Raw genomic sequence first — 174,240 nt, forward strand, 5'->3', positions numbered from 1 at the left:
AGCCCCTCTGCTTACTCATATCATATGGGTAGGTGGAGGGGCTTTTTTATTATTTTTTTTTCGTTTTTCCGCTGAGTACTTCTACATATGCGGCATGGAATTGCTGTATTTCCGTTAACTTTCCGACGTTAACAAAGCGGAGAAAACAAGAAAAAGATAATAAACGATTGATTATACTAGTCATATAGCTTCATTCAGCTTAGCTCAACTTTAATGTTTCTCTTCCTTGACGATAGAGCCATCTACTGGGTTAAAGTAAATTTCAATTTTATCGCCCTGCGCATTTTGCCCATATATTTCATAACAATTTCCATCTGTTACTTTAAACTCTTTTATCTGATACCCATCGGATAATAGTCCAGCTTGAAACTGCTCTTGATTCAGCCAGTCACTCTGCGGTGCGCTAGTGCAAACGGTTGTTTCGTTAGCAACTCCACAACCTCCTAATAAAGCAGCGACAAAAATGCCTCCGACATACATTTTAAATTTCATATCTACTCTCTTTAATTGGATAATTGTTTAAATTGATAATTTACAAAAATAAAAGACATACTGTATTTATTCAATATTGTTTGATTTTGTAGGGGTTGCACAAGTCTGTATTCCTAATAAAGAATAAGCAGGGCAAGACTTAAATAGCGCAGTAGCTAATGATACAATTCCGACCCACGCCCAAACAGGTCCTCCTAGCACTGCCCAAGCAATTAATGCAATACCTGCAAGAGCACGAAGTGCCCTATCTATATTACCTACATTTGTTTTCATACGACATCCTTAATGTTGGAGTGAGCTACGCTTACTTCACTTTCATAGCGTATTAAAAGTATATAGCACAATAACTTTCGATATAGAATTTTTGGTTTCTAAATTGACGCAAATCAAATTGTTGCTTTGGTGCAGAAACATCAAGCTAGGCCATAACTATGTGCTGTATCTAATTCTTTAGTTTATGTGGCGCAAACAGCTTTTAGCACTAGATTTATAATTCTAAGCTAAAAAAGCCAAATGTCGGATTTTCATTTAGGTGTTTTAACCTAGAAAAAACGAACAGCAGCCAAAGGATCGCAGCTGCACATCGAATAGTTCCAACTTTTGCCGCAGAATTAGCTAAAATACTCTGTCACTGAACGACTCCTTTTGGATGTCTAGTGACGAATGGCTATTAATTTTTATTGCACTTTAAGTTCAGTATTTACGGCAAGAGCGAGGCAGAAGCGGACGAATCTATAATAGTTATTTTTCGAAGCTACACCGATTTTTCATTTGAAATTAACCATTACTTTTTGTAAGTGGCCTGCATCTCAACGATATTATCCAATTTGTGCAATACTCCGCATTCTTTGATTTTGGTATCAATAGTACAGCTTGATCTCATGGAGATAAGCGTGCTTTGTAACGCTTTCAATTCGTCTACACGATGTTCAATATCGGCTATATGCTTGTCGATAGTCGCGTTTACTTCTGCGCAGCTATTATCAGGGTTGGCGCGAGCTTGTAAAACTAAGCTTATCTCTTCAATTGTCATATCCAATGCGCGGCATTGCTTGATGAACATAAACTGTTTAAGTGCAACATCTGAGTAGCTTCGATAATTTGATTGCGTTCTCTCTGGTGCGCTCAGCAATGCTTTGCGCTCATAAAAACGAATTGCCTGAATACTTAAGCCTGTTTTTGTGGATAACGCGCCAATTTTCATAATCACAAACCAAATGCTTGACCCTATACTTGGTATAGAGTTTACACTTCTGATGTAAGTTGGTAAAGCCAATGAAAAATAAAGCAAAAAGGATAGTTATGAATTTTACGCAATCAGCAGCACCCTATGTAAACCAAAAGCTGAGTCAAGCCAGCATCGCCTTTTCCCAAAATAATAACGAAGCTGGCTTCAAAGCATTAGAAGATGCGCACGTTATTGGGCAGCACTCAACATTCCATCATACAGTTGTGCACTATCAGATGCTTAAATTTGGCGTAAAACAGCGTGACGTCAAAGAAGTTTTTGGTCAAATTTTCAGGATAATTGGCGCACTGACGAAAACCGCAATCGGTTTATTGCCGGAGGGTAATACGGGCGGTGCAAATGTTAGTCCGTTCGCGCCTATGCGTGTTTCGGCTGCGAATAAATCAATCTTAGATAAGATCAAACATGCACAGTCATAATCATTCACATAGCCATGCACACTCCGATGGCAATTCAGACGATGCATCTAGGCGCATTGGCTGGGCGTTCTTTTTAAATGTGGTGTTCACCATCATCGAGTTTATCGGTGGATGGCTAACCAACAGCACCGCTATCATGGCAGACGCGGTTCATGACCTCGGCGATAGTTTGTCAATTGGCACAGCTTGGGGATTGAACAAGCTTAGCGATAAAGATGCCAATCAAACATTTTCAAATGGATATAAGCGCTTTTCTTTATTGGGCGCATTGATTAACGGTTTAGTGCTCACGGTTGGCTCTATTTGGATCTTGTTTGAAGCGATACCGCGCTTAGCAGCACCAGAAATGCCGCAAGTTGAAGGCATGTTAGCCTTATCTATTTTTGGTATGGCAGTAAACGGTTTCGCCGCTTATAAACTTAGCGAAGGAACGTCATTAAACGAACGAGTGCTTAATTGGCATTTGCTAGAAGATGTTCTCGGTTGGGTGGCAGTATTTATTGTATCCATCGTCTTAATGTTTAAGCCTTGGGCGATTTTAGATCCCATCTTATCCATTAGCTTCACTTTGTTCATTCTCTTCAATGTGTTTCGTAACCTAAAAGAAACCCTGATGCTATTTTTACAGGCAACGCCAGATGAAGAGCAAATGTCAAAAATCCGAAACGACTTGCTTGCAAACGAAAAGGTAAGCGACCTCCATCATTTTCACATTTGGTCTTTAGACGGAGAGCGCAATGTTATGACTGTCCACCTTGTCTTAAAAGGAGAAGTCAGTGTTGAACACATTCAGTCATTAAAGGAGAGCATACAAAGCTCATTAGCTAAATATCACTTTGAACATACTACAGTAGAGCTAGAATTTGCCGATGAACAATGTCGTGACGAAGTGAAATAGGCTTGGTAAACTCGCGCTCATGAAAAATTTAAAACGTATAAGTTACATAATGATATCACTGATACTGTTTCAGTCGTTTTCTGCTGTGGCCAATTCATTAGATTTTCATTCAATAGATACCCAACATCTGCAACATGAACACCAGCATTCAGAGCACAATCAAGCTTCAAACGATATGCCAACTAAGGCGCTTGGTGAGTCAGCAAAAGCAGATCACCATAATCCTGCCGATTGCCATCATTGTGGCCACTGCCACGGTACGCATGCACAGTGGTTAAGTCAGCACAACATCAACAATCTACAATCTGTGGTATCTATCCACAACTTTAATTATTTGGATGCGATCATCGACGCACCCATCAACCGATTACTACGCCCACCCAAAACACTATCCTAATATCGCTTTCGATAGTGTCTCGCTGAAAAAAAGCGCGTCACTGAATATTGATAAATTATTAGGATATTCTAATGAAAATGTTTCATATTTTTGTGCATGCACGCGCCATTGCGTTTGCTTGCATGCTGGGCTTGACATTGAGTCCAATTGCCGCACAAGCGGTGCAAACTAGTCGCTATTTAGAAGAAGGTGTTCAAGCGCCTGTACGACAAACGCTAAGCCTTGAAGATACAATCAGACTTACACTTTCCAATAATCCAAGTTTGTATGAGTTTGAATTTAGACAGCGAGTAATTGACGGTGATTCAAAAACCGCCGCGCTTAAACCCGCACTGAATGCTGGGATTGAACTAGAGAACTTTATGGGAACCGGCGAGGTTTCGGGCATTAAGGAGCTCGAAGTCAGTTTGACCTTGTCATCTGTGTTACAGCTCAACGACAAGCCTAGCGCAAGATTGGACGTACTCTCTGAGCGTAAAATTCAACATGAGGTGGAAAAGAAAATACGCACATTAGATGTCCTTGGCGAGCTGAATCGTCGTTACATCGAAGCACTCGTATTACAGGCCACCTTAGACGTGCAAAACGACGCAGAGACACTTGCACTCTATACCTATAACGCAGTTTCTAAGCGCGTTGATGCAGGCGCGTCTCCATTGCTAGAGCAAAAACGCGCCCAAGCAGCGCTAGCCCAAGCAAAACTCGATGTTAAATTAGCCCAAGAAGCTCTTCAATTTGCATTGCGAAGTCTTGCCATCATGTGGGGCGAACATACGCCCACTTTTAAGCGTGTGGAAGGTCAACTTTTTGCGTTTCAAGATATTGGGTCATTCGAGATGCTTTCTGCCGCTATCCAAAGTAGTCCGCATATAGAGTTGTTCGCAAAACAAAGTCGTGTTCAAGCAGCGCAGCTTAGATTAGTGCAAGCCAACAATCGAGCTGACATTGAATGGTCAGCGGGTGTTCGGCGACTACAAGGTATTGATGAAACTGCTTTTATAGCCGGGATAAGCGTGCCACTGTTTCAACAAAAACGAAACCTAGGTAAATACGAGGCGCAAAAAGCTCGCCTTGATGCAATAGAGGTGCAAAAACAGAGTAATGTGCGCAGTCTTTTACATTCAGTTAATCAAGCATTAGGTGAGCACACCCGCGCATTATTAGAGGTTGACGCTATTCAACAAACTGTCATACCGCCTCTTACAGAAGCCTTGGATTTAGTCGAAAGCGCCTATTTAGATGGCCGGTTTAGCTATTTGGAGTGGGTATCTACTCGACAAGAGTTCTTAAATACGCGCCTGACATTAATTGAGGCGGCGTCTCAGGTGCACCTAAGCAAAACAGAAATTGAAACGCTTACCGGTCTTGCACTTAAGGCTTCACAAAGCACCACTGTAAAAACGGATACTGCAAAGAGAAGCGCTTCCAAAAAGTTAGCGCACAACATCACTATGCAGCAACCATCAAACATTTCGATAAGAAGTAACGATCATGAATAAATTTACTCAATTAAAAACATTCACAATATTAAAAGTACTCGTTTTAAGCGTCACGCTAATGATGATACATGGGACGGTGAGCGGCGGAGACAAACATGCAGACGGTGATTCTCATGAGGATGATAAACACGCAGGTGAAGTCATTACGATGAGCGACGAGACTGCTGTGCAAAATGGGATCACTACCACAAATGTCATTGCTGGCGACATTGCACTTTCGACCACACTTTATGGCCGAATAAGTGCAGATCCTGCTTCTTTGAGTCATATCAGAGCACGTTTTGACGGTGTGATCAAAGATGTCAAAGTCAACATTGGCGACACAGTTAAAAAAGGAGATATTTTAGCGGTCGTAGAGTCAAATGAGAGTTTAAAAAGCTACTCAATTACATCTCCCTTTGATGGCAACGTTATCGCGCGGCATGCCAACAATGGTGAGTTATCAAACGGGCAAGTACTATTTTCTTTAGCCAACTATAAGAATGTGTGGGCACAGTTAACCGTGTTCTCGCAGCACCTCTCCAAAATAAAGGTAGGACAAGCTGTTGAATTAAGGCATGCAAACTTTGAGCAGCTATCTGAAATTGCTTACCTCACACCATCTGCCGATAGTAGTCCGCATTCGCTTGCCAATGTCACTGTTGACAATAGTAGTGGCTATTGGCCATTAGGCACCTTGGTAAAAGCGCAGGTAACCACTGCCACTAAGGCCGTAAGTCATATGGTGCCTGTTACTGCCGTGCAAGAGTATGAAGACAAGCAAGTGGTATTTGTTAATCATGATAATGAATATAAACCACGCCCTGTGCAGCTTGGTGTGACCGATGGTCGCTTTATTGAAGTCATAAGCGGCATTGAAATAGGTGAGCGTGTGGTGGCTACCAACAGTTACCTGATCAAAGCAGATTTGGAAAAATCGGAGGCCGGTCATGACCATTAATGCCTCAATACAACCCGAATATACATGTTTGCCACTGCAAGGCTTTAAAGGAGGCTTAACATGCTAGCTTCCATTATTCGCATCGCAATAGACAGGCGCGGTATATTTTTGATGCTGAGTTTTTTAGTCATTGGTTTTGGCTTATTTAGTTATAAAAAGCTGCCTATTGACGCCGTACCCGACATCACCAATGTCCAAGTACAAATTAATACACAAGCAACTGGTTATTCGCCGCTCGAAACTGAACAACGCATCACCTTTTTGGTAGAAAACGCTCTAGCGGGTTTACCAAACTTGGATTATACCCGTTCACTATCTCGTTATGGCTTGTCTCAAGTGACCGCCGTATTTGAAGAAGGCACCGACCTGTATTTTGCCAGAAACCTCATTAATGAGCGCATAGGCATTATTAAAAGTCAGCTACCAGAGGGTATTGAGCCAGAGATGGGACCGATTGCCACCGGTTTGGGTGAAATCTACATGTACACGCTCAGCGCTGAGCCGGGCACATTAACATCCGATGGCAGAGACTTTGATGCGATGGCTTTAAGAGAGTTGCATGACTGGGTGGTAAAGCCACAACTCGCGTTAGTAAAAGGTATTACCGAAGTTAACGCCATTGGCGGCTTTACCAAGCAATATCATGTGAATCCTGATCCTCAACGTATGCTTAATTATGGTGTGAGCACTGACGATCTGCTGCGAGCATTGAGGCGCAATAATGCCAATCAAGGTGCGGGATATGTTGAACGCAACGGTCAACAAATACTGGTGCGCTCTCAAGCGCAGCTGGCCACAATTGAAGATATTGGTAATGTCGTGGTGACACTCGCTAACCAGTCTCCAGTGACCGTGAACGATATTGCCGACGTCGCTATTGGCAAGGAGCTTCGAACGGGGGCTGCGACACGAGAGGGTAAGGAAACCGTCTTAGGCACTGCCATGATGCTCATTGGTGAGAATAGTCGTGCCGTGGCCTTGGCAGTGGCTGATAAAGTGGATGAAATCCAAGCTAGCTTGCCCGAAGGTGTGGTAATAGAAACTGTTTACGATAGGACCGCACTGGTTGATAAAGCCATCAACACCGTTCGCAAAAACCTTGTTGAAGGCGCATTGCTAGTGATTGTGGTGTTGTTTCTGCTGCTTGGCAATATAAGAGCAGCCATTATTACCGCAGCTGTGATACCGCTGGCGATGCTCGCCACAATAACAGGGATGGTGCAAACAGGCGTTAGCGCAAACTTAATGAGCTTAGGGGCACTAGACTTCGGGTTAATTGTGGATGGTGCAGTCATTATTGTTGAAAACTGTATCAGGCGATTAAGTGAAGCGCAGAGGCGAACCGGCTCAGTGCTGCCCATCAAGGAAAGGCTCGAAGTCGTGTATGAGGCAACCAATGAGGTTATACGGCCGAGTCTGTTTGGCGTGATGATTATTACAATCGTGTATATCCCCATTTTCAGTTTAACAGGGGTAGAAGGGAAGATGTTTCACCCGATGGCAGCCACCGTCATCTTGGCATTACTTGCTGCGATGGTGTTCTCAATCACCATTGTGCCAGCAGCCGTTGCGATGTTTATGTCGGGTAAAGTCAGTGAAAAAGAGAGCCCAATCATAGTGGGGGCGAAATCGGTCTATCGTCCTGTTCTGTTATGGGCGCTGAAGCTACGTTGGTTGGTAATAGGCTCAGCGACATTACTGGTTATTGTGAGCGTTTGGCTAAGCATGCGTCTTGGCTCTGAATTTATTCCTCAACTGGATGAGGGGGATATTGCCTTGCACGCAATGCGAGTGCCCGGCACTGGCATTGAGCAAGCCGTGGATATGCAAAAAAGACTTGAAGACGTCATTATGCAGTACCCACAAGTGAGCACTGTATTTGCTAAAACGGGCACGGCAGAAGTTGCCACCGATGCGATGCCGCCCAATGTTACCGATACCTTTGTAATGTTGAAACCTATCGACCAATGGCCAGATCCTACTTTATCCAAAGTCGAATTTGTTGAGCAAATGGAGCGTGAGCTGCAAAGCGTACCCGGCAATAATTACGAGTTTACTCAACCTATACAAATGCGGTTTAACGAATTAATTAGTGGCGTTAGAGCTGATTTGGGGATAAAAATTTATGGTGATGATTTAAATAAACTGCGCGATTCGGCTGGTGATATCTTAGCCGTTTTGCAAGAGATTCCGGGTGCGGCTGATGCCCGTGTTGAGCAAGTTGATGAAATTCCCATCTTTACCGTGAACCCCAAACCTTATGCTTTAGCGCGTTATAATTTGGATGTTACTGACCTGCAAACATGGCTAAGCGCATCGGTTGGAGGTAAAGAAGCGGGCTTGATATTCGAGGGCGACAGGCGATTTGAGATAGTGGTGCGCTACTCAGAGAATATTCGCAATAATCTTGATACGCTAGGCAGCATAGCTATTATGACAGGGACTGGTGATTATGTGCCTATAGCAGAGGTTGCAACACTTGAACATGCCAGTATACCCAGTCAAATCAGCCGAGAAAACGCCAAGCGCCGTATTGTGGTGACAGCCAATGTAAGAGAGCGCGACCTAGGCTCGTTTGTTACTGAAGCAAAAATGCAAATAGCAGAAAATGTTGTATTACCAAGTGGTTATTGGGTCGATTATGGAGGCACGTTCGAGCAGCTTGAAAGTGCGAGTCAGCGATTGAGCCTTGTTGTCCCAGCGACGCTTTTCTTAATTCTTGCATTGCTAGTCATTGCCTTTGGCTCGGTGAAAGATGCACTGATAATTTTCACTGGCGTGCCTTTAGCATTAACAGGTGGCGTTTTTGCGCTATGGGTGAGAGACATGCCCTTGTCTATATCAGCAGGCGTTGGTTTCATAGCGCTGTCTGGCATTGCTGTGCTTAACGGTTTGGTTATGTTGTCGTTTATTCGCCAAAGGCTGGAAGAGACAGGAGAGTTAATTAACGCTATTGTTGACGGTGCATTAACGCGTTTGCGGCCGGTATTGATGACGGCATTGGTTGCTAGCCTTGGTTTTGTGCCAATGGCGCTGAATGTAGGAACGGGAGCAGAGGTGCAGCGTCCGCTAGCGACGGTTGTTATCGGTGGAATAATATCGTCAACACTTTTAACGCTGATAGTGTTGCCTGTGTTATACCGATTAGTTCATAGCAAAGCGAATTCATAGTACTCACGGGCACTAATGTTGTTTCATTAGTGCCCAGTTCTATATAAGGAAACGTCTTAGAGAGCTATCATCGTGATAAACTGAAAGATTAGAGTTGGGGCCATTTGTGAGGGATACAAAGAGAGTCCCTTGATGCTATCCCTAAGGGATACCTTAGAGTCCATTAAAGACCTATTGTTATTACCTCTTCTTATTCTTATTAAGTCCTAAACAGAGGAACATCTATTCTTATCCTCAAGGATATATTGATAGCTTTTAAAGTAGCTCTGCATTAAGTTTCCCTGCTGACGGTACTCGTATTCTTTGAGTAAGTCTTTATTAGAAATAAATATCTGAGTCTATAGGCCGGCTAACGATATTTTTATTCTTCGTCTTTAAGGTTCGATGGGAACGACACTTCGCTACGCCAAAGTATCACAAGAGATACTCTGTGAAGCTTGTCAAATTGCAGCGATTCAAATCTGAAAACTAACAGCCCCTCTGCTTACTCATATCATATGGGTAGGTGGAGGGGCTTTTTATTATTTTTTTCGCTTTTCCGCTGAGTACTTTTGGATATGCAGCATGGACTGGATGTATTTCCGTTAACTTTCCGATGGTTACAAGGCGGAAAAAACAACATCAAAGTAATAAGCCATTGATTATACTAGTAATATAGTACCATTCAGTTTAGCTCATAATCGGCAGGTCCCCCGTTCAAGTCGGGGTCGGGCCACCATTTTTTCTTTCTTTATTTTATTGAGCATTTTAAGTTCATATACGAACCATTCTAGTGGTGTTAGTTGGCGCACTCATTTAAACCTTTGTGCATGCAACATTATAGTCTAGTTATTTTTGCATTTTAGAATGAGAAGGTTATAAATTGTAATCCTCCCAAAAAAGATAGCAGTTTTGAATAGCAAATTCCCTCAACTATCAGCAAAGATAGTTATCAATGAGAAAATCAAAATATAGTATTGGCTAAAACATGGCTTTTGTGAAGCAAAATTAGCGCTGCCGCCAGTAAACTTCGAGAACCTATATCAGGAGCAACTGAGAAATTGTCTGAGATATCAGAGACTATTGATTAACATATAATTCAAGTTGATTTATCATTCATATTTAAAATAAACCTATAAAAGCTTTTAATTTTAGACATTTTATTTGTTCGTCTTTTTTCAATTAATTCATCTATTTTCAAAATCGTTTTGCTTGTTTGAGATAAAAAAGTATCTCTTCTAGCTTGATCTTTTTGATAATCTTTATCGTTCATATTGCATTCTGCTCAAAAATTTATAAAAGTGAGTTTCAATACCTAACATGAACATTTTAAATGCATTCTTAGATTCAGCGTGGTCATAGACCCTCACAAAATGACGACATTCTTTGACAACAGATTCTTTAAATAATGACTCGCTCTGCTCCCATAAATCTGTATTACGTTCATATCTGCCAACAACACGAAGAATATTAATGTTGTTTTCAGCTTCAATCCTTCTTGCTTCCGGCCATCCAGAAAATACCTCTAAGTTAGACTCATTTATGACTATATTGAACACATACTGAATATCACCTGTTATTTCGTCTGCCCAACATGGGGGATGATCTAAACCATTACCAAGTTTCTCTAATTTGCGTCTCAGGTTTATATTCTGCCCTTTAAAGTCAGATACTTCTCTCAATACATCATTGATATTATCTACAAAGTCCTCTTTATCAAAACCTTTCTCACTAACCTGCTTCTTAGCTTCTTCTAATTCCTTTATTGATTTAGCGACTTCTTCAATAGACTCTTTACCTAAATTTTCTGTCAACTCAGACACGGTCGTTTCTAATGCGTCAAGCTCTTGATTCTTCTTTTGCAGTTCAGAAACCGCTTCTCTGCCAAGGACTAATTCATTAAATATTTCTTCGGGGGCGGAATCTTTTACTAATTTAAAGAATTCTGATGAAGAATTTAAAGCTTCACGCAATTGGACAATTGTTTCATTCTGCTCAGTTGATTGAACCTCAGATTCCTCCAATTTAGCTGAAACATCCGAGATTTTCCAGGCAGAAAAAATTAGCAATATAAAGAAAAAAACAAACGCCAATTCCGTCAAAGACGTTTCTATTATTGAATTCCCGCGCTCTTGCATTAAACCTGACATTTAAGGAACTTCCCTTATTCTTTCTATTTGTTTTGATAGTTCTTTGTAGACGGTAGCGATATCTTTAGCTAGTTGTAATGATCCCTGCTCAGTGGCATTTGTAGCAGCGACGACCTTATCATTAGCCTGCTTGTTTAAACTAACACCTAATTCAATTTCTTTATTCAAAGACTTAACATTTTCAGCAAGCTCTGAAATATTTGTGTTTGTTCCTTGCAGATTAACGATACTACTTGAGGTTTTTTCAATGTTAGTTTCTAACTCAGTAAGACCTTTGCTTATTGTTTCTACCCCTCTCAAAACTTGTTCAGAAACACTTTTTACAGGCGTTCCAAACTCATTCAATTGTTGTACGGTATCAGAAACTGACTTTGCAAGTGATGTCAGCTGAATTTCTACTTCATTATTTGTTCTAGACTTCAGCGATTCAATTGTGTCTAAACTTTGAAGCATCTTACGAGAGCTTGATTCTATTTCTAATGATATTTCCTTATTACTGGAAGCAATTGATGAGGATATCTTCTCACTAAGTCCATTAACAAATACGTCAATTTGATTTGCTGTATTATCCATTTGAATAGTCAACTTATTCGCATTCTTATCGAATTGAGAAAGGTGAGATGTGTATTTTTGATCAATCTCACTTAATACCGATAAAATTTCATTTAACGACTCTTGGATAGGTCGAGATATTATATCTGGGCTGACTGATACAGCGTTAATTTTTTCGGCAAGCTCACCCATAGCTTTTTCAACTTTAGAATGACCTTCTATTGAAGTCCTAATCTGGTTTTCTACTATTTTTTCATTCATTTTATCGTACTGTGAAATAGTCTTTTGAAGAGATTCCTGGGTATTCGCATGTACGTTGTTGATGGAAGAAACTACTTGAGTAGTTAATACTTCTAATTGTCCACTAAAGGTCGTTAATGCTCTTTCAATCTCTACTTCTAACTTTTCTCTGCGTTGTTGAGAGTTTATTGAAAATGAATTTATAAATAGTCTCGCTGTTAATCCAATAATAGTAGTGATAAGTGCTGCACCAAAACTAGCGACCATTGCATTCATATCTACTTTTTCATTAATACCAAGCGAGAATAACGACCCCATTAATGCAGTTAAGGTAAAAATAAAACCTTGATAGTAATAACTGTCACCAATGATAGTCATTGGCAGATCACTCTTGGAAAAGTATGTAATAACAATGTAGACAGCCATTACAACGATAGGGATGACTAAAGATATCAATGTGTTTGCAATGGCAATTCCAACAAGAATACCTATAACACCGATAGACAATGTAATCAGGAATGTATTTCTTACGGAGATATCTTCAACTACTTTTGTATATCTACCACTGATAACCTTACTTTCTTCCACAGCATAATCCTTGATTCTAATTAATAGTTTTAACGCGCACTAAACTTCCATTACCATCTGAAAAATACTTTTCCCAAAATTCTATATGCTTTCTATTTTGTAACGCTGCATATTGCGGTCTATAAACATATAACACGTTGACTTCGATATCTTCTAAATATGGCCTAACTTCCAGCGAATAAGAAGAATTAAAGAAATTGGTGGTCGGTGTATAGTGTGAAAAAGAAGACGTATGATGAAGCATATCCGAAACAATAATAAGTCTTTTATCATTTGCATTAGAGGAGTAAAATGTTTCGACAGAAACAAATTTTATAAACTCCATGATTGGTGACTCATCGGCTTCATGTTCACCCACTAATTCATCAATCTGACCGACAATTTTATTGAAGAATTGTTGTTCCCAAGCTAGTTTTAAACGACGTAAATTTGATGTATATTCGTTTTTGTCGCTCCCGTCACCGGCGTTACATGCGACTACAAGCGGTTTTTTATCTGAAATATTCTCATTTATAACATACACAGAAAATCTCTCATCAATTAAAGATTTGCCAATGACTTTCTCAAATTCTTTTTTTACTATTAAAGCCTGAGATTCGTTAAAATCATCAGTAGCATCAATTATTATTGCAGTTTCTCGTGCAACAAAACCGTCGTCCCTGCATAAATCAACTTTATTTCTTGAAACAATCTCACTTTGAATTTTGAAATAATAAAATCCACCACAAAGTATTGATAGTACAACTACTCCCAATAAAACAATGCCTTGCAAATCTGCTTTTTTTTTCCGATTTTTAGTTCTACTCATTTTTCACAAATCTCGGTAATTAAATCTATATATTTTTTCCTAGAAACAGAGAGACCATCTAAAATTTGAGGCTTATAAGTTGTAAAGTCATCAAGTGAAGATTGGATCTCTTTAGTTTTATCCTCTTTAATAAAATGAAAAGGGGTAAATGGAATTTTGCTATCTATAACATCATCAAAGAAAATAGGATCTGGCTCACTTCTTTCAGCATGATTCGTTTCCCTATATAACTTTAGTATGTATTCTAAGGCACCTTCTAAATGAGTTACATAATTATCAAAAATACTCTTTTGCTGCTCAAAAGAGCTGATCGAACTTGATAAATTGCGTTTTAAATTTTTTATTTGCGCATACTTATCATCTAACCACTCTTCATACTCTTCAAACTTGATGTTTACGGTCTCTGCTAATTCTTTACGCTCTTCTTGCAATATTTCACGACAAACATTTCTTTGCCTAGACATCTTTCCATATCCGGGGTAAGAATCATCAAACCTATACCCCTCATATGCAGCTATAGCAAAACATACTAAACCAACAGCAAAAAGACCCAATGAACTTACATCCCAAATAGACGAAACACCCGAATTCAAAAATATCCAAAACTGCTCTTCCGCCTCATCAGGTAAAACTTCTAAGGCTTTTCTCCAAACTGCAACAATATAATTAAAAAAGAAGGCAAAAATAATGATAATTAAATAACCGATTCTTGAGTAAATACGAATTAATTTTTTAATTGAATTTGCTTGTATAAATAACCATGAGCCAACTATAAACCCTAAACTTACGTTGACAATCGAAATTGTTGAAGCAATAAAAACCCCTCCCATCAATCCTGCATCACTGCCCATAGCAAAAAAATTGCCATTGATTAGAACTTCGACTAACAACACTATTGCTACGATTCCTATAGCTTTGATCTTACTTAACGGATAATTGGGTTCTCTATTAATTTTATTAGTCCGTTTAAACTGCTGGAGATCTTCCTCTGCGAGTTCCAACTGTTTCTTCGCATCAATTAGTTCACTTTTCTTTTCAGCAAATATTGAGGCCAACTCTTCTTCATATTTCTTGTCCAATCGCTTTGATTCGTTGATTTCATTTTCAATACTGAAATCATTTATCGAATTTCCAATATCATTTAATGCTTGTTGAACACTATGCGAAGCTTGCATGACTTTAGTCTGCATTTTTTTACGGTAATCTACTTCATTAAAATCAGGACTTTTTGCTGTTTCTTTTGGAAGGTTCTTTTTTGCTTGCTCCCTCGCTGCAACAACAACGTTAAATTCATTACTAATCTCTTCGTTGTCAACTATGGGAAATTCAATCGGCTTATAAACAGATATCATTTTTTTATTTTTTATTAAACTGCTAAGCATGAAACGCTTCCTTAATAATGTAATTACTGTTTAACTTTATGGCTTGCCTGTAGTAGATGTTTTTGAAACAGGAGTTCCTATCGATATTCAAGGCTATAATAACTATATCATCTGACTTTTCCTTAGTCGATAAAAACCCAAGCCAATTAAGCTAAACTATTGTTCTCAAAGCATTATGAATTCAAAAATCTATTCAACTAGCTTAGCTCTAAAACAATGAGTCGCCAATATTTTTCATATAAAAAATTATTAGTAATATCTTATAAATTACAAACCTAGCATGAGAAAATAAAAATTCATCTAAAAATTTTTTCTTGAATGAATACAAAAATAAAACATTGAAGTTAAATCTATGACTTAGCTAAATGATATATAATTTTGTTAAGGAAATTTACTTATCAAGTAAATGAACTATACTTCAAAATATAAAGAAGGTCCGTAAATGAATAAATTAACTTTTATATCGATATTATTTTTAATTTGTTTCGAAAGCTCAGCTGATGTATTTCTAGGAAAACTATCAAGTAACCCGATCTTGGAACGTACTGCTTACGTAACAGAGTATGACTATCAAAAAAGGATTCCTCGTTGGGTTTTCTATACAGTAGCACCTGATTATTTGAAAACTCCACCTAGAAAGGGAAAGTTTAAAAAATTTAGAGCAGACCCAGATATTGAAAATCCGGTAGTATACAAGGACTATACACATTCAGGTTATTCACGAGGTCACTTAACACCATTTTTTACTTCTGGAGGTGATCGTGATGGTGATGAAATTTACGCGGGTGGAAGCCTATCAGATCCAGAAGATGAAAAAACAGTCTTTGAAATAAACTATATGTCAAACATTACTCCACAAGACCAAAAATGTTTCAATGGAGCTGGTGGGGTTTGGTATAATCTAGAAACACATGTTCGAAGGGAACTTGTTCAAAAACAAAGGAAAACTGTTCACATATTTGCAGGACCTGTTTTTTATGATGGGAATCATGTTGAATATATAGGACCCAGCTCTGATATAGCAGTTCCTCACGCTTATTTTAAGATTCTAGTATTTACAAACCTCGATGGTTCATTAAAAGAAGTATACTCATTTCTATTTCCACATAATAAGAAATCTGTGGTTGATAACTCATGCATTTTAGAAAGAAAATCGTTTAATGACCCAAATTTTGCTGTATCAATTGATAAGTTAGAAACTTTGACTGGGCTTGACTTTTTTTCTCTGTTAATTGACCAAAAAGAAGAAAAACTGGAGAAAGCGGTTAATCTTTATAAATAAAAATCTTCTTCTCAGATAAATAATTACTGAAAATATACCGAATTGGCGATTAACTTAACCGTTTAAACAAATAGCTTTTGTAATCTATAAAATAAAGGATACCCAGAGAGTCCCATTATGCTTTCCCTAAGGGATATCTTAGGGACCATTAAATGCCTACTATTATTACTTCGTCTTAATCTTATTAAATACGGATGAGAAGAACATCTATCATTATCATTATCATTAAAGATATCTTTACACCCCTTAATGTAGTTTAGAAGATAAGATTGAATAACCAATATTAACTAAGAATTTTTCTTATATAATATATCTAAGATTATATGTATATTATACTTAATATTAAATTAACTGTGGAAATTAATAATGAAAATATTATCTATATTTTTTACAGCTATCTTTTTGTTAAGTGGCTGCTCTGGTCTTTCTGCACAGAGAATTAAAATAGACGAAATACCTAGCGGCATTTGGGAACAGGAATTGCAAGTTAGTCAAATGAATTCAATTTCTATTTCCCCAAAACCTAAAACATATCGAAGTGGCGACTGCCCAGGGGCAAAAACTCGTCCATCACGTTCTGACAATTCAGTTTGTAAAGAAGCAAGAGTTTGGAATCCTGACCGCAGCTGTAATGAAGTTTTCAGTACATACGGAAATGGTTATTGTCCTACAGTTTATGAAGCAGGAGAATATGGTTCAAAGATGGCTAAAATGGACAATATTGTTGCTTCTGGAAATGCCGCTCAGCAGGCTGTTTTAGACCTTGGTAATAAAATGGCTGCGGATGCTCAAAGAAAGAGCATTAATTTTTTAAATAATCACAAATTTAGTAATTTGGTTCTAAATCCAAATGCTATAATTAATAAAACAATTACAGAATTAGTCCCTACAAGTAAAACTGAATATCGTAGTGGTGATCTTGTTGCGTTAAGTAGAACTGGTTTCTATACAAATTGCATCCTTCCTAAATTTGATGCTGCATACGTTTATACTATGGGAAGCTGGTACATACGCTTGCTCAAAGACAAACTTTTATGTAAAGCCCCAACTTATGATAAAGACGATTATGTTTCTGACTATGTTAACTACAAGTCAAGTTCAAGTAATGTCTCATACCTATTAACTTATGATTTAAGTGAGGAAAAGAATAAGAGTTACTCACTCACTATCAGAGAGCCAATTTTTGGAATGTCAGCGTCAACAATTAAAGACTTAATTAAGCCAGATGATTTTGAATCTAGTATAGGATTTGTAGAATTAGTTAATTCTAATAAAAATTTCTTTACAATCCATTCAATAAATGAAAATTCTGTATACATAAAATCTTCAGATAATAAAGATGAGTTTGAGTTAAAACAAAATAATCCATTAAAGTTCAAAGAACTTTCACTCGAGCTAAAAGAGGTCACCGGAGATACAGCAATTATTGAAATTCGGAGATAAAACCATTTCTCATTTAAGGGCATTAAATAATGCCCTATTTTATTAAAATCCCTGTATTACAAGTTGTATCTTCCATAGGTGAAATTTTACAGGCTTATGAATACGGATTTATGGAACAAAAATTATTTCCTACAACACTAGCGGGTGCCCTCATTTTTATTAGCATTATTTCAAATGTTACATTTTGTCCGACTTGGGTGGGGAGGTAAATGTTAAGAATAAAAACGATCTCCTATCATTACTAAATATATTTGCTGGAGGTGATACATGGATGGTGCCAAAAGAACTGTTAGCACCTAAAGACTAGGATGGTATTACTAAATTATGTAGTTTGGCTCAACTTTAAAATGGATTTTTATGAATATTAAAGTTGGGGCCACTTATGAGGGATACCTAGAGAGTCCCTTGATGCTTTCCCTTAGGGATATCTAAGGGGTCATTAAAGACCTATTGTTATTACCTCTTCTTATTCTTATTAAGTCTTATAAGAAGTACATCTATTAGTATCATTAAAGGTATCTTTATAGCTCTTAAAGTAGTTCTGCATTAAGTTCCCTTGCTGACGGTATTCGTATTCGTTGAGTAAGTCTTCATTAGAAAGAATATCTGAGTCTATAGGACGACTAGCCATATCTTTATTCTTCGTTGTTAAAGTGCGATGGGATTTAATGACTTCATCTTTTAGCACTATTGGCGCCCCCATGACCTTTTGGTAGCTTTCAAACATTTGCTTTTCGAGTATAGAGTAGTGAGAGACAGTCACAATGAAACTATCATGGATAGGCAAGCAGGTTATCCCTAGCTTCAGTAGGCTTAGCATCACATCCTCTGCTACACAGCTATCAAGATATTGAGCTTGAAGTCCAATATCAGTCGCAAACACATCTGCCATCACTGGGTGAGTTTGAATGATTTTATCTTTTAGCGCTTGAGTATTACATCCTAGTACTTTTATAGCAGCGCCTGATAAATGGTAATTGCATTTTTCATCATTGATAAACGCATTAAATACCTTTTTAATCATGGGGCGTCGTTTGTCATTCTTACCTTGCCAGTTTGGTAATCCGATATCATACACATCTTTATTGGGGTCAAGTCGTGTCTTTTTGAGGGCATAAATGATATTAATCGCTATCCCAGAGTAATCTACCTCTATTGTTTTTTTGTTGTTGATGCGTATCACCGGTCGATGCTCCCCAGATATACCTTGCCACCATCCACCATAAAAGCGCCCGCCTCTATCTAAGCGTCCTTTTGCAAATATACGCCGCAATTGCACCATACTCATATCAATAAAGTGTTCATAAGGTGCTTGAGTCTGCTCATTGATACCCTTGCGTTTTAAGACTTGAGCCAGTTGTTCATCGGTGACATCAAGATGAATGCATTGCTGGACAAGATGGGCATTAATGGTATGTAGGTTTTGTTGATAATCATGTAGCAAGTTTTGCTCAGATAAGCTATCTAAGGGTATTAAGCTGGCTTGCTTGGTTTCTATATCTTTGTCTCTGACTTCTACTAATTTAGCTAATGGTAAAGGGACTTGCTCCAGCCAGTGAATATTTAACGCAGCAAATTTAATCGCCAATACGTCCTGGACTGTCATCACTGTCACGCTCATTTTATATGAAGAGCTGTATCTCCCTTTTACTACTTCTATCCAATTTAATGCCTCCAGAGCTTTAAATACCACTTCAACCTTGTTGGGGTATACATAGGGAATTTTATTTATATCGCCGAGACTATAATGACGTTTATGTAATGGGATACTGACTGACAAGGGGTGTTTGTGCATGCCTGTTTGCTGATGAGTAATGAATAAAGCGCACAATATATGTCGAGCAATCTGTGTTAATGCGTGTTCTCGCTTTTCCTTTGAGCCCCCTTGGTCACTTCGATTCAGCATCACAATGCTTCTGTCAACCAACTCATCAACTAACGGGGTGAAGCTGTCATTATTAAACACAGGAAACCAATCGAATCTTTTATCCATTTATCTGCCTTTGCAATATCAATCACTCTAATGAGGAGCGGAAAAAGGTAATTTAAGCGTCTGTAACTGATTAATTAAACCGAGAAAAAATCAGTATCTATATTGGAAGATGTCCTTCCACATTAGCCAGAGTCACGCACAGTGGCCCTATCTCAATATATTTACTTATCGGAAATACCATTATGTATATCACATCATTATGGCCAGAGCGTGCTGCTCTTGGTCTATCTAAACACGTCTATAAAGCGTTAATCAACAATCTTACCACACCCTTTGAGTCTCTCGAACAAGCACAATCCTTTTGGGATGAAGGCGCCTGTCAATTGATTCATATCAACCCTAGTGAACTATCGATGTTAGATGAGCTGCAATGGCTTTGTATGACTGAGCCCGATTTCATTGATGTATTAGCTGGCTATTCACTGCATTGTCGTATTACCAACGATATTGGTGGTGGTTTGTTTATTTTGATAAAGAACAATTAGGAGTGCCCCATGACAACTATCATTAAATCTGGGCAATGCTCAATGATTAATCGTCAATCAAAAGGCAAAATACACTATGACATTACGCTGAATCAATCCGGTGAACGCTTCATTCGCTTAACTAAAAGCACCGGAGGCGGCTTTCTTAGTCAAGACGATATCGCTGAAAGTGACATATCAGCTTGTTTAATGGCCATTAAAGGTAACAGTCACTTCAGCTCCACCGTATTTAATCCGTTGTTTAGAGGAAAAAGTGCCAATAATGCTGCTTTTTTAGCGGCAGTATTACGGGCTGAACATGTCATTTCAAAATCCAAAACGCATCTATACAAACACACCGTGTTAAACCTCGATGCGCTCGCTTTACTCAAACCAGTTAAATAACTGATTCTAAACCCACATTGTGCATATCACTAAATGTCCCTTTAGCGACAATGCACTTTTATCATATTCAAAGGAGACCCACGATGCTCTTGATAATATTGTCATTTATCATCTATCTAACTATTCAACACCCTCATGTGATGCTTACATTGTTACGCCTAAGCATAGGGATCATTACTGCCCTTATTGCCATAGTGACAAAGCTGTATTCACTGTATCAATCTGTAGCTAAGGAACGACGATGAAACACACTAATTATGTGGCCTATTACCGCGTGTCTACTTCAAAACAAGGTCAGACGGGATTAGGTATGCAAGCGCAACAACAAGCCATCACTGATTTTTTACATCATCATGGAGGTAAGCTGGTTGCTGAGTTTACTGAAGTAGGCTCTGGTAAAAAAGCAGACCGCCCTGAGTTTGAAAAAGCCGTCGATTATGCACACCTTGCCAATGCGGTGTTATTGGTAGCTAAACTCGATAGGCTCAGTAGAGACTTACACTTTATTACTGAGCTACAGAAAAAAGGTATACGTTTTAAACTCGCCGATTTTCCTGACATCGACCAGCTCACCATTCATATCTTAGCCGCAATGGCTCAACATGAAGCACAGATGATATCACAGCGAACCAAGGCGGCGCTTCGTGCAGCCAGAACTCGTGGTGTCACGCTAGGCAATCCACAACTTGATACCTATCGCAATCACAACCCTCAACTCGCGACCTTAGCTCGCACGACGGCACAACGTGAATGGCGACAAAAAATCATCAAAGTCATACACCACATCCAACAATTACAACCACAAATAACGTCTGTGGGCATAGCTAAAACACTAAACCAACGCGGTTTATCCAGCTATCGCAATAAGCCTTTCACCGGCTCCATTGTCTCTCGCTTGCTGCGTCAACAATAACTCAACCCGGCAGGTTTATCCTGCCTATATCGTTTTAATTCCCCTCTATTGGAGATACCTATGAAATATGAATATATAGACCAAGCCTTTATTGACAACCTACCTACCCCTACAGATAAAATCAAAGCAGAATACCGAGCGGATAACTTACCGAAAGGGTTTCGTATTGAAATACGCAACACCTCCAAAGGCATCGGTACTTATCGGTTTCGCACCAAAGATAAGGACCATCACCTTGGACGGACTAACACAATCTCACTTGAACAAGCCCTGCAACAAACAACACAACTTATCCCCTCAGCAGCTCCCCCCCATAACTCCCTTTTACCACCCATAGTTCAAACACCCCCTACCTGCGCGTTGACACTCAATGAATTTTGGGAGCAGTACTATTGGCCTCATATCAAAACCCGTTTGCGCACCTTTCGGAATATTGAATCCATGTGGCGATTACGCATCAAGCCCATATTCGGTAAGCAGCGTCTTGATGACATCAAAGTACTTGAATTGGAACGCTTTCAAACTAGCTTGATTGAAAAGCGCTTATCCGGCAGTCATGTCACTGGTCATATCAAACTGATTAGTCGTATGTTTACCCTTGCTATCCAGTGGGAGCTCATCACTAAAAACCCTTGTGACAAAGTAGAATACATGAAGTTTGATAATCAAAAAGAACGCTTTTTAAGTACCGAGGAGCAAAAGCGATTCATTGAAGTGTTGATGCTACACCCTCAGCGCCCTGTGAATTTACTCATGATATTTTTATTGGTCACAGGTGTGCGAAGTGGTGTTGCTAAGGCTTTGAAATGGTCTTGGATTAATATGGATAAACAAATCATTACTGTGCCACCTAGTATTGCTAAAAATAAGAAACAAAATACTATTTTTCTCAATACAACCGCAATGGATATTCTCAAACGGTTAGCTGGAACAGACCCAACATATGTGTTTATCAATCCAATGACACATTTGCCCTACAATGATTTTAAGAAATCGTTTAAAACTGCACTCAAAGCAGCACAGATTTCAGATTCTGTGAGGATCCATGATTTACGTCACACCTTTTGTAGTAACCTTGTGTCGAGTAATGTCTCACTCGCCAGTGTGCAGCAATTAGCAAATCACGCATGTTATTCAACGACATTACGATACGCCAAAGTGTCACAAGATACACTCAGACAAGCTTGTCAGATAGCAGCAATTGAAATTTGAAAGCTAACAGCCCCTCTATTTACTCATATCATATGGGTAGGTAGAGGGGCTTTTTTATTCTTTTTTTTTCGCTTTTCCGCTTCACACTTCTAGATATGTGGCATGGACTGGATGTATTTCCGTTAACGTTCCGATGGTTACAAGGCGGAAAAAACAACATGAAAGCCATAAGCCATTGATTATACTAGCAATATAGTACCATTCAGCTTAGCTCATAATCGGCAGGTCCCCTGTTCAAGTCAGGGTCGGGCCACCATTTTTTCTTCAAATTTTACCCTTCTTCTTCAGTAACACTCTGTCCTAAAAATCAAAATAGTCACCTAAACTCATCCATTGGACAGTTATATTCTATAATCAATAAACGATAAACTGATGTTGTTTTCATACAAACAAAGAGGAAATCATTTATGCAACAATTATCACAAAATGAGTATGCTTATATTAATGGCGGTTTTGGTTTACCTGGTGCTGGCTTTGGGGGCGCACTGGGAGGTTTGTCTTATCTGGGTAGTGCCGCTACATCGGGTAGTTTTTCATGGTCAGGTTTTGGTACAGCAGTAGTTGTCGGCGCAGCTTCTGGTGCTGTTGGGGGGCCGGTTGGGAGCGCAGTAATCAAATATAGTTTGAGTAAAGTCAGTTTCTATGGCGGGGCTGTCCAAGGACTTACTAATGAATAACCTTAATAGTCGCTTCCCCGCCGGAGGCCTATTTCTATTGCTGATTGCTTTAGGAATGCTACTTTATGAGTTAAATACTGAGTCATATGTACGCTCATTATGTCTAGCATTAGTGGCAGTTAACGGTATAAATTTACTCGTCTATCCTTTTACTCAGACTCTCCACATGTTGAGAAAACGATCTGAGTTAAATCAATGGCAAAAACGATGGTTATCATGGCAACTCGTCAGTCTATTGCTATTCGCGTTAATTATTGATTTTATTACATAATTTATTGGACTAAAGTTAGCCAACATAGCATTAGCCAATGCATAAAGGATAGTTGGCTAACATGATACAAAAACCTTTATTTATCCAGGAAAAATGCCTGTTGATAAATAACGGTCACCACGATCACATATAATTGTCACGACGACAGAGCCAGGGTTTGCCTCAGCGACTTTCAGTGCACCAACAACGGCACCACCTGCACTTGCACCACAAAAGATCCCCTCTTCTGCAGCCAGTCTGCGTGTCATATCTTCAGCTTCTGCTTGAGTAATATCGAGAATTTCATCAACCCTTTCCGGCTCATAAATCGAAGGTAAATAAGCTTCTGGCCAACGACGGATCCCCGCTATCTGACTTCCTTCTGATGGTTGTAAGCCGACAATTTGTACGTCTGGGTTTTGTGCTTTTAAATATTTTGATGTCCCCATGATCGTACCCGTAGTCCCCATGGCACTGACAAAATGCGTGACTTCACCATGCGTATCTCGCCATATTTCAGGTCCGGTACCAGAAAAGTGAGCTAAAGGGTTATTACTATTAGCAAATTGATTGAGTATTTTGCCCTCACCTCGTGCTTCCATATCGTGAGCCAAATCTCTGGCACCTTCCATACCATTATCTACGAGGATTAATTCTGCACCATAGGCTTTCATTGCTGCACGACGCTCAACAGAAAGGTTATCCGGCATAATCAAGCGCATCCGATACCCACGAATAGCTGCTACCATAGCCAGAGCGATACCTGTGTTTCCACTCGTCGCCTCAATCAGCGTGTCTCCAGGCATGATATGTCCAGCGCTTTCTGCTTCATTGATCATATATAACGCTGCTCGGTCTTTAACACTCGATGCAGGATTATGTCCTTCAAGTTTCACGAGAACTTGAGCTGACTCTGGCGCCAACCGCTGTAAGCGTACTAAGGGGGTATTACCGATGATTTGGTCAATAGTTGGATATGTCATAAGCCGTCAAATTATGTTAAAACTAGGCTTTCTATATTAAATGTGCAAATGTAAACTAACAACTGAAAATAATGATTTAATTCATCTATGTTATTTGCTTAAGTTATTACTTCATCATAGAATTTATTAAATCTTAAAAAAGTGTCACATGCCCACAGGAAATGAGAATGAAAATATATTTTAAAAACTTAACTAAGAAGAATTCTGTTTTTTGTTGGTTAGGTATTGGTACGATATTCTTACTTTTAATACCCGCTTTAGGGATGCTCATAAGCAGTGAAATTCAATGGCAAGTTATGGATTTCGTTGTCATGGGCGCTATGATTTTTGGCTTTAGCGCTATTTTTGTCTTGTTATCCAGGAGGGTCTCCTCCAACAATAGAGTTTATCTAGCCGTTTTAGTCTTATTTCTTTTCATAGCCTTATGGACTGAATTAGCTGTTGGTATATTTACCTAAAGATCGTATCGTTTTTCATGCTATTAATCATCTTATTAATATCATTAATTTGAATGCACCAGTAGCACACTAGTCTCTATAAACATCTTAAACATGTATGTGCCACTGGTGAGTATTGCTAAAAATAACCATTATTAAGCGAATGGTTAATTGCCATTTTCCATGGGTGAATTAATAATATCTGTAAACTCTTCTTCAGATATATACTGCGGAGTGTAAGTTCCACCTCGACTGATTAATTGACTATAAAAAGAGCGAAGGTGATTTCTTGAGCCTTTCGTTAGATTCTCATACACCATTTTGATATCTTCATTTTCGCTAAGTCTTTCTATTGCAGCATGTAAATCGGAAATATCCAGTTCTTCTATCATTACACCAACCACTAAAGCTTCATTTAAACTAGGTGTACCGGCTGAAACCAAGTCGTTATATAAATCTTGTAATGTAGGGTTGATAAAAACACCCATCGATGTAGAAATAGCGGGATCAGCAATGTCATAACGATTCAACAACACTCTAACAGCAGAAGTATGAGTCGCTTCACTTTCTGCCACATTAGTAAAAGCTTGAAGCCCGTGTAGATTTGCTAGCGCTTGATACACATCTCCAGCAAGTTTTTCTTCCTCTCTTATCCATACTAAATCGTCTACTTCATCTTGACTAATTGAGTCCATACTATAATTTAATAATTTCTGTTCAAGTGCATCAACATCAAAACCACTATTTCCTTTTTGATTACCCTTTGTGTTTGCAGCACTCATTGGGACAGTTGATTGGTTAGTATTGAGAGAGGCTCTGCCATTATTGTCATTATTGCATGCGGTTAAACTGCCAAATATGACAACAGCGGCGAATAAGTATCTTGGTAATTGCTTCATAAATATTTCACTCCAATTAGATATGCTTAACATATCTAATAAAACAGTACCTACAGTATCTTGGTACCTATTATATAATCATGTATAAGACATTAACTTGAGGCTTACTACGAAAATGAGCAGTCTCATTAAATACTTAGCAATTAATAAGCCATTTATTTACTAAAGGATAAGATAAGAGCTGTAATGAATATTTAGCAAAAGAATAATCAACTTTGAGCACTATTTTTTAAAGCGTATCGCATTAAGAAGGTCGACTTTATCCCACACAAGATGTTTGATATAACCGAGAACGTGTAATCCAGTGAAAAGAAATAACATTTTCACACCAAACTCGTGGATGTCTTCCAGGATTTCAAATTGTTCATGGTTACTGACAACACTTGGGATCACTGGCCAATCGATCATGCCTAAAAAAGAAATCGGTTGTAACCTAAGCTCAAAATTTGTCATTAACCATCCTGTGAAAGGAATTAAGAACATGACGGAATACAAGCCAAGTTTGGTAAATTTCGCTATGCGTTCGTCAAATTTCGAGAACAAGCTTGTATTGTGAGTCCTATGAGTGATTAAGGATGTTGATAGTCTGACAAAAAACAATAATAAAAGCGTAAAGCCAACTTGAGTATGCAACACAAAAATAGGAGAGCTGAGAGAGTCTTCCATAAACTCTCCAGTTAACAGCATAAGTAATAGAGTAATCGCCATCGACCAATGCAGAAAAATGATTAAAGTATGATGTTTTGTCACACGAGTAAGTTTCATTAGCATAATCCTAAAGATAAAAACTTAGTGTAGTTACTTACTCGAAAACGGCTATAGGGATAACCGCCTATTTGAACTAAATAATTGTTTTAATTACCAATTAATTCTTCAAAAAATAAGGCCGCAAGCTCATGCCTTCCTGTAACATTTGCTTTTTTATAAACAGATGATGCTTGATGACTAATCGTTTTTTCAGATTTTCCACGGACTTCCGCAATTTCAAAGTTACTTAAACCTTTGACTAACAATAATGCAACTTCTTTTTCTGTTTTCGTCAGTTCCCACTGCTCAAATTGTTCTGCAATGCTCTCGAAAAATTGTGTTTTTGTCTCTACGACTTTTTTAGATAAATTGTCATAATGGGTTTTACTTACTCTTAATTGTTGTGCAAGTAACTGCGCTTGTTTACTTCGTTTTTTAATGTCAAAAGCTAAAAAAACAAAAATAGCAGAAGACAAAATAATCAATATGATTTCTTGGATTAAGTGGTGGCTTTCTACTTGATTTGCAAAATCAACGTAAAGATCTCCTAACTTGAAGATAATAATAAGAATTAAAAGGAGCGCTATAATTTTGTCTCTATTCATATAAAAAAAGCCATATCGAAATATGGCTTATTTATAACATATTATTGTAAATCAATCATTATCTTCGGATTCAATTTCGGCTTCATAGGCATAGATATAATCACCATTAACCCAAGCTCCTTCAATTTCCAACCTAACACCAACTTGAAGTGCCGACATGAACTGTGTCACAGAAACGCGCCTATCGTTGATTTCTAATTCACTGTTGCTATCAATTTTGACAGCTTGGTTATTTAAAGTGAAACTGCTGTCATCAACAATACTTGTTACTTTACCCTCAAATTCGACATATCCATTATCATGTGAATTATCTGAGGTATGATTGTCATTGTCATTGTCAGAATCATTGTCAGAATCATTGTCATTGTTACTGCCATTAAGGCTTTGTTGTTCCAATTCAACTTTTTGCACGACAAATTCGCCGGTACTATCAAACGCCCCTTCTATTTCAATTTCATCATTACCTACAGAATCTGTAGCTGTTGTCAAAAAGGTCGTCAAATCAGTCACAACATCATTAATAATAAACCTCATTGATTCTGTTAAAGTCACATTCATACCGTTAAGGGTAATAGTCTGAGTCGCAGCGTCTACAGTAAAAACACGACTTTCCAGGTCCCATTCTTCGTTGTACTCATTTTCATCTTCACGTTCAATTCTCTGAATAAGATTATCTGATTGCGAATTTTTGACATAGGCCACTTCTACTAGATCGTTTACGCTTAATGATGCAAAGTTAAAATACTTATCATCATCGTCTTCTAAACGTGTAGTACTTACAAATGTATATACTTGACCATTTACCGTGATCGTTTGGTTGATTGAATCAATTGCTTCAATCGCCCCTTTAATTTTACCATCTGTATTTAAATGTCTATCTTTGGTTTCAATATAAATGACCAAATTTGTCGCTGGATCTAAATATATTTCAACAAAGTCTTGTACCTGAATATTGGTATTTCCTTCAATAACAACATCTGCTGCTAACTGATAAATCAGTCCATCAATTGTGATAGTGTTATTCACGCTATCAAATGCAGTAACAAGCCCCTCTTTTTCGACTCGAGCAATATCATCATTACTTAATTCTAGATAATAGCTTTCATCAATGATCTCCACTTCATTGGCTGTAAGCACACCATCGATTAAGACACCCTTTACTCTCACTTTTTGGCCATTTTCAATAATAGCGGTATTCGAAGATGCATAATTGACTGTGATATCAGACAACATAAATGTCTGTTGAGCGTCATCAAGATTACCTACAACTCCTGATGTATACTCAGAATTATCATTAACTAGGTCATCATCTAATTCTATGTATGTGGCAATGAATGTGCCATCGATATCAAAATACCCACTGACTTCAACACGGTCATCAACAGATAAAGACATTTCTGTTAATCCAATAAAATGGGTTAAATCATTATACTTAACGATAGTGCCTACTATGACTAACTGTTGGTTGTTCCGGTCAATTGCAGTAACTGCACCTTCAATATCATTATCATAAAGCACACTAGAAACACTATGCGTGTCATTTTCATCTGACTCTTGAACATTCATCGAAATTTTCATCCCAACTTTTAATTGCTCAATAGATTGTCCTGCTTGTCCGTTGATGGTGAATGACGTATTGTCTGTGGTAAACCGCTGACCATCGACATAAACACTTCCAAAACCAGTAACCACTCCAGTTTTAATCACTGTGCTTACAGTGGGACTTGTTGGTGCAGTACTAGGTGGTATAGGTGTAATGTTAGAGGAAGTATCACCACCTCCCCCACAAGCATAAAGTAACTGTGAACTTATAATTGCTAGAGTGATTTTATGAAATCGCATTATGTATCTCCTGTTTGATATGGGTCTAACTATATTCCTTATCACCAATAATCAACATAGGGTATAACACCTAAAAATAGAGAGTCCCTATTAAATAAAGGCTCTCAGTATATTTACCTAAATCTGATTACATCTATCACCTTACTCAAAAATAAATAAATCGATACACCCAATGGTAGTATCTAAAATGCATGCAACATTTCAAAGCGGATAAACTTTGTTACAAAGTTGTAAAAGTGATTTTATGGTAAACACTAGGTTTCCTATCGTCTTCAAATTACACTAGATCCAAATTATAATATGGAGCGATACTATGAAACCCTCATTTACCTTTTCCGCATTAACCCTTGCATTAAGTATGCACGTGGGTGTGGCTAACGCCAACGATGCGACTGAAATTTTCAATAGTGACATACTTTCCCAACCCGCTACAGCCCCCGTAATTAAAGACGAATCTAAAAAAGTAGCGACCACAGAAGACGTTACAGCAGATAAAGAGTCAAAAAATGACTCTGACAGTGATGAAAATAAAAAAGAAGAAAAAGAAAAAACGTTCGCTGATATTGTAGAAGGCATGGCTCACATGCCAGGTTATATGGATATTTATCAAGACGAAGATACTGGCGCGGCTAAGTTAGTGATTGAACCGTCCATGTTAAATACGCCTGTGCTGTATTTTGCACAAACCGTGAACGGAGTTGTAGATGCAGGTCATTTTGAAGGGGCTTATCGCAGTGAAAATCTGATTGAGTTTCGCCAATATTTTGATCGCCTAGATATCGTTAGAATAAATGATAATTTTTATTTTGATCCAGAAAACCCATTGAGCAAAGTGGCAAATGCAAATACCTCTGAAGCATTATTAATTTCTACCAAAATTGAGTTCGATGAGGAAGGTAAAATCGTTGTCGATTTAAGTGACGTCGTCATGAGTGAAGATTTACATAAAATCTCCCCTTACCCTTCGCGTGATCCTAAAGCAGATAAAAATCGCTTTAAACCCGGTAAATTATCTAAAACTAAAACGCGCTTGAATCGTGTCGATAATTTCCCTGAAAATACCCATATCGTCGTGGATTATGTCTATGAAAATCCAACCCCTCGTAACTTTGGTACCGGCGGCAGCGCTGACGCACGCTTCACCACAATTAGTTTGCAACACGCATTTGTAAAGTTACCAGAAAATAATTTTGAACCGCGTGTTGATGATGCGCGCGTGGGCTATTTTGGTACCTACAAAGATGATCAAACAGATCCTGGCACAACTCCTTATGTTGACTATATTAATCGCTGGCATTTAGAGAAAAAAGACCCCGATGCTGACGTGTCTGATCCTGTTGAACCGATTGTCTGGTGGATTGAAAACACCACCCCACTAGAGTGGCGTGAAACGATTAAAGAGGGTGTGTTAGCGTGGAATTCATCATTTGAAAAAGCCGGGATCAGTAATGCATTAGAAGTACGCATTCAACCAGATGATGCGGACTGGACAGCTGATGATGTACGCTATAACGTGTTACGTTGGACTAGCTCACCACGCCCTCGTTTTGGTGGATATGGGCCAAGTTTAGCGAATCCTATTGATGGGCAAATTATAGCTGCGGATATTATGCTTGAGTTCGTCTTTATGTCCAACCGTTGGTTATACGAAGGTATGTTCACTCAAGGTTCAATGCTAAACACAGAGGCAACATCAGAACATGATAGCCATGACATGCACTCTCATGAACTTTTAGGCAAAACCCTACGCTGCTCAAAGGGCTTTGACATACAAAGCGGTATGGTACTAGGTAATATGATTGGCGGCACCAATGTTGATATCTATGATTTAGATAAAAACGAAATACTTCGCCAAGGTTTATTGCATTTAACCTTGCATGAAGTCGGTCATACATTGGGTCTTAATCATAATATGAAAGCGTCACAACGTTTTTCTGCTACCGATGTCCATAACTCAACGTTAACTCAAGGTGCAATCACCGGTTCAGTCATGGATTATGCCCCGATTAACCTAGCACCGATAGGTGAGGCTCAAGGTGACTATTATGATTATGCGCCAGGTCCTTATGATGATTGGGCGATTAATTATGGATACTCTCAAGCACTCGATGATGCTGCAGCAGAGGCACAACGTTTAGAAGCAATTCTGCTGCGTTCGACCGAAGCTGGACTTGCTTTTGGTAATGATGCAGATGATATGCGTGCGGCAGGTCGTCATATTGACCCGCGTATCATGACAGGTGATATGTCATCAGATGCTGTGACTTATGCGAAGAACTATATCGAGCGCTTACATCATGAAGCGACTAAATTACAAGATAAAGTACTCCAACCGGGTGAAAGTCATCAAGATCTAGTCGTCGCTGCGAATGTTATTGCTGGTAGCATGGCGGTACAAACTCGAGTAATGTCTCGTTATATTGGTGGGATCCACATTAATCGCGCGGTTGTCGGTCAAGCAGGCTATGACCAACCATTTACGCCAGTGCCGCGTGAAACACAAGAGCAAGCCATGCAAGCACTGAGTAAGCATTTATTTGCGCCCAATGCGATTGATGATATCGAACCATTATTACCGTTTTTACAAAATCAACGTCGTGGTTTCTCACATTATGGCCGCAATGAAGACCCTAAACCGCATAACTTATTGTTAAATATGCAAAAACAGGTGCTTGATCATATATTACATAAAAATGTCTTGCAGCGTATTACTGATAGCACACGCTATGGTAATACGTATCCACTGAGCGAAGTAATGACTGATTTGACGGATGCTATTTTTGCTGATGATATGCGTAAAAATGTGAATTCATATCGCCAAAACTTACAGGTGGAATACATAGAGCGTCTTATCCGTATTGCTGGTTTAGAAAAAGCTAGCAGCTACGACAAAATTGCACAGGCCACCGCTCTATACAATTTAAAAGAACTGGAAGATAAACTTTCTACTAAGCGCGGAAACACAGCGACGAAAATTCATCGAACGTTCCTAAAAGATCGTCTGGCGCGGGCTTTTCATAAAAGTAAAAGTTAGTGTATCGACATGAACAATGAGCGACTCAAATGGGTCGCTTTTTATTTCACTGCAAGGAAATGCTATGTCATCTGTACATGCATTTCCTTTTTTGTGTAAAAGGTTTGTCTCACATCAATATTTTCAGTAGCATGACTTCATGAAAATACTTCCCCACCAACGCTATCAACCTCTTAAAAAGGCCAGTGTACTAGTCACTGCGGACACCCATTTAATTATGATCGTGTCTGAACAGTCGTTAACCTATGCCTTATCAGCATTTGAGACTAGCACTCAAGTCCATATTCAAAAGGTGTTGGACACCTTTACAGCCCCTTTTAAAACAGGCATGAATATTTCAATCGCCTGTCCAGTCGATACTGCACTGTTGTCATTAACACTTGTGTGTTTACCCGAAGATTTAGCCCAAGAACGGCTCTTTAATTTAATCAAAAATGTCACAAAAGATCTCAATATTCAGGCATCGAACACGGCCAGACTGGCTGATACGGTCAAACATGATGATGCTATCACGTTGAATTTTTTGACACATTTTATCCAATCATTTTATCAATTTGATGTATTTAAAACGACCAAACCTGACTTCAGCATGCCTCAAATCGAGTTTTATTCAGGTAGTGATATCATATGCTTGCAAGAAATTAACGCGTTAAATCATGGCATGTGGCTCACCAAAGACCTAGCTAATTTACCCGCAAATATTTGTACACCCGCTTATCTTGCTGACCATGCTCGCTTACTTGCTGAAAGATTTAATACCATCACAACAGACATATTTGATGCCGACGCTATATCACAACTGGGTATGGGAGCCTATACAGCAGTGGGTCGCGGCAGCGATAATCCGGCGCATATGTCTGTGATTCATTACCACGGCGGTGAAGGTGAGCCGATTGTGCTCATTGGTAAAGGAGTCACCTTTGACGCTGGTGGGATCACCTTGAAAAAAGCACCTGGGATGGGTCACATGACCTATGATATGTGCGGAGCCGCGACCATTGTCGGGATCATGCATATCATTGCTCAGTTACAGCTAAATATTAATGTCATTGGCATTGTCGCAGCCGTTGAAAACCTTCCCGATGGCGATGCTTATCGACCAGGTGATATTCTGACAACCCTATCAGGGCAAACGGTTGAAATCATGAGTACCGATGCCGAAGGACGGCTTATTATTGCCGATGTGATGACGTTTGCTCAGCGTTTTACACCAAGCGCGATGATTGATATTGCGACGTTAACCGGTGCGGCTATTCAAAGTTTAGGGCATGTAAGTAGTTTCATGGTCAGTAACCATGATGATTTAGTACAGCAGTTATTAGACGCCAGTGAAATAGCGTTTGATCGCACTTGGCAAATGCCCTTATGGGATGAATACCAAGAAGCGATTGATAGTCCCTTTGCCGATATGATGAATGCGGGGGTCAACTCCCCAGGCGCAATCACTGCAGGCTGTTTTTTATCCCGCTACACTGAGGATGTCCCTTGGGTACATTTAGATGTCGCCGGCACTGCATTTATGCATGGTACGGGAAATTCAGCAACAGGCAGGCCCTTGCCTTTATTATTGCAATATCTAAAAATGAATAGTAAACAGGGAACTTAGGACGAGATGATCCCCTCCTAAAGGAGGATGTTTTTTTAGATTCAAATCTGTACTATACTAATTGTTAATACAACGTAAATAACGGAGAAATACTATGTGGACTAAACCTCAGTACAACGAAATGCGTCTTGGCTTTGAAGTAACTTTATACATCAGCAATCGCTAAGCACCCATTTATTTTTTGTCAAAAGGTTGCCAACTGGCAGCCTTTTTTGTTCCTAGGTAAACACCATGTATATATTAATTTTGGGTTCAGGTGCAGGCGGTGGTGTACCACAGTGGAATTGTCATTGTGATAATTGTGCAGGCTGCCGAAATAAGACTTTACCCGTACGCGAACGCACACAATCGAGTATTGCTGTTTCAAGTAACCGTAAAGATTGGGTCTTAATTAATGCCTCTCCCGATATTCGCCAACAAATTAACCAGTCTCCCTTATTGTGGCCGGCCGATGGGCAACAACGGGGCACTGCGATTAAATCGATTATTTTAACCGATAGTCAAATCGACCATACCACTGGACTACTAACGTTACGTGAGGGATTACCATTACCTGTTTATTGCACGGATGTAGTCTATGAAGATTTAAGTACCGCTTTTCCTGTTTTTCCAATGCTTAAACATTGGCATGGAGGGCTACAACGCCGCGCGATTGGTACGACTCATGAACCAGGTTTTCAAGTGGAAGGCGTCGCTGGACTCACCTTTCATCCGGTTGTATTAGAATCGAATGCCCCGCCTTATTCGAAATATCGCGATAATATTGTGGATGGGAACAACATTGGTTTGCAGATTGTAGATAATGCCACCGGCAAAAGTGTGTTTTATGCCCCAGGTTGTGTACAAGCGAGTGACTTAGTCAAAAATATGCTCGAACAATCAAGTTGTGCCCTATTTGACGGTACCTTATGGCTCGATGATGAAATGATCCAAAAAGGCTTTAGTAACCGACTCGGTTCACAAATGGGTCACATGCCTGTGAATGGTCCTGATGGCACTGTCGCATTGTTACAAGAATACGATATCGAACGGAAAATTTTGATTCACATTAATAATACCAACCCTGTACTAGATGAGTCTTCTACTGCCAATGCCTATCTTCGCGATAATGGTATTGAATTGGCCTATGATGGCATGCAAATTACGATTTAAGGATATTCTATGACAAAGCAAGCACCTTGGTCTCGCGATGAATTTGAAGCAAAGCTCCGTGCTAAAGGCGAGTACTACCACATCTATCATCCGTTTCATGTAGCGATGAATAAAGGTGAATGTAGCCAAGAACAAATTCAAGGATGGGTCGCCAATCGCTTATTTTATCAGTTAGCGATCCCAGTAAAAGATGCAGGGATCATGGCAAATTGCTGGGATCTGCAAACCCGTCGCAAATGGATCCAGCGTATATTGGATCATGATGGAGACCCTGAAGATACTACTCTAGGCGGTATTGAAGCTTGGTTACGTCTAGGTGAAGCGGTGGGTTTACATCGTGAAGATATGCTCAATGAACGCTTTTTATTACCTGGTGTGAAGTTTGCCGTCGGGGCATATATTAACTTTACGCGTAAAGCTAGCTGGGAAGAAGCAGCCTGTTCGTCACTCACTGAGATGTTCGCACCTGAAATCCATCAAAGTCGCCTCGATACTTGGCCAACCCATTATAAATGGATTGATCCAGAAGGATTTTCCTATTTTCAAATGCGTTTAAATCAGGCACGTCGTGATGTACAGCACGGTTTAGAGATCACTTTAGATCATTTTGAAACGCGTAAACAACAAGAGCGTGCATTGAATATTCTGCAATTCAAACTTGATGTCTTATGGAGTATGGCTGATAGTATCAGCTTAGCATATGAGTTTAACCGCAAGCCTTTTGGTGCGGTAACTGACGAAAATATTTCTCACAAAGGCTTCATGTAATGGCAACTCCTAAACTTAATCCCTTATATAAATTTCAATTTGAAAAAGCGCAAGATGCGTTTGTGTTGTTATACCCTGAAGGAATGATCACCCTCAATGGCAGTGCCGGTGAAATCATGCAAATGGTAAATGGAGAGCGTGATGTTGATACCATTATCAGTGATTTAATCGCTAAATTTCCAGGAGCCGAGGGCATTGATAAAGATATTCACGAATTTTTAGATCATGCTCATGAAAAAAAATGGATAAAGTATGTCGACTAAACCTGTTTTAAAAGCGTATGTTAACAATCCATTATGGCTCCTTGCCGAGCTTACATATGATTGCCCATTACATTGTCCGTATTGTTCCAATCCTGTGCAAATGACTGAGCGCAAAGATGAGTGTGATACCGAAACGTGGAAAAAGGTACTTAGCGAAGCGCGTGAAATGGGCGCCGTACAACTCGGCTTTTCCGGTGGTGAACCATTACTGCGCAAAGATTTAGAAGTATTAGTGGCACATGCCAGTGAACTGGGTTTTTACACGAACTTAATCACCTCTGGCATTGGCTTAACTGAAAAGCGTATCAAGGGTTTAAAAGAGGCAGGACTTGACCATATTCAGCTCAGTTTCCAAGCTGCCAATGCCGATGAGAATGACTTGATTGGTAACAAACGCCACTCTTTTGAACAAAAGTTAGCTGTCGCTAAATTAGTTAAGCAATACGATTATCCGATGGTATTGAATTTTTGTTTAACCCGCCAAAACATAGATAAAATCGACGATGTACTCGCCCTAAGTTGTGAATTGGGAGGCGATTTCGTTGAGTTAGCCACAGTACAATATTATGGGTGGGCCTATTTAAATCGTGACCATCTACTGCCGACGAAAGCACAACTTGAGACCGCTGAAGCAACCGTGAATGCATTTAGAAACACTCAAGGTGATGATGAACCGAAGTTTATATTTGTCACACCTGATTATTATGAAACACGCCCAAAGGCTTGCATGAATGGTTGGGCGACCACTTTTTTAACCGTGACGCCCGATGGTTCTGCCCTGCCTTGTCATAGCGCTAAAATATTACCTCTGACGTTCCCGAATGTGAAAGAATCATCATTAGAGAAAATCTGGCATGAAGATTTTTCATTTAATAAATTTCGTGGACTGGATTGGCTTCCTTCGCCATGTCGCGATTGTGATGAAAAGGAAAAGGATTTTGGCGGCTGTCGCTGTCAGGCGTTTATGCTCACTGGTGATATGCATAAAACCGATCCGGTATGTGATAAATCCCCCGATCATCATTTGATCCAAGCGGCCATCGCCCAGTCCCAGCAGCCGACAGAAAACTTATTTTACCGCGATCCCAAAACTGAAATCCCTGTCCATTTAATTCAGGAATAAGCGCTTATGCTGCAACTCACTAAAGGGTCTCGATGAATATCCATATTGTTGAACAACCTGAGGTTGTAGTTGGGTGTGCAGCTGTCTTTACTTTGCCTTCCCCTGCTCTGGATCATTCTGGTATTGGTCACTTGGTCGAGCATTTAGTGTTTCGCACATCCGCTGTATTTCCAGAGCGTCATAATTTATTTGCGTTGACGAGTTTGACTCGATGTAAGATGAATGCCAGCACGACCGGAAATAAAAGCTATTACTTTGCTCAAGCAGATACTGCAGAAGACTTACTATTACTCATCGAATACTTGTATGCAGGCTTAATGACCCGCACTTATGCAGCGCGCGACATAGAACAAGAAAAGTCTGTGATCCAGCATGAACTGGCATTTTATGCTAAACATCCCGCTTATCAAAAACAGTCACAAATATGGCGAGGAGATCAGCATCCGGATGCCTATCAACACTGGGGTGGATTGCCAGATATACTAGCGCAGCTCACTGCAGATGATGTGTATGCCTATAAATCTCAATATTACCAAGATAGCGCCATTTCACTCATTGCTAGTGGCGTGACCGTTGAAGACATCCGTGCGGTGTTAAGTAAGGTGCAAACTAATATTAGCGTGGAGCATCAGCAAGCGCTTACGCATCCCAAGCAACCTGTTATTTATCAGCCTTACACCCGTAGCGATGATAAGCAGGGTTTGAATCAGCCGCGCATTTATTCATGGTGGCTACCGGCACAATATCAACGCTCAGTCCTCGCACAACTCCCGATTTGGCAAACTCAATGGCCCGAATTATATGTAGAAGAAGAACTGAATCATCGAGGTAAGTTTGCCATTCGCTATTTGTGTCAGGAGAAAGAGTCTCCGGAGAACGCATGTCAGGAGAGTGCTTGTCAGGAAAGTATATGTCACGAGGATGAGTGCGAGGCGCGTGCTCAAAAATTTGCAGGGTGGTTTGCAGGGCAAGTGGTTACGGATGAACCACAAATACCCACGATGACTCAATTTCCTGAGTGTATCCAAGCCTTATTAGCCAGTGGACTACCTGTGAACGATAAGTCTGTGACTGGCTCTTTACAATCAACCGCACCAAAACTCCATCATATTGATCAACAAGAACCAGCTAATATTAGCACCATACTCATTAGCCAATTAATCGGTGAGCCTCATATAAGCCATATAGCTCAATTACCCGAGCATCAGATGTTAAAAACATCGGCCATTGATACATCCAAGTCGTCAATGCTGAGTCATCAGGGCTCCCCCAGTATCATCCAACGTTTTACCGACACTGTGGATTGCGAATGTGGGTCATATCAACCTCGCACCATTACCCAATTATTAGATGATATGGGAGATAAGGAATTTCTCATCAGAGAAGATATGTGGGTGATAAAAATTAAAGATATCCCAAGTGAAACCATCACATCCTTGTGCCAATCATCTACTTTTTGGGCGCCGCGTGTCCAAGGACAGTTATATACGATGGGTGTCTTTGAGCAAGACGGACTTTATTACGTCTGGGGGGCTGGCGATCGTCATCCAGCAGATAACATGATGTATATACAAGCGTTAATCGATAATGCCAAAACCCGCTATCAGTAGATGCCAATAACCCTTGCCAATAACCCTTGCTAATAACTCTTGTTAACAATTATTGCTAAGAAATTAATGCTGATTATCATTCACCGAAATATACCGCCACTGCCCTACTTCTACATCTAAATTTATCTCCCCAATGGCCTCACGGTGCAAAGCCTTAACGCGATTCCCCACAGCGGCAAACATACGTTTAACTTGGTGAAATTTACCTTGGGTGATGGTGAGTAATACTTCATTGGCTCCAACAACGTCGATAGCAGCAGGTAATGTCGGCGCAGATTCACCTTGTAATAAGACGCCTTTTTCCAAGCGCATGATCATGTCATCGGAAATAGGCTTTGCTAAGCAAACCCGATAAACCTTAGGACAATGATTGTCAGGATGAGTTAAACGATAGGACCAACTACCATCATCCGTTATCAATACTAATCCTGTCGTATCAGCATCTAGACGACCGGCAATGTGCAATTCATGCTGATGAGGTATATCGACTAAGTTGAAGACACTCGGATAATGCTCATCAATATTGGAACAGATCATATTAGGAGGTTTATTCAGCATAATGTAACGAAAGGGGCGACACTCTAAACGTGTATCGAGCCAGTGTACCGTATTGTTTTTATGTACTTGATAACTAGGGTCATCAGTCACGGAATCATTGACGGAGATTTCCCCTCGCGCAATCACCTCCAGCACTTGGGCCGCAGTTAATACGGTACTTTTACTCACATATTTATCGAGTCGCATCCAAATACTTACCATATCTTTTTTCGAGCATTAGGCAGGCTAATGCGAGGTTTTTTTGTATGTTGAACTCATCAACATCACCATCCCAATACATTAACACTGTCGAGCTACAATTTTCCATGTAAAATAATACGCAATTAAGTATCTTTAGCTGTGAGTATAATGATGACAATTACCCTTCTCGATGGTGGCATGGGCCAAGAGCTTTTAGCACGCAGTCAACGCGAAGTCACCACCATGTGGTCTGCCGATATTATGTTACATGAGCCTGAATTAGTCAGGGATCTGCATCTGGATTTCATCAATGCCGGCGCACAAGTGATCACCTTAAATACTTATACCGCTACACCGCAACGATTAGCCAAAAATAATGCATTAGCGCAATTATCATCTTTACATCAAAGCGCCATCGACGCGGCAAAAGCCGCTATCGCATTATCAAACAAACCCGAGACTAAAATAGCAGGTTGTTTACCGCCACTAGTGGCCAGTTATCATCCCAGTGAATCACCGGATTTTGAGACATCATTAGCCACCTATCGCGAGCTAGTAGCACTTCAAGCCTCCGGCTGCGATCTGTTTATTTGTGAAACAATGTCATCCATAGCAGAGGCAAAAGCAGCCTGTACTGCAGCCGCAGAATCAGGCTTACCTGTGTGGCTGGCGTTTTCTGTCTGTGATGATACGCCTGAGAAATTACGCGGAGGAGAGTCCATTGTCGATGCCCTTGATGCACTAGTGCCTGAATTTACCAATACTGTGTTGTTGAACTGTAGTCGCCCTGAATCCATTGCCCAAGCCTTACCTTCAGTACTCGCTAAAACCGAACAAGTAGGCGTCTATGCCAATGGATTTACATCGGTGGATTCGCTCTATCCAGGCACCACCGTCAAAAATCTACAAGCAAGGCATGACTTGTCACCTGAAAATTATGCACAACATGCTCTGTATTGGGCACAGCAAGGAGTGAGTATAATTGGTGGGTGTTGTGAAATTAGTCCTGCACATATTCAAGTATTAGCTCAAACACTCTCTTCTTCTCAAGGATGAAATGAAGCCTTACAGATACGATTAAAAACGCCAAGCGATAAAACGACTCAACTTAGCACCTTGAGTCATTTCGACGACACGGCAGTCTTTAATATTGAGTGTGTTAGCATGTTTCACTAAACTATCAACATGCTGTTTTTTAGAAATCAATGAAGTAAACCAGCCAACTTGCTGCGCAAACTCAACGCTCTCATTAAGCATCTTTTTGACAAACCGCCACTCCCCACCATCACACCATAACTCATTATGTTGACCGCCAAAGTTGAGTGATTGACGGTTATTCGCAGTGGATTCTTTACCACGTCGTTTGTGTTTGTGCCTCGCTAGATTTTTATTTTTCTTCACACTACCCGACATTGCTGCCTCAGCAGATTCATGAAACGGCGGGTTACACATAGTAAACGCAAAGGTTTCTTGGGGATGGATAATGCCACTGAATATTTGTTCAGGAGACGTTTGATGACGTACAGTCACGTTGTTTTTTAAGTTTGGATTAGACTGGGCAATGAGGGTCGCGTTCTTAAAAGACGGCGCATGAATATCGCTCCCCACCATCTGCCAGTCATAGCTTCGATTTGCCACTATCGGGTAAATTAAGTTCGCACCAGTACCAATATCTAAGCCTTTTATCGATTGACCAGTGGGGATCTCACCAGCATTATCTTCGGCTAATAAATCAGCAATAAAATGCACATAATCAGCACGTCCAGGCACGGCAGGACATAAGTACCCTTCAGGGATATCCCACTGCCGCACCCCATAATGATGCGCTAAAAGAGACGCATTTAACGCTTTAACCGCTTTTGGCTGAGCAAAATCAATGGTCAACTTACCCACTGGATTAGGCGCCATAAATGCCTTAAGCGGGGGGTAAACTGCCGCTAACTGAACAAAGTCATAACCATTAAGGTGAAGATTACGTAAGTGCATCTATTCAGCTAGCTTTTATGGCTCATGTACTCATCAAACGACCCTTGGAAATAATGCAATTTCTGATCGGCAATTTCAATGATACTATCTGCAATAGAGGAAACAAATTCACGGTCATGACTGACAAAAATTAAGGTGCCATCAAAGGCCGAAAGTGCTTTATTCAATGATTCAATGGCTTCCATATCCATGTGGTTAGTCGGCTCATCCATGATCAAGACGTTGATTTCTTGCATCATTAACTTACCAAACATCAAGCGGTTCTTCTCTCCACCGGAACACACAGAGACTTTCTTATTCACCTCATCCGAGGTAAACAATAAACGCCCTAAAATACTACGGACAAATAAATCATCTTGACCTTTGGTGCGCCACTGGGATAACCATTCAAATAAGGTCATATCATTGGCAAAATCAGCCGAGTTATCTTGAGGACAGTAGCCAATAGACGCATTTTCTGACCATTTAATCACACCGCTATTGGCTTTCAACTCATTCACTAAACAGCGTAAAAACGTCGTTTTGCCCGCACCGTTCTCACCAATGACCGCAAGTTTCGCGCCAGCCTCTAATAAGATTTCTCCACCCGTAAATAACGTGCCTTCCTCAAAGCCATGGGAAACATGGGCTAACTCTAATGCTTGGCGATGCAATTTTTTATGCTGCTTGTATTGGATAAATGGGAAACGACGTGATGATGGTACCACTTCTTCTAGCTCAATCTTTTCCATGCGTCGGGCACGTGAAGTTGCTTGTTTTGCTTTTGACGCATTGGCAGAAAATCGGGCAACGAAGGCTTTAAGCTCATCAATCTCGGCCGATTTTTTCGCATTTTCAGTCAATAGTTGTTCTTGGACCAATGCCGCAGCCGCCATATATTCTTCATAATTGCCTGGGTAGATACGCAACTCACCGTAATCAATGTCCGCCATATGCGTGCAGACTTTATTCAAGAAATGACGATCGTGCGAGATAATGATCATGGTACATTTACGCTGATTCAACACATCCGCTAACCAATTGATAGTATAAATATCCAAGTTATTGGTTGGCTCGTCGAGTAGTAAAATATCAGGGTTAGCAAACAAGGCCTGCACTAATAACACGCGCAGTTTCACGCCAGGAGGCAGTTGTGACATCAAGCCCCAATGACTGGCTTCATCGATGCCAGCCTCGATTAATAACTCACCGGCTCGACTCTCTGCGGTATAACCATCTAATTCAGCAAATTCTGTTTCTAAATCAGCGACTTTCATGCCGTCTTCTTCACTCATTTCAGGTAACGAGTAAATACGGTCACGCTCTTGTTTGATTTCCCATAACTGAGTATCACCCATAATGACCGCGTCAATAACCGAATATTCTTCAAATGCGTATTGGTTTTGACTCAGCACACCAATCCGTTCACCTTGGTCAATCGACACATTACCCGCTGATGGCGCAAGATCACCACTTAAGATCTTCATAAATGTCGACTTACCGCAACCATTGGCGCCGATAAGTCCGTAGCGGTTGCCATTACCAAATTTGGCGGAGATATTTTCAAATAATGGCTTAGCGCCAAATTGCATGGTGATATTTGCTGTTGTAATCAAAACGAAGGACCTCTAAATTTAAGGCGCGTATTATACACGAAAACAAATGTAATTACCTGACTTTAGCTAAAGTGTGCATTGTCCTGACCGCGGCATATGCTAAATTATTGTTCCCTTTATATTATTGTTTTGTGACGCTGTGCTAACATACTGATATTCATCTGTTTATCGAGTGCACTATCTTGTCAGATCCCTTATCAGCTGCCGTTTCACCATCCAATGCTTCTTCCGCTACGATCATTAAATGGCTAGGTACGTTCTTACGTCCTTATTTAACCAAGGTGGGCATAGCGATGGTCGCATTATTCGTCAGTGCCGCCAGTTGGCTTATTTTGGGACAAGGGATCAAAATCGTCATTGACCAAGGGTTTGTTGCCAATGATATATCGATGCTAAATACCGCATTAGCTGCCGTATTAGGAATTGCTGCTGTAGGTTGTGTGGCTACTTACTTTCGGTTTTATTATATGATCTGGTTAGGTGAACGCGTCAGCGCCGATATTCGTAAAACCCTCTATGACCATATGCTCAAACTGGGATTAGATTTTTATGCTGAAAATCGAACCGGTGAAGTAATATCGCGTTTTACCAGTGACACGAGCGTACTGCAAAGTGTCATCGGGACAGGCTTATCAATGGCGATCCGTTCGACGGTTACCTTTATTGGCGCATTAGTCCTAATGCTATTTACCTCAATACAGCTAACGCTATTAGTCTTGCTTGCGGTACCTGTAGTACTGTTGCCCATCAAATTATTAGGCAAAAAAGTACGCCACTACGCCCAAGACTCCCAAGATAAAGTCGCGCAAATGAGTGCGCACATTGACCAATCTGTGCATGAAATTCATACCGTACAATCTTATAACCGTGAAGCAGCAGACCGTGATCATCTCTTTGCAAAAGTCGAAGAAGTCATGGTTGCGGCAGAATCTCGCATCCATTTTCGCGCACTGCTGGTAATTTGTATTATGGCAATCAGCATTGGTGCAATTGTGTTTGTGGCTTGGATTGGCGCAAATGATGTGATCAGGGGCGATTTATCGGTGGGCAGTTTTACTGCATTTATCTTTTATGCGGTCATGGCGGGAGGTGCGGTGGCCACAATCAGCGAAGTGATTGGTGAGATCCAAAAAGCCATTGGCGCTTCGGCACGTATCCGTGAGCTACTTAACACCCTCCCGAACCAGACAAAAACGCGATTATCTACATCTACAGTATTATCAACGGCCCAAAGCGGGACACCCATCACCTTCGACCAGGTGAGTTTCGCCTACCCCAGTGCCTTAAACCATCCCGTATTACAAGAGATTGAACTGACGATACATTCAGGTCAAAAGGTCGCAGTAGTGGGTCCTAGTGGGGCCGGTAAATCGACATTATTTCAACTACTATTAGATTTTTATCAGCCTCAGCAAGGCACAATTCAATTATGGGAACAGCCCATGCAAAATGTCTCTAGTGAATGGATCCGTGAACAGTTTGCCCTTGTACCTCAAGACGCAGTGATATTCGCCTCAAGCGTCGTGGATAATATTGCTTTTGGGCGCACTGACGCCAGTTTAAGCGATGTTATTGAAGCCGCTCAGCTGGCACAAGCACATGAATTTATTAGTCAGTTACCACAAGGGTATGACACCCAGCTTGGTGAGCGCGGTGTGAAATTATCAGGGGGACAAAAACAGCGAATTGCGATTGCTCGAGCGATATTAGCTAACCGCCCTATTTTATTACTTGATGAAGCAACAAGTGCGCTTGATGCTGCCAGTGAATTGGCCGTCAAACAAGCATTAGAGGCGTTAATGGAAAACAAAACGACCCTCATCATTGCCCATCGTTTATCCACCGTAGTCAATGCAGATATGATTGTTGTATTAGATGAAGGCAAAATCATTTCTCAAGGCACCCACACTGAGTTATTAGATAGCTGTGAAGTATATCAAGAGCTAGCAACAATTCAGTTATTAGACTGAGCCGATATTAGTCTAGGCTATTATGAGGCTAAGCTGTTATTAGCCTAGCGCTGGGCGCGGTTAATCACCATGTAAATCCCGCCCAAAATAGCGCCAGAAGCGATGACCATTGGCACTGATAGCGCTTCGCCTAATAAACTCACTCCGAATAAAGTCGTGATCACAGGTACACTCAACTGCACCGAAGCGCTTGTGGTAGTGGGGTGATATGGTAATACGGCATACCAGATGGCATACCCTACACCTGAGGCAATGACACCTGATAGGATGGCTAGAATCATCCCGCTGAGATCCCATACTAAATATGACATACTCAACATCAGCAACATGACACTCATCATCCCCGCTCGTATAAAATTACCACTGGTAACTAAGCTAGGATCACCTGCCGTTTTGCCCATTATAGAATAAGCTCCCCACGCAACACCGGCTAACATCATTAATCCCCCGCCTAACAGATCAGGCGCAGTCGCACTTGGCAAAAATAATATTCCTAGTCCAATGAGTGCCATCGTAAACCCGATTACCTGCCACACATTCAAACGCTGACCTTTAAATATACTGTATAAGATCATCGTAAATTGCACACTGCCAAAGAGAATCAGTGCGCCCGTTGCCGCACTTAATGAGATATAGGCAAATGAGAAACAAGCTGCATACATAAATAACGCCAACGCACCTAACCAACTGCCAGACAATCTGGAAAACCCTTGAGCGGTGGGTGATGTGCTGTCAGGATATTGAATGAATTTAGGCTTAATCACCAGTGTTAACAGCGCTAAAAATAATGCCCCACTCACTAAACGTATCGTCGTAAAACTCGCCGGGTCGATGTCCGTATCGACAAGTGCCCAGCGGCACAACACCGAATTCCCAGCAAATGCACACATGGCGATGAGTGTGTAGATCCATTTTTGTAATGATGACATGATATGACCTAATTAATGAAGGTTAATACTCCAACGGTACCCAAAATACTTAATATTACAATGTAAAAGTATGTTTATTCATTTAAGATCGTTAATAAATACTATTGCGTATCCACAATTTGCTTAATAATCGCTGTTGTCGACACCCCTTCTTCAAAGTGCATGACTTTCACTTCCCCGCCATTAGCTAAGACTTCTTTACCCCCAGCGATTTCGTCAATCGTGTAATCGCCACCTTTCACTAACACATCCGGCAATACTTCTGCGATCAACGATTGCGGAGTATCCTCGCCAAATGGCACGACAAAATCAACAGCACCTAATCCCGCTAAGACTGCCATACGGCGCGCCACATTATTCACAGGACGACCAGGACCTTTTAAACGGGTCACAGAATCATCATCGTTGACGGCCACAATCAAGCGGTCGCCTAATTGAGCGGCAGCCTGCAAATACGACACATGGCCAGCATGTAAAATGTCAAAACACCCATTAGTCATGACCACTTTTTGGCCTTGGGATTGCAGTAAACGCACAGTATATGTCAACTGCTCGGCATTCATCACACCCACATCATCATGTGCTTTAGCATGTAAAGATAAGGCTAACTCAGTTGTTGTCACCGAAGAAGTACCTAATTTACCCACAACAATACTCGCGGCGTGATTAGCCATGACACAGGCTTCAGGTAATGCCACATTGGCGCCTAGCGCACTTGCCAAAACCGCCACAACAGTATCGCCAGCCCCTGTCACGTCATAAACTTCTTTGGCTTTTGCCGGTAAATGATAATCAGGTGCATCACTGAACAAACTCATCCCTTCTTCGGAACGAGTTAACAATAATGCACTTAAATCCAATTCAGCTCGCATCGTTTGGGCTTGAGCAGATAATGCTGCTTCAGAGTCAGCCTCACCGGCTATCAATGTAAATTCGGCCATGTTTGGTGTGATGATGGTTGCGCCTGAATACGGCGTAAAATCTGTCCCTTTAGGATCGATCACAACGGGTACATTATGGGCTTTAGCTAATGCAATCAAAGCTTGAGGATTAGATAAGGTGCCTTTTGCATAGTCGGACAACACCACCACATCCGCTTTAGCGATATGCATATTGACCATCTCGATTAACGGTTGCTTATCCACCGATGCAAAGGATTCCTCAAAATCTAAACGCAATAACTGTTGATTACGGCTCATAACGCGCAGCTTAGTGATAGTTTCCATCTGCGCCACCGGCACCAAATGACTCACGACATCATGGGCATGTAAAGCAGTCGTCAAAATATGAGAAGCTTCATCCGCTTGAATTAAATCTGTATCTGACTTGTATTGCCCACCGCATAAACCAATCAGCTGAACCTGAGCACCTAATGCTGCGGCATTAATTGCGACATTGGCAGCGCCACCCGGACGGTCTTCACTGTTATTAACTTTCACTACCGGTACCGGCGCTTCAGGAGAAATGCGTTGTGTTGCACCGCTAAAATAACGGTCAAGCATGACATCGCCCACAACTAAAATACGGGCATTAGAGAAATCAGGTAAAGTCATATTAGATTGTTTTAATGATAAAATTTGCTAAATCATAGCATTGACCCACCGAATACTGAATACTATTATGCTTACTTTCCCGTCAGTTACGGGAACTTATCCCTGAATCGTCCATCAGTAAACAGAGAAAATAATGCCATCTATTTGGTCAGTGTATATTATTGAAAATAAACTAGGTCACTGGTATACGGGTGTGACTGTGGATGTTGCAAGGCGCTTTGCAGAACATTCAGCCGGCGGAGTAAAAGGGGCTAAAGCATTGAAAGGTAAAGGCCCCCTAACCCTTATCAGCGCATATGATTGCCCAGATAAACAGACCGCCTATCAGCTCGAGTACTGGATCAAGCAACAATCCAAACCTAATAAACGCCGCTTTACCGAAGGTCTATACCCTGCACCATTTGCTTATACTTTACATCAAACCAAGTGCAATTAAGGCAATACCGACACTAAGTACCCACTCGATACAGGCTAATCCTACATTACCTTGTAAATCCACTTCTTCTTTCCAATTGATACCATATAAGACAATACGCTTAGCCAAACTAACTATAACAGTATAAGTCACGGATGCAGCAACACCACAAAATAACCACCCGGTTAAATTACTCACATAAGTGTTTGCTTGGTATTGGAGGATACTCCCAGCAATCGAAACAACAATTGCTGTAGCAATTAAATTCCCAGAGTGTTGGATGGCTAACGCAAAATTGTCTTTGCGTAACATGCCTTGAAAAGAATCATTTTGATTGTTTCTAGCAAAGCGGATTTCATATAAACGCGTGGTGAGCAACATAATTGCCATGACCACCACAAAACCGGATAGGATCCCAACAATCGCATTACTATCGGTCCCCTCCACCCAATTAATCATACTGTAAATAATAATCGCAAATGCGATAGCACTCGATGCATCCACTAAAGCCACAGACGTATTTCTCGCTTGAATAGCATCCTCTTTATTCACTAAATGTAGGACCAACTTATCATGCCCGAACCGACCGACTTTGATCAAAATAATGCCAATAATACCAAAAATGGTCGTGCTCAACGCTGCATATTCAAACCCTAAACCAATATGACGACCCACGACTGCAGACAATACTAAGCACAACGCAAGCATTCGACCTGATAAAGAGATACCAAACGCAAAATTATCCTTTTCGCCTAATTCCTGTGACACACTGATATCTTTAGGTAACCCAGACAACAATCGAATAACCAACAGTAATAATAATGCGATCACGATATCAATCACTAAATACACTTGTATATTTGCTGGTAAATCAATTAATCGGACTAACGATTCCATAAGGATCCTAATAAATAAAAATAAGCATATTTAGTATGAAATATTTTATAAAAAAAAGCACGATAGATTTCAACATCATATCGTGCTTTAGGTACTATATTATAATCAATTGCATGACGAGATTTATAGCTGTTTAAACCTCACAGCGACACCACCAGCAGCGGCTAAACGTATTGTCATAGTATCGTCTTGGGTCACTGTCTTTTTCTCAATTACCATATCGTAAGGGTTGGTACGCCAGTCGGCCTTATCCCCATCACGATAAATTTGAGCCTCATAACGCTGACCTTTATCTAAGAAATTTAATGGCACATTAATCACACGCTCATCTTCATTCGTTAACGCACCGAGATACCAATCATTGCCAGAATAGTGACGATGTGCTTTTTCTTTTCTAGCAAAAACAACATAATCAGCCACACTACCTTGCAGCGCAATCGAGGTTTCCCAATCGGTCGGTACATCCTTAATGAATTGGAACGGCTCTGGTTTGGCTAAATAATTTTCAGGCAAATCAGCAGCCATCTGAATTGGGCTGTATATCACGACATATTGAGCTAATTGACGAGCTAACGTACTCAATGGTCTAGTGTAAGGTTTATCTCCCCACTCAGGACCGCCTCCATGTTCACGCTCATAGTCAAAATCGAAAATCCCAGGAGTAAAGTCCATTGGACCCGATAGCATTCTGGTGAAAGCCATGATCGGTAAGTGCTCAGGAGGATTCGGTGGTGCCCATCCTGAATTATATTCTTGTCCTCGTGCAGATTCACGTGAGATCCAATTTGGATGTGTACGACGTAAACCAGTATCTTTTACTGACTCATGCGTATTAATCGATAGTTGATATTGGGCAGCCGTCTTCACATTATGGATAAAATGATTGACCACATCCTGGCTATCGGTGAACTCGTAGCGCATCACTCCTTGCTCATCACGATTCTTTAAATTTTGACCAAAGGCAACATAACCTGTTTTAATCTGCTCTACCCCCATTTTTTGATAAAGGGCGAAGCCATCTTCCATTTGCGCTTCATAGTTACTAATACCACCTGAGGTTTCATGGTGACCAATTAATTTAACACCCGTACTCAAGCTATGTTCATGAACTCGCTTAAGATCAAAGTCAGGATATGATTCAGTAAAAGAGAATAGCTCTGAATTCGCTATCCAATTACCATCCCAACCAACATTCCAGCCCTCAACCAACACACCATCAAACCCATGCTCAGCAGCAAAATCCATATAGGCCATTGTCCGTTCAGTCGTCGCTCCGTGCTTAGGACCTGATCCCCATGTGAATTTATCAATATGCATTCCCCACCAGATACCAATGTATTTACCTGGATTAATCCACGAGGTATCTTCAATTTTGCTTGGTTCATTTAGATTAAGCGCCATAAACGAATTCACTAGATCAACGGCTTCATCACCTATCGTAATGGTTCGCCAAGGTGTCACAAAAGAACCGGTTTTTTTGACAAGTACGCCATCAGCACGAGGGGCTAAATTCGCACTAAACATACCCAACGCCTGACGCTGAATACTCATTCCGGCATAATCAACTAAGGCCGCTTCATGCACAGCAATATGAGTACCATCGGTATATTCAACTGTGAATGGGGTATGTGCTTTATCTACTTCTTGTAAAGGCGTCGTTCGGTATAAGTACTCATAACGTTCGCGTCCTTGTCCAGGGATCCAATAAGCGGTTGCTTGGTGTGAATTCAAAAAGTTAAATTCGGTCAATTCACGTGTAATATCTCGAGAACTATCGGCAGGTACTTCATAACGAAAACCTATGCCCTCATCAAAAGCACGTGCACGCACATAGAAGATATTCTGTGCATTATTGATATCCGTGTATTTCACCACTAATTCATTATGATGATCACGAATTATTCGCTGTTCACCCCAAGGTTGCTCCCACGAACTATCGACACGATTACGACTGACTTCACTCAAGCGAAAATCTCGATACATCGGCAACGCTTTAGCAAAAGTAAAACCAAGTTTACTCAACCCTATGACTTCTTTACCGTTAAAGGAGAGCTGGTAACGAGCTAAGTCATCTTCATCAGTAAAGTGCAACACGATTTCATTGTTGGGTGAAGCAAGACTTAAGACCTTATGCTGATTAGGCGCATTCTCAGCCAAAACACCGCAAGGTATGATCGACACCACCAGCAACGCAATCAGTGTGAAGCTCGAAAAAAATAAACGCAAAATAACTCTCCTAGTAAATTTTGTTAATTGTAATAGTTTTGTAAATATAAAAGAAAAATAGTGATAAATAAAGCTAAAAACTTAAACGATTAAGATTTTTGCAATAGTTGCCGTTTTTCCATGGATCAGTTATTTTGAATAAAAAAGTACGAGCCTTATCATGGAACTAGCCGAACCCATTACGCAATGGATGAATGAATTCTCAACATTAACAGAATATCGGCAATCTAGTGTGCAACTCACACACATATGCTCATATAGCCAATATGCTCACGCAACGATGGCGCAATACCCGTGGATGATCTCCCACATTATGGATGCGCTTAACCAGTCTCAAGCGATCTCCCAAATGTCTCTTTTTGAGATAGTGATCCATCATCATCAATGGGATCTGAAGACACTCAACGACACTCAGCAACTAGCGTTATTACGCCAAGTGCGGCATCTAGGCATGGTGACGATATTATGGCGAGATATGCTTAATTTACAGTCTATAGATACGTCATTAGTAGAAGTTTCATGGTTGGCTGACACCCTTATTTTACAAGCTTACGAATTTGCTTACGCTGGATTTGAAGCACGTTATGGCACCCCTAAAGATGAGCATGGTAATCAAGAATTATATATTTTAGGGATGGGTAAGCTAGGAGGCAAAGAGCTTAATTTTTCATCGGATATTGACCTGATATTTGTCTACCCTGAAGTGGGAGAATTTACCGAACGTCGCAAACCGTTTGAGTATCAACAATTTTTCATTAAAGTCGCGCAGAAACTCATTCACTTACTCAACACTCAAACTATTGATGGCCAAGTCTATCGTGTCGACATGCGCTTACGCCCATTTGGAGAAAGTGGTCCTTTAGTGCTGCCATTTGCTGGCTTGGAAAATTATTATGAAAGCCAAGGACGCAGTTGGGAACGCTTTGCCCTGCTCAAAGCACGTATTCTCAATAAACGAAAAGCAAGTGAAGATCCCAATAAGCTAGCACTGGCCAATATCATCCGGCCGTTTATTTATCGACGGTATGTAGATTTTAGTATCATTGAATCGTTACGCGATTTAAAACAAAAAATTGTTCAAGAAGTGCGCCGACGTCAGCTTACAAATAACATTAAATTAGGGGCTGGTGGGATCCGCGAAGTCGAGTTTTTAGTGCAAAGTTTTCAACTTATTTATGCTGGCCGCATACCTGCATTAAAAACAGCTTCTATCTTTGAAGCTTTGCGCGTGATTGAAAGCGAAACACTGCTTCCTTCTGATGTCGTCAATGAAATACGCACTTGTTATTTAGTTTTGAGAAAGACTGAACATACTTTACAACAATTCGCCAACGCCCAAACACAAACGCTACCTGATAACCCTGTCCAACAAACATTTTTGTTAACGATACTCCAAGAATATTTAAACCGTTACCCTGAATTATCCGAGCACTTAGCTCATTCATCAGATATAACAATAGTGTTCATTGAAGCAATCCAACAATGTATCCATCAGCATTTTCAAGCGTTTATAGAAGTCGATGACCCACATGACGAGGCACATACCATATGTGCTTCACATCAAGATATTTGGCATTCGCTTGAAATACCGGAAAAACCAGATGACTTTGTACTCGGCGGTCATGATGCAAGTAAAATATGGCATCAACTTGTCGCATTAAAAACGATGGTAAATAAAGGTTATATTGGCGAACGCGGAGAGACAGTACTGTCTAAACTCGTTCCCTTATTTTTAGCAGATATCAATGCCTTAAATAAAAACCACTTAAGCGCGATTGAATCGATGTGCAGCATTATAACCGCCATCGCATCACGTACGGCTTATTTAGAACTGATCATGGAAAATATTGCGGTACGTGAACAGCTCATTATGTTTGGTAGTCAAAGTAGTTGGTTGATTGAGCATATTAGTGCCTATCCTGTCTTATTAGACGAATTAATCCACCCGCAATACTTACAACGAACCCCTCATGATTTGCACCAATGGCGAGATGAATTCACCAGTGAATTACAACAGATCTTATTACGTATCGAACCCGATGATGAAGAAGCGCTAATACATGCCATGCGACAATTTAAACTCGCCCAGCGGTTTAGGATTGCAGCTGCTGACATCTTAGATTATCTCCCGATTGCTCAAGTCAGTGATAAACTCACGATACTCGCAGAAGTCCTTACCGAAGCTCTATTAAGACAAGCCTGGCAACAAACCGCCGTGCGACTTGGCGAACCTGAGGGCTTTGATCTGACTAATATGGGTATTGGTGTGATTGCTTATGGCAAATTAGGCGGATTAGAACTCAGTTATACCTCTGATTTGGATTTAGTCATCGTGCATGAATGTCCACCTGGTGTGAATACCGCGGGGGGTAAACGCCAAGTATCAGCCCAACAGTTTTATATTAAATTAGTGCAACGTTTTATCAGTTTAGCCAGTACGAATACGCTTCTGGGTGATGTCTATGAAATTGATTTACGCTTACGCCCCTCTGGTAACTCTGGATTACTGATTTGCCATATCGATACGTTTGCTAATTATCAAGCAACCGAAGCGTGGGTTTGGGAGCACCAATCCTTATGCCGCGCCCGTATGATTATAGGCTCCACGTTACTGCATGAGACATTTGAAACTATCCGACGCACCATTATCACCCAGCCTAGAGCGCAAAATGAGTTACAAGATAAAGTAAGCAGTATGCGTCAAAAAATGCGCGAGCACTTAGGCGAAAAGGACAAAGGCGCCCTCGCTGATATTGAGTTTTTAACTCAATACTGGTGTTTACAACACGCGGCTAATCATCCTAACATTATTCAATATAGTGATAATTTACGCCAATTAGCGGCATTGAGCGATGCGAATATCATACCCAATGCAGTCGCTAATACCTTAATTGAAGCTTACCTTGCACTACGTCATCATAAACATCATGAAGCATTGAAGCGCAGTCATTTAGAAAAAGCACCTTACTATGCAAAGCTTGAATCAGCAGTTCAGGCAGTATGGCAAGATACGTTTTTGGATTAACCGACGCTATTGGTACAAACTGGCTTCCCCAGGAGGGCGTGTTTTAAATCGTTTATGCATCCATAAATAACTCTCAGGTTGTTCCAATATCATGTTTTCAATGCGATGGTTCAAGTCTGTTAATGCTTCAACATCGTCTTTATCTGCAAAGTCATCCATAGGTGGATAGAACTTGACTTTGTATCCGCGAGCAGTTGTTTGCGTGGAAAGCATTAAAGGAATACAGTTTGATCGACGTGCAAACATTAACGTAGCCGAGATAGTCGCTGCTTTTTTTACGCCAAAAAATGGCACAAAAACAGCACCGCGTTTCCCATAATCTTGATCCGGTAAATACGCACACAACTTACCGGCATCCAATGCATCCAGTAATGCTCGAGAACTGCGTTTATCAATTAAATATTCATTAGAGCGCGCACGACCTTTAAATTGAATATAATCCATAAGCGGATTGTTATGGGGTCGATAAAACGCAATACTTTTATGAAATAAGCCTAATATACGACACCCTGTTTCTATATTTACATTATGAATACCTAATGCTAAAACGCCTTTGCCTTGCGCCTGAATGGCTTTGATATGTTCAAAACCTTCTATTTCAATGATCCGGCGTAAGCGCCAATCAGGCCACCACCAACCTATAGCGGTTTCGAACAAAGCCATCCCCGCAGTAACATAATGTTTGTTTAATAATTCAGTTTGTTCCCTGGCAGGCATATTAGGAAAGCACAAAGCAATATTTTGCTCGGCAATCCTAATGCGTTTTTTGGCTAGTTTTTTTAATAACCAAGCATTGACATAGGCTAATTTTCGTAAGATCCCTAACGGCAATAATGTCAGCAAAAACAAGCACGTTAATCCAAACCAAATAAGCCAATATTTTGGATGAAAAAAAGTAAGAGTAAAGCGTGGCTGATGGATTGAATGCGCCATATAAAAAATTTAAGTTCCTTGTAAGACATTTGCCATATTGTAACGCATGTCAAAAATAATATGCTATAAATTAACGCATACAAACTTTTATCTTTTTGCGCTTTGAAAAATATAACACAACAATCATACGAACAAATTCTTGACGCATGTGGGAATGGCATCACGATTATTAATAATATCGGTGACATTGTTTATGCCAATGCCATCACTCACGATATATTTGAATATGAAAACACCTCTCTTGTCGGCATGTCTCTATCTCAGCTAAGATTCAAACATTTTGATATCCAGTCGTCATTTGAAACGCCTATTCCAAAGAAAATGAATGCTGACTCGACTGATGCTTTTTCTGCGCTTAATAAAAATAGTGTATATGAATCGATGACTGCCGAAGGCAATATTCTATATCTCAAGGTGACATTTCAAAGTATTGAGTATAATGAGCAGCCATGTACTCTCTTGACCATTGAAAAAGTCAATCCGTTAGCGAGTAACAAATCCACTGAACTCTTGTCGCAAGTTATTGAGCTTAGCGAAAACACTTTTTTTCTGACCGATGAAAATAACAAAATCATCTGGACAAATACTTCGGCAACCAAGCAAACTGGATATACTAAAGAAATACTTAAAGGTATGAATCCATTATTCAGAGTCACTGACAATACTAGTATAGCGGTACTGAAACGATTAAAAACGGCATTCCGGGATAAAATAGATTTTAATGGTGAAATTCAATTATATAAAGCGAATAAAGAGGCTTATTGGGTTAAGTTAACAGTTAAACCTGTTTCGTTGGATTCTGGGAAAACGGGCTTTTTGTTGAGTGAATATGACATTACGCCACGCAAGTTAATGGAACACGAATTAAGAGCGAAAACGAATTTACAGCGTGCCATTTTAGATAGTGCACAACAAATTATTATTTCGACAAATGCAAATGGTGCAATTGAGTCGCTGAATGAATTCGCTATCGAGTTGCTCGGATGGCAACCCTATGAACTCGTGCATAAAAGTTCAATGGATGTCTTTATCAGGCGAGCAGAATATCGCCGCTTTGCCCAGCATATTGCCTCACAGCACGAATATCACATCATGGAAAATTTCGAAGCGTTCCATGAATTAACCAATAAACTCGACAAGGTTGAGTTCGCCTTTACATTTGAAACGAAAGATAGATCGTTGCTAACTATAGAATTGATTGTTACCCCACTATTTGATCGAGGAGGAAAATTAGAAGGTTACCTTTACATCGGTAAGGATATCACCCATGTAGAGATACTGAAGGCTCAGACACAACGCTCTCAAGCGTTATTAGAAGAGACCTCAAGGATTGCTCAGCTCGGAAGCTGGGAATTGGATCTCAGGACTAACGAACTGTATTGGTCAGATGAAACATATCGCATCCATGAATTACCGTTGTCGGCTGACATCAATGTTACAGATGGAATAAATTTTTATGCACCTGAAGCACGCCCCATTATTCAAGATGCCGTTAACAACGCGATTGAATTTGGCACCCCTTGGGACTTACAACTACCATTTATTACGGCTAAAAATAATCATATTTGGGTAAGAGCAATCGGAGCTGCTGAATTTAAAGATAGTAAAGTCATTAGCATAAAAGGTACCTTTCAAAATATTACCTCCATCAAAGAGACAGAACAACGCGCTAATGAAGCTAATCAGTCTAAAAGTGATTTTTTAGCTAACATGAGTCATGAAATTCGTACGCCTATTAACGGTATTATCGGTATGAATGAATTGTTGCAAAAAACATCGTTAACGACACAACAAACCGAATATACTCAAGCGATACAAAGAAGCAGTCAAGCGCTACTAGGTTTAATTAATGACATACTCGATTTTTCAAAAATTGAAGCAGGAAAACTTAATCTCAATGTGAAAAAAGTCGCTATGGATGAGTTCATGGAAAACATTTATAAGGAAATACAGCCTTTAAGCGATGCTAAAAATCTACAATTAGACATTCAAGTTTGTCCGTTAGTCACTATCATGTCAGACCCTATGCGTTTACGTCAGATTTTAATCAATCTATGCTCCAATGCTATCAAATTTACAGAGTATGGCTCTATCCGCATATCGTTTTCAGTCATTGACGAGCAGTATTTACGCTTTACTATTTCTGATACTGGTATTGGTATACCGAGTGAAAAATCGTCACAACTATTTGAAAAATTCAACCAATTAGATACTTCAAGTAAACGTTCAATTGGTGGGACCGGACTTGGATTAACAATCAGCCAACAGCTATCACAGTTATTAGGCGGTGCAATAGGATTTAATCCAGAGTATCAAGAAGGCGCTGAATTTTGGTTTACTGTTGATACGCAATTAAATGAATTCTACTCTCAGTCTTCTGTGTTCAAAACACATCAAACAGTATGCATCGTTGATAATGATAACGAACTATTAAGATTCACATCTCATCCAATCAATAGTCAATATGATGTACGACTATTCAACAGTGCCCAAGCTTTCTTAGCGTTTTTCAATGAGCATCACTCATCACTCAGTATCAATTCTGTATTTATATCGCATCATCTACACGGTACAACCGGGATAGAGCTGCTAAAATTACTCCGCTCCCAACCCGTCTTTAAAGACCTATTTGTATTTCTGTTTAATGGTGAGCTCAACACAACTGAACTGGATAATCTTAGTTTTGTCGGATTAAACGGATATTTAAACGATATTCATGGACCAAATATATTAGAAAACATCCTCAAAAAATGCGCTTCAACGCATACCTCGCCCGATAATCTTCCTTTTTATACGTTACAAAATTTAGAAAATACACATGCTAGAGTATTGTTAGTAGAAGATAATGATATTAACCAAGTGGTTGCAAAGAGCATATTAGAGAACTTAGATTTGGTGGTGGACATTGCGAATAATGGACAGGAGGCACTGTCGTTATTAATGGAAAAAGAAGACCGTTATCATGCAATTTTAATGGATTGTCAAATGCCAGTATTAGATGGGTACAGTGCCACTAAACTGATCCGCTCAATGCCTGAATATGACCTTCATAAATATACGCCTATTATTGCGTTAACTGCAAACGCGATGGAAGGTGATGAAGAAAAATGTTTAACCGCTGGCATGAACAGCTTTGTCACGAAACCTATAAATACAGAACGATTAAAAGAAGAATTAGAGAAGTGGATCTAAACCATGATAATTAATGCGACGTTTAACTTATTATTAGTTAATACGTCGCATCAATATACTTTAATTTTTTTTCAAACGCGGCTTTATGATCTTCTTTAGCATAATCGAAAATATATTGGTTATGGAAACCAAAACGCAGCTTCACTAAACTATCTTCTATAAATAAAGTGTAACCATCATGGTCAGTGTAAGCAGTAATACCTTCCAATAAATACTGTCGATTAACAGTCTCCCCATGTTGACGAATTTTCTCAAACACACCTAATAAAAATTTACTTTCCACATCATTTTTCATTATTTTTTTCCATTGATTAACCGCATATCGCGATAGTTTTACTGCATTATATGTACCTAGTTAAGTACCTTTATAATCCATAATAAGTTTATATAATGGATTATTTACACCCAAAAACTTGCACTGGTCCGATTTCTTTTGTATATTTTAATAACTGGTCAGATGAGCTGATCAATATTGAATTATATCGTATTGAAAGAGAGAGATTGCTATGAGCTTACGTACTAGCCTTAAAAAAGTATTACCCCCTATTTCTGTAACCGAACAGGAAGCGTTGGACGCAGGTGATGTATGGATAGAGTCCTCTATATATCAAGGTAAACCGGATATGGCTGCAGTTCGCAACTTACCGACCGGTAAATTGACAGACGAAGAACAAGCATTCTTGGATGGACCTGTGGTGGAACTTATTAATATGGTCGAAGACTTCGAGCTATGTAATGAAAAGCATATCCCACAGCCAGTCATTGATTTTTTATGTAAAAATAAATTTTTCTCCATGATCATTCCTAAAAAATTTGGTGGTCTTGAATTTTCTCCTTATGCCAACTCAACAATTGTTGCAACGATTGCTGCCGCATCTGGCGCGATTGCGGTGACCGTGATGGTCCCTAATTCCTTAGGACCAGGTGAGTTACTCATGCATTATGGTACCGAAGCTCAACAAAACTACTGGTTACCACGCTTATCTATCGGAACTGACATTCCTTGCTTCGCACTGACTGGCCCAGAAGCCGGCTCTGATGCGGGCTCAATTCCAGACGCAGGTATCGTCACTAAAGGCATGTATAACGGTGAAGAAGTATTAGGTTTACGTGTCTCTTGGGATAAGCGCTATATTACCTTAGCCCCGATTGCGACGGTACTCGGTTTAGCATTCAAAGTATTTGATCCAGACCAGTTATTAGGTGACAAGTTAGAGCTAGGGATCACCTGTGCGCTTTTACCAAAATCACATGAAGGTGTCGAGTTAGGCAATCGTCATGATCCTATGGGCGTGCGTTTTTATAACGGAACAACACGTGGTAAAGATGTCTTTATTCCGATGGATTTCATTATCGGTGGCCAAGCAAACATCGGTCGTGGTTGGCAAATGCTGGTAAGTTGCTTAGGTGCAGGCCGCGGCATTTCACTTCCAGCAATGGGGGTAGCCTCAGCACAAAGCGCATTTAAATCTACAGCAGAATATTCATTTGTCCGTGAACAGTTTGGTGTACCGATTGGTCGTTTTGAAGGTATCCAAGAGAAAATGGCCGACATTGCAGGTAAAACTTTCTTACTCGAAGCGATGCGCATCCTAACGACCGAGGGGTTGGGTGAAGGCATAAAGCCTTCCGTTGTAACAGCGATAGCGAAATACCATATGACTGAACTGGGCCGTGATGTGGTCAACTCAGCAATGGATGTCCAAGCAGGTAAAGCTATCCAACGAGGTCCGCAAAACACGTTAGCTAATGGCTACGCCTCATTACCAATTGCGATCACAGTTGAAGGTGCCAACATATTAACGCGTAATCTGATGATCTTTGGTCAAGGGGCAATGCGTTGTCATCCATACCTGAAAGAAATGGTCGATTTGATTCACTCCGATGACAAAGCCGCTGATGCACCATTTAATCAGGTCATGGCTAAAACCGTCTGGTTTAGTGTTAAAAATTCGCTACGTAGCATGAAAAATAGTTATTTTCCATTTTTACGTCATTCAGAGTCTCAATATGCAGAAGTGAAAGGCTATGAACAACGTTTAAACACATTATCAGCAAAACTCGCGCCTTTAGCCGATTTATCCTTATTAGTGCTTGGCGGTGATTTGAAAAAAGCAGAGTTACTCTCAGCGCGTTTAGGTGATGTCATGAGCTACACCTATGCCGCCATGGCGACGATTCGTTTCTATGAGCAACGCGTGTCTGATAAAGCTGAAGCTAAGCCATATTTTGATTACGCCATGCAGTGGTCTTTGGGCCAAGCGGAAAAAGCGATTGTGGAGTTTGTCAATAACTTCCCGAATACGCCGACTCGCAGCTTAATGCGTGTATTAACGAATACCTACAGCAACAGTGTATCGAGTATTAGTGATGACTTGGTCCGTGAACTATCAACCGCTGCAATGGCCGATAGTTCAATTAAAGCCGAGTTAACGCACCTTATCAAAACATCACCAGGTGATGGTAATGATATTAACGAGCAAGCATTTAAAGCGAAACACGCAGTCATGCCTATTTTGAGCAAAGTACAAAAAGCGCTACGTGCTTACCCAGTCGTCCCATTCATTTCATTTGAATATGCGATTGGCGAAATGCTCAAAGCAGATCATATCAATGCTGAGGAACACGCAGCATTATTAGATTATAATAACAAACGAAAATTATCAGTGCGTGTAGATGAGTTCACGTTTGATCTAGAGTTAGTTGATGTCGATGGTAAGCCGATTGTGGTCTCTCAATCCGACGCAGCTTAAGCTACGTATCAAATTTTAAGGCTACCAATAGGTAGCCTTTTTTTATCCATCACCTACATGTTAATGATACCTGCCTGTCGTAAAAACAACAGAAAACCTATCAGGGAGTTGCTAAATACGCTTAATCCTTTATCCTTATGGCGTTTTTATTATCAACGGAACAATGTCTAATGGCGCAACTTTATTTTTATTATTCAGCGATGAATGCCGGTAAGTCTACAGCACTTCTCCAGTCTGCTTATAACTATGAAGAACGCGGAATGCGCAGTGAAATTTTTACGGCTCAATTAGATAACCGCTTTGGCGAAGGTAAAGTCACATCTCGTATTGGATTAGCCAAACCGGCTCATTTGTTCGACTCCGATACTCAATTATTCCAGCATATTGAAGCACTTCACCAAGACCAACCACTTAATGCTGTATTTATTGATGAAGCCCAATTTTTATCTAAAGCGCAAGTCATGCAACTGATCCATGTGGTTGATGATTTAGATATACCAGTATTGGCTTATGGGTTACGTACTGATTTCTTAGGCGAAACTTTTACTGGCAGCCATTATTTATTGGCATGGGCCGATAAACTCACTGAGTTAAAAACAGTGTGTCACTGCGGTCGTAAAGCTAACTTTGTAGTTCGACTGGATGATCAAGGCTATGCTATCCGTCACGGCGAACAGGTCGAGATTGGTGGTAATGATCGCTACGAATCGATGTGTCGCAAACACTTCAAATCATTGGTTTGGGGACATTTACCCATTTAAACCAACGCATTGATCAATGCTAACGATCTATATTGGTTTGAGTGATAGATATTTGTCACTAAATGATATTAGCTAGTAAAGGTGTCGTAGGTTAATCTTTTGTTATTATCGATAATGACAGGCTTATGATATGGATTTTTCTCACTCACCCAAGACCTTAGATTACCTCGCTCGCGTTAAAGCATTTATTGCACAACACATAGCGCCGATTGAAGATGAGGTTTATCAATTTTTACATGAGCATAATGCCCACGGAGATTGGACCAAGTGGCAACTACATCCAAAAGTGGAAGCGTTAAAGGTCAAAGCTCGCGAAGCGGGTTTAGCAAATTTATTTCTGCCTGATGACCATCTTGGTCAGGGTCTAACGACGTTAGAATATGCTCCGTTAGCTGAAGAAATGGGACGTTATGCATTTGCACCAGAGATATTTAATTGTAATGCCCCTGACACGGGTAATATGGAAGTACTTTATCATTTTGGTACACAAGCACAAAAAGACCAATGGTTAACCCCCTTACTAGCGGGTGAAATCCGTTCGGTATTTGGTATGACTGAGCCACAGGTCGCTTCAAGTGATGCTACCAACATGGAAGCTAAAATTGAGTTTACAGGCGATGATATTGTTATCAATGGTACGAAATGGTGGTCGACGGGTTTAGGTCATCCGAATGCTAAAGTTATCATCTTTATGGGGCTATCTAATCCTGAAAATGACCGTCACGCTCAACATTCTATGGTGCTTGTACCAGTGGATAGCGAAGGTTTGACCATTAAACGTATGCTCACTGCATATGGTGACTATGATGCGCCTTATGGTCATGGTGAAATGGTATTTGATAACGTGCGTGTTCCACGTGAGAATCTCATCATGGGTGAAGGCAAAGGTTTTGCTATTGCCCAAGGACGTTTAGGGCCAGGTCGCATCCATCATTGTATGCGAGCAATTGGTATGGCGGAGCATGCGTTGGAATTAGCAATTAAACGCGGACTATCTCGCCATGCGTTCGGCAAGCCCATCATCGAGTTAGGTGGTAACAAAGAACGTATTGCTGAAGCTAGAATGGCAATTGAACAATCTCGCCTATTAACGCTACAAGCAGCATGGAAGATAGATAATTTAGGCGTTAAACATGCGATGGTGGATATTAGTGCCATCAAAGTCGTGGTACCTAATATGCTTGAAAAAGTTGTCGATATGTCTTTACAAATGCATGGTGGTGGCGGTATGAGTAATGACTTCCCGCTGGCTCGATTTGCAGCTGGTGCGCGCACTTTACGACTCGCTGATGGTCCTGATGAAGTCCATATGGCAATGGTGTCGCGTCTTGAATTACGCAAATACAAATAACGATGACCCAATCAACATTCAATGATAAAGCCAAAGCCGTGCGTCAAGGTGAGGAACTTAACCTTGACACATTGCAACCGTGGCTCAATGAACATCTTGGTTTTGCCGGCATCACGCCTGCTGTCACCCAATATTCAGGCGGCGCTTCTAATTGGACGTATTGTTTAAGTACGCCAGATAAAGAGGTGATTTTACGCCGCGCACCTGCTGGCACAAAAGCGAAAGGTGCGCATGATATGGGTCGAGAATATCGTCTCCAACACGCACTTAAACCTGTGTATCCATTGTTGCCCGATATGCTCGGGCATTGTGACAATGAAAGTATCATTGGCACTGAATTTTATGTCATGCAAAAGCTTAATGGCATCATTCCCCGTAGTAATTTACCTCGAGGCCTACAGTTATCACCTGAGCAAGTTCGCCTCCTATGCACTAATGCGATTGATAGTATGATTAGCCTGCATCAGGTGGATTACCACAAAGCCGGTCTAGCGGGTATTGCCAAAGGTGAAGGCTATGTGAAACGCCAAATCGACGGCTGGTGTCAGCGTTATACCAAAGCGAAAACGTGGAATGTACCCGCCGCAAATAATGTCATGAATTGGCTCAAAGCTAACCTGCCTGTACATGAAACTATTTGTTTAACCCATAACGATTTTCGTTTTGATAATTTAGTGTTAGACAGTGATGATCCGACTCGCATTATCGGTGTGTTAGATTGGGAATTAGCTACATTGGGTGATCCACTGATGGATTTAGGCAATACCTTGGCTTACTGGGTACAGGCAGATGATGATATTGTTGCGCGTAAAACACGTCGCCAGCCGACTCACTTAGATGGCATGCTAACCCGTAGTGAGGTCGTGCAGTACTATGCCGATAAAACGGGGACTGATGTATCCAACATGGCATTTTACGAGGTGTATGGATTGTTTCGCTTAGCGGCGATTGTATTGCAAATTTATTACCGTTATCACCACAAACAAACGACTAATCCAGCATTTAAACATTTATGGTTTTTCACCCATTACTTATTGCACCGTTGTCGAAAAATAATCAAGCAACAACGCTAAAAACGTGAACAACATAAAATTATAAGTAGAGAATTATGAGCAGAGAAAACATATTAATCACCGGCGCCAGTTCAGGCTTAGGTAAAGGCATGGCCATCGAATTTGCCAAATTAGGGCGTAACCTAGCGCTATGTGCTCGTCGTGTCGAGCGCTTAACTGATTTGCAAGCGGAGCTTTTAACTATTAACCCCGATATCAAAGTGTTAATTAAAAGCCTGGATGTGAATGATCATGATGCCGTATTTACGGTATTTAAAGAGTTTGACGCTGAAATGGGTGGACTAGATCGTATCATCGTAAATGCAGGGATGGGTAAAGGGGCATCTATCGGTACAGGATATTTTTATGCCAACAAACAAACCGCTGAAACCAATTTTGTCGCCGCTCTAGCGCAATGTGAAGCTGCACTAGAGATCTTCCGAGCTAAAAACGACGGGCATCTCGTCACCATTTCCTCTATCTCAGCGGTAAGTAGTTATCGTCGAGCGATGACGGTCTATGCTGCAACAAAAGCGGCACTGAGCTCCATGTCAGAAGGCATGCGTATCGACCTATTAGGTACGAATATCAAAGTATCTACCGTACACCCTGGTTTTATCCGTAGCGAAATCAATGAAAAAGTTAAAAAGGTGCCGTTCATTGTCGATACTGAAACAGGCTGCAAAGCGATGGTAAAAGCTATCGAAAAAGAAGGCGAAAATTCCTATGTACCAGGTTGGCCCTGGGCATTGTTACAGTGGTGCTTGCGCATTGCGCCAAAATCCATCTTGAAGAAAATGAGTTAACGAGGCACTATCAAGATGCAATAGTGTTCTACCTCAAATAATAACAATAGGATAGTACAATGGAAGCCTCATTCTTTACCCAAGTTTTACTACCGGCTAGTTTAGCGTTAATCATGTTCGGCATGGGTCTCACCCTGACTGTAAATGACTTTAAACAGCTACTAAAAACACCAAAAGCAGTGTCTTTAGGATTATTCGGACAGATGATCTGTTTACCGCTGATGGCTTTTTTATTGTGTCTGGCGTTTAATGTCGAAGCTCATATCGCGATTGGCCTGATGGTGTTAGCCGCCTGTCCTGGGGGCACCTCGTCAAACTTACTAAGTCATATTGCCCGCGCAAACCTTGCTCTATCAGTTTCCTTAACCGCTATTACCACGGTTATTTGTGTCGTTTCGACCCCTTGGTTGATTAAGTTCAGTGTGGATTATTTTACTATCCTACCAGATGAGCCTTTCTCATTACTTAAGACTTCACTGAGTCTATTGGTAATAACCTTAATTCCCATCATCATGGGTATGAGTGTGCGTCATTTTGCTCTCAAATTTGCTATGCGTACCGAAGGGATGTTTCGTCACTTATCGACATTTTTCTTGTTTACCATGATCATTTTAATCGCTATTGATGAGCAAGACATGCTTGTCGATGCCTTCCCTGACGTATTTATTTTGACCTTTACATTAAATATTTTAGCGACGGTAATCGGTGTCATTATCGCAAGATTAGGTAGACTCAATGATAATGACGCGGTCACCCTTGGCATTGAAGTCGGTACCCAAAACGCCACCATGTCTATTTTAATTTCGGTGAGTTTTTTGAATCATTCAGAATACGCTATTGCATCGGCTGTGTATGGCGTCACTATGTATTTAGGTGCTTTTATATTAATTATGTCGCGTAAATTAGAATGGTTTGGCTTTAGTTCAAAGACAGAATAATTGTTGTACTGAATCTAAATTACGCTACAATTACGCTTCAATAATAAGTAAAGGATTACTTCATTGAATCATCCCATTGATACTAAGAAAAATTCATTGCATCGTACATTTAAAGAGACTACCACATCACGAATTGTGTCACTCAAAAGGTGTATATTTTGTACGCTAAGTGGCATTATATTGTGGTTAGTCATGATCATAGAAAGCAATGCGCAAAGCCTTGATCCACAGACATACCCTAACACTAATCCAAGTCTAATTACTGCACCATCACTAGATAAAGTCGTTGCAACTGCCCTCGAGACTTTTTATACCCCAGGGGCATCTGTTGCCATCGTTCACCAGGGTCAAATCGTTCATGCCAAAGGCTATGGATTTCGGGATTTAAAAAAAAAGACACCTGTCACTAAAGATACTTATTTTCGACTAGCATCTACCTCCAAAGCCTTCACTGCAGCTACCATGGCGATATTAGTGGATGAAGGAAAGGTGCAATGGGATGATAAGGTCATTGATTTTCTACCTAACTTTGCGCTCTCTGATCCTGCAACAACCTCTGCATTTACTATCTTAGATTTGTTTACCCATCGCAGTGGGTTGGTAGGTGGCGCAGGTGATAGTATGTTGTGGCCTGAACCAACTGGTTTTACTCGTGCAGAAATCATTCATAACCTACGTTATCTCACGCCAGAATATCGTTTTCGTTCTACCTATGCCTATTCCAATGTCATGTATATTACTGCCGCTGAGGTGGTCGCTAAAATAGCTAACCAGTCTTGGGAGCAATTTTTACATGAACGTATTTTTGCTCCTTTACAAATGGAGTGTTATGCAAGCTCTCCCCCTGACACAGCATTAAATAATGCCGCAATGGGTTATGGACATAATGATGAGCGTGGTATCTACCCTATACCTCGTAATGCCATTAATAATCAATCAATAGTCTCTGCCCCAGCTGGTGGTATTATATGTAATGCCAGTAGTATGGCGATTTGGCTACAGACACTATTAAATGAAGCACATACACCAAGTGGGGCAGCATTAATTTCTCGTGAACAACTCAATCAAATATTTACGCCACAGATGCCATTATTCATCTCTGAACATGATAAACAGACGCACCTCACTCACTCTAAAAGTTATGCCATTGGTTGGCGTGTACAAAATATCTATGGTTATGAGATGATATCCCATACTGGTACATTATCGGGTTACCAAGCGTATGCTGCAATAATTCCAGAGTTGGAGTTAGGTGTGATTATCTTAAACAATGGGTCCAATTATGGTGTGCGAGATTCTGTCAAGCAAACCATCATCAAATCGGTTATGCCTGAGGCCAAGCCGGTAGATTGGATCGATCATTACATTGATTATCAAGCCAAACAAGAACAACGCTATTTACGTCGTCTACTACCTTTACCCAAAGGGAGTGGCACGGTACTTTTGCCTTTATCATCATACCTTGGTACCTTCTGCGATGAATGGTTCGGCGAAGTGAGTTTGTACAAAGACCAAAGCGATGTATACCGATTTAGCAGTGCTAAAATGCCAACTTTACGAGGTCGCTTAGAGGCATTTGACCAACATTCATGGATAGTTCGTTGGGATAATCAAAATGCAGCAAGTGATGCGTTTGTGCATTTTGAAGTCAATCCAGATAATACGATAAAAGGCTTTTCTATGTATCCTTATACGGCAAAAGAAATAATAAATCATGAATATCGTGATATGTTTTTTATGCCACAACCGGCATTACATGACAATTAATTTGAGGACACTCATGCCTTCAACTACTGACGTTACTCAGTATTTCACAGCGATGTTGATAACATTGTGTGGGTTAAGTATGGCGAGTATTTTTAGTCCCAACGTCATGGCGCAAAGCCAGCCTAAACCAATAAGTATTACTTATACGACAGATATACCCGGTGCGTTAGAAACCAATATTGAGATCGCTAGTGCCGCGGTTAATGGATTACAACAATGTGATGACATCAGCGAGTTAGCCTTCAACCAAGTACAACAAGCCATTGGTAATCATATTATTCAATCAGCTCATAGCTTTGGGTATTTTGCGGCAAAAGTGGCTGATTTATCACTTCCCGACCTGAGTCAGTGCCATCAATGGCAAGCTGATCTCCACCTGGGCGGATCAGCCCAAATAGCCAGTATAGAGCTCAACATTGAGGGTGATTTAGAGGCATCACCCGTATTAATGATACTGACCAATGAGTTTGAAACGTCTATTAATACACCTTTTGTTCAAGGCAATTACCAACGCTTCAAAGACGCGTTTTATTCACAAGCCATCGCTCAAGGTTATTTTGATATTCAATTTAACCAGCAACAAGTCACCGTATTAGCCAACAACACACAAGTCAATATTCACCTTGATATTTACTTAGGTCAGCGCTATCAAATTCGTCAGTTTAATATTGACCAAAATGTATTAAGTGCGAATGTGGTACAGACAATATCGAGTATTAATATTGGGGATCCTTACTCACTTAACGCACTAGATAAGTTAACCAAAGACTTAAGCCAAACCGGCTATTTCAATGCAGTCCAAGTGCGTCCTGATTTGAAAAATCGCTCTGAACAGCAGATTGATATCGACATCTCCGGCGTGGAAAAAGCGAAACATTTTGTGAATTTTGGTGTGGGAGTGAGTTCGGATGAGGGACCTCGAGTGAGCATTGATTGGCGTCGACCCAGAATCAATCAAGCCGGCCACAGCTTACGAGCATCGCTCAAAGCCTCGATGATCGAACAGTCTTTGATCAGCTCCTATAAAATCCCCTATGGTAACCCCAACACGGAGTATTTAGCGTTAAATGCAGGCTTAAAACATGTCGATCGTAACGACAGCCAGAGTGATACTGTCAGTCTGGCTGCGCAGCGTTTCTTTGATCCTAACAGCCATGCTAGTTTGCATATGATTAATGAATGGCAACCCAGTGTTTTTGCTCGCTTTGAATATAATGCCTTTGTGCAAGGGAATGCAGATCAAGTTGAAAATCAGCTGATTTTTGTAGGGGCTAGCATGACGCGTTTGCGCACCAATCATCCGTTATTTCCGACCAATGGTGATCGTCAAAGTCTCACCCTCGAAACGGCTCAAGAAGCCTTAGCCAGCGATATATCGTTAAGCCGTTTAATGCTCGATAGTGCTTGGTTGCGACCGCTTGGTGATTGGGGCTGGAGTTTAAGTAAAGGCCAACTTCATTATCTAAGCACGTCGGATTTTGCTCTGACACCCAATACGTTGCGCTTTTATGCCGGAGGCGATCAAAGCGTCCGAGGTTTTGGCTATGAAAGTATTTCCCCCTTAGATATGAACGGCGAAGATAGTGGTGCAAGCAGTATGGTAACGCTTTCCCAAGAGTTCATTTATCCGATCAATGACAGTTTTCGTGTAGCGGGTTTTGTGGATAATGCATGGCTTAAGAGCCCTACTGACAATATCAGGGCGATAGGTGCTGGGATAGGTCTACACTGGCAATCTCCCATTGGTGCAGTGCGTGTATATCTCGCCCGTGGTAAACAAGAAAATGACATGACGTGGCGTCTACATTTAGTGATGGGGCCATTATTATGAGTCAAGATCTTCGACCATCACACTCAGATAATCAACCTGAAACGCCTGACTCAGCAGTTTCACAACCTGTTGTCAAAAAGCGACGTTGGCTACGTATCACACTATTCACTATTTTCGCTATCGTGCTGATTCTATTAGCGTTACCTATCGCTCTGCTCAACTCAACTTGGGCACTCACTTATGCCACCAACCAAATCAATCAATTAGATACGCTTTCTGTAAAGTATGAACAGGGCACATTATTCGATACCATGGTATTTACGAATATATCATTGGCGCTTCCTGGATGGTCAATTGCACTAGATAGGATTGAGACCGGAATCACATTAGCGTGTCTATGGGAGCAGTCGTTATGTGTCAGTACATTAATGACAAAGGGCATATCCGTTGAGCAATTATCCCTGACTCAAACTGCTGACGAGACACCACCGGCGAGTGAACCTCTGGGCTTACCTTTCCCTGTCGTGGTGGAACGTATCGGATTCAATGATATCAAGATCAGTTTACTCGATGGCACCGAGATCCGTACCTCCATTGCGATCTCGGATATCACCTTATCGCCCAATGCCAACAGTGATATTGTGTTGGATGTCGCGGATGTCAATATCGACATCAACGAGCTCAATGTATTATTACCTGCAATCACTGCCTCAGCGCTACCAGCAACGCCAATAGCTGCGACATCAAAGCAGGCTGCAAACACATCAACACAGCCTAGCAATAATACGACAACGGCAAGCCCGTCATTGAGCTTATCCGAGCAACTAAGAAAAATCCATGATGCTACGATAGAAGTGCCTACTCAATACGCTCAAGTCATCGCTCAATGGCAATCATTATCAGCAGCCCCGCAAGCCTGGCTGGCTAGCCAAGCCCCTTTAGCTATCCCTATTTATGCACCTGACATGGTAATTTCAGCCCCAAACATCAACATTAGCGATGTCTCAAAGCAAATCAACATACAAGCAATAAGTGCTCATATCAGTGCAAGCATTGCACCTAGCGCAATCACACAATCGGTCAATATTGAGCATACTGCATTCACATTAACCCAATCGCTACGCTTAGCATCTAACTGGGAGCATGAAGTCGAGATTTGGTTACAATGGCAAGCAATGAATATAGAGCAAGCAGATATCGCCCTCGAGACTCAAGGAGGTGAATTAGCATTATCGGGAAATATTGCGCAATGGCAACTGGCTAGTCAAGGCAACATGGATACCTTGCATGTGGGCGATATGCAATTATCAGCATTACAATGGCAATTAGCGTTAAATGGAAATAGCCAAGCTGATGAACAACGCTCTGATCCAACCAAGCTGGCTGGGATCACTATCGCCCCATCTGTGATAGCACTTGCACCCCATCAAGTCAGTCTAAGTGGCACTATCCCTAATATCCCAGACAAACCTGTCGCAATTAATATTCGTCATACTGCGCCACATATGACCAATCAGCTTAAGATCGTTGATGTATTATCCAGCCCTCACATCACGCTAACGTCTCGCTTATCCGAATTACGCCAAGGGATGGTAGTGATTGAAGAAGCTCAGCTTGATTTGACGGGAAGTTTCAGCGGTCTAGACGCACAACTCAGCGCAACCATTATCACCCCTGATACGTTAATTAAAACCAGTGAACAAGCTCTACCAGAGGTATTCACAGGACAAATAACACAGCAAAGCCAACTGCGTGTAACCGATACAGGGTTTGAGACAACCATTAAAAATATGGCGTTTACCTCTTCTTTGGGAAAGATAACATTAGCCCCCTACCGTCTAGCTGTATCGCCAGAAAAGATTATGTTATCGCAATGGCAGCTCAATGCGACGAATACCCAAGCTGAGTCATTGGGTGATCTGATTATTGCACCAATACAAACAGCGGTAGTAGATTCATTAGCAGCGGCTATCACTCAAGACACCAGCCTTGAGTTTGATGTCAGCCTAGCGTCATTAAACGTTCAAGGGATCATCGATATGGTAAACCCCATGCTCAGTGAGCCTGTAGCGGTGCAAAGTGATGCGTTACTAAATGGCAGTGTTCGATTAGCACTGGCAGGTAGTGCTGAAAAGCCACACTTAGCGCTTACCAGTCAACTAAGTATGTCTCCAAGTTTATGGCAACTCACGCCAAAGCTTGATGCTCAGGTCAATGAAGCCAACCTCAACGCTACTGGGCAATATGCGCTTTTCCCTACGCCAACCCCGTTAATATTAACTAGTGACGGCGTTATTCAAGGAGAACGGTTAGGGGCAATTAACTATCAATTAGATATGGCACAAGATATCACCTTATATACCCAAATCAATGATATCAACTTAGGCTTAGTCGCACCGTTTTTGCCGCAGTTTGAAACGTTCACCGGACGCACTAGCGCCAATATTGCGTTAAAGAAGACCGACGAAAAATTATCGCTCAATGGGATTTTAATCATCCCAGAGCTGGAGATCGAAATTGACCAAATCGATAAAAACGCGCAGACATTACATAATGATATTGTCATTACCGTACCGGTTGAACAAGGCTTTAATCAATCCACAGATGTCTTTGCTGAAGCTCCGCTTGCATTAGATGCCAATATTCGTGTTTTGGTCGATCCTTTGGAAAACGATGCCGTCAGTGTCGCTGGTTTTGACTTTTCAACTCATCTTCAAGGCAGTGTTGAATTCAGTTTAAATCAACAACAGCCGAGTGTGATTGGGTCGATTGCGCTTAATAACGGTCACTACCAAGCATATGGCCAAGACCTTCTGATCCGCAACGGTCAGCTTATTTTTAATGGACCGGTGAGTTTGCCTTATATCCAACTTGAAGCGATCCGTAATCCCAAAAATATGAATGATGATGTTATCGCCGGACTTCAGGTGTCAGGATTAGCTAATCAACTCAACGCGCGTTTGTTTTCTGAGCCGATGTTAGAAAACCCCAATATCTTGTCATATATTATCAGAGGAAAAGACCTTAACGAAGACACCCAAGAAGACAATTCAGTGGTACTAACCAATGCCCTACTCGGTTTTGGTTTAGGAAAAACGCAAGATGGGATCAGATCCTTTGGCGATACCATTGGCGTCGATAATCTGCAGCTATCTACCCAAGGACAAGGCACTAACACACAACTGGGGATCACCGGGCAACTCAATGACAGACTCTCTGTCGAATACCGTGTAGGTGTATTTAATGCAATAGCAGAATTTGGGCTGCGCTATCAATGGATGCCAGATTTATATGTTGAAGCAACCAGCGGTGCTGAGAATGCATTAGATGTGTTCTATCAACTTTCTTGGGGTGAGCGAGACATAGAAACTTCACTGCCATTGACAGAACAATCAATGATCAAAGATTAATCAAACAGATTATCGTGACCGGTTCACACGACCAGTTTTAAACGTCACCACCTGACCTTGTTCATCAAATCTAACCCAAAAAATATCCCCATAATCATCTTCTGATAATATGATATTTTGTCCAGCTAATGTGTTGACTAAATACGGTGTGGTATTGCTGTGCCCGACCACTAATGCGTCTTCAGATAACTGAGATAACTGCTGTGCAAATTCATCTAGCTGTCGAGGATCATACTGTTGTACTTTCAATCCTAACGCCAAAGCTGTAGGTAAAGCACTTTGCATGGTGCGTTTATAATCAGTAGAAAAAACATGTTTGATGGGTTGGCGTGCTAATAATCCAGCTAAATTAAGTGCTCGACCTTGACCTACTTCAGTAAGGCGCGGATCTCGTTCTTTGCGTCCATCCTTCAAATAGGTCGTCTCTTTTTCAAAATGACGGACAAAATAGACCGAATGGGCCGACACGGTATTGCTAAATAGTACACCGAGTAAACCCAGTATTATTAAAGGTTTTATCAATAACCGGTTACAAAGTGACATTGATTGCATTGACAACACCTAGTCCTTTATTAATCGCACTATCCACATCACTACTGCGTGTTAATGCAACGCCCATACGGCGCTGCCCTGATACTGCTGGTTTACCGAATAATCGTATATCCGTCTGCGGCACCGCTAACGCTTGAGTTAAACCGGAAAAGCTGACTTTCTGACTATCACCTTCAACTAATAGCGCCACAGATGCACTGGGCCCATAAAATTCGATGTGAGAAATGGGGAGACCTAAAAACGCACGTACATGTAAGGCAAATTCCGATAAATCTTGTGAAATAAGGGTCACCATTCCAGTGTCATGCGGACGAGGTGAAACCTCACTGAAATATACCTCATCGCCTTTAATAAATAGCTCTACGCCAAATAGTCCTCGACCGCCGAGCGCTTGGGTCACTTGGGTCGCAATAGCTTTGGCCGTATTTAACGCCTCAGATGACATCATTTGCGGTTGCCAAGATTCGCGATAATCGCCGTCTTCTTGGCGATGTCCAATGGGTTCACAAAAATATGTACCGTCAATGGCTTGAATCGTTAATAAGGTAATTTCATAATCAAAATCTACCACCCCTTCGACAATCACTTTACCCTTACCAGCGCGGCCCCCGGCTTGGGCATATTCCCACGCCGTATCAATATCATCGGCAGTTTTAAGCATGCTTTGTCCTTTGCCAGATGAGCTCATGATAGGTTTGACGATGCAAGGTAACCCAATGGACTCCACCGCAGCAACAAACGCAGCTTTATCATCCGCAAAGGCATAACGTGAAGTCGGTAAACCCAACGTTTCAGCCACTAAGCTACGAATACCCTCACGGTTCATAGTCAGGTGCGCTGCATTTGCACTGGGCACGACATTAAATCCATTACGTTCTAATTCCAATAACATATCTGTGGCAATCGCTTCGATTTCAGGCACGATATAGTCCGGCTTCTCTGCTTCAATAATCGCCTTGAGCGCCGGTCCATCGAGCATGGAGACAGTATAACTGCGATCAGCAACTTGCATGGCAGGCGCGTTATCATAACGATCCAGCGCAATGACTTCACAGCCTAATCGCTGCGCTTCAATGGCCACTTCTTTACCCAGTTCACCACTCCCACATAGCAGTACTTTGGTAGCGGTCGTTGAAAAGGGGGTACCGAGGATAACTGACATATTCACTCCTGAGATTTAAATTGAGATATTAAGCGACTTTAGGTAAACAGCATTGTTTATATTTTTTATTTGATCCACACACACACTTATCGTTGCGCTTTATTAGTACTTCACCGTTAGCATCGCCCATAGTGCCATCAAGGTAGCGCCAATAACCCGATTCTTGGATAAATAAAGAACGTTCATGTAAGCAATAGAGGCGTTTATTTTCTGCATAAAACACCTTAAATTCTACTTCACCTTGAAGGCATTGTGAGTTATTTTGGGAGGGTGTGATCGGCGCTGTTGTAATAGGCGAAGCTGCAAGCACAGTTAGACCTAGCCAGCGAGTATCAGCAGCACTTTCGGCTAATGCTTGAACAGTTAATTGTTGGCGTGGTGCAGTTGCATATGTCGCTAAAATGTACGGATAATCACCTAAGACATATGCAGAATATCGCGAACGCATGAGTGCCTCGGGTGAACTTGGCACCGCATTTTCATGATGTAAAGGCCCACAACACTGCTCATAAGGCTGTGCACACGCAGGACAAATTGTCGGGTGGGTTAACTCAGAATGAGTCGCCATTTGTGTCGTCATTAGGGCGCGCCTTTTTTTCTGTACCTGACATCTAATCTATTTACGCTATCATATCTCAGTCAGCAAAAATATCATTAAAATGGGAATCACATTTGAATATTATCCACACCTCAGATTGGCACCTTGGACAAAGTTTTATTAATCAATCTCGTCAAGCTGAACATCAGCAGTTTTTGGATTGGTTGTTAACACAAGTGCAAGCGCATGCTATTGATGCAGTGATCGTCGCAGGTGATATTTTTGATACGACAAGTCCACCTAGTTATGCCCGAGAAATGTACCATGAGTTTATTGGCCAAATATTCAAAACCGATTGTACGCTCGTTATTTTAGGCGGTAATCATGATTCTGTGGCTGTCCTGAATGAAAGTTTGCCATTATTTAAATCCTTGAACACGCATATGATCCCCAATTCTTTGAGTGATCCTGCTGACCAAGTTGTGACTATCCCTGACCGAAAGACTGGTGCAGTCGGCGCAATTGTCTGTGCCATACCATTTTTACGACAACGCGATCTGGTCGTTACCCATACTGGCGAAGGTGATGAGGATAAACAAGCGCGCTTAAAACACGCGATTACTGACCATTATGAAGCGGTATACGCCGCCGCTGTGGCCAAACGAGATGCTTTAGGGCTGAGTGTGCCGATTATTGCCACTGGGCATTTGACAGCAGTAGGCGCAAAGGTAAGTGAATCAGAACGCGATATCTATGTAGGCAATTTAGAAAATTATCCCAAAGAGGCGTTTCCACCTGCGGATTATATTGCGCTAGGACATATCCACCGGCCACAAGCGGTCAGTGCTTCTCGACATATTTATTACAGCGGTTCACCCATTTATTTAAGTTTTGATGAACTGAGTTATACCAAACGCGTCATCAAACTAAGCTTTAATGAGCACGCTGATTCGACTCACCCTAACGACCAGCCCGCGTTTACTCCGCAGCTGACCTCCTTAGAGATCCCGTGCTTTCAAGCGATGCAAGTATTAAGTGGTTCTGTGTCCGAAATCATAGCCGATATCCAATCTTTCCCGTTGTGCCCGCCTGAAGATAAGTCACCGATGACATGGGTCATGGTTAAAATCAATGATCCTGCCTTTCAAGGGAATGTCGCCAACACCATTAATGAGGCAGCAAAAGGACGAGCGGTCGTGATCACTAAAATCATGCGCGAACGCGATCATTCTCGCCAATCATTAAGTTCGCAGGACCAAGAAAACCTCGATGACTTAACGCCAATGGATGTCTTTGCCAAACGTATTGAACGCGCACCGGTTGCCGATCATATTGATGCAAATGCGTTACAACAGCTTTACCGCACCGTGGTTGATAATGTCAATCAAGGCATTAGTTTACACGAGGATTTACTGAACAAACTCCCCGATGATTTAGCGGTGCTCGTCGAGCCAGTAGACGTTTCAGTTAAGCCGTCCCGAGAGAAAAAGACCACTGCATCAAGCAAATCATCACCACAGCCTGCAGCAGGAAAGGCGCATAATCCATGAAAATATTAAGTGTCTTATTAGAAAACCTAAATTCCATTGAACAAAAATGGAAAATTGATTTTACCGCAGATGAATTTGCAGATAATGGCTTATTTGCTATCACCGGTCCCACAGGTGCGGGTAAAACCACGATTTTAGATGCGATTTGCTTGGCGCTTTATCATACGACACCACGAACCGGCAGTGGCACACAAAACGGTGAAATGGTCATGAATCGCAACGCAGGGTTTTGTAGTGCCGAAGTCGAGTTTTCGGTGAATGATAAAGTCTACTTAGCGACTTGGTCGGTGAGTCGTGCGCGTAAAAAAACCGATGGCAAAATACAGCCAGCCAAAGCGTCATTGACGAACCTCACTGATAATATTGAAATGGCCACCCAAATCGGTGATAAGCTCAAACAGGTCATTCACCTGACCAAATTAGAGTTTAGCCAATTCACTAAATCTATGCTGCTATCGCAAGGCGCATTTGCCGCGTTTTTAGATGCTAAAGATAATGAACGCTCGGACTTATTACAACAAATCACCGGCACTGAAATCTATACAGAAATATCTAAACGGGCGTTTGAAGAGGCTAAACAGCTGGAATCATTGCTCAAGCAACTCCACATGAAACATTCAGCGCAACCGGTGCTTAGTGACGATGAAGAAGCATCTATTGCAGAATCGGCTAATGAGTTACTCATACAAACGACCCAGCTACAAACGCAAATTAATAACCTGGTTGAACACCGAGATTGGTTAACCCAACTTGACGTTTTAACCCAACATGTCACTGGCGCTAAGGCTGCACATGAACACGCAGTATCAGCACTTGAGCAAGAAAAGACAAATTTAGCGATGCTCGAACTCGGCCTTTTAGCTCAGTCGTTTGCACCGTTATACGCCAAAATGCAAGATCTTGAGATTCGGGTTAGCACGTTACAAGACGAGTTATCTCAACTTAAAACCCAACTCCCTGATTTAGCACAAACACTTGATGACGCCAACACAGCACTAAAAACAGCCCAAGATGCTTTGAACACTCAAACTAAAGCCCACAACGCATTACAGCAACTCATCAACGAACAGATTACCCCGTTAGATAGTGAAATAAATCAGACTACAAAGCAGCTTAACATCACTCAACAAGATATCGATAAGCACACAAAGCTTCGCGATGAGGCACAAGGCAAGATCACCTTAACAACGCCCTTAATTGACCAAGCTCAAACACAACTCACACAAGCCCAAGAGTATCTCGAGCAGCATCAAGCCGATGCCCACTTAGTCCAATATTTGTCGGGTTGGCACAGTGATGTGAAGCAAATCCAGCAAGCGTATGCTACGGTACACAGTGTTCAAGCACGAATGCTGGCGCAGCAGTCCAACACAGATACCTTAGATGATGTGACCGCTCAAATCGCTATTATAACGACTGAGCTCAACACGCATGCTAATGCTCAGCTGACCGAGGTCAAACAATACATGGCTGCTGGAGATGACCGCCTTCGCGATGCCGCCACCCAGCAATTACAAGCACGGCAGATTATCGAGGCAACGCTCCTAGGATTTGCTCAACAATATAACGAGACCCAAGGCCAAATCAGTACATTAACACAAAGCACTGACACATTAACTGCTGACTTAGCAGCGCAGAACGCCGCGTTAATCACCCTCACCCAAGAGCGGGATAGGGATCAAGCCTTATATGAAAATACAAAACTGGCACAAGGGCTTCAAGCGCAACTCGCTGAGCTGAGTCAACAGCTTCACCATAAAGAAACCTGCCCTTTGTGTGCAGGCTCTGAGTTTGGCGACTATGAGTCTTATCATGCACATCAAACCCAACTCAATGATGATGGGGCGTTTAGTCAAAAAATAGCTGAATATTTGCACCAATTTGAGCAAAGTGAACAGGCCGTAACTAAAAAGCAACAAGCTATCGCGAAAATTGAAGCACATCTTGCTAGCGCACTTGCTCAGATCGACCAGTTACAACTCACCTTAACAACAAACCAAGAGCGTTGGGATACTGCGACAAAGCAATTATCGGTAACACTTTCTATCACTGACCATGAAGCAATAATGAGGTATCTTCAAGAATGTGAAGATTTTCGTGACGGCATCACCCAGCTAAGTACACTTAATAGCCGTGCCGCACTATTCAATGAATTGACTACCGCGCAATCGACTTGGAACGATGCAAAAGCACAACTGAGTCAAGCCATTGTGATCGCCGGATATGCTGCAGCGCCAGAAATTGATATTGAGTACGAGGATAGCTTATTTTTATCCTGGTTAGCGCAAAAACAAGCTGACGCAACCGCATGGCAGGACCAAAAGTCGGCGTTTACGACTCAAGAAAAAGCATTAACGCGATTACATGCAGATATACAGATCCAAACCAATCAGAAAGTCACATCTGATGAAGCGCTTGAAAGTTTATATGACCAACAAACGCAATTGAACATCACCTTGCAAAGCGCCAAACAGAAACGCTTTGCGCTATTTGCAGATAAGATCCCTCATACTGAATTAGCGACTGCACAAGCCGCATTAACTGCCGCTCAGACTCAAGTGGGTACATTATCGACGCAACAACAGCTCGCCCATACTCAACATGAAACCACGCTATCCAAGATAGAACAATTAACGACTACATTAGCCAAAGAACGAGTAAATCATACCAATGCAATCAATGCCTTTAATGATGCTTTAAACGCCTCTACCTTTGCAGATGTTGATGCATTTACCGCGGCGCTACTGACCGATGAACAAGTGCAATCGCTCAATATACTTAAGCAAGAACTTAACGATGCAATCGTATCCACCAGATCGTTATTTGTCAGTCAGCAAGCTACTTTAGAGACCCATATTAGCTACCCACTGGCCAATATGTATCAACAGACGACTAAAGAAGAGGTTATCGAGCAGATTGTCCCGTTAGAGTCTCAGCTAAAAACACTCAACGATGATCGCGCTAAACTCGCAGGCAAACTCGAAGAAAATGAGCGTTTTAAACAACAACAAGCACAAGTACAAGGGCAAATTGACTGGTTAAATGAAAAGCTGACCTTGGCTAATTATCTCAGTGGGTTAATTGGTTCAGCCGATGGTAAACGCTTTAGAAACTTTGCCCAAGGCTTAACGCTAGACCATTTGATTACTCTCGCGAACCATCATATGACAGCATTTGATAATCGCTATGCTCTGCAACGTAAAGACGATGAATCACTAGAACTACTTGTCGTCGACCAATGGCAAGCAGATAACTTGCGCGATACTAAAACCCTCTCTGGTGGAGAAACGTTCTTAGTCAGTTTAGCACTGGCCTTGGGATTATCAGATTTGGTGAGTAAACGGATATCAATTGACTCATTGTTTTTGGACGAAGGATTTGGGACATTAGATGAGAACACACTTGATCTGGCCATGAATGCCTTGGAGCAATTACAATCGCAAGGCAAGATGATTGGGGTGATTTCCCACGTCAAAGAAATGCAAGAACGCATCCACTTACAAGTGAAGGTTTCTAAATCAGCAGGCACTGGAACGAGTTCATTGGATCCCAAATATCGATATACCGGATGATGGTATGATATTTATATGGTATTGGAGATAAATAATCGATAATCTTTGGACTATTATCATTATAAACTTTTACTAGGATTGTCCATTTTATGGATTTTACGCTCATGTTAACTCAAATCACCACTACCTTAGAATCGTTATCATTTAATTTAGGGTCTATTTCAATATCGGTATATGACATCATTCGCGTGTGCGTAGTCGGGCTCATTATCGTGATTGTAGCAAAGGCTCTCAATAGCTACGGCAAAGGAGTGATTAAACGCCAACAGCGCCTTGATAAACGTACCAAAGAAGTCTTATCCAAAGTCTATGAAGTCTTAATTTTCTTTATCGTCGCACTGATGCTGCTCAACGTCATGGGGATCAACCTGACGACCTTAGCAGTATTTGGTGGTGCTGTTGGTGTGGGGTTAGGGCTGGGTTTACAATCCATCGCGTCAAACTTCATTTCAGGGATCATTATCTTATTGGATAATTCGATTACGGTTGATGATTATGTCGAACTCAGTGATGGTCAAAAAGGATTCGTGCGTGAATTTAGAATGCGCTACACAGTGCTAGAAACCTATGATGGTAAAGATATTGTCGTGCCCAATGAGACGTTCATCTCCTCTACATTTGTGAACTGGTCACATAAAGATCCTAAACAGCGTTACCGCGTCGATTTTTCCGTCGCCTATGATACCGATGTGCGAGCGATGGTGGAATTAATCAAAGAAGCCGTAGGCGCACATGAACAAGTCCTTAGCGGCGATAAAGTGCCCATTGAAGAGCGCCCTGATTGTGAGATTGATAGCTTTGGTGATTCTGGTATTAATATGTTTGTGGAGTTTTGGATCTTAGGGATTGATGATGGCAAAAACCGCGTAGGTGGAGACTTAAATTTGATCATCCTAGAAACCTTGAAAAATAACGGTATCCAAATCCCCTTTCCACAACGTGAGATTAAGATTTTATCAAATACAGGAACAGATGATCCAAAAACTGGAAGATAAAACTTCGTTTATATCTCATAGTATATTGAGTGTCAGTGGTATCAGCGGCTTGACACTCTACTTAGTTAAATAATACTTGTATTAGTAACGACGCTGGCCATTCACCCATGTTTGTAACACTTGCGTGTCTCGAATGAGTGCTGGTTTAATGGCAAAAATATCACGATCGATTAAAATAAAATCGGCTTTTTTACCTACTTCCAACGTGCCAAGATATTCATCTTGGAAACCCGAATACGCTGCATCTAACGTAAACCCTCGCAACGCTTGGGTAAGTGTTACACTTTCAGAGACGATCCAGCCTTCAGCAGGCTCAGCTGCGGCATTTTGACGCGTTACCGCGGCATGTAAACCATGGAACGGGTTAGCTAATTCAACTGGAAAATCAGAGCCAAACGCGATTCTAGAACCTTGCTTTAAAAATGTCTGCCATGCATAGGCGCCTTTTAAACGCTGTGCACCAATGCGATCTTCAGCCATATTCATATCACTGGTCGCATGGGTGGGCTGCATAGAAGGAATAATGCCGTACTCTTTAAATAAAGGAATGTCTTCAACCGCCACCACTTGTGCATGTTCCACACGGTGACGCTCAGTGTTTTCAGGGAATTCCCCAAAGGTTTTAGCAAATTGCTGTAATGCTAGACGATTAGCACGATCACCAATCGCATGAAAATTAAGTTGGAAATTCGCGCCTAAGACTTGACGAAATAAGCTAGGAAGCTGCTCTTGTGGCGTCACTAATAAACCATGATTATCATGATCATCCGAATAAGGCGCCAGTAATGCTGCGCCTCGGCTGCCTAATGCACCATCACCATACGCTTTAACGCTTCGGATACTTAACATACGCTGCGGATCGAGTATATGACCGGCATTTAGCATCTCAGGTAACTGTGGATCAGTGGCGGCAATCATGGCATAAACGCGCACGCCTAGGCTATCTTTGCGTGCTTGAGCTTGGTAAAAGTCATAGGTATTTTTAGGGATCCCTGCATCATGCATCGCGGTGATCCCAACAGATAATAAATGCTGCGTCGCTGCATCGAGTTGTGCTTTGAGCTGCGCATCATCAGGCACCGGTAATAGCGCCTCAACCATCAACATCGCATTATCAATCAACACACCTGTCGGTTGTCCCTTAGCATTCTTAACAATTTCACCACCTGCAGGTGCTGTGGTAGACGCGGTGATCCCTGCCATTTCCAGCGCTTTACTATTAACCCACAGGGCGTGTCCATCAATGCGGGATAACACTACCGGGTTATTCGGTAAAATGTTATCTAACGTGTCTTTCACTGGGAACTCTGGTACATCCCATAAAACTTGATTCCAACCGCGCCCCACGACCCATTGACCTTGCTTAGCTGCAGGACCGACAAAGCTTGCGACACGTTGTACCGCTTCAGCTTCCGAACGCGTTCCACGTAAATCGACCTCTAATAAATTCTGACCTAAACCTAACAAATGCCCATGCGCATCGATCAACCCTGGTAGCAAGGTATTGCCCAATCCATCAATGACATCTGCCTCTTTTAGCTGTGCCGCTGTTATCCCCTCATCCATAGCGATAATAATGTCATCTTCAACTAACAATTGTGAAAAACGCACCAGCTCACCTTCGGTATTTAAGGTATAACCATTGACGTTGGTTAGTAAGGTAGTCGCAGCCTGAGCAGCACTCAAGGATAAGCCGACAGTAAAGAAAAAGCATAAAGACAATAGTCGTTTCATGGAAATTTCACTTTTAGAAATAGAAAGATTAATTAATTTTGAGGATACCTGAACATATTCAAAGGTCAACTTAATGCAAAACGCACAGCCATTTGAGCATGTAAATGAGTAGTATCAAACAAAGGCACAGGCGTATCTGACTGTTGCAATAATAAGCCAATTTCAGTGCAACCAAGGATAACAGCTTGTGCACCTTGGTCAGCAAGCTTAGCCACGACGTGTTGGTATATTGATCTTGATTGAGTATGGATGTGACCTAAACACAGCTCTTCATAAATAATTTGATGCACCGCGTCACGTCCAGTTTGGTCCGGTGTAATGACTTCAATTCCATATTTGTTTAAAAGGCGAGACGCATAAAAATCTTGCTCCATAGTAAAGCGCGTGCCCAGTAACCCAACCTGTTTGATCCCCTGCTCGACTAATGCTTGCCCTGTCGCATCAGCAATATGTAATAAAGGAATATTCACTTGAGCTGCTATGTCTGGTGCCAATTTATGCATGGTATTGGTACAAATAACTATGCTGTCGGCTCCGGCTTGCGCCAAGCTTTGCGCTGCATTGACTAGAATCTCACCCATTTGGCTCCAATCACCGGCACTTTGTAGCGCCGCAATCTCAGCAAAATCGACACTATGCAAGCGGATTTGAGCAGAATGTAATCCTCCAAGATGCATCTTTACCCCTTCATTAATCAATTGATAATAAGTGGCTGTCGACTCCCAACTCATCCCTCCAATTAAGCCTATTACCCGCATGAAAGTTTCCTTATAAGATGATCTTTTATCCGATTTATTCATAGTATATGTATAATGCTAAATATACTATCAACAACCCATGTAAATGACTGCAGGATAACGCTTTTCATGATCAATGAGATCCACTTTCAATTTGCTTCCGCTCCAGAAGCCTATCGCTTTCTAAATGAATTAACCCATTGGTCAAAAGCACAGGTCACCGCAAAATTATTTAAATCTTCAAGTAGTGTCTCTGTCAGTTATGAAGTCGACGGTTCCGGCTTTGATTACACTATTTCTGATTTAGATGACTTAGCCCAACAATACGGCGGAGAAGAAATCTAATGGCAGTTGCAGCAGCCCTTCATATTTTGGTCAAAACCGAAAAACAAGCACTCGATATCTTAGCGCAAATCAAACAAGGCAAAGATTTTGGTAAACTTGCTAAACAACATTCCACTTGTCCTTCTCGAAAACGAGGCGGTGATTTAGGTGAATTTAAACGTGGTCAAATGGTAAAACAATTTGACGATGTCGTGTTTAAAAAGCCAATACTTACCGTTCATGGCCCTGTCAAAACAAAGTTCGGGTACCACCTAATTAAAACCTTATACCGTCATTAATATTATTTTTTTAGTCCATCCCTAAAACTCGGCTTTACCCCGCCGATATATGATTTAAGTGTGGAGACATCCAGTCATCCATAAAGAAATGAATAAAGTGGTCTACTCCGAGCACTTTAACAAGGAAAATCATATGCACATCATTCGGACAATGACTTTTTTACTTTCTTCAGCTTTCACTATGAACGTGGCAGCGAGTACAGATCCCAATTCTTGGGTCTGGGTAGACTCCTCTGAGGATCTTGAAGTAAGTACAACTGATACTCACCAAGATCATTACACGCGTATGGGTGCGCCTCTGAGAATGACGAACATTAATGAACAGTTAAATGAATTTTTACTCGATGGATTTTATGCTTTAGTGCCTGAAGGCCAAAGAGTTTCTTCGGCATTACTTGAAAATACCTTTAACAATATTAGCGTAAAACCTGACTTTGTAGGGACAGTTGATGTTAAAGTCGCTTTTTTAAATGAAGGTGCTGGATATAAAAATAGCCTTGGTTATTTTATTTACGAAACCGATAATCCTCCGACTCAAGCGACGATTGAAGATGTTCAACACGTTATCATATTTCCAAATAGTTCCCGGAACAGATCGGGTGGAGAATTACGTCAAGGTGATCAAGTAGACTTAAAAATCAATCTGCCTGCCGGCCATAGTATTGGCTTTTTCATTGCATCGAATAACTGGGACGGTTGGTATGGTGGACAAAAAACAAATCTGCTATTTGGACAACCGTTTTACACACTCACTGACCTTAATCCAACCGTCGGTTTAGGTAACAAATATCACGTGCTATTCAGTGATACCTTATCAACCAGTTCAGATGTAGAAGATGTTGGTTTTTTTGCGTACGGATTTGAAGATATTCGCACCAATGGCGGCGATAAAGATTTTAACGACTTAATTTTTAATGTTGAAGTCAGCCCGTTAGCCGCAATTGCCCAATTAGAAGATGTTATTCAAATAAAATCGGTGAATGATATTGAATATACAAAAGCAGGAAAAGTGGCTTTTGAAGATAATTGGCCAATGCAGGGCGATTATGACTTCAATGATGCAGTCATTGCTTATGACGCAAAAAAAGTGGTGACGACTAAGGAAGTAACAATCAATGATGAAACTACCTATGTTGATATAATGAAATCATTAGATATTAATTATGAGATTGAAGCCATTGGCGCGACTTTCCGTAACGGTATCGCATTGTCTCTTCCACAGATAGGATTAGGGCAGATAGATAGCATATTACTAAAGAAAACCAATCATGATGGTCGAACGGTGGCTCAATATCGATATCAAGATGGTGACTTTAGCTCAAATGACGTCGAAATGAATGGCTTTAGTAATTACACCTTTCCGTTAGCATTAGAAACGGAATCTGATCGTATGATCATCACACTTTCTGAAAATTTATTTGAAGAACTCTCTCACTATCGTGCAGATAGCCTTGCGGACTCAACCCGCTGTATGTATCGAACCAGCCAAGATGGCGGTGTTTCTTGTCCAGCAGGCACAACCACTAATCGTTGGTCACTCTCAATTAATTTCAAACAAGACGATTCTCAACAAGATACCTGGCTTCGTGCTACCAATATCTTAGAAGAAACGAATTATGATCACTTTATGTTTGCAAGTGAAAAAGGTAATCCTGAACAAGAGGTGTCACACTTTCGCTTTGAACGAATACTTGGAAGCTATCCCTGGTTTACTAAATGGTTAGCTGGTAATCCTGCATACAATAACTTGACAGGGCCTGGAAGAAATCTTGAGATACATCTTTCAGAATATAGCGGTACTGATTATTTTGAGGCTAAAGGCTCTTATCGAGATGGTCAAGCATTTGCTGGGTCTGTAGATTATGTCGTTGATGCAAGCCTACTAAGACCGTTTAATGTCACTGAGAAGTCACTGCCTTGGGTGCTCGATTTACCTGCAAATTGGCAACATCCAATAGAATCACAGGACATCGCCAAAGCCTATCCAGATTTTATCAATTGGTTAAACACACCTGCTGAATATGCCAACTGGTATAAGCAAAATATTAAATCTCAATTTATCTTTGATGATGAATAAGGACTTTCACATGAATAAATTACTGATAGTATCTTTAACGCTCTTATTAACTGCATGTGGTGGGTCTGGTGATTCAGGTAGTCCACAACCTGCACAAAATGTCCCAACTAATACGACGCCGACTCAACCAGCAACGTCTCCCACTACAGCAAGCACCAAGGCTGCAGCGGATCATAGTTTTGCCATGTTTAGTGAACAAGACTTATCTGTGATGAATACGAGTCAAAATTTAGTGACGCTGTTACTTACTGATGAAAACGAAAATCAGTTATTGCAAACGGCATTACGTCCATCACAAACTAAATCATTTAGTATTCAAATCCCAGCTGGAAATGACACAATCTCCATCCTATGGAGTGGAAAAAATAGCGAAGATGATACTTATGCCAGTGAACAACGTGTGGTCGATATTACACAACCTATCGTATTTAACGGTTTTAACCAATAAATCCAGTCTGAGATAACTCAACTAAATAATGCACTTGCTTTGCGAGTGCTTTATTTTTTCATGCCTATAACCATCGTAACAAAATAATGCTAGTGCAATCCCAACACACAGTTTTTTGTTCTTAACCGCTTCGCTCTCTGCCAGTATATGTTTACCACTCAGCACGACACCAAATAAAAAAAGCGAGCCAAAGCTCGCTTTTAAATCATGTTAATTCACATCAGACTTTATCAGTCCTCAGCAAAATCCCGATAACTATCCAAATCAGGACAGCTACACACTAAGTTACGATCGCCATACACATCATCAATACGATTGACCGATGGCCAGAACTTATTGCGCTTTACAGCTTCCACTGGATACGCGGCTAACTCACGTGAGTAGCTACGTCCCCATTGAGCATCTACGATGTCCGCTAACGTGTGCGGAGCATTATGTAATGGGTTATCAATACTATCCCACTCGCCTGATTCGACTTTAGCAATCTCGTTACGAATACCAATCATCGCTTCAATGAATCGGTCTAGCTCGACTTTCGCTTCTGATTCGGTAGGCTCTATCATGAGTGTACCCGCGACTGGGAATGACATCGTCGGTGCGTGGAAACCGTAATCGTTCAAACGCTTCGCCACATCCATCTCAGTCACACCAGACGCTTCTTTAATCGGACGTAAATCAATAATACATTCGTGCGCCACACGGCCATTTTGACCTTTATATAAGATTGGATAATGACCTTCCAACTGTTTTGCAATGTAGTTCGCATTCAAAATCGCGACTTCTGAAGCACGTTTAAGCCCTTCTGAACCCATCATTTTGATATACATGTAACTGATCGGTAAAATCGATGCACTACCCCAAGGCGCAGCAGACACCGCACCATTACGGTTATCACTATCACCTAACTGATCATGCGTTCCACCGGCAGTAATTTCAACTTGGGTGTGGTTCGGTAAGAACGGCGCTAAATGCGCTTTCACACCGATAGGTCCCATTCCTGGGCCACCACCGCCGTGCGGGATACAGAACGTTTTGTGCAGGTTCAAATGCGATACATCAGAGCCAATCAAGCCCGGTGACGTCACGCCAACCTGTGCATTCATGTTCGCGCCATCCATATATACCTGACCACCAAACTCATGCACGATGTCACAAATCTCTTTCACAGTTTCTTCATATACGCCGTGCGTCGATGGATACGTGATCATCGCACAAGCTAAGTTATCTGCGACTTCTTCGGCCTTGTTCCGTAAATCGACTAAATCGACATTGCCTTCGTTATCACAGTTCACCACGACCACTTTATAACTGACCATTTGGGCAGAAGCGGGGTTAGTGCCGTGGGCTGACTGAGGGATCAGTACTACATCACGATGGTCATCACCGCGACTAGCGTGATAGCGTTTAATCGCTAATAAGCCAGCGTACTCACCTTGCGCACCTGAGTTAGGTTGCATCGACATCGCATCATAACCAGTAATATCAATCAACCACTCCGTCAACTCATCAATCATCTGCTTATAACCACCTGCTTGCTCGACCGGGGCAAATGGGTGTAACTGACCAAACTCAGGCCATGTGACGGGGATCATCTCTGCGGTCGCATTAAGCTTCATCGTACATGAGCCTAGCGCAATCATAGAGTGGTTTAGCGCTAAATCTTTGTCTTCTAAAGACTTAATATAACGCAGCATTTCAGTTTCTGAATGATATGAATTAAATACATCATGAGTCAAAAACTCACTTTCGCGCACTAAGCTATCAGGAATACCGTTGGTACCCGACGCAGTCAATTGCGCATCAATCTCTTCAATCAACGTAGCATAATCCACACCAGCACCTAAAAACACTGAGAATAAATCTGCTAAATCTTCACGCGTCGTGGTTTCATCAAAAGCCACCGATAACGCGCCATCAATATTCGTACGTAGGTTCATATCTAACGCCGCAGCGCGTGCAATAATATCGGCTTTCACAGCTTCGTCAGCCACGTTCACCGTGACCGTGTCAAAGAATGTTTCGTTTCGCACAGACACGTTATTGACTTTCAAGCCTTGCACGAAAATGTTCGCTAAGCGGTGTATGCGTGAAGCCATTTGGGTCAAACCAATCGGCCCATGATAAACAGCAAAGAATGACGCCATATTCGCTAACAACACCTGTGCTGTACAAATGTTGGAGTTCGCTTTTTCACGACGGATATGCTGTTCACGCGTTTGTAACGCCATACGCAATGCTGGACGACCACGGGTATCCTTTGATACACCAATGATACGACCTGGTAATGAACGCTTGTAGCTATCACGTGTAGCAAAGAATGCCGCATGTGGACCACCATAACCCATTGGCACACCAAAACGCTGCGCCGAGCCAAAGACCACATCCGCGCCTAGTTCACCTGGCGGCTTAATTAACGTTAAGCCAAGTAAATCAGTTGCCACTGTGACAATCGCTTTGTTCGACTGCAAACCGGCAATGATTTCAGAGATATCATGCAGCTCACCTTCTGTACCTGGGTATTGTAATAACGCACCAAATACATCGTGCTCAGCGGCATGTACCGCATCACCATAAATAACATCAAAACCAAACATATCGGCGCGGGTTTGAATGACATCTTTAGTTTGTGGGTGCACATTATTCGCCACGAAGAAGCTGTTACATTTCTTATTTTTAGAGACGCGCTTGGCTAAAGCCATCGCCTCTGCCGCAGCCGTCGCTTCATCCAATAACGAGGCCGATGCTAACTCCATGCCGGTCAAATCAATCGTGGTTTGTTGGAAATTCAAAATCGCTTGTAAGCGACCTTGCGCAATCTCAGGTTGATACGGCGTATACGCAGTATACCAACCTGGATTCTCTAAGACGTTGCGTAAAATAACATTCGGTGTATGTGTATTGTAATAACCCATACCAATAAACGAGCGCTTCACTTGGTTTTGTGAGGCAATGTCTTTGAGTGCAGCTAATGCTTCGACTTCGGTAAAGGCCTCGCCCACATTCAGCCCTTCTGAGCGAATACTCGCAGGGACCGTTTGTGTCATTAAATCGTCGATTGAGCTTGCACCGACAGTGTCGAGCATGGCAGCGATCTCAGGACGACCTGGACCTATATGACGACGGATAAAATCATTTTTTTGCTCAAGACTGTTGAGCGATACATTTGAAAATGGCATATGTTAAGCACTTCTTTGATAACAAGGTAAAACAAGCTCATCGCCCTATCCACGGCAGACAGATAAGGCAATGAATTCATACATTAAATCGATTTACTCGTCTTCAATGCTCTCTGCATATCCGTCTGCAGTTAGTAGGCTTTCCACTTCGCCCGCATCGTCAGCTTTGACTTTAAACATCCAGCCATCACCGTACGGGTCAGTGTTCACTAGCTCTGGTGAATCTTCTAAATCTTCATTGATCGCAATGACTTCACCGCTGATCGGTGCATACACATCAGAAGCCGCTTTTACTGATTCTGCAACAGCGACATCATCACCCGTTGCTATCGCATCGCCTTCATCAGGTAAATCCAAAAAGACCATATCGCCTAATAATTCTTGGGCGTGCTCGGTGATCCCCACGGTAAAGACACCATTGCCTTCTGGACGAACCCATTCGTGGGTAGATGCATAACGTAACTCTGCTGGAATATTGCTCATAATCGTTCCTAAATAATAAATATGTAAAAAATAACTTATAAAACGCTTTTGCCGTTGCGTACAAAACTGGGCTTAACCACTTCTACTGTAACCCACTTTTTGCGCATTTCAACTTCGGCAGTATCAGTCACCGTATTACTGACCCGTGCAAGTGCCACAGAATGGCCTAATGTTGGCGAAAATGTACCAGATGTGATCACGCCTTCTCCACCGGCAACGGTGACTTTTTGACCAGCGCGCAACACACCTTTTTCTTTCATGACTAAACCAACTAACTTATCTGTACCGGCAGCACGTTGCTGTGTTAACACATCACGACCCACAAAATTGCGATTCTCAGGCTCCCATGAAATCGTCCAGCCCATGTTTGCGGCAAGTGGTGAAATCGTTTCGTCCATGTCTTGGCCATATAAATTCATGCCCGCTTCTAAACGCAAGGTATCACGCGCACCGAGTCCGCAAGGGGCCACGCCTAAATCAAGTAGTTGTTGCCAAAAATCTGCTGCTTGCGCATTAGGGACCATAATTTCATAGCCAGTTTCACCGGTATAACCCGTGGTCGCGATGAATAAGTCTTCCGCTTGTACGCCATAAAACGGCTTCATACCCGCAACTGCTTCTTGTTGGGCAGCAGAAAATAACTTACCCGCTTGCGCTTTGGCATTAGGCCCTTGTACAGCAATCATCGCAAATTCATCACGTTCAGTGACCGTCACATCAAACCCTTGGGCTTGTTTATTTAACCAGTTTAAATCTTTTTCTTTAGTGGCAGAGTTCACCACCAAGCGGTAGTTAGTTTCATCAAAAAAGTAGACAATCAAATCATCGACCACACCACCGGCTTCATTGATCATGCCAGAGTAAAGGGCTTTGCCTTTGTCTTGTAACTTAGCGACATCGTTGGCTAACAAATAACGTAAATACGCTTGGGCTTGAACGCCTTTCACATCGACAATCGTCATATGTGACACATCAAACATGCCTGCATCACGACGTACAGCATGGTGCTCTTCGATTTGTGAACCATAGTTAATGGGCATATCCCAGCCAAAGAAATCCACCATCTTAGCGCCCGCTTCGATGTGTTTTGCATGTAAAACCGTTTTATTTGTCATGAATTATCGTGCCTAATGTCCAAAATTATGTGTCAATGTTACCTAGCACCTGAGTCAAAATCTAATTAGAAAGTTTTATTTATATATAAGATTTTTAAATGTATTATATAATAATTCATTGATTAACTTATCGATATAAGCAGGCGTTATGCAGCAACTATCTCTTGATGCGATTAGGATGTTTGTCACCGTGCATGACATGGGCGGGTATGCAAAAGCAGGTGAAGTGATTGGCCGCTCACAGCCTGCGATTTCATTACAAATTAAAAAGCTCGAATCCCAGTTAGGGAAAAAACTATTTACTAAAGTCGGACAGCGCCATGTGTTATCTCTTGATGGTGAATGGTTACTCCCTCATGCACGGGCCTTACTGGCATTGAATGATGAGGTGTTACAAACTGCACAAACCGAATCATTAAAAGGTCGGCTACGTTTGGGCATTCCATCTGAATTTGCTTCCACGTTATTACCCAGCTTAATTGGTGAATTTTCTCAACGCTACCCAGATGTATCACTAGATGTGACTTCGGCGTTATCGCGTAATTTACTCTCTACTGCGCGTAAAGATGATTTCGATCTAGTACTGGCACTCGTCCCCCCAGAGCAAAAAACTGATGGTGAAGTTATTCGTAAAGATGAACTGGTATGGGTAGGGGATAATTCATTTCCTATCAGGTCTGATTTAATTGCACTCGTGCTTGCACCCGATGGATGTGTCTATCGCAGCAGAGCTATTGAACGATTAAAACAACAAACCCAAATGTGGAAAATTCGCTATACCAACCCCGATTTATATGGACTCATCGCTGCTATGCAACAAGGACTAGGGATCACGCCCCTAGCCAAATCATCAGTCCCCGATAATTTGGATATAATACGCAACCCATTACTACCTCAGCTGGGCAAAATTAACATTTGCCTATTTAACTTTGATACCCAACATCCTGAAGTCAGCCGCACATTATCGACGTTTATTCGCCAACGTTTGGGTCAAAATATATAGTCAATATCTACGCTTTTGGGTACACTCGATTTTACAAAATACTGACATTCGTTCAGCGGTATCCTCAATTTATTCAGGGAGACTCTTATGCCTACAGCAGCGGGTATTGCGAAGTTAGTAAATGCCGTGCTGGCTATGACGAAATAATGTAGATTCGATAACACAGATGCAATCACATCAATAAAAATAAGAGAATAACATGCCAATATCACTCATTACTCATGCTTATAAAGCATCCTATAAAATATCTTATAATGCACCATATCAAGCATCTTACAAAGGGTTGTTATGTGCGCTAGTCGTAACAGCACTATTAATAGTATCGAGTCACGTATCTGCCAAAGCGGGAGCCCCAGCTCCCACTCGTCAAGCCGATGAAGGGCAAGGTCCTTATAAACGCTTAATTTTGCGTGGCGTAAACCTTGTCAGCGGCGAAGGGGCACCGACTCGAGGCCCTGTCGATATTGTGATTGAAAACGACATCATCACCAATATCGTATCAGTAGGTCATCCTGGTGTTCCGATTAAACCAATCGGTCGCCCTAAAACCGATGCCGTGACAAAGGAAATGGATTTACAGGGGTATTATGTCTTACCTGGGTTTATCGACATGCATGGACATATTGGCGGTTCGGCGGATGATATACCGGCTGAATACGTCTTTAAGTTATGGCTTGCCCACGGGATCACTACAGTGCGTGAACCGGGCAGTTTTAATGGGTTAGATTGGGTGATGGACCATGTGCAACGTTCGGAACAAAACACTATCGTTGCCCCACGTATTATTCCTTATCTAGGTTTTGGTATAGGCAGTGATGGCCCTATTTATTCAGAAACTCAAGCGCGTAACTGGGTTAAACAAACTAAAGCTAAAGGTGCCAAAGGGATTAAGTTTTTTGGTGCAACTCGCAAAGTCATGGAAGCTGCCTTAGATGAAGCCAATAAACAGGGTTTAGGCACTATGATGCATCATGCTCAGCTGAATGTGAAAAGTATGAATGCACTTGATTCTGCTCGCTTAGGGTTAACCACTATGGAGCATTGGTATGGGTTACCAGAGGCATTATTTACCCACCGTACTATTCAAGTTTACCCATCGACTTATAATTATAACGATGAACAACATCGCTTTGCTGAAGCGGGTAAACTGTGGGACCAAGCGGCCAAACCTGGCACAGCCCACTATAATGCGGTCAGAGATGAATTAATTGCCTTAGATTTTACGATTAATCCTACAATGACCATTTACCAAGCCAGTCGCGATCTGATGCGAGAGCGAAACGCTCCTTGGCATGCCGAATATACTTTGCCTACTTTATGGGACTTTTTCACGCCATCGCGTTATGCACATGGTTCGTATTGGTTTGACTGGGGGACTGAAGAAGAAGTGCAGTGGCGTCAAAACTATCATCAATGGATGACTTTTTTGAATGATTTCAAAAATCACGGCGGAAGAGTCACTACAGGTTCTGATTCAGGTTACATCTATAAAATTTATGGCTTTGGTTATATTGCTGAGCTTGAATTACTTCAAGAAGCAGGGTTTAATGCTTGGGAAGTGATACAATCAGCCACACTTAACGGCGCAGAAGCATTAGGATTGGCAGATGATATTGGTTCCGTCACCATAGGTAAGAAAGCTGACCTTGTCATCATTAAAGAAAATCCGATCCGTAACCTGAAAGTACTTTATGGGACGGGGCATTATCGATTAAATGAGCACAATGAACCGATCCAAGCCGGTGGTATAGATTATACCGTTAAGGATGGGATTGTGTATGATGCTAAGGCATTGCTTAAAGATGTCAGAGATATAGTCAAAGAAGCTAAACAATAATAGCTTCTTTGCTTATTGGAATTTATGAATCTTGATTAAGATGCTACAGGCTCGGTGACTGGATTTATTAACTCACGTGCAAGTAATTTATGCGTGAGATAATGAAGTAACTCAGTTTCTCGTTCAGAGCGCTCACCGTCAATGCCTGTGATTGCCATTGCTACTTCCACTACTGTAGCAGCATCAAATTTTAAATCATCGGCTTGTTGTTTTAAAAATTCCATGGACTGTTCGGTTTCTTTCGCTAGTCGAGCTTCATGTATAGCTTGAGTTAAAAAAGCCTCCTTACAGATGGGGCTTTGCCAGTGTAAACCTTCAATCATTTCTTCCAGATAATCTTGCTCAGTAAGACTGACCATGCCATCTACCTGATAAAGTAATACAGCAGTTTTGATCAGGGCTTCATTAAAACGTTGGTTGGGACATAACTGCATAATTCACATCTTTCATCCTTAAATTGAGTAATTCATTTACGAGATTTCGACCTCTTAAGTTCAAATAAGTTTCATCATATTGCCAATTATTGTTTTGCGCCTGGGGCAATATTGACATTTTCTATTTGATTAAGTACATCCAGATTCGCTAAAGCTAACTGACAACCTTGACCACTGATACGAGATTTTGCGGAACAATCAACTTGCCATTGTCTTAATACATAAGCGGCTACACATGCGCGCACGTGAATATCCACACGACCATCCACCATGCCATAATCTAATTCTATCGCTAAAGTTGAGTCTAAACTTGGGTGAGGTATTAATGCTAAAGTGACAAATTCATTAAATTGATGATCTGCTTGCACAGTTTCATGCGGGTGTATCGGTTCCTCGGTATCTTCAATATAAGTAAAACGAGTACAGACAAAATCTCGAAACGCTTGATGTTGGCGATCATAAGCACGCACATGCCAGCGATGGCCATTATTGATTAACGCATGGGGGACTAAATCACGCTCTCCTTCACCTGAACTAACAGATACATATTTACAACGCATCATACTCCCTTGATGAATGGAGCGCATGAGCGCCGCGATAATCTCGGGATCAGGATGAATTAACCTTACGGCATCAAAGCATTGTTCTGAGGCTAATGTACCACTCGCGATCCCATTGCCAAACCCTTGAGCTAAGGCTGTTAATACTTGTTGCGGTTCATGCACAAATACTGAAACAAAATCATAAGTGCGATAATAGGATTTGGTTTGATGGATCAGAACTAAATTTTCAGGCGCAATCGACCGGTATTGGGCAAAATCTCGGGTCGCTGCAGCCAGTCCAGTTCGAAATCGTGCAATCAATTCTGTGCGTGAAATATGTCCAAAATATTGTAAGCTAAAATCAATAAACGCCAAACGTTCTTTTTGGGCATGAGGTAAAGCATCAATTTGTTGTTGAAGGGTCTGTGAAAAACATGGATTAATATTCATAAAACATACTCATTAAATAGTTTATGTCTCCAGTGTAGACGATGCTCAACCAACATGCAATCATTTTGATTTCATGTTGAGTATTCATATTAGCGTCACCGACATGCCACGCCTGCTGCCAAAAATAACTGTAAATGCACATCAACTAACGCATCAATATCACGTTGATATCCACCACCAATTACCGCAGCAACCGGGATTCCTGCATCATCGCATTTAGCAAACACCATCTCATCCCTTGCCCGTACTGCTTTTGTCGTAATATCCAAATGTCCTAAGTCATCATTAATATGAATATCGACACCTGCATCATAAATCACCGCATCCGGCTGGGCTTGTACAAATGCTAAATGCAAGGCACTATCGACCGTCTCTAAATATTCATCATCGCCAGTCCCTTTTGCTAAACCAATATCTATATTGGATACTTGCTTACGATGAGGAAAGTTTTTCTCTCCATGGATAGATACGGTAAAAATGTCATTATCTTTAGAAGCGAGTAATGCAGTACCATCACCTTGATGCACATCACAATCAAAAATCAATACCGAATCAATATCGGGATTAATAAGCATCGTTTTAGCCGCTAAATACAAATCATTCACCATACAAAACCCCGAACCAAAGTCAGCAAAAGCATGATGATAACCACCGGTAAGATTAAGTGCTTTACCATGTTCCATTGCAAGCTCTGCTGTTAATACCGTTCCGGCGGCCGCAGTGAGGGTTCGTTGAATCAATTGTTCAGACCAAGGAAAACCAATCCGGCGCATCGCTTTAGGATCTAATTGACCGGAACATAGCTGATGGATGTAGTCGTGATCGTAGATTTGTGTAAGATAAGATGGATCTAACGCCTGTGGTGTGTGAAAATTTGCACAGTCTACGCCCAATTTGATTAAAGCATCATATATACCTTGGTATTTCTCAATGGGGAAACGATGACGATGCGGTAAATCTAATTGCGAATAGATTGGATGAAAAACCAATGGGATCATGATTTCACTCTTATTTTAAATGACTAAAAGGCGCTAACATTGTCTACTCATAACGCGACGAGCATTAATATTTTCTCTTATGGTACTTTGCGTGATCCTAACGTTCAAAAACAAGTCCTCAATCGACAAGTTACCGCTTGGCCAGACAGCCTTTCTAGATACGAATTAAGTTATATCACGATCACTGATGAAAGTGTGTTAGCCATATCTAACCAGAATAAACACCCCATCATCAATTACTCTGGTTGTGCCAATGATATTGTTGAAGGCGTACTACTAGAAATTACTCCACCAGAATTAGCGAATTTTGATAAGTATGAAACAGATGATTATCATCGCATCGAAGTATTGCTTAATTCTGGAAAAACGGCATTTGCCTATGTGGCTATTAATCCTTCTGACCACCTAAACTACACTTTTGAAATTATTGAAAAAAGCTGGAGTAAACGTCGCCGTTTAGACGAAATACCAAAACCCAGAGCCGTCAACATTCCTGACTTTACGCTTAGAGAAAATGCCTATTGCAATATGATTGTTGAATATGAGGATGGTTCTGTTAAAACACTTTTCTCCCGTGTTATTCGAAACCACATTACGAAACAGTGGACCGTAGATGGCATGCTTGTGTCAGTAAAAGTAATTTGCTCAGACATTTAAGCTATCTTCAGCTTGACACAAAACGCAGATAAGTGGGTGTACACCTATCCACGTGTATATTGAATGGTTATTTGCGTAATTTTATCAATGTCTTAAGCAAGTTATTCGCTAGTTTTCCATACGGAGGTGCTAAAAACTTAAGCGTTGAAAATGACGCTTGTTTGAAGACTGGACGTAACTTTGAAAACGTTAAGAAGCCTTCATAACCATGATAATGACCCATTCCACTTGGTCCAATACCACCAAATGGCAAATCATGTTGGGCCACATGGAATAGCGCATCATTAACTGACACCCCACCGGACATCACATTTTCAATATAATAATCTGCGAGACTTGAATCATTAGTAAAAGGATAGAATGCAAGTGGACGGTCTTTAGACTGAACATAATCCACTACTTGTTTCTTATCTGAATACGACATTACCAACATTAAAGGCCCAAACGTTTCACGGTTTGCAATCGTCATATCCTCAGTAATATCTAAAATTAAGGTGAGCGGATATTTACGCATGACAGGATCTGGTGATTGTCCCGTTAGATTAATCACCCTAGCGCCTTTTACTTTTGCATCTTCAACTGTCGTAGCGATTCGATTAAACGAGACGTCATCGATGATAGACGTAAAATCTTTCGAGCCAATGTCCGGTACATGCTTTTTTGTCCACTCGGTTGCTGCGACAATAAACTGCTCCAGCTGTGATTCATGCACAAATAAATAATCGATATTGGTGCAAATTTGACCTGCGTTATATTGTTTAGCAAACATCATCCGCTCAACGGCTTTTTGCATATCATAATCAGGACATAGGACAGCCGGAGATTTACCGCCTAATTCTAGCGTGACTGGAGTAAGATTTTTGGCAGCATTAGCCATTACTTTTCGACCCGTCGCACCAGACCCTGTGAACATAAGATGATCAAAAGGAACACTCGAGAACTGCTGACCGACCATGCCGGTTTCATCAAAAAATTGAAGTTTTTCAGCGCTAAAGTATTTGGGTGATAATTCAATTAAAAGTTGACACAAATGGCGAGAATTTTCCGACATCTTCACCATCGCACGATTACCAGCGGCAAATGCTGCAGATAACCCCATAAACGACAAATTAATCGGGAAGTTCCACGGTATAATCAAACCAACCACACCAATAGGTTGAGGTATCACCTTATTTTTTGCACCAAAAAACATCGTCATATCAACATGTCTTTTTTGAACCTTCATCCATTTTTTTACTTTTTTACGTGAAGAAATAATGTCATCTACCGCCACTAAAATTTCTGCAAACATAGATTCGTGCATTGACCGATTACCATAATCAGCATTAATAGCAGCGACAATCTCCTCTTGATTGTCCATCAACAAGGCTTTGAGTTGAGCAAGATGTTCGCGACGCTCTTCAAGAGACTCAAACGGATGTTGGTCAAATGCGGCTCGTTGCATCGTAAAATGAGCATTAAGGTGGTCAAAGATACTTTGCGGATCATCTGATTGATAATCTGAGATTAATGACGCGTCACCGGCGTCGATAGGGGCATTTGTTAGTTCTGTTTTAGTCATTTCTTGGTCTAACATGACAGTATCCTAATATAATAAGTATATTAGTTTATACCTTATATAGGCGCTCATGTTCAATTGAAACAACATTTTTTTAACAAATACAGCAATATAAAAAATGTTATGTCGGTAGGATCCATACATAACAAAAAAGTGGAAGTTGGCCGATAAGCCGGGTTCTGTCGTGGACAATCATTCGTCTAGGCCTGCAATCACTCACAGGCTCAAGCAACCTACCCGTCTCCGATGCGGGTCACACCAAGGAGACCTATTTGGTCTTGCTCCGGGTGGAGTTTACCTTGCTATGCACTGTTACCAGGCACACGGTGCGCTCTTACCGCACCCTTTCACCCTTACCAGCCGAAACTGGCGGTCTTCTCTCTGCTGCACTTGTCGTCGGTTTTACCCGCCCAGGCGTTACCTGGCACCCTACCCTATGGAGCCCGGACTTTCCTCCCCCTCGTAACGAATACGAGGCAGCGATTGTCTGGCCAACTCCCAAGAGCATTGTACTCGGTAACGTTAACTGGCGCTATGCTTTATTCATCTTTTACTACTGTCGCTTTCGTCATATCTCCTGCTTTGATAATGGTAAAATCATCTAACCGGATATACCGTTTTACTACCGCGTGGACTTTTTCAGGCGTTAACGCTGCCATATTCGCCTCGTACGCCTTGTACCATTGCATGGTGCGCTCACGTCCAATATTGCGACGTAACGTACCTACTAATTCATTGTCTTTGGCGCGGCTGACTTGGTTATCTTGTAAAATACCTGACAACGCACTGGTAATTTCATCAGCAGTGAATCCATCTTTGATGACGCGCGCTATTTCTTCTTTAAAGCCAGTTTCCACTTTGGTTAGGTTTTGCGGTGCAGTAATAGCATATGCGCCTAACGTTGCTTTATCATCTAATGGGTTGAGGGTAATAAATGAACCCGCGCCATAACTCAAACCGTCTTCTTGGCGTAAGCGTGTCGCTAGACGGCTATTTAGAAACCCACCTCCAATAATATAATTAGCCAGCTCTAATGCAGGCGCATCTGGATGTGATGCACCGATGGGGATCATAAGCGCTGCCACAAAGGTCGCATTTTCTTTATCAGGGGTATCAAACTCAATGGTTGAAGCATTGACCTCACTAAAGGCATCAGTGACACGCCCATATTCAACGCGGCTATCCCATTGACCTAATAACTGCTCAAACGTTTGTGTTAATTGTGCTTGTTCAAAATCACCCACCACACCCACATGCAGATTATTGGCACCAAAATACTCAGCGTGGAATGCTTTTATGTCCGCTAACGTCAACGCTTCTATTTCAGCTAAGGCTTCGGTGAATGTCGGCACATAATTAGGATGCCCTTTTTTATACGGGTTTTGAACGCGCGAGTACTCATTAAAAGCTAATCGCTGTGGATCTTGTAAATTTTGTTCAATATCTACTTTGAGTGTATTTTTATACTGCTCAAACTCTTTCTCATCAAAACTTGGGCTTTGTAATAATGTCGCCAATAACGTCAATGTCGAATTCAGATTCGCTTTGGTCGTTGTGATCCCAGCATAAGCGTAGTCAGCACCACCACTTACGCGCACGGAAGCTTTAAGCTTATCAAATTCATCTTGGATCGCTTGACGACTCAACCCTGCGCCACCACGTAAAATCAAATCACCGGTGGTTTGTGCCACCAAGGCTTTGCCATGGAGGTTCTGCGCGTTACCAAAATTCATAAGCATATTTACCGTCACTGTCTCTCCACGGGTCTTTTTGTTTAATAAGGATAGTGTTAATCCATTATCAAATTCGACGATAGCAGTACGATTATCAATGTTATCAAACGATGGCTCAAATACTTCACCTTGAGCGATGGCTGCTCGGCCTTTATAACCCTTTACCATATCTGCCACAGAGTCGACTTGCGGTATCGCAACACGCTGTGGTGTTTCGGTTGGAATAAAACGGCCTAAAGTACGGTTATTGCGCACTAAATATGCTTTAGCAACACGTTGAACATCTTCCAATGTTACCTTCTCGATGCGATCACGATGCAAGAAATATAAACGCCAATCGCCCATACCTAACCATTCACTTAACTCCAATGCAATACGCTCAGATGAGTTAAATGATAGATCAATATTTTTAAGCAGCATGCGCTTAATACGATCGACCTCTTCTTGGGTGACGCCATTAGTCGCGATCATTTCTACTTGCTCAATGAGTGCTTGTTGCGCCTGGTCCAAATCAGCTTTTTTATCTACCTCTGCAAAATAAAACGCAAGACCTGGATCTTGCCATTGAAAATTAAATCCATAGACGCGACTGGCTAATTCCTTTTCTACTAAGGTTTTATGTAAGCGTCCACTTGGCGTATCGCCTAATATATTAGTTAAGACTTCGACCGCTGCATAATCAGGGTGAGAGCCTGCTGGGATGTGATAAGCCGTCGCCACGAGTTGTGCGTCACCCACACGACGAACGGTGACACTCCGCTCACCCGCCTTGGCAGGATCCATAGTGTATAAGGTGGGTAATATGCGGCTTGGCTTAGGGATTGCAGAGAAGAACTCATCGACCCATTGTAACATTTGCGGCGTATCAAATTTACCTGCCACTATTAACGTGGCATTGTCAGGCTGATAGTATTTTTTATAGAAAGCCTGTAGGCGATCAATCGGTACATTCTCTAAATCACTGCGCGCACCAATGGTAGACTTCCCATAGTTATGCCAATCATAGGCGACGCTCGCCATTTTTTGTAAGGTCACGCGAAACGGACTATTTTCACCACTTTCAAATTCATTGCGCACCACCGTCATTTCACTATCTAAATCTTCTTTTGCAATAAATGAATCCACCATACGGCTAGATTCAAGCGATAGCGCCCAGAGGATATTCTCGTCTGTCGCAGCAAAGGTTTCATAATAGTTGGTACGATCCGTCCACGTCGTACCATTTGGGCGCGCACCTCGTGCACTTAATTCAGCAGGAATATCTGGATGTTTAGGAGTGCCTTTAAATACCAAATGTTCAAGCAAATGTGCCATGCCCGTCTCACCGTAGTTTTCATGTTTTGAACCTACACGATAAGTAATGTTAACGGTCACGGTTTCTTTGGTTTGATCAGGAAATAACAATACCTGTAAACCATTATCTAAACGATATTCAGTGATACCTTCAACGGCAGTAATTGGTTGCATTTGAGTATCTGCGTTTACTGATACACTGATACACGCTATCAATAAAGCAATATAAGATTGAAACAGTTTTGGCATCATGGGTAATTTCCCTAAATAATAAAATGGCGTCTTCTTATTGCATAGTACCTTAAGACAATTCGAATTCGGTGAATTTTGGGCAAAAAAAGACCTACATGAAGTAGGTCTTTTGTAACAAGATTTATCAAATAACGAGAGTGGCCAAGATTAACTCGGTAATATCGCATTATGATAGACATTTTGAACGTCATCACAATCTTCTAACATATCCATAAATTTTTGGAACATTGGCATGTCATCTTCGGTCAGAGGCGCGTCTACTTGTGGTAAGAAGGTGATTTCTTCTACTTCTATATCCAATGTTGGAAATGCGTCTTGAAGCGCGGTTTTGACTTTGAAAAACTCTGTATTCGGCGCAATCACAGTGATTTTACCATCTGCACTTTCCACATCGGTGACATCCACATCTGCTTCCATTAAAGCTTCTAATATACTGTCTTCATCATCACCTGCAAAACCAAATACTGCTGCATGGTCAAACATGTGAGCGACCGCACCGGGTGCACCAATTTTCGAACTCGTTTTTGTAAAACAGTTTCGCACATCTGTAATGGTTCGATTATTGTTATCGGTTAAACAATCGACTATCACCATGCAATTTCCAGGACCAAAACCTTCATAACGAGCAGGTGCATAATCTTCACCAGCTCCACCTGTCGCCTTTTCTATTGCTTTATCAATAACATGTCCAGGAACTTGGTCTTTTTTGGCTTTTTCAATCAAACGCTTTAATGACAAGTTCGAATCAGGATCCGGACCACCGTTTTTCGCAACAACATAAATTTCTTTACCGTATTTTGAATAGACTTTGGTTTTTTGTCCTGCCGTTTTCGCCATCGCGTTTTTACGGACTTCAAATGCTCTTCCCATTAGAATTCTCTTATTTAAATTTTTGTTGAAAGGTTTGCTTATTTATATTGTAACCGAAACTGTGTTCAATAGGCTAAGGAATATGTTGTAAAGCTAAATATTCATGCGATTGCATTTCTTGTAAACGTGATAAGCAGCGTTTAAATTCGAAGTTTAATCGACCCTCAGTATAAAGCGCTTCTAAAGGGACTTCTGCTGACATAATTAACTTCACATTACGCTCGTAAAACTCATCGACCATCGCAATAAAACGTCTTGCAATATCGTCTGTCGCTTGACTCATCTGCTCTACATCTGCCACTAAAACACTGTGATAACAACGGCTCAACTCCATATAATCAGTTTGTGACCGTGGGCCATCGCATAATGCTCTGAAAGTCAGCATTAACACGCCATCAGCATCTCGCAAACAAGGAATTTGACGATTTTCAATTTCAATCGTCGTGTTTATTCGACCTTCATCTGCTGCTAACTGAGCAAAGTAAGAATATAAATTTTCAGTGGCAGCGGTATCTAATGGATGATGATAAATTTCGGCCTGTTCGAGTGTGCGTAATCGATAATCGATACCTGAATCAACATTCACAATACGGGTATTTTGGTTAATTAATTCAATCGCGGGTAAAAAACGGGCTCGCTGAAGGCCATTACGATACAGCTCATTCGGGATAATATTTGAGGTGGCAACTAAGACAATACCATATCCGAATAAAGCCTCCATCAGCGTTCCTAAAATCATTGCATCGGTAATATCTGACACAAAAAATTCATCAAAACAAATCACTTTTGTTTCTGCAGCAAGCCGTTTCGCGACTATTTGCAAAGGATCGGACTGACCACTTAAGGTTTTGAGTTCAGTATGCACTCGATGCATAAATCGATGGAAGTGAATACGCATTTTTTGTTCAAAAGGTAAACAATCATAAAAAGTATCGACTAAATATGTTTTACCACGACCCACTCCTCCCCAAAAGTAAATGCCCTGAATTGAGGGTTGCGACATACCTTTGCCAAATTTTGCGCGAATTTTTACTCGCCATGTGACTTTTTGGGTAGGTTGGGTGAGTTCATCAAATAGTCGTTGAAGCTCTTTTACCGCATTTTCTTGAGCTGGATCGTATTCAAATCCAGATTGTTCAAGATCATATTGATACTTGTCCCAAGGAGTCATATTTGAAGTTTTTGGCACCGCAATTCCTATTGCTTGAATAAATCTAAAACACCTCTATATATTACAATGTTTTTGCTTTATTATAAAATCATACTCATGTAGAAAGCCTCCAAATAGGAAGCTGACGCATATTAATTTGTAAAAACATTTGGTTGTATATCATGCAAGAAATCATTATTTATATCGCGTTATTGTTAGTTGGTCTGGTGGCAGGATTTTTCTTGGCAAAGGTTGCTTCTTCGGCAAAAACACCATCCGAAGAACAAGCTCTTAAAGCTGAAAAAGAGCAAGTCATGCTTGCACAACTTCGTCAGCAGATGCTTGCAGCGCAAGAATCAATACAAGGTATAGAAGCGCAAAGTGCCCAACTCCAAAACCAAATGACTGAGCTTGATTACATCCTAACGTCATATGAAAATAAAGATGATCAATCAAAAATCACATTTTTTGGTGAACACGCATCTCCTTATTTACGTATTAAAAATAAAACAAAACGTCAAAAGACGAATACAGAGTCTCAACCACGTGATTTTTCGAGTTCTAGCTCGGGTCTGTTTGATGGGAATCAAAAATAAATCACGAACTAAAGGGAACTAAAATTTAACGCGCTGACTCTGTTAAGTTAAATAACATCATTTATCTTTATCAATTAGGAGCGTTTCCATTCATGAAACTACTTTTTAAACGAGTTGCCCTTTTTTGCACTATCTTCAGTGCTACTTTACTAATCAACATCCCAGCTCAAGCAACAACCACTGCTGGCTTTCCCTTCTTTTCATCGAGTAAGAGTGATGAAGGAATGCCTTCGTTAGCGCCTATGCTAGAAACAGCAATGCCTGCAGTCGTCAGTATTAATGTTGAAGGCACCCAAGTGTCGCGTCAACGTGTCCCAGAAATGTTTCGTAACTTTTTTGGTGGCCAAGGCGAGCAAGTCCAAGAACGCCCTTTCCGTAGTTTAGGTTCCGGTGTCATCATTGATGCTGAGAAAGGCTATATTGTCACTAACGCTCACGTAGTGAAAAATGCAGATGAGATTTTAGTCACACTCACTGATGGCCGTGAATTCATAGGTAAAAAGTTGGGTGAAGACGAACAGTCTGATATTGCTCTGTTGAAAATTGAACCCAAAGATCTAGTCGCTATGCCACTGGCTAACTCAGACACATTGCGTGTTGGTGACTTTGTGATAGCAATAGGTAACCCATTTGGTTTATCTCAAACCGTAACCTCTGGGATTGTTAGCGCATTAGGTCGAACTGGCATTAATATGGGTGGTTATGAAAACTTTATTCAAACAGATGCCGCCATTAATCGCGGTAATTCAGGCGGTGCTTTAGTAAACTTAAAAGGTGAGTTAGTCGGTATCAATGCGGCAATCTTCTCACCTGGACGTGATGCAGGTAATGTCGGTATCGGTTTCGCCATTCCAAGTAATATGATGAAAAACTTAGTAGACCAAATTAGTGAATTCGGTGAAGTACGTCGTGGTCTTTTAGGGATTATCGGAAACGATGTTGATGCAGGACTAGCAGAAGCATTCAATTCTGATGTGAATAAAGGAGCTTTCGTTGCTGAAGTCACACCTAATTCCGCAGCATCAAAAGCCGGTATTGAAGCAGGCGATATTATTACAGGGATTAACGGAAAGCCTTTGGGTAGTTTTGCAGAGCTTCGAGCCAAAGTGGCTAGTATGGGGGCCGGTGCAGAACTCGCATTAAATATTATTCGTCAAGGTGAATCCATCGAGGTTGATGTAGTATTAGGTGATGCGGGTGCAACGGTTAAAACGGCTGCCGAAATCCATCCAGCATTCGCCGGTGCAACGTTTGAAAATGGCACTGATATCGCAGGTAATCGAGGTGTCATCGTAAGTGAAATTGAAGCAGGAAGCCCAGCTTTACGCTTCGGCCTACGTAAAGACGATGTAATTATTGGCGTCAATCGTCAACGTGTAAATACTATTATAGAGCTGACAGAACGCATGGAAAATGCTGATGGCCAAGTCACGGCGATTAATGTAAGACGTGGCGAATCGACACTTTATCTTGTTATACGTTAACCTCTTAGCTTAAATTATAAAAGGCCAGTTTAGGAGATCCCTTTGCTGGCCTTTTTTAATTATCAATGTAAATATTTTGTGAATAATATTTTTTTATATATACTGCTCCTAAATTCTTTATGTAGATAAATGATGTACTACACAAAAAACAATGTATCAAAATACTCTAATTTATTAATAAAACTCGCATGGACTGTTGAGATTATTGCCGTTTTGATTGGCTTAACTATATCAATAGTAATGGGGATTTCAGCTTACGATGCATTTAGCAGTAGCGATAGCAGTGGATTTTTAGCTGGAATATCAGCTATCTTGGTAACCAGCCTTCCGTTTGTATTAATCGCCGTTGTCGAAATCTGCAAAATACCCTTGGTTTTTGCATTCATGTCAGTTAAGAATTATTTTTGGCGAAGCTTATTCATAGGCTTTGTTTTATTTTTATGCCTCATAACATTTGAAACTATGTTTAATGGCTTTGAAAGAAACTTCTCTAATCTTAATCGCTCTATAGATGAACGTACTAATATAATTGCAAATAATGATGCAGCAAAATTATTACTTGAAGAACGTAGAGATTATATTATTAAGTTTACTGAAGAGGAGCTCGAAGCTGAGTTAGACATTTTACGAAATGAAATTGAAAATACATTTAATACCGCCACTAATTCGATCAATAAAGCAACAACAGCAGCTTTGAATAAAATTAGTTATGAATTTGAACAAGAGCTGACTGATAAAATTGATGAGTTAATGATTATCCGTGATAATTACTATTCTGATTGGGCTACTGAAACACAAGCTGTTGAGGAACGCTTCAATGCCCTTTTAATAGGTAATATATCGGGAAGCTCTGAAGAAAGAGAGCGCTTATTGGAAGAGTTGCAAGTACTCAAAGATGAATTTAGTAATGCTCTTGATGCAGCAGGCTTTTTAACAAGAGCTGGAGTTGAACGTAAATATCGCGCCCTTATCGCCACAAAAGAAAAACAACTTGAAACTATTACTACTGGTTTCTTAGGCGGTGATGCAATAACGAAGCAATCAACCATGCAAGCCCAACTTAAGAATCAAATTGACTTTGTAAATAGCAAATACGAAAGACGAATCCAGGAAATAAATAATCGTATTGATGATGCCAAACAATCAATTATTGATAAAACTGCTGAAAACGAAGATTTTAAAAACGCTATCTACACTAAAGATAGTCGTGAAAAACAAATCTACTTTAAAGTACGATCTGAAGCTCTTATTCAAATTCAACAATATGAAGATGAACAGCGTCTTAAATTGGAAGAAATGGCCCAAAAATCATTTGGTATCGATGAAGAAATATTTGACTTGAATAATGATAATCGGATTAAAAATAGTGAAATTAATCAATTAATGAACCAAAACCAAGTATATCGGCTTGCAATGTACGCTTACGACATATCTGAAGGTAGTAATATTACCAAACAGATGCTAGGTACCGTCGCTTTATTATGGTTTGGTTCACTTTCAATAATTGCTGCAGTATGTGGTGTAATGCTAGCTCTAGCAGGGTTTTATTTACGGCGTTTTGATGGTTCAATGGAACGTGAGTTAAAAGAACAAGTGCGCAATGACATTATAGAAGAAGCTCAACATGAAGCCTGGTTAGAGCAATACAATTCTAATAAAAATTAAATCATATGGCGTTTATTTTTGAGGAATAGACGCCATGTTATTTATGCCTAGGCATGTGATATACTTCAAAAATCATTAGTTTTTTCAGATTAAGTCGCATGCCTGGACAACGCATTTTATGGTTTTTCTTTCGTTCCATCGTCATCGGAGCGATTGTTGCTTCCCTAATTTTATTGCTCGTACCTGAATTACGTCATGGGAGTGGAATCGACTTCAAGCGCCTATTTCAGAGTGAACCTGTATCCAACCGTTTATCATATCATGATGCTATTTCGCGCTCTGCTCCTTCTGTTGTTAATATTTATAGCGTGAGTATTGAAGCTTCGAATCAACTTTTCTCTAATAGCTCTAGAGAGCGTACTAACTTAGGCTCAGGTGTAATTATGACCCAAGACGGTTATATATTAACCTGTCATCATGTGATTAATAACGCTTCTAGTATTTATGTTGCCATGCAAGATAGTCGATTATTTGAAGCACAAATCGTAGGATATGATCTATTTACTGATTTAGCGGTGTTGAAAGTCAACGCTGACAACCTTCATGCCATCCCCCAATTACGCGAACCCGATACACGTGTAGGCGATTTAGTCATGGCTATTGGTAACCCTTACAACCTAGGTCAAACTATTACTCAAGGTATTGTTTCACGTACTGGTAGAAATGGTCTTGCTAACTATGTCGATTTTATTCAAACCGATGCAGTACTTAACCAAGGTAATTCAGGTGGTGCCTTAGTTGATTCGGAAGGATATTTGGTGGGCATCACCAACGCTAATTTCAAAACCTATGATGCTCAGCGCCGCATTAGAGATGTTAATGGCGTTAACTTTGCAGTGCCATACACGCTAGCAAATCGGGTGATGAACGATATTATTACTAACGGTAAAGTGACGCGAGGACAACTTGGTTTTTCTGGGAATGAATTTCAAGGCCAAGACGGTATTATCATAGCGAATATCGTCAGTGGTAGTCCCGCAGATTTAGCCGGTTTAGAAGTGAATGATGTACTACTTGCGATTGATAATAATATGATAACAGGTGCTTCTAACGCATTAGACATGATTGCTGAAACACCGCCTGGCACGGTTTTATTGTTACAGGTTAGACGCCAAGATAAAATACTATCTATCCAAGCGACCGTTGGCGAACTCAAAGTCAATGATCAAGGTCGATGATGAGTGACTCAAACTCATTCAAGGAACATAGAAGCACAGATTACAATGAAGTTCTATTATGTGATATCAATGGCAATTACAAAAGTACCAAGGATAAACTTCAAGCACACTTAGATGGTGATTTACATATTGCTTTTTCGGTACAGTTAGTTCGCCCTTCCAAGGGTAAACAAAATGGGATTGAGTTATTATTACAAAGACGTGCCGAAGGTAAATACCATTCGGAAGGATTATGGACTAACACATGTTGTTCACATCCACTCATCAATGAGTCACTTGAAGTAGCATGCAAACGTCGCGTGCGAGAAGAGCTCAATATTGAATTAACTTCACCTATCAAAAAAATTACTGAATTCACTTATCGGGCAGAACTCGATAACGGATTAGTTGAACATGAATACGACCATCTTTTTATTGTTTACCAAGACGTATCCGAGTGCGTTGCTAATCCATTTGAAGTATCAGAAACACAGTGGTTACACCTAGATGATATCGTTCACGCGATATCGAATAATCCTGAACACTTTAGTGCATGGTTTCCAGCTGTGTTTGAGCACGTCAAAACCTATGACCTATTAAATAGGTAAAGACGCTTGTTAAAGACGCTTGATAAAGTCGTCATTGACATGGTCCATTTATTATTCGGCAAAATTTTGTGTTTTGATCCAATCATCAAATCCATCAACGTCATGAGCAATAGCAGCATCTAACTCATCTACCCATTCATGCACATTTTTCCACCAGGTAGGGTGATCGCCTTGTTGGATTTGATTAGCGATTTTCTGAATTCTGCTTAAACCAATGGAACTTGCCGCCCCTTTAATTTTATGCGCTTGAGAGCAGACATCATCTTTGTCTTTAGCGGTTAAGCTTAAATGCAACGTTTCCATATACTCTGGGATCTTTTCTTTAAACACACCTAAGCTCGCAATGACCATTTCATGTCCGATGGTATCGACTAATGTAACGATAAAGTCCAAGTCCATTGTTTTGGTTAAAGGATTCACTGATGAGGGTTCTTTCTTAGCGATTTCAATCGTTGGTAATAGCTCTTGATCACCAAAAAGCTCATTAAGCACTGTGATCATTCGGGACTTTTTAACCGGTTTAGCGATAATATCGTCCATTCCATTTTGTAGATACTCTTCTCGCTTTTTAATAACATTGGCAGTTAATGCGACAATCGGTGTTTGCATCACTAAATCTTCTTGAATGACGGTATCAGCCACATCAAATCCAGTCATATCAGGTAACTGAATGTCTAATAAAATTAAATCATAGGTAGTGGTCCTAATTTTTTCGATAGCGTCTCCACCCGTCATTGCTACATCGACATTTTGACCTAATTTCTCAAGTAAAGCTTTAGCGACCATCACGTTTAATTCAATATCTTCGACTAATAGTATATTTAAGCCAGTGACCATTAATTCTTCACGCACTCTCGGCTTTTCAGAAATTTGTAAAGGGATATTAATTAAGAAACGTGTGCCCTTCCCTACTTCAGATTGAACTTCAATATGGCCATTCATTCGATCGACCATTTCTTTACAAATAGCTAAACCGATACCTGTACCTGTAGCTGATTGGTGGTCAGGATGATCAACCTGGTAATACATTGCAAAGATTTTATCAATATCAGCTTGCGGGATCCCCACACCAGTATCTTGTATATCAAAACAAACATTAGCCGTCTTATTATCATCTTGTACTGTTGCTGAAACAGATAAACTCACTTGCCCTTTAGGGGTAAATTTCACTGCATTAAATAGCATATTCCATAAAATTTGACGTAAGCGTGTGCCATCAACTTGCACAAAATCAGGTAATGGCTTGATGATATTAGACACGAATTGCAAGCCTTTATCCGCTGCAAGCAACTCGATAACACTGCTAAGTTCAGCTGTGAACGTTTCCAAAGATAACGTTTTGTATGATAGTGCGATCTTATCTCGCTCAAGTTTATCCAAGTCAATAATATCGTTAAAAATATTACCTAAAGTAATCGCACTAGCATAGATAGTACTTATCCATGTGAATTGTTCTTCAGTTAACTCAGTATCTCTTAACATCCTGGATAGTCCCACAATGCCATTGAGCGGCGTACGCAGTTCGTGACTAATGGTGGCGATAAATTTAGTTTTATCTTTACTGGCTTTTTCTACTGCTTTTTCCGCTTTCATTCGTTCAGTCATGTCACGTCCAAAAGCAAGTAAACCTAAGCGTTCACCCTCATGATCAAAGAATGGGACTTTGCGCATTTCAAAATAACGTCGTTTCCCATCGGGGAAAAGTAACCACAATTCTTCCGTCACACTGATATTTTTTTCTAGTACTTCATTATCTGAGCGGGCCACCTGATTCGCTAATTCCTCGTCATACACTTCATGAGGGGTTAATCCAAGTAATTCATCTTGAGTGCGGCCAGTCAATTCTTCCGCAACTCGGTTACAACCGGCAAATTTGCCTTCTTCATTACGAAAGTAAATCAAGTCAGGGGAAGCATCAATAATAGAGCGTAATAAGGTCGATAAACGACGCGCTTGAATCTCTTGTTCTGATTTGTCACGAATTTCAATTTCAAGTTCTTTGAACACTTTCTCTCGTTCAAGCTGTGCATCTTTACGCTGTTCAATTTCAAAATTCAATTGCTTTATATTATTTTGCAATTCACGATTCAGTAAGACATCTTCTTCACGTAAACTTTCTAACTCTTCTATCACTTCTTTTAAGTGAACTCGGGATAACTCCAATTGCTTCACTAATTCACTGAAAAAATACAATATCCATGGAGCAGATAACATCGTAAGAATAACGGCACTAAGAAAATCTTCTAGAGATGGCACACTGCCAAAACTCACTCTAATGACGTAAGAACCACCTATGGTAAAAATAAGGGTAATGAGTACGAAAAGTAGACTTAACTTGACAGTACCATGGTGTTCTACAAACCTGGAAAAACGGAAAGCCCATGAATTAGTTGTTTGTTCTGGGTGCATAATTGGAATTTTCCTGAAACAATGAGTAAGTGCATCATACCAACGATTAATTATTCACGCACATGAAAATTATAAATGTGCAGTTCGTTTAATACACATACAAAAACACAAAATATGAATAATTATTCAAATTAAAGGCATTAAAATCCATATTGTTAAGGAAATGTTATTTTTTAATTGATGATATTTTTACTAGCTAATCTTAAAAAACTTGCTGATTAACTGTTCAATAATCCTTCCATAAAAACCATAAACCATTAATAAATATTAAGTTTTACTATTAATCTAAAAATTCTTACAATAGGATAATCAAACTAAAGTTTGACCTAAGACTGCTGAAATAGTATTTTAACGCCACTGCTTAAATAGATTGCATAAAAATTCTAATATCTGCTGGTTGCCGAACACGACAATTATGTCAATTGTTAACACCACATAGCAATTATAAGTTCATGGTTTATTATAGAATATAGCCATTGCTAAATGTCTCTTTAAAAGAGTGCTCAGCGCAAGAATGCACGCTTCTAAAATTATTAAGAAGCTTAAAGAAAAATACACGCCAAGATGACAGTTTTAGTAACGTCGTGTTGGTTTTTGTCGTTTTAAATTTTTTATTAGCTAATGCCTGCATTGCTAATGCAAGGCCTGATTTAGTGCCAATAAAAATGGAGAGATTCATATGAGTTTATATCACCCATCAGATTCCAAAGACAACTGTGGTTTTGGACTGATTGCACATACATTAGGCGAAGCGAGTCACCGACTTGTCACGACGGCCATTGAAGGGCTTGATCGTATGCAACACCGTGGTGGTATTGCCGCAGATGGAAAAACTGGGGATGGTTGTGGTCTTTTGATTGCTAAACCTGATTCATTTTTTCAGGAAATTGCGGCTGAAGCTGGCTGGCGCTTAAAAGCTAATTATGCCGTGGGTATGGTATTTTTATCACAAGACCCAGTGTTGGCTCAGCAATCAAGAACTGTCCTGAGTGAAGAACTTGAAAAAGAAACGTTAAATGTCGTTGGCTGGCGTGAAGTACCAGTCAATAAAAATGTACTCGGTGAGCTGGCGCTAACCGGTGTCCCGCAAATAGAACAAGTATTTGTCAATCCACCAAACGGTTGGTCTCAAGCTGATATTGAACGACGTCTATACATGGTACGTCGCCGCGCTGAAAAACGTTTGATGGAAGATCCTGATTTTTATGTTGCCTGCTTATCTGGACTTGTGACCATTTATAAAGGTTTGATCATGCCAAAAGATTTGCAAGCTTTCTATGCAGATCTAGCTGATGAACGTCTTGAATCCAGTATTTGTGTATTCCACCAACGTTTTTCTACTAACACATTACCTCGTTGGCCTCTTGCCCAACCGTTCCGCTATTTAGCACATAATGGTGAAATTAATACCATCAAAGGTAACCGTGACTGGGCTATGGCGCGTATGGGTAAATTTGCCACACCATTGATCCCTGACCTCAAGGATGCTGCGCCGTTTGTAAATACACATGGTTCTGATTCTTCTTCATTAGATAACATGCTCGAGCTATTCTTAGCCGGTGGTATGGATTTATTCCGGGCTATGCGTTTATTGGTGCCACCCGCGTATCAAAACAATGCAACGATGGATGATGAATTACGTGCATTTTATGAGTTTAATTCCATGCATATGGAACCATGGGATGGCCCTGCAGGTATCGTATTAACCAATGGTCGTCACGTTGCCTGTAACTTAGATAGAAACGGCCTTCGTCCAGCTCGTTATGTCATTACTAAAGATGGATTGATTACATTAGCATCAGAAATTGGTATCTGGGATTACGAGCAAAGTGACGTAGTCGAAAAAGGTCGTGTTGGTCCAGGTGAAATGTTAGCTGTGGATACCAAAGAAGGTAAGATATGGCGTTCAACTGAAATCGATGATGTTTTAAAAACACAACACCCTTATCAAGAATGGTTAAGTGAGCATATCCGTCACCTTAAACCGATTGAAGAGTGTAATGCTGAGTTAATTGGTAAACGCGCTATCACTGATGATGAGCTCGCAGTTTTCCATAAATTATTTAATTACTCTTATGAAGAAATTCAGCAGGTTGTTAAAGTATTAGCAAAAGACGGTCAAGAAGCAGTTGGCTCTATGGGTGATGATACGCCAATGGCCGTCATGTCATCACGTGTTCGCACCATGTATGATTACTTCCGTCAACAATTTGCGCAAGTCACTAACCCACCAATCGATCCATTGCGTGAAAATCACGTCATGTCATTGGCAACATGTATTGGTCGTGAACAAAACGTCTTTAATGAGACCGGTGGTTATGCTGACCGTGTGGTCTTTAAGTCACCGATTCTCATGTATACCGATTTAAAACAGCTACGTGAACTTGATCAAGAGCATTATTACTCTGAGAAAGTGGCATTAAACTACAATGCTGAAGAAGGCTTAAAAGCAGCGATTGAGCGAGTTTGTGACGAAGTAGTTGCGTTAGTTCGCGAAAAACGTGCCGCATTTGTCATTTTATCCGACCGTAATATTGATCCAGCTCTAATCCCAATACCTGCTGCGATGGCAGTAGGAGCGGTACAAAAACGCCTTGTTGAAGAACAATTACGTTGTGATGCAAACATTGTGGTTGAGACAGCCTCTGCACGTGACCCACATCATTTCGCAGTATTGATTGGTTTAGGTGCTACCGCGATTTATCCGTTCCTTGCTTATGAAACAATTGAGCAACTTGTCGCAAACAAAGAACTCGATATCGATGCTATGCAAGCCATGTTGAATTACCGTAAAGGGATCAACAAAGGTCTATTTAAAATCATGTCAAAAATGGGCATCAGTACGGTCGCTTCTTATCGTTCATCGAAATTATTCGAAGGTATTGGCATCAACCAAGAAGTCATGGAGCTTTGTTTTGCTGGCGTCACTAGTCGTCTTCAAGGTGCTGGCTTTGAGGAATTCCAGCAAGATGTACTGAACAACCAACGCATCGCTTGGCTTAAACGTAAGCCAATCAGTCATGGTGGCTTATTAAAATACGTCCATGACGGTGAATACCATGCGTATAACCCTGATGTAGTGCGTAACTTACAAAAAGCGGTTACGAGTGGTAGTTATGAAGACTATAAATCATTCTCTTCATTAGTTAACGACCGCGCTCCTTCACATTTACGTGATTTGTTAGGGTTGAAATACGCCACTGAAAGTATCGATATTAGCGAAGTCGAACCAGCAGAAAATTTATACTGGCGTTTTGATACAGCAGCCATGTCAATTGGGGCATTATCTCCAGAAGCACATGAAGCGTTAGCGATTGCGATGAATCGTCTAGGCGGTCAGTCTAACTCAGGTGAAGGCGGTGAAGATCCAGCTCGCTTTGGTACGAATAAAAATTCGAAAATCAAACAAGTGGCTTCAGGTCGTTTTGGTGTCACGCCACATTATCTGATGAATGCTACTGTCATTCAGATTAAAGTTGCACAAGGTGCAAAACCAGGTGAAGGTGGTCAGTTACCAGGTGATAAAGTTAACCAGTACATTGCAGAATTACGTTTCTCAGTACCAGGTGTCACCTTGATTTCTCCACCACCGCATCATGATATTTATTCAATTGAAGATTTAGCTCAGCTTATTTTCGATTTAAAACAAGTCAATCCGAAAGCATTGATTTCAGTGAAACTCGTTTCTGAACCAGGCGTGGGTACGATTGCTTGTGGTGTAGCAAAAGCCTATGCTGATTTAATTACCATCTCTGGTTATGACGGTGGTACCGCAGCGAGTCCATTAACCTCAGTCAAATATGCAGGTAGCCCGTTTGAACTGGGTTTAGCTGAAGCACAACAAGCGCTCATCGAAAATGGCTTACGTCATAAAGTCCGTGTGCAGACCGATGGTGGTTTGAAAACGGGTTTAGACGTGGTTAAAGCCGGTATTTTAGGGGCTGAAAGTTTTGGTTTTGGTACAGGCCCAATGGTCGCACTAGGTTGTAAATTCTTGAGAATATGTCACCTAAATAACTGTGCAACAGGTGTTGCGACTCAGGACGAAAAACTACGTGAAAACTACTTCATCGGTTTACCTGACATGGTGGAGAACTACTTTAAATTCATCGCTCAAGAAATCCGTGAATTAATGGCCTTAATGGGTGTACGTAAATTTGAAGATTTAGTCGGTCGCACTGAGTTATTAAATATGCTCGATGGTCAAACGGCGAAACAAGCACGTTTAGATTTATCACCGTTATTACATAAGCCCGAGGCGGCAGAGCATACTAAATTGTTCTGTTCAGAAACAGCGAATAACCCAATCGATAATGGTGACTTGAACAAACAAATGGCAGCGGATGCGGCACAAGCGATTGCTGCTTCAAAAGAGATAAAACTAAGCTATAAAGTGAAAAACACAGACCGCTCTGTCGGTGCAACTGTCTCAGGTATGATTGCAGAAGTACATGGCAACCATGGCGGCGAAGACTTCCCTATCTCTGTTGCTTTAAAAGGTACAGTAGGTCAAAGCTTTGGTGTTTGGAACGCAGGTGGTTTACACATGACCTTGGAAGGTGATGCCAACGATTATGTTGGTAAAGGGATGACTGGCGGTGAGCTTGTCATCTACCCTGAACATAAAGTCACGTTTAACCCGCATGAATCAGCGATTATGGGTAATACCTGTCTGTATGGCGCAACTGGCGGTAAATTATTAGCAGCAGGTCGTGCTGGTGAACGTTTTGCCGTACGTAACTCAGGTGCTATTGCTGTTATAGAAGGCTGTGGTGATAATGGTTGTGAGTACATGACCGGTGGTATTGTTGCGATTTTAGGCAGTGTAGGAGTTAACTTTGGTGCCGGTATGACGGGTGGTTTTGCTTACATCTTAGATGAACATAATGACCTAGAGCACCGTATTAATGCTGAACTTGTTGATGTATTAAGTATTGAAGATAAAGGTATTTTATCTGAGCACTTACGTGGCTTAATAAACGAACATTACGAGAAAACAGGGTCTGAGCATTCCTTAAATATTCTCTCTAATTTCAGTGATATGCTTAGCTCGTTCCGTTTAATTAAACCAAAAACTAGCGATGTGAAGAATTTATTGGGGCACATTAGCCGCTCCAGTGCTGAACTTCGTGTTCAAGCACAATAAGTAGGAGTGAAGAATGGCTAAGAATGTTTACCAGTTTGTGGATGTAGCGCGTATTGATCCACCTAAAAAACCCATTATCGTTCGTAAAGAAGAGTTTGGGGAAATTTACCAACCTTTGTCACAGTCTCAAACAGAAGGTCAAGCCGACCGCTGTTTAGATTGTGGTAACCCATATTGTGAGTGGAAATGCCCAGTTCACAACTTCATTCCACAGTGGTTATCACTCGCGAATGAAGGTCGTATTATTGAAGCTGCTGAGTTGTCTCACCAGACTAACTCACTGCCTGAAGTCTGTGGTCGAGTTTGTCCACAAGACCGTTTATGTGAAGGTGCATGTACCTTAAATGATGACTTTGGGGCTGTGACTATTGGTAGCATCGAGACATATATCACTGATACCGCCTTTAAAATGGGTTGGCGTCCGGATATGTCAGGCGTTATTAAGACTGACAAGAAAGTCGCAATTGTAGGTGCTGGTCCTGCCGGCCTAGCGTGTGCTGATGTATTGGTACGTAATGGTGTGACGCCGGTTGTATTTGATAAATATGAAGAAATCGGTGGGCTATTAACCTTTGGGATCCCTTCATTTAAATTAGAAAAGAACGTTATCTCTCGTCGCCGTGAAATTTTTACTGACATGGGCATTGAGTTTCGTTTGAATACTGAAATCGGCAAAGATGTCATGTTTGACGATTTACTGAGTGAATATGATGCAGTATTCCTGGGTATGGGTACCTATACTTCTATGCAAGGTGGCTTTAAGAATGAAAGCGCACCAGGCGTTTATGAAGCACTTCCCTTCCTAGTCGCTAACACAAATCGTGTAATGGGCTTAGAAAAATCACCTGAAGACTTTATTGATATGCAAGGCAAAAAAGTCGTCGTACTCGGTGGGGGGGATACCACAATGGATTGCGTGAGAACCTCTATTCGCCAAAATGCGGCAAGTGTCACATGTGCATATCGTCGTGATGAAGAAAGCATGCCTGGCTCGCGTCGTGAAGTTGTTAACGCTAAAGAAGAAGGCGTAGAGTTCCAGTTTAATCTCATGCCATTAGATATTGCCGTTGATGAAAATGGTAACACTATCGGTGTACGTATGGTTCGAACTGAAATGGGTGCTCCCGATGCAGCAGGTCGTCGTAGTGCGGTCAAAGTCGAAGGTTCTGAGCATATTTTAGAAGCCGATGCCGTTATCATTGCATTTGGATTCTCACCGTCTCCAGCGCCTTGGTTCGGTGATGTTGGTATTATCTTAGATGAAAAAGGACGTGTCCGTGCGCCTGAGCATGGTCAATTCCCATATCAAACTTCTAACCCTAAAATCTTCTCGGGCGGTGATATGGTCCGAGGTTCTGATTTAGTGGTCACCGCTATTGCAGAAGGTCGTAAAGCGGCAGACGGTATCATGGATTACATCGGCGTATAAGCGTTTAATTTACCGCATGTTATTGATAAAAAGCGTCGCTCGTCGGCGCTTTTTTTATGCTAATATTCTCCACTTATTATTTTAAAGGGCACCTGCCAAAATGAGCCAAGCACAGACTATTTTAATTTTGGGCGCGATGGACGAAGAAATCGCATTACTCACTCAATCACTCAACTCTCCTCTAGAAGAAACCGTTCAACACCTTACATGTCACCGTGGTGAGTATGCTGGACAACAGCTGATTATTGCACGTTGTGGTATTGGTAAAGTCGCCTCAGCACTCGCAGTGGGCGTCTTAGTTAATGCTTATCGGCCTGATATCGTCATCAATACCGGATCTTCTGGTGGTTATGATAAGCGTCTAAACGTGGGTGATATTGTCGTAGCAGATGAATTAGTACAGTTTGATGTGGATTTAACGAATTTTGGCTATGTTCATGGTCAGCCTGCGGGCATGCCAGCGCGCTTTACCTGTGACTCAGATATAGTCAAAAGTACTATACAATGCGCCTCACATCTCACCGATATTAACGCTTTTTCAGGACTAATAGGTACCAGCGATAAGTTTATTTGTGAAGCGGCAGATACTCAACGTATCAGTGAGCTATTCCCAGATATCACCGCCGTTGAAATGGAAGGAGCCGCTATAGCTCAGGCATGTCATATGCTCAATACTCGCTGTCTCGTGATCCGTTGTGTCTCAGATTTAGCGAATGAGGAGTCGACGCATACCTTTGAAGAATATTTAGATAAAGCCGCCAAAAATTCGGCCAGTCTAGTCATGAAATTAGTGACATCGCTTTAATCAATGATGTTTATATTTCTCGTCACAAATAGTAATCAAAGATGTTTAATGTAGTCTGTATATGAAGCATTGCACCGTTATCTTCAAAGTCATATTTATATTATGGTGTATGAGTGTGTCATGTAATACATTCGCACAAAGTACCGTGCAGATCAGTGATAATGAGAAACGCATCATCACCCTAGCACCACATTTAACTGAGTTGGTGTTTTTACTCAACGAAGATAGCCACTTAGTCGCAGTCAGTGATTACTCCGATTATCCTGTTGCAGCAAGTCAACTTCCATCCGTGGCAAGCTATACTGGTCTAGATTTTAACGCCATTATTAAAGCTCGCCCCACGCATATTTTAGCGTGGGAGGGTGGCAACAAACCTCAAGATATTGCAAAACTTCTGTCGCTTGGCTTTAACGTATTATCACAACGTACTACCACACTTAATGATATTAGTCGGAACATCATCAAATTAGGTAATTTTTTAGACGCTTCGACAGCATCGGTTGTCAGTAGACAATTTGATAGACGTCTTAAGCAATTAAAAAGCACCTATCTCTCTCGTAAACCTCAAAGTGTATTTTATTATTCTTGGGCAATGCCATTGATGTCTATTGGAGCTGGAGCGTGGGGCAACGAAGTTTTAGAGATATGCCAATTAACGCATATTTTTGCTGATGTCCCAATTGCATATCCACAAGTGGCATTAGCAAGAGTCATACGCGCTCAACCTGACTATATTATTAATGTATCAAAAGAACCTATTGATACGGTTCAAGCATTTTGGACACCCCATCAATCTGTTTTAAATGCACCACTTATTCAACTCAACCCAGATCTAATACATCGTTACACTCCGCGTATATTGCCTGAAATAGCTCGTTTATGTGCTGCGACTGTACCATGACTTTTGCCCGGTTAAATGCTATATTATTTTATCATTTCATTTAGCTTATCATTCGGTAAGCGCATTGACGGTAAATATTCATGGAATTAAGTATCACAACACCTGCGATGTTGTTTCCTGCAATTAGTCTATTATTGCTAGCGTTTACTCAGCGTTTTTTAGCGCTTTCAAGCTTAACTCGTCAATTTTCCGAAAATCACGAGCATGAAGCGGTAATGTTACAAATCCAAAACTTCCGCAAACGGATCCGTTTGATCCGTTGGATGCAAGAAGCCGGCGTGTTAAGTTTCTTTTGTTGTGTATTGACCATGCTCTTTATTTACATGGATTATGCCATCATTGCTCAATGGGTATTCGGCCTTAGCTTAGTTTTACTGTTACTCGCTTTGGTGCTGTCAGTACGTGAAATTCACATTTCAATGGAAGCACTTAATGTTCACTTAAACCAAGTGCTCACTGAACGTAAAAACCAACACGGTTCTTAACTAGCATTCATGAAACATGAGAGTGCTTTTTAGCGCGGCTTCCCAGCGTTGTAAACATGCGCTACGAATATCAGTATCAATTGTTGGCGTGAAAACCGATCCTATCGCTTTGAGCTGGGCCACTTCTTCAACATCAGCATATATACCCAATTGCAAACCAGCTAAAAACGCAGCACCTAATGCCGTAGACTCCATATTCGTTGGGCGCTGAATATCGACTTGAACCATGTCCGCTAAAAACTGACACAACCAATTATTTGCCACCATGCCACCATCGACCAAAACAGAAGAAACCGCTACCCCATCTTGTTGCATAGCGACTAATAAATCATGAGTTTGATAACATACCGCTTCAAGAGCCGCTCTTGCAAAGTGGGCATTGGACGTATCTCTTGTCATGCCATAAATTGCCGCTCGCGCATTGGGTTTCCAATGGGGCGCCCCTAATCCTGCGAACGCTGGAACCAACACTACACCATGGTCATAATCTAAAGATTCAGCTAAAGGTTGTGAAGCTCTAGCAGTATCAATCACTTGTATACCATCACGTAGCCATTGCACGTTTGCACCAGCGGTGAAAATTGATCCCTCAAGGGCATAATGGGTCTGTCCGTTGAGCGTAAAACCCACCGTTGTTAATAAACGTGAGCGCGATGCCAACGGCTTAGTACCAGTATTAAGTAATGCGAAACACCCGGTACCATAAGTACTCTTCAAGGCACCTTTATCAAAGCCACATTGCCCGACGAGAGCGGCTTGTTGATCGCCTGCCACACCTGCTATGGGCAGTTCTAACGGCAGCACTCCCGCTGCAGTGACACCAAAGTCAGCAGCGCAATCTAACACCTCAGGCAAAACGGAGCGAGGTACATTAAACCACTCACATAACTCATCATCCCACTGCATATCATAAATATTAAATACATTCGTTCTCGAGGCATTCGTGGTATCCGTGACGTGGGATTGCCCCTTCGTCAATCTCCAAATTAAAAAGGTATCAATAGTGCCAAATGCCACTTCACCTTTTTCAGCTTTAGCTCTCGCGCCTTCGACATGATCTAAAATCCAAGCAATTTTAGTTGCTGAAAAATACGGGTCGAGTAATAAGCCGGTTTTGGCAGTGATCTCTTCACTCTTCTCGTGCATTTGCGCACAAATTGAAGCTGTCCGACGATCTTGCCACACAATAGCATTATACAAAGGTTTGCCTGTGACTTTATCCCACACCAAAGTGGTTTCTCGTTGATTGGTGATCCCAATACCTACGACTTTCACGCCCGCGCTTTGCGCTTTGTCTAATACTTCATGACATACAGATAATGTGGTTGACCAAATTTCTTCAGGATCATGTTCGACCCAACCATTATTAGGATAGATTTGAGTGAATTCTTGCTGTGCACTGAACAAGGGCTGTCCTTGCTTATTAAACACAATAGCACGCGTCGAAGTAGTGCCTTGATCAATTGATAAAATCCCGGTGGTCATGTCATCCTCTATTCTATTATTATTGGTGCTAAAGTCGGCGAAATCCAAGTATTCATAAATATGAGGACGTGTTCTCATATTTATAAAGAATACTACATTTATTACAAACCCTTAACACAAGACTCCGTTTTTTTGTTTGATATGATGCAAAAATCATCAAATTAATATATATTGTATGATAAATATGAAAAATAAAACAACCTTAAACTTTTATCTAAGCTCGGTGTATTAAATAAGATGAATTTACGCGAAACGAATTTAAACCAACTCCATCAACACACCTATGATGTGCTCATCGTGGGTGCCGGTATTAATGGTGCAGTCAGTGCGGCTGCCTTATCTAAAAAAGGCTTGAGTGTTGCGGTAATTGATAAAGGTGACTTTGCAGGCGAAACCAGTTCGCACTCTTCGAATCTAGCATGGGGAGGGATCAAATACTTAGAATCCCATGAGTATTTACTGGTCAATAAACTATGTAAAAGCCGCAACCATTTAATGGAAAGCTACCCATCGACTGTCCAAGAAATTCGATTCTTAACGACGTTACAAAAAGGGTTTCGTTTCCCTGCGCTATTTGTTTACATGGGTACCTTATTGTATTGGATCATGGGACGTTTCTTCACGCGCTTCCCTGAGTTATTGTCAGCTAAATCGATTGCTGCGCGAGAACCGGTGATTGATACCAGTAATGCCCAAGGTGGCTTTGAATATTCGGATGCCTTTTTACACGATAATGATGCCCGCTTTGTGTTTAACTTTATTCGTGGGGCCATGGATAATGGGGCGATTGTCACCAATTATGTATCCGCCCAAGATGCTGAATTTACTGATAATATCTGGCATATCAACGCGAAAGACGAACTCACCCAAACGCCTATACAGATAAAAGCGAAAAGCGTAATCAATGCTTGTGGTCCTTTTGCTGATAAATTCAATGATACATTAGACAATACTACTGAACACCATCATGTGTTCTCCAAGGGTGTACATTTAATTGTTAATAAACTTACCAAAGTAGATAAAGTACTCGCCTTTTTTGCCTCCGATGGTCGTTTATTCTTTGTAATACCGATGGGGCAAAAAACCTGTATTGGTACGACAGATGATAAAGTCGATACGCCAAATCCTCAGGTCACAGACGCTGATCGCCAATTCATTTTGGACAACGTCAATACACTACTCAACCTTGAAAAGCCCCTTACAATGGACGATATCATTTCTGAACGTTGTGGCGTGCGTCCATTAGCGGTTAAAGGTAATTCAGGAGAGTCTGATTGGGTACAATTATCGCGTAAACATGCAGTAGATGTTAATCCGGAAAAACGCCTTGTGAGTATTTTCGGCGGTAAACTTACCGATTGCATTAACGTCGGTAACGAGATAGCCGATACGATAGCGGACTTCGGTATGCCACTGCCTTATCCCAAGGCAAAATGGTACGGCGAATCTAGTGAAGCGCACAAACACACATTTTTAGAGCGTGCCGCATTAATTAAGTTAGATGATTTAACGCCAAGTTATTCTTCTGAGCCATTGTCAGAAAGATTATGGCGTCGTTATGACATCAATGCATTGCAAATTATTGATGAGATACAGCGCGACCCAAAACAAGCAGAACAACTGATGCATAACGCTGAATATCTGCGCGCAGAACTGCACTATGCCGCTAGACGAGAAATGATCACAAAACTAGATGATTTCTTACGCCGTCGTTCAAAAATAGCCATGGTACTTAACAGTGATGATATTTTATCAAGTCCTGGTCTGATTGAAGCGTGTGAAATACTATTTGGCAAGCAAGCGGAAACTAAGTTAGCAGAGTATCAAGCCTACGTGAACCAAACACAGACTGAGTAAAAAAGGCTCCCTCAAAAAAAACGTCAAGATAATCGAAGTGTCACACTTCACCTTGACGTTTTTATTATGACTGTATTATTTATTGAAGAATACTAAGCCAACGTAATACGCGCAAATTTCCGTTTACCGACTTGATAAACCGCTTCACCTTTTTCGCTTAATTGCAGTTTTGTATCTTCTACTTTATCACCATTGATTTTCACAGCGCCTTGTTTGATCATGCGCATCGCATCGGAAGTCGAGTTGACTAAATTAGCAGCTTTTAATAAATTTGCGATCCCCATCGCTTCACCTTCTAAATGCACAGTAACTTCTGGCATGTCATCAGGAATCGCATTCTTTTGAAAACGTTGAATGAAATCTTGATGCGCACCTTCTGCCGCAGCATCATCATGAAAACGTGCAATGATTTCTTTGGCTAACTCAATTTTAGTATCACGTGGATTAGCACCACCTTCTACCGCCGCCTTTAATGCATCAATTTCAGCAATAGGACGGAAGCTCAATAAATCAAAATAGCGCCACATCAAGTCATCCGAGATAGACATGATTTTACCAAACATATCATTTGGTGCATCTGTTATCCCAATATAATTATTCAACGATTTTGACATCTTTTGAACACCATCAAGGCCTTCTAACAATGGCATCATTAGCACTGTTTGCTGACGTTGACCTTGAGATTTTTGGAGTTCGCGTCCCATCAATAAGTTAAAACGCTGATCGGTACCACCCAACTCAACATCTGATTCTAACGCTACGCTGTCCCAACCTTGCACCAATGGATATAAAAACTCATGGATGGCAATCGGTTGATTATTACCATAGCGTTTTTTAAAGTCATCGCGCTCTAACATCCGAGCCACTGTTTGACTCGCTGCTAATTTAATCATCCCCGCCGCACCTAACGCATCCATCCACTCAGAATTAAAGCGCACTGTAGTTTTAGCGGGATCAAGAATTTTGAATACCTGTTCTTTGTAGGTCTCTGCATTCGCTAACACATCTTCTTTGGACAGTGGCTTTCGCGTTACGTTTTTACCGGTTGGGTCACCAATTAAACCAGTGAAATCGCCAATTAAGAAAATAACTTCATGTCCTAGCTGTTGGAAAGTCCGTAATTTATTAATTAACACCGTATGTCCTAAATGCAGATCAGGGGCAGTAGGATCAAAACCAGCCTTAATTTTCAAAGGCTTACCTTCTTTTAGACGAGCAATTAACTCATCTTCAATTAAAATTTCATCTGCGCCACGTTTTATTTCATTAAAGGCGTTTTGCCAATCAGACATACTTTTTCCACGGTCTATTGAATTTATATGAACATTTTACTTGTACGACGGTCAGATGAAAAGACTTTACGTATGCTATTTTAAGTCTAAATAAAATTCCTTATACCTTTAAAAATCAGTCAGTTTGTCTAAGTTACACTAGAATTTAACCGGTAATAGCGATATTCTACTTAAACTTTCCAAAATAAGAGGTTTACCGTGGTTGCTCAAACGATAAAAACACTGCCTCGGCCACATAAAATTTCTTTGGTCGCTTTGTCTGTGGTTGTCTTTATTTTAACCGCCAGTATGCTCTTCAGTGCAGATGCATCTCGCCATGCTACTTCCACGGTACTTGAGCCTGGAGTGAAGTACCCTGTCGCACTTAATTTAGAACAACTCAGTGCTAGTAACAGTAGTGTTATTGACTCTGGGATTGAATCGATAGAAAGTCAAACTTACCGAGTTAAACCCGGCGATAATCTTGCCAAAATATTTAAACAAGTAGGGTTAACTCCCACTGATACCTACCATGTTTCTCGCGCTGGTAAACACGCTAAAAAACTGCTTAAAATGATGCCTGGAGAATTTCTCAATTTCACTTTTGACCGTCGCGGTAAACTCAATACTCTCATATATGAATTTTCTGATACAGAAACGTTAACTATCACACGAAAAACTGATGATGAATATATATCCCAAATTGATATAGCCGAAGTTTATACTAAATTCCGTTTCGCTCAGGGTGAAATTACCTCGTCGTTCTGGAATGCTGCCATTAAAGCAGGTATGAGTGACAATAAGATTATGGAACTTGCTGATATTTTTGGTTGGGATATCGATTTTGCAATGGAAATCCGTGCAGGCGATACCTTTAATGTGATGTATGAAGAACGCTTTGTGAATGGCGACTTTATCGGATATGGTGATATTTTAGCAGCGGAATTTGTGAACCAAGGCGAAGTTTTCCAAGCCATTCGTCATACCGATGGTAGTTACTACGCGCCTAACGGTCGCAGTATGAAGAAAAGCTTTTTACGCGCTCCCGTTAACTTTCGTTACATCAGTTCTAATTTTACTAAAAAACGCTTTCACCCAGTGACAAAACGCTGGAAAGCTCACCGAGGAACAGATTATGCAGCCCCCACTGGCACACCAGTAGTGGCGTCAGGTAAAGGTCGCGTAATTAAATCAACTTACGATCGTTTTAATGGCCACCATGTCTTTATCCAGCATGGCGATCGTTATGTAACTAAATACCTGCATTTTTCCAAGCGCAAAGTGAAAAAAGGTGAGATTGTCAAACAAGGGCAAGTCATTGGATTATTAGGCTCAACAGGTATGTCTTCAGGACCCCATTTGCATTATGAATTTTTAGTGGATGGTGTGCATCGTAATCCACGTACAGTGACGCTACCCAAAGCGGAGCCGATTGCAAAATCAGAGAAAGCTGCATTCACACAGTTAAGTCTACCGCGTCTGACTATGCTAGCAAATAACAAACGCATTATGCTGGCGAGTATCGACTAGTGCTATTTATTGGGATCATGTCGGGTACCAGTTTAGACGGTATTGATGTGGCATTGGTGAAGTTTAATTCTCAAAGCGATATTCAGCTAGTTGCGTCCCAAACATATGCTATTGAAGATGCTCTTCGTAACGAATTAACCTTGCTTCTCTCGGACGGCGCACACTCGTTTAGCTTTATCGGTGACAGCACTCAACGCTTAACTCTTGCATATTCAAATGCGGTCAATGACTTTCTGAAGCAACAGTCATTATCACCTAAAGCTATCACCGCTATTGGTTGTCACGGACAAACAGTTTGGCATGCTCCAGATGCTACCACACCATTTTCGATTCAGCTTCATAACCCTGCTTTACTTGCCGTAAACACAGGGATAAATGTTATTGATAATTTCCGCGCAAAAGATCTCGCACTCGGTGGTCAAGGTGCACCGTTAGTTCCACCTTTTCATGCAGCATTATTAATGCCCTACCCTAATAACGTTGCCCAACGTATTATTATCAATATTGGAGGGATAGCGAATGTCACTGTCTTGCCAGCTTCATTCGCAAGTAATGACTTACTTGATAGTGATTTAATAGGCTTTGATACTGGGCCTGGTAATACACTACTAGATACTTGGTGTTTAACCCATACAGGAAAACCATATGATGCAAATGGGCAATGGGCAAATACAGGCCGTGTTCTACCTGATTTATTATCAAACATGTTAAATGACCCCTATTTTTCATTGCCTTACCCTAAAAGCACTGGCCGAGAATATTTTAACCCTGCGTGGTTGGCGCAATTTCATGTCCAGCAATACCCGCCTACAGATGTTCAAGCCACACTGATTGCGTTGACCGCTCATTCAATTACCGCAGGGATCCAGCAAGTTACTTCTGCCCAAACGAATCCAAACGCTTCAGCTTCAAAAGAATGGCTCATCTGCGGCGGAGGTGTCCACAATGATGTGCTAATGCATGCACTGCAGGTGTCTGCCCCAGATAATGTTAAAGTCATGCCCCTAGAAACGGTGGGTATTAATAGTGACGCATTAGAAGCCATGGCTTTTGCATGGCTCGCCTTTTGTTTTGAAACTGGCCTCACAAGCAACGCGCCTTCCGTAACAGGGGCAACGCAACCGACTATCTTAGGGAGTAAAACCTTTGCATAATCCCAGCCCTGCACTGATTATTCTCTCCCGAGATGTCAACCAATACCAAGCTCTGTGGGAAGCCTCTGACCTTTCTAATACCTCATTAGTATTGGCAACTGATAAGGTAGCAGAAGTATTAGAATCAACATTCAAAGATCAATCGACTATTTTATTATCTGAGCCTGATTTGGCCGTTCAAGTAGTGGCACATTTACCTAATTTAAAATGGTGTCAGTCTACTTGGGCCGGTAATGCTCCTTTATTAAATCACTCCAAACAAGATTATATCCTGACGGGCGTCAAAGGCATTTTTTCTCAACTCATGAGTGAGTATGTCCTGAGTTATATCTTGTCATATGTACGTCAGCACCAAACATTTATTGAACTACAATCCAAACAGCAGTGGGCACCGCCAAGGATCCGTAGTATCAGCGAATTAACCATAGGGATCTTGGGAATAGGCAACATTGCAACCGGAATGTTAAGTATGTTTGCAGCGCTGAATGTCAACATCATTGGTTTATCTCGCAGTGCAAAGCCACCTCTATCTCATCCACAAATGCCTATGTTTACTCCTAATCAACTCGTCGATTTTATCGGTGCATGTGATGTGGTTATTAACTTATTACCCGATACCCCAGCAACGCAGGCATTCATTGACAGAACCACCATTGAAGCGTTGATAGCATCACAGCAAACTGTTACTGCAACCACCTCTGATACATCAGATTTGCCAAAATCTCGACAATTTATCAATGCTGGACGCGGCAGTGTGGTGACTGATGAGGTCTTATTGATGGCGCTGGATAATGGTGTATTCACGCAAGCGGTATTGGATGTTTTTACCACTGAGCCATTGCCAGCACAGCATGTCTTTTGGCACAGAGATGATATTGTGATCACGCAGCATACCGCTGCAATTTCAAAGCCTAGTGATGTCATGCAGGTATTTATGGAAAATATGACACGTTATACTCAAGGTCTATCCCCCTTGTATGTCATGGATTGGCATCAAGGTTACTAATAAAAAATACTCCACCAAAAGGAATACTTATGTTTTCTATTCAGTCTCGCTTTTCACTAACAGCACTACTCACATTATTCGTCTCGTTCAGTGGTTGTGCTATGGTACCGCCACCATCGATAGCTACGGCACAAAAAGCCCATACGCCACCGGCGAAATCTATTAGCGCTATTACGGCGACGGAGCAACTGGCATTTTTTAATCAACTCCAAGCACTATGTGGGAAAGCATTTCAAGGTAAATTAGTCGTGGATACGTCCGGTAGTGAACGCTTTGCTGATGCGGCCTTGCTGATGCATGTCCGCGAATGTTCAGAAAACCAAATTAAAATTCCTTTTTATGTGGGCAATGATGCATCTCGGACATGGGTGATCACTAAAACAGGCGGTGGATTACTTCTCAAACATGATCATCGTCATCAAGATGGATCACATGATGATTTAACTATGTACGGTGGACATACTCAAACTTTAGGTTCGGCACATAATCAAGCTTTTCCGGTTGATGTCTATACCCAAGCACTCTTCACAGAACTAGGCTACCCACAAAGCCTCACTAACATTTGGGAAATCTTTGTGTACCCAGATACGTTTACCTACAGATTAACGCGAGCAGGTTTTGAATTTCGGGTGGCGTTTGATTTGACTCAACCGGTTGTGAGCAATATGCATCCATGGGGTCATAAATAATATGACACCAATATGGAGCAATGCTGATATTTGTTTAATTATGTATGATGATGTAATTGAGTCAGTATTAGCTCAAAGTACTTATACCACCGAAAGTTTAGCCACTGAAGGGTTTATTCATGCATGTAATGGACGACAAGTTCAAGAGGTGATTGACAAACACTACGACCGAAGTCAGCCGATGAGTATAATGATCATTAATGAGCAGAAATTATTAGCCCCCGTGAAATACGAGGGCCCAAGTCTTTCTATGCTATCAACCGAACCATTTCCACATATTTATGGCCCGTTGAATCTTGATGCTGTGGAACACATTATTCCACTCACTGAATTTATATAGAGAAACTTGAACCACAGCCACAAGTCGTGGTGGCATTTGGGTTGTTGACTAAAAAGCGCGAGCCTTCAAGCCCTTCGATATAATCGACAACTCCGCCGACTAAATATTGTAGACTCATCGGGTCGACCACAAGTGTGACCTCATTTTTCTCAATCGTCATATCGCCTTCATTCACTTTCTCATCAAATGTAAAGCCATATTGAAAGCCAGAGCAACCGCCGCCAGTTACGTATACACGCAACTTTAGTTCAGGGTTATTTTCTTCTTCAATCAACGATTTCACTTTAGTTGCTGCCGATTCTGAAAACTCGATAGGGAGAGCCATTTCAACTGTCATAGTAAAGGGTGATCCTTAAATAATAATGCAGTAATTATCTAATACTTGAGTAAATTCATCAAGTATTCGGTGCAATTAAATCTTCCCACACGAAAGTTTGTGTAAAACTGTTTAATTTGCGCTTCCATTGAAATACTTCAGTAGAGACGACCATGGTTTCTGGCGTAAAACCTTTGGGTAAAGCAAACACATATTGTCGTTCCAAAAAGTATTGATAGCGATAACCCATGGATGTATCACTATTTGGAATGATGTCTGAATCAATAAGTAGCTGAGATAAACTCAATGAAGTGGCTTTATCATTTTGCATACCCATTAATTTGATAGTTAAGTCACCGTTAATTAAGGCTTTTAAAGCTCGACCTTGTAACAATAAAATGTCTAGCACATATTGATTAGGTATAGGTAACGCCATGATATGTGCATGGTGAATGGCAAAAGGTCCAGTATTATTACTTTCCCCGAGTACGGCTTGGTATAAATCAATTTTTTGTTGAAGCGTTTTATTTTCACTCCGTGCATCAGTGATATCTTGTTGGATAAGTTGTTGCACAGATTTACTCATCTCTAACTGAACTTGAAGCTGACTTAATTCTTGGACAAGTCGAATATTTTCTGCCTGGGCATGCGCAATTGTGCCAGTCTTAATTTGATACGCTTTGAGCGACTGCTCGGTATTCATTAATGCCAGTCGATATCCAATAAACATCATCAACAACATGACGGTGATAATCACTGCATAAAACCGAAATGCACTGCCATTTTGTTTCAATCTGAACAAATCCACACCTAGTCCTATTTGCTTATCTAGATTATTCTCACATTATGATATTATGCCATTTATTCATCTGCTCTATGAACTTTTATTCATCACATAGTGAAAAACTAACATGTTAGATGCATTGCGAATTACATTATCCTATCCTAGAACTTCTTGGCAACTATGCTTACTAGGAGTTATAGCAGGTGTTTGCGCTGCCACCGTTATCATCATTTTCAGACTCTCTTTTCAATACATTCAGCTACAGTTATTACCAGAGCTTGGGGCTTATGAGCAACTTTCATGGTATGAACGATTTATGTTACCTTTCTTAGGCGTCATTGCCATATATATGGTCGCCTGGATAACAGGCTTTGAGCATTTTCGTCTGGGCATTCCATTTGTCATCCATCGCGTTAAAAAGCACTTTGGATTAATGCCACTACGGACTAGTATCAATCAATTTTTGGGCGGGATTTTTGCGCTAGCCAGTGGTTTTTTTGTTGGTCGAGAAGGTCCATCGGTGCACCTTGGCGCCGCGGGTACAAGCTTTCTTGGAGACGGGTTAAAACTCCCCTATAACTGTATTCGGATTTTGACTGGTTGTGGTATCGCTGCAGGTATAGCCGCTTCATTTAATACTCCCTTTGCTGCCGTCATTTTTGTGATGGAGGTAGTCATGCGTAATTATCGGATCCATATATTTATCCCTATTATGCTTTCCGCAGCCATAGGCTCGGTGATGTCACGACTAGTATTCGGTGAAGGCACAGGGTTGTTGTTTTTATCGTTCGAACATCTTGATAGTATTATTTATTTATATCTGGTCTTGTTTGGGATGTCTTTAGGGGCAGTTTCTGCGCTATTCAATCAACAACTGATCAACTTAATGAAATATGCACAGCAATTCTCAATGGCAACGCGTTTTACAGTGGCAGCATTTATTACTGGCGCTATTGGAGTATTCATCCCTGACGCAATGGGCGCTGAATTTGATGCCGTGCATTCGTTATTAAATACAGATATCGCCATTGGAATGGTGTTAGGTATTTTAGTCGCTAAATTTATTCTCGCGCTAGTCTCGATTGGTCTAGGGATCCCCGGAGGGATAATCGGTCCCGTCATGGTCATTGGAATGTTTTCAGGGGCACTTTTAGCCTACCCACTTGAGACATTAATGAATTCGACTGAGTACCATGACGGTTATGTCTTATTAGGCGTCGCAGGCATGCTTACCGCCGTTCTGCATGCACCTCTTGCCGCGCTAAGCGCCGTTATGGAACTATCCTATGCACCAGAAATACTATTGCCTGCAATTTTGGTTGTCGTACCCGCATATGTAGTCTCTAGCCAGATATTCAAAAATCGCTCAATTTTCATTCGCCAAATGGAAATGCAAGACCTGCCCTATAAGCAAACAGCCATTACCCAAAGTTTAGAAAAAACCGGTGTACTCGCGCTTTGCAAACAAAACGTATATCAGTTTGATCATCACCAAATCCTTGAAATGATGGAATATATTAAACATCACCCTACCGACAATGTGATTTATCGTGAAGATAAGAATGCGCCATGGCATTTGGTTGAGACAAATACTCAACTAGAAGAAGATTCTTTACCTTATATCACCTCAACTTTACCTATATATAGCTATCAAAATACCTTAGCTGAAGTATATGATGAACTTAAAGCGAAACGCTCCGGGGCGGTGATTATAAAATGTCATCTTGAAGAAAAAGTGTATGGCATTATTACTTGGGATGCCTTACACCGTTATTTATTTAAACTCGAGCACTAACACAGAGGACATTGCATGTCATTATTATGGATAAAAGCGTTACACGTCTTTTTTATGGTTGCATGGATGGCTGGCATTTTTTATTTGCCTCGTTTGTTTGTCTACTTTGCTGAAAATGAAGATGTGAACACACGTGCTGTGTTTAAAATCATGCAAAGACGATTATGGTTTTTTGTCGCCCCCTTTGCTTTATTAACCCTGATATTTGGCGTCTGGTTAATTACTATTTATGGTATGGATTGGTTCCGGGCCTCAACTTGGCTTCATATCAAACTCGCCTTACTTATAGGGCTATACGGTTACTATGCATATCTCTATTTCATCATGCGTGATTTGGCCCAGGAAAAGAATATTCGTAGTCCCAAATTTTATCGTTTTTTGAATGAAGCACCGGTGCTCGTATTATTAGCAATTGTTATTTTAGCGGTGGTGAAACCGATTTAGACTGTGAATCAAACATTAATGGCATAATATGTGGAAACATTCGTCCGTCATTGTTAATCCGTGCCATTTTATGTCATAGTGAAGCATAGACATTAATAACAACAATAATAAAAACAATATGTCATCATCACGTTCTCGCTATTCTGGATTATTAGTTACTGCTGCATTTATTGGTCCGGGAACCGTTACCACGGCAACGCTTGCAGGTGCTCAATTTGGATACGGCCTGTTATGGGCTCTGGTATTTTCAATTGTGGCGACGATCATCATTCAAGATATGGCAAGTCGCGTTGGAATAGTGGCCCAAATGGGACTGTCCGAAGCGCTTCACAAAACAATTTCCCAACCTCTATTAAAACTATTCATGATATTGCTGGTAGTCAGTGCTATTGGCATAGGTAATGCTGCTTATGAAGCGGGTAATATTACCGGTGCTGCGCTTGGCTTAGCATCAGTGACTACCGTCGAGTTACCCATATGGATTAGTCTGATTGCTATTATTGCCGGCATCGCTATCTTGTCTGGAAATTTATGGTTTATTGAGCGCTTATTAATGACGTTAGTGTTGTTGATGAGTATCGTGTTTATTATCGCATTTAGCTTTAGTCAGCCTCAACTAGGCCTACTTGTTAAGGGAATGACAAATATTCGTATCAATGCGGATAATATTACTATGGTTATCGCACTGATAGGCACCACAATTGTCCCTTATAATATCTTTATGCAATCAAGTTTGCTGGCTAAAGGGGGGTCACAACATCATTTATTACCCCAGATAAAAGAGCAACGCCTCAAAAATGTATTTAGCTTCTCACTTGGAGGTCTCATCACTATTGCTATTATTGGTACTGCAGCGAGTACTTTTTTTGTGCAAGGATTATCAGTAGACACGTCTAATTTAGCGTTACAATTACAGCCACTATTAGGGGACTATGCAACACTGTTTTTTGCTGCTGGACTATTTGCTGCTGGGTTGACCAGTGCTATTACAGCACCGATTGCCGGCGCTTACGCAGTATGTGGCGCCTTACAATCACATACGACACCACAGGACAATAGCTTTAAAGTCGTAGCGAGTATTATTTTAATCTCAGGTATTGTGGTTGCATTGAGTGGCATCAAACCAATTGCTGCCATTATTTTTGCCCAAGCAACGAATGCGCTATTACTTCCCATCATTGCTATATTTCTTTTAATAGTGGTCAATAACAAACGCATTATGCGCCAACACACGAACAGTATGATCAGTAATATGCTCAGTATGTTGATCGTGACACTTGTGTTAGGTTTAGGTAGTTATAAGCTGTGGATGTTGTGATTTGTCAACGATAAGAGCCGGTGATGCTGTAATCTGTCATTAAGATAGCCGAATATTAAACGCAGCTATCTCAATGAGATAACACTTACAGACTTAATCGGTCCACAACTTCTTCGAGCATACTGCGAGATACACCAAAGTTTAAGCGGAAGAAATGCTCATCGCCAAAATCAGCGCCTGGAGATGGTCCTACTCCGCGAGATTCACACCAATCTTGTACATTTTTTGCACCTTGCAAATCTAGTGCACTGGCATCTACCCACATTAAAAACGTCGCAGGTGCAGGAATTGCTTTAAGACCAGGAATTGCATTAATTGCTTTGGCCAGATAGTCACGGTTACCAATCAAATAATTACGTTGAGCTTCATGCCAATCATTCGCAAGCGTGAATGCCGCTTGGGTCGCAATCAATCCCATAATATTGACCCACGGTACAATACCACGCGCAGCTAAATTAAATTGCTGACGTACTTGAGCATCAGGAATGATTGCAAAAGAAGCGCCTAAACCGGCAATATTGAAGGTCTTATTCGCTGCCATTAACGTAATCGAACGAGATTGTAATGTCGGATGATTCCCAGCTGGCAAATGCTGAATATCATCTAAAATCAAATCACAATGAATTTCATCGGAACATAAAATCACATTATTATCAGTACAGATTTGAGCGATTTTGTCTAATTGAGCTTGATTCAATGTGCTGCCAACAGGATTCATTGGGTTACACATGATAAAGACTTTGGCTTTGGGATCTTTGGCTTGCGTTTCCAATGCATCAAAATCAATCATCCAACCATCTGTTTGTTCAACCGTTGGAATATGCACGCCTTCACAATGATTAATTTCTGGAGAAGCAATGATCGGTGGGTAATTCGGTGTTTGGATCAGGACTTTATCTCCCGGCTCACAAAACGCTCTAATCGCGACATTAAACCCTGGACACACTCCAGGCGTCCAAACTATCCAACTTGGTTGGATATCCCAACCATATTGAGATTTACACCAGTGCACAACAGCTTCGTTCGCAGGTTGATGTTGAGATGGAAGATGATAGCCTAGCACACCGTGGTCTAATTGTTGACGACATGCGTTAATGATAGAAGGAGCGACTTTAAACTCAGTATCGGCAATCCACATCGGTAGAATATCTTTACCTTTGTATTTTTCCCATTTACAAGAGAAAGTACCGGAACGATCTACACGTTCATCAAAATTAAACATAGAAAATGAATACCCTAAAATTATTTACTCAATAAATTATATCTTAATAATCGCTACAGGCTAAAGAATTGAAAGCTATTTCTCATAACCTGATTTATCATGAGCATATTATGGTATCAAAATGAGAAAAAACGATGGCAAAACGCGGCCCAAATAAACCTAAATTCCGTGAAGATTTTGGGGTCTTTGTCTGCGAGCATGTGCTCAATGATAATAAAAAAATTCTACAGGTCACTCGAGATATGGAAGGTGATTGGCAGTTTACTTGCGGTGATGATATCGCAGATGAAGCGTCTGATTTGCATCTGTTCGCGGTCGGCGGATTAATACAACGCGATAAAACGCTCGCCGATGCCGTAATCCTAGAGCCAGGTCAAGGCATTGAGCGTGCTGCGACTTATAAAGACTGGGATACGTTTACCTTAGAGGAATAACCTACATAGGCGTCTATACTAGCTATAGATGGTTTAAAGCTTAGATACTATCTGACACAAAGCATATTTTCAGAAATACACCACTGTTAAGGACACATCATGACGACCTTCACTAAAACTATCATGCTGATAAGCATAATTTTGCTTGCATGTGTCTGTTATTTCATTGGCACCGTCAAAGGGGCTATTGCATTTATTGCTTTAGGCATATTACTGGAAATATGCTTTTGGGTAGGTATTTTTAAAACAACAAAAAAAGCCGCTTCATAAAAAGCGGCTTTCCAAATCTTACATCACCAAAAGATTAATCTTTTGGTGCGCGACCTGCGCGTTTACGTTCGTTTTCAGTTAATAACTTCTTACGAATACGAATACTTTCTGGTGTGACTTCGACTAATTCATCATCATCAATAAATTCTAACGCTTGCTCAAGTGTGTATACAATTGGCGGTACAAGCGTTTGTGCTTCATCAGTACCTGATGCGCGAACGTTGGTTAATTGCTTACCTTTAAGCGCGTTAACGGTTAAGTCATTTTCACGACTATGGATACCAATGATCATGCCTTCGTATACTTCAACACCATGACCGATAAACATACGACCACGTTCTTGTAAGTTAAATAATGCGTTAGTTAATGCTTTACCTGTGGCATTAGCAATCAATACACCATTTTTACGCATACCGATGTTGCCACCTTTGTGCGGACCATAATGATCAAATGTATGATATAACAAACCAGAACCAGAAGTCAGAGTCATAAAGTCAGTTTGGAAACCGATCAAACCACGACTTGGTACGACGAAATCGACACGTACTCGGCCTTTACCATCCGGGGTCATGTTGGTCATTTCCGCTTTACGCAGACCAAGTTGTTCGATGATAGAACCTTGGTGCTCTTCTTGTAAATCGACCGTCATTGTTTCAAACGGTTCCATTAACACGCCATCTTCTTCTTTTAAGATAACTTCTGGACGTGATACTGCTAACTCGTAGCCTTCACGACGCATGTTTTCAATTAAGATACCTAAGTGTAATTCACCACGACCCGATACGCGGAATTTATCCGGATCATCCATTTCTTCTACACGTAATGCAACGTTATGAACAAGTTCAGCTTGAAGGCGCTCAAGTATATTACGCGAGGTAACAAACTTACCTTCTTTACCCGCAAATGGCGAGGTATTAACTTGGAAAGTCATCGTCACTGTTGGTTCATCAACGGATAATGCCGGTAGTGCTTCCACTTCGTTCACATCACAAATCGTATCTGAGATTTTCAACTCGCCTAAACCAGTAATTGCGATGATGTCACCTGCAGCTGCAGAATCGACATCATGACGGTCAAGACCTAAGTAACCTAATACTTTACCGACTTTACCGTTACGCTTTTCACCTTCAGCGTTCACGATAGTCACTTGCTGATTAACTTTCACGGTACCTCGTGTAATACGACCTACACCGATAACACCCACGTATGAGTTATAATCTAGCTGCGAAATCTGCATTTGAAATGCACCTTCAGGATCAGCGGCTGGCGGTGCAACTTGCTCTACAATCGTTTCAAATAATGGTGTCATGTCTTCGCTTGGCACGTCAACATCGTTGGTTGCCCAACCATTGATAGCAGAGGCATATACAACTTGGAAATCTAACTGATCATCAGTCGCACCTAGGTTATCAAACAAATCAAACACTTGATCGATAACCCAATCAGGACGTGCACCAGGCTTATCAATTTTGTTGATAACGACGATAGGCTTAAGACCTTGAGCAAATGCTTTCTGCGTCACAAATCGCGTTTGTGGCATTGGGCCTTCTTGAGCATCAACTAGTAATAATACAGAATCGGCCATCGACATTACACGCTCTACTTCTCCACCGAAATCGGCGTGTCCAGGAGTATCGACGATGTTGATACGGTAATCGTTCCAGTTAATTGCCGTGTTTTTCGCTAAGATCGTGATGCCACGTTCTTTTTCAATGTCGTTGGAATCCATTACACGTTCTTCAGCTTCACCACGAGACTCTAAAGTACCTGATTGCTGTAATAATTTATCAACTAAGGTGGTTTTACCATGGTCGACGTGAGCGATAATCGCGATGTTACGTAATTTCTCAATTGAGGTCTGGTTAGCAGACATGTAATGTACTCTCTATAAATAAAAATCAAGGCTATTGTAAACTGCGAATTACAGTACAACAGTATCATGGGCGCGCATTCTACAGACTTATGCACAAACTAAGCGACTAAATTTGCTGTTTTACAACTAAAAAAGCAGGCCACTATATAATAAATAGAGGTCTGCTTTTGGGTTTGGGCATGAATGCCCATTCATTTATAAGCGTTAATTAAAACGTGTAGCTTGCATTGAACTGACCACGGTCATGTGTATACACAGGGAAACCTAAAGTTGAGTTACGTGATGCTCCACCAGCAGTATCATCAGTACGGAACGCTTCACACCATGTGTAACGCATACGTGCAGAGATACCAAATTTCTCGTAGTATGCTGTTAAGTTATACGCATTTTGATCATTTTGGTTTGCAAAGTAAGACGACTATAATTTTTAATGGTGTTGTGACACAAAATATTCTACATTAGTAGTCGTTCTGTTATTTTAGGTCGAAATACGACTATTGCACCACTTTAACTCAACATTGCACCTATTTGGTGCTTAAATGGTGTGAGTTATGATTTTGACACCTTACATATCAATTTGTGTCCCATGTTTATCACGCTTTAGTCGTTTTAAATTAAATGGCATATAATTTGCTTTTAGCAGTAACACCCTAGTTCGTTTATTTAACAACGGGCCACAGATCACAGTTTTTTATAGTTAAATTGGAGACAAAGAATGTCAATTGAAAAGGCGTTAGAACTCATTAAAGAAAGCGAAGCAAAATTTATCGATCTTCGTTTTACAGATACCAAAGGTAAAGAGCAACACGTCTCTATACCTACTCATCAAATTGATGATGATTTTTTCGAAGAAGGCAAAATGTTTGATGGGTCTTCTATTGCTGGATGGAAAGGTATTAACGAATCAGATATGGTGTTAATGCCAGATCCAACTACCGTTGTCATTGACCCATTTGCAGAAGAAACTCAAATTAATATTCGTTGTGATATCGTTGAGCCATTAACAATGGAAGGTTACGAGCGTGATCCACGTTCTGTTGCGAAACGCGCAGAAGAATATTTAAAATCTACAGGTATCGGTGATACTGTATTAATCGGCCCAGAGCCAGAGTTCTTCTTATTTGACGATGTTCGTTTCCATACTGATATGGCAGGTTCATTCTTCAAAATCAATGCTGAAGAAGCAAAATGGAACTCAGGTACTGAATACGAAGACGGTAACATGGGTCACCGCCCAGGCGTTAAAGGTGGCTACTTCCCAGTACCTCCTGTCGATTCAGCGCATGACATCCGTGCAGCTATGTGTTTAGTGATGGAAGATATGGGTTTAACTGTTGAAGCGCATCACCACGAAGTAGCGACTGCAGGTCAAAACGAAATCGCCACTAAGTTTAATACCATGGTAGCGAAAGCGGATGAAATCCAAATTTATAAGTATGTTGTTCATAACGTTGCTCATGCTTACGGTCAAACAGCAACATTCATGCCGAAGCCTCTAGTTGGTGATAATGGTTCTGGTATGCACGTTCACCAATCAATCTCTAAAGATGGTAAAAACATCTTTGCCGGTGACAAGTATGCTGGTCTTTCAGAAGAAGCATTATATTACATCGGTGGTGTTATCAAGCACGCTCGTGCATTGAATGCATTCACAAATGCATCAACTAACTCTTATAAGCGTCTTGTACCAGGATTCGAAGCGCCAGTTATGCTTGCATACTCTGCACGTAACCGTTCTGCATCTATTCGTATCCCATTTGTAACCAGTGATCGTGCTCGTCGTATCGAAGTACGTTTCCCTGACCCAACGGCTAACCCATACCTTGCGTTCACTGCATTGTTAATGGCTGGCCTTGACGGGATCAAAAACAAAATCCATCCTGGTGATGCAGCAGATAAAGATCTATATGACTTACCACCAGAAGAAGCAGCAGCGATTCCTACCGTTGCAAGCTCTTTAGAACAAGCACTTGAAGCACTTGATGCTGACCGTGAGTTCTTAACCCAAGGTGGTGTTATGACAGATGACATGATTGATGCTTACATTGCACTTAAGCAAGAAGAAGTCACATTAATCAATTCTTCTACTCATCCACTAGAATTTGATATGTACTATAGCTGCTAAGCAATAGATATATTGATTCTTAAAAAGTCTGCTTCGGCAGGCTTTTTTTATGCCCGTAAATTATTTTATGAAAACTGATCAAAACGGCAAAGTAATTGCAGTAATTGATTTAGATTTGAGCTTTATGCACTAAAGTGGCTAGCGACTTCGTTAAAGTGCTATTTTATTTTGATTGCTCAGTAAAAATTAAATTAATTAATGGCGAACCGCACCTTTTTGGTGCATAGTTGGGATTATGCATATTTCATTCGACAAGATTTTCGATAACTTGATTACAGCAGTATTAGTCATCAATACTCGTTTTGAAGTTCAATACGCGAATCAAGCAACCCTTGGCTTCCTAAAAACAGGTCGTAAACAGTTATATCAATATCCTTTAAATGATTTTATCCTGTTTTCATCGTTAGATAAGAGCCGTTTCTTGAATGCACTCAGTGATCATGAAAATTTTAGTGAGAATGAAGTCGAACTCTGTTTAATTGATGAATCAGTGTTTTTGTTTGATATAGGCGTCACTTATCTTACTCAAGATAAAGAAGAGTTGTTGTTAATCGAAGCAAAACACATCGATCAGCAACGCCGAATTAGTAAGGAAAACCAACAAGCCGCCCAGCAAAATGCTGCAAAACAGTTAGTACGTGGTTTAGCGCATGAAATCAAGAACCCTTTAGGTGGAATAAGAGGCGCAGCACAGTTACTTGCTATGGAGCTAGACACTCCAGATCAGACTGAATATACGCAAATGATCATCAAACAATCCGATCGCTTACGCGCATTAGTAGATCGATTACTAGGGCCTAACTCGCTGCCACACTTTTCTTTTCAAAATATACATATGCCCATCGAGGCAGTATTGCAACTAGTCAAAGCCGATAATAAATACAATATTAATATCGTTCGAGACTATGACCCGAGTATTCCAGATGTCAATATTGATGCCAATATGATCCAGCAAACACTGCTCAATGTCATCAAAAACGCCATGCAAGCATTAGAAGAATCTGACGCTAAATTACCTCTAATTAGAATCAAAACACGCGTGGCACGTCAACAGGTTGTACTGGGTGAAAAACACCCTCTATGTGCAGTCATCCATATTTTTGACAATGGACCAGGCATTCCAAAATCTTTGCGAGATACGCTGTTCTATCCCATGGTTACCTCTAAAAAAAGTGGGTCTGGACTTGGCTTATCTATCGCACAAACACTAATACAACACCATCAAGGTAAAATAGAACTCGAGACGCGCCGTGGACAAACTGAATTTTCTATTTTTTTACCTATTACCAAAGTGGGAGATGAGTTATGAATAACGAAGCTGTCTGGATTTTAGATGACGATAGTTCCATTCGTTGGGTATTACAAAAAGCATTAAAAACAGCAGATATTGAATCTTGCTGTTTTGAAAACCCACACGACTTACTATTACAGTTGCGCTCAGGTCAAGTACCTGAGGTCATTATTTCAGACGTTAAAATGCCACAGATGGACGGAATAACGTTATTAAATGAAGTTCACTCACATTATCCTGAGTTACCTGTGATTATTATGACAGCACATTCAGACTTAGATTCAGCTGTGAACGCTTATCAATCCGGTGCCTTTGAATACCTTCCTAAACCTTTTGATATTACCGAAGCGGTCGGATTGACTGAACGTGCTTTGGCCCACGTGAAAGAACAAACAAAAGCACAACAGCCTTCGCCAACCTCGTTGAGTTCAGAAATCATTGGGGCTGCTCCAGCCATGCAAGAAGTATTCAGAGCGATTGGTCGACTAGCACGTTCAAGTATTTCGGTATTGATCAATGGTCAATCAGGTACGGGTAAAGAGTTAGTGGCCCATGCATTACATAAACACTCACCTCGTGCAAAAAAACCATTTATTGCATTGAATATGGCAGCTATCCCTGCTGATTTAATTGAATCAGAATTGTTTGGCCATGAAAAAGGCGCTTTCACTGGTGCTCAGTCCACTCGTAAAGGACGTTTTGAACAAGCCAATGGCGGTACATTATTTTTAGATGAAATTGGGGATATGCCATTGGATATCCAGACCAGGTTACTGCGCGTATTAGCAGATGGACAATTTTATCGTGTGGGTGGCCATGAAGCCGTATCGGTTGATGTTCGCATTATTGCAGCGACTCATCAAGATTTAGAAAAACTAGTCGCCATGAATAAATTTCGTGAAGATTTATACCACCGTTTAAATGTGATTCGTATCCATATTCCATCACTCAATGATCGCAAAGAAGATATTCCCTTACTAGCCAGCCATTTCTTGCAACGAGCGGCCAAAGAACTAGAAGTAGAAATTAAAGTACTTACTAAGGAAACTCAACAGCTGTTATCTGGATTGGATTGGCCTGGTAATGTTAGACAACTCGAAAATGTTTGTCGCTGGGTCACAGTGATGGCATCATCACAAGAAGTTTTACCCAGTGATTTACCTCCAGAATTACTACAATCAAAACAACCAGTACTACAAAATTCTAATCTAAACAGCAAAGAAGATCACAGTGGATCAGATACTTCATGGCAACACCTATTAGCGAAATGGACCGATGAACAGCTAGCGACTCATCAAGATGGGATCTTAAATAATGCCGCTTTTGAGTTTGAAAAAATTATGCTAGAACGTGCATTGATGCACACCCATGGTCATAAACAAGAAGCTGCTAAGCGTTTAGGATGGGGACGAAATACATTAACTCGTAAACTAAAGGAATTAGATATTCAATAAGTAAACTTCACATTGAGTTTTAAATGATCAATTTCGTTAAAATCTAAAGAGAAACTCTCCATCAACGATTATTTTCGGGTATAATCCACCCCAAATTTGTTATTGAGCGTACACGTGTTAGCTATAGTTAGATTCTTAATCCTCTTAATTTACTTTATTTTAATGAATAGCGTTTTATTCCTGATATTCATTTCTCGTCCCTTCCATCGAAATAGCGTCGCATTGGGTGGCCAGTGGTACGGTTCAATGGCAAAAATTATGGGATTAAAGGTAATTGTTCAAGATCGACATCACGTTGATCCTAAACAAACCTATGTCTGCATTGCTAATCATCAGAACAGTTTTGATTTGATAACCATATGTAAAGCCGCATTTAATGGTGTGGTCACAGTGGGCAAGAAAAGTTTAATTTGGATACCGTTTTTTGGTTTAATATATTATTTTTCTGGCAATATCATGATTGATCGTAAAAACTCTGGAAAAGCTCGTGACACACTAAAATTCACGGCTAAAAAGATCCTTGATGGGAATTTTTCAGTCTGGTTTTTTCCCGAAGGAACTCGTAGTTATGGAAAAGGGTTACTTCCATTTAAAACAGGCGCGTTCAGGATTGCAGAACAAACTGGGAAACCCGTATTAATGATTTGTGCGAGTGATACACACCACCAAATCAAATGGAATCGTTGGAATAACGGCACTGTATTAGTGAAATTTTATGAACCAGAACCGTTGAACTTAAGTACGGATATAAAAGGAAATACTGAGTACTTCCATCAAAAAATGGAAACACGTTTAGCAAAATTAACCGATGAAGCAGAGCAATTAAACCGACACATTCAAGCTTAATAGCAAAGGAAAGTATTATGAATATTGATGAGCGCGATGAATGGCTAGACTTTACAAACGAAATTGTTGATGCATTAATTAACGACGGAAGTGATCCTACTGGGACTTATACAATCGAACACCACCTTGCCGGGCAAAATTTTGATATGCTCGAAAAAGCTGCAGTAGATGCATTTAAAGCTGGATTTGAAGTAGGTGATGCAGAAGAAATGCCGTTAGATGATGGTGGCATCATTTTTAGTTTCGACGCGGTAGTTACCCGTCCGCTAAAACGCGATACGTTAATAGAAGACTTAGATGTCTTGCTTAAAATAGCTGACAAACATAAAGTACATTATGATGGGTGGGGCACACAATACATCGAACCTACACAATAACTCAAAAGCATAAAAAAAGTCTCTTAACAGAGACTTTTTTGTTTGTAGCTATGCTGATTTATCTAATATTCTCAAGTGAATATAAGCCACGTGTCTGATCGACCTTTGACCTTACTTCTTCTAATGCGCGTTTTTCAATTACTTCAAAACATTAGAGAAGTAATTCACCATACCTTTGTAATCCAGTAGCCTGTGTTGACTACTGGAAGTGTAAAGTGTCCCGCTAAGAGTTTTTGTCATTCTCTTTGCGGGATTTTTTTATGTAATCGATTGTGACTTATAAATAACTGATTTAAATATTAAAAATGCCGCAACTCTCTCAAGCGCGGCATCGATATACTTACTTAATTTGTCTAATTATGCTCAGCTATCAGGACGACAACCTCACTTAACTTAATCTACTTCAACAAACCTTCTTTTAACTAGCCCAAATCACAGCGCATCAATCGTTGCTTTCTGCTCGGCTAATTTCGCTAACTGCATATCCATATCAGCCAATTTAGCTTGTTCTTTTTCAATCACCGCTGGCGGTGCTTTACTAACAAAGTTTTCATTACCTAATTTACCTGCGGTGCGCGCACGGTCTTTTTCGATCTTTTCTGCAGCTTTAGCGATACGTGCTAGTTCTGCGGCTTTATCGATTAACCCAGCCATCGGGATCAACAGCTCCATCTCCCCTACCAGTGCAGTAGCAGATGCCGGCGCTTCTTCACCACCGGCAAGGACAGTAAAGCTCTCTATGCGCGCTAGACGCGTCAAAACAGTCTCAACATCATTGAAACGGCGTTGGTCTTCAGCGCTCACGTTTTTGGCTAATACGGTGAGTAGTTTGTTCGGCGAGATATCCATTTCGCCACGGATATTACGAATGCCGACAATACACTGTTTCACCCACTCAATATCTCCAGCCGCTTTCGCGTTTCGCTTGGTTTCATCGTATTGTACAAATGGCTGTACCATAATGCTCGTATCAGTACACTCAACCGAAGTTAACGGCGCAACACGTTGCCAAATCTGCTCCGTAATATACGGCATGAATGGGTGTGCTAGACGCATTAACTGCTCTAGGGTATTGATTAACGTATGACGGGTACCTCGCTTTTGCGCTTCAGTAGACTCGTCAGAGTTTAAAATAGGCTTAGATAGCTCTAAGTACCAATCGCAGAATTGATTCCAAGTGAATTCATATAGCGACTGTGCGGCGAGATCAAAACGATAATCGTTCATCGCCTTTTCAACATCATGGATAGTCTGTTGGAAGGTATCAATGATCCACTCATCCGCTAAGGATAATGTCAGCTCACCACCGTCTTTACCCGTATCAAACTCTTCGGTATTCATCAGGACAAAGCGTGACGCATTCCAGATTTTGTTACAGAAGTTACGGTAGCCTTCCACGCGTCCCATATCAAAGTTGATATCACGCGAGGTTGATGCCATTGCTGCAAACGTAAATCTGAGCGCATCGGTACCATAAGCATTGATTCCTTCAGGGAATTCTTTGCGGGTACTTTTTTCGATCTTTTTGGCATCTTGGGGGTTCATCATGCCGGAGGTGCGTTTTGCAACTAACGGCTCAAGCTCGATCCCATCTATCAAATCAATTGGATCCAACACGTTACCCTTAGATTTGGACATTTTATCGCCCTTTTCATCACGAATAAGGCCGGTGATATAAATATCTTTAAACGGAATTTTACCCGTGAATTTTTTGGTCATCATAATCATCCGGGCTACCCAGAAGAAAATGATATCAAAACCAGTTACCAGCACAGAACTTGGTAAGAAAGTCTCTAGCTCCGGCGTTTCTTCCGGCCAGCCCATGGTAGCAAATGGCCATAATGCTGATGAGAACCAAGTATCTAGCACATCTTCATCTTGGCGCAGAGCCACATCATCCGCTAAACCATGTTTAGCTCGCACTTCCGCTTCATCACGTCCAACATAGACGTTGTTCGCCTCATCATACCAAGCTGGAATACGATGTCCCCACCACAGCTGACGTGAAATACACCAATCCTGAATATTGTGCATCCATTGGTAATAGGTTTTATTGTAATTTTCAGGTACAAATCGGATCTCACCGCTTTCTACCGCCTCAATAGCAGGCTTGGCTAATGACTCAACGGCCACGTACCATTGGTCAGTCAAATACGGTTCAATCACCGCACCGGAGCGATCACCGCGAGGTACTTTTAATTTATGCTCATCGATTTTGACTAAAATACCATTGGCATCTAAATCCGCCACAATCTGTTTACGCGCATCAAAACGGTCTAACCCTTGATATTGTTTTGGCGCCACATCATTGATTTTGGCATCATCAGTCAAAATATTAATCATCGGTAAAGCATGACGTTTACCCATATCATAATCGTTAAAGTCATGGGCTGGCGTGATTTTCACGCACCCAGTACCAAACTCTGGGTCAACATAATCATCGGCAATGATCGGAATTAAGCGTCCAGTAATAGGTAACTTGATTTCTTTACCGATAAACCCTTGGTAACGCTCATCATCAGGATGTACGGCAACGGCCGTATCGCCTAACATGGTCTCAGGACGTGTGGTAGCTACCACTAACTCACCAGAACCATCCGCCAGTGGATAGCGCATGTGCCACATGTGACCGTTTTCTTCTTCATTTAATACTTCTAAATCAGATACAGCAGTCAACAAAACTGGATCCCAGTTAACGAGACGCTTACCACGGTAAATTAAACCTTCTTCGTGCAATTTAACAAACACTTCTTGGACAGCATTGGACAAGTCATCATCCATCGTGAAAGCTTCACGAGACCAATCTGGTGATGTGCCTAAACGGCGCATTTGCTGGCTGATGTTACCGCCTGATTCTTCTTTCCATTCCCAAATTTTATCCACAAATGCCTCACGACCTAAATCATGACGCGTTTGCCCTTTAGCATTTAACTGACGCTCTACTACCATTTGCGTCGCAATCCCGGCATGATCGGTACCGCATTGCCACAATGTATTATCACCTTTCATACGATGATAACGAGTTAACGCGTCCATAATGGTGTGCTGAAACGCATGGCCCATGTGCAAATTACCCGTCACATTAGGTGGCGGTAATAAAATACAATAAGGGTCGCCATGACCAGATGCTTTGAAATATCCCTTGTCTTCCCACGCTTTATAGCAGGCTTGTTCAATATCGCTGGGATTAAATGTCTTATCCATGGGTGCTCTCAGTTAAAAAATTGGGGATGTAAAAATGTTATGCGTTCGTAATGTCGGAGGCATTAAAAAAAGCCATCTGACAACCTGCGCGTTTAAAAAAGGCGTAACGCTGACGGGCCCGTATTTTATCAGCCTCAGCAACAGGAACAAAGTCGTAAATTGTATGATAACGTTCGGGATTTGGTATTTGAAGAGCAGCAACATTGACTACGATACTGCGTATGGGGCTTTGATTGCCCCATGTCACCTCGACTGCGGCTCCTCCATGTGGGCCTTCACCAGCAATATTATGGGCGATAAATCGCTCGGGTGGGTGTTGCCATAACAAATCACTGAACGCTTCTGCTTGAGCTTGATCTGTGCACAAAACAGTCAAACGTTTCTTTTCGCCATAACAGCGCGCCACTAAATCGCATGCTAAAACAGCAATGGAACTAGCATCAAAGCCAGTCCCATCTTGTTCGGTAAGTTGGTAAAAGTTCGCTTGGGTCATATCGGTTAATCAGACCTAGTCTTCGGTCACAATACCAGCACGATTCATTAAGAATTGTGCCAACATGCTCACCGGTCGACCTGTTGCGCCTTTATTCGCGCCACTATTCCACGCCGTACCAGCAATATCCATGTGTGCCCAGTTATACTTCTTCGTGAAGCGCGATAAGAAACACCCAGCAGTAATCGTCCCTGCGCCTTTGACACCTATATTCGCCATATCTGCAAACGGCGAGTCAATTTGTGGCTGATACTCGTCCCATAACGGCAGACGCCAAGCACGGTCAGAACTTTGCTCTGATGCATTTAATAGCTCGTGCGCTAATGGATTGTGAGTCGACATCACACCCGTGGCATGATGCCCTAAAGCGACGATACAGGCTCCGGTAAGCGTCGCAATATCAACAACACAGTCAGGCTCATAACGTTCTACATAGGTCAGTGCGTCACATAAAACTAAGCGACCTTCTGCATCAGTATTGAGGACTTCGACAGTTTGACCTGACATCGTGGTCAAAATATCACCTGGTCGATAAGCGTTAGCATCGGGCATGTTTTCACATCCCGCTAAAATACCAATGATATTTAATGGTAGGTTCAGTTCAGCTACTGTATGCATTACACCAAGTACTGAGGCTGCCCCCCCCATATCGTATTTCATTTCATCCATTCCGGAGCCTGGCTTGATTGAGATACCACCCGAATCAAATGTCAGGCCTTTACCGACGAGTACTATCGGTGCATCGCCTTCTTTGCCGCCGTTGTGCGTTATAATACTCATCATCGATTCGTTATGTGAACCGCGACCTACGGCTAAATAGGAATTCATTTGCAGCTCTGCCATTTGCGCTTCATCAACGACTTGGGTCTGAATCGATTCGTATTGTTCGCCTAATGCTTGGGCTTGTTCCCATAAATACTTAGGATTACAAATATTCGGTGGCATATTCGCGACATCGCGCGTGACTTTGACACCGTTAGCAATGGCCATACCATGCTCAATCGCACGTTCGCCAGCCGGTAATTCTTTGCGTGTAGGGACATTAAATACCATTTTACGTAATGGACGGCGTGGCTCGCCTTTTTTAGTTTTAAGTTGTAAAAATGTATATAAACTATGCTGCGTGGCCTCGACAGCTTGACGGACTTTCCAGTACGTGTCACGCCCTTTGACATGTAATTCAGGCAGGAAACATACCGCTTCCATAGAACCAGTTTCATTTAGCGTTTTAATGGTTTTTGCAAGGATATCTTTGTATTGGCGCTCATTCAGCTCACGCTCTTTACCACATCCCACTAACAATACGCGTTCGCTCAGAACATTCGGTACGTGATGTAGTAACAGCATCTGACCGGCTTTACCTTCTAAATCGCCACGGCGAATTAGATTACTGATATAGCCCTCACTGATTTCATCTAATTGCTCAGCAACTGCGGTTAAACGGCGAGGTTCAAACACCCCGACGACGATACAGGCACTGCGTTGCTTCTCTGGACTACCACTTTTTACACTAAATTCCACGCTGAATTCCTCGAAATAACTTGCAAAAAAACCTAGTTTACTTAAAAATTTAGCTTTCGCCACCAAAAACAGACGTTTTCTATCTCAAATATGATTATTTTTCGCTATCTCTTAAAGGAAACGTTCAAATCGCAATTTGCGATCTTCTTTATCCTCATGGCTATCTTTATAACCTTGCGCTTTGTCAGGGTGTTAGGCGATGCCACTGACGGAGAAATTCCAGCTAGTTTAGTGATGGGATTTTTAGCGCTTTACTCACCCGTATTAGCCTCATTAATCCTGCCTATTAGCTTTTTCCTAGGCATTATGATGGCTCACGGGCGTTTTTATGTGGATTCGGAAATGACCGTTCTGCAAGCGTGTGGAGTATCCGAATGGTATGTTACTCGGGTCATGTTGTTGCTAGCTGTTATATTAGGGTTACTCACCGCATCTATAACGATGTATGTCGCGCCTCTAGCAGTTGAAAGTGAATATCAATTACGGGAAAAAGCGGGCTCAGAAGCGGGTATTGCCGCTATTATACCCGGACGATTTCAACAAACAGGTAATGATGCTGCGGTGATATTTGTTCATGAAGTGGAATCCGCTAATAATCAATTGACCAAAATATTTCTTTCTCAAATTAACGCCGACCAGCCTAAAAAAGTCCGAGTTATTTATTCTCAAACTGGCACGATTGAAGTACAAAGTGATGGTACGCAACAACTTATTTTACGTAACGGACAGCAATACGATGGTAGCATTGGCCAACAAAACTATCAGCGTGTGAATTTTGATGAGTATCGTATACAAATAGGCGAACAAAAAGTGGAATCTATGCGCCGAAAAGTCGCAGCACTACCGACACTTGAGTTAATTGGTGATAATAGTGATGAAGCTATTGCCGAACTGCAGTGGCGCATCGCAATCCCACTCGCCCTGCCCTTTTTAGTGCTCATTGCGGTGCCATTATCAAAGGTGAATCCTCGACAAGGACGCTTTGGGAAACTCTTTCCTGCAATATTAATGTATTTAGGCTATTTCCTATTACTCATGGCGGCGCGACGCGCACTAGAAGATGGTAAAATTCCAGCAGGATTAGGGTTATGGTGGGTACATGGCATTATTCTATTTATTGGCACAGTATTGCTTTCTAGACAGCGTAAAACCTCTAGTAAAGTCAGACATATGTTTAAATCAGATTCGGCCTCTGCTTCAATTAAAGCCTCGGTAAATGCAGGCTCAAAACACCCGCATAATTCGCCGGAGGAAAAATAATGTTTTCCATCATAGATATCTACATTGCTCGGACGTTATTGAGTACTATATTTGTCACCCTTTCTACGCTAGTCGGACTCAGCGCCCTGATCAAATTTGTAGAGCAATTACGTAAAGTCGGTGAAGGTGATTATGATTTGATTGTGGCCGGATTATTCGTCTTTTTCAGTTTGCCACGTGATATAGAGCAGTTCTTCCCTATGGCAACCTTACTCGGCGGGCTCATCGGCATGGGGGTATTAGCATCTAATTCGGAGCTTATTGTCATGCAAGCTTCAGGGATGAGTAAATGGAACATCATTCAATCCGCGATGAAATGTGCCGTGGTGATGGTCTGTATTATTTTATTAGTGGGGGAATTTCTTACACCAGTGAGCGAAGCTAAAGCTAAGCAAATTCGTACCGAAGCGCTCTCCGGAGGACAAGTATTTACTTCCAATAAAATTGTATGGACCAAAGATGGCAGTGATTTTGTCAGTATTGGCAACGTATTCAACCAAGAGAACCTAGGCGATGTTACCATCTATAAATTCAATGATGACTTAGATTTGACCCAAATTATTGCCGCTAAACGTGCCACTTTTGTGGAAGAATCATGGGCCTTACAAGACGTTCACATTACCTATATCAATGACCAAAGGATATCGACTAATCGTATTTCACTGACTGAATGGCGTGCAGCCCTGACGCCCGATAAGCTCTCTGTAGCGACAGTGAAACCCGAAGCACTTTCGATACAAGGGCTGTATGAGTATGTTGGCTATTTGCAAAATAACCAACAAGATTCCACCCGTTATGAACTGGCCATGTGGCGCAAGATCCTGCAACCAGTATCAGTGTGCGTCATGCTACTCATGGCATTTTCATTCGTATTTGGGTCATTACGTTCGACTACCATGGGCTCTCGTATTATTGTCGGAACCTTAACCGGATTTAGTTTCTTCATTGCCAATGAGGTCTTTGGTCCTTTTGCGATGGTCTATAACCTTCCGCCTATGCTAGGCGCTATAGTGCCAAGCGCCTTGTTTGCAGGAGTCGCGGTGCTGTTATTACGCCGACAATAATAAATGGACGTAGATACTCAGGCCATAGCCTAAAGCTATCGCCCAACTCCATCGCAGATGACCCATAAATGAATAAACGCCTTTGGTTTGTCCCATTAGCGCTACACCTGCAGCAGAACCTACTGCGAGTAAACTTCCCCCCACTCCGGCCGTCATCGTAACAAGTAGCCACTGGGTTAGATCCATCTCTGGCGACATACTCAATACTGCAAATACGACAGGAATATTATCCACAATCGCCGAAAGTACCCCGACAAGAATATTGGCATACAAGGGCTCCCAATTGGTATACATCGCTTCTGACACATAGGCTAAATAACCCATAAAACCAAGACCACCTACACACATCACTACGCCATAGAAGAACAATAATGTATCCCACTCTGCACGGGATATTTTCTCAAATACATCGAATGGAACAATATTCCCCAGTTGTTTCAGCGCCGCTTCATCATTATTTTGTAAAGCAATATCGCGTTTTTTATCGAGAGATTTAGGTAGTGAATGGCGTAAATAAAATCCCAATAATTGTAAATAGCCTAAGCCAAGCATCATGCCTAATACCGGTGGCATGTTCATCCAACTATGACACATCACAGCTGTTGCTATCGTAAAGAAAAATAAGACAATGATCCGCTTAGCTCCGCGTTTTTGGTGCACCGGTTTAATCTCATCAACATGTGATTTTTCATTCGAAATGAAGAAGCTCATGATCATCGCAGGCACTAAAAAGTTCACTAATGCAGGGAACAGTAGCACGATAAATTGCTCAAATTGTACTATACCTGCCTGCCAAATCATCAACGTCGTTATATCTCCAAACGGGCTAAATACCCCACCGGCATTGGCTGCTACAACGATATTGATACAAGCAATATTAATAAAACGATGATTATCTTTAGCTACTTTCAAAACAATCGCGCACATTAACATGGCGGTGGTCAGGTTATTGGCAAATGAAGAAATACTAAATGCAAGTAATCCGGTGAGCCAAAACAAACTTCTTAAGCTCAGGCCTTTCATGAGCATCCATACGCGAATACGGTCAAACACATTGCGTTCTTCTAGCGCATTGATATATGTCATCGCCACAAGTAAAAACAACAATAGCTGGGCATATTCTAATAAATTATGATTAAAGGCTTCTTCTGCCGCCTCAGGAAAACCATGTTGAGTATAAATCCAACCAATAATAATCCAGATAACACCAGCGGCAAGTAACATAGGTTTGGATTTACGAATATGAAGAAACTCTTCTCCGATAACAAATACGTATGCAACAGCAAAAATAGTTAATACAATCACACCGGATAAGGTGTAGGTAAGATTCAGCTCACCCATTTGTGTTGCATTAGCAGGCCCAGCCATGCACAACAGCAACACACAAAATAACAACTTAGACATAGATGTCCCTTAACAAATAACGTTTGATTTTTGATTTTTATCAATGATGGTTTTGGTTAATTAAAGGACATTGGTGGAGCACGAATACCACTTGAGAAAAGGCTTCGAGACATTATCAGTGGATAAGTATATAACGCGGTCGTTCCTTGTTTAGAAAAAGCATGCAGGCCTATTTGCCAATATACAACGTGAGCCGATAAATCGACGTCTGCTATCTCATTATCCGTTTGAGATATTGCTTCAACGAACGAAACAGCTGCTAACCAGCTTTGCGGGGCTTCTGGTTGCGGACCATGATAAGCACTCTGTGTAATGATAAACACACAGGTCAATAAAGATATCAGTAAAGAAAACAGGCGCATGAGTAAAATCCTTTTAGGACTTAAAGCATAGTCCCATAAGAGCACTATCGGTATCGTACAATAGTATCAAAAAACGAAAATCGTACGTTTAACGCCAAGATTTATGGTCATTGGCTGCTTGGGTCAACACCAAAATTTCGGTTTTTGCAACAATGTCTTGTAAGGATTGTTTTTGTTTCGGCATGAAAATTACCAGTAACGTGCCTAAACCACCTAACGCACAGATTAAGCGTAACCATAACCGCCCCATTGTCATCGGCTCGTCAGTGGTACTAAAGATCCGCATCCGCCATGCTCGCATCCCAATCGTTTGGCCGCCTTTGGCCCAAAACCACATGAAAAAGCCCACTATCCAGGCCAACACCCATAATTGAACGATTGAAGTGAACAGTATAGATTGGGTCAAAAAATCACTAAAATGCTCAATCTCAGCTCCAATAACTTTATTTGCATGCAGTATCGTCAAGGCCACCAATATAATCAGACCGGCACACATGCCTACTGCCACAGCCACCAAACCATCATAAATCATTGCAGCAATGCGACGAAAAAAACCGGCTCGCGGATAAAGAGTTTCACTATTTTCAACACTATTTGGTGACTCTTTTAAGGTTGATTTAGATGGAGATGAGCGTCTTTTATGAGACTTAGGGTTTGCCATGGTATGTATTCGATTCTAGATACTGATAATTTATATATTAACCGATTGTTCGAAGAATTACATAGCCGTTCATCAATACCTTCATCAATTTGTTATAGTAGAATGACAAGACTTACAGTAATAATGAAAAAATATGTCATAAGTAAGTATAAAATAATAAATTCATATAAAACACTTGCGCATAACGTCTAGCTCGTTATAATCGCATTCCAATTTTTGATATCTGACGTTTTCACGTAGCGCCAGACACACTCTTAAAATGCCGGTGTGGTGGAATTGGTAGACACGACGGATTCAAAATCCGTTGCAGCAATGCGTGGCGGTTCAAGTCCGCCCACCGGTACCATTTTTAAAGTCCAGTAAGTCTCTCTAAAATACGCTTCACTGCAACACTTGTGTGTTACATTCGTTGTTATTGTGAGACGGATTTTGGTGCAATATCTTTGAAACCACCAGCATTGATTACATTGGTATAACCTGCAGCTTGTAAATCAAGCGTAGATTGTTTCGCACGCTTTCCTGAACGGCAGTACAATACAATGGTCTGATCTTTACTAATCCCAGCCTCGTTTATTTTTTCCAGTAGTTGAGTATTTTGCATGTGCAATGCATCGGGGTGATGACCAGCAGACCATTCCCAGTCAGTTCTTACATCAATAATCACAGCGCCTGTTTCTATTGCTTTTTTCGCCGAAGCAGTATCAATTTCTTGTGCATGAATCGATAAGCTCAGCAAAGAGCCGAGCATAGTAGCAACCAATAACAATGATGATAATTTATGAGGAAGCATGACTATTCCTTTTTAACTGGATTTATCTTATTACAACAAAAGACGTCAGCCTTAGCAAGTCTCAGGCGCTGGCACTCTAACAACACCTTCCATCAACACCCGAGCAGAACGGCTCATGACGACTTGTTCAACTTGCCATTGCCCAGCATCTGTACATATAGCCGTCGCACCGACTTTTAACGTCCCCGAAGGATGACCAAAGGTAATGGCATCTTTCATACCGCCACCGGCAGATAGATTGACCAATGTGCCAGGGATCGCTGCAGCTGTACCAATCGCCACTGCTGCCGTACCCATCATCGCATGATGCAATTTGCCCATTGACAACGCTCGCACATGACAATCAATCGACTCAGCGTTAATTAGCGCGCCACTCGATGTCGTGTACTCCTGAGGACCTGACACAAAAGCGATCTTGGGTATGTGTTGAGATAGCTTAGCGGCTTCAATATTAGGACTCAAACCCATGTGCACAGCGCCATGCAAGCGCAGGTTTTCAAAGCGCGCCAACGCGATAGAGTCGCCATTAATAGCATCTTGTAGTTCAGTGCCGGTATACCCTAAATCCGCTGCATTAAAAAATAACGTGGGGATCCCTGAGTTGATCATCGTCACCGAGAACACACCTTCGCCTGGAACATCTAGTGTATCCACAATATTTCCTGTGGGGAATACCGCCTCATCAGGCTCCACCGGCGCAACAAATGCAATCGGCACTTCCGCAGCAGGAAAAGTCACGCCATCAAGCATAAAATCACCGGTCTCTTGGACTTCTCCATTGGTGATAGGAACTGATGCTAAAATCGTTTTGCCAATATTTTGCTGCCAAATGCGTACCTCGCATATACCGTTTTCAGGGATACGCGCAGCATCCACTAACCCATTATTAATCGCAAACGAGCCGACCGCTGCGGTTAGATTCCCGCAGTTACCACTCCAATCGATAAAAGGCTGATCAATAGATACTTGCCCAAATAGATAATTCACATCATGCGAATCATCATCTGAGCGACTCAAAATGACGGTTTTACTGGTACTTGACGTCGCACCACCCATGCCATCGGTATGTTTACCATACGGATCAGGACTGCCAATGACACGCAGCAATAACGCATCTCGATACGCGCCAGCGACTTGCGCTGCTGCCGGTAAATCATCGAGATTAAAAAACACGCCTTTGCTGGTCCCCCCACGCATATACGTGGCAGGCACTTTAAGTTGTGGCGCAAAAACTACCGAAGGGCTCACACTACTCATGCAACTTGACCTTCTAAAAAGTCTTGGGCAAAACGTTGTAATACACCACCAGCTTCATACACGCTTTGTTCTTCAGCGGTATCCAGACGACATAACGTCTCAATGGTAAACTGCTCGCCATTAGCTCGAGTTACTTCCACGGTCATGTTCGATCCTGCGACGACATCACCTAAGACGCTAAAGGTCTCGGTACCATCAATATTAAACGTATGACGGGTTTGGCCAGTCAAAAACTCTAATGGTAAGACGCCCATACCGACTAAGTTAGTGCGGTGAATACGCTCAAACCCTTCAGCGATGATGACTTCTACCCCAGCAAGACGCACGCCTTTAGCCGCCCAATCGCGCGATGAGCCTTGGCCATAATCTGCCCCCGCGACAATAATCAATGGCTGCTTACGTTCCATATATGCCTCAATCGCTTCCCACATTCGCACGGTGTTACCTTCTGGTTCCATTCGTGCTAGAGAGCCTTGTTGAATATTGCCATCAGCGTCTCGGACCATTTCATTGAGTAACTTAGGATTAGCAAACGTCGCCCGCTGTGCTGTTAAATGATCGCCGCGATGCGTGGCATACGAGTTAAAGTCTTCTTCAGGTAAGCCCATTTTCGCTAGATATTCACCGGCGGCACTAGATGCAAGGATCGCGTTAGATGGCGATAAATGATCAGTCGTGATGTTATCGCCTAAGACGGCTAATGGACGCATATCGGTCATTAATCGAGGTGCTGCTAATGCGCCTTCCCAATAAGGGGGGCGACGAATATAAGTACTTTGCCCACGCCAGTCATACAGCGGGTTATTCTTCTCACCATAATCGACACTTAAATCAAACATCGGCGTGTAGACTTGGTTAAACATTTCTGGTTTAACACTGGCTTTGATCACCGCTTCGACTTCTGCATCATCCGGCCATATATCTTTAAGATAAACAGGGTTGCCCTCTTTATCTGTGCCTAATGCATCTTTTTCAATATCAAAACGCATAGACCCTGCAATCGCATAGGCCACGACTAGTGGGGGAGAGGCCAGAAATGCTTGTGAAGCATAAGGATGAATCCGGCCATCAAAGTTACGATTACCTGATAATACAGCAGTAGCATACAAATCACGGTCGATAATTTCTTGTTGGATTTTAGGATCTAGCGCCCCTGACATACCGTTACAAGAAGTACAGGCGTACGCCACTATCCCAAAACCAAGCTGCTCAAGTTCGGATAAAAGCCCTGCTTCTTCAAGATACATCTTCACTACTTTGGAACCTGGTGCAAGTGAAGATTTAACCCAAGGTTGACGCACTAAGCCCAGCTCATTAGCTTTCTTAGCAAGCATACCTGCCATGATGACATTGCGTGGGTTAGAGGTATTAGTACAGCTAGTGATAGCAGCAATGATCACCGCACCATCAGGCATTAAGCCGTCTTCTTTATCATAGGCTTTGGCGATACCGCGCGCAGCTAACTCACTGACCGGTAATTTAGCATGTGGATTAGACGGTCCAGCCATGTTGCGCTCAACCGCTGATAAATCAAATTGCAAGACACGTTCATACTCAGCCTCTACCATACTATCAGCCCATAAACCGGTCGTTTTGGCATAGTGTTCGACAAGTTTAACTTGTTCAGGATCGCGCCCCGTTAAAGTTAAATAATCAATCGTTTGTTCATCGATATAGAACATCGTCGCTGTTGCACCATATTCAGGTGTCATATTAGAAATGGTCGCACGATCCCCGAGCGATAAGTGTGCAGTCCCTTCACCAAAACATTCTAAATAAGCACCGACTACACGCTCTTGGCGTAAAAATTGAGTCAGTGCCAACACGATATCGGTAGACGTAATACCCGGTTGTGGTTTACCTGTAAATTCCACCCCGACAATATCTGGTAAACGCATATAAGATGCGCGTCCTAACATGACATTTTCAGCTTCTAAGCCGCCCACACCAATTGAAATGACGCCTAGTGCATCGGTGTGTGGGGTATGAGAATCAGTGCCGACACACGTATCAGGGAAGGCCACATTATCACGCACTTGGACAACCGGAGACATTTTTTCTAGGTTGATTTGGTGCATAATCCCATTACCTGGTGGGATCACATCGACGTTCTTAAACGCCGTTTTGGTCCAATTAATAAAGTGAAAGCGGTCTTCGTTACGACGATCTTCAATCGCGCGATTTTTATCAAACGCATCCTCTTCAAATCCACCATGCTCTACCGCTAAGGAGTGATCGACGATCAGCTGAGTCGGTACAACCGGATTCACTTTCGCAGGATCGCCGCCTTTATCCGCAATGGCATCGCGTAAACCAGCTAAATCCACTAATGCCGTCTGCCCTAAAATATCATGGCATACCACTCGAGCTGGAAACCAAGGAAAATCTTGTTCACGCTTACGATAAATTAACTGCTCCAAAGAAATGGTTAATGCCTCTGGAGTACATTTACGTACTAAGTTTTCTGCCAATACTTTTGAGGTATAAGGGAGCTTAACATACGCACCAGGTTCAATCGCTTCCACTGCTGCTTGGGTATCGAAGTATTCTAACCCTGAGTCGTCCAAACGAATTTTATAATCGCTATTCATCATCACATCCTTTTATTTTAACGCTGCGCAATTGGCGTAACAGTGCGAGGCTCGCTACCAGTATAATCAGCACTTGGACGAATAATACGGTTGTTATCACGTTGTTCCATAACATGAGCTGCCCAACCGGTGACGCGTGAACAAACGAAAATCGGAGTAAATAATGGCGTCGGGATCCCCATAAAGAAGTACGCAGAAGCATGAAAGAAATCAGCATTACAGAAGAGTTTTTTGGTATCCCACATGTATTCTTCACATGCGACAGAGATATCATAAAGTGAACTATCACCGTATTCTTCAGAAAGTAGTTTTGACCACTTTTTGATAATAACATTGCGCGGATCAGACTCACGATAAATCGCATGCCCAAAGCCCATAATCTTTTCTTTACGCTCAAGCATACCGGCCATTTGTACTTTGGCATCTTCTGGGGAGCTGAACTTTTGGATCATTTCCATCGCGGCTTCATTAGCACCACCATGCAGTGGACCGCGAAGCGAGCCAATCGCCCCAGTGATACAAGAGAACATATCAGATAACGTCGATGCGCATACTCGAGCGGTAAAAGTGGAAGCATTAAATTCATGCTCTGCATATAAAATTAATGATACATCCATGACTTTACGGTGCAATTCTGAAGGAGTTTTACCTGTCAATAACGCAAGGAAATGCCCACCAATAGACGCTTCATCCGTCACACAATCAATTTCCACACCTTCATGGGTATAACGATACCAGTAGGTCATGATCGCAGGGAATGCAGCTAATAAACGGTTCGCTGCGCGGTTTTGATCGGCAAAATCCACTTCCGGCTCTAAGTTACCGAGAAATGACGCACCTGTTCTCATGACATCCATCGGGTGAGCGTCTTTTGGTACTAAACGTAATACCGCTTTGAGACCTTCTGGTAAATCACGCATGCTGTTGAGCATAGTGACATATTCATCTAGCTGGTTTTGAGTAGGTAATTCGCCGTTAAATAATAAATACGCCACCTCTTCAAACGTGGCATTATCCGCTAAATCAGATACATCATAGCCACAATAAGTTAAGCCAGAACCTGATTTACCGACGGTACATAATTTGGTTTCACCTGCACTTTGACCACGTAAACCTGCGCCACTTAATTTTTTATCTGTCATGAGAAAAATCCTCTTAATCTTTTTTGTTGTAGGGTCTTAGGCGCACTAAATCGAATACTCGCGCCTATTCTTTTTAAAATTTGGTTTCTTATTTACTGTGTTAATTACTTGTTTTTGCCTTCAGCAAATAATGAATCGAGCTTTTGCTCATAATCGTGATAACCAAGGTAATCGTATAGATCCATACGCGTTTGCATCGTATCGACAACGGCTTTTTGATCGCCATCCTCAAGAATGTGACGATAGACATTTTCTGCAGCTTTATTCATTGCTCTAAACGCCGATAATGGATATAGCACCATCGCAGCGCCCCACTCACCTAACTGCTCTTTGTTCCATAACTCAGTCTGACCAAACTCAGTAATATTAGCCAAAATAGGCACATCCAATGCTTCAGAAAATGCACGATAATGCTCTTCCGTTTTAACAGCTTCAGCAAAAATACCATCAGCACCCGCTGCGACGTAGGCTTTGGCACGTGCTATCGCATTTTCTAAACCTTCTTGGGCAAATGAATCAGTGCGCGCCATGATGAAAAAATCGGGATCAGTACGTGCATCTACGGCGGCTTTGATACGATCAACCATCTCTTCGGTAGATACGATTTCTTTATTTGGACGATGACCACAACGTTTTTGTGCCACTTGATCTTCCATATGCACGGCTGCTGCACCCGCTTTTTCCATATCTCGAACGGTCTTAGCGATGTTAAATGCTCCGCCCCATCCAGTGTCGATATCGACTAATAATGGCAAGTCACAAGCAGACGTAATACGTTGTACATCAACAATCACATCATTAAGTGACGTCATTCCCAAATCGGGTAAACCATAAGAAGCATTCGCAACGCCTCCCCCAGAAAGATATATCGCTTGATGACCGATTTGCTTGGCCATCATGGCCGAATATGCATTGATAGTGCCTACAATTTGTAATGGGGTGTTGTGCTCAAGAGCTTGACGAAATTTTTTACCTGCGCTCATAGTAATTCCTTATTAGTGTTCCGATTATGGCTTTAATTTATGTTCGATATTCTGACGCGAATATGTAATGTGACGACGCATTAGTATTTCAGCTAACTCTGCGTCGCGGTTAGCAATTGCTTGAGCAATATGTTGATGTTCAGCAAATGCAGTAGTGACTCGAGGACCTGCCATACCAAGTTGCACACGATACATGCGTACTAAATGATAAATACCTTCTGTGAGTAGTGTAATGAGTTGAGAGTTGTGTGAACCGATAATAATACGATAGTGAAAATCCACATCACCCGCTTCTTGATAATAGGATTGCGAGTCTTTCACGCCTTGGGCATGCACATCGAGTAAGGATTGAAGATCCGTGATTTGCTCGGATGTCATATTTTGAGCTGCCAATCGAGCCGCCATGCCCTCAAGCGATTCACGAACTTGATAAAGCTCAATTAACCCTTCTGGCGAGAGTGTTACCACTCGAGCACCGACATTTGCCTTACGCTCTACTAAATGACATGCCATTAACCGGCTAATCGCCTCACGAATAACAGCGCGGCTTACCCCATATTTTGTCGACAACTCTGCTTCACTCAGTTTTGCACCCGCTAATATACGACCTTCAACAATATCCGTACGCAGTGTAATAAATGTCTTATCTGCGGAGGTAACAGCCTCTACTACTGGTGTTCCCTTAGATTTTTTAGCTAATTGAGTCATCGTTATCGCCTTCACATCACTAATTCCATTGTCGACAATATAGACCTTCCTGTTCATAAACTCAAGCATTAACCTAAGAATTGTCGACAACTTATGACTTAAGTCGTATGCTCAATGAAATAATTGATATAATGATCGGTGCTCAGTACTCCACGTATTAAAGTTAAATAAACGAATAAGGAATTCAACATGACCGAGTCAACTTACACCCCTCCTTCCATTTGGACTTGGGATAGTGCTAACGGCGGAAAATTCGCAAATATTAACCGTCCTATTTCCGGCAGCACGCATAAAAAAGAACTTCCCGTCGGTGAGCACCCTTTTCAGCTTTATTCCCTTGCCACCCCAAATGGAGTAAAAGTAACGATTATGTTTGAGGAATTATTAGCATTAGGAATTAAAGAGGCAGAATATGATGGATGGTTAGTCAATATCCAAGAAGGTGAGCAATTCAGCACGGGCTTTGTCGCAGCGAACCCCAACTCAAAAATACCAGCATTGTTTGACCATACTGACAAAGCACACCCTATCCGCATTTTTGAGTCTGGGGCCATACTAATGCATCTAGCCGAAAAATTTGGTCACTTTTTACCATCAAGTGGACCGCAACGCACCGAAGTCATGAATTGGTTGTTTTGGCAAATGGGCTCAGCACCATTTTTAGGAGGCGGCTTTGGGCATTTTTATGCCTATGCACCAGAGAAATTTGAATACCCCATTAATCGCTATGCAATGGAAGTAAAGCGCCAACTAGACGTATTGGATAAGCAACTGGCTCACAATGAATTCATTGCTGGGAGTGAATATAGTATTGCCGATATGGCTATTTTTCCATGGTATGGGGTCTTATGTTTGGGTAAGCTTTATGAAGCTGCTGAATTTTTACAAGTCCATGAATATACCCATATTGTTCGTTGGGCAAAGCAACTCGCCGGGCGACCAGCAGTCATCAAAGGGCGAGTCGTGAACAAGGTGTGGGGTGATGATGAATATCAACTTAAAGAGCGTCATAGCGATGCTGATTTCGCAAAATTGATTAAATAAATGGTGAAAATATAACCAATGTACCACTAATGTCTGTATGTTTACTCTTTTAACTTAACGCAAGCCAGTATACTTTAGTTATTGAAAACATAAAAATATGCAGCAACACTATTCACACAATAACCTCTAAGCAATATGGAAGATTAATATGAGTGTCAAAAATGTAGTGGTATTAAGCGCAGTTCGTTCTGCAATTGGTACTTTTAATGGTAGTTTGAAAGCACTTGAACCAGCTGAATTAGCAGCTCAAGTGTTAAAGCAAGGGATCGAAAAGTCAGGCGTTGCGGCTGATAAATACGAATCTATTGTTGTTGGTAATACAATTCCTACTGAGTCGCGTTTCCCATACGTCGCTCGTGTGGCTTCTATCCAAGCAGGCATGTCTCTTGATTCCACAGCGATGGCACTTAACCGTCTATGTAGCTCTGGTCTACAAGCTGTCGTTAACTCAGCTCAAGGGATCATGTTAGGCGATCATGAATTAGCCATTGGTGGTGGTGTTGAGAATATGACACGAGGAGGTTACTTATCCAGCGCGATGCGCAATGGTGCTCGTATGGGTGATACTAGCATGACAGATATGATGGTCGCGGCATTAACTGACCCATTTGGTGTAGGTCACATGGGTATTACTGCTGAAAACCTTGCTGATAAGTGGGAAATCTCACGTGAAGAACAAGATGCCTTCGCAGCAGAATCACATCGTCGTGCTGCAGCGGCAATCGAAGCGGGTTATTTTGATGACCAAATCGTACCGATTGAACTAAAAAGTCGTAAAGGCACCGTCGTATTTGATAAAGACGAACACGTCAAACCAGATACATCTGCTGAAAGCCTAAGTGGCATGCGTCCGGCATTCAAAAAAGACGGCTCGGTAACCGCAGGTAATGCATCCGGTATTAATGATGGTGCATCTTTCTTAACATTAGCATCTGAAGATTATGCCACAGCTAACGATTTAGCACCGATTGCGCGCATTGTGTCTTACGCAGTAGCTGGTGTACCAAATGATGTCATGGGTGAAGGCCCAATCCCAGCGTCTAAAGCAGCATTAAAGAAAGCGGGTTTAACCATTGCCGATATGGATGTGGTTGAATCGAATGAAGCATTTGCATCTCAAGCTCTCACAGTATGTAAAGGTCTGGATTTAGATCCAGCCAAAACCAATCCCAACGGGGGAGCCATTGCATTAGGTCATCCTATTGGTGCTTCTGGTGCCGTTATCGCGACCAAAGCTATCCACGAATTACAACGCATTCAAGGTAAATACGCCTTAGCAACCATGTGTATTGGTGGTGGTCAGGGCATTGCGATGATCTTTGAACGGATGTAATAAGAAAGAAACTACTTTTAACTATAAGAGTACTTTTTAGGTATAAAAAAACCCCCGAAGGTTTTGTCTAGCTTTCGGGGGTCACTTCAGAAGTCGCTTTTTTTATATTTCATTAATGGATATATTAAAAGTGTTTAATCAAATAATCAAAAGCAGATAGACTCGCTTTGGCTCCTTCTCCCATTGAAATCACGATTTGCTTATAGGGTACGGTCGTGACATCACCGGCAGCAAAAATACCAGGTTCAGAAGTTTCACCTCGCTCATTGATAATGATTTCGTTATAAGGTGATAACTCCACGACACCATCAACCACTTGTGAATTTGGTAACAAACCAATTTGGACAAAAATACCATCTAAAGCTTGAATTTTGACTTCACCAGTTTCTCGCTCTTCGTACTCTAATCCAGTCACTTGACCATTTTCTGCTAATACTTGTTTAGAGGCCGCGTTTTTAATCACAGTGACGTTATCACGCTTATATAACTGGTCAATCAACACTTGGTCCGCTTTTAACTCTGGTAAAAACTCAAATACTGTGACTGATTTTACAATACCAGCAAGATCTAAGGCAGCTTCAACACCAGAATTCCCCCCACCAATAACAGCCACATCTTTTCCTTTGAAAAAAGGACCATCGCAATGTGGACAGTAAGCCACACCATTACCAATATTCTCTTTTTCACCTGGTACACCTAACTCGCGCCATTTGGCTCCGGTAGTCACGATGACAGTTTTGGATTCAAACTGCTCACCACTGGATAAAGTGATCGTTTTCAGATCGCCTTTTTCAATCTTATCAACACGTAAATGTTCTTTTAACGTGACATCATAGTCTTGTAAGTGCGCCATCATCGCACCGGTTAATTCAGGCCCTGTTGTACTGGACACAGAAATCAAGTTTTCAATCCCCATTGTATCCTTGACTTGACCACCAAAACGCTCTGCGACCATAGTCACTTTAAGCCCTTTACGAGCTGCATAAATGGCGGCTGATACCCCTGCTGGCCCACCACCAAGAACAGTCACATCTTGGACTGGTAATTGTGGAGCATTAGCAGATTGTTGTGCGATTTCAGGGTGTTGTTCCAATAACTTTTCAATCAATGCACCTGTATCGATTTTACCATTTGCGAAAATCTCACCATTAAGGTAAACACTTGGGACCCCTTGGATATTATTTTTTTCGATTAAATCTGGATACAGACCACCATCAATCATCTCTGATTCAATCAACGGATTAAGCAATGCAAATTGATTTAACGCCTGCACTACATCCGGGCAATTGTGGCAGCTTAAACTGACATAAGCTTCGAATTTTAGCGGTGCCGACACATTTTTAATGATTTGTTGTAAACCACTATCAAGTTTAATATCTGTGCCTGTAGCATGTAATACTGCTAATACCAGCGAGTTAAATTCATGTCCCGAAGGGATCCCTGAAAATATAACGCCAGTAGGTTCATTGTTGACGAATAAAGTGAAACTAATCGGGCTACGAAGTGTGTCTGGTAAATCTTTCTCAACCACACTGAGCTGTTCATTCGCCGATGCGAATTCTGTTAAAAATTGGAGTAATTCTGCACGTTTACTGTGCTCGCCTGTTTGCAACACAAATGATAAAGGCGCATTCATGTTTTGCGTATATTGTTGCAAGGCGGTAATAATATCTTGAGTAATCATTTGTTTGTTCCTTAATGGTGTCGTTATAAATGAACGGCACCGTGGTGTTTGTATATGTCGAATTAAGACGTAGATGGGGAGTTACCCCCATCTGATATCTAAGTATGCGTACTTAGATTTTGCCAACTAAGTCTAAGCTAGGTGCTAAGGTTTTTTGACCTTCTTCCCACGCAGCAGGACATACTTCACCGTCATGGTTAGCAACATATTGAGCAGCTTTCACTTTACGAAGCATATCTTTAGCTGAACGACCGATCCCTAAATCATGAATTTCAGCTACTTTGATAACACCTTCAGGGTTAGCTAAGAATGTTCCGCGTAATGCTTGTCCAGCTTCTTCAATCATCACATCAAAGCCACGTGTGATAGCACCTGTTGGGTCGCCAATCATTGGATAAGTTACCTTGTTAATGGCTTCAGAATGATCGTGCCATGCTTTGTGAACAAAGTGACTGTCTGTTGATACTGAGTACACTTCCACACCTAGTTGCTGTAACTCTGCGTAGATATTTTGCATATCTTCTAATTCAGTTGGACATACAAATGTAAAATCTGCTGGATAGAATAAAAAGATGGACCACTGACCTTTCACATCATCAGAAGTGACGGTTTTAAATTCGCCATTGTGAAAAACGTCTGCGCTGAACTCTGGGATTGTGCTATTAATTTTAGCCATGGTTTAATTCCTCAATAATAGTTAGTTGGTTAAGTCATTAAAGACAACACTGCGTTGTCTTTAAACTTGAATCTATTATTATGGAAATTAGTGATTAGTTAAAACGAATGATTTCGATTATATCAATCGATTAATCCGATATTGAAAAACATCATTTTCGTCTAATTGCTTTTCTAACTGCTCGTTATAGACCAAATAATTTAAATGAGCGATACATTCTGCGACTGCAAAGAAAAGTTCATGCTGACCTAGTTCACGATGAAAAAGGACTGGTAATAATGACACTACTGTTTGCGGCTGTTCACACGCAGCAAGTAAATTTTGTAAATGTATATGGTGATGAGTGTGAATCTCCTCAACACGTGCAGGGATATCATATATTGGGGTTTTATGCGAGGGGAGTAAAAGTGTGGTTTGTGGTAAATTAGCAAAAGTTTGTAATGTTTCAAAATAATAAAACAATGGATTAGAGTTTGGCTGAGTACTATAGGCACCAATATTAGGGGTAATCTGAGGTAATACTTGGTCGCCACCAATACATATATCAAGTGCTTTACAATAAAAACTAATATGCTCAGGGGAATGACCACACCCAAGTAATAATGCCCATTCATAATCACCTATTAATAGCGATGTACCAGGTATTAATCGGTTAAAACTAATCGGCATAGGTGAAACAACTTTCTTAAATCCGCCATTACCTTGGGTGAATAATTGTACCTGTTCTTCATTGAAACCCGCTCGACGATAATACTGTTTATCCTGCCAATTATCGGTACCCTGATTGCCTGCAAACAAAGCTCTAGCGGCATAATATTCGGTTTGAGACATGTAAAGGTCAACCTGATAAAGCTCGGTTAAATACCCTGCACACCCAATATGGTCTGGATGCATATGTGTGACAAGCACACGAGTAATTGGACCATCAAGCTGAGCAATCACATCCGCCCAAGCAGCTTTTGTAGCTTTAGTCGCCATACCACAATCAATGATTGCCCAACCACCATTGTCTCTAACTAAATAAACATTAATATGATCTAGCGCTAATGGCAGTGGCATACGACACCACAACACAGCATCATTAATTGAACAAATTTCCCCAGGTATGGGTGGAGATAACGTTGTTATATTATCCATTCAAAGACGTGCCAAAATTGAGCAAACAACGTCTAAAAAAGGACTCTAAATCATTATCTATATATAAATCTCCAGTACCCGGTTGATTCAAGGCTAATGGTGGATAAGCACCATATCCGGATAGTAAGCAATGCCAAGAAGTAGCATTAAAATGTGATTCACTACCATGCTCACGAAGGTGTTGAGTCAGATCGCCCCGCCTAAACCATACATCAAGGAGCTCTAGCAAAGGACGAGATATATGCTCATTATTACGGTTAGCAATCCAATATTCAGAATCATCGCGCGTGTTGAGTTTGTAATGCGCTACAATATAGTCACGTACACGCTCAAACGTATCAGTCATGATCTTATTATAATTATCTTGGCGTTTATTAGAAAAATGACCGGCTTCATATTCATCAATAAAGCGCTCTACCGAAGTTTGCACAAGATGAAGTGCTGTTGCTTCTAATGGTTCAATAAAACCCTGTGACAAGCCTAAACCAATACAGTTTTTATACCAATGCTGACTGACCTGACCGACATTCATCTGTAAATGCCGTGCTTCTATATCGCTGTCTAACAGCCCTAGGTGTTGACGAAATTCATGTTCTGCTTGATCAGGAGTAATGAAATCACGACTAAATACATATCCATTTCCTGTTCGATGCGTTAAGGGGATCCGCCAGGCCCAACCATTTGATAAAGCAGTCGCTTTTGTTTCTACGGGTTGATTATCATCGGTATGCGTCGGAAATACGACGGCAGCATCATTAAACAAATTATCTTTGAAAGAATTAAATGGCACATTCAGTGTTTTCTGTAAGAGCAGTGATTGAAATCCAGTACAGTCAACAAACATGTCACCATCAATCATTTCACCATTATCACATTGTAAACTCGCAATACTACCGTCAGGATGTTGATTAATATGCTCAATCTTACGTTGCAGATGTTTTACACCTAATGTTTGAGAATGTTCACATAAAAATTGGCCGAGGAGTCCAGAATCAAAATGATATCCGTATTCAATATTAAACGGAAAGTGTTCAGGAGTATTGGGTTGAAGATTATGTTTTGCTAACCAGCCGTTGAATAAAAATTTAGCCGGGTCTGTTTGCACATCTAGCCCAAGACGACGTGTGTAACAATTTACTTGAAAAGGGCGTTCACTGAATGTGTCTAACTGAGAAATAAACGGATGACTATAACTATGAACACCCGAGTTTGGACTCCACCCAGAAAACTGTATATTGACTTTATAGGTCGCCTTACAACGGCTCATCCATTGTGATTCACTAATACCTAAGTCTTCAAAAAACCGCTTTAAACTTGGCGTAGATCCCTCTCCCACACCAATAATACCGATATCTGGAGATTCTACGAGTGTAATATCTATTGGCTGCTCGCGCCAATGATGGGCTAATAGATTCGCAGCCATCCATCCGGCGGTGCCACCACCGACAATGGTAATTCGTTGCGGCATCATATTTTTTCACCTTATTATTTTTATTCTTAGTATTACCCTACCTTCAAATAATGTGTTAAAAACTCATCATGAGGTAGCATTTTCGCTAATGGTTGACGTTTTGCTGCATGAACTTTAGCTAACATATCAGACAACTGTGCATCACTCATTTGATTCACTGATGGGTGATAGTCCTTTGGTAATATTCCTTGACCTAACATAACCTGCAACCATGACGCATCACGGAAAATGTCATGCTGATCATTGAAAATCTCACCAACATCACTAAATACCTGAATTTTATGTGCGAGTCTATCAGGTAAAGGTAAAGTGCGCATATCACGCCAGAAATCAGAGTCGTTACGTTCGTTCACATAATAGTGCAGTATGATGAAATCACGAATAGTTTCATATTCAGTTTTTGATTCCTCATTATACAAATCAACAGCAGATTGCTGAATACCTTGATGTGGGAATAACTTTAATAAGCGTACAATCGCTGATTGAATTAAATGGATACTGGTAGACTCAAGTGGCTCTAGAAATCCACTCGCCAACCCTACAGAGATAACGTTTTTATGCCATTGCTCTTTGGTACGCCCCGTTTTAAATGATATCTTACGGACATCATTAACAGGTTCAGAGTCTAAATTATTGATCAAACGGTCATGCGCCTGCTCATCGCTCATGTATTGAGACGAAAATACAATCCCATTCCCATTTCGATGCGTTAAAGGAATACGCCATTGCCAACCAATATCATGAGCAATACTGCGAGTATAAGGTAACGTTTTGTCGAAACGATTTGTTTGGACCGCCAATGCACTATCTGCGGCTAACCAATGAGACCAGTCTTCGTATTCAACACCTAAAGTCTTTTGCGATAAGAGCGCCCGAGTGCCAGTACAATCAATAAATAAATCACCATTAATTTGTTGACCTGATCTAAGTTGTAGCCCGGTAATATGGCCTGACGTTGGATCTTGCTGAATATGTTCAATAATTCCTTCGGTACGAATAACTCCACCTTTTTCAGCAATTTTCCGTAGATATTTGCCGTATAAAGATGAATCAAAATGATATGCATAAGGCATTTCAAATAAGGGATTTTGGGTGTTAATTTTGTTAAAACTTTCATCAATACAGCATAAGTAATTGAGATCATACTCCCAGATGGACTTCTCTAATCCCGACTTATATGCTTTTAACCAATAATGCTGAAAATTACAAAACCCTACATTTGCACCAGGGGCGCCGAACGTATGGAGATAAGACTCACCATCTACACGCCAATTTTCAAACTGAATAGCTAACTTTATCGTACCATTAGTTTCTCTTAGAAATTCTTTTTCATCTAAACCGAGAAATTGATTAAATACTTGTATGGGAGGGATGGTTGCTTCACCAACACCCACGATACCAATATCTTCAGATTCAATTAACTCAATTTCAATTTGTCCTTGTAATACTTTTTGCATCAAGGCCGCTGTCATCCATCCGGCTGTACCACCGCCAGCAATGACCACTTTTTTAATGGGTGTTTGCATGTTATTGCCTTATTCTGCATATAATAAATGCATTGAGCACTATTTATTTTTGACTTTACCTAATTTAAAACCAAAAATAAATAATGCAAAAAAAAGACCTCACTGCTAAAGCAATGAGGTCTTTACAATTTAATCTATCTTAGTAAAAAGAATAGTTAACGTTAAGTAAGTAAGACGGACCAAACTGACGGATAGTCGTTGCTAGACCGTTACCATCACGAGAAATCTCATCTTCATCACCTAAGTTAGTACCTTGAAGTGATAATTTAAGACCTTGTAATGCTTCCATATCAGACTCTGAGAAATCATAGCTGATTTGCGCATCTAACAGGCTTACATCATCACGAGACGCTTCAGCAATCTTATTAGAACCACCACGCTCATATGTTGTATAACCTTCACGATCTGTATACGCAACACGTACTTCAAAACCGGCATTAGTGTAATAAGCAGTTAAAGACGTAACGCTATCAGATTGACCAGGAATAGACGCACCATTCTCTAGCTCTGCATCAATTAACGTAACAGACGCTGCAAGACCGAAACCGTCTAACTCTTGCATTACCATATTTAATGGTAAGTTAGCTGTAACTTCTAAGCCTTTTACTTCGCCAGTTAAACCATCTTCGAAGAAGCTGTATGCACCAAAATCAGGAGGAGTAACTAAATCACCTTGTGAATAAAAAGTACTTTCCGGTCCATATTGACCATCTTGGTCGATAATACGGTCATGGAATCCAGGAATGAAGTAATTAGCACCACCATTCGTTGGATCATTTGTGAAATCAATAACTTGATTTCCATCACGCGTCCAGTTAACTAGGTCTTTATAGAATACTGCTACAGAAACATAACCTTCATCGTCAAAATAATTCTCATAAGATACGTCGAAGTTATTTGATTCAAGTGGACGTAAAGTTGGGTTACCTGTCACTTTAGACCATGGGCTACCATAAGCATTTACTGCTTCTAAAGTATTAGGCGTAGCAATTAACGAAATGTTCTGATCAAATTTAACGAAACCAGATGCACGCATTTGGTCAATACGAGCTCTAGAAATAGTCTTAGACGCAGCAACACGGACAAACTGATTATCTGCAACTTCAGCTGTTAAGTTAAAGCTTGGTAATAAATGAGTATACTTATCGCCAGCAGTGATACGGCAGCTATCATCTACTTCACCATTGTTGTCATCATCACACACTGCGAAATTATCACCAACAACACCGATGAAACCAGAAGATGATTGGTCACTACGGATATATTGTAAACCAACGTTACCAAATACAGGCATATCACCTAATTCAGTTTCATAATCAACTTTTGCGAAGAACGTTGTAATACGCTCATCAACAGTAAACGTGTCACCTAAACGATCTGGTTCTAAAAGACCTGCATCATTAAGTGAATAAGTACCATCGAAATAAGGTGCAAAACCATCATAAGCGACAACCTGACCTAAACCAGCCCAGCTTAAATTAGCTAAACCGTAAACATATTCACTAGGAATACTGTCAGATAAAGGATATGAATCAGCTGTTGCAAATAAACCTTTATTAATTTTTTCTTTAAAACGGTCGCTAATGTTCAAACCAACAACTACATTAGTGAATAAGTCACCATCTAATACACCTTCAACTTGGAACTTAGCAGTCGTTAATTCTTCAGCGAAATCTGCATAGTTCATAAAGCCATCTTGCGCATTTAAGTAGCTAAACGGTTCGCCATTTGCTTGCAATACAGATGAAGTAAATTGGCTAGCGATATTTGCCATACCACCACCCCAAACTTGAGGACCCGTTAACTGTAATGCATTAGGATCTGAGAATGCACCTAGACCTGTTTGACCAGTAAAGAAGACACCATCAGGGCTCATTTGGAAAGTACGAGAACCTAATTGATCTGGAGTTAACGTACCTGAACGTGCTAGACCAGCATATGATTCTGCACGCAAATCACGCTTTGAAGATTCACTTTGCGCAATATCAACTTCTACAGACCAAGTATCGTCTATAGCATAGTTTAGGTTGAAACCATACGCTTCAAGAGTACCGTCTTTTTGTAATGGATCCGTACGAAGTACAGGATTAACGCCAACTTGAGTACCACTAACAGTAGAGCCAGAACCTTCCGAAGCGCCTAAAGCAAATGGTTCAATAAAACCACGTAATACACCTGAGTCTGAATATTCAATATCCAATACATCAACAACAATGTCTAACTTATCGTTAGGTTGCCATTGAACTACTGTTGATAAAGTTTCGCGGTCTAATAACGTAGACTGGTTGTTTAAATCCAAGCCAGCAGGAACAAAACCTGTATCTGTAGCATTGTAACCCCAAACACCATACTTACGTTGGTTATTCGGAGACTCTGCATTAGCATAAGCAACTGCTATACCTACAGTGTCATCCGCGAATTTTTCAATGAAAGATAGAGCAAAACGCTTACCTGTGTTATCAAATTCTGGATTATCTGCAGAGTTACCCGCTTGCTCATAACTACCGTTGATTGTTAATGTACGCTCTGCGTTTAGTGGACGTACTGTTTGTAAATCAACTGTACCACCAATACCTTGAGTCGTTAATGCACCATCAGCAGTTTTATAAATAGTCGCACCAGTCATGATCTCTGAAGGATATAGATCATATTCAACACCACGGTTATCACCGATACCGATTAATTCACGACCATTAAGAGTTGTACCGGTGAAATCTTCTTTAAAACCACGTACAGAAATACCTGAAGTACGGCCACCAACTCGTTCACCGGCAAGGCCAGGTAGACGTGCTAAAGATTCAGCAATAGATGAATCAGGTAATTTACCAATATCTTCAGCAGAAATTGCTTCAACGATTGATTTGTTGTCTTGTTTAACAGCTTGAGCACGGATTAATGAACCGCGAATACCACTTACCGCAATGACTTCAACGTCATCTGCAGCATTAGCAGTAGAAGCTTCTTGTGCAATTGTTGAACCAGAGAACATCGCAGCAGAAACTGCTAACGATAATACTGCAGGTTTAAATATTTTATTTGTTTTCATGTGTGTGTCCTTTGTTTTCTCTTAATGAGCTTGTAACAAATGTTACTAAGATGTAACGATAATGAAAAACGAACGAAAGATCAACACTTTTTCTTAATTGATTAAGTAAACAATTAAAATACACAATAAAAGCGACAATAATTATAATATTAAGACTTATTCAATATACAAATTGGACATATTTATGCTCATACTGAATGTGTTTACTTAGTGTAAATTACAATGATTATTTACAAAA

General features: G+C 41.2%; 138 protein-coding genes, 1 tRNA gene, 1 other RNA gene and 2 pseudogenes. 77 read left to right on the forward strand and 65 right to left on the reverse strand.

Features of this window, described 5'->3' with window-relative positions; translation table 11 throughout:
- Positions 1 to 210: 210 nt before the first annotated feature.
- The 3 genes from G2999_RS03310 to G2999_RS03320 all read right to left on the reverse strand — a co-directional run bounded on the left by G2999_RS03310 (position 211) and on the right by G2999_RS03320 (position 1,696).
- A complete protein-coding gene (locus tag G2999_RS03310; protein ID WP_010178699.1) occupies positions 211 to 492 on the reverse strand; it encodes a PepSY domain-containing protein in 282 nt (93 codons plus the stop codon).
- 66 nt (positions 493 to 558) lie between these two features.
- Entirely contained in the window at positions 559 to 765 is a 207-nt protein-coding gene (locus G2999_RS03315) for a DUF2892 domain-containing protein (RefSeq protein WP_010178701.1), read from the reverse strand.
- Positions 766 to 1,276: 511 nt separating this feature from the next.
- Positions 1,277 to 1,696, reverse strand: a complete 420-nt coding sequence (locus G2999_RS03320; RefSeq protein WP_010178702.1) for a Cd(II)/Pb(II)-responsive transcriptional regulator — start codon at positions 1,694 to 1,696, stop codon at positions 1,277 to 1,279.
- 98 nt (positions 1,697 to 1,794) lie between these two features.
- Here G2999_RS03320 and G2999_RS03325 point away from each other — a divergent pair, with 98 nt between their 5' ends.
- From G2999_RS03325 to G2999_RS03350, 6 genes are all read left to right on the forward strand, one after another.
- Positions 1,795 to 2,160 (forward strand): DUF3703 domain-containing protein, encoded by a 366-nt coding sequence (locus tag G2999_RS03325; RefSeq protein WP_010178704.1) that lies wholly within the window; start codon positions 1,795 to 1,797, stop codon positions 2,158 to 2,160.
- Positions 2,147 to 3,058 carry a cation diffusion facilitator family transporter gene (locus G2999_RS03330; protein WP_010178706.1) on the forward strand — a complete coding sequence of 304 codons (912 nt, stop codon included), beginning with the start codon at positions 2,147 to 2,149 and terminating at the stop codon, positions 3,056 to 3,058. The genes G2999_RS03325 and G2999_RS03330 overlap by 14 nt, the downstream gene beginning before the upstream one ends.
- Before the next feature lie 19 nt (positions 3,059 to 3,077).
- Positions 3,078 to 3,455, forward strand: a complete 378-nt coding sequence (locus tag G2999_RS03335) for a hypothetical protein (protein WP_010178709.1) — start codon at positions 3,078 to 3,080, stop codon at positions 3,453 to 3,455.
- Positions 3,456 to 3,526: 71 nt separating this feature from the next.
- Positions 3,527 to 4,954: a TolC family protein gene (locus G2999_RS03340; RefSeq protein ID WP_010178711.1), complete on the forward strand. Its 1,428-nt coding sequence runs from the start codon at positions 3,527 to 3,529 to the stop codon at positions 4,952 to 4,954.
- Positions 4,947 to 5,894 (forward strand): efflux RND transporter periplasmic adaptor subunit, encoded by a 948-nt coding sequence (locus G2999_RS03345; RefSeq protein ID WP_010178713.1) that lies wholly within the window; start codon positions 4,947 to 4,949, stop codon positions 5,892 to 5,894. Before G2999_RS03340 ends, G2999_RS03345 begins: the two co-directional genes overlap by 8 nt.
- A gap of 60 nt (positions 5,895 to 5,954) precedes the next feature.
- A complete protein-coding gene (locus tag G2999_RS03350) occupies positions 5,955 to 9,065 on the forward strand; it encodes an efflux RND transporter permease subunit (RefSeq protein WP_010178715.1) in 3,111 nt (1,036 codons plus the stop codon).
- A 1,078-nt stretch (positions 9,066 to 10,143) separates the two neighbouring features.
- Here G2999_RS03350 and G2999_RS12865 read toward each other — a convergent pair.
- Genes G2999_RS12865 through G2999_RS03380 form a run of 5 tightly spaced genes read right to left on the reverse strand, consistent with a single transcriptional unit; the run spans position 10,144 to position 14,764 of the window.
- Positions 10,144 to 10,317 (reverse strand): hypothetical protein, encoded by a 174-nt coding sequence (locus tag G2999_RS12865; protein ID WP_010178717.1) that lies wholly within the window; start codon positions 10,315 to 10,317, stop codon positions 10,144 to 10,146.
- Positions 10,307 to 11,194, reverse strand: coding sequence for a hypothetical protein (locus G2999_RS03360; RefSeq protein WP_010178719.1), 888 nt, complete (start codon positions 11,192 to 11,194; stop codon positions 10,307 to 10,309). The genes G2999_RS12865 and G2999_RS03360 overlap by 11 nt, the downstream gene beginning before the upstream one ends.
- Positions 11,195 to 12,574, reverse strand: a complete 1,380-nt coding sequence (locus G2999_RS03365; protein ID WP_010178722.1) for a hypothetical protein — start codon at positions 12,572 to 12,574, stop codon at positions 11,195 to 11,197.
- 16 nt (positions 12,575 to 12,590) lie between these two features.
- Entirely contained in the window at positions 12,591 to 13,382 is a 792-nt protein-coding gene (locus G2999_RS12570; RefSeq protein WP_010178724.1) for a hypothetical protein, read from the reverse strand.
- The gene (locus G2999_RS03380) at positions 13,379 to 14,764 is read right to left on the reverse strand and encodes a hypothetical protein (RefSeq protein ID WP_010178726.1); all 1,386 of its coding nucleotides are present in this window, start codon (positions 14,762 to 14,764) and stop codon (positions 13,379 to 13,381) included. Before G2999_RS03380 ends, G2999_RS12570 begins: the two co-directional genes overlap by 4 nt.
- A 442-nt stretch (positions 14,765 to 15,206) precedes the next feature.
- Here G2999_RS03380 and G2999_RS03385 point away from each other — a divergent pair, with 442 nt between their 5' ends.
- A complete protein-coding gene (locus G2999_RS03385; protein WP_010178728.1) occupies positions 15,207 to 16,046 on the forward strand; it encodes a DNA/RNA non-specific endonuclease in 840 nt (279 codons plus the stop codon).
- A 366-nt stretch (positions 16,047 to 16,412) separates the two neighbouring features.
- A complete protein-coding gene (locus G2999_RS03390; RefSeq protein ID WP_010178730.1) occupies positions 16,413 to 17,489 on the forward strand; it encodes a hypothetical protein in 1,077 nt (358 codons plus the stop codon).
- Positions 17,490 to 17,964: 475 nt separating this feature from the next.
- Here the strand turns inward: G2999_RS03390 and G2999_RS03400 are convergent, their stop codons facing one another.
- The gene (locus G2999_RS03400; RefSeq protein WP_010178735.1) at positions 17,965 to 19,482 is read right to left on the reverse strand and encodes a hypothetical protein; all 1,518 of its coding nucleotides are present in this window, start codon (positions 19,480 to 19,482) and stop codon (positions 17,965 to 17,967) included.
- 182 nt (positions 19,483 to 19,664) lie between these two features.
- Here G2999_RS03400 and G2999_RS03405 point away from each other — a divergent pair, with 182 nt between their 5' ends.
- The 6 genes from G2999_RS03405 to G2999_RS03435 all read left to right on the forward strand — a co-directional run bounded on the left by G2999_RS03405 (position 19,665) and on the right by G2999_RS03435 (position 23,424).
- A complete protein-coding gene (locus G2999_RS03405; protein WP_010178737.1) occupies positions 19,665 to 19,967 on the forward strand; it encodes a hypothetical protein in 303 nt (100 codons plus the stop codon).
- A gap of 9 nt (positions 19,968 to 19,976) precedes the next feature.
- Positions 19,977 to 20,351: a hypothetical protein gene (locus tag G2999_RS11725; protein ID WP_010178739.1), complete on the forward strand. Its 375-nt coding sequence runs from the start codon at positions 19,977 to 19,979 to the stop codon at positions 20,349 to 20,351.
- 241 nt (positions 20,352 to 20,592) lie between these two features.
- The gene (locus tag G2999_RS03420; protein ID WP_010178743.1) at positions 20,593 to 21,264 is read left to right on the forward strand and encodes a recombinase family protein; all 672 of its coding nucleotides are present in this window, start codon (positions 20,593 to 20,595) and stop codon (positions 21,262 to 21,264) included.
- Between the two features lie 60 nt (positions 21,265 to 21,324).
- On the forward strand, positions 21,325 to 22,476 hold the full coding sequence (locus G2999_RS03425; protein WP_010178745.1) for a site-specific integrase: 1,152 nt from the start codon (positions 21,325 to 21,327) through the stop codon (positions 22,474 to 22,476).
- A gap of 407 nt (positions 22,477 to 22,883) precedes the next feature.
- A complete protein-coding gene (locus G2999_RS03430) occupies positions 22,884 to 23,153 on the forward strand; it encodes a hypothetical protein (protein WP_010178747.1) in 270 nt (89 codons plus the stop codon).
- A complete protein-coding gene (locus tag G2999_RS03435; RefSeq protein WP_010178749.1) occupies positions 23,146 to 23,424 on the forward strand; it encodes a hypothetical protein in 279 nt (92 codons plus the stop codon). The genes G2999_RS03430 and G2999_RS03435 overlap by 8 nt, the downstream gene beginning before the upstream one ends.
- Before the next feature lie 80 nt (positions 23,425 to 23,504).
- On the opposite strand, the gene cysM is transcribed toward G2999_RS03435, so the two are convergent.
- Positions 23,505 to 24,386 (reverse strand): cysteine synthase CysM, encoded by an 882-nt coding sequence (gene cysM / locus G2999_RS03440; RefSeq protein ID WP_010178751.1) that lies wholly within the window; start codon positions 24,384 to 24,386, stop codon positions 23,505 to 23,507.
- A gap of 167 nt (positions 24,387 to 24,553) precedes the next feature.
- On the opposite strand from cysM, the gene G2999_RS03445 reads away from it, so the two are divergent.
- The gene (locus tag G2999_RS03445; protein ID WP_010178753.1) at positions 24,554 to 24,844 is read left to right on the forward strand and encodes a hypothetical protein; all 291 of its coding nucleotides are present in this window, start codon (positions 24,554 to 24,556) and stop codon (positions 24,842 to 24,844) included.
- Positions 24,845 to 24,990: 146 nt separating this feature from the next.
- On the opposite strand, the gene G2999_RS11730 is transcribed toward G2999_RS03445, so the two are convergent.
- The 4 genes from G2999_RS11730 to G2999_RS03465 form a co-directional block, all read right to left on the reverse strand.
- Positions 24,991 to 25,722, reverse strand: coding sequence for a DUF2202 domain-containing protein (locus G2999_RS11730; protein WP_010178755.1), 732 nt, complete (start codon positions 25,720 to 25,722; stop codon positions 24,991 to 24,993).
- Between the two features lie 222 nt (positions 25,723 to 25,944).
- A complete protein-coding gene (locus G2999_RS03455) occupies positions 25,945 to 26,487 on the reverse strand; it encodes a cytochrome b (protein ID WP_010178757.1) in 543 nt (180 codons plus the stop codon).
- 89 nt (positions 26,488 to 26,576) lie between these two features.
- Positions 26,577 to 27,074 (reverse strand): LuxR C-terminal-related transcriptional regulator, encoded by a 498-nt coding sequence (locus G2999_RS03460; RefSeq protein WP_010178758.1) that lies wholly within the window; start codon positions 27,072 to 27,074, stop codon positions 26,577 to 26,579.
- Between the two features lie 51 nt (positions 27,075 to 27,125).
- A complete protein-coding gene (locus G2999_RS03465; protein WP_010178760.1) occupies positions 27,126 to 28,916 on the reverse strand; it encodes a DUF5666 domain-containing protein in 1,791 nt (596 codons plus the stop codon).
- 313 nt (positions 28,917 to 29,229) lie between these two features.
- Here G2999_RS03465 and G2999_RS03470 point away from each other — a divergent pair, with 313 nt between their 5' ends.
- From G2999_RS03470 to G2999_RS03500, 8 genes are all read left to right on the forward strand, one after another.
- Positions 29,230 to 31,950 (forward strand): zinc-dependent metalloprotease, encoded by a 2,721-nt coding sequence (locus G2999_RS03470; protein WP_010178762.1) that lies wholly within the window; start codon positions 29,230 to 29,232, stop codon positions 31,948 to 31,950.
- A gap of 139 nt (positions 31,951 to 32,089) precedes the next feature.
- Positions 32,090 to 33,556, forward strand: a complete 1,467-nt coding sequence (locus tag G2999_RS11735; protein ID WP_010178763.1) for a leucyl aminopeptidase — start codon at positions 32,090 to 32,092, stop codon at positions 33,554 to 33,556.
- A 94-nt stretch (positions 33,557 to 33,650) separates the two neighbouring features.
- Complete coding sequence (gene pqqA, locus G2999_RS12785; RefSeq protein WP_083781666.1) at positions 33,651 to 33,722, forward strand: pyrroloquinoline quinone precursor peptide PqqA; 72 nt, start codon at positions 33,651 to 33,653, stop codon at positions 33,720 to 33,722.
- 65 nt (positions 33,723 to 33,787) lie between these two features.
- The gene (gene pqqB / locus G2999_RS03480; protein WP_010178765.1) at positions 33,788 to 34,708 is read left to right on the forward strand and encodes a pyrroloquinoline quinone biosynthesis protein PqqB; all 921 of its coding nucleotides are present in this window, start codon (positions 33,788 to 33,790) and stop codon (positions 34,706 to 34,708) included.
- Between the two features lie 9 nt (positions 34,709 to 34,717).
- A complete protein-coding gene (pqqC, locus tag G2999_RS03485) occupies positions 34,718 to 35,476 on the forward strand; it encodes a pyrroloquinoline-quinone synthase PqqC (protein WP_010178767.1) in 759 nt (252 codons plus the stop codon).
- On the forward strand, positions 35,476 to 35,739 hold the full coding sequence (gene pqqD / locus G2999_RS03490; RefSeq protein ID WP_010178769.1) for a pyrroloquinoline quinone biosynthesis peptide chaperone PqqD: 264 nt from the start codon (positions 35,476 to 35,478) through the stop codon (positions 35,737 to 35,739). The genes pqqC and pqqD overlap by 1 nt, the downstream gene beginning before the upstream one ends.
- The gene (pqqE, locus tag G2999_RS03495; RefSeq protein WP_010178770.1) at positions 35,729 to 36,862 is read left to right on the forward strand and encodes a pyrroloquinoline quinone biosynthesis protein PqqE; all 1,134 of its coding nucleotides are present in this window, start codon (positions 35,729 to 35,731) and stop codon (positions 36,860 to 36,862) included. Before pqqD ends, pqqE begins: the two co-directional genes overlap by 11 nt.
- Positions 36,863 to 36,894: 32 nt before the next feature.
- On the forward strand, positions 36,895 to 38,472 hold the full coding sequence (locus G2999_RS03500; RefSeq protein ID WP_010178772.1) for an insulinase family protein: 1,578 nt from the start codon (positions 36,895 to 36,897) through the stop codon (positions 38,470 to 38,472).
- Positions 38,473 to 38,535: 63 nt separating this feature from the next.
- On the opposite strand, the gene G2999_RS03505 is transcribed toward G2999_RS03500, so the two are convergent.
- Positions 38,536 to 39,216 carry a pseudouridine synthase gene (locus G2999_RS03505; protein WP_010178774.1) on the reverse strand — a complete coding sequence of 227 codons (681 nt, stop codon included), beginning with the start codon at positions 39,214 to 39,216 and terminating at the stop codon, positions 38,536 to 38,538.
- 162 nt (positions 39,217 to 39,378) lie between these two features.
- Between G2999_RS03505 and G2999_RS03510 the strand changes: the two genes are divergently transcribed.
- Positions 39,379 to 40,266, forward strand: a complete 888-nt coding sequence (locus tag G2999_RS03510; RefSeq protein WP_010178776.1) for a homocysteine S-methyltransferase family protein — start codon at positions 39,379 to 39,381, stop codon at positions 40,264 to 40,266.
- Between the two features lie 21 nt (positions 40,267 to 40,287).
- Here G2999_RS03510 and rlmF read toward each other — a convergent pair whose 3' ends face one another.
- Positions 40,288 to 41,196, reverse strand: a complete 909-nt coding sequence (rlmF, locus tag G2999_RS03515; protein WP_010178778.1) for a 23S rRNA (adenine(1618)-N(6))-methyltransferase RlmF — start codon at positions 41,194 to 41,196, stop codon at positions 40,288 to 40,290.
- Positions 41,197 to 41,204: 8 nt separating this feature from the next.
- Entirely contained in the window at positions 41,205 to 42,791 is a 1,587-nt protein-coding gene (locus G2999_RS03520; RefSeq protein ID WP_010178780.1) for an ABC-F family ATPase, read from the reverse strand.
- A 293-nt stretch (positions 42,792 to 43,084) separates the two neighbouring features.
- On the opposite strand from G2999_RS03520, the gene G2999_RS03525 reads away from it, so the two are divergent.
- A complete protein-coding gene (locus tag G2999_RS03525) occupies positions 43,085 to 44,761 on the forward strand; it encodes an ABC transporter transmembrane domain-containing protein (protein ID WP_010178782.1) in 1,677 nt (558 codons plus the stop codon).
- Positions 44,762 to 44,805: 44 nt separating this feature from the next.
- Here G2999_RS03525 and G2999_RS03530 read toward each other — a convergent pair whose 3' ends face one another.
- Positions 44,806 to 45,690, reverse strand: coding sequence for a DMT family transporter (locus G2999_RS03530; protein ID WP_010178784.1), 885 nt, complete (start codon positions 45,688 to 45,690; stop codon positions 44,806 to 44,808).
- Between the two features lie 101 nt (positions 45,691 to 45,791).
- Entirely contained in the window at positions 45,792 to 47,243 is a 1,452-nt protein-coding gene (hldE, locus tag G2999_RS03535) for a bifunctional D-glycero-beta-D-manno-heptose-7-phosphate kinase/D-glycero-beta-D-manno-heptose 1-phosphate adenylyltransferase HldE (RefSeq protein ID WP_010178785.1), read from the reverse strand.
- A 133-nt stretch (positions 47,244 to 47,376) separates the two neighbouring features.
- Between hldE and G2999_RS11740 the strand changes: the two genes are divergently transcribed.
- Positions 47,377 to 47,679 carry a GIY-YIG nuclease family protein gene (locus tag G2999_RS11740; protein ID WP_010178787.1) on the forward strand — a complete coding sequence of 101 codons (303 nt, stop codon included), beginning with the start codon at positions 47,377 to 47,379 and terminating at the stop codon, positions 47,677 to 47,679.
- Here the strand turns inward: G2999_RS11740 and G2999_RS03545 are convergent.
- A complete protein-coding gene (locus G2999_RS03545; protein ID WP_010178791.1) occupies positions 47,656 to 48,555 on the reverse strand; it encodes a DUF350 domain-containing protein in 900 nt (299 codons plus the stop codon). The genes G2999_RS11740 and G2999_RS03545 overlap by 24 nt on opposite strands.
- A gap of 123 nt (positions 48,556 to 48,678) precedes the next feature.
- Complete coding sequence (locus G2999_RS03550) at positions 48,679 to 50,781, reverse strand: glycoside hydrolase family 97 catalytic domain-containing protein (RefSeq protein WP_010178793.1); 2,103 nt, start codon at positions 50,779 to 50,781, stop codon at positions 48,679 to 48,681.
- Between the two features lie 160 nt (positions 50,782 to 50,941).
- Between G2999_RS03550 and glnE the strand changes: the two genes are divergently transcribed.
- Entirely contained in the window at positions 50,942 to 53,806 is a 2,865-nt protein-coding gene (gene glnE, locus G2999_RS11745) for a bifunctional [glutamate--ammonia ligase]-adenylyl-L-tyrosine phosphorylase/[glutamate--ammonia-ligase] adenylyltransferase (protein WP_010178795.1), read from the forward strand.
- 6 nt (positions 53,807 to 53,812) lie between these two features.
- Here the strand turns inward: glnE and lpxL are convergent, their stop codons facing one another.
- Positions 53,813 to 54,739 carry an LpxL/LpxP family Kdo(2)-lipid IV(A) lauroyl/palmitoleoyl acyltransferase gene (gene lpxL, locus G2999_RS03560; RefSeq protein ID WP_010178797.1) on the reverse strand — a complete coding sequence of 309 codons (927 nt, stop codon included), beginning with the start codon at positions 54,737 to 54,739 and terminating at the stop codon, positions 53,813 to 53,815.
- Between the two features lie 102 nt (positions 54,740 to 54,841).
- Between lpxL and G2999_RS03565 the strand changes: the two genes are divergently transcribed.
- Complete coding sequence (locus G2999_RS03565; RefSeq protein WP_010178799.1) at positions 54,842 to 57,931, forward strand: PAS domain-containing hybrid sensor histidine kinase/response regulator; 3,090 nt, start codon at positions 54,842 to 54,844, stop codon at positions 57,929 to 57,931.
- A gap of 37 nt (positions 57,932 to 57,968) precedes the next feature.
- On the opposite strand, the gene G2999_RS03570 is transcribed toward G2999_RS03565, so the two are convergent.
- A complete protein-coding gene (locus G2999_RS03570; protein WP_010178801.1) occupies positions 57,969 to 58,226 on the reverse strand; it encodes a DUF3081 family protein in 258 nt (85 codons plus the stop codon).
- Positions 58,227 to 58,437: 211 nt separating this feature from the next.
- Between G2999_RS03570 and G2999_RS03580 the strand changes: the two genes are divergently transcribed.
- From G2999_RS03580 to G2999_RS03620, 9 genes are all read left to right on the forward strand, one after another.
- The gene (locus G2999_RS03580; protein WP_010178803.1) at positions 58,438 to 60,684 is read left to right on the forward strand and encodes an acyl-CoA dehydrogenase; all 2,247 of its coding nucleotides are present in this window, start codon (positions 58,438 to 58,440) and stop codon (positions 60,682 to 60,684) included.
- 170 nt (positions 60,685 to 60,854) lie between these two features.
- The gene (locus G2999_RS03585; protein ID WP_010178805.1) at positions 60,855 to 61,445 is read left to right on the forward strand and encodes a thymidine kinase; all 591 of its coding nucleotides are present in this window, start codon (positions 60,855 to 60,857) and stop codon (positions 61,443 to 61,445) included.
- 130 nt (positions 61,446 to 61,575) lie between these two features.
- Entirely contained in the window at positions 61,576 to 62,796 is a 1,221-nt protein-coding gene (locus tag G2999_RS03590) for an acyl-CoA dehydrogenase family protein (protein ID WP_010178807.1), read from the forward strand.
- 2 nt (positions 62,797 to 62,798) lie between these two features.
- Positions 62,799 to 63,869 carry a phosphotransferase family protein gene (locus G2999_RS03595; RefSeq protein WP_010178809.1) on the forward strand — a complete coding sequence of 357 codons (1,071 nt, stop codon included), beginning with the start codon at positions 62,799 to 62,801 and terminating at the stop codon, positions 63,867 to 63,869.
- Between the two features lie 35 nt (positions 63,870 to 63,904).
- Positions 63,905 to 64,654 (forward strand): SDR family oxidoreductase, encoded by a 750-nt coding sequence (locus tag G2999_RS03600; protein WP_010178811.1) that lies wholly within the window; start codon positions 63,905 to 63,907, stop codon positions 64,652 to 64,654.
- A 59-nt stretch (positions 64,655 to 64,713) separates the two neighbouring features.
- Positions 64,714 to 65,592 carry a bile acid:sodium symporter family protein gene (locus G2999_RS03605; protein ID WP_010178813.1) on the forward strand — a complete coding sequence of 293 codons (879 nt, stop codon included), beginning with the start codon at positions 64,714 to 64,716 and terminating at the stop codon, positions 65,590 to 65,592.
- Positions 65,593 to 65,784: 192 nt separating this feature from the next.
- Positions 65,785 to 67,359: a serine hydrolase gene (locus tag G2999_RS03610; RefSeq protein ID WP_156780194.1), complete on the forward strand. Its 1,575-nt coding sequence runs from the start codon at positions 65,785 to 65,787 to the stop codon at positions 67,357 to 67,359.
- Positions 67,360 to 67,372: 13 nt separating this feature from the next.
- Positions 67,373 to 69,190, forward strand: coding sequence for an autotransporter assembly complex family protein (locus G2999_RS03615; RefSeq protein WP_010178817.1), 1,818 nt, complete (start codon positions 67,373 to 67,375; stop codon positions 69,188 to 69,190).
- Positions 69,187 to 72,540, forward strand: a complete 3,354-nt coding sequence (locus G2999_RS03620; RefSeq protein ID WP_010178820.1) for a translocation/assembly module TamB domain-containing protein — start codon at positions 69,187 to 69,189, stop codon at positions 72,538 to 72,540. Before G2999_RS03615 ends, G2999_RS03620 begins: the two co-directional genes overlap by 4 nt.
- Positions 72,541 to 72,549: 9 nt before the next feature.
- On the opposite strand, the gene G2999_RS03625 is transcribed toward G2999_RS03620, so the two are convergent.
- The 3 genes from G2999_RS03625 to G2999_RS03635 are packed head-to-tail and all read right to left on the reverse strand — an operon-like array spanning position 72,550 to position 74,834.
- Entirely contained in the window at positions 72,550 to 73,092 is a 543-nt protein-coding gene (locus G2999_RS03625; RefSeq protein WP_010178822.1) for a histidine phosphatase family protein, read from the reverse strand.
- Positions 73,070 to 74,254 (reverse strand): formate-dependent phosphoribosylglycinamide formyltransferase, encoded by a 1,185-nt coding sequence (gene purT / locus G2999_RS03630; protein ID WP_010178824.1) that lies wholly within the window; start codon positions 74,252 to 74,254, stop codon positions 73,070 to 73,072. The genes G2999_RS03625 and purT overlap by 23 nt, the downstream gene beginning before the upstream one ends.
- 28 nt (positions 74,255 to 74,282) lie before the next feature.
- Positions 74,283 to 74,834, reverse strand: coding sequence for a YchJ family protein (locus tag G2999_RS03635; RefSeq protein ID WP_010178826.1), 552 nt, complete (start codon positions 74,832 to 74,834; stop codon positions 74,283 to 74,285).
- Between the two features lie 92 nt (positions 74,835 to 74,926).
- Between G2999_RS03635 and sbcD the strand changes: the two genes are divergently transcribed.
- From sbcD to G2999_RS11750, 3 genes and pseudogenes are all read left to right on the forward strand, one after another.
- Positions 74,927 to 76,342, forward strand: coding sequence for an exonuclease subunit SbcD (sbcD, locus tag G2999_RS03640; RefSeq protein WP_010178827.1), 1,416 nt, complete (start codon positions 74,927 to 74,929; stop codon positions 76,340 to 76,342).
- Positions 76,339 to 79,914: an AAA family ATPase gene (locus G2999_RS03645; protein WP_010178828.1), complete on the forward strand. Its 3,576-nt coding sequence runs from the start codon at positions 76,339 to 76,341 to the stop codon at positions 79,912 to 79,914. The genes sbcD and G2999_RS03645 overlap by 4 nt, the downstream gene beginning before the upstream one ends.
- A gap of 86 nt (positions 79,915 to 80,000) precedes the next feature.
- A pseudogene (locus G2999_RS11750) lies at positions 80,001 to 80,909 on the forward strand (mechanosensitive ion channel family protein); the annotation flags it as partial.
- Between the two features lie 81 nt (positions 80,910 to 80,990).
- On the opposite strand, the gene G2999_RS03655 reads toward G2999_RS11750, so the two are convergent.
- Positions 80,991 to 82,643, reverse strand: a complete 1,653-nt coding sequence (locus tag G2999_RS03655; RefSeq protein WP_010178830.1) for an amidohydrolase — start codon at positions 82,641 to 82,643, stop codon at positions 80,991 to 80,993.
- Positions 82,644 to 82,708: 65 nt separating this feature from the next.
- Positions 82,709 to 83,401, reverse strand: a complete 693-nt coding sequence (locus G2999_RS03660) for an aspartate/glutamate racemase family protein (RefSeq protein WP_010178831.1) — start codon at positions 83,399 to 83,401, stop codon at positions 82,709 to 82,711.
- Positions 83,402 to 83,509: 108 nt separating this feature from the next.
- Here G2999_RS03660 and G2999_RS03665 point away from each other — a divergent pair, with 108 nt between their 5' ends.
- From G2999_RS03665 to G2999_RS03680, 4 genes are all read left to right on the forward strand, one after another.
- Positions 83,510 to 83,725 (forward strand): hypothetical protein, encoded by a 216-nt coding sequence (locus G2999_RS03665; protein ID WP_010178832.1) that lies wholly within the window; start codon positions 83,510 to 83,512, stop codon positions 83,723 to 83,725.
- On the forward strand, positions 83,725 to 84,003 hold the full coding sequence (gene ppiC, locus G2999_RS03670) for a peptidylprolyl isomerase PpiC (protein ID WP_010178833.1): 279 nt from the start codon (positions 83,725 to 83,727) through the stop codon (positions 84,001 to 84,003). The genes G2999_RS03665 and ppiC overlap by 1 nt, the downstream gene beginning before the upstream one ends.
- 133 nt (positions 84,004 to 84,136) lie before the next feature.
- Complete coding sequence (locus G2999_RS03675; protein WP_010178834.1) at positions 84,137 to 86,080, forward strand: LruC domain-containing protein; 1,944 nt, start codon at positions 84,137 to 84,139, stop codon at positions 86,078 to 86,080.
- Positions 86,081 to 86,090: 10 nt separating this feature from the next.
- Positions 86,091 to 86,528, forward strand: a complete 438-nt coding sequence (locus G2999_RS03680; protein WP_010178835.1) for a hypothetical protein — start codon at positions 86,091 to 86,093, stop codon at positions 86,526 to 86,528.
- Positions 86,529 to 86,758: 230 nt separating this feature from the next.
- Here G2999_RS03680 and gcvP read toward each other — a convergent pair whose 3' ends face one another.
- From gcvP to gcvT, 3 genes are all read right to left on the reverse strand, one after another.
- Complete coding sequence (gene gcvP, locus G2999_RS03685) at positions 86,759 to 89,704, reverse strand: aminomethyl-transferring glycine dehydrogenase (RefSeq protein WP_010178836.1); 2,946 nt, start codon at positions 89,702 to 89,704, stop codon at positions 86,759 to 86,761.
- A gap of 93 nt (positions 89,705 to 89,797) precedes the next feature.
- Positions 89,798 to 90,187, reverse strand: a complete 390-nt coding sequence (gcvH, locus tag G2999_RS03690) for a glycine cleavage system protein GcvH (protein ID WP_010178837.1) — start codon at positions 90,185 to 90,187, stop codon at positions 89,798 to 89,800.
- Between the two features lie 35 nt (positions 90,188 to 90,222).
- Positions 90,223 to 91,302 carry a glycine cleavage system aminomethyltransferase GcvT gene (gcvT, locus tag G2999_RS03695; RefSeq protein WP_010178839.1) on the reverse strand — a complete coding sequence of 360 codons (1,080 nt, stop codon included), beginning with the start codon at positions 91,300 to 91,302 and terminating at the stop codon, positions 90,223 to 90,225.
- Positions 91,303 to 91,450: 148 nt separating this feature from the next.
- Between gcvT and G2999_RS03700 the strand changes: the two genes are divergently transcribed.
- A complete protein-coding gene (locus G2999_RS03700; protein WP_010178841.1) occupies positions 91,451 to 92,305 on the forward strand; it encodes a LysR family transcriptional regulator in 855 nt (284 codons plus the stop codon).
- Positions 92,306 to 92,504: 199 nt separating this feature from the next.
- A complete protein-coding gene (locus G2999_RS03705) occupies positions 92,505 to 94,142 on the forward strand; it encodes an amidohydrolase family protein (RefSeq protein WP_010178844.1) in 1,638 nt (545 codons plus the stop codon).
- Between the two features lie 35 nt (positions 94,143 to 94,177).
- Here the strand turns inward: G2999_RS03705 and G2999_RS03710 are convergent, their stop codons facing one another.
- The 3 genes from G2999_RS03710 to G2999_RS03720 all read right to left on the reverse strand — a co-directional run bounded on the left by G2999_RS03710 (position 94,178) and on the right by G2999_RS03720 (position 96,566).
- Positions 94,178 to 94,576: a TerB family tellurite resistance protein gene (locus tag G2999_RS03710; RefSeq protein WP_010178847.1), complete on the reverse strand. Its 399-nt coding sequence runs from the start codon at positions 94,574 to 94,576 to the stop codon at positions 94,178 to 94,180.
- 86 nt (positions 94,577 to 94,662) lie between these two features.
- On the reverse strand, positions 94,663 to 95,568 hold the full coding sequence (locus G2999_RS03715) for a WYL domain-containing protein (protein ID WP_010178849.1): 906 nt from the start codon (positions 95,566 to 95,568) through the stop codon (positions 94,663 to 94,665).
- Positions 95,569 to 95,663: 95 nt separating this feature from the next.
- The gene (locus G2999_RS03720; RefSeq protein ID WP_010178851.1) at positions 95,664 to 96,566 is read right to left on the reverse strand and encodes a histone deacetylase; all 903 of its coding nucleotides are present in this window, start codon (positions 96,564 to 96,566) and stop codon (positions 95,664 to 95,666) included.
- A gap of 39 nt (positions 96,567 to 96,605) precedes the next feature.
- Here G2999_RS03720 and G2999_RS12580 point away from each other — a divergent pair, with 39 nt between their 5' ends.
- On the forward strand, positions 96,606 to 97,223 hold the full coding sequence (locus tag G2999_RS12580; RefSeq protein WP_010178853.1) for a gamma-glutamylcyclotransferase family protein: 618 nt from the start codon (positions 96,606 to 96,608) through the stop codon (positions 97,221 to 97,223).
- A gap of 67 nt (positions 97,224 to 97,290) precedes the next feature.
- On the opposite strand, the gene G2999_RS03730 is transcribed toward G2999_RS12580, so the two are convergent.
- The 5 genes from G2999_RS03730 to zapE all read right to left on the reverse strand — a co-directional run bounded on the left by G2999_RS03730 (position 97,291) and on the right by zapE (position 104,100).
- On the reverse strand, positions 97,291 to 98,799 hold the full coding sequence (locus G2999_RS03730) for a coniferyl aldehyde dehydrogenase (RefSeq protein WP_010178855.1): 1,509 nt from the start codon (positions 98,797 to 98,799) through the stop codon (positions 97,291 to 97,293).
- Positions 98,800 to 98,933: 134 nt separating this feature from the next.
- Positions 98,934 to 99,280: RNase P RNA component class A (gene rnpB / locus G2999_RS12585), an RNA gene on the reverse strand.
- A 40-nt stretch (positions 99,281 to 99,320) separates the two neighbouring features.
- The gene (locus G2999_RS03735) at positions 99,321 to 102,059 is read right to left on the reverse strand and encodes a pitrilysin family protein (protein WP_010178859.1); all 2,739 of its coding nucleotides are present in this window, start codon (positions 102,057 to 102,059) and stop codon (positions 99,321 to 99,323) included.
- 147 nt (positions 102,060 to 102,206) lie between these two features.
- Positions 102,207 to 102,929, reverse strand: a complete 723-nt coding sequence (locus G2999_RS03740) for a YebC/PmpR family DNA-binding transcriptional regulator (protein WP_010178863.1) — start codon at positions 102,927 to 102,929, stop codon at positions 102,207 to 102,209.
- A 73-nt stretch (positions 102,930 to 103,002) separates the two neighbouring features.
- Positions 103,003 to 104,100, reverse strand: coding sequence for a cell division protein ZapE (gene zapE / locus G2999_RS03745; RefSeq protein ID WP_010178865.1), 1,098 nt, complete (start codon positions 104,098 to 104,100; stop codon positions 103,003 to 103,005).
- A gap of 161 nt (positions 104,101 to 104,261) precedes the next feature.
- Here zapE and G2999_RS03750 point away from each other — a divergent pair, with 161 nt between their 5' ends.
- The 5 genes from G2999_RS03750 (at position 104,262) to idi (ending at position 109,589) form a co-directional block, all read left to right on the forward strand.
- Positions 104,262 to 104,675 (forward strand): DUF1043 family protein, encoded by a 414-nt coding sequence (locus G2999_RS03750; RefSeq protein WP_010178867.1) that lies wholly within the window; start codon positions 104,262 to 104,264, stop codon positions 104,673 to 104,675.
- 92 nt (positions 104,676 to 104,767) lie between these two features.
- Positions 104,768 to 106,159: a DegQ family serine endoprotease gene (locus G2999_RS03755; RefSeq protein WP_010178869.1), complete on the forward strand. Its 1,392-nt coding sequence runs from the start codon at positions 104,768 to 104,770 to the stop codon at positions 106,157 to 106,159.
- Positions 106,160 to 106,288: 129 nt separating this feature from the next.
- Positions 106,289 to 107,824, forward strand: a complete 1,536-nt coding sequence (locus G2999_RS03760; RefSeq protein ID WP_198006077.1) for a hypothetical protein — start codon at positions 106,289 to 106,291, stop codon at positions 107,822 to 107,824.
- A 98-nt stretch (positions 107,825 to 107,922) separates the two neighbouring features.
- Positions 107,923 to 109,002 carry a trypsin-like peptidase domain-containing protein gene (locus G2999_RS03765; RefSeq protein ID WP_010178872.1) on the forward strand — a complete coding sequence of 360 codons (1,080 nt, stop codon included), beginning with the start codon at positions 107,923 to 107,925 and terminating at the stop codon, positions 109,000 to 109,002.
- A complete protein-coding gene (gene idi / locus G2999_RS03770) occupies positions 109,002 to 109,589 on the forward strand; it encodes an isopentenyl-diphosphate Delta-isomerase (protein WP_010178874.1) in 588 nt (195 codons plus the stop codon). The genes G2999_RS03765 and idi overlap by 1 nt, the downstream gene beginning before the upstream one ends.
- 51 nt (positions 109,590 to 109,640) lie before the next feature.
- Here idi and arcB read toward each other — a convergent pair whose 3' ends face one another.
- A complete protein-coding gene (arcB, locus tag G2999_RS03775) occupies positions 109,641 to 111,998 on the reverse strand; it encodes an aerobic respiration two-component sensor histidine kinase ArcB (protein ID WP_010178878.1) in 2,358 nt (785 codons plus the stop codon).
- A gap of 679 nt (positions 111,999 to 112,677) precedes the next feature.
- Here arcB and gltB point away from each other — a divergent pair.
- From gltB to G2999_RS03805, 5 genes are all read left to right on the forward strand, one after another.
- A complete protein-coding gene (gene gltB / locus G2999_RS03785; RefSeq protein ID WP_010178882.1) occupies positions 112,678 to 117,144 on the forward strand; it encodes a glutamate synthase large subunit in 4,467 nt (1,488 codons plus the stop codon).
- Positions 117,145 to 117,157: 13 nt separating this feature from the next.
- Positions 117,158 to 118,573, forward strand: a complete 1,416-nt coding sequence (locus G2999_RS03790; protein ID WP_010178884.1) for an FAD-dependent oxidoreductase — start codon at positions 117,158 to 117,160, stop codon at positions 118,571 to 118,573.
- A gap of 100 nt (positions 118,574 to 118,673) precedes the next feature.
- A complete protein-coding gene (locus tag G2999_RS03795; protein ID WP_010178886.1) occupies positions 118,674 to 119,378 on the forward strand; it encodes a 5'-methylthioadenosine/adenosylhomocysteine nucleosidase in 705 nt (234 codons plus the stop codon).
- Between the two features lie 109 nt (positions 119,379 to 119,487).
- Positions 119,488 to 120,279: a helical backbone metal receptor gene (locus G2999_RS03800; RefSeq protein WP_010178889.1), complete on the forward strand. Its 792-nt coding sequence runs from the start codon at positions 119,488 to 119,490 to the stop codon at positions 120,277 to 120,279.
- Positions 120,280 to 120,359: 80 nt separating this feature from the next.
- Positions 120,360 to 120,764, forward strand: a complete 405-nt coding sequence (locus tag G2999_RS03805; RefSeq protein WP_010178891.1) for a DUF2721 domain-containing protein — start codon at positions 120,360 to 120,362, stop codon at positions 120,762 to 120,764.
- Here the strand turns inward: G2999_RS03805 and glpK are convergent, their stop codons facing one another.
- A complete protein-coding gene (gene glpK, locus G2999_RS03810) occupies positions 120,765 to 122,249 on the reverse strand; it encodes a glycerol kinase GlpK (protein WP_010178893.1) in 1,485 nt (494 codons plus the stop codon). It lies immediately after the preceding gene.
- Positions 122,250 to 122,486: 237 nt separating this feature from the next.
- On the opposite strand from glpK, the gene G2999_RS03815 reads away from it, so the two are divergent.
- On the forward strand, positions 122,487 to 124,106 hold the full coding sequence (locus G2999_RS03815) for a glycerol-3-phosphate dehydrogenase/oxidase (RefSeq protein WP_010178895.1): 1,620 nt from the start codon (positions 122,487 to 122,489) through the stop codon (positions 124,104 to 124,106).
- Between the two features lie 92 nt (positions 124,107 to 124,198).
- Here the strand turns inward: G2999_RS03815 and tyrS are convergent, their stop codons facing one another.
- A complete protein-coding gene (gene tyrS / locus G2999_RS03820; protein ID WP_010178896.1) occupies positions 124,199 to 125,398 on the reverse strand; it encodes a tyrosine--tRNA ligase in 1,200 nt (399 codons plus the stop codon).
- A gap of 198 nt (positions 125,399 to 125,596) precedes the next feature.
- Between tyrS and G2999_RS03825 the strand changes: the two genes are divergently transcribed.
- The 5 genes from G2999_RS03825 to G2999_RS11765 are packed head-to-tail and all read left to right on the forward strand — an operon-like array spanning position 125,597 to position 130,096.
- Positions 125,597 to 126,907, forward strand: a complete 1,311-nt coding sequence (locus G2999_RS03825) for a peptidoglycan DD-metalloendopeptidase family protein (protein ID WP_010178899.1) — start codon at positions 125,597 to 125,599, stop codon at positions 126,905 to 126,907.
- On the forward strand, positions 126,907 to 128,061 hold the full coding sequence (locus G2999_RS03830) for an anhydro-N-acetylmuramic acid kinase (protein ID WP_010178901.1): 1,155 nt from the start codon (positions 126,907 to 126,909) through the stop codon (positions 128,059 to 128,061). The genes G2999_RS03825 and G2999_RS03830 overlap by 1 nt, the downstream gene beginning before the upstream one ends.
- Positions 128,054 to 129,067, forward strand: coding sequence for an NAD(P)-dependent oxidoreductase (locus G2999_RS03835; protein WP_010178903.1), 1,014 nt, complete (start codon positions 128,054 to 128,056; stop codon positions 129,065 to 129,067). The genes G2999_RS03830 and G2999_RS03835 overlap by 8 nt, the downstream gene beginning before the upstream one ends.
- 29 nt (positions 129,068 to 129,096) lie before the next feature.
- Complete coding sequence (locus G2999_RS11760) at positions 129,097 to 129,756, forward strand: hypothetical protein (protein WP_010178905.1); 660 nt, start codon at positions 129,097 to 129,099, stop codon at positions 129,754 to 129,756.
- 1 nt (position 129,757) lies between these two features.
- Positions 129,758 to 130,096, forward strand: coding sequence for a DUF952 domain-containing protein (locus tag G2999_RS11765; RefSeq protein ID WP_010178907.1), 339 nt, complete (start codon positions 129,758 to 129,760; stop codon positions 130,094 to 130,096).
- On the opposite strand, the gene erpA is transcribed toward G2999_RS11765, so the two are convergent.
- Together erpA and G2999_RS03855 are read right to left on the reverse strand one after the other, a co-directional pair.
- Positions 130,089 to 130,433 carry an iron-sulfur cluster insertion protein ErpA gene (erpA, locus tag G2999_RS03850; protein WP_010178909.1) on the reverse strand — a complete coding sequence of 115 codons (345 nt, stop codon included), beginning with the start codon at positions 130,431 to 130,433 and terminating at the stop codon, positions 130,089 to 130,091. The genes G2999_RS11765 and erpA overlap by 8 nt on opposite strands.
- 58 nt (positions 130,434 to 130,491) lie before the next feature.
- On the reverse strand, positions 130,492 to 131,220 hold the full coding sequence (locus tag G2999_RS03855) for a DUF6776 family protein (protein WP_010178911.1): 729 nt from the start codon (positions 131,218 to 131,220) through the stop codon (positions 130,492 to 130,494).
- Between the two features lie 103 nt (positions 131,221 to 131,323).
- Between G2999_RS03855 and G2999_RS03860 the strand changes: the two genes are divergently transcribed.
- The 3 genes from G2999_RS03860 to G2999_RS03870 all read left to right on the forward strand — a co-directional run bounded on the left by G2999_RS03860 (position 131,324) and on the right by G2999_RS03870 (position 134,753).
- Entirely contained in the window at positions 131,324 to 132,991 is a 1,668-nt protein-coding gene (locus G2999_RS03860) for a chloride channel protein (RefSeq protein ID WP_010178913.1), read from the forward strand.
- Between the two features lie 15 nt (positions 132,992 to 133,006).
- A complete protein-coding gene (locus tag G2999_RS03865; protein WP_010178915.1) occupies positions 133,007 to 133,435 on the forward strand; it encodes a CopD family protein in 429 nt (142 codons plus the stop codon).
- Between the two features lie 118 nt (positions 133,436 to 133,553).
- Positions 133,554 to 134,753: an Nramp family divalent metal transporter gene (locus tag G2999_RS03870; RefSeq protein WP_010178917.1), complete on the forward strand. Its 1,200-nt coding sequence runs from the start codon at positions 133,554 to 133,556 to the stop codon at positions 134,751 to 134,753.
- Positions 134,754 to 134,838: 85 nt separating this feature from the next.
- Here G2999_RS03870 and G2999_RS03875 read toward each other — a convergent pair whose 3' ends face one another.
- Positions 134,839 to 135,975: a MalY/PatB family protein gene (locus tag G2999_RS03875; RefSeq protein WP_010178920.1), complete on the reverse strand. Its 1,137-nt coding sequence runs from the start codon at positions 135,973 to 135,975 to the stop codon at positions 134,839 to 134,841.
- 134 nt (positions 135,976 to 136,109) lie between these two features.
- Between G2999_RS03875 and G2999_RS11770 the strand changes: the two genes are divergently transcribed.
- Positions 136,110 to 136,409 carry a hypothetical protein gene (locus G2999_RS11770; RefSeq protein ID WP_010178922.1) on the forward strand — a complete coding sequence of 100 codons (300 nt, stop codon included), beginning with the start codon at positions 136,110 to 136,112 and terminating at the stop codon, positions 136,407 to 136,409.
- A 304-nt stretch (positions 136,410 to 136,713) separates the two neighbouring features.
- Here the strand turns inward: G2999_RS11770 and typA are convergent, their stop codons facing one another.
- Positions 136,714 to 138,552, reverse strand: a complete 1,839-nt coding sequence (gene typA / locus G2999_RS03895; protein ID WP_010178926.1) for a translational GTPase TypA — start codon at positions 138,550 to 138,552, stop codon at positions 136,714 to 136,716.
- Positions 138,553 to 138,763: 211 nt separating this feature from the next.
- Positions 138,764 to 138,943, reverse strand: a pseudogene (locus tag G2999_RS13770) (hypothetical protein); the annotation flags it as partial.
- Positions 138,944 to 139,267: 324 nt separating this feature from the next.
- On the opposite strand from G2999_RS13770, the gene glnA reads away from it, so the two are divergent.
- The 5 genes from glnA to rraB all read left to right on the forward strand — a co-directional run bounded on the left by glnA (position 139,268) and on the right by rraB (position 144,645).
- A complete protein-coding gene (gene glnA, locus G2999_RS03905) occupies positions 139,268 to 140,677 on the forward strand; it encodes a glutamate--ammonia ligase (RefSeq protein ID WP_010178930.1) in 1,410 nt (469 codons plus the stop codon).
- A 235-nt stretch (positions 140,678 to 140,912) separates the two neighbouring features.
- Positions 140,913 to 141,986 (forward strand): nitrogen regulation protein NR(II), encoded by a 1,074-nt coding sequence (gene glnL / locus G2999_RS03910; protein WP_010178932.1) that lies wholly within the window; start codon positions 140,913 to 140,915, stop codon positions 141,984 to 141,986.
- Positions 141,983 to 143,422 (forward strand): nitrogen regulation protein NR(I), encoded by a 1,440-nt coding sequence (gene glnG / locus G2999_RS03915; RefSeq protein WP_010178934.1) that lies wholly within the window; start codon positions 141,983 to 141,985, stop codon positions 143,420 to 143,422. Before glnL ends, glnG begins: the two co-directional genes overlap by 4 nt.
- A 114-nt stretch (positions 143,423 to 143,536) precedes the next feature.
- Positions 143,537 to 144,268 (forward strand): 1-acylglycerol-3-phosphate O-acyltransferase, encoded by a 732-nt coding sequence (locus G2999_RS03920; RefSeq protein WP_029257372.1) that lies wholly within the window; start codon positions 143,537 to 143,539, stop codon positions 144,266 to 144,268.
- A 17-nt stretch (positions 144,269 to 144,285) separates the two neighbouring features.
- Positions 144,286 to 144,645 (forward strand): ribonuclease E inhibitor RraB, encoded by a 360-nt coding sequence (gene rraB / locus G2999_RS03925; protein ID WP_010178939.1) that lies wholly within the window; start codon positions 144,286 to 144,288, stop codon positions 144,643 to 144,645.
- Between the two features lie 432 nt (positions 144,646 to 145,077).
- Here rraB and G2999_RS03930 read toward each other — a convergent pair whose 3' ends face one another.
- From G2999_RS03930 to pepA, 3 genes are read right to left on the reverse strand one after another with little or no spacing between them, the layout of a single operon-like run.
- Positions 145,078 to 147,849, reverse strand: a complete 2,772-nt coding sequence (locus G2999_RS03930) for a valine--tRNA ligase (RefSeq protein ID WP_010178941.1) — start codon at positions 147,847 to 147,849, stop codon at positions 145,078 to 145,080.
- 37 nt (positions 147,850 to 147,886) lie between these two features.
- Positions 147,887 to 148,342, reverse strand: coding sequence for a DNA polymerase III subunit chi (locus G2999_RS03935; RefSeq protein WP_010178943.1), 456 nt, complete (start codon positions 148,340 to 148,342; stop codon positions 147,887 to 147,889).
- Between the two features lie 15 nt (positions 148,343 to 148,357).
- The gene (gene pepA, locus G2999_RS03940) at positions 148,358 to 149,863 is read right to left on the reverse strand and encodes a leucyl aminopeptidase (protein WP_010178945.1); all 1,506 of its coding nucleotides are present in this window, start codon (positions 149,861 to 149,863) and stop codon (positions 148,358 to 148,360) included.
- A 90-nt stretch (positions 149,864 to 149,953) separates the two neighbouring features.
- On the opposite strand from pepA, the gene lptF reads away from it, so the two are divergent.
- Entirely contained in the window at positions 149,954 to 151,123 is a 1,170-nt protein-coding gene (gene lptF, locus G2999_RS11775) for an LPS export ABC transporter permease LptF (RefSeq protein WP_010178947.1), read from the forward strand.
- A complete protein-coding gene (gene lptG, locus G2999_RS03950) occupies positions 151,123 to 152,187 on the forward strand; it encodes an LPS export ABC transporter permease LptG (RefSeq protein ID WP_010178949.1) in 1,065 nt (354 codons plus the stop codon). The genes lptF and lptG overlap by 1 nt, the downstream gene beginning before the upstream one ends.
- Here lptG and nhaD read toward each other — a convergent pair.
- From nhaD to G2999_RS03965, 3 genes are all read right to left on the reverse strand, one after another.
- Positions 152,173 to 153,591, reverse strand: a complete 1,419-nt coding sequence (gene nhaD, locus G2999_RS03955) for a sodium:proton antiporter NhaD (protein ID WP_010178951.1) — start codon at positions 153,589 to 153,591, stop codon at positions 152,173 to 152,175. The genes lptG and nhaD overlap by 15 nt on opposite strands.
- Before the next feature lie 56 nt (positions 153,592 to 153,647).
- Complete coding sequence (locus tag G2999_RS03960; protein ID WP_010178953.1) at positions 153,648 to 153,953, reverse strand: hypothetical protein; 306 nt, start codon at positions 153,951 to 153,953, stop codon at positions 153,648 to 153,650.
- 88 nt (positions 153,954 to 154,041) lie between these two features.
- Positions 154,042 to 154,614 carry an RDD family protein gene (locus tag G2999_RS03965; protein WP_010178955.1) on the reverse strand — a complete coding sequence of 191 codons (573 nt, stop codon included), beginning with the start codon at positions 154,612 to 154,614 and terminating at the stop codon, positions 154,042 to 154,044.
- Between the two features lie 261 nt (positions 154,615 to 154,875).
- On the opposite strand from G2999_RS03965, the gene G2999_RS03970 reads away from it, so the two are divergent.
- A tRNA-Leu gene (locus G2999_RS03970) sits at positions 154,876 to 154,960 on the forward strand.
- 66 nt (positions 154,961 to 155,026) lie between these two features.
- Here G2999_RS03970 and G2999_RS11780 read toward each other — a convergent pair.
- The 6 genes from G2999_RS11780 to G2999_RS04000 all read right to left on the reverse strand — a co-directional run bounded on the left by G2999_RS11780 (position 155,027) and on the right by G2999_RS04000 (position 162,085).
- On the reverse strand, positions 155,027 to 155,404 hold the full coding sequence (locus tag G2999_RS11780) for a rhodanese-like domain-containing protein (protein WP_010178957.1): 378 nt from the start codon (positions 155,402 to 155,404) through the stop codon (positions 155,027 to 155,029).
- A 51-nt stretch (positions 155,405 to 155,455) separates the two neighbouring features.
- Entirely contained in the window at positions 155,456 to 156,661 is a 1,206-nt protein-coding gene (gene prpF / locus G2999_RS03980) for a 2-methylaconitate cis-trans isomerase PrpF (protein WP_010178959.1), read from the reverse strand.
- Positions 156,658 to 159,252, reverse strand: coding sequence for a Fe/S-dependent 2-methylisocitrate dehydratase AcnD (gene acnD, locus G2999_RS03985; protein WP_010178961.1), 2,595 nt, complete (start codon positions 159,250 to 159,252; stop codon positions 156,658 to 156,660). The genes prpF and acnD overlap by 4 nt, the downstream gene beginning before the upstream one ends.
- A 17-nt stretch (positions 159,253 to 159,269) precedes the next feature.
- Positions 159,270 to 160,394: a 2-methylcitrate synthase gene (prpC, locus tag G2999_RS03990; protein WP_010178963.1), complete on the reverse strand. Its 1,125-nt coding sequence runs from the start codon at positions 160,392 to 160,394 to the stop codon at positions 159,270 to 159,272.
- A 104-nt stretch (positions 160,395 to 160,498) separates the two neighbouring features.
- The gene (gene prpB, locus G2999_RS03995) at positions 160,499 to 161,377 is read right to left on the reverse strand and encodes a methylisocitrate lyase (RefSeq protein ID WP_010178965.1); all 879 of its coding nucleotides are present in this window, start codon (positions 161,375 to 161,377) and stop codon (positions 160,499 to 160,501) included.
- 24 nt (positions 161,378 to 161,401) lie between these two features.
- The gene (locus tag G2999_RS04000; RefSeq protein WP_010178967.1) at positions 161,402 to 162,085 is read right to left on the reverse strand and encodes a GntR family transcriptional regulator; all 684 of its coding nucleotides are present in this window, start codon (positions 162,083 to 162,085) and stop codon (positions 161,402 to 161,404) included.
- 189 nt (positions 162,086 to 162,274) lie between these two features.
- Between G2999_RS04000 and yghU the strand changes: the two genes are divergently transcribed.
- Both yghU and G2999_RS04010 read left to right on the forward strand, forming a co-directional pair.
- A complete protein-coding gene (yghU, locus tag G2999_RS04005) occupies positions 162,275 to 163,129 on the forward strand; it encodes a glutathione-dependent disulfide-bond oxidoreductase (RefSeq protein ID WP_010178968.1) in 855 nt (284 codons plus the stop codon).
- Between the two features lie 148 nt (positions 163,130 to 163,277).
- Entirely contained in the window at positions 163,278 to 164,462 is a 1,185-nt protein-coding gene (locus G2999_RS04010) for an acetyl-CoA C-acyltransferase family protein (RefSeq protein WP_010178970.1), read from the forward strand.
- Positions 164,463 to 164,586: 124 nt separating this feature from the next.
- Here the strand turns inward: G2999_RS04010 and ahpF are convergent, their stop codons facing one another.
- The 6 genes from ahpF to G2999_RS04040 all read right to left on the reverse strand — a co-directional run bounded on the left by ahpF (position 164,587) and on the right by G2999_RS04040 (position 174,002).
- Entirely contained in the window at positions 164,587 to 166,146 is a 1,560-nt protein-coding gene (ahpF, locus tag G2999_RS04015; RefSeq protein ID WP_010178972.1) for an alkyl hydroperoxide reductase subunit F, read from the reverse strand.
- 112 nt (positions 166,147 to 166,258) lie between these two features.
- Positions 166,259 to 166,822 (reverse strand): alkyl hydroperoxide reductase subunit C, encoded by a 564-nt coding sequence (ahpC, locus tag G2999_RS04020; protein ID WP_010178974.1) that lies wholly within the window; start codon positions 166,820 to 166,822, stop codon positions 166,259 to 166,261.
- 117 nt (positions 166,823 to 166,939) lie between these two features.
- A complete protein-coding gene (locus G2999_RS04025) occupies positions 166,940 to 167,959 on the reverse strand; it encodes an MBL fold metallo-hydrolase (protein ID WP_010178976.1) in 1,020 nt (339 codons plus the stop codon).
- Positions 167,952 to 169,430, reverse strand: a complete 1,479-nt coding sequence (locus G2999_RS04030; RefSeq protein ID WP_010178978.1) for a tryptophan halogenase family protein — start codon at positions 169,428 to 169,430, stop codon at positions 167,952 to 167,954. The genes G2999_RS04025 and G2999_RS04030 overlap by 8 nt, the downstream gene beginning before the upstream one ends.
- A gap of 32 nt (positions 169,431 to 169,462) precedes the next feature.
- Complete coding sequence (locus G2999_RS04035) at positions 169,463 to 170,956, reverse strand: tryptophan halogenase family protein (RefSeq protein WP_010178979.1); 1,494 nt, start codon at positions 170,954 to 170,956, stop codon at positions 169,463 to 169,465.
- Between the two features lie 139 nt (positions 170,957 to 171,095).
- Positions 171,096 to 174,002, reverse strand: a complete 2,907-nt coding sequence (locus tag G2999_RS04040) for a TonB-dependent receptor (protein WP_010178982.1) — start codon at positions 174,000 to 174,002, stop codon at positions 171,096 to 171,098.
- Positions 174,003 to 174,240: the final 238 nt, after the last annotated feature.

The sequence above is a fragment of the Glaciecola sp. HTCC2999 genome (genome assembly GCF_000155775.1).
GTDB lineage: Bacteria > Pseudomonadota > Gammaproteobacteria > Enterobacterales > Alteromonadaceae > Opacimonas.

Coding starts and splice junctions, on each gene's coding strand:
- G2999_RS03310 (WP_010178699.1), bottom strand. CDS start 492: ATGAAATTTAAAATGTATGTCGGAGGCATTTTTGTCGCTGCTTTATTA.
- G2999_RS03315 (WP_010178701.1), bottom strand. CDS start 765: ATGAAAACAAATGTAGGTAATATAGATAGGGCACTTCGTGCTCTTGCA.
- G2999_RS03320 (WP_010178702.1), bottom strand. CDS start 1,696: ATGAAAATTGGCGCGTTATCCACAAAAACAGGCTTAAGTATTCAGGCA.
- G2999_RS03325 (WP_010178704.1), top strand. CDS start 1,795: ATGAATTTTACGCAATCAGCAGCACCCTATGTAAACCAAAAGCTGAGT.
- G2999_RS03330 (WP_010178706.1), top strand. CDS start 2,147: ATGCACAGTCATAATCATTCACATAGCCATGCACACTCCGATGGCAAT.
- G2999_RS03335 (WP_010178709.1), top strand. CDS start 3,078: ATGAAAAATTTAAAACGTATAAGTTACATAATGATATCACTGATACTG.
- G2999_RS03340 (WP_010178711.1), top strand. CDS start 3,527: ATGAAAATGTTTCATATTTTTGTGCATGCACGCGCCATTGCGTTTGCT.
- G2999_RS03345 (WP_010178713.1), top strand. CDS start 4,947: ATGAATAAATTTACTCAATTAAAAACATTCACAATATTAAAAGTACTC.
- G2999_RS03350 (WP_010178715.1), top strand. CDS start 5,955: ATGCTAGCTTCCATTATTCGCATCGCAATAGACAGGCGCGGTATATTT.
- G2999_RS12865 (WP_010178717.1), bottom strand. CDS start 10,317: ATGAACGATAAAGATTATCAAAAAGATCAAGCTAGAAGAGATACTTTT.
- G2999_RS03360 (WP_010178719.1), bottom strand. CDS start 11,194: ATGTCAGGTTTAATGCAAGAGCGCGGGAATTCAATAATAGAAACGTCT.
- G2999_RS12570 (WP_010178724.1), bottom strand. CDS start 13,382: ATGAGTAGAACTAAAAATCGGAAAAAAAAAGCAGATTTGCAAGGCATT.
- G2999_RS03380 (WP_010178726.1), bottom strand. CDS start 14,764: ATGCTTAGCAGTTTAATAAAAAATAAAAAAATGATATCTGTTTATAAG.
- G2999_RS03385 (WP_010178728.1), top strand. CDS start 15,207: ATGAATAAATTAACTTTTATATCGATATTATTTTTAATTTGTTTCGAA.
- G2999_RS03390 (WP_010178730.1), top strand. CDS start 16,413: ATGAAAATATTATCTATATTTTTTACAGCTATCTTTTTGTTAAGTGGC.
- G2999_RS03400 (WP_010178735.1), bottom strand. CDS start 19,482: ATGGATAAAAGATTCGATTGGTTTCCTGTGTTTAATAATGACAGCTTC.
- G2999_RS03405 (WP_010178737.1), top strand. CDS start 19,665: ATGTATATCACATCATTATGGCCAGAGCGTGCTGCTCTTGGTCTATCT.
- G2999_RS11725 (WP_010178739.1), top strand. CDS start 19,977: ATGACAACTATCATTAAATCTGGGCAATGCTCAATGATTAATCGTCAA.
- G2999_RS03420 (WP_010178743.1), top strand. CDS start 20,593: ATGAAACACACTAATTATGTGGCCTATTACCGCGTGTCTACTTCAAAA.
- G2999_RS03425 (WP_010178745.1), top strand. CDS start 21,325: ATGAAATATGAATATATAGACCAAGCCTTTATTGACAACCTACCTACC.
- G2999_RS03430 (WP_010178747.1), top strand. CDS start 22,884: ATGCAACAATTATCACAAAATGAGTATGCTTATATTAATGGCGGTTTT.
- G2999_RS03435 (WP_010178749.1), top strand. CDS start 23,146: ATGAATAACCTTAATAGTCGCTTCCCCGCCGGAGGCCTATTTCTATTG.
- cysM (WP_010178751.1), bottom strand. CDS start 24,386: ATGACATATCCAACTATTGACCAAATCATCGGTAATACCCCCTTAGTA.
- G2999_RS03445 (WP_010178753.1), top strand. CDS start 24,554: ATGAAAATATATTTTAAAAACTTAACTAAGAAGAATTCTGTTTTTTGT.
- G2999_RS11730 (WP_010178755.1), bottom strand. CDS start 25,722: ATGAAGCAATTACCAAGATACTTATTCGCCGCTGTTGTCATATTTGGC.
- G2999_RS03455 (WP_010178757.1), bottom strand. CDS start 26,487: ATGAAACTTACTCGTGTGACAAAACATCATACTTTAATCATTTTTCTG.
- G2999_RS03460 (WP_010178758.1), bottom strand. CDS start 27,074: ATGAATAGAGACAAAATTATAGCGCTCCTTTTAATTCTTATTATTATC.
- G2999_RS03465 (WP_010178760.1), bottom strand. CDS start 28,916: ATGCGATTTCATAAAATCACTCTAGCAATTATAAGTTCACAGTTACTT.
- G2999_RS03470 (WP_010178762.1), top strand. CDS start 29,230: ATGAAACCCTCATTTACCTTTTCCGCATTAACCCTTGCATTAAGTATG.
- G2999_RS11735 (WP_010178763.1), top strand. CDS start 32,090: ATGAAAATACTTCCCCACCAACGCTATCAACCTCTTAAAAAGGCCAGT.
- pqqB (WP_010178765.1), top strand. CDS start 33,788: ATGTATATATTAATTTTGGGTTCAGGTGCAGGCGGTGGTGTACCACAG.
- pqqC (WP_010178767.1), top strand. CDS start 34,718: ATGACAAAGCAAGCACCTTGGTCTCGCGATGAATTTGAAGCAAAGCTC.
- pqqD (WP_010178769.1), top strand. CDS start 35,476: ATGGCAACTCCTAAACTTAATCCCTTATATAAATTTCAATTTGAAAAA.
- pqqE (WP_010178770.1), top strand. CDS start 35,729: ATGTCGACTAAACCTGTTTTAAAAGCGTATGTTAACAATCCATTATGG.
- G2999_RS03500 (WP_010178772.1), top strand. CDS start 36,895: ATGAATATCCATATTGTTGAACAACCTGAGGTTGTAGTTGGGTGTGCA.
- G2999_RS03505 (WP_010178774.1), bottom strand. CDS start 39,216: ATGCGACTCGATAAATATGTGAGTAAAAGTACCGTATTAACTGCGGCC.
- G2999_RS03510 (WP_010178776.1), top strand. CDS start 39,379: ATGATGACAATTACCCTTCTCGATGGTGGCATGGGCCAAGAGCTTTTA.
- rlmF (WP_010178778.1), bottom strand. CDS start 41,196: ATGCACTTACGTAATCTTCACCTTAATGGTTATGACTTTGTTCAGTTA.
- G2999_RS03525 (WP_010178782.1), top strand. CDS start 43,085: ATGGTCGCATTATTCGTCAGTGCCGCCAGTTGGCTTATTTTGGGACAA.
- G2999_RS03530 (WP_010178784.1), bottom strand. CDS start 45,690: ATGTCATCATTACAAAAATGGATCTACACACTCATCGCCATGTGTGCA.
- hldE (WP_010178785.1), bottom strand. CDS start 47,243: ATGACTTTACCTGATTTCTCTAATGCCCGTATTTTAGTTGTGGGCGAT.
- G2999_RS11740 (WP_010178787.1), top strand. CDS start 47,377: ATGCCATCTATTTGGTCAGTGTATATTATTGAAAATAAACTAGGTCAC.
- G2999_RS03545 (WP_010178791.1), bottom strand. CDS start 48,555: ATGGAATCGTTAGTCCGATTAATTGATTTACCAGCAAATATACAAGTG.
- glnE (WP_010178795.1), top strand. CDS start 50,942: ATGGAACTAGCCGAACCCATTACGCAATGGATGAATGAATTCTCAACA.
- lpxL (WP_010178797.1), bottom strand. CDS start 54,739: ATGGCGCATTCAATCCATCAGCCACGCTTTACTCTTACTTTTTTTCAT.
- G2999_RS03570 (WP_010178801.1), bottom strand. CDS start 58,226: ATGAAAAATGATGTGGAAAGTAAATTTTTATTAGGTGTGTTTGAGAAA.
- G2999_RS03580 (WP_010178803.1), top strand. CDS start 58,438: ATGAGCTTACGTACTAGCCTTAAAAAAGTATTACCCCCTATTTCTGTA.
- G2999_RS03585 (WP_010178805.1), top strand. CDS start 60,855: ATGGCGCAACTTTATTTTTATTATTCAGCGATGAATGCCGGTAAGTCT.
- G2999_RS03590 (WP_010178807.1), top strand. CDS start 61,576: ATGGATTTTTCTCACTCACCCAAGACCTTAGATTACCTCGCTCGCGTT.
- G2999_RS03595 (WP_010178809.1), top strand. CDS start 62,799: ATGACCCAATCAACATTCAATGATAAAGCCAAAGCCGTGCGTCAAGGT.
- G2999_RS03600 (WP_010178811.1), top strand. CDS start 63,905: ATGAGCAGAGAAAACATATTAATCACCGGCGCCAGTTCAGGCTTAGGT.
- G2999_RS03605 (WP_010178813.1), top strand. CDS start 64,714: ATGGAAGCCTCATTCTTTACCCAAGTTTTACTACCGGCTAGTTTAGCG.
- G2999_RS03610 (WP_156780194.1), top strand. CDS start 65,785: ATGATCATAGAAAGCAATGCGCAAAGCCTTGATCCACAGACATACCCT.
- G2999_RS03615 (WP_010178817.1), top strand. CDS start 67,373: ATGCCTTCAACTACTGACGTTACTCAGTATTTCACAGCGATGTTGATA.
- G2999_RS03620 (WP_010178820.1), top strand. CDS start 69,187: ATGAGTCAAGATCTTCGACCATCACACTCAGATAATCAACCTGAAACG.
- G2999_RS03625 (WP_010178822.1), bottom strand. CDS start 73,092: ATGCAATCAATGTCACTTTGTAACCGGTTATTGATAAAACCTTTAATA.
- purT (WP_010178824.1), bottom strand. CDS start 74,254: ATGTCAGTTATCCTCGGTACCCCCTTTTCAACGACCGCTACCAAAGTA.
- G2999_RS03635 (WP_010178826.1), bottom strand. CDS start 74,834: ATGACGACACAAATGGCGACTCATTCTGAGTTAACCCACCCGACAATT.
- G2999_RS03645 (WP_010178828.1), top strand. CDS start 76,339: ATGAAAATATTAAGTGTCTTATTAGAAAACCTAAATTCCATTGAACAA.
- G2999_RS03655 (WP_010178830.1), bottom strand. CDS start 82,643: ATGAAACGACTATTGTCTTTATGCTTTTTCTTTACTGTCGGCTTATCC.
- G2999_RS03660 (WP_010178831.1), bottom strand. CDS start 83,401: ATGCGGGTAATAGGCTTAATTGGAGGGATGAGTTGGGAGTCGACAGCC.
- G2999_RS03665 (WP_010178832.1), top strand. CDS start 83,510: ATGATCAATGAGATCCACTTTCAATTTGCTTCCGCTCCAGAAGCCTAT.
- ppiC (WP_010178833.1), top strand. CDS start 83,725: ATGGCAGTTGCAGCAGCCCTTCATATTTTGGTCAAAACCGAAAAACAA.
- G2999_RS03675 (WP_010178834.1), top strand. CDS start 84,137: ATGCACATCATTCGGACAATGACTTTTTTACTTTCTTCAGCTTTCACT.
- G2999_RS03680 (WP_010178835.1), top strand. CDS start 86,091: ATGAATAAATTACTGATAGTATCTTTAACGCTCTTATTAACTGCATGT.
- gcvP (WP_010178836.1), bottom strand. CDS start 89,704: ATGCCATTTTCAAATGTATCGCTCAACAGTCTTGAGCAAAAAAATGAT.
- gcvH (WP_010178837.1), bottom strand. CDS start 90,187: ATGAGCAATATTCCAGCAGAGTTACGTTATGCATCTACCCACGAATGG.
- gcvT (WP_010178839.1), bottom strand. CDS start 91,302: ATGACAAATAAAACGGTTTTACATGCAAAACACATCGAAGCGGGCGCT.
- G2999_RS03700 (WP_010178841.1), top strand. CDS start 91,451: ATGCAGCAACTATCTCTTGATGCGATTAGGATGTTTGTCACCGTGCAT.
- G2999_RS03705 (WP_010178844.1), top strand. CDS start 92,505: ATGCCAATATCACTCATTACTCATGCTTATAAAGCATCCTATAAAATA.
- G2999_RS03710 (WP_010178847.1), bottom strand. CDS start 94,576: ATGCAGTTATGTCCCAACCAACGTTTTAATGAAGCCCTGATCAAAACT.
- G2999_RS03715 (WP_010178849.1), bottom strand. CDS start 95,568: ATGAATATTAATCCATGTTTTTCACAGACCCTTCAACAACAAATTGAT.
- G2999_RS03720 (WP_010178851.1), bottom strand. CDS start 96,566: ATGATCCCATTGGTTTTTCATCCAATCTATTCGCAATTAGATTTACCG.
- G2999_RS03730 (WP_010178855.1), bottom strand. CDS start 98,799: ATGTTAGACCAAGAAATGACTAAAACAGAACTAACAAATGCCCCTATC.
- G2999_RS03735 (WP_010178859.1), bottom strand. CDS start 102,059: ATGATGCCAAAACTGTTTCAATCTTATATTGCTTTATTGATAGCGTGT.
- G2999_RS03740 (WP_010178863.1), bottom strand. CDS start 102,929: ATGGGAAGAGCATTTGAAGTCCGTAAAAACGCGATGGCGAAAACGGCA.
- zapE (WP_010178865.1), bottom strand. CDS start 104,100: ATGACTCCTTGGGACAAGTATCAATATGATCTTGAACAATCTGGATTT.
- G2999_RS03750 (WP_010178867.1), top strand. CDS start 104,262: ATGCAAGAAATCATTATTTATATCGCGTTATTGTTAGTTGGTCTGGTG.
- G2999_RS03755 (WP_010178869.1), top strand. CDS start 104,768: ATGAAACTACTTTTTAAACGAGTTGCCCTTTTTTGCACTATCTTCAGT.
- G2999_RS03760 (WP_198006077.1), top strand. CDS start 106,289: ATGATGTACTACACAAAAAACAATGTATCAAAATACTCTAATTTATTA.
- G2999_RS03765 (WP_010178872.1), top strand. CDS start 107,923: ATGCCTGGACAACGCATTTTATGGTTTTTCTTTCGTTCCATCGTCATC.
- idi (WP_010178874.1), top strand. CDS start 109,002: ATGAGTGACTCAAACTCATTCAAGGAACATAGAAGCACAGATTACAAT.
- arcB (WP_010178878.1), bottom strand. CDS start 111,998: ATGCACCCAGAACAAACAACTAATTCATGGGCTTTCCGTTTTTCCAGG.
- gltB (WP_010178882.1), top strand. CDS start 112,678: ATGAGTTTATATCACCCATCAGATTCCAAAGACAACTGTGGTTTTGGA.
- G2999_RS03790 (WP_010178884.1), top strand. CDS start 117,158: ATGGCTAAGAATGTTTACCAGTTTGTGGATGTAGCGCGTATTGATCCA.
- G2999_RS03795 (WP_010178886.1), top strand. CDS start 118,674: ATGAGCCAAGCACAGACTATTTTAATTTTGGGCGCGATGGACGAAGAA.
- G2999_RS03800 (WP_010178889.1), top strand. CDS start 119,488: ATGAGTGTGTCATGTAATACATTCGCACAAAGTACCGTGCAGATCAGT.
- G2999_RS03805 (WP_010178891.1), top strand. CDS start 120,360: ATGGAATTAAGTATCACAACACCTGCGATGTTGTTTCCTGCAATTAGT.
- glpK (WP_010178893.1), bottom strand. CDS start 122,249: ATGACCACCGGGATTTTATCAATTGATCAAGGCACTACTTCGACGCGT.
- G2999_RS03815 (WP_010178895.1), top strand. CDS start 122,487: ATGAATTTACGCGAAACGAATTTAAACCAACTCCATCAACACACCTAT.
- tyrS (WP_010178896.1), bottom strand. CDS start 125,398: ATGTCTGATTGGCAAAACGCCTTTAATGAAATAAAACGTGGCGCAGAT.
- G2999_RS11760 (WP_010178905.1), top strand. CDS start 129,097: ATGTTTTCTATTCAGTCTCGCTTTTCACTAACAGCACTACTCACATTA.
- G2999_RS11765 (WP_010178907.1), top strand. CDS start 129,758: ATGACACCAATATGGAGCAATGCTGATATTTGTTTAATTATGTATGAT.
- erpA (WP_010178909.1), bottom strand. CDS start 130,433: ATGACAGTTGAAATGGCTCTCCCTATCGAGTTTTCAGAATCGGCAGCA.
- G2999_RS03860 (WP_010178913.1), top strand. CDS start 131,324: ATGTTAGATGCATTGCGAATTACATTATCCTATCCTAGAACTTCTTGG.
- G2999_RS03865 (WP_010178915.1), top strand. CDS start 133,007: ATGTCATTATTATGGATAAAAGCGTTACACGTCTTTTTTATGGTTGCA.
- G2999_RS03870 (WP_010178917.1), top strand. CDS start 133,554: ATGTCATCATCACGTTCTCGCTATTCTGGATTATTAGTTACTGCTGCA.
- G2999_RS03875 (WP_010178920.1), bottom strand. CDS start 135,975: ATGTTTAATTTTGATGAACGTGTAGATCGTTCCGGTACTTTCTCTTGT.
- G2999_RS11770 (WP_010178922.1), top strand. CDS start 136,110: ATGGCAAAACGCGGCCCAAATAAACCTAAATTCCGTGAAGATTTTGGG.
- typA (WP_010178926.1), bottom strand. CDS start 138,552: ATGTCTGCTAACCAGACCTCAATTGAGAAATTACGTAACATCGCGATT.
- glnA (WP_010178930.1), top strand. CDS start 139,268: ATGTCAATTGAAAAGGCGTTAGAACTCATTAAAGAAAGCGAAGCAAAA.
- glnL (WP_010178932.1), top strand. CDS start 140,913: ATGCATATTTCATTCGACAAGATTTTCGATAACTTGATTACAGCAGTA.
- glnG (WP_010178934.1), top strand. CDS start 141,983: ATGAATAACGAAGCTGTCTGGATTTTAGATGACGATAGTTCCATTCGT.
- rraB (WP_010178939.1), top strand. CDS start 144,286: ATGAATATTGATGAGCGCGATGAATGGCTAGACTTTACAAACGAAATT.
- G2999_RS03930 (WP_010178941.1), bottom strand. CDS start 147,849: ATGGATAAGACATTTAATCCCAGCGATATTGAACAAGCCTGCTATAAA.
- G2999_RS03935 (WP_010178943.1), bottom strand. CDS start 148,342: ATGACCCAAGCGAACTTTTACCAACTTACCGAACAAGATGGGACTGGC.
- lptF (WP_010178947.1), top strand. CDS start 149,954: ATGATTATTTTTCGCTATCTCTTAAAGGAAACGTTCAAATCGCAATTT.
- lptG (WP_010178949.1), top strand. CDS start 151,123: ATGTTTTCCATCATAGATATCTACATTGCTCGGACGTTATTGAGTACT.
- nhaD (WP_010178951.1), bottom strand. CDS start 153,591: ATGTCTAAGTTGTTATTTTGTGTGTTGCTGTTGTGCATGGCTGGGCCT.
- G2999_RS03960 (WP_010178953.1), bottom strand. CDS start 153,953: ATGCGCCTGTTTTCTTTACTGATATCTTTATTGACCTGTGTGTTTATC.
- G2999_RS03965 (WP_010178955.1), bottom strand. CDS start 154,614: ATGGCAAACCCTAAGTCTCATAAAAGACGCTCATCTCCATCTAAATCA.
- G2999_RS11780 (WP_010178957.1), bottom strand. CDS start 155,404: ATGCTTCCTCATAAATTATCATCATTGTTATTGGTTGCTACTATGCTC.
- prpF (WP_010178959.1), bottom strand. CDS start 156,661: ATGAGTAGTGTGAGCCCTTCGGTAGTTTTTGCGCCACAACTTAAAGTG.
- acnD (WP_010178961.1), bottom strand. CDS start 159,252: ATGAATAGCGATTATAAAATTCGTTTGGACGACTCAGGGTTAGAATAC.
- prpC (WP_010178963.1), bottom strand. CDS start 160,394: ATGACAGATAAAAAATTAAGTGGCGCAGGTTTACGTGGTCAAAGTGCA.
- prpB (WP_010178965.1), bottom strand. CDS start 161,377: ATGAGCGCAGGTAAAAAATTTCGTCAAGCTCTTGAGCACAACACCCCA.
- G2999_RS04000 (WP_010178967.1), bottom strand. CDS start 162,085: ATGACTCAATTAGCTAAAAAATCTAAGGGAACACCAGTAGTAGAGGCT.
- yghU (WP_010178968.1), top strand. CDS start 162,275: ATGACCGAGTCAACTTACACCCCTCCTTCCATTTGGACTTGGGATAGT.
- G2999_RS04010 (WP_010178970.1), top strand. CDS start 163,278: ATGAGTGTCAAAAATGTAGTGGTATTAAGCGCAGTTCGTTCTGCAATT.
- ahpF (WP_010178972.1), bottom strand. CDS start 166,146: ATGATTACTCAAGATATTATTACCGCCTTGCAACAATATACGCAAAAC.
- ahpC (WP_010178974.1), bottom strand. CDS start 166,822: ATGGCTAAAATTAATAGCACAATCCCAGAGTTCAGCGCAGACGTTTTT.
- G2999_RS04025 (WP_010178976.1), bottom strand. CDS start 167,959: ATGGATAATATAACAACGTTATCTCCACCCATACCTGGGGAAATTTGT.
- G2999_RS04030 (WP_010178978.1), bottom strand. CDS start 169,430: ATGATGCCGCAACGAATTACCATTGTCGGTGGTGGCACCGCCGGATGG.
- G2999_RS04035 (WP_010178979.1), bottom strand. CDS start 170,956: ATGCAAACACCCATTAAAAAAGTGGTCATTGCTGGCGGTGGTACAGCC.
- G2999_RS04040 (WP_010178982.1), bottom strand. CDS start 174,002: ATGAAAACAAATAAAATATTTAAACCTGCAGTATTATCGTTAGCAGTT.